212 protein-coding genes and 3 pseudogenes (2 of these 215 cut by a window edge) are annotated in these 227,922 nt (G+C 71.3%); 100 read left to right on the plus strand and 115 right to left on the minus strand.

From position 1 onward, the window contains the following. The 3 genes from JOF36_RS26665 to JOF36_RS26675 all read right to left on the minus strand — a co-directional run. Window positions 1-837 carry the 5' portion of an alpha/beta hydrolase gene (locus JOF36_RS26665; protein WP_210032071.1) on the minus strand. 135 nt of this gene lie to the left of the window's left edge, so the window shows 837 of its 972 coding nt (coding positions 1-837); it begins with the start codon at window positions 835-837; its stop codon lies beyond the left edge, outside the window. 105 nt (window positions 838-942) lie between these two features. Further along, entirely contained in the window at window positions 943-1,794 is an 852-nt protein-coding gene (locus JOF36_RS26670) for an SDR family oxidoreductase (protein WP_210032073.1), read from the minus strand. A 56-nt stretch (window positions 1,795-1,850) separates the two neighbouring features. Beyond that, complete coding sequence (locus JOF36_RS26675; protein WP_210032081.1) at window positions 1,851-2,789, minus strand: NADP-dependent oxidoreductase; 939 nt, start codon at window positions 2,787-2,789, stop codon at window positions 1,851-1,853. 102 nt (window positions 2,790-2,891) lie between these two features. Here JOF36_RS26675 and JOF36_RS26680 point away from each other — a divergent pair, with 102 nt between their 5' ends. The 6 genes from JOF36_RS26680 to JOF36_RS26705 all read left to right on the plus strand — a co-directional run bounded on the left by JOF36_RS26680 (window position 2,892) and on the right by JOF36_RS26705 (window position 7,062). Continuing rightward, window positions 2,892-3,587: a TetR/AcrR family transcriptional regulator gene (locus JOF36_RS26680; protein WP_245350993.1), complete on the plus strand. Its 696-nt coding sequence runs from the start codon at window positions 2,892-2,894 to the stop codon at window positions 3,585-3,587. 128 nt (window positions 3,588-3,715) lie between these two features. Continuing rightward, window positions 3,716-4,234, plus strand: coding sequence for a DUF1772 domain-containing protein (locus JOF36_RS26685; RefSeq protein ID WP_210032093.1), 519 nt, complete (start codon window positions 3,716-3,718; stop codon window positions 4,232-4,234). After that, window positions 4,234-4,674: a hypothetical protein gene (locus JOF36_RS26690; protein ID WP_210036263.1), complete on the plus strand. Its 441-nt coding sequence runs from the start codon at window positions 4,234-4,236 to the stop codon at window positions 4,672-4,674. Before JOF36_RS26685 ends, JOF36_RS26690 begins: the two co-directional genes overlap by 1 nt. Before the next feature lie 10 nt (window positions 4,675-4,684). Further along, on the plus strand, window positions 4,685-5,887 hold the full coding sequence (locus tag JOF36_RS26695; RefSeq protein WP_245350994.1) for a sensor histidine kinase: 1,203 nt from the start codon (window positions 4,685-4,687) through the stop codon (window positions 5,885-5,887). Beyond that, a complete protein-coding gene (locus tag JOF36_RS26700) occupies window positions 5,884-6,537 on the plus strand; it encodes a response regulator (protein WP_210032101.1) in 654 nt (217 codons plus the stop codon). Before JOF36_RS26695 ends, JOF36_RS26700 begins: the two co-directional genes overlap by 4 nt. Before the next feature lie 270 nt (window positions 6,538-6,807). After that, window positions 6,808-7,062 carry a hypothetical protein gene (locus JOF36_RS26705; protein ID WP_210032103.1) on the plus strand — a complete coding sequence of 85 codons (255 nt, stop codon included), beginning with the start codon at window positions 6,808-6,810 and terminating at the stop codon, window positions 7,060-7,062. A 74-nt stretch (window positions 7,063-7,136) separates the two neighbouring features. On the opposite strand, the gene JOF36_RS26710 is transcribed toward JOF36_RS26705, so the two are convergent. The 6 genes from JOF36_RS26710 to JOF36_RS26735 form a co-directional block, all read right to left on the minus strand. Further along, on the minus strand, window positions 7,137-8,405 hold the full coding sequence (locus JOF36_RS26710; protein ID WP_210032105.1) for an APC family permease: 1,269 nt from the start codon (window positions 8,403-8,405) through the stop codon (window positions 7,137-7,139). Between the two features lie 18 nt (window positions 8,406-8,423). Then, window positions 8,424-8,858, minus strand: a complete 435-nt coding sequence (locus JOF36_RS26715) for an arsenate reductase/protein-tyrosine-phosphatase family protein (RefSeq protein ID WP_372447414.1) — start codon at window positions 8,856-8,858, stop codon at window positions 8,424-8,426. A 25-nt stretch (window positions 8,859-8,883) separates the two neighbouring features. Next, window positions 8,884-9,993, minus strand: coding sequence for an ACR3 family arsenite efflux transporter (gene arsB, locus JOF36_RS26720; RefSeq protein ID WP_210032109.1), 1,110 nt, complete (start codon window positions 9,991-9,993; stop codon window positions 8,884-8,886). 15 nt (window positions 9,994-10,008) lie between these two features. After that, on the minus strand, window positions 10,009-10,377 hold the full coding sequence (locus JOF36_RS26725) for an ArsR/SmtB family transcription factor (protein ID WP_245352642.1): 369 nt from the start codon (window positions 10,375-10,377) through the stop codon (window positions 10,009-10,011). Window positions 10,378-10,439: 62 nt separating this feature from the next. Further along, window positions 10,440-11,615, minus strand: coding sequence for an MFS transporter (locus tag JOF36_RS26730; RefSeq protein WP_245352643.1), 1,176 nt, complete (start codon window positions 11,613-11,615; stop codon window positions 10,440-10,442). Window positions 11,616-11,704: 89 nt separating this feature from the next. Beyond that, window positions 11,705-13,051, minus strand: coding sequence for an FAD-dependent oxidoreductase (locus JOF36_RS26735; protein ID WP_210032119.1), 1,347 nt, complete (start codon window positions 13,049-13,051; stop codon window positions 11,705-11,707). Between the two features lie 94 nt (window positions 13,052-13,145). Between JOF36_RS26735 and JOF36_RS26740 the strand changes: the two genes are divergently transcribed. Continuing rightward, the gene (locus tag JOF36_RS26740; RefSeq protein ID WP_210032136.1) at window positions 13,146-14,015 is read left to right on the plus strand and encodes a helix-turn-helix domain-containing GNAT family N-acetyltransferase; all 870 of its coding nucleotides are present in this window, start codon (window positions 13,146-13,148) and stop codon (window positions 14,013-14,015) included. An 86-nt stretch (window positions 14,016-14,101) separates the two neighbouring features. Here JOF36_RS26740 and JOF36_RS26745 read toward each other — a convergent pair whose 3' ends face one another. Then, window positions 14,102-15,046, minus strand: coding sequence for a LysR family transcriptional regulator (locus JOF36_RS26745; protein WP_210032143.1), 945 nt, complete (start codon window positions 15,044-15,046; stop codon window positions 14,102-14,104). A 73-nt stretch (window positions 15,047-15,119) separates the two neighbouring features. Between JOF36_RS26745 and JOF36_RS26750 the strand changes: the two genes are divergently transcribed. After that, window positions 15,120-15,545, plus strand: a complete 426-nt coding sequence (locus tag JOF36_RS26750; protein WP_210032145.1) for a hypothetical protein — start codon at window positions 15,120-15,122, stop codon at window positions 15,543-15,545. Window positions 15,546-15,559: 14 nt separating this feature from the next. Beyond that, on the plus strand, window positions 15,560-16,156 hold the full coding sequence (locus tag JOF36_RS26755; RefSeq protein ID WP_210032147.1) for a hypothetical protein: 597 nt from the start codon (window positions 15,560-15,562) through the stop codon (window positions 16,154-16,156). A 398-nt stretch (window positions 16,157-16,554) separates the two neighbouring features. Here JOF36_RS26755 and JOF36_RS26760 read toward each other — a convergent pair whose 3' ends face one another. After that, entirely contained in the window at window positions 16,555-17,088 is a 534-nt protein-coding gene (locus tag JOF36_RS26760; protein ID WP_210032149.1) for a hypothetical protein, read from the minus strand. Between the two features lie 242 nt (window positions 17,089-17,330). Between JOF36_RS26760 and JOF36_RS26765 the strand changes: the two genes are divergently transcribed. Then, complete coding sequence (locus tag JOF36_RS26765) at window positions 17,331-17,888, plus strand: GIY-YIG nuclease family protein (protein ID WP_210032152.1); 558 nt, start codon at window positions 17,331-17,333, stop codon at window positions 17,886-17,888. A 39-nt stretch (window positions 17,889-17,927) separates the two neighbouring features. Here JOF36_RS26765 and JOF36_RS26770 read toward each other — a convergent pair whose 3' ends face one another. Beyond that, window positions 17,928-18,500: a hypothetical protein gene (locus tag JOF36_RS26770; protein WP_210032153.1), complete on the minus strand. Its 573-nt coding sequence runs from the start codon at window positions 18,498-18,500 to the stop codon at window positions 17,928-17,930. 620 nt (window positions 18,501-19,120) lie between these two features. Next, window positions 19,121-21,547 (minus strand): DEAD/DEAH box helicase, encoded by a 2,427-nt coding sequence (locus JOF36_RS26775; RefSeq protein WP_281072748.1) that lies wholly within the window; start codon window positions 21,545-21,547, stop codon window positions 19,121-19,123. 22 nt (window positions 21,548-21,569) lie between these two features. Here JOF36_RS26775 and JOF36_RS26780 point away from each other — a divergent pair, with 22 nt between their 5' ends. Continuing rightward, window positions 21,570-22,883: an ISL3 family transposase gene (locus JOF36_RS26780; protein ID WP_210032157.1), complete on the plus strand. Its 1,314-nt coding sequence runs from the start codon at window positions 21,570-21,572 to the stop codon at window positions 22,881-22,883. A 184-nt stretch (window positions 22,884-23,067) separates the two neighbouring features. Here JOF36_RS26780 and JOF36_RS26785 read toward each other — a convergent pair whose 3' ends face one another. From JOF36_RS26785 to JOF36_RS26795, 3 genes are all read right to left on the minus strand, one after another. Beyond that, entirely contained in the window at window positions 23,068-25,032 is a 1,965-nt protein-coding gene (locus JOF36_RS26785; protein WP_210032165.1) for a site-specific DNA-methyltransferase, read from the minus strand. A gap of 299 nt (window positions 25,033-25,331) precedes the next feature. After that, window positions 25,332-26,138 carry a protein phosphatase 2C domain-containing protein gene (locus JOF36_RS26790; RefSeq protein ID WP_210032167.1) on the minus strand — a complete coding sequence of 269 codons (807 nt, stop codon included), beginning with the start codon at window positions 26,136-26,138 and terminating at the stop codon, window positions 25,332-25,334. Next, the gene (locus tag JOF36_RS26795; RefSeq protein WP_210032169.1) at window positions 26,138-26,974 is read right to left on the minus strand and encodes a hypothetical protein; all 837 of its coding nucleotides are present in this window, start codon (window positions 26,972-26,974) and stop codon (window positions 26,138-26,140) included. Before JOF36_RS26795 ends, JOF36_RS26790 begins: the two co-directional genes overlap by 1 nt. 117 nt (window positions 26,975-27,091) lie before the next feature. On the opposite strand from JOF36_RS26795, the gene JOF36_RS26800 reads away from it, so the two are divergent. The 12 genes from JOF36_RS26800 to JOF36_RS26855 all read left to right on the plus strand — a co-directional run bounded on the left by JOF36_RS26800 (window position 27,092) and on the right by JOF36_RS26855 (window position 37,896). Next, entirely contained in the window at window positions 27,092-27,496 is a 405-nt protein-coding gene (locus JOF36_RS26800; RefSeq protein ID WP_245350995.1) for a hypothetical protein, read from the plus strand. A 321-nt stretch (window positions 27,497-27,817) separates the two neighbouring features. Further along, window positions 27,818-28,006: a hypothetical protein gene (locus JOF36_RS26805; RefSeq protein ID WP_210032178.1), complete on the plus strand. Its 189-nt coding sequence runs from the start codon at window positions 27,818-27,820 to the stop codon at window positions 28,004-28,006. 5 nt (window positions 28,007-28,011) lie between these two features. After that, on the plus strand, window positions 28,012-28,350 hold the full coding sequence (locus JOF36_RS26810; protein WP_210032187.1) for a hypothetical protein: 339 nt from the start codon (window positions 28,012-28,014) through the stop codon (window positions 28,348-28,350). Beyond that, a complete protein-coding gene (locus tag JOF36_RS26815; protein ID WP_161152823.1) occupies window positions 28,350-28,538 on the plus strand; it encodes a hypothetical protein in 189 nt (62 codons plus the stop codon). The genes JOF36_RS26810 and JOF36_RS26815 overlap by 1 nt, the downstream gene beginning before the upstream one ends. Window positions 28,539-28,637: 99 nt before the next feature. After that, window positions 28,638-30,278, plus strand: a complete 1,641-nt coding sequence (locus JOF36_RS26820) for an FtsK/SpoIIIE domain-containing protein (RefSeq protein ID WP_307862611.1) — start codon at window positions 28,638-28,640, stop codon at window positions 30,276-30,278. A 186-nt stretch (window positions 30,279-30,464) separates the two neighbouring features. Beyond that, window positions 30,465-31,736: an IS21 family transposase gene (gene istA, locus JOF36_RS26825; RefSeq protein WP_210026967.1), complete on the plus strand. Its 1,272-nt coding sequence runs from the start codon at window positions 30,465-30,467 to the stop codon at window positions 31,734-31,736. Beyond that, complete coding sequence (istB, locus tag JOF36_RS26830; RefSeq protein WP_245350810.1) at window positions 31,737-32,573, plus strand: IS21-like element helper ATPase IstB; 837 nt, start codon at window positions 31,737-31,739, stop codon at window positions 32,571-32,573. 63 nt (window positions 32,574-32,636) lie between these two features. Then, entirely contained in the window at window positions 32,637-33,248 is a 612-nt protein-coding gene (locus JOF36_RS26835) for a hypothetical protein (RefSeq protein WP_245350996.1), read from the plus strand. Between the two features lie 99 nt (window positions 33,249-33,347). Further along, a complete protein-coding gene (locus JOF36_RS26840; protein ID WP_210032189.1) occupies window positions 33,348-34,715 on the plus strand; it encodes a replication initiator in 1,368 nt (455 codons plus the stop codon). Further along, window positions 34,712-34,900, plus strand: coding sequence for a helix-turn-helix transcriptional regulator (locus JOF36_RS26845; RefSeq protein ID WP_210032191.1), 189 nt, complete (start codon window positions 34,712-34,714; stop codon window positions 34,898-34,900). Before JOF36_RS26840 ends, JOF36_RS26845 begins: the two co-directional genes overlap by 4 nt. Then, a complete protein-coding gene (locus JOF36_RS26850; protein ID WP_210032193.1) occupies window positions 34,900-36,024 on the plus strand; it encodes a site-specific integrase in 1,125 nt (374 codons plus the stop codon). Before JOF36_RS26845 ends, JOF36_RS26850 begins: the two co-directional genes overlap by 1 nt. A gap of 138 nt (window positions 36,025-36,162) precedes the next feature. Then, window positions 36,163-37,896: an IS1634 family transposase gene (locus tag JOF36_RS26855; RefSeq protein ID WP_245350997.1), complete on the plus strand. Its 1,734-nt coding sequence runs from the start codon at window positions 36,163-36,165 to the stop codon at window positions 37,894-37,896. A gap of 83 nt (window positions 37,897-37,979) precedes the next feature. Here JOF36_RS26855 and JOF36_RS40350 read toward each other — a convergent pair whose 3' ends face one another. Both JOF36_RS40350 and JOF36_RS26865 read right to left on the minus strand, forming a co-directional pair. Then, complete coding sequence (locus JOF36_RS40350; RefSeq protein WP_307862612.1) at window positions 37,980-39,221, minus strand: tyrosine-type recombinase/integrase; 1,242 nt, start codon at window positions 39,219-39,221, stop codon at window positions 37,980-37,982. Between the two features lie 402 nt (window positions 39,222-39,623). Continuing rightward, the gene (locus JOF36_RS26865; protein ID WP_210036269.1) at window positions 39,624-40,703 is read right to left on the minus strand and encodes an enoyl-CoA hydratase/isomerase family protein; all 1,080 of its coding nucleotides are present in this window, start codon (window positions 40,701-40,703) and stop codon (window positions 39,624-39,626) included. 25 nt (window positions 40,704-40,728) lie between these two features. Between JOF36_RS26865 and JOF36_RS26870 the strand changes: the two genes are divergently transcribed. Both JOF36_RS26870 and JOF36_RS26875 read left to right on the plus strand, forming a co-directional pair. After that, window positions 40,729-41,988 (plus strand): CoA transferase, encoded by a 1,260-nt coding sequence (locus JOF36_RS26870; RefSeq protein ID WP_307862613.1) that lies wholly within the window; start codon window positions 40,729-40,731, stop codon window positions 41,986-41,988. Continuing rightward, window positions 41,985-43,388 carry an amidohydrolase family protein gene (locus tag JOF36_RS26875; protein ID WP_307862614.1) on the plus strand — a complete coding sequence of 468 codons (1,404 nt, stop codon included), beginning with the start codon at window positions 41,985-41,987 and terminating at the stop codon, window positions 43,386-43,388. Before JOF36_RS26870 ends, JOF36_RS26875 begins: the two co-directional genes overlap by 4 nt. 78 nt (window positions 43,389-43,466) lie before the next feature. Here JOF36_RS26875 and JOF36_RS26880 read toward each other — a convergent pair whose 3' ends face one another. The 6 genes from JOF36_RS26880 to JOF36_RS26905 all read right to left on the minus strand — a co-directional run bounded on the left by JOF36_RS26880 (window position 43,467) and on the right by JOF36_RS26905 (window position 48,617). Beyond that, window positions 43,467-43,844 (minus strand): hypothetical protein, encoded by a 378-nt coding sequence (locus tag JOF36_RS26880; protein WP_210032195.1) that lies wholly within the window; start codon window positions 43,842-43,844, stop codon window positions 43,467-43,469. 90 nt (window positions 43,845-43,934) lie between these two features. Further along, complete coding sequence (locus JOF36_RS26885) at window positions 43,935-44,264, minus strand: NifU family protein (protein WP_210032197.1); 330 nt, start codon at window positions 44,262-44,264, stop codon at window positions 43,935-43,937. Further along, entirely contained in the window at window positions 44,261-45,262 is a 1,002-nt protein-coding gene (locus JOF36_RS26890) for an amidohydrolase family protein (RefSeq protein WP_210032199.1), read from the minus strand. The genes JOF36_RS26885 and JOF36_RS26890 overlap by 4 nt, the downstream gene beginning before the upstream one ends. A gap of 13 nt (window positions 45,263-45,275) precedes the next feature. Beyond that, on the minus strand, window positions 45,276-46,910 hold the full coding sequence (locus tag JOF36_RS26895) for an FAD-binding protein (RefSeq protein WP_210032201.1): 1,635 nt from the start codon (window positions 46,908-46,910) through the stop codon (window positions 45,276-45,278). After that, entirely contained in the window at window positions 46,907-47,254 is a 348-nt protein-coding gene (locus JOF36_RS26900) for a 2Fe-2S iron-sulfur cluster-binding protein (RefSeq protein ID WP_210032203.1), read from the minus strand. Before JOF36_RS26900 ends, JOF36_RS26895 begins: the two co-directional genes overlap by 4 nt. A gap of 1 nt (window position 47,255) precedes the next feature. Continuing rightward, the gene (locus JOF36_RS26905) at window positions 47,256-48,617 is read right to left on the minus strand and encodes an aromatic ring-hydroxylating oxygenase subunit alpha (RefSeq protein ID WP_210032205.1); all 1,362 of its coding nucleotides are present in this window, start codon (window positions 48,615-48,617) and stop codon (window positions 47,256-47,258) included. Window positions 48,618-48,794: 177 nt separating this feature from the next. Here JOF36_RS26905 and JOF36_RS26910 point away from each other — a divergent pair, with 177 nt between their 5' ends. Further along, window positions 48,795-49,472: a TetR/AcrR family transcriptional regulator gene (locus JOF36_RS26910; RefSeq protein ID WP_210032207.1), complete on the plus strand. Its 678-nt coding sequence runs from the start codon at window positions 48,795-48,797 to the stop codon at window positions 49,470-49,472. A gap of 90 nt (window positions 49,473-49,562) precedes the next feature. On the opposite strand, the gene JOF36_RS26915 is transcribed toward JOF36_RS26910, so the two are convergent. Further along, window positions 49,563-50,780: an amidohydrolase family protein gene (locus tag JOF36_RS26915; protein WP_210032208.1), complete on the minus strand. Its 1,218-nt coding sequence runs from the start codon at window positions 50,778-50,780 to the stop codon at window positions 49,563-49,565. A gap of 289 nt (window positions 50,781-51,069) precedes the next feature. On the opposite strand from JOF36_RS26915, the gene JOF36_RS26920 reads away from it, so the two are divergent. Further along, window positions 51,070-51,795 carry a TetR/AcrR family transcriptional regulator gene (locus JOF36_RS26920; RefSeq protein ID WP_210032210.1) on the plus strand — a complete coding sequence of 242 codons (726 nt, stop codon included), beginning with the start codon at window positions 51,070-51,072 and terminating at the stop codon, window positions 51,793-51,795. 84 nt (window positions 51,796-51,879) lie between these two features. On the opposite strand, the gene JOF36_RS26925 is transcribed toward JOF36_RS26920, so the two are convergent. The 6 genes from JOF36_RS26925 to JOF36_RS26950 form a co-directional block, all read right to left on the minus strand. Next, window positions 51,880-53,499 (minus strand): class I adenylate-forming enzyme family protein, encoded by a 1,620-nt coding sequence (locus tag JOF36_RS26925; protein WP_210032212.1) that lies wholly within the window; start codon window positions 53,497-53,499, stop codon window positions 51,880-51,882. Window positions 53,500-53,684: 185 nt separating this feature from the next. Next, window positions 53,685-54,140, minus strand: coding sequence for a MaoC family dehydratase (locus JOF36_RS26930; protein ID WP_210032214.1), 456 nt, complete (start codon window positions 54,138-54,140; stop codon window positions 53,685-53,687). Window positions 54,141-54,172: 32 nt separating this feature from the next. Next, entirely contained in the window at window positions 54,173-55,363 is a 1,191-nt protein-coding gene (locus JOF36_RS26935) for a thiolase family protein (RefSeq protein ID WP_210032216.1), read from the minus strand. Continuing rightward, window positions 55,360-55,791 carry a Zn-ribbon domain-containing OB-fold protein gene (locus tag JOF36_RS39460; RefSeq protein ID WP_210032218.1) on the minus strand — a complete coding sequence of 144 codons (432 nt, stop codon included), beginning with the start codon at window positions 55,789-55,791 and terminating at the stop codon, window positions 55,360-55,362. Before JOF36_RS39460 ends, JOF36_RS26935 begins: the two co-directional genes overlap by 4 nt. Window positions 55,792-55,795: 4 nt before the next feature. After that, a complete protein-coding gene (locus JOF36_RS26945) occupies window positions 55,796-56,956 on the minus strand; it encodes a thiolase C-terminal domain-containing protein (RefSeq protein ID WP_210032220.1) in 1,161 nt (386 codons plus the stop codon). Continuing rightward, window positions 56,953-58,176, minus strand: coding sequence for a Zn-ribbon domain-containing OB-fold protein (locus JOF36_RS26950; protein ID WP_210032222.1), 1,224 nt, complete (start codon window positions 58,174-58,176; stop codon window positions 56,953-56,955). Before JOF36_RS26950 ends, JOF36_RS26945 begins: the two co-directional genes overlap by 4 nt. A gap of 328 nt (window positions 58,177-58,504) precedes the next feature. Here JOF36_RS26950 and JOF36_RS26955 point away from each other — a divergent pair, with 328 nt between their 5' ends. From JOF36_RS26955 to JOF36_RS26980, 6 genes are all read left to right on the plus strand, one after another. Further along, a complete protein-coding gene (locus JOF36_RS26955) occupies window positions 58,505-59,359 on the plus strand; it encodes an enoyl-CoA hydratase/isomerase family protein (RefSeq protein WP_307862615.1) in 855 nt (284 codons plus the stop codon). After that, on the plus strand, window positions 59,356-60,546 hold the full coding sequence (locus JOF36_RS26960) for an acyl-CoA dehydrogenase family protein (RefSeq protein ID WP_210032226.1): 1,191 nt from the start codon (window positions 59,356-59,358) through the stop codon (window positions 60,544-60,546). The genes JOF36_RS26955 and JOF36_RS26960 overlap by 4 nt, the downstream gene beginning before the upstream one ends. Continuing rightward, window positions 60,543-61,553: an acyl-CoA dehydrogenase family protein gene (locus JOF36_RS26965; RefSeq protein ID WP_210032228.1), complete on the plus strand. Its 1,011-nt coding sequence runs from the start codon at window positions 60,543-60,545 to the stop codon at window positions 61,551-61,553. The genes JOF36_RS26960 and JOF36_RS26965 overlap by 4 nt, the downstream gene beginning before the upstream one ends. A 13-nt stretch (window positions 61,554-61,566) precedes the next feature. Next, on the plus strand, window positions 61,567-62,841 hold the full coding sequence (locus JOF36_RS26970; RefSeq protein WP_210032230.1) for an acyl-CoA dehydrogenase family protein: 1,275 nt from the start codon (window positions 61,567-61,569) through the stop codon (window positions 62,839-62,841). Then, on the plus strand, window positions 62,838-63,983 hold the full coding sequence (locus JOF36_RS41070) for an acyl-CoA dehydrogenase family protein (RefSeq protein WP_210032232.1): 1,146 nt from the start codon (window positions 62,838-62,840) through the stop codon (window positions 63,981-63,983). Before JOF36_RS26970 ends, JOF36_RS41070 begins: the two co-directional genes overlap by 4 nt. Window positions 63,984-64,304: 321 nt before the next feature. Next, window positions 64,305-64,571: a TetR family transcriptional regulator gene (locus JOF36_RS26980; RefSeq protein ID WP_210032240.1), complete on the plus strand. Its 267-nt coding sequence runs from the start codon at window positions 64,305-64,307 to the stop codon at window positions 64,569-64,571. Between the two features lie 7 nt (window positions 64,572-64,578). Here the strand turns inward: JOF36_RS26980 and JOF36_RS26985 are convergent, their stop codons facing one another. The 8 genes from JOF36_RS26985 to JOF36_RS27020 form a co-directional block, all read right to left on the minus strand. Continuing rightward, a complete protein-coding gene (locus JOF36_RS26985; RefSeq protein ID WP_210032242.1) occupies window positions 64,579-65,736 on the minus strand; it encodes an acyl-CoA dehydrogenase family protein in 1,158 nt (385 codons plus the stop codon). Then, window positions 65,733-66,881: a thiolase family protein gene (locus tag JOF36_RS26990; RefSeq protein ID WP_210032244.1), complete on the minus strand. Its 1,149-nt coding sequence runs from the start codon at window positions 66,879-66,881 to the stop codon at window positions 65,733-65,735. Before JOF36_RS26990 ends, JOF36_RS26985 begins: the two co-directional genes overlap by 4 nt. Continuing rightward, window positions 66,868-67,320, minus strand: coding sequence for a Zn-ribbon domain-containing OB-fold protein (locus tag JOF36_RS26995; protein WP_210032246.1), 453 nt, complete (start codon window positions 67,318-67,320; stop codon window positions 66,868-66,870). The genes JOF36_RS26990 and JOF36_RS26995 overlap by 14 nt, the downstream gene beginning before the upstream one ends. Next, window positions 67,320-68,471 (minus strand): acyl-CoA dehydrogenase family protein, encoded by a 1,152-nt coding sequence (locus tag JOF36_RS27000; RefSeq protein WP_210032248.1) that lies wholly within the window; start codon window positions 68,469-68,471, stop codon window positions 67,320-67,322. Before JOF36_RS27000 ends, JOF36_RS26995 begins: the two co-directional genes overlap by 1 nt. A gap of 99 nt (window positions 68,472-68,570) precedes the next feature. Next, entirely contained in the window at window positions 68,571-68,735 is a 165-nt protein-coding gene (locus tag JOF36_RS40360) for an SDR family NAD(P)-dependent oxidoreductase (protein ID WP_210032250.1), read from the minus strand. Continuing rightward, window positions 68,732-69,970, minus strand: coding sequence for a CaiB/BaiF CoA transferase family protein (locus JOF36_RS27010; protein WP_210032252.1), 1,239 nt, complete (start codon window positions 69,968-69,970; stop codon window positions 68,732-68,734). The genes JOF36_RS40360 and JOF36_RS27010 overlap by 4 nt, the downstream gene beginning before the upstream one ends. Further along, window positions 69,967-70,638, minus strand: a complete 672-nt coding sequence (locus JOF36_RS27015) for an isochorismatase family protein (RefSeq protein WP_210032254.1) — start codon at window positions 70,636-70,638, stop codon at window positions 69,967-69,969. The genes JOF36_RS27010 and JOF36_RS27015 overlap by 4 nt, the downstream gene beginning before the upstream one ends. Continuing rightward, window positions 70,635-70,823 (minus strand): hypothetical protein, encoded by a 189-nt coding sequence (locus JOF36_RS27020; protein ID WP_210032255.1) that lies wholly within the window; start codon window positions 70,821-70,823, stop codon window positions 70,635-70,637. Before JOF36_RS27020 ends, JOF36_RS27015 begins: the two co-directional genes overlap by 4 nt. Window positions 70,824-71,787: 964 nt before the next feature. Between JOF36_RS27020 and JOF36_RS27025 the strand changes: the two genes are divergently transcribed. Next, the gene (locus JOF36_RS27025; protein WP_210032258.1) at window positions 71,788-72,036 is read left to right on the plus strand and encodes a hypothetical protein; all 249 of its coding nucleotides are present in this window, start codon (window positions 71,788-71,790) and stop codon (window positions 72,034-72,036) included. Window positions 72,037-72,078: 42 nt separating this feature from the next. Then, window positions 72,079-72,333, plus strand: a complete 255-nt coding sequence (locus JOF36_RS27030; protein WP_210032260.1) for a hypothetical protein — start codon at window positions 72,079-72,081, stop codon at window positions 72,331-72,333. Window positions 72,334-72,374: 41 nt separating this feature from the next. On the opposite strand, the gene JOF36_RS27035 is transcribed toward JOF36_RS27030, so the two are convergent. Then, complete coding sequence (locus JOF36_RS27035; RefSeq protein WP_210032262.1) at window positions 72,375-73,367, minus strand: Rieske 2Fe-2S domain-containing protein; 993 nt, start codon at window positions 73,365-73,367, stop codon at window positions 72,375-72,377. Between the two features lie 224 nt (window positions 73,368-73,591). On the opposite strand from JOF36_RS27035, the gene JOF36_RS27040 reads away from it, so the two are divergent. The 7 genes from JOF36_RS27040 to JOF36_RS27070 all read left to right on the plus strand — a co-directional run bounded on the left by JOF36_RS27040 (window position 73,592) and on the right by JOF36_RS27070 (window position 79,555). Further along, window positions 73,592-74,545, plus strand: a complete 954-nt coding sequence (locus JOF36_RS27040; protein ID WP_210032264.1) for a VOC family protein — start codon at window positions 73,592-73,594, stop codon at window positions 74,543-74,545. Between the two features lie 152 nt (window positions 74,546-74,697). Continuing rightward, complete coding sequence (locus JOF36_RS27045) at window positions 74,698-75,432, plus strand: TetR/AcrR family transcriptional regulator (protein ID WP_210032266.1); 735 nt, start codon at window positions 74,698-74,700, stop codon at window positions 75,430-75,432. Between the two features lie 182 nt (window positions 75,433-75,614). Beyond that, a complete protein-coding gene (locus JOF36_RS27050) occupies window positions 75,615-75,809 on the plus strand; it encodes a ferredoxin (protein WP_210032268.1) in 195 nt (64 codons plus the stop codon). Continuing rightward, complete coding sequence (locus tag JOF36_RS27055) at window positions 75,806-77,041, plus strand: NAD(P)/FAD-dependent oxidoreductase (protein ID WP_307862616.1); 1,236 nt, start codon at window positions 75,806-75,808, stop codon at window positions 77,039-77,041. Before JOF36_RS27050 ends, JOF36_RS27055 begins: the two co-directional genes overlap by 4 nt. After that, window positions 77,038-77,922: an NAD(P)-dependent oxidoreductase gene (locus JOF36_RS27060; RefSeq protein ID WP_210032270.1), complete on the plus strand. Its 885-nt coding sequence runs from the start codon at window positions 77,038-77,040 to the stop codon at window positions 77,920-77,922. The genes JOF36_RS27055 and JOF36_RS27060 overlap by 4 nt, the downstream gene beginning before the upstream one ends. Further along, window positions 77,919-78,341: a carboxymuconolactone decarboxylase family protein gene (locus JOF36_RS27065; protein WP_210032272.1), complete on the plus strand. Its 423-nt coding sequence runs from the start codon at window positions 77,919-77,921 to the stop codon at window positions 78,339-78,341. Before JOF36_RS27060 ends, JOF36_RS27065 begins: the two co-directional genes overlap by 4 nt. Next, the gene (locus tag JOF36_RS27070; RefSeq protein WP_210032274.1) at window positions 78,338-79,555 is read left to right on the plus strand and encodes a cytochrome P450; all 1,218 of its coding nucleotides are present in this window, start codon (window positions 78,338-78,340) and stop codon (window positions 79,553-79,555) included. The genes JOF36_RS27065 and JOF36_RS27070 overlap by 4 nt, the downstream gene beginning before the upstream one ends. Before the next feature lie 130 nt (window positions 79,556-79,685). On the opposite strand, the gene JOF36_RS27075 is transcribed toward JOF36_RS27070, so the two are convergent. Both JOF36_RS27075 and JOF36_RS27080 read right to left on the minus strand, forming a co-directional pair. Continuing rightward, window positions 79,686-80,462, minus strand: a complete 777-nt coding sequence (locus tag JOF36_RS27075; protein ID WP_210032282.1) for an enoyl-CoA hydratase — start codon at window positions 80,460-80,462, stop codon at window positions 79,686-79,688. Further along, window positions 80,459-81,484: a TIGR03617 family F420-dependent LLM class oxidoreductase gene (locus JOF36_RS27080; protein ID WP_210032284.1), complete on the minus strand. Its 1,026-nt coding sequence runs from the start codon at window positions 81,482-81,484 to the stop codon at window positions 80,459-80,461. Before JOF36_RS27080 ends, JOF36_RS27075 begins: the two co-directional genes overlap by 4 nt. An 82-nt stretch (window positions 81,485-81,566) precedes the next feature. On the opposite strand from JOF36_RS27080, the gene JOF36_RS27085 reads away from it, so the two are divergent. Then, a complete protein-coding gene (locus JOF36_RS27085; RefSeq protein WP_210032292.1) occupies window positions 81,567-82,568 on the plus strand; it encodes a DUF2889 domain-containing protein in 1,002 nt (333 codons plus the stop codon). 8 nt (window positions 82,569-82,576) lie between these two features. On the opposite strand, the gene JOF36_RS27090 is transcribed toward JOF36_RS27085, so the two are convergent. Next, entirely contained in the window at window positions 82,577-83,437 is an 861-nt protein-coding gene (locus JOF36_RS27090; RefSeq protein WP_210032294.1) for an acyl-CoA thioesterase, read from the minus strand. Between the two features lie 166 nt (window positions 83,438-83,603). Here JOF36_RS27090 and JOF36_RS27095 point away from each other — a divergent pair, with 166 nt between their 5' ends. Next, the gene (locus JOF36_RS27095; RefSeq protein WP_210032296.1) at window positions 83,604-84,818 is read left to right on the plus strand and encodes a CaiB/BaiF CoA transferase family protein; all 1,215 of its coding nucleotides are present in this window, start codon (window positions 83,604-83,606) and stop codon (window positions 84,816-84,818) included. Here the strand turns inward: JOF36_RS27095 and JOF36_RS27100 are convergent. Genes JOF36_RS27100 through JOF36_RS39480 form a run of 3 tightly spaced genes read right to left on the minus strand, consistent with a single transcriptional unit; the run spans window position 84,815 to window position 87,783 of the window. Continuing rightward, window positions 84,815-86,125, minus strand: a complete 1,311-nt coding sequence (locus JOF36_RS27100) for a TetR/AcrR family transcriptional regulator (protein WP_210032298.1) — start codon at window positions 86,123-86,125, stop codon at window positions 84,815-84,817. The genes JOF36_RS27095 and JOF36_RS27100 overlap by 4 nt on opposite strands. 45 nt (window positions 86,126-86,170) lie before the next feature. Then, a complete protein-coding gene (locus JOF36_RS27105; protein WP_245351000.1) occupies window positions 86,171-87,355 on the minus strand; it encodes a thiolase family protein in 1,185 nt (394 codons plus the stop codon). Further along, the gene (locus JOF36_RS39480; protein ID WP_245351001.1) at window positions 87,352-87,783 is read right to left on the minus strand and encodes a Zn-ribbon domain-containing OB-fold protein; all 432 of its coding nucleotides are present in this window, start codon (window positions 87,781-87,783) and stop codon (window positions 87,352-87,354) included. The genes JOF36_RS27105 and JOF36_RS39480 overlap by 4 nt, the downstream gene beginning before the upstream one ends. 219 nt (window positions 87,784-88,002) lie before the next feature. On the opposite strand from JOF36_RS39480, the gene JOF36_RS27110 reads away from it, so the two are divergent. From JOF36_RS27110 to JOF36_RS27135, 6 genes are read left to right on the plus strand one after another with little or no spacing between them, the layout of a single operon-like run. Further along, entirely contained in the window at window positions 88,003-89,184 is a 1,182-nt protein-coding gene (locus JOF36_RS27110) for a thiolase family protein (RefSeq protein ID WP_210032300.1), read from the plus strand. Then, on the plus strand, window positions 89,181-89,957 hold the full coding sequence (locus JOF36_RS27115; protein ID WP_307862617.1) for an enoyl-CoA hydratase-related protein: 777 nt from the start codon (window positions 89,181-89,183) through the stop codon (window positions 89,955-89,957). Before JOF36_RS27110 ends, JOF36_RS27115 begins: the two co-directional genes overlap by 4 nt. Before the next feature lie 43 nt (window positions 89,958-90,000). Then, complete coding sequence (locus JOF36_RS27120) at window positions 90,001-91,527, plus strand: class I adenylate-forming enzyme family protein (protein WP_210032307.1); 1,527 nt, start codon at window positions 90,001-90,003, stop codon at window positions 91,525-91,527. After that, window positions 91,520-92,623, plus strand: coding sequence for a CaiB/BaiF CoA transferase family protein (locus JOF36_RS27125; RefSeq protein ID WP_307862618.1), 1,104 nt, complete (start codon window positions 91,520-91,522; stop codon window positions 92,621-92,623). The genes JOF36_RS27120 and JOF36_RS27125 overlap by 8 nt, the downstream gene beginning before the upstream one ends. After that, window positions 92,620-93,801, plus strand: a complete 1,182-nt coding sequence (locus tag JOF36_RS27130; protein ID WP_210032321.1) for an acyl-CoA dehydrogenase family protein — start codon at window positions 92,620-92,622, stop codon at window positions 93,799-93,801. The genes JOF36_RS27125 and JOF36_RS27130 overlap by 4 nt, the downstream gene beginning before the upstream one ends. Beyond that, window positions 93,798-94,634 carry a VOC family protein gene (locus JOF36_RS27135; protein WP_210032324.1) on the plus strand — a complete coding sequence of 279 codons (837 nt, stop codon included), beginning with the start codon at window positions 93,798-93,800 and terminating at the stop codon, window positions 94,632-94,634. Before JOF36_RS27130 ends, JOF36_RS27135 begins: the two co-directional genes overlap by 4 nt. Window positions 94,635-94,736: 102 nt before the next feature. Here JOF36_RS27135 and JOF36_RS27140 read toward each other — a convergent pair whose 3' ends face one another. The 4 genes from JOF36_RS27140 to JOF36_RS27155 all read right to left on the minus strand — a co-directional run bounded on the left by JOF36_RS27140 (window position 94,737) and on the right by JOF36_RS27155 (window position 97,765). Next, window positions 94,737-95,339, minus strand: a complete 603-nt coding sequence (locus JOF36_RS27140) for a flavin reductase family protein (protein ID WP_210032325.1) — start codon at window positions 95,337-95,339, stop codon at window positions 94,737-94,739. Window positions 95,340-95,475: 136 nt separating this feature from the next. After that, a complete protein-coding gene (locus tag JOF36_RS27145; RefSeq protein ID WP_210032327.1) occupies window positions 95,476-96,816 on the minus strand; it encodes a TetR/AcrR family transcriptional regulator in 1,341 nt (446 codons plus the stop codon). 86 nt (window positions 96,817-96,902) lie between these two features. After that, the gene (locus JOF36_RS27150) at window positions 96,903-97,322 is read right to left on the minus strand and encodes a MaoC/PaaZ C-terminal domain-containing protein (RefSeq protein ID WP_210032329.1); all 420 of its coding nucleotides are present in this window, start codon (window positions 97,320-97,322) and stop codon (window positions 96,903-96,905) included. Further along, on the minus strand, window positions 97,319-97,765 hold the full coding sequence (locus tag JOF36_RS27155) for an FAS1-like dehydratase domain-containing protein (RefSeq protein WP_210032331.1): 447 nt from the start codon (window positions 97,763-97,765) through the stop codon (window positions 97,319-97,321). The genes JOF36_RS27150 and JOF36_RS27155 overlap by 4 nt, the downstream gene beginning before the upstream one ends. A gap of 197 nt (window positions 97,766-97,962) precedes the next feature. Here JOF36_RS27155 and JOF36_RS27160 point away from each other — a divergent pair, with 197 nt between their 5' ends. The 6 genes from JOF36_RS27160 to JOF36_RS27185 are packed head-to-tail and all read left to right on the plus strand — an operon-like array spanning window position 97,963 to window position 104,056. Beyond that, complete coding sequence (locus tag JOF36_RS27160) at window positions 97,963-99,411, plus strand: aldehyde dehydrogenase (protein ID WP_210032332.1); 1,449 nt, start codon at window positions 97,963-97,965, stop codon at window positions 99,409-99,411. Window positions 99,412-99,464: 53 nt separating this feature from the next. Continuing rightward, complete coding sequence (locus tag JOF36_RS27165; RefSeq protein WP_210032341.1) at window positions 99,465-100,586, plus strand: NDMA-dependent alcohol dehydrogenase; 1,122 nt, start codon at window positions 99,465-99,467, stop codon at window positions 100,584-100,586. Between the two features lie 18 nt (window positions 100,587-100,604). Then, on the plus strand, window positions 100,605-101,876 hold the full coding sequence (locus tag JOF36_RS27170; RefSeq protein WP_210032343.1) for a cytochrome P450: 1,272 nt from the start codon (window positions 100,605-100,607) through the stop codon (window positions 101,874-101,876). After that, a complete protein-coding gene (locus JOF36_RS27175; protein ID WP_210032345.1) occupies window positions 101,873-102,685 on the plus strand; it encodes an enoyl-CoA hydratase/isomerase family protein in 813 nt (270 codons plus the stop codon). The genes JOF36_RS27170 and JOF36_RS27175 overlap by 4 nt, the downstream gene beginning before the upstream one ends. A 10-nt stretch (window positions 102,686-102,695) precedes the next feature. Further along, complete coding sequence (locus JOF36_RS27180) at window positions 102,696-103,136, plus strand: Zn-ribbon domain-containing OB-fold protein (RefSeq protein WP_210032347.1); 441 nt, start codon at window positions 102,696-102,698, stop codon at window positions 103,134-103,136. Next, complete coding sequence (locus tag JOF36_RS27185; RefSeq protein ID WP_210032349.1) at window positions 103,133-104,056, plus strand: SDR family NAD(P)-dependent oxidoreductase; 924 nt, start codon at window positions 103,133-103,135, stop codon at window positions 104,054-104,056. Before JOF36_RS27180 ends, JOF36_RS27185 begins: the two co-directional genes overlap by 4 nt. 111 nt (window positions 104,057-104,167) lie before the next feature. Here the strand turns inward: JOF36_RS27185 and JOF36_RS27190 are convergent, their stop codons facing one another. Beyond that, window positions 104,168-104,794 carry a cysteine hydrolase family protein gene (locus JOF36_RS27190; RefSeq protein WP_210032351.1) on the minus strand — a complete coding sequence of 209 codons (627 nt, stop codon included), beginning with the start codon at window positions 104,792-104,794 and terminating at the stop codon, window positions 104,168-104,170. A gap of 187 nt (window positions 104,795-104,981) precedes the next feature. Here JOF36_RS27190 and JOF36_RS27195 point away from each other — a divergent pair, with 187 nt between their 5' ends. After that, the gene (locus JOF36_RS27195) at window positions 104,982-105,293 is read left to right on the plus strand and encodes a hypothetical protein (RefSeq protein WP_210032353.1); all 312 of its coding nucleotides are present in this window, start codon (window positions 104,982-104,984) and stop codon (window positions 105,291-105,293) included. 2 nt (window positions 105,294-105,295) lie between these two features. Continuing rightward, entirely contained in the window at window positions 105,296-106,852 is a 1,557-nt protein-coding gene (locus tag JOF36_RS27200) for an AMP-binding protein (RefSeq protein ID WP_210032354.1), read from the plus strand. A gap of 16 nt (window positions 106,853-106,868) precedes the next feature. Here the strand turns inward: JOF36_RS27200 and JOF36_RS27205 are convergent, their stop codons facing one another. From JOF36_RS27205 to JOF36_RS27215, 3 genes are read right to left on the minus strand one after another with little or no spacing between them, the layout of a single operon-like run. Then, window positions 106,869-107,369: a cupin domain-containing protein gene (locus JOF36_RS27205; RefSeq protein WP_210032357.1), complete on the minus strand. Its 501-nt coding sequence runs from the start codon at window positions 107,367-107,369 to the stop codon at window positions 106,869-106,871. A gap of 53 nt (window positions 107,370-107,422) precedes the next feature. Then, window positions 107,423-108,769, minus strand: a complete 1,347-nt coding sequence (locus JOF36_RS27210) for a TetR/AcrR family transcriptional regulator (protein ID WP_210032365.1) — start codon at window positions 108,767-108,769, stop codon at window positions 107,423-107,425. A gap of 18 nt (window positions 108,770-108,787) precedes the next feature. Further along, window positions 108,788-109,858 (minus strand): phosphotransferase family protein, encoded by a 1,071-nt coding sequence (locus tag JOF36_RS27215; protein WP_210032366.1) that lies wholly within the window; start codon window positions 109,856-109,858, stop codon window positions 108,788-108,790. Window positions 109,859-109,942: 84 nt separating this feature from the next. Here JOF36_RS27215 and JOF36_RS27220 point away from each other — a divergent pair, with 84 nt between their 5' ends. After that, window positions 109,943-110,995: a TIGR03857 family LLM class F420-dependent oxidoreductase gene (locus tag JOF36_RS27220; RefSeq protein WP_210032375.1), complete on the plus strand. Its 1,053-nt coding sequence runs from the start codon at window positions 109,943-109,945 to the stop codon at window positions 110,993-110,995. A gap of 23 nt (window positions 110,996-111,018) precedes the next feature. Here the strand turns inward: JOF36_RS27220 and JOF36_RS27225 are convergent, their stop codons facing one another. From JOF36_RS27225 to JOF36_RS27250, 6 genes are all read right to left on the minus strand, one after another. Further along, complete coding sequence (locus JOF36_RS27225) at window positions 111,019-111,966, minus strand: ABC transporter permease (RefSeq protein WP_210032377.1); 948 nt, start codon at window positions 111,964-111,966, stop codon at window positions 111,019-111,021. Between the two features lie 25 nt (window positions 111,967-111,991). Beyond that, entirely contained in the window at window positions 111,992-113,572 is a 1,581-nt protein-coding gene (locus JOF36_RS27230; RefSeq protein ID WP_210032379.1) for an ABC transporter substrate-binding protein, read from the minus strand. Further along, window positions 113,569-114,501 carry an ATP-binding cassette domain-containing protein gene (locus tag JOF36_RS27235; protein ID WP_210032381.1) on the minus strand — a complete coding sequence of 311 codons (933 nt, stop codon included), beginning with the start codon at window positions 114,499-114,501 and terminating at the stop codon, window positions 113,569-113,571. The genes JOF36_RS27230 and JOF36_RS27235 overlap by 4 nt, the downstream gene beginning before the upstream one ends. Further along, window positions 114,494-115,540, minus strand: a complete 1,047-nt coding sequence (locus tag JOF36_RS27240) for an ABC transporter ATP-binding protein (protein ID WP_210032383.1) — start codon at window positions 115,538-115,540, stop codon at window positions 114,494-114,496. Before JOF36_RS27240 ends, JOF36_RS27235 begins: the two co-directional genes overlap by 8 nt. Continuing rightward, complete coding sequence (locus JOF36_RS27245) at window positions 115,530-116,459, minus strand: ABC transporter permease (RefSeq protein WP_210032384.1); 930 nt, start codon at window positions 116,457-116,459, stop codon at window positions 115,530-115,532. The genes JOF36_RS27240 and JOF36_RS27245 overlap by 11 nt, the downstream gene beginning before the upstream one ends. Window positions 116,460-116,826: 367 nt before the next feature. Continuing rightward, window positions 116,827-117,744, minus strand: a complete 918-nt coding sequence (locus JOF36_RS27250; protein ID WP_210032386.1) for a TIGR03619 family F420-dependent LLM class oxidoreductase — start codon at window positions 117,742-117,744, stop codon at window positions 116,827-116,829. A gap of 165 nt (window positions 117,745-117,909) precedes the next feature. On the opposite strand from JOF36_RS27250, the gene JOF36_RS27255 reads away from it, so the two are divergent. Then, a complete protein-coding gene (locus JOF36_RS27255; protein ID WP_210032388.1) occupies window positions 117,910-118,698 on the plus strand; it encodes an SDR family NAD(P)-dependent oxidoreductase in 789 nt (262 codons plus the stop codon). Between the two features lie 153 nt (window positions 118,699-118,851). Here the strand turns inward: JOF36_RS27255 and JOF36_RS27260 are convergent, their stop codons facing one another. Next, window positions 118,852-119,625: an SDR family NAD(P)-dependent oxidoreductase gene (locus JOF36_RS27260; RefSeq protein WP_210032390.1), complete on the minus strand. Its 774-nt coding sequence runs from the start codon at window positions 119,623-119,625 to the stop codon at window positions 118,852-118,854. 118 nt (window positions 119,626-119,743) lie between these two features. Continuing rightward, window positions 119,744-120,838, minus strand: coding sequence for an alpha/beta hydrolase (locus JOF36_RS27265; protein ID WP_210032392.1), 1,095 nt, complete (start codon window positions 120,836-120,838; stop codon window positions 119,744-119,746). A gap of 191 nt (window positions 120,839-121,029) precedes the next feature. On the opposite strand from JOF36_RS27265, the gene JOF36_RS27270 reads away from it, so the two are divergent. Then, on the plus strand, window positions 121,030-121,776 hold the full coding sequence (locus JOF36_RS27270) for an alpha/beta fold hydrolase (RefSeq protein WP_210032394.1): 747 nt from the start codon (window positions 121,030-121,032) through the stop codon (window positions 121,774-121,776). A 13-nt stretch (window positions 121,777-121,789) separates the two neighbouring features. Here the strand turns inward: JOF36_RS27270 and JOF36_RS27275 are convergent, their stop codons facing one another. Genes JOF36_RS27275 through JOF36_RS27305 form a run of 7 tightly spaced genes read right to left on the minus strand, consistent with a single transcriptional unit; the run spans window position 121,790 to window position 129,190 of the window. After that, a complete protein-coding gene (locus tag JOF36_RS27275) occupies window positions 121,790-123,298 on the minus strand; it encodes a class I adenylate-forming enzyme family protein (RefSeq protein ID WP_210032396.1) in 1,509 nt (502 codons plus the stop codon). Next, window positions 123,295-124,464: an acetyl-CoA acetyltransferase gene (locus tag JOF36_RS27280; protein ID WP_210032398.1), complete on the minus strand. Its 1,170-nt coding sequence runs from the start codon at window positions 124,462-124,464 to the stop codon at window positions 123,295-123,297. The genes JOF36_RS27275 and JOF36_RS27280 overlap by 4 nt, the downstream gene beginning before the upstream one ends. Beyond that, complete coding sequence (locus JOF36_RS27285) at window positions 124,461-125,498, minus strand: acyl-CoA dehydrogenase family protein (RefSeq protein WP_210032400.1); 1,038 nt, start codon at window positions 125,496-125,498, stop codon at window positions 124,461-124,463. The genes JOF36_RS27280 and JOF36_RS27285 overlap by 4 nt, the downstream gene beginning before the upstream one ends. A gap of 51 nt (window positions 125,499-125,549) precedes the next feature. Next, window positions 125,550-126,722: an acyl-CoA dehydrogenase family protein gene (locus JOF36_RS27290; RefSeq protein ID WP_210032402.1), complete on the minus strand. Its 1,173-nt coding sequence runs from the start codon at window positions 126,720-126,722 to the stop codon at window positions 125,550-125,552. A gap of 2 nt (window positions 126,723-126,724) precedes the next feature. Next, window positions 126,725-127,495 carry an aldolase/citrate lyase family protein gene (locus JOF36_RS27295; RefSeq protein ID WP_245351003.1) on the minus strand — a complete coding sequence of 257 codons (771 nt, stop codon included), beginning with the start codon at window positions 127,493-127,495 and terminating at the stop codon, window positions 126,725-126,727. Beyond that, on the minus strand, window positions 127,492-128,313 hold the full coding sequence (gene hpaH / locus JOF36_RS27300; RefSeq protein ID WP_210032411.1) for a 2-oxo-hept-4-ene-1,7-dioate hydratase: 822 nt from the start codon (window positions 128,311-128,313) through the stop codon (window positions 127,492-127,494). The genes JOF36_RS27295 and hpaH overlap by 4 nt, the downstream gene beginning before the upstream one ends. Window position 128,314: 1 nt before the next feature. Beyond that, window positions 128,315-129,190: an alpha/beta fold hydrolase gene (locus JOF36_RS27305; RefSeq protein ID WP_210032413.1), complete on the minus strand. Its 876-nt coding sequence runs from the start codon at window positions 129,188-129,190 to the stop codon at window positions 128,315-128,317. A gap of 195 nt (window positions 129,191-129,385) precedes the next feature. Here JOF36_RS27305 and JOF36_RS27310 point away from each other — a divergent pair, with 195 nt between their 5' ends. The 8 genes from JOF36_RS27310 (at window position 129,386) to JOF36_RS27345 (ending at window position 138,729) form a co-directional block, all read left to right on the plus strand. Then, complete coding sequence (locus JOF36_RS27310) at window positions 129,386-129,640, plus strand: hypothetical protein (RefSeq protein ID WP_210032415.1); 255 nt, start codon at window positions 129,386-129,388, stop codon at window positions 129,638-129,640. Continuing rightward, entirely contained in the window at window positions 129,637-130,791 is a 1,155-nt protein-coding gene (locus JOF36_RS27315) for a thiolase family protein (RefSeq protein ID WP_210032417.1), read from the plus strand. Before JOF36_RS27310 ends, JOF36_RS27315 begins: the two co-directional genes overlap by 4 nt. Window positions 130,792-130,825: 34 nt before the next feature. Beyond that, window positions 130,826-131,323, plus strand: a complete 498-nt coding sequence (locus JOF36_RS27320; protein ID WP_210032419.1) for a Zn-ribbon domain-containing OB-fold protein — start codon at window positions 130,826-130,828, stop codon at window positions 131,321-131,323. Beyond that, on the plus strand, window positions 131,320-132,642 hold the full coding sequence (locus JOF36_RS27325; protein WP_210032421.1) for an aromatic ring-hydroxylating oxygenase subunit alpha: 1,323 nt from the start codon (window positions 131,320-131,322) through the stop codon (window positions 132,640-132,642). Before JOF36_RS27320 ends, JOF36_RS27325 begins: the two co-directional genes overlap by 4 nt. Beyond that, a complete protein-coding gene (locus JOF36_RS27330; RefSeq protein WP_210032423.1) occupies window positions 132,639-133,145 on the plus strand; it encodes an aromatic-ring-hydroxylating dioxygenase subunit beta in 507 nt (168 codons plus the stop codon). Before JOF36_RS27325 ends, JOF36_RS27330 begins: the two co-directional genes overlap by 4 nt. 56 nt (window positions 133,146-133,201) lie before the next feature. Further along, on the plus strand, window positions 133,202-134,746 hold the full coding sequence (locus JOF36_RS27335) for a class I adenylate-forming enzyme family protein (RefSeq protein WP_210032425.1): 1,545 nt from the start codon (window positions 133,202-133,204) through the stop codon (window positions 134,744-134,746). Window positions 134,747-134,751: 5 nt separating this feature from the next. Continuing rightward, window positions 134,752-137,166, plus strand: a complete 2,415-nt coding sequence (locus JOF36_RS27340; RefSeq protein ID WP_210032427.1) for an AMP-binding protein — start codon at window positions 134,752-134,754, stop codon at window positions 137,164-137,166. A 66-nt stretch (window positions 137,167-137,232) separates the two neighbouring features. Beyond that, window positions 137,233-138,729, plus strand: coding sequence for an aldehyde dehydrogenase (locus JOF36_RS27345; RefSeq protein ID WP_210032429.1), 1,497 nt, complete (start codon window positions 137,233-137,235; stop codon window positions 138,727-138,729). Window positions 138,730-138,787: 58 nt separating this feature from the next. On the opposite strand, the gene JOF36_RS27350 is transcribed toward JOF36_RS27345, so the two are convergent. Next, window positions 138,788-139,885: a ferredoxin--NADP reductase gene (locus JOF36_RS27350; RefSeq protein WP_210032431.1), complete on the minus strand. Its 1,098-nt coding sequence runs from the start codon at window positions 139,883-139,885 to the stop codon at window positions 138,788-138,790. Window positions 139,886-140,063: 178 nt separating this feature from the next. Here JOF36_RS27350 and JOF36_RS41075 point away from each other — a divergent pair, with 178 nt between their 5' ends. Further along, window positions 140,064-142,289 carry an acyl-CoA dehydrogenase family protein gene (locus tag JOF36_RS41075; protein WP_210032439.1) on the plus strand — a complete coding sequence of 742 codons (2,226 nt, stop codon included), beginning with the start codon at window positions 140,064-140,066 and terminating at the stop codon, window positions 142,287-142,289. Window positions 142,290-142,352: 63 nt separating this feature from the next. Here JOF36_RS41075 and JOF36_RS27360 read toward each other — a convergent pair whose 3' ends face one another. From JOF36_RS27360 to JOF36_RS27390, 7 genes are all read right to left on the minus strand, one after another. Beyond that, complete coding sequence (locus JOF36_RS27360; RefSeq protein WP_210032441.1) at window positions 142,353-143,945, minus strand: ABC transporter substrate-binding protein; 1,593 nt, start codon at window positions 143,943-143,945, stop codon at window positions 142,353-142,355. Beyond that, complete coding sequence (locus tag JOF36_RS41080) at window positions 143,942-146,185, minus strand: CoA transferase (protein WP_210032454.1); 2,244 nt, start codon at window positions 146,183-146,185, stop codon at window positions 143,942-143,944. The genes JOF36_RS27360 and JOF36_RS41080 overlap by 4 nt, the downstream gene beginning before the upstream one ends. Window positions 146,186-146,250: 65 nt before the next feature. Then, the gene (locus JOF36_RS27370) at window positions 146,251-147,855 is read right to left on the minus strand and encodes a bifunctional 3-(3-hydroxy-phenyl)propionate/3-hydroxycinnamic acid hydroxylase (RefSeq protein WP_210032456.1); all 1,605 of its coding nucleotides are present in this window, start codon (window positions 147,853-147,855) and stop codon (window positions 146,251-146,253) included. 16 nt (window positions 147,856-147,871) lie between these two features. After that, window positions 147,872-149,506 (minus strand): flavin-containing monooxygenase, encoded by a 1,635-nt coding sequence (locus tag JOF36_RS27375; RefSeq protein WP_210032459.1) that lies wholly within the window; start codon window positions 149,504-149,506, stop codon window positions 147,872-147,874. Between the two features lie 107 nt (window positions 149,507-149,613). Then, window positions 149,614-150,894, minus strand: a complete 1,281-nt coding sequence (locus tag JOF36_RS27380) for an acyl-CoA dehydrogenase family protein (RefSeq protein ID WP_210032461.1) — start codon at window positions 150,892-150,894, stop codon at window positions 149,614-149,616. A gap of 80 nt (window positions 150,895-150,974) precedes the next feature. Then, complete coding sequence (locus tag JOF36_RS27385) at window positions 150,975-151,736, minus strand: SDR family NAD(P)-dependent oxidoreductase (RefSeq protein ID WP_210032464.1); 762 nt, start codon at window positions 151,734-151,736, stop codon at window positions 150,975-150,977. Between the two features lie 2 nt (window positions 151,737-151,738). Further along, entirely contained in the window at window positions 151,739-152,800 is a 1,062-nt protein-coding gene (locus JOF36_RS27390) for a phosphotransferase family protein (RefSeq protein ID WP_210032466.1), read from the minus strand. Between the two features lie 147 nt (window positions 152,801-152,947). Here JOF36_RS27390 and JOF36_RS27395 point away from each other — a divergent pair, with 147 nt between their 5' ends. The 5 genes from JOF36_RS27395 to JOF36_RS27415 all read left to right on the plus strand — a co-directional run bounded on the left by JOF36_RS27395 (window position 152,948) and on the right by JOF36_RS27415 (window position 157,199). Next, window positions 152,948-153,634 carry a TetR/AcrR family transcriptional regulator gene (locus tag JOF36_RS27395; protein ID WP_210032468.1) on the plus strand — a complete coding sequence of 229 codons (687 nt, stop codon included), beginning with the start codon at window positions 152,948-152,950 and terminating at the stop codon, window positions 153,632-153,634. A 77-nt stretch (window positions 153,635-153,711) separates the two neighbouring features. Beyond that, window positions 153,712-154,704 (plus strand): NADPH:quinone oxidoreductase family protein, encoded by a 993-nt coding sequence (locus JOF36_RS27400; protein WP_210032477.1) that lies wholly within the window; start codon window positions 153,712-153,714, stop codon window positions 154,702-154,704. Beyond that, complete coding sequence (locus JOF36_RS27405; protein ID WP_210032479.1) at window positions 154,701-155,474, plus strand: SDR family NAD(P)-dependent oxidoreductase; 774 nt, start codon at window positions 154,701-154,703, stop codon at window positions 155,472-155,474. The genes JOF36_RS27400 and JOF36_RS27405 overlap by 4 nt, the downstream gene beginning before the upstream one ends. Continuing rightward, complete coding sequence (locus tag JOF36_RS27410) at window positions 155,471-156,388, plus strand: LLM class F420-dependent oxidoreductase (RefSeq protein ID WP_210032481.1); 918 nt, start codon at window positions 155,471-155,473, stop codon at window positions 156,386-156,388. The genes JOF36_RS27405 and JOF36_RS27410 overlap by 4 nt, the downstream gene beginning before the upstream one ends. A 31-nt stretch (window positions 156,389-156,419) precedes the next feature. Then, entirely contained in the window at window positions 156,420-157,199 is a 780-nt protein-coding gene (locus JOF36_RS27415) for an SDR family NAD(P)-dependent oxidoreductase (protein WP_210032483.1), read from the plus strand. A 92-nt stretch (window positions 157,200-157,291) separates the two neighbouring features. Here JOF36_RS27415 and JOF36_RS27420 read toward each other — a convergent pair whose 3' ends face one another. After that, window positions 157,292-158,623: an MFS transporter gene (locus JOF36_RS27420; protein ID WP_210032486.1), complete on the minus strand. Its 1,332-nt coding sequence runs from the start codon at window positions 158,621-158,623 to the stop codon at window positions 157,292-157,294. Window positions 158,624-159,145: 522 nt separating this feature from the next. Between JOF36_RS27420 and JOF36_RS27425 the strand changes: the two genes are divergently transcribed. Further along, on the plus strand, window positions 159,146-160,315 hold the full coding sequence (locus tag JOF36_RS27425; protein WP_210032487.1) for an amidohydrolase family protein: 1,170 nt from the start codon (window positions 159,146-159,148) through the stop codon (window positions 160,313-160,315). A gap of 54 nt (window positions 160,316-160,369) precedes the next feature. Here JOF36_RS27425 and JOF36_RS27430 read toward each other — a convergent pair whose 3' ends face one another. Then, window positions 160,370-160,666, minus strand: coding sequence for a hypothetical protein (locus JOF36_RS27430; RefSeq protein ID WP_210032496.1), 297 nt, complete (start codon window positions 160,664-160,666; stop codon window positions 160,370-160,372). Between the two features lie 120 nt (window positions 160,667-160,786). Here JOF36_RS27430 and JOF36_RS27435 point away from each other — a divergent pair, with 120 nt between their 5' ends. Next, complete coding sequence (locus JOF36_RS27435) at window positions 160,787-161,956, plus strand: amidohydrolase family protein (protein WP_210032498.1); 1,170 nt, start codon at window positions 160,787-160,789, stop codon at window positions 161,954-161,956. Window positions 161,957-162,041: 85 nt separating this feature from the next. Here the strand turns inward: JOF36_RS27435 and JOF36_RS27440 are convergent, their stop codons facing one another. Genes JOF36_RS27440 through JOF36_RS27450 form a run of 3 tightly spaced genes read right to left on the minus strand, consistent with a single transcriptional unit; the run spans window position 162,042 to window position 164,177 of the window. Then, window positions 162,042-162,902 carry an acyl-CoA thioesterase gene (locus JOF36_RS27440; RefSeq protein WP_210032500.1) on the minus strand — a complete coding sequence of 287 codons (861 nt, stop codon included), beginning with the start codon at window positions 162,900-162,902 and terminating at the stop codon, window positions 162,042-162,044. Between the two features lie 42 nt (window positions 162,903-162,944). Beyond that, window positions 162,945-163,283, minus strand: a complete 339-nt coding sequence (locus tag JOF36_RS27445; RefSeq protein WP_210032502.1) for a nuclear transport factor 2 family protein — start codon at window positions 163,281-163,283, stop codon at window positions 162,945-162,947. A gap of 36 nt (window positions 163,284-163,319) precedes the next feature. Continuing rightward, complete coding sequence (locus JOF36_RS27450) at window positions 163,320-164,177, minus strand: 3-carboxyethylcatechol 2,3-dioxygenase (RefSeq protein ID WP_210032504.1); 858 nt, start codon at window positions 164,175-164,177, stop codon at window positions 163,320-163,322. A 332-nt stretch (window positions 164,178-164,509) separates the two neighbouring features. Here JOF36_RS27450 and JOF36_RS27455 point away from each other — a divergent pair, with 332 nt between their 5' ends. From JOF36_RS27455 to JOF36_RS27465, 3 genes are all read left to right on the plus strand, one after another. Continuing rightward, window positions 164,510-166,000, plus strand: coding sequence for an aldehyde dehydrogenase family protein (locus JOF36_RS27455; protein WP_210032507.1), 1,491 nt, complete (start codon window positions 164,510-164,512; stop codon window positions 165,998-166,000). A 29-nt stretch (window positions 166,001-166,029) separates the two neighbouring features. Further along, complete coding sequence (locus JOF36_RS27460) at window positions 166,030-166,896, plus strand: mycofactocin-coupled SDR family oxidoreductase (protein WP_210032508.1); 867 nt, start codon at window positions 166,030-166,032, stop codon at window positions 166,894-166,896. Window positions 166,897-166,981: 85 nt separating this feature from the next. Next, complete coding sequence (locus JOF36_RS27465; RefSeq protein ID WP_210032510.1) at window positions 166,982-167,503, plus strand: DoxX family protein; 522 nt, start codon at window positions 166,982-166,984, stop codon at window positions 167,501-167,503. A gap of 490 nt (window positions 167,504-167,993) precedes the next feature. Here JOF36_RS27465 and JOF36_RS27470 read toward each other — a convergent pair whose 3' ends face one another. Beyond that, window positions 167,994-169,727, minus strand: a complete 1,734-nt coding sequence (locus tag JOF36_RS27470; protein WP_245351005.1) for an IS1634 family transposase — start codon at window positions 169,725-169,727, stop codon at window positions 167,994-167,996. 623 nt (window positions 169,728-170,350) lie between these two features. On the opposite strand from JOF36_RS27470, the pseudogene JOF36_RS27475 reads away from it, so the two are divergent. The 3 genes and pseudogenes from JOF36_RS27475 to ltrA form a co-directional block, all read left to right on the plus strand. Continuing rightward, window positions 170,351-170,455: pseudogene (locus JOF36_RS27475) on the plus strand (IS5/IS1182 family transposase); the annotation flags it as partial. Between the two features lie 113 nt (window positions 170,456-170,568). Beyond that, window positions 170,569-171,108: pseudogene (locus tag JOF36_RS27480) on the plus strand (IS1634 family transposase); the annotation flags it as partial. Between the two features lie 601 nt (window positions 171,109-171,709). Further along, window positions 171,710-173,191, plus strand: a complete 1,482-nt coding sequence (ltrA, locus tag JOF36_RS27485; RefSeq protein ID WP_210032514.1) for a group II intron reverse transcriptase/maturase — start codon at window positions 171,710-171,712, stop codon at window positions 173,189-173,191. A gap of 129 nt (window positions 173,192-173,320) precedes the next feature. On the opposite strand, the gene JOF36_RS27490 is transcribed toward ltrA, so the two are convergent. From JOF36_RS27490 to JOF36_RS27510, 5 genes are all read right to left on the minus strand, one after another. After that, window positions 173,321-174,760, minus strand: coding sequence for a site-specific integrase (locus JOF36_RS27490; RefSeq protein ID WP_210032515.1), 1,440 nt, complete (start codon window positions 174,758-174,760; stop codon window positions 173,321-173,323). A gap of 203 nt (window positions 174,761-174,963) precedes the next feature. Continuing rightward, window positions 174,964-175,284 carry a helix-turn-helix domain-containing protein gene (locus JOF36_RS27495; RefSeq protein ID WP_210032517.1) on the minus strand — a complete coding sequence of 107 codons (321 nt, stop codon included), beginning with the start codon at window positions 175,282-175,284 and terminating at the stop codon, window positions 174,964-174,966. Further along, window positions 175,281-175,421 carry a hypothetical protein gene (locus JOF36_RS27500; RefSeq protein ID WP_210036445.1) on the minus strand — a complete coding sequence of 47 codons (141 nt, stop codon included), beginning with the start codon at window positions 175,419-175,421 and terminating at the stop codon, window positions 175,281-175,283. The genes JOF36_RS27495 and JOF36_RS27500 overlap by 4 nt, the downstream gene beginning before the upstream one ends. Before the next feature lie 131 nt (window positions 175,422-175,552). Continuing rightward, window positions 175,553-177,286: an IS1634 family transposase gene (locus JOF36_RS27505; protein ID WP_245351006.1), complete on the minus strand. Its 1,734-nt coding sequence runs from the start codon at window positions 177,284-177,286 to the stop codon at window positions 175,553-175,555. Between the two features lie 138 nt (window positions 177,287-177,424). Further along, window positions 177,425-178,366, minus strand: a complete 942-nt coding sequence (locus tag JOF36_RS27510; protein WP_210032519.1) for a tyrosine-type recombinase/integrase — start codon at window positions 178,364-178,366, stop codon at window positions 177,425-177,427. Window positions 178,367-178,582: 216 nt separating this feature from the next. On the opposite strand from JOF36_RS27510, the pseudogene JOF36_RS27515 reads away from it, so the two are divergent. Further along, window positions 178,583-179,563, plus strand: a pseudogene (locus JOF36_RS27515) (IS1634 family transposase); the annotation flags it as partial. Next, window positions 179,553-180,347, plus strand: coding sequence for an HARBI1 family protein (locus JOF36_RS27520; protein WP_210032521.1), 795 nt, complete (start codon window positions 179,553-179,555; stop codon window positions 180,345-180,347). The pseudogene JOF36_RS27515 and the gene JOF36_RS27520, both read left to right, overlap by 11 nt. A gap of 1,016 nt (window positions 180,348-181,363) precedes the next feature. On the opposite strand, the gene JOF36_RS27525 is transcribed toward JOF36_RS27520, so the two are convergent. Both JOF36_RS27525 and JOF36_RS27530 read right to left on the minus strand, forming a co-directional pair. Further along, the gene (locus tag JOF36_RS27525) at window positions 181,364-181,801 is read right to left on the minus strand and encodes an SRPBCC family protein (protein ID WP_210032523.1); all 438 of its coding nucleotides are present in this window, start codon (window positions 181,799-181,801) and stop codon (window positions 181,364-181,366) included. A 38-nt stretch (window positions 181,802-181,839) separates the two neighbouring features. Further along, window positions 181,840-182,661, minus strand: a complete 822-nt coding sequence (locus JOF36_RS27530; protein WP_210032525.1) for a mycofactocin-coupled SDR family oxidoreductase — start codon at window positions 182,659-182,661, stop codon at window positions 181,840-181,842. Between the two features lie 339 nt (window positions 182,662-183,000). On the opposite strand from JOF36_RS27530, the gene JOF36_RS27535 reads away from it, so the two are divergent. From JOF36_RS27535 to JOF36_RS27555, 5 genes are all read left to right on the plus strand, one after another. Continuing rightward, window positions 183,001-184,506 (plus strand): aldehyde dehydrogenase family protein, encoded by a 1,506-nt coding sequence (locus JOF36_RS27535; protein WP_307862619.1) that lies wholly within the window; start codon window positions 183,001-183,003, stop codon window positions 184,504-184,506. A gap of 176 nt (window positions 184,507-184,682) precedes the next feature. Continuing rightward, window positions 184,683-185,777 (plus strand): ABC transporter ATP-binding protein, encoded by a 1,095-nt coding sequence (locus JOF36_RS27540; RefSeq protein WP_210032545.1) that lies wholly within the window; start codon window positions 184,683-184,685, stop codon window positions 185,775-185,777. Window positions 185,778-186,129: 352 nt separating this feature from the next. Next, entirely contained in the window at window positions 186,130-187,245 is a 1,116-nt protein-coding gene (locus JOF36_RS27545; protein ID WP_210032547.1) for a cytochrome P450, read from the plus strand. Continuing rightward, a complete protein-coding gene (locus JOF36_RS27550; RefSeq protein WP_307862620.1) occupies window positions 187,242-187,433 on the plus strand; it encodes a ferredoxin in 192 nt (63 codons plus the stop codon). The genes JOF36_RS27545 and JOF36_RS27550 overlap by 4 nt, the downstream gene beginning before the upstream one ends. Before the next feature lie 95 nt (window positions 187,434-187,528). Continuing rightward, window positions 187,529-188,887: a TetR/AcrR family transcriptional regulator gene (locus JOF36_RS27555; RefSeq protein ID WP_210032555.1), complete on the plus strand. Its 1,359-nt coding sequence runs from the start codon at window positions 187,529-187,531 to the stop codon at window positions 188,885-188,887. A 17-nt stretch (window positions 188,888-188,904) separates the two neighbouring features. Here the strand turns inward: JOF36_RS27555 and JOF36_RS27560 are convergent, their stop codons facing one another. Both JOF36_RS27560 and JOF36_RS27565 read right to left on the minus strand, forming a co-directional pair. Then, window positions 188,905-191,037, minus strand: a complete 2,133-nt coding sequence (locus JOF36_RS27560; RefSeq protein WP_307862621.1) for an acyl-CoA dehydrogenase family protein — start codon at window positions 191,035-191,037, stop codon at window positions 188,905-188,907. A gap of 385 nt (window positions 191,038-191,422) precedes the next feature. Next, window positions 191,423-192,262 carry an IS5 family transposase gene (locus tag JOF36_RS27565; protein ID WP_210024799.1) on the minus strand — a complete coding sequence of 280 codons (840 nt, stop codon included), beginning with the start codon at window positions 192,260-192,262 and terminating at the stop codon, window positions 191,423-191,425. 9 nt (window positions 192,263-192,271) lie between these two features. Between JOF36_RS27565 and JOF36_RS27570 the strand changes: the two genes are divergently transcribed. Then, on the plus strand, window positions 192,272-193,174 hold the full coding sequence (locus JOF36_RS27570) for a spirocyclase AveC family protein (protein WP_210032557.1): 903 nt from the start codon (window positions 192,272-192,274) through the stop codon (window positions 193,172-193,174). A gap of 44 nt (window positions 193,175-193,218) precedes the next feature. On the opposite strand, the gene JOF36_RS27575 is transcribed toward JOF36_RS27570, so the two are convergent. The 17 genes from JOF36_RS27575 to JOF36_RS27655 form a co-directional block, all read right to left on the minus strand. Continuing rightward, a complete protein-coding gene (locus tag JOF36_RS27575) occupies window positions 193,219-193,812 on the minus strand; it encodes a TetR/AcrR family transcriptional regulator (protein ID WP_210032559.1) in 594 nt (197 codons plus the stop codon). 172 nt (window positions 193,813-193,984) lie between these two features. Beyond that, a complete protein-coding gene (locus JOF36_RS27580; protein WP_210032561.1) occupies window positions 193,985-194,800 on the minus strand; it encodes a mycofactocin-coupled SDR family oxidoreductase in 816 nt (271 codons plus the stop codon). 13 nt (window positions 194,801-194,813) lie between these two features. Further along, entirely contained in the window at window positions 194,814-195,263 is a 450-nt protein-coding gene (locus JOF36_RS27585; protein ID WP_210032580.1) for a Zn-ribbon domain-containing OB-fold protein, read from the minus strand. Beyond that, window positions 195,260-196,396: a thiolase C-terminal domain-containing protein gene (locus JOF36_RS27590; protein WP_210032582.1), complete on the minus strand. Its 1,137-nt coding sequence runs from the start codon at window positions 196,394-196,396 to the stop codon at window positions 195,260-195,262. Before JOF36_RS27590 ends, JOF36_RS27585 begins: the two co-directional genes overlap by 4 nt. After that, entirely contained in the window at window positions 196,393-196,785 is a 393-nt protein-coding gene (locus JOF36_RS27595) for a DUF4286 family protein (RefSeq protein ID WP_210032584.1), read from the minus strand. The genes JOF36_RS27590 and JOF36_RS27595 overlap by 4 nt, the downstream gene beginning before the upstream one ends. Before the next feature lie 99 nt (window positions 196,786-196,884). Further along, window positions 196,885-197,805, minus strand: a complete 921-nt coding sequence (locus tag JOF36_RS27600; RefSeq protein ID WP_210032586.1) for a TIGR03619 family F420-dependent LLM class oxidoreductase — start codon at window positions 197,803-197,805, stop codon at window positions 196,885-196,887. Window positions 197,806-197,904: 99 nt separating this feature from the next. Continuing rightward, complete coding sequence (locus tag JOF36_RS27605; RefSeq protein ID WP_210032588.1) at window positions 197,905-198,510, minus strand: nitroreductase family protein; 606 nt, start codon at window positions 198,508-198,510, stop codon at window positions 197,905-197,907. Window positions 198,511-199,192: 682 nt separating this feature from the next. Continuing rightward, window positions 199,193-199,768: an Rv1363c family protein gene (locus JOF36_RS27610; protein ID WP_210032590.1), complete on the minus strand. Its 576-nt coding sequence runs from the start codon at window positions 199,766-199,768 to the stop codon at window positions 199,193-199,195. After that, the gene (locus tag JOF36_RS27615) at window positions 199,765-200,427 is read right to left on the minus strand and encodes an Rv1363c family protein (protein WP_210032592.1); all 663 of its coding nucleotides are present in this window, start codon (window positions 200,425-200,427) and stop codon (window positions 199,765-199,767) included. The genes JOF36_RS27610 and JOF36_RS27615 overlap by 4 nt, the downstream gene beginning before the upstream one ends. 28 nt (window positions 200,428-200,455) lie before the next feature. Continuing rightward, on the minus strand, window positions 200,456-201,865 hold the full coding sequence (locus JOF36_RS27620; RefSeq protein WP_210032594.1) for an MCE family protein: 1,410 nt from the start codon (window positions 201,863-201,865) through the stop codon (window positions 200,456-200,458). Further along, window positions 201,865-203,109: an MCE family protein gene (locus tag JOF36_RS27625; protein ID WP_210032596.1), complete on the minus strand. Its 1,245-nt coding sequence runs from the start codon at window positions 203,107-203,109 to the stop codon at window positions 201,865-201,867. The genes JOF36_RS27620 and JOF36_RS27625 overlap by 1 nt, the downstream gene beginning before the upstream one ends. After that, window positions 203,106-204,326, minus strand: a complete 1,221-nt coding sequence (locus tag JOF36_RS27630; RefSeq protein WP_210032597.1) for an MCE family protein — start codon at window positions 204,324-204,326, stop codon at window positions 203,106-203,108. The genes JOF36_RS27625 and JOF36_RS27630 overlap by 4 nt, the downstream gene beginning before the upstream one ends. Then, window positions 204,323-205,279, minus strand: coding sequence for an MCE family protein (locus JOF36_RS27635; RefSeq protein WP_210032599.1), 957 nt, complete (start codon window positions 205,277-205,279; stop codon window positions 204,323-204,325). The genes JOF36_RS27630 and JOF36_RS27635 overlap by 4 nt, the downstream gene beginning before the upstream one ends. A 32-nt stretch (window positions 205,280-205,311) precedes the next feature. Further along, a complete protein-coding gene (locus JOF36_RS27640; RefSeq protein WP_210032601.1) occupies window positions 205,312-206,322 on the minus strand; it encodes an MCE family protein in 1,011 nt (336 codons plus the stop codon). 2 nt (window positions 206,323-206,324) lie between these two features. Continuing rightward, window positions 206,325-207,500: an MCE family protein gene (locus JOF36_RS27645; protein ID WP_210032603.1), complete on the minus strand. Its 1,176-nt coding sequence runs from the start codon at window positions 207,498-207,500 to the stop codon at window positions 206,325-206,327. An 8-nt stretch (window positions 207,501-207,508) separates the two neighbouring features. Further along, window positions 207,509-208,351: an MlaE family ABC transporter permease gene (locus tag JOF36_RS27650; protein ID WP_210032605.1), complete on the minus strand. Its 843-nt coding sequence runs from the start codon at window positions 208,349-208,351 to the stop codon at window positions 207,509-207,511. Between the two features lie 14 nt (window positions 208,352-208,365). Continuing rightward, entirely contained in the window at window positions 208,366-209,139 is a 774-nt protein-coding gene (locus tag JOF36_RS27655; protein WP_210032607.1) for an MlaE family ABC transporter permease, read from the minus strand. A 481-nt stretch (window positions 209,140-209,620) separates the two neighbouring features. Here JOF36_RS27655 and JOF36_RS27660 point away from each other — a divergent pair, with 481 nt between their 5' ends. The 4 genes from JOF36_RS27660 (at window position 209,621) to JOF36_RS27675 (ending at window position 216,542) form a co-directional block, all read left to right on the plus strand. Beyond that, entirely contained in the window at window positions 209,621-211,063 is a 1,443-nt protein-coding gene (locus JOF36_RS27660) for a TetR/AcrR family transcriptional regulator (protein ID WP_210032616.1), read from the plus strand. A 584-nt stretch (window positions 211,064-211,647) separates the two neighbouring features. Then, a complete protein-coding gene (locus JOF36_RS27665) occupies window positions 211,648-212,433 on the plus strand; it encodes a hypothetical protein (RefSeq protein ID WP_210032618.1) in 786 nt (261 codons plus the stop codon). Between the two features lie 36 nt (window positions 212,434-212,469). Next, window positions 212,470-215,274, plus strand: coding sequence for a TrlF family AAA-like ATPase (locus tag JOF36_RS27670; RefSeq protein WP_210032620.1), 2,805 nt, complete (start codon window positions 212,470-212,472; stop codon window positions 215,272-215,274). 62 nt (window positions 215,275-215,336) lie between these two features. After that, window positions 215,337-216,542, plus strand: coding sequence for an IS701 family transposase (locus JOF36_RS27675; protein ID WP_210032622.1), 1,206 nt, complete (start codon window positions 215,337-215,339; stop codon window positions 216,540-216,542). A 317-nt stretch (window positions 216,543-216,859) separates the two neighbouring features. Here JOF36_RS27675 and JOF36_RS27680 read toward each other — a convergent pair whose 3' ends face one another. Continuing rightward, window positions 216,860-218,059: an IS701 family transposase gene (locus JOF36_RS27680; RefSeq protein ID WP_372447415.1), complete on the minus strand. Its 1,200-nt coding sequence runs from the start codon at window positions 218,057-218,059 to the stop codon at window positions 216,860-216,862. A 149-nt stretch (window positions 218,060-218,208) separates the two neighbouring features. Between JOF36_RS27680 and JOF36_RS27685 the strand changes: the two genes are divergently transcribed. Next, entirely contained in the window at window positions 218,209-218,679 is a 471-nt protein-coding gene (locus JOF36_RS27685; RefSeq protein ID WP_210024894.1) for a helix-turn-helix domain-containing protein, read from the plus strand. A 14-nt stretch (window positions 218,680-218,693) separates the two neighbouring features. After that, complete coding sequence (locus tag JOF36_RS27690; RefSeq protein ID WP_307862736.1) at window positions 218,694-219,350, plus strand: IS630 family transposase; 657 nt, start codon at window positions 218,694-218,696, stop codon at window positions 219,348-219,350. 145 nt (window positions 219,351-219,495) lie between these two features. Here JOF36_RS27690 and JOF36_RS27695 read toward each other — a convergent pair whose 3' ends face one another. Then, the gene (locus JOF36_RS27695; protein ID WP_210032622.1) at window positions 219,496-220,701 is read right to left on the minus strand and encodes an IS701 family transposase; all 1,206 of its coding nucleotides are present in this window, start codon (window positions 220,699-220,701) and stop codon (window positions 219,496-219,498) included. A 1,005-nt stretch (window positions 220,702-221,706) separates the two neighbouring features. Between JOF36_RS27695 and JOF36_RS27700 the strand changes: the two genes are divergently transcribed. After that, on the plus strand, window positions 221,707-222,582 hold the full coding sequence (locus JOF36_RS27700; RefSeq protein WP_210024831.1) for an IS5 family transposase: 876 nt from the start codon (window positions 221,707-221,709) through the stop codon (window positions 222,580-222,582). 213 nt (window positions 222,583-222,795) lie between these two features. After that, window positions 222,796-223,305 carry an ATP-dependent DNA ligase gene (locus JOF36_RS41465; RefSeq protein ID WP_372447465.1) on the plus strand — a complete coding sequence of 170 codons (510 nt, stop codon included), beginning with the start codon at window positions 222,796-222,798 and terminating at the stop codon, window positions 223,303-223,305. A gap of 99 nt (window positions 223,306-223,404) precedes the next feature. On the opposite strand, the gene JOF36_RS40385 is transcribed toward JOF36_RS41465, so the two are convergent. From JOF36_RS40385 to JOF36_RS27715, 3 genes are all read right to left on the minus strand, one after another. Then, window positions 223,405-223,527: a hypothetical protein gene (locus JOF36_RS40385; RefSeq protein WP_281071859.1), complete on the minus strand. Its 123-nt coding sequence runs from the start codon at window positions 223,525-223,527 to the stop codon at window positions 223,405-223,407. Window positions 223,528-223,822: 295 nt separating this feature from the next. Then, window positions 223,823-225,412 carry a YfjI family protein gene (locus JOF36_RS27710; RefSeq protein ID WP_210032624.1) on the minus strand — a complete coding sequence of 530 codons (1,590 nt, stop codon included), beginning with the start codon at window positions 225,410-225,412 and terminating at the stop codon, window positions 223,823-223,825. After that, window positions 225,409-226,368, minus strand: a complete 960-nt coding sequence (locus JOF36_RS27715; RefSeq protein ID WP_307862622.1) for a bifunctional DNA primase/polymerase — start codon at window positions 226,366-226,368, stop codon at window positions 225,409-225,411. Before JOF36_RS27715 ends, JOF36_RS27710 begins: the two co-directional genes overlap by 4 nt. 49 nt (window positions 226,369-226,417) lie before the next feature. Here JOF36_RS27715 and JOF36_RS27720 point away from each other — a divergent pair, with 49 nt between their 5' ends. After that, complete coding sequence (locus JOF36_RS27720) at window positions 226,418-227,002, plus strand: hypothetical protein (RefSeq protein WP_210032626.1); 585 nt, start codon at window positions 226,418-226,420, stop codon at window positions 227,000-227,002. Window positions 227,003-227,067: 65 nt separating this feature from the next. On the opposite strand, the gene mobF is transcribed toward JOF36_RS27720, so the two are convergent. Further along, window positions 227,068-227,922, minus strand: the 3' portion of a protein-coding gene (mobF, locus tag JOF36_RS27725; protein ID WP_210032628.1) for a MobF family relaxase. Its footprint extends 3,330 nt past the window's final position; 855 of the gene's 4,185 nt are visible here — the last part of the coding sequence; the start codon falls outside the window, past its right edge — the gene reads right to left on this strand; it ends in the stop codon at window positions 227,068-227,070.

A 227,922-nucleotide genomic window follows, 5' to 3' on the forward strand; every position in this document is an offset into this window, starting at 1 on the left:
GAACAGCTCCTTGTCCGGCGCGGCGACCGCGGCGTGCACCGCGGCGACGTCCGCGGGCGTGGTCAGCACGTCGTGGCGTACCTGATAGGTCAGCGTCGGCACCCGGACGTGGGATGCGGCCGGGACCGGCGACCGGTCGTCGAACGAGTACCCGGACAGAGCGGTCAGTGCGCGGTCGACGTCGTCGACCCGGGCCGCGGGGAGCCCGGCAGCGGCCACGCTCCGCTGTGCGAGCCGGCGCGGGGACAGCGGCTGGCAGGCCACCAGGGCGCGGACCCGGTCGAACGCGTCCGGGCGGCGGCGCATCGCGAACAGGGTGGCGTTGGCGCCGAGGCAGCGGCTGAACAGCCCGATCGGCAGGCCGTCCAGATCCGCCCGGCCGCGGATCCGGTCCAGGGCTCCCACGACGTCGGCCGACTCGAGGACGCCGCTGGTGATCGACCCGTCGTGCGCGGTCGCGCTGTCGCCGTGGTTGCGCAGGTCGTAGGCGAGCACGTGATAGCCGGCATGGTGCAGCAGTGCCAGATCGGGCAGGAAGTCGACCTCGACGTCGTTGCCGGCGGCCGCGTACTGCGCCCGCCACGGATCACGGTGCGAGGGCAGCCCGGTGCGGGAGAAGCCGCGTGGATGGTTGACGACCACGATCCCCCGTGGCTGCGGCGACGGCACGAACCACCCGGACAGGGCGATCCCGTCCTCGGCGGGGAACGTGACGTCCTCGAACGCCAGCCCGTGGTCGGCCGGGCTGCCCAGCACCGGTGAGCGGGCAGTGGTGACGAAGCTGCGGGCGATCGCCGCGATGCGGTCCTCGCCGGGTCGGGTGTCCGTGTGTGCCATGGCGGGCTCTCCTGCCGGATCGGGTACGTGAGGACCCGGCCGGTACCCGGAGCGATGACCATCGACGGTACGCGCATCCGCTGCCGGTGGAGGGAGCCCTCGGCGTCAGACCCAGGTCCGCAGAGTGGTTGCCAGCGGCTCGGTCGGGTGGCCGATGAGCCGGGACAGGTCCCCGGGGGTGGGGGCCATGGCGCCGTCGCGCATGTTGGCGTTGAGCGTGACCATGAAGGCGGCGGTGCCCTCGTCGAGGCCGGCCCCGAGGAGCTGCTCCCGCTCCTGCTCGCTGGTGAGTGCCTGGTAGTGCACCGGGGTGTCGAGCACCTGGGCTGCGGTGGCGGCGAGCTCGTCGAAGGACCAGGCGGTGTCGCCGGAGAGCTCATAAGCCTTGTTCTCGTGGCCGGGTGTGCTGAGCACGACGGCGGCGGCCTCGGCGAAGTCCTTGCGCGGGGCGGTGGCCATGCGGCCGTCGCCGATGCTGTTGGCGATGACGCCGCGTTCGCGGGCGCCGGTGAAGTCCTGCTGGTGGTTCTCGGTGTACCAGCCGTTGCGCAGGAAGGTCGCGGGGATGCCGGAGGCGGTGATGAGCTCCTCGGTGGCCTTGTGGTCGGCGGCGAGCTCGAGGATGGTCGTCGGCGCCTTCAGGCCCGAGGTGTAGACGAGGTGGGGCACGCCGGCCCGGCGGGCGGCGTCGATCGCCCGGCCGTGCTGGGCGACGCGGTCGCCTGGGCCGAAGGAGACCAGGAGCAGCGTGTCGACTCCGGCCAGCGTCTTCGCGGTGCCGGCGGTGTCGTCCAGGTCGACGGTGGCCGCGCGCAGGCCGCGGTCGGCGAGTTCGGTGAGGCGGTCGGTGTTGCGGCCGAGGGCGAGAATGTCGCCGGCGGGGACGTCACGCCGGAGGAGGGCGTCGATGGTGAGGGCGCCGAGCTTGCCGGTGGCGCCGATGATCGCGATGGTCACGGGTTCCTTCTTCCGGTGTGGTGTTGTCACGTGCGGACAGCGGGCCCGCGTGGAGATCAGGCGCAGGTGACGGTGATCTTGCCGAGGGTCCCGGCGCGGAAGGCGTCGAACGCCTCCGGCGCCTGCTCCAGCCCGAAGGTCGCGGTGACCGGGACCCTCAGCTCGCCGGCGGCGACCTGGCCGGCCAGGGTGGTGAGGCTCCGCGGGGCGGGATCGGCCATGATCGGGTGGACGGTGACACCGGCGGCCTCGACGGCCTCCTGGGTCAGCCCGAGGGTGGAGGCGATCCGCCCGCCGTTGCGCAGCAGGCCCACCAGCGGGCCGGCGTCCCCGGCCAGGTGCAGGACCACGTCCACGCCCTCGGGGGCCGACGCGCGGACCTGCGCGTCCAGGTCGGCGGTGTAGTCCACGACCGCAACGTCGGCGTCGGTCAGGCCGGCGACGAAGTCGGCCTCGGCGCCGGGACGGGCGGTGGCGATCACCCGGGCGCCGCGAGCGGCGACCATCTGCACAGCCAGCGCGCCGACACCGCCGGTGGCACCGGCGACCAGGACCGTCTCGCCCTTCTGCGGGGCGGCGGCCGCCACGCTGTCCAGCGCGGCCGTGCCGGCCAGACCCAGCGCGCCCGCGTCAGTGAGGTCCAGGCCCGCGGGGATGTGGGCGACGCCGTAGCCGGCGGACACGGTGACGTACTCGGCCAGCGCACCGCTACCGAGGAACGGCTTCATCGCCACACCGAAGACCGCGTCGCCGGCCGTGAAGCCTTCCACTCCCTCACCGACGGTCTCGACCGTCCCGGCGAAGTCCATGCCCAGCACCAGCGGGAAGCGGTGCTCCATCATCCCGTCGAGCAGCCCCGCCGTCACCGACAGGTCGAAACCGTTCACCGACGAACCGGCGACCTTCACCACCAGCTCCCCCGCACCGGGCATCGGGGCGTCGACCTCGGCGACGGCCGGGGCGGAGGGAACCTCGTTCAGCGTGAGAGCACGCATCGCACAACACCTTCCCTAGAAGTGGAACGGCCTTCCCGCTTCACTCTGCTCAGCATAACGACACAACTGGGCCCCCTGTTCCACTTCAGTAGGATGAGAGGTATGCCTCCGACCACAGCCCCTGGTGACAGCCCCGATCAGCCGCCAGAGGCCAGGCTGCGCGTCGATGCCGAACGCAACCGCGACCGCATCCTGGCCGCCGCGCGGCGCCTGTTCGCCTCCGAGGGACTCGGCGTCTCTATGGCCGCCGTCGCCCGCGAGGCCGGGGTCGGCAAGGCCACGCTGTCGCGCCGCTTCGCCACCCGCGACGAGCTGGTCAACGCGGTCTTCGCCGACCGCATGGACGGCTACGCGGCCGCGGTCTCCACCGCCCTGACCGCCCCCGACCCCTGGGCCGGCTTCACCGGGTACGTGCAGACCGTCTGTGCCATGCAGGCCGCCGACCGCGGCTTCGCCGACGTGCTGACCATGACCTTCCCCGCCGCCAGAGCCCTCGAAGAGCGCCGCACCGAGGCGCACGACGGCTTCCTCGAGCTCATCGCCCGCGCGAAGGACACCGGCCACCTGCGTGCGGACTTCACCGACCGCGACATGCCGATCCTGCTCATGGCCAACGCCGGCGTCATCAACGCCGCCGGTGACGCCGCCCCCGACGCCTGGCAGCGCCTGGTCGCCCACATGCTCCGCTCCTACGCCACCCCCGGCGCACCGCTGCCCCCGATGCCCGACGCCCCCACTCCCACCGCCCTCTACCGCGCCATGGTCCGCCTCGCCCGCCCCGGTGGCGACCGCCACTGACTGCACCGTGCCGTACGTCGAGAGGCGTACGGCCACCGGTGTCTCGCGGCCGATTCCGGACCGGCCGGTTGTTCCTAGCGTCGGTCGTGTGACCGGAGAGCCCGGTCCGTGGACGACGTGGGGGACCTATGAGGACGAGACCGGGCCGGGCCGTGTCGATCGTGTTCGCCTGGATGGCGATCACGACCTTCAGCGGGGTGCTGATCGAGACGCTGCTGATCTACCCGAACATCTTCGCCGACGTGCCGGCGTCGCTCGTGCGCAGCACCGCGTTCTTCTCCGAGGTCGGGCCGGGCGACGTGTTCCCGGTGCTAGGCCTGGCGACGCTGGTGACCGGCGTGGCGACGATCGCGGTGACCTGGCGGCTGCGGCCGGCCCGGCTGCGGGCGCTGGCCGCGGTGGCGGTGACGCTCGTCGGGGAGTTCGGTTTCTCGGCGTGGTTCTTCTGGCCGCGCAACACCGTGATGTTCGTCGAGGGCCCGGCGGTCCATCCCGCCGGCGAGCTGATCCGCGTGGCATGGGAGTTCGAGACCGGGCACTGGCTGCGGCTGGCCCTGTGCGGTGTGACGGCGGTGCTGGCGTTCTCGGCACTGCTGCGGGTTCTCGCCGGGCAGCGCACGGTCGCGCCGGTCGGGGAGGTTGTGTGATGTGGCGGCTCGGGCTGTCCCCCGCGGTGGTCCTCGCGCTGGCGCTGCTCGGGGTGCCCCGGGTGGTGGCGCACGATCTCGGGCCGGTCGGCGGGGTGACGAACGCGCTGCTGGTCTTCGTCCCGATCGCCGTCTGGCTGGGTGTGGTGGTGTGGCGGCAGACGCCCCGCCCGTTCCTGACGCTGCTGGTGATCGGCCTGGTCTACGGCGTTCTGGTCGGGCTGACCCACCAGCTGCTGTGGCCGTGGGCGTTCGAGACCCCGCCCCGGCTCGGCGGGAACCTTGCCGGAACGCTGTCCCCGATGGTGGAGTCGATGGTGCTGCGCCTGTTCGCATTCGGGAGCAGCGTGCTGACCGGGCTCGGGGTGGGGGCGCTGGTCGGTCTGGTCGGCTGGGCGGCGCTCCGGGTCCGCGGGCCGCGCGCCCACTCCGGCGGGTGATCGTGGGGGGATGGCCGTGACCGTCAGCGGGGCAGGCGACGACGCACGCCGGGCGCGCGCGCTCGACGTCGTCCTCTCCGTCATGACGATCGTCCTGGTGGGGGTGGCCGTCTCCGCCGATCTCGGCGACGGCGTCGGGCCGGGGCCCGTCGCGTACGGGTTCACCGTCGGTCTGGGCGGGCTGATGCTGGTCCGTCGCCGGTTCCCGGTGGGAGTCCTGGTGACGACCGCGGTCGGCCTGCTCCTCTACTACCGGCTCGGGCAGCCGCCGATCGGGCTCGCCGTCCCGGTGGTCGCCGCGCTGTTCTCCGCCGCCGAGCAGGGCCGTACCCGGTGGGCGAGCGCGGTCGCGGTCGTGCTGCTCGTGGTGTCCACATCAGTCCGCACGGCGCAGGGCGACGATCCCGGGCTGGTGCTGGGCTACGAGCTCCCGTCGACGGCTGCGTTGATGGCGGCCTCGATCGCCTGCGGCGCCGCGGTGCGGGCGCGGCGCGAGTGGCACGCCGAACGGCGGCGGCGGGAGGTCACCGCCCGCTGGGAACGCGAGCGGGAGGCCACGGACCGGGTGGAACGCGAACGACTGCGGATCGCCCGCGACCTGCACGACCTGCTGGCGCACACCACGGCGGTGATCGCGCTGCACGCCGACGTCGCCCGCGAGGCGTTGCGCGACGACCCCGACACGGCCGACCGCTCCCTGGCGACGGTGCGCGCCGCGTGCTCGTCGATCACCCGGGAGCTGCGCGCCACCCTCGGCGTGCTGCGCGATCCGGCCGAGTCCGGTGGCCCGCCGCCGGACGCCCTACGGGAGCGGCTGGCGGCACTCGTCGACGAGGCCCGGCTCGCCGGCACCGAGGTCTCCTTCGACGCGAGCGACGGGCTCGACGCCCTCCCCGCGGTCACCGCGACCACCACCTTCCACGTCGTCCAGGAGGCGCTGACCAATGTGCTCCGGCACTCGCCCGCGTCCCGTGTGGAGCTCACCGTCGTCGCCGGGCCCGACCAGGTCACGATACGGGTGGCCGACGACGGCGGGTGCGTCGCCGGACCCGGAACGGCCGGGGTCGCCGGGTCGGGAACGGGCGGGTGGGGGCTCATCGGGATGCGGGAACGGGTCGAGTTGACCGGTGGCCGGCTGAGTGCGGCCCCCGGGCCGCGCGGGTTCGTCGTCGAGGCGACCCTGCCGGTTCCGTCGGTCGGCGGTGCGCCGTGATCGGCGTCGTCCTGGTCGACGACCAGGAGCTCGTCCGGGCGGGCCTGCGCGCGCTCCTCGAGCGGGCCGGGGACATCGAGGTCGTCGGCGAGTCGGGCAGCGGGTCCGGCGGCGTCGCCCTCGTCCGCGCCGTGCGTCCCGACGTCGTCCTGATGGACATCCGGATGCCCGGCACCGACGGGATCGCCGCCACCCGCGCGATCGTCGAGGACGGCTCGCTCGCGCACACCTCGGTCGTCGTGCTCACCACGTTCGACACCGACGAGAACATCCTGGACGCGATCCGCGCCGGCGCGGCCGGTTTCCTGCTCAAGGACGCCGGCCCGGACGCGCTGCGCGATGCCGTCCGGGTCGTCGCCGCGGGCGAGGCACTGCTGTCACCGGCGGTGACACGGCGGGTGATGCGGGCCGCGGCGGCATCGGCCCGGCTGTCACCGGAACGCCTCGACGTCCTGACCGAGCGGGAACGGGAGATCCTGGTCGAGGTCGGTGCGGCACGGTCGAACGCCGAGATCGCCGCCCGGCTGCACATCAGCCCGGCCACCGCGCGCACCCACGTCGGACGGTTGCTGAGCAAGCTCGGCGCGCGGGACCGGGCGCAGCTGGTCGTGATCGCGTACGAGGCGGGCCTGATCCGGCCGGGCGACTGAGCCGGAGCCGGCCGCGATGCTGCTCGCCGTCGGCCGAACGGTCGAGGTGGCTCGTCCCACGGGGGGAGGGCCTCTGATGCAGATCTCCCACCGTGCGTCGATGTGGCGGAACGGGTCACGCGGGCATCGTGACCGAGGTGAACGAACGGGCACCCGGACCCGATGGTGGGTGCGGAGGGTCAGCTACGTTCCGTCGTTCATGATCGATTGTCAGGAGAAAGGATGAGTATGTCGACCTCTCGTTCCGTTGCCCGGGTCCTCGTTCCCGCGATGAGTGCCATAGCGGTGGTGGGGGCCGTGGCCGCCGGTCCGATGATGGCTGTGGCGAGCGCCGCGACCCCGGTTCCGCCGGGGAGTGCGGGAGACACCAACGGCAACGGGCTGCTGGACTCCAGCGAGCGCCCGGACAACCCCGACCTCGTTCCGCCGCGTCTCGGCTCCCCGGTGCCCCCCGGAAGCCCCGGCGACACCAACGGCAACGGGCTCCTCGACTCCAGCGAACGCCCGGACAACCCCGACCTCTGACGGTCGCGGACACGTCACCGGGCCCGCGCCTCCGCCGGCCCGGTGGGCGGTGTGGTCGCGACCGGCAGCGGTGCTCACGCCGCGGGCCGGCGGCGACGGCGCTCGATCAGGAGACGAGCGGCCCGCAGGAGGGCTCCGCCGGCGAACACGGCCGTTCCGGCCAGTACCGACTGCCACGGCAGGGTGAGCGCCAGCACGCCGCATCCGATCATGCCCACCAGTTGCAGTGCCCGCGGGTAACGCCGGTGGCCGCCGTCCTGCGTCCACGCTGCCAGGTTCGCGACCAGGTAGTAGACCAGGACCCCGAACGAGGAGAACCCGATCGCGCCGCGCAGGTCCACGACGAGCAGGAGCCCGCAGACCACGGCGGCGACAGCGATCTCGGCGCGGTGCGGGACCCGGAACCGCTCGTGCACGGCGGCCAGTGCCACCGGGAGATCACGCGCACGTGCCATCGCCAGGGTCGTGCGCCCGAGACCCGCGATCAGGGCGAGCAATGCCCCGAGCGACGCCAGCGCCCCGCCGGCCGCGACGACTGGGACGGCCCAGCCGTGGTCACCGGCGCGGACCATGTCCGAGAGCGGCGAGACCGCGGTGGCCAGCCGGTCGGGGCCGAGTACCGCCAGCACGGTCGCGCCGACGACCGCATACACCACGACCGCGCCGCTCAGCGCCACGACGATCGCGCGCGGGATCGTCCGCGCCGGCTCACGCACCTCCTCGCCCAACGTGGCCAGCCGCGCGTAACCGGCGAAGGCGAAGAACAACAACCCGGCCGACTGCAGCACCCCGTAGCCCGACACCGGCTGTGCCGGCACCGCCGTCGACGACGCCCCGCCGGCGACGGCACCGAGTCCCAGCCCGACGGTGACGGCGAGGACGACCAGCACGATCACGACGATCACCCGGGTCAGGAACGCGGTTCGCGTCACGCCGCGGTAGTTGACCGCGGCGAGGAACACGACCGCCGCGATCGCCGACGGACGCTGCCACGGTTCCGGCACCGCGTAGGTGGCGAAGGTCAGCGCCATCGCGGCGCAACTGGCCGTCTTGCCGATGACGAAACCCCAGCCGGCGAGAAAGCCCCACCACGGCCCCAGACGTTCGCGCCCGTAGACGTAGGTCCCGCCCGAGCGCGGGTACTGCGCGGCCAGTTGCGCCGAGGACGTCGCATTGGCGTAGGCGACCACGGCGGCGATCACCAGCCCGACGAGCAGCCACGACCCGGCCGCCTGCGCCGCGGGGGCGAAGACCGCGAAGACCCCCGCCCCGATCATCGACCCGAGGCCGATCATGACGGCGTCCGGCGTTCCCAGACGCCGGGCCAGTTCCGGTTGGTTCACAACTTCCCCTTACGCGGCCTATCGGCTCTCCACCGATCCGCGCTTCCGACCCGCCTCGGTCAGCTCACCGAGCAGGGTGCGGACGCGGGCATCGATGTCATCGCGGATGGGGCGGATCTGCTCGGCGGTCCTGCCGGCGGGGTCGGCGAGCTGCCAGTCGAGATAGCGCTTACCGGGGAAGACCGGGCATGCGTCGCCACACCCCATCGTGATCACGACGTCGGCTGCCTCGACCGCGTCGGTGGTGAGGCGTTTCGGGAACTCCGTGCCGAGGTCGAGACCGATCTCGGCCATGACCTCGCGGACCGCCGGGTTGATGCTCTCCGCCGGCGCCGATCCGGCCGAGCTGACCCGCACGGCTCCGCCGGCGTGGTGTGCGAGCAGAGCGGCAGCCATCTGGCTGCGGCCGGCGTTGTGGACGCAGACGAACAGGACTTCGGGAACCGCGGTCACGGTGACTCCTCGGGTGCGGGCGGGATCAGCGCGGGACATGCCCACGTGCTGTGGTCGCGCCGGGGAAGAGCCTGCGACGCAGCCACAGCGACACGTAGACCAGCGCGACGAGCACCGGGACCTCGATCAGCGGGCCCACCACCCCCGCGAGCGCCTGCCCGGAGGTGACACCGAAGGCACCGATCGCGACCGCGATGGCGAGCTCGAAGTTGTTGCCGGCGGCGGTGAACGCGAGCGTGGTGGTGCGTTCGTAGCCCATCCCGACCGCCCGGCCGAGGGCGTAGGAGCCGGCCCACATCAGGGCGAAGTAGGCGAGCAGCGGTAGCGCGATCCGGGCGACGTCGAGCGGCTGGGAGGTGATGGCCTCGCCCTGCAGCGCGAACAGCAGCACGATGGTGAACAGCAGCCCGTAGAGCGCGAACGGCCCGATCCGCGGGAGGAACGTCTCCTCGTACCAGGCCCGGCCCTTGGCCTTCTCGCCGAACCGGCGCGTGAGGTATCCGGCGAGCAGCGGGATCCCGAGGAACACCAGCACCGACTTCACGATGTCCCAGGTGGAGAACGACACGTCGGTGACGGGCAGGCCGAGCCAGCCGGGCAGCACGACCAGGTAGAACCAGCCGAGCACACCGAACATGACGACCTGGAACACCGAGTTCAGCGCGACGAGCACGGCGGCGGCCTCGCGGTCCCCGCAGGCCAGGTCGTTCCAGATGATCACCATGGCGATGCAGCGGGCCAGCCCGACGATGATCAGTCCGGTCCGGTACTCGGGCAGATCGGGCAGCATCAGCCAGGCCAGGGCGAACATCAGTGCCGGGCCGAGGACCCAGTTGAGCACCAGCGAGGTGAGCAGGAGCCTGCGGTCGCCGGTGACGGTGTCGAGGCGGTCGTAGCGGACCTTCGCCAGCACCGGATACATCATGATCAGCAGGCCGAGCGCGATCGGCAGCGAGACGCCGTCGACGGCCAGGGTGTCCAGCGCCGGGGCGAGTCCGGGGACCAGGCGGCCGAGCAGCAGTCCGGCGATCATCGCGGCGATGATCCAGACCGGGAGGAACCGGTCGAGGGTCGACAGGCGGGCGACGACGACGGCGCCGCCGTCCGCGTCCGTGGTGGTGTTCGGGGTGGTCACGTCGTTCCTCGTATGTCAGTTCGCGGGCGCGGTGGCCGCAGGGACGGTGTCGTTCTCGGTGGCGTCGTTGCCGACGGAGTTGCCGGCGGCGGGGGTGAGCAGGCCGGCGAGGCGGCCGAGCGCGGCCGGAACGGTGCGGTAGTAGATCCAGGTCCCGCGCCGCTCGCCGGTGATGAGACCGGCCTCGCGCAGCACCCTGAGATGGTGGGAGATCGTCGGGCCGGACACCTCGAACACTCCGGACAGGTCGCACACGCAGGCTTCGCCGCCGGCGTGCGAGGCGATCAGCGACAGCAACCGCAGCCGTACCGGATCGCCCATCGCCTTGAACACGCGCGCCAGCTCGACCGACTCCGGGCCGTCGAGGGGACGCTCGACGAGCATCGAGCCGCAGATCGGCTCCTGGTTCGACACCCGTCTAGTTTGACCAGCATCGAACTCCGCGGTCAAATCGCTGCTCGACGCGGCAGCGTCCCGATCGCCAGCACCGCGGCGACCGCCGCGACTCCGGCCAGCAGCACGAACACCTCGGGGTAGCCGCCCAGCGGGCCCGCCAGTGCGCTCCCGGCCCACGGGGAGATCGCGACGGCGATCATGACGGGAGCGGACAGGATGCCGTTGAGCCGACCGTAGACGCGGGGATGCCACCGGTCGGACAGTGCCGTGGCCTGCAGCAGGGTGAAGATCCCGCGAGCTGCACCGGCGAGCATCGCCGCGGCGATCAGGGCCCACACCGGGCCGGGCAGGACGGCGAGCAGGAGGGTCGCCACGGCGAGTCCGGCCATGACCGCGACGGCGCGGCCGCGCACCGTGCTGCGTCGTACGAGGGGGCCGTAGGCGAGGCGGCCGAGGACCTGGCCGAGCCCGCCGAGTCCGAGGGCCCAGGCGGCGAGGTCGGTGGACATACCGCGCTCGAGCAGCAGCGGAACCTGGTTCACGGTGACGGCGAAACCGGTGAACGCCCCGAGAGTGATCGAGACGACCAGCAACACGAACGCCCGGCTTCGCCGGATCCGGTCCGCGTCGTCGTCGACCACCGCGGGCGCGGCGCCGTGGGGCGTGGGGTCGGCGACCGGGTCCGGCCAGGGCCCGCGCAACCCGAACAGGTGTGCCGGGATCGTGATCACGCCGAGGACGACGGCGAGCACGACGTAGGTGCCGCGCCACCCGAACGGCTCCAGCAACGCGGCGGACAGCGGGGCGAACACGGTGCTGGCCAGCCCCGCGACCAGGGTCAGCCCGGTCAACGCGCGGACCCGGTCGGATCCCCACCAGCGCGTCAGTGCCGCGAACGCCGGCGGGTAGAACGTCGCGGCCTGCGCGACCCCGGCCAGCAGCCACGCCGCCACGAACGCCGGGAACGAGCCGGCCGCGGCGATCAGCAGTGTCGCGGGCACGGCGACGACCGACCCGGCGGTCATCAGCCAGCGCGGGCCGTGCCGGTCCAGCAGCCGCCCGACCGGGATCCCGACCAGCGCGGAGACCACCAGCCCGGCGGAGAACGCCGCGGTGACCGACGGGATCGACCAGCCGGTGTCGGCCGCGATCGTCGGCGCCAGCACCGGGAAGGCGTAGTAGAGCACTCCCCAGCTGGTGATCTCCGTGACGCACAGGACGACCAGGACCCGCCACCGTCCTCGTGACGCGAGGCCTGCCGCGCCGCCCCGCCCCTGCTCGCGACAGGCGGGACCGGTACGCGGTTCGTCGGAGGTCACGACGAGGAGGCTCCCCCAACCGGGTCCTCGACTGGAACCGCGGGGCCGCAGCAGCCGCTGCCCGACTCCGTCCCGGCGGTCGACCCGGTGGCGTCGAACAGGCCGGCACCCCCGCAGACGCCGGTCTCGCTGAGGACCAGCTCGACCCGCGCGGCGGCCTCGTGATCACCGGTCAGGGCATCGGCGATCGAGCGGACCTGCTCGTAGCCGGTACGGGCCAGGAACGTCGGTGCGCGCCCGTAGCTCTTCATCCCGGCCAGGTAGAACCCCGGCTCGGGATGACCGAGCTCGGCCGCGCCGTGCGGGTACACGGTGCCGCAGGAGTGCACGTTCGGGTCGATCAGCGGCGCCAGCCGGACCGGGGCCTGCAGTCTCGCGTCCAGCTCGGTGCGCACCTCCGAGAGCCAACCCAGCTCCGGGCGGAACCCGGTCAGCACCAGCACCTCGTCGACGTCATCGATCTTGTGGCCCTCGTCCGAGATCAGGACCATCGGCCCGCCCTCGACCTGCTCGACGCGTTCGGTGCGGAACCCGAACACCGGCTCCACCAGCCCGGCCTGGACCGCCTCGGACGCCCGAACCCCCAGCGCCCCACGAGCGGGGAGCTGATCGGCGTCGCCCCCGCCGAACACCTGCCCGAATCCCGACCGGCGCAGCACCCACGAGACCCGGGTGCCCGGCACCTCACGGGCCAGAGCCGCGAGCCCGGCCAGCGCGGTCAGCGCCGAATGCCCGGACCCGGCGACGACGACGTGCCGGCCGCCGTAGCGGGCTCGCTCCCCCGGATCGCTCAGATCCGGGATCGCCGCCGCCCGCACCCGCCGCCCGGCCTGCAGCTCACCGATCGCGGGCAGGCCGTCGCCGCCGAGCGGGTTCGCGGTCGTCCAGGTGCCGGACGCGTCGACCACCGCCCGTGCCGTGATCCGCTCCCCGCCGTCGGTCCGCACGATCAGCGGCTCGCTGTCGCGGCCCGCGTCGACCACCCGGTCCCGTCCGCGGCGGGTCACCCCGACCACCCGCACCCCCGTCCGCACCCGGTTCCCCAGCGCCGCGGCCAGCGGTGCGAGGTAGTCGGCCACCCACTCCGCCCCGGTCGGACAGGCCTCGGAGTCCGGGGCCGTCCAGCCGGACCGGGCGAGCAGGCGCTCCGCGGCCGGATCGGTCAGCCAGCCCCAGGGCGAGAACAGCCGCACGTGACCCCACTGCCGCACGGACGCGCCCGGGGCCGCCCCGGCCTCCAGCACCAGCGGCTCCATCCCTCGCTCGGCCAGCTCCGCCGCCGCGGCCAGGCCCACCGGCCCGGCTCCGATCACCACGACCGGCAGCTCCACGTTCACGTCCATCACGCCTCCATCGACGTTCATCGATCGAACGAGCTCGAAATATATCGATCCGTATCGATGGACGCAACCATCGATCGTCGTCGATACTGACGGCATGACCGCCCCGCAGCCGGCGCAGCTCCCCGGCGACGACGCCGCCACCTACGCGCACTGGTTCGCCTGCCTCGCGGAGCCGGTACGGATCCGGCTGCTGCACGCCGTCGCCACCGCCGGGCACCCGCTCTCGGTGGGCCGACTGGCCGAGCTGGTCGGGATCAGCCAGGCGACCTGCTCCCATCACCTGCGCAAGCTCGCCGAGACCGGCTTCGTCGTCCTCCGCAAGGAGGGCACCACCACCCAGGTCACGGTCAACCCGAACTGCTGCACCGGACTTCCGCACGCCGCCGACGCGGTCATGGGACTGCTCGCTCCCGGGCCCTGCTGTCCCGACGACGTCCCCGAGGACGTCGCCGTCCGCGTCATGACCGACGCCGACCGGGACGACGTCCTGCGCATCTACGCCGAGGGCATCGCCACCGGGCACGCGACCTTCGAGACCGAGGTCCCCGACCGCGCGGACCTGGACGCCGACCGGCTACCCGGCCACCGCTGGGTGGCCGAGCTCGACGGCCGGGTCGTCGGCTGGGCCGCCGCCCGTCGCGTGTCGGCCCGGCCGGTCTACCGGGGCGTGGCCGAGACCGCGATCTACGTGGCCGACGGTCACCGGGGTCGCGGCGTCGGCCGGGCCCTGATCCGTCACCAGGTCTGCGCGGCCGACGACGCCGGTCTCTGGACCCTGCAGACCTCGATCTTCCCCGAGAACCGTGCCGCCCTGGCGCTGCACCACTCGGCCGGCTACCGCACGCTCGGCGTCCGTGAACGGATCGGGCAGCATCACGGCCGGTGGCGGGACGTCGTGTTCCTCGAACGTCGTGCCGACGCCCGTGGCCGGTCCGCTCCTTCCACTCGGGCGGGCAGCAGTTGAACCGTGTGTGAGTCCTGGCCGTCCCCGCCCGCGTGTGCCGCCCGGTCGGTCGGATGCCCGTGCTGCTCGATCTCCCGGCAGGTGACTCACGATGCGCGATCTTCCTCGATCCCGCCTGCGTCCGAGGTGAGCGTCTCGGCGACGGCCGCGAGTCGCGTGAGAACGGCCTGCAGACGGTGGTCGCTCCGGCCGCCCCGACGTGTGCAGGTCATGAACCTGCACACCGGCAGCGGCGTGCCGTCGAGCCTGCGCCGCACGACGTCGAGGCCCCCCGGGAGACGCGCCAGCCGGGGAACGAGCGCGACGCCGAGGCCGTGCGCGACGAGGGTCGCCGACACGCTCCACTCCCGGGTCTCATGGGCGATCCTCGGCGTGAATCCTGCGGCGTTGCAGGCCGACAGGGTGTGCTGTCGATAGGACGTCTCCGGCAGGCCCAGGATCCATTGTTCGGCTGCTGCGTCGATCAAGGAGACCGCGTCGCTGTGCGCGAGCGGGTGGCCGGCGGGAACCAGCAGCTCGAACGGATCCACCAGCAGCGATCGTTGCTCGAAGCGACGGTCGTTCAACGGCGGGCTCGCGGGCGTCGCATCGATGACGGCCAGATCCGACTCACCGGAGAAGACCCTGTCGAAGGCGACATCGGGCTCGCACTCGAGGAGGGCGACGGACAGCGTCGGGTGGTCATGAGCGAGTGCTACCACCGTCGGGGCGAGCAGTGTCGAGACGGCGGTCGGGACCCCGCACAGCCGGATCGTGCCGGCCAGTCGTTCGTCGTGTCGCCGTAGTTCGGACTGTGCGAGCTGCCAGCGCTCCTCGATGGCGTCCGCGTGCACGAGAAGGTCCCGCGCAGCCGCTGTCAGACGCACTCGTCGGCCATCGGGCTCCAGCAGCAGCACGCCGAGTTCTCGCGCCAGCGTCCGGACCTGTTGTGACGCCGCGGAGGGAGTGAGGTGCAGAGCCTGCGCCGCCGCAGTCACCGTCCCGTAGTGCGCCACGGCGCGGAGCACACCGAGTCGGCGTAAGTCGACCATGAAGGTGATTCTTCACCGAATACGCAAAATCTTCCACATGGACTTCACATAGATCGGGCCGCACCCTTCAGGGGTGAGATCTGCCGACCCGCCTGCCGCCGTGCCGGCCCGACCTCCGGCCCCCGATCACGATCGTCGACGGGACAACGCCCCGACGAGGCCGCGACGACGCTCGATCCGTGTTCTCCGTGCAGTCGTCGTCAGCGCGCTTGCCGGCGCAACAGCCCTCGCGATCGGCGCGATCCTGCCCTCCGGTGTCGTCGCGATCAGCGTCGTCGCCGCGATCTTCGTCGGGGTCGTGACCCGGACCCTGAGCTGGGTGGCGGGCGGACCGACCGACGAGCGTGCGAGCTTCGTCGCAGTGGCGGCCGGCGCAGGTGCCGGGGCAGCGACCCTGGCGCTCGCAGCCCTGTGCGTCGTCGCCGGGCCTGCAGCGCTGGTACTCGTGCCGCTCGCGACCGCGGCAGGTCTCGCGACGTGCTGGATCCGAATTTCCTGAGCAGATGGAATCGCATGATCGACCCCAGGTGGGTATTCCTCGGTGCAGCACTCGGCGCGGCAGGAAGTGCGCGCTACTGCATTGCCATAGTCCACGGAAGGGCGTCACCGAATCTCGTAACATGGATCCTGTGGGCAGTGGCCGGACTCACTGCGTTCCTGGCCCAACTCGACTCCGGAGTAGGGCTGCCGGCGGCCCTCACCCTTGCCGCAGGACTCGGCCCTGTCGCAGTCGTCACCACGGCGATGCTCAGCGGGCGGAGCCGATTGCAGGTGGACAGACTCGACGTCGCGTGCGGACTGACCGCTGTCCTCGCGCTCGTCGCCTGGCTGGTGCTGGATCGAGCACCCGTGGCGGTTGCGCTCGCCGTCGCGGCGGACGCCGTGGCCGCCGCACCGACGATCAGGAAGGTCTGGAACGCGCCACGCTCCGAAAGCACATTGTTCTACGTGCTCGTCGGCACGGGCGCTGTGATCGCATTGCTCACCATCGATGCATGGGAGCCGGCGGCGTGGGTCTTCCCCGCTTACATCGTCGTTCTCTGCGGGACGATAGCGATGATTGCAACGGTGCGAAGCGATGTGCTCCGCGGAAGCCGGGTGAGGGCATAGGATTGAAAAAACCGACCAGTCGCCCCATGGGCGGCCGCTCGACGATGCCTCAGGACTTCACTTCGGCCGCAAGGTCACCGCGACCGACGCCGAGGACGTCCTGGAGATCTTCAAAAAACGTCGACCCCCGGAACCCACTGGTGCGGGTTTCCTGGGGGTCGATCTTGGTCGAGGCTTCGACGTGAGCCTCCGACTTGGGAATGTGCTCCTCCGACTGGACTCGAACCAGTAACCGCCCGAACCAAGATCGGCGTCGTTCACGGGGCACCGTCCTCTGCCGTTGCTCGTCCTGAGCTGCGAGCACCTCGCAGGGACGCTGGCGTCCATGGCAGTCGTTTGGTGACGCGCGCTGTCGATACCTGGGGGTTTACTGGGACGATCCCGCTACGCCGCGCACATCATCCGTGTCCGGTCCCGGAGTCACACTCCGGCGGCTTGGCCCACTCCCCCAGCTTGTAGCGGCCCCGATGAACGCCCCTGAAGAGCTCGGGAAACATCTTCTTTGAGTCGTCATCGGACAGCGCCGGCACCACCCGGGTGATCCGGGGACGAACCACGTCGTAGTCCTCGTTCATGAACCGGAGTTGATCGCCAACCAGTTCGTCGAAGTAGATCAGGGGGGCACGGCCCGTGCGTCCGGCTGACACGATCCGGCGACGAGCGGCGGCGAGCCGTTGGAAGCACCACAACACGGTGAACCAGGCTTCTCGTGCGTCCTCGACGTCGCTGGCTGGGATCTGCTCGCTCTCCTGAAAACACACTCCGCCGAGGACGTTGCGGGCCTGCGCGACCTCGCCTGTGGTGAGGTCGATATGAGCCTGCCGGGCGAGCTCGAAGAGCTGCCCACGAAAATTCGTCCAGGCTATCGCCGCAGCCAGGAACGCAGCCGTCGCCGACAACACGCCGGCGAGCGCAGCAACAAGTTCGGTCACGCGGGACAGTCTGCCTCCCTGGCTTCTGATTGACACCAGGTCTAACCCTCCCAGGGGTGCGGAAGACGTTGAAGCGGAACGAATCGGCACGATCCGCAGACCTGCGGCGCTCGCGATCGCACATGGCCTGAGCTGCGTGAACGTGTCCTGACTCCTGCCGTCGACTATCGCTGTCGGTGGACGTCCTGACGAACGACTGACGAACGGCTGCGGCGTTCCTCGGGCCCCGGCAGACTGCCGAGATGCCGCCTGCTCCCCCACCGATCGAGTCCGTCATCGACGAGCTGATCGACAACCCGGTCCGCACCCAGCACGTCCGAACTCAGGTGCCGTCGGCGCCGGGCCTCTACGCCTGGTGGGCGCCTCCCGCCATCCTGCCCGACCTGCCGGGTCGTCTCCACCCGACGGTGCCGGATCTGCGGCTCATCTATGTCGGTCTCGCGACGAAGCTCCGCTCCCGGATCGCCTCGAATCACCTTCGTCGGAGCGGCAGCTCCACGCTCCGACGAACACTCGCCGGCCTCCTGCAGGATGAGCAGGACTACCGCACCCGCTGGACCGATCGCGTCGTACTCGTCGACGACGACGAAGATCGGCTCACCGAGTGGATGGCCAGCAAGCTCCGCGTGTCCTGGTGCGAGCATCCGACACCGCGTGACGTTGAAGCCGATGTCATCCGGGCCCTAGACCCGCCCCTCAACGTCGACCACGCCTCGGGCCCCGCCACCCACGTCGTCAAGGCCGCTCGACGGCGCTACTACGACAGCGCCGGGCCGCGCCCGTCCGACGGACAGCCGTAGCCCGTTGACTCCTACAAGAAGCGAAGAATCCGCGGTCTATCACGTCAGTCTTCCTGCCGAACGGAGCACCTTAATCGCTGTCAATGCGGCATTATCCCTATACGTCTTACTCTCTGCGACCTTGATAGCTACTTCTGCCACCTCCGTCAGATTAAATACCTTAATCGGCCCACCGCCGACATTCTGAGATCCACACCATTGGCGAATCTCTTGTTCGTGCAATCCAGTAGTTGGCGCGGCGAAGCGCCCAGCATATAGGCGAAACTCGACTTGCTCAGGGAGGTATCCGAATCTCTGGCATGCACCATCGAGAACGGCATCACGCAACTCAGGATTGTTTAGGAGCGCATATCCACGATGATGAGAGGCAGACTCAGGGCCGACTGTTACGTGTTCGACCGCCACTCCTCGGGAGCCCAAGAAGGACTTAACAGTGGCCAGGACCAGACGGTCCGCCCTTGCCCCGACAAGGTCTACCTCGTAGCCGTGAACTTGTACTTCCTCGTACGCCAACTTCTTAGTTCGCCGTGGAACCGGAAACTTGATCGCTTCGGACACGACCAAGCCTTCATCCTCCATGGCCAACGCGACAAACGACTCGAATGCTTCCATGCAGGCGATTCTCCAGTACAGCCCCCTGGCCGTACCGGCCAACCCGACGACAGGTCCTCCTTGCACCTCAGGCCCCGCGACTCAGTCGTCAACGCACCCCCGACGCCGCTACCACGACGGTCCTGAGCCTCGTTGACCTACCAATCGTCGGGCCCTCACCCGCGGAGACAAGATCCACTACTTCCGGCTGCGCGCGACGTTCGCCGACGCCTCTCGTGCACTGCGCGGACTCGCCGCCGCATCTTCCACCGACGACGGTCCGTCGCCGGCTTCTGTCGTTCAATTCCGGGGGGGGGGAACCCGGGGGCGAGCCCACTCCCCCGCGCCTTCTGAGTGCCATCCCGTCGACCTGTCGCCAGACCGACCGTGCGGGCGCCCGTGGGCGGCCCTCGACGCAACCGCACCCGACCATGCCACGCTCCGCCCACGGGTGTTCGTGCGGTACGCCCTCCGGGAGGTCGGCGGGATGGCACCGCGCCACCATCCCGGAGACCTGCCAGCCCGGCGAGGGCGCCTTTGATCCCTATTTGCGCATGGCCCCCGGCAAGGAACAAATCCCCGGATACCGACTCACCTCTTGGGGCGGTGCCTAGACGGAAACAGCATGATCTTCTCTCGCATCACTCAGGGTTGGTGGCAATCTTCAGGGCAGCCCAAGACCCCGCATCTCTAATGTGCGACTCTGTAGCGAAAACATAATGCCACTCGCCGAACTGATCGGCGTCGCGAACACTGCGAGCCCAGTGCTCAGCAGCCTCCTTCTTGCGAAGCACATCAGCATCGTTGGAGTTCTTGTCCGACTTCCCTTCAATGACCCAATAGACGCCAGCCGTATCTAACGCAACAAAATCAGGAAAGTAGTTGCCATCTGCGGTTGGAATAAACGCGGACCCATTGGTGTATATGCGAAGCCACCACTGGATCTCATCGTCCCGATCGAAGAGCTGTGCCAGTTTCCACTCGGTCGATCCGGCGTCAAAAGATGCGACAGGCATGATGTTCCTCTGCCAGCCCTTGAACTGAACGTGCTTGGCAAACCCGTCGTTGTACGCATCTCTTGCTGCACCATCGACAAGCACCGGCTCGATTGGCAGGGTTATCGGGGCAAGCTCATATGTCATCTGCCGCTTCCGCTTCGCGTAGGCCGCACCGATCAGCGCTGTCATACCCTTAATCGCGTGCATGCGGCGATTCTCGCCCCAGTCTGCTGCTTCCTTGCCGGTCGAAACTCCGGCCCCTCGAAGAAATGCCTCGGCGATTCGCTTGGCTGCGTTCTTCTCCTTCGCGGTCTCCTCAGCTTGACGGAAAACAGCAGCCACGAGATCCGCCTTCACAGTGTCGATTCCAGTAAGTGCTTGCTGGGCTTCGACGTTCTTCTGCGGAGCGACCTTGATCACCACGTCGCCATCTTCGCGAGCCGCGATAAGAGCGTCCTTCGAGAGGAACGACGGGACTTCCGTGATGAACCGAGCACCAGCTGCTTGTGCGTCACCGTCCGGAATATCCGACAGACTGAAAGCGGCGAAAGTAAGGCGTGATTCACGGCGTGGAAAGACGATCTGAGGGGCGCCCTTCACACGTGACTGTGGCTGCGGAGGCTGCTCTGCTCGCCGTTCGGCGCTCTCGACAATGAACAGGCCCGGCGAAGCGGACTCGCTGTCGTCATCCCTGATCGTGAACGCATGCGCCTGTGCTTCTTCGCCCCCTCGCCCCGGCTGCCCCGGCACAACAGGGTCTTCCGCCAGCTTCTCGGCTCGACCGGTTGGGAGCGTCGGATCCGGGACCACCAGGTTGCCAGCAGTGGTCGCCGCGCCCTGCTCGTCCACGTCCACTGCAGTCGGGGGAGCCTGCAGACGCTGCCGGAGAACGTCCTTCTGTGCAAGCAACTGCTTGTATGAGTCGTGGGCCACCAGGTCAACCTGATCCACCATTGGCACGTCGGTCCTGGAACCGAAAGGGAGCCTAAGACCACGACCGAGGATTTGCTCTGTCAGCGTCTGCGACGCGAGCCTCCGCAATGCGACAATGACAGCGATATTCTTGACATCCCAACCTTCGCGCAACATGTTTACCGACACAATTGCTCGAATCGGCGATTGGGGAGACTCGACCTCCGCAAGTGCCGTGAGCGCCTCGTCAGACGACTGTGAGGAGACTTCCAGGATAGCGGAAGGGCTTCCAATGAATCCATCCTGCGCGAGAATTTGACCGGTCTCGGTGGCGTGCTCGATGGAAGTGCAGACGACGAAAAGGACAGGTTTGACCTTGGTCTGGCCTGGACGGATGTCGAGATACTGGAGATACGCCGCCTCCTTCTGACGAAGAAGGTGGCAGGCGTCAGCCAGCTGAGTCCGTTCCCCCTTCATGCCGTCCGTACGGTACACAATGACTGGAACCTTCACATGGCCGTCCGCGATCGCCTCTCCAAGAGAGTACTGAAAGACCAGTTTTTCGACGTCTGCCTGAGCAGGAGTCGCAGTTAATCCGACAAGGCCGAGAGGCTTAAGGTCGCGGATCGCCCCAGAGAAGGCCTTAGCCTTCTCGTGGTAAATGTGGTGTTCGTCGGCGATTACAAGTAGATCAGTCGCGCCTTTAAGGTAGGAGTATAGATCGTCGCCAAGGTTCTCGTCGGTATCTCTGACCTTCCGCGAGACCTTGTCTGTGGGGCGGATTAGCTGCTGCACATTAAAGACGAACACCTTCAGTTCGTCTACGTCTCGCAGCGCCGCTGCGACGTCGCCACTCCGGAAATTCTCAGGTGTAATTACGGTTGGCTGATAATCAGCCCCAGCAATAAACTTGCCGCTCGCAGCACTAAAGTTGGCAAGGGTCTTGTTCTGAATTACGCTTCCTGGAGTCACCACCAGGACGTGACGAACCCCTTGACTTGCAACATAATCGACAAGCGACGACATGAGGAAGGTTTTTCCGGCTCTTCCGGAAATGGAGTGCAGGTGAGGGCGTGAGCGACCGCGGGAGTCGGGTCGTGTCGCTGCACTGAGGCGGGCCCCGAGAAGTTGATGATGAAGGTTCCTACACCGAAACATCGTCGAACACCCCGGGGACCCGATGTCGCAGCCTACGTGCCCGCCTGCCCAGATCGTGGCCGACACGATCGTCCGTACCGTCGAGCTCGGTGTGCGGATCACCGACGCCGCGCTGGACGGTGAGACGACGGTGGTGTGGTGCGAGCTGATCACCGACGGGCCCGACGTGTGTCCGGGGTGCGGGTTGGTCGGGGTCTACCGGGACAGCACCGAGCGCCGCGTCTGTGACGTCCCGGTGGTCGGGCATCCTCTCGTGCTGCGGGTCCGGGTTCCGCGCTACCGGTGTGTGCATGACGGTTGCGCCCGCGAGATCTTCGCTCATGACTCGGCTCGCCTGGCCCGCCCCGGGGCCTCGACCACCCGGCGTTGCGCGGACTATGTGTTGCGCCGCTTGGCGATCGACAAGGCCACCGTCGCCGCGGTCGCCCGGGAGCTCGGCCGGAGCTGGGACACCGTGAACAGCGTCGCGGTCGCCGCGACCGAGCAGCTGCTGCTGCGCGCCGGCCCCGCCCGGCTCGACGGGGTGCAGGTGATCGGGGTCGACGAGCACAAGTGGGCCCACGTGTTCGGCGCCGCGGGCGACGGGTTCGTCACCGTGATCACCGACCTCACCGAGGTCGTCGCGGGCCGAGGACCGGCACGGCTGCTCGACGTGGTCGCGGACCGCTCGGCGGCAGCCTTGAAGACCTGGCTCGACGACCGCGACCAGGCCTTCCGCGACGGGGTCCGGGTCGTGGCGATGGACGGGTTCGGCGGCTACAAGAACGCCGCCACCGACGCCGTCCCGGACGCGGTCACCGTGATGGACCCATTCCACGTCGTCGCCCTCGCCGGCGCGAAGCTCGACCTGTGTCGCCAACGCGTCCAGCAGGACACCCTCGGCCACCGAGGCCGCACCGGTGACCCGCTCTACCGGGCACGTCGCACCCTGCGCACCCGCCTCGCGCTACTCACCGACCGCCAACGCGCCCGGCTCGAGGCGGTGTTCGCCGCCGACGAGCACGTCGCGGTCGAAGTCACGTGGTGGGCCTACCAGCAGATCATCGCCGCCTACGCCGACCAGAACCGTCAACGCGGCAAGACCCTGCTCACCGCCGTGATCAACCGACTGCGCACAGGACTACCGGCCGGGCTCGACGAGCTCACCACCCTGGGACGGACGCTGCACCGGCGACGAAACGACGTCCTGGCCTACTTCGACCACCAAGCCTCGAACGGCCCGACCGAAGCCATCAACGGCCGACTCGAAGCGCTGCGACGCAACGCCCTCGGCTTCCGCAACCTGCTCAACTACCGCATCCGATCACTACTGCACTGCGGAGCCCTCGCACTCTAAAACCGGAAGAGCCGTTTTTCCGACCCCGGTAGCTAGATCTGCGACCAATTCCTTATACTCGCCGTTGGCGTCCGCGAGTGCCGTCACAACTGCTTCAAGGGCGCGTCGATTCGGCACGCGAAGATCGAACCGGGCGGCAATCTCGCAGATTAGCGCTTCATCGAAGGTGACATTGGCAGTCAAGTCACTTCACCGTCTTCCGCTGGAACAAGTCGCGCGGCGCCTTCTTGATCCGCGATCCGGGAGACAGATCGTTGAGTAGCGCCTCTGCTTCAGGCAGAACAACTTTGGCGACAATCACGACGCGCTCCTTTTCGCCGAGGTGTTCCAAGATGGTGCGCACCACGACATCGTCAACCACGCCATCGACTACCGAAAGACGCTGACGACCGCGCACTCCACAGAAGACCGGGTGCTCGGGAGTCAGCGCAAACTTCAGCTGTGCTGCAACAGATTTCGACCAAACGCCATTCGTCGCAGTCTCCGCCAGGAACACCTCATCCTCCTCTGCGTCGAACTCATACATCGACGGGCCAACGACTAGGTGTGAGAACGCCCCGCCGCCATGCCAAGTCGAAGTCACAATCTCCTTCGTTTTGGCGGACGTTCGCAAAGCCTTGAGGGTTGACGAGTCGAGATCAGCGCGCATCTTCGCGAACTTGCCAAGTAGACGAACGAAATTGCGAGCCTCTTCGGGAGTCATCCCCTCCGGGAGTCCTTGTTCACTGTCAGGAACACGTTCACGCTGATTGGTAACTCCACCTCGATCGTTGCCCATGACAACACGGGTTAGGCGCGGCTTAGTGAATGTCGCGACCGTTTCAGGAAGCAGCTCGCATGTCACCCACCGCCTCCCCATCTTGTGAGCAACAGCAGCGGTAGTGCCGGAACCCGCAAAACAATCGAGCACCAAGTCCCCTGGATTGCTTGCAATTTGAATGACGCGCTGAAGCAGTCTCTCGGGCTTAGGCGTGGCGAATGCATTGACTTCCGGAAAGAGCGCCTTTATTTCCGCCTTAGCCTCACGGTTGTGACCAACCAGGTCGTTCGACCACCACGTGGACGCCACTAGCCCGGTATCCGGTACGTACGCTTTTCGACCTAACCCGCCCGTGCCACCGGATCGCAGGACGATCATTGGCCACGTGCCCGCACTATAACGCTCCCTCGCGGACACTTGGGCCCGGTCTAGCGGCACAGCGAGCATTACTGCTCGAACATCGTGACGGACTTCGTCGACTTCGGTTCCGCAGAGATCCGCGCGCTTGGCAGCGTCTCGGATGTCACGTAGCTCATACGCCGCATACTCATTCATATAGCGCAGAATCTGCTTCTGCTCAGTCCACCAGCAACGCCCGCGGGCCGGGTATTGCAGCTCTCCCGTGATTGGATGTTGAATTGCGTAAACCATGCCTTGATGCGAATTTGCGCCCGGCGCGGTTGGATTATCGTCGAACCACGGCTTTAAGTCATGGTCTGGTGAGGAAAATCGTGCGTCAGAATCGGAGGTCCGAGGCAACCGGTTCGGGCGCCAAGATGGCGACGCACGGTAGACAAGGATGGTGTCGTGATCCACAGATAGAAGCTTAGCGTCATTCCGTGTCGAATCCGCTTTTTGCCACACAACTTCGGCAACGAAGTTCTCTGAACCTAATACTTCATCCATAACCACACGGCACCGGTGGACTTCTACGTCATCGAGATGCACCCACACCGAACCGTCATCTGCAAGCAGCGGCTTGATCTGACGGAGTCGGTCCCGGAGGAGTGTCAGCCAGATTGAATGCTCGATGTTATCTTCGTAGTTATCGAATGCTTGTCCTGTGTTGAACGGTGGATCGATGTAGGCCACGGTGACTTTACCGAGGAATTGGTTAGCCCATTCCGGCGTCTTCGCTAGAGCGTCTAGGGCATGCATTGCGTCGCCAGTGATAAGTAAGTTCTCTGCCGTTGACTCAGGAGATTCGTCAGCTGGTTCTCTAGACGCTGAGGACTCGACACGGTCGACTTCGTGGAGAAGGCGAACCTCACGGACGCGCGGATCGTTGCGAGAGGCGAACGTGTAGTCGTATTTTCCGTCGCCCGTTGACAAGAGCGCTTTGTCCTTGTCGGTCCACGTCAACTCAAGTCGGCCGGTATGCCTCGCCACATTCGCCCTCGTTCGCTCTACTCGTCAGTACTACCGTCGACATCGGCAGCCTTCGGCCCTGCGCGATGCTGGCTGGCTGGCCAATAGCTGCCAGGGCCAGCACGCCAGGGTCCAGCCCAGCCTAGTACGAGGGGTGATCTTGCAAATGTGGACCGCGGTTTCGTCATGAACCGCGGCAATGCCGTGCGCCGCGCGGGGACCGGCCGGAGGCCGCACGCCCCGCGCGGCGCCGAAGGCGCCGCCTTGATACCGAATGGAAGGTCTAGACACGGCGAGCGCTCGGGCGACGCGTGAGCAGGTCAGCGGGTGTTCAGTGTCCAGGTCGTGACGGTCTTGTCGTCGTGGCGCTTGGCCCGCGGCAGGTGCTGGCCGTTGGGGTCCTGCTCGGCTTCCCAGCGGTGTAGGTGCTGCAGGAGGACTTGTAGCTCGGCGCCGTCCTTGGCGGCCACGTCGCTCCAGGGCGTGCCCAGGTGGTCGATGGTGCGTTGTGCGCCGTCGGTGGCGAGCGCTGCCCATTCGAGGTCTGCAATGTCGAACTGGTCGAGGATGGCGTGGTGGCCGGCCTCGCCGGTGGCCTCGGCGATCCAGTAGCCGTCATCCCGGTTGCGGGCGCGTAGCTCGTTGCGCTGGAGGTCGGTGAGGAGTTGCCGGTGCGCGTCGTCGTAGCCGCTGCCGTGCTGTAGCCGTTCGCGGTAGTGCTGCCGCTGTCCGGGCGCGATGGACTCAAGCCGGTCGTCGCAGAGTCGAATCTGCTGCCCGTGACGTGTGCCGAGCACGACGCTGCTGTCGCCGAGCACCGCCGCGTCAACGGTGCTGTCGGTCCATCGCAATAGGGCGACGGTGGACGACGGGCCCGCGCCCGGGGACAGGTCGAGCTTTGCGGAAACCGCCTCGATGGCATCAGCGATGACGGCCCGGAGCCCCGCGCCGGAGCGGAGACGTGAACGGAGAGCGTCGAGCAGTGCGTCGACATACTCCTCGGCTGGTGGAACGCCGGGAGCGACCGCGGTAGCGCCGTCGAGAACAATCAGACCGTTCGGAGTTGCAGTCCAGCGGTCTTGGCCCGGGCCGGGTCCTCCCGGCAGTGAGGCGCCGTGCGTGGTCATCACGGCCATCGTCGGGGAGGGACGAGCACGGTCAGGGTGGTGGGGGCCAGGCCGTCGAACTCGCCGCCGACCACCGCGCTGAACGAGGACTCCCCCATCTCGGCCCAGAGGTCTGCGACGTGCTCGGTGAGGTAGTGGGCAGCCGCGACCGAGCCCAGGGCGTGCACTCCGGCGATGTGGATGACGATGCGCCCGGAGGGCATCACGTGCCGGGCGAGGTAGGCGACATCGGCACGGCGCGGCTCGGGATCGTCCAGCGGGGACAGGAACCGCTCCCCCGTCTCCTGGTCGGTGATCCCCCACCGCGCACCGTCGCCGATCGTCATCACGAGCAACGGATCACGCTGCAGGAGCAAGTTGCCGATGTGCGCCGATGCCGGGCCGCAGACCACGACGGCGTCTCCGGCGGGCTCCCACTCCTCCAGCGGATCGATGATCTGGCGCTCGACGGTGAACATCAGCCGCTCGGCCTCGTCGGTGACGTGGGCGCCGGTGGCGTCGTCCTCGCTCGCGATCACCAGGTCATCGCGATTGAGCAGCCGGCGGCCGGGAAGCGCGATGTCGAGCGGGCCAACGCCGAAGAACGCCCGATGCGCCGGCGGGGCACTACTGCGGATCTGGGTGATCCGGCCCTTGGTCAGCCCGAACGCTCGGGCCACCTCGGTGTAGCTGCCGCCCAGCTGGTCGCGTGCCTCTTCGACCGCGGCGCGACGAATACGCGCGAGCTCCACCGAACGCTGCTGGTAGGTCGCCAGCAGGTCGGTCGCCCACCGCCCACGTCGGACCGGGTCCGACTCCAGGCGCAGCGCGTGGAACTCGTCGTCAACTTGAGGCACACCACGAGTTTAGGCCCCTTGACAAGCTCTCTTCCCGGACCCATCCTGGTTTAGCCCCCTCAACCCGTGTCGATCGGCACTCCGAGAGTTTAGGGGGCTTAACAGAGAGGTAGGAGCATGCGAAACCTTCCCGTGGTGATGACCCAGTACAAGCTCACGGTCGTCGAGCCGCCCGCGCCGAAGACCCGTGAGGACGCCAACGGTGCGCAGGTGCCGGTGACCGACCGGGACGGGGTCGCGCAGTTCGCGGTGTCGCTGTTCGCGAAGCTGCAGGTGGGGCCGGGTGAGCGGGCGCCGAAGGGTGAGGAGATCAAGGTGACCCTGACCGCGGACCCGGGTGAGGGGTTCCCGGAGGACACCCGGGTGGAGCTGCTGGACCCGCAGATCAATCCGTACTCGATCGAGTCCCCGGACGGGCGCACGGTCTCGGGGATCGCGTTCAAGGCGATGGGTCTCAAGCACACCACCCCGGCGCCGATGCCGACCCGGCGCCACAACAGGGACGGCGACGGCGAGTCCTGACCGGCGCCAGTAGCGCCGACCGCCCGTAGACCTGCACGGGCCTGGTCGCCTGATGTAGCGGCCCACTCTTTCCGCCGGACCCGGTTCCGGCAGATCGATGCAATTCCGACGTGGGGACACGTGTGTCTCCGACCAGGGGTGATCGCCGGTGGTGTGTGGCGAATGCAGCGGTAGCCGCGCCTGCGATGTGTGTGACGGCTACGGCGACTCGATCAACGGGATCGAGTGCGCGGCATGTGGCGGTTCCGGGGCCTGCCCGGGCTGCTTCGGAGAAGGCGAGACCAGCGGCCCGGCGTCGCTGGCCGGAACGGAGATGACGCGATGAACACGACCACCAACACCCGCCCCCGGGTCACCGCCGGGGTGGGCCGTCTGGTGCGGCGCCTGGAGATCGAACGGCGCCGCTGGTCCCGCACTGAACTGCCGGTGGTGCCGACCGAGCAGGCGTGGCGAGCCGGGGTCGCGGAGGGCCTGCGCCTGGCCCAGCTCGCGATCCGTAAGGGGGTCTGACCGTCGTGGCGATCAGCCTCGGCCCGCGGGACCGGATCAAAACGTTGCCGAAGGTCAACCGGCGGGCGCTGCGCAAGTACGGCGAGTTCTGGCGCGCCCTGCAGCTGGTCGGCGACGCCCTGGCCGACGCGGAGAAGGTCGCGGCCAAGGCCACCGACACCCGGTCCAAGCGGAGCGGGAAGGGCGCCTCGGCCAAGGCCGGCGCCGACCGGCAGCACTGGTCGGTGGCCTCCCCCGACGAGATCAGCGCGTCGGCGAAGAAGGCCCACGGCTCGCTGAAGGTGATGGCGAGCTCGGCGAAGAAGTGGGAGGCCGAGCTGGTCTCTCGGGAGTGGAGGAAGTGATGTCGAAGGCCGTCGACCGCACCGTCGAAGAGCTGGATGCCGCGATGCGTGAACTCAGGCGCTCGCTGCATGGGATCCCGTATCGGACCGGTGGGTTCAAGAACACCCACGACAACCTCGCCCGCGACGTCGCGCACCTGACGGTGCATCTGGACTCGGCCCGCGGCGCGCTGCGCGAACAGAAATGACCACCACCGGTGGTGGGGCGCCCGCCGAACTGATTCTTGGCGGAAACACCGGCAGGCGCCCCGCTACCCGGCCAACTCATCTCGTGAGGACTGGTAGCAGTGAACAAGCGTAGTAGCACCGCAACCCGCATCAACGGGCCCGCACGCTCGCAGTCCGGGCGCGCGACCCGGCCGCCCGGCCGTGAGGTTCAGGCTGCCGCCTGGCTCGCCCGGCATCCCGGGTTCGTCGCCGTCCCCCTCGTTGTCCTCGGCCTGACCCTGATCCTCGGCCCGCTCGTCACCAGCGCTGTGCTCGGTGGACTGACGCTGGCGGTGTTCGGGTGGGGCCGGTGCCATCCGGGCAGCTTCGATCGGTTCGCCGCTCCGCTGCTGCGGGCGACCTGGCGGCGCTGGACGGTCTACCGCGGCCGTCGCTGGGCCCAGCTGATGTCTGACACCGGGCTGACCCGCGAGCACCGCCACACCGGCGATCAGCTCGTCCCGCGCGTGCTGCGGGTCCGGTCGTCGTCGGCGTCGATCGACACCGTGTATGTCCGCATGGTCCGCGGGCAGGACGTGGCGTTCTGGCAGGAGCGCTCCTCGGTGCTGTGGGAAGCGCTGATCGCGCACCGGGTGGCGATCACCCGCCACCGCCCCGGTGTGGTCGCGGTCGTCATCGAGTGGGAGCTGCCCTTCACTCGCACCATCCCGGCTCCCGACATCCCGGAGCAGGTCGACGACGTCGATCTCGGGGCGATCGAGATCGGGGACAACGAGCGGGGCGAGCCCTTCACGGCCCCCGTGATCGGTGGGCACCGCCTGGTCGCCGGCGCCTCCGGGGCGGGTAAGGGCTCGGTGCTCTGGTCGACCTTGCGTGGGGTCGGGCCGTGTCTTCGGGACGGCGTCGTCCGGGTCTGGATGGTCGATCTCAAGGGCGGGGTGGAGACCGAGCAGGGCGTCCCGCTGTTCCACCGCTACGCCACCTCGATGCCCGCCGCGCTGGAGCTGCTGACCGAGTTCCGCGACAGCATGCGCGACCGGCAGGACGACATGCGCGAGCAGAACATCCGCGCCTGCACGCCCAGTACGGGGACGCCGGTGGAGCTGCTGGTGATCGATGAGATGGCGATGCTCACCGCCTACGGCGACCGCACCTCGGTCCGCGAGGCCCTCCGCTTGCTCGCGGAGGTCATGACTCAGGGCCGGGCGTCGCTGTTCGCCGTCCACGGCTACCTGCAGGAGCCCTCCAAGGACGTCGTCGACGTCCGCGAGCTGTTCACCCAACGGATCTGCCTCGGCGTCACCGCCGCCTCGCATGTGGACATGGTCCTCGGTGAAGGTGCCCGGGAGCGGGGTGCGTTGGCCGACGAGATCCCCGGCGATGCCCGTCATGCCGGGATCGGGTTCGTGATCGACCGCGGCTCGCGGCTGCCGGTCCGGTTCCGGGCCGCGTTCGTCTCCGACGACGACATCACCGAACTCGTCACCCGCTGCGCACCACCAGTAGCCGAGGTCATCGACCTTCCCCACGACGACACCGACGACCAGGGCGGCCACGGGGACGCGCAGGGTGAGCGGGGGCGGCGTGATGGGCACGACGACTATCTGGGCGCTGCGCACCTGGGCCAAGCTCACCCTGCTGTTCCTGCTGGTCATCGGCGGCACCTGGCTCTATCTGGGCACCGGTTCGGGCTGGTTCTGGGTCGTGGTCGGCGGCGCGGTCGTGGCCGAGTACTACGTGATCCGCCAGCTCGCTCGTGAGTGGTCCTGGGAGGCCCGCGCCACCTGGTGGTGGTCCGCATGACCGCCCATGCCGGGACAGCACAGGCCGGCACGGTGCAGGGGGCGCTGTTCGGGGACCCGTCGCTGATCGAGGCTGTCGACGACGCGCTGAGACTGACCCTCTAGCGACGGGTTGGGACTGACCCCTCCATCGAGGCTGGAGGGGTGATCACGTTGGAAGAGTGGGCTGAGGTCCGTCGTCTGCACCGCGCCGAGGGCGTGCCGATCAAGGAGATCGTCCGCCGGCTGGGACTGGCGCGAAATACGGTGCGGGCGGCGTTGCGGGCCGACGCGCCGCCCTCGCGGGAGCGTGGACCGCGCGGGTCGTTGGTGGACAAGGTGGAGCCGCAGGTCCGGGCCCTGCTGGCCGAGTATCCGAGGATGCCGGCGACGGTGATCGCCGAGCGGATCGGCTGGACACACTCGTTGACCATCCTCAAGGACCGGGTGCGTGAGCTGCGGCCGTTGTTCGCCCCTCCCGACCCGGCGGACCGGATCGAGTACGCCCCCGGTGAGCTCGCGCAGTGCGACCTGTGGTTCCCGCCGGTCCCGATCCCGGTCGGTGCCAGCGGGGCGCGGGTCCTGCCGGTGTTGGCGATGACCTGCGGCTTCTCCCGGGTGACGGACGCTGTGATGATCCCGTCCCGCAAGGCCGGCGACATCCTGGCCGGGATGTGGGAGATCATCGCAGGGTGGGGCCGCTGTCCCCGCACGCTGGTCTGGGACCGCGAGGCCGCGATCGGCGGCACCGGGCGACCCGGCGTCGAGGCAGCTGCGTTCGCCGGGACGCTCGGGGTGCGGATCAAGCTCACCCCGGCACGGGACCCGGAGTCGAAGGGACTGGTGGAGCGGCGCAACGGCTACTTCGAGACCTCCTTTCTGCCCGGACGCAGCTTCGTCTCGCCGTTCGACTTCAACGCCCAGATCGAGACTTGGTTGACCGAGGTGGCGGGCGCCCGGCACCTGCGCTCGATTGGGACCACCCCCGCCACGCGGTGGCCGATCGACCGGGCCGCGATGGTCGCCCTGCCGCCGGTGGCGCCGCAGGTCGGGCTGACCGGGCGGGTTCGGCTGGCGCGTGACTACTACGTGCGCGTCGACGGCAACGACTACTCGGTCAACCCGGCCGCGATCGGCCGGTTCGTCGACTGGATCGCCACTCCCGCCCTGGTCGCGGTCACCTGCGCCGGGCAGATCGCGGCCACCCACGAGCGGGTCTGGGCCAGCGGCGCCACGGTGACCGATCCCGAGCACCGGGCCACCGCCCGCGCCCTGCGCACTGCGTTCACCGCCGCCCGTGACCGCGCCCGCCATGACACGCGCTCCCACACCGATGGGCACGTCGTGGCCCTGCGCGCGCTGCCGGATTACGACGCGCTCTACGGCGTGAACTTCGACCCCGCACCCGACCCGACCGCCACCGCTGAAGGGCAGTAGATGACCACCCCGAAGACGACCGCGACGACCAGCACGACAGCAGCCACGGAAGCCACGAAGACCGGTGGCGTGAGCACCGAGCTCGGCTCGAAGCTGGCCTACCTGACTCGCGTGTTGAAGACGCCCACGATCGCCCGCGTCTGGGACGACCTCGCCGCCCAGGCCCGCGACCTGAACTGGTCGCACGAGGAGTACCTGACCGCGGTCCTGGAGCGCCAGGTCGCCGACCGTGAGTCCGCCGGCACCACCATGCGCATCCGCACCGCCCACTTCCCGGCCGTGAAAACGCTGGAGGAGTTCAACCTCGACCATCTGCCCTCTCTGCGCCGAGACCTGCTCGCCCATCTGGCGACCGGCACGTTCGTGGCCAAGGCCGAGAACGTGATCCTGCTCGGACCGCCCGGGATCGGGAAGACCCACCTCGCGATCGGGATCGGGGTCAAAGCCACCCAGTCCGGGCACTCGGTGCTCTTCAACACCGCCGGCAACTGGATCACCCGCCTCGCTGCCGCGCACCAGGCCGGGCAGCTGGAGGCCGAGCTACGCAAGATCCGCCGCTACAAGCTGATCATCATCGACGAGGTCGGCTACATCCCCTTCGACCACGACGCGGCGAACCTGTTCTTCCAGCTCATCGCCTCTCGCTACGAACAGGGCTCGGTCATGGTCACCAGCAACCTGCCCTTCGGACGCTGGGGCGAGGTCTTCGGCGACGAGATCGTCGCCGCCGCGATGATCGACCGCCTCGTCCACCACGCCGAGGTCCTCACCCTCTCCGGCGACTCCTACCGCACACGCGCCCGCCGCGAACTCCTCGCCAAAGACCGCGACAACTAGCACGAACCGGGCACACAGGGGTCAATCCCAAACCGTCGCCAGGGGGTCACTTCTAACCCGCCGTTGACAGAGGCCCCCGCCGACGACCGCACGGCGGCGACGCAGGATCCGCGGGAGGTAGCCCGGATCGTCGCGCTGGCCCAGGACCCGGGCCTGCTGCTGATCGAACGGACCGGGCTGGTGCTGCGCACCGATCCCGCTCGGCCCGGCTGCGCCGACACCCTCGCCCGCCACGACGGCGACACCGTGGCCCAGCTGCTCGACACCGGCCACCTCAAGCTCGGCGGCACCCACCACGTCCACCACAACGGCGCCGAGGGCCCGGCCCGCTCGATCCTGATCCCCCGCGCCACCCGGGACATGGCCACCCGCTGGCAACACCTCCGCCCCGTCCCCCAGACACCGGCCGCGCCGAAGCAGGTGCCGCAACGCACGACCGGGGTGATCGGCGTCGACGTCGTCGAGCCCGGCAAGGCCCTCGTCACCCTCGGCGGAACCGGCCACGGCGGGACCGTGCTGCGCGACGGCACCCGCTACCGCGTCGAGAACGACCACGGCACCCACATCGGCCACGCCTCCTCCTACCGGGCCGCGGCCCGCCTGCTCGCCCGCTACCACGGCTTCACACCGGGCCCGGTCGAGATCGAGCACGAACACCGCACCTACCGCCGCTGACCCGGCCCGGTGTCCCCGGCCCGGTCCCGCCGCCGTCCGAGTCCAGCTCCCGGCGGGGCCGAAGCCACCCACAACCACGCTCCCGGGAGGGATGCCGCCATGATGGCTGCCACCGCCCAGCACGACCACGACCTCTCACACCTGCTGCGCTCACCGGACTTCCAGGACTGGCGCCGGGAGGTCACCGCCCTCGGCGGCTGCGCCGCCCCCATCCATCTGACCGGCTCCTCGCGGATCCAGGACCGCGCCACCGGTGCTGTGCTGGCCGAGCGGGAGGGCGAGATCCTCGCCCCGTGCGGCAACCGTCGGGCGTCGGTGTGCCCGGCCTGCTCGGACCGCTACGCCTCGGATGCCTACCACCTCATCCGCTCAGGGATGGCCGGCGGCAAAGGCGTCCCCGACACTGCGGCCGCACACCCGCGGGTATTCGTCACACTGACAGCACCCTCGTTCGGGCCCGTCCACACCCGCCGGGTCACCGCCCGCGGCCTCGTCGTCCCGTGCGGCTGCGGCGACAAGCACCACCCCGACGACCCGCGCATCGGCACCGCGCTCGACCCCGACACCCACGACTACGTCGGCGCGGTGCTGTGGCAGGCCCACGCCGGGAAGCTGTGGAACCGCTTCGCCATCCGGCTGCGCCGCATCCTCGCGCAGATGCTCGGGGTCAAGGTCCGCGAGTTCCGCGACCACGCCCGCCTCTCCTACGCCAAGGTCGCCGAGTACCAACGCCGCGGGCTGGTCCACTTCCACGCCGTGGTCCGCCTCGACGGCCCGGACGGACCCACCACCCCAACTCCGGCCGGCATCACCGAGGAGGGTCTCAACGCCGCGGTCCGAGAGGCGGCCCGCTCGGTCTCGCTGGTCGTCGACCGCCCGGACGGCACACCGCTACCGCTGGGCTGGGGACGGCAGGTCGACGTCCGCCCGATCACCTCGACCACCGCGGCCGCGCTCGAGGACGACGACGGCGAGATCACCGACTCCGCCCTGGCCGCCTACGTCGCCAAGTACGCCACCAAGGGCACCGGCAAGTCCGAGGCCACCGACCGGCCCATCCGCGACATCGCCCACCTGCGCCACCTCGACCTCACCCCGCACCACCGCAGGCTGATCGAGACCGCGTGGGAGCTCGGCGGCCATGAGCAGTACGAGGACCTGAACCTGCGCCGCTGGGCCCACATGCTCGGGTTCCGCGGCCACTTCCTCACCAAGTCCCGCAACTACTCCACCACCTTCGGCGCCATCCGCGGAGAACGCCGCACCTACCGCCTCGGCGAAACCCTCGCCGCCCTCGACACCCCCGCCGAACCCGGCTCGGTGCTGGTGGTCAACGACTGGCACGTCGTCCAGTTCGGGCACCGCAACGACGCCGAACGAGAGATCGCCCAGGGCATCGCCGAACGGCGACGCGAGCAGCGCCGCACTCGCGGTACCGACCGCATCGAGCACGGGAGGACGTCATGAACGGGATTGAGAAGCTGTGGGGTGTCAAGGAGGTAGCCGAGTACCTCGGCATCCCGGTCCAGACGCTCTATCGCTGGCGCTGCCAGGGCTACGGCCCGCGTGGTCGCCGGATGGGCAAGCACGTCCGCTACATCCCCGAGGACGTCCGCGAGTGGGTCGTCTCGCTGCAGGACGAGGCCGCGTGATGGCTCGCCCTCCCCTGCCTATCGGCACGCACGGCCGGATCCGGGTCTACAAGCTGGGCCCGAAGCGCTACCAGGCCCGGACGCAGTTCCGTGACCACGACGGCGTGATCCGCCACGTCGAGCGGGTCGGATGGAGTCAGGCCGGCGCTCAGCAAGTGCTGCTCGCTGCCCTGCGCGACAGGGGCAAGGCGAGCCGCAGCGGCGAGATCACCGGAGACATGTCGGTGCGTGAGCTGGGCGAGCTGTGGTTGGCCGAGATCGAACGCGCCGTCGGGCTGGGCAAGCGCTCGCCGAACACCCTCGCGCTCTACCGGCTCCAGTTCGATCGTCACGTCCGCGACGGAATCGGACGGCTCCGGGTCCGGGAGCTGAGCACCGGGCGGCTGGACCGCTTCGTCGTCGAGGTGCACGACCGCCACGGCACCGCGGCCGCCAAGACCGTCCGCACGGTGCTGAGCGGCATGGTCGGCCTGGCGGTGCGGCACGACGCGATGGACCGCAACCCGGTGCGTGACGTCGGTCGGATTGAGAGCAACCGGTCCTCGACCCGCGCGCTCACCCTGCCCGAGGCGATCGAGCTGCGCGGCTACCTGCACGAGGACGAGAAGTGCCAGAACCTCGACCTGGTCGACCTGACCGACTTCATGCTCGCCACCGGCCTACGGATCGGGGAAGCCACAGCGGTCACCTGGGACGCGCTGGACCTGGACGCCGGGACCGTGGAGGTACGGGGCACGGTCATTCGGATCAAGGGACAGGGTCTGTCGATCAAGTGGAAGCCGAAGAGCAAGAGCGGGTACCGGACGCTGGAGCTGTCGAGCTGGGCCGTGACGATGCTCCGTGAGCGCCGCTCCGCCGCCTCGAACGCCGTCGGAGGGGATCCGGTGTTCCCCGCGGTCATGGGCGGACTGCGCGACCCGTCGAACACCCAGGCCGACCTGCGGGACATCTTCGCCCGCGCGGGCTACGGCTGGGTGACCTCGCACGTATACCGCAAGACCGTCGCCACGCTCATGGACGACGCCGGGCTCTCCGCCCGCCAGGCCGCGGACCAGCTCGGGCACTCGAAGATCTCGATGACCCAAGACTTCTACTTCGGCCGCAAGCCTGCGTTCCGCAGCTGATGGTGGATCCTGGGACACGTCTGGGCGGTGTGGGCAGGTCAGCGGCCCGCGCCTAGTGTTCGACCGCGTGAACGCCTAGTACACGAATCGTCCCGTGTAGGTTGATTGACGTGGCTGGATGTCGATAGGCTCTGGGACATGTTCTTGCGGGAGGTGAAGCGGCAGAACCGCAACGGGACCCGGGTGTCCTACCTGCAACTGGTCCACAACGACTGGGACCCCGCCGCCCGCGCCGCTCGCACCAAGATCCTCTACAGCTTCGGGCGGACCGATCAGGTCGACACCGCGGCGATCGAGCGGCTGATCGTGTCGCTGTCACGGCTGCTCGACCCGGCAGCGGCGCTCAAGGCCACCGCCGGTTCGGATCTGAGCTTGCTCGGCTCGCGCCCGCTGGGCGGCACGGATGTCCTCGACGGGCTGTGGCGCCGGCTGGGCATCGACACGGTGCTCAACAGGTTGCTGGCCAAGCGGCGGGGCAGCGCGCCGTTCGAGCGGGTGCTGTTCGGGCTGGTCGCCAATCGGGCCCTGGCGCCGTCGTCGAAGCTGGCCGCCGCGGACTGGATCTCGAACGATGTGCACATCGACGGCCTGCCCGAGACCTCCGACGATGTCTGCTACCGGGCGATGGACTGGCTCCACGACGTGCGCGAACACCTGGAGCGCGAGGTGTTTGCCCAGGTCGCGAACCTGCTCAACCTCGAGGTCGACCTGCTGTTCTTCGATACCACCTCCACCTACTTCGAGCTGGAGGATCCCGACACACCGGTGGACCGCGACGAACACGGGCAGGTCGTGGCCGGCCGGGACGGCAAGGACGGTCAGGACGGTCAGGACGGCACCGACGACGAGCAGAGCGCGGCCGGGTTCCGGACTTACGGCAAGTCGAAGGACTCCCGCGACGACCTGCCCCAGATCGTGATCGGGATGGCGGTGACCCGCGAGGGGATCCCGGTGCGGGTGTGGTGCTGGCCGGGCAACACCGCCGACTCGAAACTGATCCGCCAGGTCCGCGACGACATGCGGGACTGGACCCTGTCCAAGATCGTGTGGGTCGCCGACCGCGGCTTCTCCTCACAAGCCAACCGCCGCTACCTACGTCGCGGCGAGCACACCTACATCATCGGCGAGAAGCTCCGCTCGGACAGCCCGGAGATCAAGACCGCCCTGTCGCGGCAGGGCCGCTACACCACCATCGGCGAGAACATGCGGGTCAAGGAAGTGCAGGTCTCCGACAGCGAGCGGTTCGTCATCTGCCACAACCCCGAGGCCGCCGAGCGCGACGCCCACATCCGCGACCGGCTCGTCGCCCAACTCGACGAGCTCATCGCCGGATCCGACAAGCTCCCGACGATGAAACGCGGCGAGCTGCGCGGGAAGATCTCGACCAAGCCCGGCCTGAACCGCTACCTGCGCCTCACCCCCGGCGGGCTGCTGCGCATCGACAAGGCGAAGATCAAGACCGAGGCCAACTTGGACGGCAAGTACCTGCTGCGCTGCTCGGACCCGCACCTGAGCGCCACCGACATCGCGCTGGGCTACAAGCAACTCCTTGAAGTCGAGCGCGGCTGGCGCGACATGAAACAGATCCTCGATCTGCGCCCGGTCTATCACCGCCTCGAAGAACGCATCCGCGCCCACGTCATGCTCTGCTGGCTCGCGCTACTGCTCATCCGCATCGCCGAGACCACCACCGGTCAGACCTGGCACCACATCCGCCGCGACCTCGACCGGCTCCACGCCGTCACCTTCACCGGCCCCACCGGGACATTCCGCCAGCGCACCGACCCCACCAAGCCCCAGACCGACCTCTACGCCCGGCTCGACCTCCCCCTCCCCAAGAAGATCATCGAGATCACCCCCGCAGGTCGCTGACCAGGCACAACGCCACCGCCTAGTAACACACGCACTGCGCGTGCTCACCCTCATTTCCGCAGGTCAACATCGCAATCCGCGTCCTAGACGCTCACCTCGGCTGCGGAACGCAGGCGCTGGTCCGCTTCCGAAACCCACGCCGCGTACACCCGCAGCGTTGTCACCCCTCCCCCAGAGTGACCGAGTCGCCCGGCCACCGTCCGGACGTCCACTCCGGCCGCGATCAGCTCCGTCGCCGAGTAGTGCCGCAAGTTGTGCAGGTGCGTCTCCAGCCCGAGCCGCGCCGCCAGGCGCGAGTACCGCTGGGTCACCGACCCCGGTACCAGACTCGTTGCCCCATCCGGCGCCAGCGAGAACACGAACGCCTCCGACCGTAGCTTCACCCCGATCGCCCGGGCACGCTCCACACACCGCTCCCGGTGGTCCCGCAGGACCTCGACCGTCTCGGTGTCGAGCGCGAGCCGACGCTGCTGGTGCGTCTTGGTGTCCTTTTCCAGCAGCGCCCGCCCGTCCTGCGCGATCGCACGTCGGATCGTCACAGTCCCCGACTCAAGATCGACGTTCGACCAGCGCAGCGCGCACAGCTCCCCGCGACGGGCACCGGTAGTCATGAACAGCCAGACCAGCGCGCCCCAGTCCGGATCCCGCCACGCCTCGTTCAGGATCCGCGCGGCGTCTGCTGCGGACGGCGGTTGCGGGTCCGGCGGCGGCTTCGCCGGCGGCGCCACGAACTCCACCGGGTTCACCGACACCCACCGCCACCGCACACCGCGGGAGAACGCACCGTTGAGCACGAAGTGGATGTGCCGGATCGTGGCCGCGGCGAGGGGCCGACACCGGTGCGGGCGGCAGCGCTCGTCGCACTCGTGCCCGCGCGGCGTCCGATGGTCCACGCGCTTCCCGGAGCCGCTGCAGTGGTCCCGGCAGCGCCGGAGCTCGGCGTACAGCGAGTCCAGGGCCTCGGCACCGACAGCTCCGGCCTTCGTCTTGCCCAGGAACGGGCGGACGTGCAGCTCCAAATATCGGGTGTACGCGCGATGGGTCGTCGCGCCGACGTCGAGCGTCTCCAGGTACCGGTCGAGTAGCTGGTCGAGCGTCGCGCTGGTGCGCGGGCTGCGCTGCTCGTCGATCTCGTGGTTCAGCCTGCGGAGGACCCGCTCGGCTGCCTTCTTCGCGCCCGGCCCGGCCGGGATCGTCTCGCGCAGGTAGTGCCTGCGCCGCGAGATCGGGTCCTTCCCGGCGTACACAGAGGCGCGGAGCCCGCCGCTCGGCAGCTCCTCAATGGTCCCGCGCGGCCGTCCGCGAGGCGTCGCCCTTCCTGCCACGTGGAGCAGGATACGGCCGCTCGCACCATGAATGACTCCACGAGCCGAATCGAACGATCATGGTTCCAGTAAACTAGCTGGTCAAAGTGGTGGGCGCGGCAGGGTTCGAACCTGCGACCGCTCGGGTGTAAAGCGCGTGGTTACTCCCCCACAAGCCCCCTACCAGCAACAACAGCACCAAACTTTCCCGCACAAACCTCAGAATCAGCAGGGCTCGACGAGGTTTCGTGTCATGAGTGGTGTCATGAAGACTTGAGCCCGGGACTGAGAGCGCGCGGGTGTCCCGCACGCCGTCGGCGATGACCATCCCGGCCCATCCGTTCCGCGCGGCGCGGCCGGCGAGTTGGTCCGCCGACAAGGTTGCCGTAGGGAAATCCCGATTGCCCGCCACGGCCGCGGTTCTCACAGCACCTGGTCGATCAGTCCCCAGTCGAGGGCAGTCCGGGCGTCGAGGGTTGCGCCGGTCAGGGCCAGGTGGAGGGTGCGCCAGCGGCCGATCCGGCGGGGAATGCTGACGGTGCCGCCGGCGCCGGGGATCAGGCCCATGCCGACTTCAGGAAGTCGGAAGGTCGTGTCCGGGTGGGCCAGGATGCGGCCGGCGAGCGCGGGGAGCTCGATCCCTGCGCCCACGCAAGCGCCGTGCACCCGGACCTCGACATGCTCGCCGAGGCGATGCAGCGGGCCGGCAGCCCCGCCTCGGGTCCGCACGAGATGCGCGGTGACCAGGTCGGGGGTGGTGCCGAACTCGTCGAGGTCACCACCGGCGCAGAACGACGAGCCGGCCCCGTCGAGCACCACCCGGTCGACGGTGTCGTCGAGCTCCGCGATCTGCAGGGCCTCCACGAGGGCGTCACGGACCTCGCGGCCGTAGGCGTTGCGCCGCTCGGGCCGGTTGAGCGTGATCCGCAGCTCGTCCCCGGCCCGAGCGACGAGCACCGGGTCGGCCGGAGCGGGTGGTGGCAGCGGCCGGGGCCCGCGCTGCTCGAGCCAGCGGCGGAACTCCGGCCCGCCCAGCAGGGTGGAGTAGGCGAACGACTCGGCGTCCAGCGCGGCCGGCACCGGCAGCGACCCGGACCAGCGGAGCAGCCCTGCCAGCACCGTCGCGGCGTGCGGGTTCGCCGCGACCGCCGCGTGCACGGCCGCGGCCTGCGCCACCGGATCGGGCACGCCGACCAGCTCCCGCTCGGCCCCGACATCACCGGGAACGAGGGTGAGATCGAGTGCGGCAACCAGCGGGCGCAGCACGGGATGCGGTCCCCCACGCCCGACGACCCCGATCATGATCCGATCGCCCGCTCCGGCGACCCGCGCGGCCGCCTCCACGACGAGCGGATCCGGTGCGCCGTGCAAGTCCACCAGGACCAGCGGCCCGCGGACCTGCCCCGATTCGTCGAGGACGGACTTGCCGGCGCCACGGGCGAGCCCTCCCGGATCCGTCCACTGCGGATCACGGATGGAGCGGTCGCTGCTGCTGATCGTCATCTCCACGCCAGCGTATCGTGGCCGCGTGCCGCACCCGCCCGCGCCGACGCCGTCGCCGGTGCCGGCGGATCCGGTGCGGGACTGGGCCGACAGCGGGATCGTGGCCCTCACCGGGCATGCCGACGAGCCGCCGCTCGTGCCCCCGGGACGGGCGGCCAGCCGCGCCCGCGAGCTGGGCGAGCGCATCGCGGCGCTGACGCAGGGTCGGGTCCGGCTCGATGGCGGGCGCCTGCTCGGCGAACGCGCCGCCTTCACCGTCCACCGCCGAAACGGCCCCGTCTCCGCCGGCGGCGCCTGTCGGCTGCTGCCCACCGCCGACGGCTGGGCCGCGGTGTCCTGCGCCCGCCCCGACGACCCGCTGTTGCTCGGTGCCCTCGTCCAGGCGGAGCTCCCCGCGGACCCGTGGCAGGGGGTCGCGGCGTGGCTACGCGAGCACACCGGCGACGACCTGGCCGAACGCGCCGAACTACTCGGCGCCGCCGCCGCCCCGGTCCGCCACCTCGCGGTTGCCCCACCACGCCCGCCGCAGCTGCCGCCCCGCCCGGTCGACGGGCTGCTCGTGGTCGACTTCAGCGCGCTGTGGGCCGGCCCGCTGTGCGCGCAGCTGCTCGGCCTGGCCGGCGCCCGTGTGGTCAAGGTCGAGACCCCGACCCGCCCCGATGGCGCCCGCCGCGGACACCCCGGCTTCTACCGGCTGCTGCACGCCGGGCACCGCTCGGTCGTGATCGACCCCACCACCTCCGCCGGGCGGCGCGTCCTGGCCGAGCTGGTCGAGGCCGCCGACATCGTCATCGAGGCGTCCCGGCCGCGCGCCCTGGCCCGGTTCGGGCTCGACGCGCACGCCGCCGTCGCCGCCGGCACCACCTGGATCTCCATCACCGCCGCCGGCCGCAGCTCGGACCGGATCGGGTTCGGCGACGACGTCGCCGCCTCCGCCGGCCTCGTCGCCCACGACGACCGCGGCGCGCCGGTGTTCTGCGGCGACGCCATCGCCGACCCGCTCACCGGACTCACCGCCGCCGCGCTCGCCCTCACCGCGCCGGCCGACGGCTCCGGGATGCTGTGGGACCTCGCGATGACCGACGTCGTCGCCGCCACCCTCGACCGCGCGCCGGCCGGCCCGGCGCCGTCGGCCCGCCGCCAGGCCGACGGCTGGGTCGTCGACGCCGCCGACGGCCCCCTTCCCGTCGCCGAGCCCCAGCGCCGCCGACCCGCCGGGCAGGCGCCCGGCAGCGGCGTCGACACCGCCGCGGTACTCGCCGACCTCGGGATCCCCCGACCGTGAACGCAGCCGGGACGCTGATCAGGAGCGCCGAGGTCGAGGGCCGGCGCGCAGACGTGCGGATCGCCGCCGGACGCGTCGCCCAGATCGCACCGGTCCTCGCCCGCCACCCCGGCGAGGAGGTCATCGAGGCCGGTGGCGGCGCGCTGCTGCCCGGTCTGGTCGACCACCACCTGCACCTGCACGCCCTCGCCGCCGCCGAGCACTCCGTCGCGTGCGGCCCACCAGGCCCGCGGGATCCCGCGGGCCTGGCCGCCGCCCTCGCCGCCGCCCCCGCCGACGAACACGGCTGGGTCCGCGGCATCGGCTACGCCGAGACCGTCGCCGGCAACCTCGACGCCGCCGCCCTCGACCGGTTGCATCCCGACCGACCGGTCCGGATCCAGCACCGCAGCGGGGCGCTCTGGACGGTGAACAGCGCGGCCGCCGCCCGCCTCGGGCTGGCGCACGCCGATCACCCCGGGGTCGAACGCGCGCTCGACGGCACGCCGACCGGCCGGCTCTGGCGCGCCGACAGCTGGCTGCGCGTCCGCCTCCCCCGCGCCCGCCCACCCCACCTCGCCGCCGTCGGCACCCGGCTGGCCCGCCTCGGGATCACCGCCGTCACCGACGCCACCCCCGACCTCGACCCGGCCGCGGTCGACGCCCTCGCCGCGGCGGTGACCAGCGGGGCGCTACCCCAGCTCCTGCACCTACTCGGCGCCCCCCTCGGTGCTGCGCTCCCCGCACCCCTCGGCACAGGCCCCTACAAGATCGTCCTCGCCGACTCCGGGCTGCCCGACCTCGACACCCTCACCGACCGGATCCGCACCGCCCACGCCACCGGCCGCGCCGTCGCGGTGCACTGTGTCACTCGCGAGGCGCTCGTCCTGCTCCTCGCCGCCTTCGACGACGCGGGCAGCCGGCCCGGTGACCGCATCGAGCACGCTGCCCTCATCCCCGCCGAACTGATCCACGATCTGGCCCGCCGCGGCCTGCGCGTGGTCACCCAGCCCGGATTCCTCGCCCACCGCGGGGACGACTACCTCCGCGACGTCCCCGCCACCGACCACCCCGACCTCTACCGCTGCGCCCGCCTGCTGGACTCCGGTGTGCCCCTCGCCCTGTCCAGCGACGCTCCCTACGGCCCCCTCGACCCCTGGGCCGTCATCGCCGCCGCCGTGCACCGGCGCACCCCGGCCGGCGAGGTCGCGGGCCCCGGCGAGCGCCTGACCCCGACCGCGGCACTCGACGCCTATCTCGCCCCACCCGACGACCCCGGCGGCCCGCCGCGGCGGATCCGCCCCGGGGTCACCGCCGACCTGCTTCTGCTCGACCGCCCGCTCACCACGGCTCTCCGGGACCAGCGGCCCGATGCGGTCCGAGCCGTGTTCATCTCGGGCCGGCTCCTCGTCGGCGGGTGAACCGCACGTGGTCGGGGCTCAGCGCGGCGCTGTCCGCCTCTGCAGTGGGCCTCGCGCGGCTCGGCTGCACCGGGCCGCTCAGGCCTTGATCGCCGGCTCCGCCTGCCGTCGTCGGCCGCTCGGACGCCACGCCGCGAGCGAGATCGAGGCGAGGTCGAGCGAGTCGTCGAGGGCCATCTCGCCGGAGCCGACGCGGCGCAGGAACTCCGCCATCACCTCGTCGGCGTCTCCGTCGAGCTCGTACACCGCGAGATGACGGTGCGCCGGCGCTGCGGGTACGGGCGCGTCGTCGAGCTCCGGCGTGGCCATCGGCGCGATTCCGTACCGCTGTGCGGCGCCCACGCCGGGAACCCGCAGCACGTCGGCGAGATGGGTGTTCTCGTACCACTCCTCGAAGGCGGCCTCCCGGCCCTCCGTCGGGTTCGAGAAGACGAGCAGCAGAGAGTTCTCGGCCATGACACTCCTTCACATGTTCGGTACCGACTGCCCGGTGGCGGCCGGCTGCCGGAGCCCGTCGGCGCCGGCTACGTCCACGAAGTCCCCTGCTCAGCGATCTGCGATCAGGAGCGGCAGGGCGGTCCGGTAGCTACCTTCCAGGGCCTTCGCGAGGCGCTCCTCCGCCTCCTCGCTGATGCGGGCTCCCAGGACGTCGACATCCACCCCGAGACGCTCCTTGATGAAGGGGCGGATGGTCGCCGCCGTCGTCATCGGCCGGTACCTGCAACCGGCGCACATCCCGAGCATGCGCAACCGGAGACGTCCCGTCTCGCTGAACCCGGAGTGTTCGACTGCTCCGCCGTGGGAGCGCAGCGCCAGGTTGAGCTCGGCGACCGCGGCGTCGACGTCCATCTCGGCCGGCGCCCCCGCGCCGCTCACCCGAGATCCGATGCCGGAGCCTGCGGCGCGGGCAGCTCGACCTTCATCAGACGCGCGAAGTTGCCGCCCAGGATCTTGGTCTTGTCCTCGCGGGTGATCTGCGGGTAGCCGTAGTCGTTGCGAAGCGCATCGCGGATCTCGAACTGGTGGATGAACGCCTCGAGGTAGGGACGAGGGTTGCCCTGCGCAGCAGCCTCGGAGCCCCACAGCAGCTTGTCGACGCCGACCTCGAACAGCAGACGGCCGACCCACTCCTCGACCTGCCTGGGCATGATGAAGTACGGGTTCAGGTTGCCCGACAACGCGACGTAGACGTTCGGGAACCGGCCGGCGATGCTGACCGTCTCCTCGAAGAACGGGACGCCTGCGTGATGGATGACGAAGTTCATCTCGGGGAAGTCGCGCGCCGCCGCCTGCAAGTCGAGCGGCGACAGGTCCTCGAGGTTCTGCATCCCGAACGGCGATCCCTTGTGGAACTGGACGACGTCGATGCCGTTGTCCAGCATCTTCGCGTACAGCGGGTAGGCGAGTTCCTTGTCGTCGCAGCGCCAGCTGCCCTCGATGTGGCCGTTGTACAGCTTGAAGGAGCGGGCGCCCATGTCGTTGACCTGCACGTCGATCTGCTTGAGCGCGACGTCCAGGCCTTGTCCGACCGGGTCGACACCCCCGCAGAACAGCACCTCGCCGGGGAACTTCTGCGCCATCTCGTACTGGGCCTTGACGGGGGCGAACCAGTCCTCGTACCAGTCGTAGATCGGCACGGTCTGCGCCATCGCCAAGTCGGTGCCCCCTCGCGTGAAGACCATGTCGTACACGTCCTCGGGCGACCAGCGGGTGATGACGGGATAGTCCGCGTTGACCGGGAGCACCCGCGCCAGCGTCTGCAGCGCGGCCATGTGGTCCCGGGCGTGCCGGGCGGTCGGCTGCGAGTTCACGTTCTCGTCGGTCATGTCGTAGACGTGGATGACACAGTCGAAGATCGGGATGCCGTCGATCATTCTCGGTTCCTCCTCAGGGTTCGATGTGGCGCACGCCGGCGCCGGCGGCGCGGCCGGCTCGCTCGGGAGCGGCCTGCGCGGCGTGCCGTCCGGCGCGGCGGCCGGAGTAGACGGCGTCGGCCAGGGAGAGGCCGGAGACGTAGCTCGCGCTGCAGAGGCCCACCGCGGAGCGGCCGGCCGCGTACACGCCCGCAACGACCGAGCCGTCGGAGCGCCGCAGGGCCCCGGTCCGCTCCTCGACGACCAGCCCGCCGAGGGTCATGAACGGGAACGGGACCACGGCGGGCGTGCCGGCCGAGCAGTCGATGGCCCGGAGCGGCGCGGCGCCGAGCAGCGGGGTGCGCAGCTCGTCGTGCTTGCCGTGCGGGTCGGGCTCGCCCTTCTGGATGGCGAGGTCGTAGCCGGTCAGGGTGTCGTGCAGCGCGGCGGCGTCGACGCCGATCGCGGCCGCCAGCTCGGCGGGGTTGTCGGCGGTGACGTGCCCGAGCGGGCTGAACCAGTAGAGCAGCTGGGGCAGGTTGAAGAACGCGGCCTGCTCGCGCACCTGGGCGCGCGCCGCGCGCCAGGCGTCGTCGCCGACCACGAGGAAGCCGCGGGCTCCGTGGTCCCGGATCAGGGACTCCGAGAGGGTGGCCCCGTAGAGCTGCTCGTTGCCGACGCGCGTGCCGTCGCCGCCGACGAGCACTCCCCGGGCGAACCCGGACGGCGGGCTGACGAACCGCCAGCCGGAGGCGCCGGACATGTGGCCGAGCGCGCCGCCGACGGCGGTCCCGAGCCGGATCGCGCTCCCGTCGTCGCCGACGGTGCCCAGCGGGCCCAGACCGAGGAACTGCGGCGCGTGCTGGCGCAGGAAGGCCTCGTCGTGGGCGTAGCCACCGCCGCTGAGCACCACCCCGCCGGCCCGCACCCGCCAGGTGCGCGTGCGGGGGCTGCTCAGTGCCGCCAGCCGGTGCAGCAACCGCCCGACCGGCGGGTACCAGTTGGTCATCTTGTGCGCGGCTCCGGTGAGCGCCGCGTGCCCTCCGCGGACCGATGCCCCCGCTGCGGGCGCGGTGAACTCCACGCCGACCACCGCGCCGTCCTCGACCAGCAGCCGGCGCGCCGTGGCGAGCGGCCGGATCTCGGCGCCGGCGCGCACCGCCGACTCGTACAGTGCCGTGAAGAGCGCCCTCCCCGAGAAGTTCCGGGCCCGCACCCGGTGGCCGCGCGGCGCGGGGACGGCGACGTCGGAGCGGACCTGCTCGTTGCCGGAGAAGTACAGGTAGTGCCGGTTGGTCGGGTAGGAGGTCTTGTACGGGCAGAGGCTGCCGTCGAACTCCGCGCCGTGGCGCTCCAGCCAGTCGATCATCTCCCGGCTGCCGTACGCGAAGTCGCGCAGGGTCTCCTCCGAGACCACCCCCGCGACCTCCGCCCGCAGGTAGGCGAGCATGTTCTCCGGCGTGTCCTCGACACCGGCCTCCTTCTGCTGCGCCGTGCCGCCGCCGGCGTAGACGACACCACCGCTGAGGACGGTCGCGCCGCCACCGTAGAAGCGGTCCAGCACCAGGACCGACCGGCCGGCTTCGGCGGCCTCGATGGCCGCGCAGGCGCCCGCACCGCCGAAGCCGATGACCACGACGTCGTAGAACTGCTCGTCCGTCACGCTCATGTGAGGTCCGCCGTCCCGTGCTTGACCCCGGGCTTGCGGAGCACCACGTCCCCGGTCACGCGCAGCTGACAGGCCAGCCGCACGTCGCGGACGTCGCGGCGGCCGCGGCCGTGCCGGGAACCCAGTTGGCCGAGCGCAGTCAGCTCGAGGGCGGTCGGCGGTTCGACGTTGCCGCGGCCGTCCACGAGGTCGGCCGCACAGGCCGTGCACCGGGCCTGGCCGAAGCAGACCGTCGGCCAGCGCAGGCCGGCACGCAGGGCTGCGGCGAAGACGTTCTCGCCGTGGGCCACCGGGAACGCGACACCGGAAGGCTCCACCGACACGGTCGGGATCGGGGCGGCCATCTCAGAACCGCCCGAGGTAGCGGTCGATCTCCTGGTGGTTGTTGATGATCATCGGCTCGTACCGCTCGGAGAGCAGGAGCGTGTCCATGCCGTCGGTGCGCAGGCCCTTCTGCTGGCCGGCGATGTTGGAGAAGTCCTCCTTCAGGATCTGCGGCCACTCCTCCATCGGGACCGGCCCCTCCCGGGTCGGGCGGCCCGGCTCGTCGTCGGCCGACGGGATCTGCAGGGCCCAGACGTCGAAGATGCACGACTCGGGGTCGTCCCCGTTGGGCCGCGACCGGTACATCAGGGCGTTGCCGTACTGGCTCAGCACGGTGATGTTGGGGAAGGCGTGCCCGAACCCCACCGTGTCGGTGCTGGGGGGCGGCAGCGGGATACCCGCTCCCTCGGCGTAGTTGTAGAGCTCCTGGAAGAACGCGCCGATGAACTGGTCGTCCGGGATCTTGCGCTCCTGCAGCCCGGTCTGGACGAACATCTCGCGCTCGGTGGGGTAGGCACCCGTCCCGTGGTGCATCGCCCAGTTGTAGCGGGTGAAGTGCTCGGCCTGGGTCATCCCGGGAGGCAGGGGCAGGGTCGCGTGCACCATGTGCGCGTTGCCCCCGGGCAGGATCTCGTAGCCCTCGGCGTCCTCGTTGTCGAAGTCGTCGTCCCCGGCGCCCATCGCCAGCGACGGGTGCGCCTGCTGCACGTGGTAGGCCTCCATGAAGGCCTCCTGCGCGATCTTCCAGTTGGCCGGCAGGACGGCGTAGCGCCACCAGCGCACGCGCATCCGATCGAGCCCGATCGGGGCGAGCGCGTTCTCGAAGTGTCCGACGGTGTCCGCGAACTCCGGCCCGTCCGGGTCGAGGTTGACGAACACGAGACCCATCGAGACGACGGAGCGGCACTCGCGCAGCCGCAGGAAGTCCGGGTCCAGGCACTCCTTGCGGAAGCCCTTCGCGGCGTAGACGTGGGTGCTCTCCCCGTCCAGCTTCCACCGCCACCCGTGGTAGGGGCAGACGATCTGGCCGCCGAGGAACTCACCCGTCCCGGCGCCGAGGGCGGTTGCCCGGTGCCGGCAGGCGTTGAAGTAGGCCTTGACCGATCCGTCGTCCTGCCGGACGACCAGGATCGACTGCCCGGTGATCTCGTACTCGGTGAAGTCACCCGCGCGCGGGATCTCCTCGGCGCGGCAGGCCACCTGCCAGCAGTGCCGCCAGAGCTTCTCGCGCTCCCACGCGGCGAACTCCGGCGAGTAGTAGCGCTCGGGCGCCACGCGGAACGGTTCCTCCACACGGTGAGGCGTGTGGGTGCCGGCTACGGCGGTGGCGGTCGCGGTCGCGGTCGCGGTGGGAGATTCGTCCGGTTCAAGCTGGGTGGTCACGTGCCCTCCTGGCGGTTCGACGCTGATACCGGTGAGGCAGCTAATTAATCTGTCGTCCGATCGATTTATAGGGTGGATCACGTTTGACGCTCCTGTCAAGCCCGCTGTCGTCGGGGTGCGGGCGCTGCGGAGCCGCCTGGGACACTGGGGGCAGACGACCAGCTCGAGGAGGGGTGGATGGCGGCACCGCGAGCACGACCCGGCCGTCCGGCGGGATCCGACGGCGAGCAGACGCGCAGAAGGATCATGCTCGCGGCCATGGGCCACGTCGCGGAACACGGTTACTCCCGCGCCACGCTGAAGGAGATCGCCGCGGAGGCCGGCCTCACGACGGCCACCATCTACCACTACTTCCCCACCAAGCTCGAGCTCGTCGCGACGACGTTCACCGAACTGGTCGCGCCCGTGCTACCGCAGCTCACCGCGGCCACGGCGAACGCCGAGACGCTCCCCGAGACGATGACGGTGCTGCTCGACTACGCGATCGAACCGGTACGGGAACTGCCCCACCTGACCGCTTTCCACGCGGCCGTCGGCGCGGAACGGACCCACGAACCGGTCCTCGGCAAGCTCTTCGACGACACCCTCGAGTCGATGCGCACGCTCGTGGAGAACCTCGTCGACGCGGCGAAGCAGCACGGCTCGCTGCGCGACGACGTCGACCACCGCGCGGTGGTGGACATGCTCTTCGCACTGCTGCGCGGGCTCATCGAACTCTCGGCAGCCATCCCGGCCGATCGCCACCGCGCGGCCCTGCTCTGCACCGAGGCGATGATCCGCGGGGAGCTCTTCGCCCCACGGGAGGGCACACCGGGGACCCGACCGGGGCCGAGCGGCGGTGAGGTGGTCCCCTGAACACGTCGAAGGCTCCGCCGAGTCGCCCTGTCAGGGCGTTCGGCGGAGCCTTCGACGAAACTGCCGGGTGCTCCCGGCCGGGACAGCTGATCAGCCGGCCACCGGGGAGGAGTCGCCGGCGGGGTTCTTGACGGGCAGGCCCATGAACCGGCGGGCGTTGTCCCCCATGAAGTCCCGCGTCCGCTTCTCGTCCATCCCCTCGGCGTACTTGAAGTACCCCCGGGGCTCGGTCAAGCCCTCCGGGTGCGGGTAGTCCGAGCCGAAGAGAACCTTGTCCCAGCCGACCCAGTCCACCACGTCGGCGACGCAGCCCTCCCAGAACGGGCTGACCCAGACGTTGCGGCGGAACACGTCGACGGGGTGCTCGGCGAAGTTCTGCGGCATCTTCGAGTGGACGCCCTCGAGGTCGTCGAGGAGCGGCTTGATCCACGACGAGCCGTTCTCGACGCTCGCGATCCGCAGCTTCGGGAAGCGCGTCAGCGTGCCGTGGCAGATCAGGCTGCCGAGCATGTCGGCGATCTCCCGGTGCCCGAGCACCAGCCACCGGAACGAGCTCATCTCCATGAAGTTGTTGGTCTCCGGCGGCTCCCACCGGTTGACGTACTCGTCGAGCGGAGGCTGGCTCGCGTGCAGGACGATCGGCATGTTCGCGTCCTGGACGTCCTGCCAGAACGGGTCGAACTCCGGGAGCGCCGGCGAGCGCCAGCCGCGGTACCCCTTGACCGGCGCCGGCTTGATGAGCACGGCCCGGGCACCGTTCTCGACGAGGTACTCGAGCTCCCGGCGGGCGTCGTCGACCAGCGCACACGAGATCACCGGGGTCATGAAGAGCCGGTCCTGGTGCACGTAGCCCCAGGTCTCGAGCATCCAGCGGTTGAGCGCGTGGATCATCGCCACGACCAGCTCGGGGTCCTCCGCCGCGGAGTGCTCGACCAGGTTGGCCAGCGTCGGGAAGACCAGCGCCTCGTCCACGCCCTGCTCGTCGAGGGCCTTGATCCGGGGGCCCGGCTCGCGGAAGTCCGGCTGCGCGTCGATCGGCCGACCGGTGAGCTCGCGGAGGGTCTTCCCCTCCTTGTTCTGGCCCGAATAGAACTTCTCGTGCGCCCCCGGGGCGGCCACCCGGTCGAACGTGGGGTTGGGGATGAACTCGGTGATCCGGTTCAGGATCGAGATGCGGGTGTGCCGTCCCACCTGCACGTACTGCACCGCCCGGCGGAAGCGCTCCGGCAGGTGCCGGGTGAGGGCCTCCGGGGTCTCGTACATGTGGGTGTCCGCGTCGAAGATCGGCGCGTCGGTGTACTGCGTCACTGTGTCTTCCCTCCACTGCCGCGACGTTGGCGCAACGTCCATCACCGTAAGACTCGGATGACGAAAGTGTCAAATATCTTCACGGCCCACGGCGCTGCGGCTACATCGACCTTCCCCGCCGGGCGCAGGAGCAACGCCACAGGGTTTGGCGCGACCGTCACCCTGGCGCGCGTTCGCACTGATCGGAGACCTTACGACGCCCGCCGCCGACGGAGGCCTCGACTCCGCTCCTCCACCACCGCACGAAAGACATCCGGCCTGGTCCGCCCGGCTGACGCTGCCGTCAACTATGCTGGGTGCGGCCCTCCGGTCGGCGACGCCGTCCGAGCGCCCGTACGCTCTGTCCGCACACGACCTGGAGTACATGATCGACGAGGCGAGCACCGTGGCCCCCGAGGCACACGGCACGACGGATCCGTCGCCGGACGATGGCGGGCTCGGGGAGCGTGCTGCCCGCACGCGCAGCCTGATCCTCAAGGCTGCGCAGCAGCTGTTCCTCGACCGCGGCTACTCCGGCACCCGGATCAACAACATCACCGACGCCTGCGGCATCTCCCGGGCCGGCTTCTACACCTACTTCAAGGACAAGCGCGAGGTCTTCAACCTGCTCGGGGAGGAGTCCTACCGCGACATCCTCGCCACCGTGACCCGCTGGGACGACATCCCGCACCCGGCGTCACGGGCGGACGTGGAGCGCTGGGTCACCGAGTACTTCGCCTTCATGGACGTGCACGGCGCCTTCATCTTCTCCTCCGCCCAGTCCGCACCGCCGGACGAGGACTTCCGCGAGAGCAGCAAGCGGCTGCAGATGCGGGTCGCGTGGCTGCTCGGGGTCAACCTGCGGAACCGGCAGACCGAGCCCACCGAGGCACCGGAGGCGCTCGGCCTCGCCGTCATGGCGATGCTCGACCTGTCCTGGTACCAGAGCCGGGTCCAGCGGCTCCCGGTCGACGACGGGGACATGATCGCCACGGTGGCGGCGATGATCAGGTCCACCATCCGGACGAACGACTGACGGGCGGCGGCCGACGAGGCCGCCGCCCGCCGGGTCACCCGGCCTGCGGGGCCACTCCGGCCCCGCCGTGCGTGCCGGCCGCGCTCATGGTGCCGGCGGGCCGAAACGCCGCCGCAGTTCTGCCTTGGCGATCTTCGCGAGTCCGGTGCGGGGCAGGGAGTCCACCACCTCGAGCCGCTCGGGCAGCTTCTGCCGCATCAAGCCCTGGCCGAGTAGCCACTCGTTCAGCTCGGTCAGCTCCGGGAGGTCGCCGCTCGTCACGGGGACCACGACGGCGCAGACGAGCTCACCCCGGACGGCGTCGGGCAGGCCGATCACCGCGGCCTCCGCCACCCCGGGGTTGCGGGCGAGCAGCATCTCGATCTCCTGCGGAGCGATGTTCTCGCCCTTACGGATGATCATGTCCTTGAGCCGGCCGACGACCTCGATGTGGTCGGGCCCGACCATCCGGCCGAGATCACCCGTCCGGAACCAGCCGTCGTCGGTGAAGGCCGCCGCGGACTCGGCCTCGGCGGTGTAGCCGTGACACACGCAGTCCCCGCTGACCTGGACCTCGCCGGATTCGTGCAGTGCGACGGTCTTGCCGTCGGCATCGACGATCCGTACCCGGTTGCCGGGCAGGACCCGCCCGTCGGTCGCGTCGAGGATGTCCGGCGGGTCGAGCGGGGAGGCCACCGCGAGCATCGGCACCTCGGTCATCCCGTAGTCGTGCGCGAGCGTCGCGTGGAGCTCGTCGCGGACCGCCCTGGACAGCTCGGGCGGGCACGGTGCGCCACCGCCCTTCAGCGTGCGCAGGTCGGGCAGCAGGGGCCCGTCCCCGGCTGCTGCCCGCGACATGGCCAGGAGCGCGCTGTAGAAGGGCGGGGCGCCGCCCGTCGTCGTGACCCGGTGCCGGCGGAACAGGGCGACCGCCTCGTCGGGGACGAACGCCTCGAGCAGTAACAGCGGGTAGCCGCCGGCGAGCGCCGCGATCAGGTACTGGATGCCGCCGACGTGCGCGACCGGGAAGGCCATCGCGCCCACCTCCCCCGGTTCCGCACCGAGGCGGCCCACGCCGGCGAAGCCGAGGCCGGCGCTGAGCAGGGTCCGGTCGGTGTGCCGGGCGCCCTTGGGCGCACCGGTGGAACCGGAGGTGAAGTACACCCAGGCGACGTCGTCCGGGTTCGCGTCCGACGCCGGCCCGGCCGGCTCCGCCTGCGGGGCCTGGTGGCCGATCGTCAGCGTCCAGGGTGCGGGACCCCCTCCGGGCGCGAGCTCCGCCGCCATCCGCGCGTAGTCGAAGTTCTGCCAGACGCCGGGTACCAGGAAGAACTCGGCGTCGACGGCGGCGAGCGCGGCGGAGACCTCCCGCTGCCGGTAGATCGGTATGACCGGTGCCTGGACGGCGCCGACCAGGCGCAGGCCCAGCATCACCAGGACGGTGCTGATCCTGGTCGGGAGCTGCCAGGCGACCCGGGTGCCGGCGCCGATCCCCTCGGCCGCCAGCGCCGAGGCCGCCCGAGCCGCGCCGTCCGCGACCTCTCGGCACGTCAGCACGGCGCCGTCCGCGTCGAGCAGGAGCGGCGCATCCGGGGTGAGCTCCGCGCGGCGCCGCAGCAACTCGTCGATCGTCGGAGCCCGCAGCAGCCACGGGTGATCCGTGGAGCCGGCGGGCGGCCGGTGGCCCGGGTCTTCGCTGAGGGACGAGGTCACGTCGAGGGCCATTCTCGGTCTCCTGGGAATCGGCGCCCGTCCTCCCCCGAGAGGCCGGTGCGGCGTGGTGGGCGTCGTCCGGCCGGGCGGCCACGTCGACGACCTGCGGGGCGTACGAATGGCTCGGGACGGTGCCGGCGCCGGACGGGCTCGCACCGCCCGCCCGGCCCGGCACCGCCGCCGAGCGGTGCGGGTGGTCAGAGGTGGTAGCGGCTGACCAGGTCGGCGACGCAGGCGGGCTTGTCGCCACCCTCGACCTCGACGACGGTCCTGGTGACCATCTGTACGGCGTCCTCGCCGATCCGCTCGAGGTCGACCATCGTGGTCCGGGCCCGGACGCGGCTGCCCTCGCGCACCGCGGAGGGGAAGCGGACCTTGTTCAGGCCGTAGTTGACCCCCATCCGGGCGCCCTCGATGCGGCGCAGCGAGCTCACGAAACGCGGGATCAGCGACAGCGTCAGGAAGCCGTGTGCCACCGTCGCCCCGAACGGGCCGTCCGCGGCACGCTCGGGGTCCACGTGGATCCACTGGTGGTCCTCGGTCACGTCGGCGAACCCGTCGATCCGGTCCTGGGTGACCGTGAACCAGTCCGTCGGCCCGAGCTCCTGGCCGACCGCCTTCTCCAGCTCGGCGATCGAGCGGTAGACCTCCATCGGTCCTCCTTCTCCCGTCGGATGCGGCAGGGTCATCTCGTGCTGATCACCATGGCGCCGGCGACGGGACCGCCGCCGACGCCCACGGCGGCGATCTCCGGATGTAGCGGGGCCTGCCGCTCCCCCGCCTCGCCCCAGAGCTGGACGCACGCCTCGTGCAGGAACCCCAGGCCGTGCAACCGGCCCGCGGACAGCTGGCCGCCGCTCGTGTTGAGCGGGAGCTCCCCGTCGAGGGCGATCCGATGGCCGCCCTCGACGAAGTCGCCGACCTTGCCCCGCTCGCAGAACCCGAGGGCCTCCAGCCAGATGACGGTCAGGAAGCTGACGCCGTCGTACAGCTGGGCCAGGTCGACGTCGGCGGGACGCAGGTCGGTCCGTTCCCACAGGGTCTGCGCGGCGTCGTGGGCCGCCATCGTGGTCAGGTCGGTCCGCTGGTCCCAGGTGGCGCGTTCGAAGATCCCGGTGCCGGCGGACTCGACCGTCAGCGGATGGCGACGCAACCCCGTCGCCGCCTCGCGCCGCGACACGACGACGGCCGTCGCCCCGTCGCACGGGACGTCGCAGTCGTACAGGCAGAGCGGCTCGGAGATCATCCGCGCATCGAGGTACTCCTCCAACTCGAGCGGCTCCCGGAAGATCGCATCCGGGTTCAGCGTGGCGTTGCCGCGCGCGTTGACGGCGATCGCGCCGAGCTGCTCGCGGGTCAGCCCGTGGTCGTGCATGTACCGCTGTGCCGGCATCGCGAGCCAGTTGGTCGCCGACGGCGCACCGAAGGGCGCCATGTACTCGAGGTGGGCGGGCGCACGCCCCGAGCCGACGAGCACCGACGCGCGCCCCGCCGACCCCTGCGCCGTCGACTCCCACACCGACCGGAACACCAGGACGTGCTCGGCGAACCCGAGGCTGACCGCCATGCACGCCTCGATGACCGGGCCGATCTGCCCGGCCGTCTCCATCCCGGACATGTACCAGCGGCTGCGCAGGCCCAGGGCGTTGCGCAGGTCGTGCACGCCCGCCCCGGAGAAGCCCCGGTCCGGCACCCCGGGGCCCGGGTAGCTCGCGACGCCGTCGATGTCGTCCGGGGTCAGCCCGGCGTCGGAGATCGCGCGCAGGCAGGCCTCGACGGTGAGGGACAGGCCCGACCGCCCGAGCTTGCGGCCGATCCGGGACTTGCCCGCGCCGGTGAGCACCGCGCGGCCCTCGAACGGGCCACCGCGGGTCATCGGACGCCTCCGACCGGGCGGAACAGCGGGATCCACACGTCGTCCCACTGCTCGAAGAACACGTCCACGGTCAACCCGACGTGGACGTCCTCCGGCGCGACGTCCACGACGTTGCTGACGAGGCGGACGTCGGGCTCGTCGGCGAGCTCGATCATCGCCACGACGTAGGGCGGCGGGTACGCCGGGATCCACGGCTGGCGGTTGATCGTGAAGGCCGCCACCCGGCCCCGCCCGGATGCGGGCTCGGGCCCGACGTCCAGGCTGCGGCACCGGAAGCACACCGGGGCCGGCGGGTGGAACCACCGGGTACACGACCGGCAGCGGTGGACGAGCAGGTCGCCGTTCGCGCCCCCGGTCCAGAAGGGCTCGGACTCCGGCGTCGGATCGGGCAGCAGCCGGGTCCCGGGCCTGGTGTAGGCGGCCGTCACCGGGTCAGCCCTTCTCGCTGGACAGGACGGTGACGGCGGAGACCGCGGTCGGTCCCCCGATGTTGTGCGCGAGGGCGTTGCGGGCCCCGTCGACCTGGTTGGCCGCCTGGCCCCGGAGCTGCTCGAACAGCTCCACGCACTGCGCGACGCCCGTCGCGCCCGGCGGGTGCCCCTTCGCCTTCAGGCCGCCGCTGGGGTTCACCGGCTTGCTGCCGCCGACGGCGGTCGTGCCGTTCTCGATCAGCGTGTACGCCTCGAACCTCTCGACGAACCCGAGGTCCTCGTAGCTGATCAGCTCGACCCCGGTGAAGCAGTCGTGCACCTCGGCGACGTCGATGTCCTCCGGACCGAGCCCGGCCATGGCATACGCCGCGCGGGAGGCCTTGACCGTCGGCGGGAACGTCGTCATGTCCTTCTTGTGCTGGTGCATGACCCGGTCGAGGCCCAGCCCCACGCCGCGGACCCAGACCGGCCGGTCGGTGTAGCGGTCGACGACGTCCTCGGCCACGAGCAGCAGCGCCGCGGCCCCGTCGCTCTGCGGGGTGCAGTCGTAGAGCCCGAACGGGGCCACCACGATCGGCGCATCGAGCGCCTGCTGCAGCGTGATCTCGTACCGCAGCTGCGCCTTCGGGTTCGGCACCGCGTGCTTGTGGTTCTTCACCGCCACCATCGCGAGGTGCTCCCTGGTCGCGGGCGACTCGTGCAGGTACCGGGCGACGTGCAGCGCGAAGTTGGCCGGGGCAATGAGGCCCAGCGGGTAGTCCCAGGCCATGTCCCGGGTCAGCCCGGCCCACTCCCAGAACGTGCCCCGCGCCGACGACTCGCGGACCTTGTCCGCCCCGACGACGAGGGCGACGTCCACGGCGCCGGACGCGACGGCGTAGGTCGCGTTGCGCACCGCGTCGTTCCCGGTCGCGCACGCGTTCTCGACCCTGGTGACGGGGATGTCGAGCAGGCCGCAGGTGTCGGCGAGGATGCCGGACGGGAAGCCGTCGGTCGTGGTCAGCTCACCGAACCAGGCCGCCTCGATGTCGGCGCGGTCGAGCCCCTTGTCCACATGAGCGGCCATCTCGGAGACGGCCATCGGCACGAGTTCCTTGATCCCGAGACCGAAGTGCTCGGCGAACGGCGTCATACCGGCCCCGGCGATCGCGACGCGTCTCATCGGGCGGCTCCTTCACGCTGGCCGGCGTCCGCCGGGCGAGGGTCGGGGAAGAGCGCGTACCCGTAGTCCGGGATCCCGGAGCGGACCGCGACCCGGCGCAGCACGAGCCGGCCGCGGTCCCCGATCTCGGTGGTGCCGGCCGGCACGCCGGTGACCTTCACCAGGGCGCGGACGTCGACGCCGTCGAGCTCGACGATGGCGAGGGAGTACGGCGTGGGGAGGCCCGGGACGGGCACGTGCACCGTCACGCCGGTGTACACGGCACCGGTCCGGGGCAACGGCGCCGACGACCAGCCCGCCTCCGAGCCGCACCCCAGGCAGCGGAACCGAGGGGGCATGGCCAAGGTGCCGCACGCGTCGCACCGACCCGCCTCCCAGCGCAGCTTCGCGTCGAAGGCCCGCTCGTAGGCGGCCAGCGAGATCGCGATCTCCGGGCCCGGGTTGTCGACGGTGCGCTGCGGTGCCCTGACCGCGGGCTCGTCGCGGCGGACCGCGGGCACGCCGCCGATCCGGATCGCGGTCGCCGAGGCCTGCTCGACGGCGAGGACCAGGCCGCCCGTGCCGACCTGCTCCAGGCCCGCGAGGGCGAACAGGGCGGCGCTCGCCCCGAGGGTCGGCAGCCGGGGCGCCTGGCCGACGGAGAGCGCCGCGGCCTGCTTGGCGGCGAGCCCCGCCACCGCGACCGGTTTGTCGCTCAGCTCGAGGGCCTCGACCGCAGGCCCCAGGCCACGCTCGCGCTGCAGCCGCGGATCGGCGTAGTCCCGAGCGGGCCCCCCGTCCACCCGGCTCTGCACGGGGAGGCTGCGGACCACCCGGTCGACCAGCTCGATCGGCACGCCGGTGTCCCCGACCAGTGCCGCCGCGGCGCCCGCCGGCGCCCCGGCCTGCGCGTCCGCGGCTACGACGAGCGTGCCCGGGGCCGCGCCGGCGAGCGCGTCGAGGACCGCGGGCGCCCCGCCGACCTGCTCGGTCACCGGGACGTCGTCCGGCAGCCCGATCCCGGCCAGCAGGGCGGCGGCGTTGCCGCCGACGAGCAACGGCAGCTCCCGCGTCACGAACACCACGGCTCGGACCTGCGGTCCCGCCTCGCCCAGGGCTGCGCGCCCGGCGGCGACGGCCAGCGTCACCGCGTCCTCGTCGGGCCCTGTGGTCCGCCCGCGCCCGTCTCCCCAGGGCGGCAGGTAGGTGCCGACCGCGGCGAGCGCCCTCGATCCGGACATCGTCGTCGTCTCCGCTCCTCGTGTGGTCAGGACATCCGCAGGCCGGCGGGGCCCGGCGGGGTGATCCCCATGACGGGAGCGCCCGTTCGCTCCTTCGCCGGTCGGGCCGTCAGGAGCCAACCGAGATCGACCGTAGAGCGACTTGACATTTTCGTCAAACATCTCTGTGATGTGCCCAGTGGCGCTCGCAAGCGCGGGTTCTCGCGCTGCTCCACACGGGCCTCGAGGCGTAGCCGGTGATGTTGACGTCCCTGTCGAGACCCGGTCGTCCTGCGAGGTCGCGCCCAGTGAACGGCCGGTCGAGCCCGGCCCCGGAGTAGGAGTGGCAGTGGCAGCAGAGCCGTCAACGCAGACCACGAGCGACTCGACCGGCTCGGGGGGACCCTTCGCCCCCGAGCTGCTCGTCGAGAGCAAGGGGGCGGTGCGCATCGTGACCCTCAACCGTCCGGACGCCATGAACGCGACCAACGAGGCGCTCCACGAGTCCCTGATCGCCGTCTGGGCGCACCTGGCCAAGGACCCGGATGCCCGCGCGGTCGTGTTGACCGGCGCCGGCCGCGCCTTCAGCGCAGGCGGGGACTTCGACCACTTCGTCGAGCTGTGGGACGACAAGGTCTTGCGCCGCAAGGAGATCGACGGCGCCCGCCGGCTGCTCACCGAGATGATCGAGTTCCCGCTCCCGGTCGTCGCCGCGGTCAACGGCGCCGCGGTCGGGCTCGGCTGCAACCTCGCCGTCTGCAGCGACATCGTGCTCATCGCCGAGGATGCGTTCATCGCCGACCCGCACGTCGGCGTCGGCCTCACCGCGGCCGACGGAGGCGCGCCGACGTGGCCGCTCCTCATGGGGATGTTGCGCGCCAAGGAGTACCTGTTCACCAGCGAGCGCATCCCCGCCGACCAGGCGGTCGTCCTGGGCCTCGCCAACCGGGTCGTCCCGGGCGACCAGCTCCTCGACCAGGCGATCGCGCTCGCCGAGAAGCTCGCAGCCCAGCCACCGCAGGCCGTGCAGAGCACCAAGCGCGCACTGAACATGCACATCAAGCGCGCCGTCGCCGGAGTCCTGGAGTACGCGCTGCACGAGGAGTTCCACTCCTTCGACACCCCGGAGCACCAGGCTGTGGTCAACGGCTTCCTCGCCCGTTCGCGTGCGCGGACGGAGAAGGCCGCGCGGACGACGTCGTGACCGGGACAGTCGCACCGCCCGCCCCCGGCCCGACGACCCTGGCCTCGGACCCGGAGGCGTATCGCGCGGCGCTGCGCGCCTACCTCGGCAGCGACGCGTCACTCGATCGCTGGCGGAACCGTCACCACCGGACGACCGAGGAGCGGATCACCGAGCACGCCGTCCTCATGTCCGGTCTGCACCGCGGGCGCTGGAACCGCTACGGCTGGCCCGCCGACGCCGGCGGGCTCGGTGGGGACGAGCGGCACCGCGCGATCCTCTACGACGAGCTCAGCGCGGCGGGCCTCCCGGTCCCCGAGCCGCACCTGATGCTCGAGACCCTCGGGCCGCCCCTGGTCCGGTTCGCCCCCGAGCTGGCCGCGGAGCTGCTGCCCCGCTACCTGCGCGGTGACGAGTGGTGGGGCCAGGGCTTCTCCGAACCCGAGGCGGGGAGCGATCTCGCCGCCCTGCGGTGCCGGGCCCGCCGCGACGGGGAGGACTACGTGGTGTCCGGGCAGAAGCTCTGGACCAGCCACGGCGCGACCGCGACCCGCCTGATGTGCCTCGTCCGGACGGGGACCGCCGAGAGCCGGCACCGGGGGCTCACCATGCTCCTGATCGACGCCGACACCCCGGGGGTGTCCGTCCGTCCCCTCGCCCTCGCCAGCGGCCACAACGAACTGGCCGAGGTCTTCTTCGACGACGCCCGGGTGCCGGCACGGCGCGCGGTCGGCGAGGAGGGCGGGGGCTGGACCGTCGCGATGTACCTGCTCCAGTTCGAACGGGCGATGTACGCGTGGCTCAGCTCCACGACCGCCCTCCGCCGCCTGCGCGAGCTGCGCGAGCAGGTGGGCGCCCGGTCGACGCACGACGGCGACGCCGTCCGGTTCGCCGAGGTCTACGCGGACATCGTCGCGTTGCGGGCGCGCAGCGCCGAGACCGTGCGGCGACTGGCCTCGGGCGCGACGGTGGGGCCGGAGGCGAGCATCGACAAGGTCCTGCTCGCCACGGCCGAGACCGGTCTGCACGATCTCGCCCGCGAGCTCCTCGGAGGTGACTTCATCCTCTCCGCCGAGACGCACGCGGCGCAGTGGCGGGCGGACTGGTGGTACAGCCGGGCCTCGACGATCATGGGCGGCTCGGCCGAGGTGCAGCGGACGATCCTCGCCGACCACGTGCTCGGCCTGCCCAAGGAGACGAGCGCATGACGACGACCTCCCTCGACGCCGCCACCCTCGATCTCCTCACCGGGTCCGTGCGCGAGCTGTTCGCCGCGCTCCCGCCCGGCGGGGACCTCGGTCCGGCCCTCGACGAGCTCGGCTGGGCCGAGGTGGCCGCCGAGGACCCGGCCACCGCGACGACCCTGCTGTTCACCGAGCAGGGACGCTCACTGGCCTGCACCCGGGCGCTCGACGCCGTCCTGCTCGCCGAGCTCGACCCCGTGCTCCCCCCGGCGAGGGGCACCCGGGCGGTGCTGCTCCCCACCCCGGCGGACGGGGACGAGCCGAGCAGGCACGGCAGCACCCTGACCGGGGTGTTGTTGGCCCCGCCGGGCACCGTCGACGAGATCGTCGTCGCCACCACCCACGACACCGACGGCGAGCGATCCGTCCAGCTCGACGTCCACCCCGCGCCGGTCCTCGCGCCCCTCGCCCACCCCGTGCAGGGATTCGACACGGCCGGGTGGGTCACGGTGTCCGGGGCACGGCCGTCCTCGCCCCACGAGCGGATCCCGGCCGGGACCGCCTGGACGGCGGCGGCCGCGGCCGCGCAGCGCGCCCTCGCCGCGGAGATCCTCGGCACCTGCGACGCCGCACTGCAGATCGCCGTCCGGCACACCTCCGACCGCCGGCAGTTCGGCAGGCCGATCGCGGAGTTCCAGGCCGTGCGGCATCGGCTCGCCGAAGGCCTCGTCGCGCTGGAGGGGGCGCGCGGCGTGCTCCGGTCGGCGTGGGAGGTGGCCGACGACCCCGGTGGGGCGATGTGGGCCGCCGCCCTGGCCAAATTGCAGGCAGGCCGCGCCCAGGCCCGGATCATGCGGGACGTCGTCCAGGTGCACGGCGCCATGGGCGTCTCCCGGGAGGGTTCCGTGCACCGCTACGTCTCCCGTGCGGGCGCACTCGACGTGCTGCTGGGCGGTCGCCGCCTGCTCGCCGAGTCGATGGGGACGGCGATGCTCCTCGGCGCCGGCATCGACCCCGTCGCCCGGCTCTAGGAGAGGTGGACCGATGCCGAGTGAGATGGACGAGTTCGTCGCGGCGGCCCGCGAGTTCCTCGAGGCGAACGCCACCCGACGCACCAGCTCCGCGGACCTGCCCGAATGGGGTGTCGGCGAGGACCGGATCACCTACTTCAGCACGGACCCGCCCGAGGTCGACGCGGCCAAGGTCGCCGAGTCCCGGGCGTGGCAGAGGACGCGCTACGAGAACGGGTTCGGCTGGGTGACCGGGCCGCGGGCCTACGGCGGACGCGAGCTGAGCACCCTGCACGACCTGGTCTACGACGGGCTCGAGGCCGAGTACGACGTCCCGGATACCGGGGTGCTGTCCCTGATCGGGCTCGGCATGATCGGGCCGACGATCCTGACCCACGCCCGCGACCACATCAAGGACCGGTACCTGCCGGCGATGTACCGCGGGGACGCGATCGCGTGCCAGCTCTTCAGCGAGCCGTCCGCGGGATCGGACCTCGCGAGCGTCGAGACCCGCGCGGTCCGCGACGGCGACGACTGGGTCGTCGACGGCCAGAAGGTGTGGACCTCCGTCGCCCAGCACGCCCAGATCGGCCTGTGCCTGTGCCGCACGAACCCGGACCTGCCGAAGCACAAGGGCATCACGGCCCTGCTGGTGGACATGTCGACGCCGGGGGTCGAGGTCCGCCCACTGCGCCAGATGAGCGGCGGGGCGGACTTCAACGAGGTCTTCCTCACCGGCGTCCGCGTTCCCGACGACCACCGCCTCGGCGACGTCGACGGCGGGTGGCGGGTCGCCCTGACCACCCTGATGAACGAGCGGGCCACGGTCGGCGGGGAGGGCGCCGGGCCGGCGGCCCGGGCCCTGTCGCTGCCGTTCCTGACCGAGCTGCTCCGCGCCAACGGCCGGCTCGACGACGGTGCCGCGCGGCGACGGCTGGCCGAGCTCTACGCGGACCAGGCGGCCACCGAGTACCTCAACCACCAGGCGATCCGCAAGCTCCGTGCCGGTACCCAGCCGGGCCCCGAGGCCTCGGTCTCCAAGCTCATGTACGCCCGGAACCTCACCCGGGGTGCCCACTTCGCCGCCGAGGTCGTCGGCCCAAGGTTGATCGCCGACACCGGCGAGTGGGGCACCTACTCCTGGACCGAACTGCTGCTCTCCACCCCCGCGCTGCGGATCCTGGGGGGCACCGAGGAGATCATGAAGAACATCCTGGCCGAGCGGATTCTCGGCCTGCCCAAGGAACCCGGCATCGACTCGACGTCGCCCTTCCGCGAGCTCCGCCGGTCCGGGACGACCGGCTCGTGAACGGCACCGGAACGGGGACGGCCGCGCCGTCCGAGACCGAGCTCGCCGAGCTCCGCGCGGCGGTCCGGGGCTTCCTCGCGGCCAAGTCCGACGAGCACGCCGTCCGCACCGCCATGGGGTCGGAGCGCGGCCACGACGAGAAGGTCTGGCGGCAGATGGCCGATCAGCTGGGCCTGCAGGCGCTGATCGTGCCGGTCGAGCACCGCGGGGACGGGCTAGGGCTGGTCGAGCTGGGCGTCGTCCTGGAGGAGATGGGTGAGGCCCTGCTGCCCTCGCCGTTCCTGTCCACGGTGGTCCTCGCCGCCACGGCGGTCGTGGCGTCCGGGGACGTCGCGACGGCGGAGCGGCTCCTGCCCGCTATCGCCGCCGGAACCCTGACGGCGACGCTCGCCGTTCCCGATCACGCCGGGAGCTGGGACGTCGGGGCCGGCCTCCGCGTCACCGCCACCGGTGGCCGTACCGGAGCCGTCCTCGACGGCATCGCGCCGATCGTCCTGGACGGGGCGACCGCGGACGTCGTCCTCGTCGTCGCCGACGGTCCGGACGGACCCGCACTGCACGTGATCGACGGCGACGCCCCGGGCCTGGCACGGACGCCGCTGCGCACCCTCGACCCGACGCGCCGGATGGCCCGGCTCGACCTGGACGGGGTCCACGCCGAGCCGGTGGGCGACCCCGCGTCCCTCCCAGCCGTCCTGGACCGCGTCCTGGACGTCGCGACGGCGGCTCTCGCCGCCGAGCAGGTCGGCGGGGCACGCGCCTGCCTCGCCGCCAGCGCCCGCTACGCGACCGAGCGCATGCAGTTCGGCAGACCCATCGGCACCTTCCAGGCCGTCAAGCACAAGTGCGCGGACATGTTCACCCGGGTGCAGGTCGCCGACGCCGCGGCCCGGGAGGCCGCACGGGCCGTCGACGGGATCGAGGGCGCGCCGGCCGCCGGCATCGCCGCCGCCGTCGCCCACTCCGTGTGCTCCGAGGCGTTCATGGCGGTGGCGGCCGAGAACATCCAGGTGCACGGTGGGATCGGGTTCACCTGGGAGCACCCGGCGCACCTGTACTACCGCAGGGCCAAGGCGTCCCAGCTGCTCTTCGGCGGCCCCGCCGTCTACCACGAGCGGCTCCTGACGCGGGTGGGCGTGTGAGCGAGTCGCGCTCCAAGACCGCGCGAGTCGCGATGTGGAACCAGGCAAGTCGCGATCTGGAGCCCCGCCAGCCGTCTGGCTCACAAGGCGGCCGCGCTGCTCCCTTACGCGGCGCGGCCGGCTCCACCGCGCGACTCGCCCGGCCCACGCCGACTCCGTCGGAACCGCCGTCGCCGCGACTGAGCTCCGCCCGGACGGACCGGACGCGGCATCGGGCACCGGCGAGCTGCTCGTCCGGGGCCCCGGCTGACCAGCGGTTACCGGAACCGGCCCGAGGACACGGCCCGCGCTCTCCCGGGCGGCTGGCACACCGGCGACCTCGTGCGGGTCGACGACGCCGGGCGCGCCCACCTGCTCTTCCTGGACCAGGGATACGCCGGGGCCCGCATCGGCGACATCACGGACCGGTGCGGGATCTCCCGCACCGGCTCCTACACCTGCTTCCGCGGCAAGCGGGAGGTGTTTCGACGCGCTGAGGCCGAGCGCCTTCCGCGAGGTGCGGCCATACACGACGACGACCTGGTGCACACGCTGACCAGGTTCGTCGTCGGCATGCTCGACGCCGGCCGCCCGCCGGTCGGGCGGTGACCGCCCGTCACGCGGACGGTCGGACCGGCTCCCGCGGCAGCCCGAGCACCCGCTCCGCCAGGATGTTGCGCTGGATCTCGCTGGTGCCGCCGAGGATCGTCTGCGCGTGCCCGACAAGCATCCGGTGCACGAGCGGCTCGTCGTCCTCCGACCAGACCGCGTCCGGCCCGAGCGCCTCGACGCCCAGGTCGCCGATGTCGCGCTGCGTCTCGGACGTCAGCAGCTTCAGGACCGAGAACGACGGGGCGCCCGGTTCGGCACCCTCGGCGATCGCCCGTTCCCACGTCGCGCGCAGCTGCCAGACGCGGATCCACAGCTCGACGACCCTGCCGCGCAGGTGCTCGTCGAGCCGGTTCCGCTGCCGGGCCGCGGCCACGAGGTCGTCGAGGGCGCGGAACATCCCGACCGCGTTGGCGCCGAGGGAGAGGCGCTCCCGGCCCAGCGTCGCCGTCGCCACCCGCCAGCCCTGGCCCTCCTCGCCGACCAGAGCGTCCGGGGCGAGCTCGACCCCGGAGAGGAACACCTCGTTGAACTTGCTCTCGCCGTCCATCTGGCGCAACGGGCGCACCAGGACCCCCGGCGCGTCCATCGGCACGACGAACACCGAGAGGCCGCCGTGGCCGGGACCGCCGGTCCTGGCCAGCAGCAGCCCGAATTCGGCCCCGTCGCCGCCGCTGGTCCACACCTTCTGCCCGTCGACCCGCCACCGGCCGTCGTCGCCCCGCACCGCCCGCGTCCGCACCGCGGCCAGGTCCGAACCCGCGTCCGGCTCGGAGAACAGCTGGCACCACATGTCGTCACCGGTGAGGATCCGCGGCAGGAACCGCTCGCGCTGCGCGTCCGAGCCGAAGGCCATCAGCACCGGGCCGACGAGGTCCGGGCCGACGATGTTGAGCTGGCGGGGTACGCCCGCGTGCGCCGCCTCCTCCGCGAACGCCGCCTGCTCGGCCACGTCCGCGTCACGCCCGCCCCACCGCGTCGGCCAGTGCAGGCAGGCGTAGCCGGCCGCGGCGAGGGTCTGCTGCCAGGCGCGGCCCGCCGGGACGTCCTGCGCGGTGGGTGTCGGGCCGTAGTCGCGCAGCCCGTCCGGCTTCGCCACGGAGGCGAGCCAGGACCGAGCCTCGGCCCGGAACACCGCCGCCGTCGAGGGATCCCCGCCGCTCATGTCGACAGGATCGTCACGGCGGCGGTTCCCGGCGCGCCGTAGAGCTGGGCGTAGCCAACCCGGGCCCGCTCCACCTGCCGGTCACCGGCCCGGCCGCGCAGCTGGTTGGCGAGCTCGTAGATCTGGCGGAGCCCGGAGGCACCGACGGGCTCGCCGTTGGCGATCAGCCCGCCGTCGGTGTTGACCGGGAGCCTGCCGCCGATCTCCGTGTCGCCGTCGGCGAGCAGCTTCTCCTGCTCGCCGTCCTTGCAGAACCCGTTCTCCGCCATGTGGATGATCTCCGACCCGGCGTCGGTGTCCTGCAGCTGGACGACGTCGACGTCGTCCGGGCCCAGTCCGGCGCGCTCGAAGGCCGCCCGCGACGCGAACACCGTCGGGCTCGGCGCCGACTCGATCGGCAGCGACGGGCTCAGCAGCTCGAACGCGCCCTCGCGCCGCGAGAACAGGGTGCTCGCCCTCAGGTGGATCGGGGTGCTCGTGTACTTGTGGGCCTGGTCCGCCCGGCACAGGACGACGGCGGCCGCGCCCTCGTCCGGACCGCAGTACATGAACTGCCGCAACGGGTAGTTCAGGACCGGTGACGCCAGGATCTCCTCCGGGGTGAGCACCTTGCGCCGCCAGGCGTTCGGGTTGGCGGCCCCGTTGCGGAACGCCTTCGCCGCCGCCCGGGCCAGGGCCAGGTGGGAGATCCCGTGGTCGTGCATGTACCGGTTGATCTTCATCCCGAAGAAGTGCGTGGTGAGGAAGAGCCCCGCCTCGCCGTACCACGACGGCAGCCCGGACACCGACGGATGGTCGGAGAAGGCGCCGCGCGGGTGCTTGTCGAGGCCGACCGCGACGGTGACGTCGTGCTCGCCCAGCCGGATCGCGTCGGCCGCCATCGCGAGCGACGTCGCGCCCGTGGCGCAGCCGGTGAACACGGCCCGGCCCGGGATCCCGGTCAGGCCCAGCAGTCCGACGATCGCCTCGGGGTTCTTGACCTCCATGCTCCCGGCGTAGAGGGCCTGGACGTCGGGCCACTGCACCCCGGCGTCGCCGAGGGCCTCGATGACGGCGTCCTCGCCCATCTCGAGGGCCGACTTGCCGGGATAGCGCCCGAAGGGGTGCAGACCAACACCGATGATCGCGACGTCACCGCTGGTCATCTTCGTCTCCTTCCGGGACCGGGGCGAAGGCGTAGAGCAGGGTCTGGTTCCCGTCGGCGTCGACGCCGAACGGCTCGACGACGAGTTCCATCTCCTGGCCGATGAAGAGCTTCTCGGGGTCGGCCTCGGTGAGCCGCGCCTCGATCCGCAGCGCCCCCTCGAGCTCGACGTAGCCCACGGCGAACGGCTGGAACGTCTCCGGCGTGTCGTCGCCGGTGTACGGGGGTGCCGGTGGCCGGAACCGCTGCGTGGTGAAGGTCCACAGCCTCCCGCGGCGGGGCAGCTCGACCTGTTCGAGCTCCTCGCGGACGCCTCCGACGAGCCGGTGGGTGCGGTAGGGGAAGACCAGCTTCCCGTCCGACGAGCGGCCGGCGATCAGCGCCGGCCGCTCGGCCGGCCAGGTGAAGAGGCCCTCCGCCAGGGGTACCTGCGCGGTCATCACATGTGTCCTTCCTCGGGTTCGGTGCCGGGTCCGGCGCCGAGCACCGGCGCGAGCTCCCCGACCAGCGTGCGGTGCTCCTGCGACGTCCCGAACAGCGCGGCCGCGCCGCGAGAGCGCTTGACGTGCAGATGTGCCGGGTGTTCCCAGGTGTAGCCGATGCCGCCGTGCACCTGGACGGTGTCCGAGGCGCACCGGACGTAGGCGTCCGTACAGACGGCGTGGGCGATGTGCGCGACCAGGGTCAGGTCGGTGGCGTCGGCGTCGGCCGCCTGCACGGCCTTCCATGCGACCGACCGCGCGCCCTCGACGGCGACGAGCATGTCCGCGCACCGGTGCTTGACCGCCTGGAACGAGCCGATCGGACGGCCGAACTGCACGCGTGTCCGGGCGTGCTCGACGGCGAGCTCCAGCGAACGGGCGGCCCCGCCGACCTGTTCGCACGCGAGCAGTGCGGCGGCGCGGGGAACCGCGTCCGCCACGATCGCGGGGCCCGCGTCCGGTGCCCCCACGGCGACCGCCGGGGCCCCGGCGAGGGTGACCCGGGCGATGCGCCGGGTGAGGTCGGACGTGCGCGGCGCGACGATCTCGACACCCGGGGCCGGCAGCTCGACGGCGAAGAGCCCGGTACCGGAGTCCGTGCGTGCCACCACGAGCAGCAGGCCGGCGTCGCCCGCGTCGAGGACGTGCGGCTCGATCCCGGACAGCTGCCAGCCCCGGCCGGAACGGGTCGCCCGGACGCGCGTGTAGTCGGCACCGCGACGCTCGCCGGTCAGGGCCGCGGTCGCGACGAGCCTGCCCGCGGCGATCTCGGGCAGCCATCGGGCCGCCGCGTCGGTGTCGCCGGACGCCAGGAGCGTCGGGACCGCGAGCCCGACCGTCGCGAGGTAGGGCGCGCATACGAGGGCCCGGCCCAGCTCCTCGAACACGACACCCTGCTCGACGTAGCCGGCCCCGGCGCCGCCGTACTCCTCCGGGATCGCCAGCCCCTGCAGCCCGATGCCCTCGGCCATGTGGAGCCAGAGGGCTGGGTCGTGGCCCCGGTCGCTCTCCATGGTGGCGCGTACGACGGCCTCCGGTGACTCCTTCTCCACGAAGGCCCGGACGGCGTTCCGCAGCTCACGCTGCTCGGCGGTGACTCCGGCACTCACGCTCCACCGTGCCCTTCTTCATCGTCGAACTGTCGTCGGTAGGACGGCACCGGAGAGGGATCTCTCGTCGATGACGACCGACCTCGGGACGGAGGGGACTCAGACGTGCTGCCCCGCGGGCACTGCTGCTACCGGCGGACCTCCGGCCGGGAGGATCGCCACGGCGGCGCCCGCCGCGGCGAACCGCCGGGCCACAGCGGCCCCGATCCCGCGGCTCGCAGCGGTGACGAGGGCGGTCCGGCCGTCGAGGACCTGCTCCGTCACAGGATCGCCCCGCTCTCCTTCAGGGCGATGATCTTGTCGTGGTCGTACCCGGCCTCGAGCAGGACGGCGTCGGTGTGCTCGCCGTGCTCGGGGGCGCGCCGGGAGGCGTTGGGCCGCTCGTCGAACTGGACGGGGCTGTCCACCAGCGCGAACGCCGTGCCGTCGTCCGTCCGGAGCCGCGGCAGGTACCCGTTCGCGACGACCTGCGGGTCGTCGTGGACCTCGCGGGCGTCGCGCAGGACGTCCCACACGCCGTCGAAGCCGCGCAGCTGCTCCTCCCAGTGCACGAGCGGCTGCGACTCGAACGTGGAGCGCAGCTCCGCGATGCACTCGCGGCGGTTGCCGAACCGGGCCCGGGCATCGCCGAAGCGCTCGTCGGTGATCAGGTCCGGGCGGCCGATCCGGGCGCAGAGATCCGGCCAGAACCGGTCGGCCTGCAACAGGACGAACGAGAGGAACCTGCCGTCCGCGGTGCGGTAGAGGTTCGCGACGGGGTTCGGCATGTCCTCGAGATCGAACTTCGGGACCGGGCGGCCGATGATCCCGGCCGCGACGACGTCCGGCGAGAGCTGCCAGAGCGCGGAGCCGAGCAGCGAGACGTCGACGACCGCCGGCTCGCCCGTCCGCTCGCGGCGCAGGAGTGCGCCGACGACGCCGGAGGCGATCGCGAACCCGCCGAACAGGTCGCCGAACGCCGGCCGCTGGGCGGGCGGGAAGTCTCCGCCCGACGGCGCGTAGGCGTCGCCGATCCCGCCGCGCGACCAGTAGGCCGCCAGGTCGAAGCCGCCTCGTTCGGCCTCGTCCCCCTTCGAGCCGTAACCGTGCCCGCGGCCGTAGACGATCCGGGGGTTGCGAGCCCGGATGTCCTCGACGTCGACGCCCAGCCGCCGGCGCGAGTCCGGCAGCAGGTTCGTGATGAAGACGTCCGCGGACTCGACGAGCGTGTACAGCACCTCGAGGCCGTCCGGGTTCGCGACGTCGACACCGACGCTGCGCTTGCCGCGGTTCGGCTGCTCGACGAAGTGGTTCACCGCGCCGGCTCCGGCGACGACGCCCGAGCTGATCAGCCCGCGCTGGGGGTCGCCGGTCTCCGGGTGCTCGATCTTGATCACGTCGGCACCCCAGTCCGCGAGGACGGCGCCCGCCGAGGGGACGAACGTCCACGCGGCGAGTTCGACGACGCGGATGCCATCCAGGATCGGGGAGTTCTGCTTCGTCACGGCTTCGGTGGTCATGGCTCCACACCCCTCGTCACAGCGCTGTGCGAATCGTCGCCTGTCTTGTCTGACGTTTCCGCCAGGCAACCCCATGCCTGCGCGAGCTCCGCCACCGACGTCACCGTGGCGAGCATGGACATGGTGTTGCGGAGGACCTGCTCGCCGTAGGCGGCCGGGGTCCCCGCGACCGCGTCCCGCGGCACGAGGACGCGGAATCCGTTGTGGACGGCCTCCCCCGCGGCCAGGGGGAGGGCGACGTTGAGCGACACGCCGGCGAGGACGACCGAGCGCCGGCCCAGCCCGCGCAGCACCGGGAACAGCTCGGTGCCGGAGCCGGGACACAGCCCGTGGTGCCGTGGGATCACCAGGTCGTCCGGGTGGCGCAACCCGGGGAGGATCTCGGTGGAGTGGCTCCCCGGCGCCCAGGCGCGGGTGGTCGGGCCGAGCAGGCGCCACAGCGGGGCGGTCCCGTGGTCGACCGCACCGTACGAACCCTCGTACGTCGCGTGCACGACGACGGCGCCGGCCGCCCGCGCGACGTCGGCCAGCCGCGCGACCGCGTCCGGCAGACCCGGCGAGGCGTCGCGGAGATCCGGCAGGACCGACCCCTCGCCCAGCACGCCTTGCTGGCACTCCACGAGGACGACGGCCGTCTCGGCCGCGGCGGGCACCCTCCCGGCGCTCACCGGCGTCCCCGACCCACCACGCCGGCGCACACGTACCGGCCGACGGCCGTGGGGTGGCCGAGGCGGTCGTCGGCCGCCCGGGCGGGGGCGGCGGGGGCGGCGGGGGCGCGGCGGAGCTCGGGGGAGCCGATCCAGGTCGGGTACCGCTCGAGAGCCCGCGACGGCGTCCGGAAGGTGGTCTGCATGGCGTCCTGTCTGCTGGCTGCGGCCGGGGCATCGGGCGGCGGCGGGACCGCGGCTCGCCGTCGTGGTCCCGTTCCGGCCGACGGCCCGGGCACCGGGTCGGGCGGCGTCGGCCTGTGCGCCTTTCGGGGCGCGAGGCGGTACGCTAACGCTGATTTGACAATTCCGTCAAGTAGTCGGCGGGCCGGTGGTCGAGCATCCGTCGGCACCGCGCCTCCGGCCCCGCTGATCACCGACCCGTGGGAGCGACGATGCCCTCCCCCGACCTGACGCTCAGCGACATGCTCCGCGCCGACGCGACACGGGTCCCCGGCGTACGTCGAGGGCGGGGCGGCGATCACCCACGCCGAGCTCCTCGCCCGGGCGGGTCGTCTGCTCGGCGCCCTGGCGCGCCGCGGCGCCCGCCGACAGGACCGGATCGCGGTCCTCGGCCGTGGCATCCGGCTGGTCCGCCGTCGGCTGGTCCGCCGACCCGCTCCCACACCTGCCGCGATCGGGCCGATGAGTGGGGCGACACCGCGTCGTTCCCGTTGTGCGGCGAACACCAACCGGTCCAGAAGTCTGTACCCGCGGCACGGTGGCTACCGATATCGGCCCTCATACCGTCCTGTATCGAGCCACGACCCCTACGACCCCGGGGCCGACCCCCGGATCCGAGCCTGGGACCGACCCCGAGAGCGACACGCTCACCAGCATCCGCGGCCTGCGACACCACCCGGCGGGAGATCGCAGCCCGCAACGCCGACGCAGTACGCAACCCGGACCTGATCTTCCCGGGTCAGCGCCTCGTCCTCTGAGCCACGGTGACACGCCACCACGGCAAGCACAGGAAGAAGGGCCGCCCGGTTCGGCGGCGGCTCCTACAGGCATCGGCACTCGGAGCAGCGGTCGTCACGGTGGCCGCCGCTCTGCGGGCGCCGAGAACACGGCGGCACGGCGACGGACGCTGGGGAGCATCCGTTCGCCGTGTCGCCGTCGTCCAACTGGGAGATCCAGCCGGCGGCGTCGGCCGCAGCTCTGCCCGACCTGGCAGCAGCGGCGTCCGCCGGCTCCGGCGGTCGTGGTGGCACGCACTCGATTGCCGGGCCGCGGCTCGCCGGGCCCCTCGGCACGGGCGCGTGGATCACCGTTGAGCCGGGGACTTCGACGTCGATGCCGGTGCAGGTCCAGGTGTCGAAGGCGTCGAAGGTGCCGGTGATGGGCCGGCCCGGGTAGAGGTCGCCGATCCAGACCCGCATGTCGGTGAGGTCGTAGCTCATGCCGCACCCGCTGCGGCGCGGCCGTCGCGTCCTGCCCGGTGATCGGCGTTCCGGACGCGCGTTCGGGCGGAGCGGTGTGCGCGGTGATCGTCCCGGTGCCGGGGCCACCGGGACCGCCGACCAGATCCGTTCCCGCACCAGGTCGTCGACCGCGGGGTACAAGACGCCCCGGAGGGCCGAGCTCGTCGACGAGCTTCCGGTCCTGGCCACGGGCAAGGTCGACGAGAAGGCATCGTCGAGCAGTACCCGCTAGCCCTCCGTGCGCCGGTGCGCTGGTCCGCCGACGGAGCCTGATCAGGCTCCGACACCCCGTGCGGCGTGCCCCGGGCCCGCCTCCGGGTAGAAGCGGCCGGTCCATCGGCGCAGCTTGCGGAACCCCGCGCCCTCCGACGTCGCGAGCCCGGGCGGATCCAGGTAGATCTGGTGGTTCCAGATGTCGAGGTCCTCCGGCAGGGCGCGCATGATCTCGTCGAGCCGGCGCCGCCGGTCACCGGCGGCTGCCCCCGGCAGGTCCTGGAGCCAGTAGGTCCCGAACACCTCGGTGGTCTCGTCGTCGACCGGGGTGGTCGAGATGAGCATGACGCGCCAACCGTCGGGTGTCTGCTCCGCGTTGTAGGCGAAGCCGATCCCGACCCAGTGGATCGTGATCGTGTTGCGGCGGTCCCCGGGACGGTCGATCCCGTCGGCCCACCGGCGGCCGAAACCCGCCACGCTGTGCCAGGTGTGGTCGGTGACCTCCTCCCGGAGGATCACCGGGCTCCTCGCGGTCCCGTGGACGAAGCGGAAGTGGTGGATGTCGACGGCGTTCTCGACGACGTACTGCGGGTGCACCTGCATGCCGGTGAAGTGCGAGGTGCCGTCGGGCAATGCCGGCTGCAGCATTATCCCGCGCAGGTCGTCGCAGATCTCGGTCACCTCCGGGACGTCGAAGTACGGCGGCCGCCCCAGCTCGTCGTGCCAGAGGAACAACACCTCGTTGCGCTCCACCACCGACCACGAACGGATGCGGCGGGCGGTGTTCGTCCGGTCCTGATAGGGGATGGCGGTGTTGCGTCCCTCGGCGTCCCAGGTCCAGCCGTGGAACGGGCACTGGAGTCCGTCGACGGTGACGCTGCCCCCGTACGCGAGGTTGGCCCCGAGGTGGCGGCAGTACGCATCGAGCACGTGGACCGTGCCCTCCAGATCGCGCCACGCGACGAGGTCCTGACCGAAGTACCGCAGCGGGACGGCTCCACCACTCGGAACGGTGGACGACCACCCGATCTGGAACCACCCCGTCGGACGCATGCTCAAGGTCGTTCGCACAGCTGCCCCTTCTCGTGACGAATCCATCAGTAGAGATTAGACTAGTTGACGTTCTCGTCGAGCAAGACCGTTCGTGAGCCGAACGAACCTCGGTGTGCACCGGGAACAGCCTCAGCAAACCTATTGGCGAAACTGTCAACTCCCGGCTACCGTCGGCGCATGATCGAGGCGATGCGGAGCTCTGCGGAACGTCGTCGGAGGGCCGGATGAACGCCCCCACCGGTTCCGCGGTCGGGCTCGCCCCACCGGTCCAGCACGCCCACTCGACGATGCACTGCAACCTCAACACGCTCGACGGTCCGCGGGCGGTCGCGTTCTACATGGCGGCGTTCGGGGTCGAGCCCCGGATGCGGTCCGTGGAGGATTCCGGGGACGCCACCGCAATGGGCCTGGGATCCGACACGGCCAGCATCACCACGTTCCTGTACGACCGGCGCGGCCCCCGGGCCGCGCCCGCACTCGAGCTCGTCGACTGGTCGCGGCCCGCCACGTCCCGGCCGCGGCCGGGCCAGGCTCCGTCGGGCTTCACCGCCATCGGTTACCGCGTACCCTCGCTGGGCCGGCTCGGCGCGCGGCTCACGGCTCTGGGTCATCCGGCGACCGGAGAGTCGAAGGGCCTGAACGTGCGCGGGCGCACGCTGCCGGGCCTGCACACCACCGACCCGGACGGCGTCCGGGTCGAGGTCGTGGAGGTGCCGCCGGTAGCCGGCGATCCGCAGGCCGACGGCATCCTCTCGCACGCGCGCATGATGTGCACCGATCTCGACCGCACGCTCGGCTGGTACGCCTCGATCGGCTGGACCGAACGGGCGCGGGGGCAGGACGGCGGTGGCGCGTGGGCCTCGCTCGTGCTGCCCGAGGATCCGACGTTCTCGCTGGAGTTCACCGAGGATCCCGGCCGCGGCGACGGCGCGAGCCGGCCGGCGAACACCCAGGGGCTCTACCGGATGGCCCTCGCCGTCGACGACGTGCGCGCCGCCGCCGCGGCACTGGCGGCCGACGGCAGGTGCGGGGAGGTACCGGAACCGGTGACTATTCCGATGCCCGACACCCCGACCGGCGGCTTCACCGTCCTGTTCCTCGCCGACCCGGACGGGGCCGTCGTCGAGTTGGCGGAACGTCCGCGCTCGCAGGTGCGACGCCCCTCCGCTCCGGCCTGAAAGCGGGGCGCCGGCCGGTCCCGCATCCGACTGACGGCCGTCTCGACAGCCCCTCCCATGCCGGCATCGGCAGGGCCGAGGCGCGAGGTAGTAGGCTCCGGGCCCGGCGACGGCCGGCTGGCCCGGGCCGTACCGGTGTTCAAGGAGCACACGTGGATCCCTCCGGGGCGGAGCGACCGCGCAACCGCCGTGGTGAGGGCGAGCGCCTGCGGCACGAGGTGCTGGCCGCGGTCAACCGGTTGCTCGATCGCTGGGGCAGTGACGAGAAGCTCACGATGCGCGCCGTGGCCAAGGAGGTCGGCGTCTCGGCCCCCAGCATCTACCTGCACTTCGCCGACAAGACCGAGCTGGTGTGGGCGGCCCTGTCCGACAAGTACGCCCAGCTCGCCGACCGGATGCACGAGGCCGATCTCGCCGCACTGGGCGACGGTCCCCGCGCCCGGCTCGCCGCGCAGGCCCACGCCTACTGTGCCTTCGCCTTCGAGAACCCCGGGCACTACCGGCTGATGTACGAGGTCCGCCAGCCGGCGGCCGAGCTGGAGCGCATCGGCCAGCACCCGTCCCGTCGCGTCGGAGCGAGCTTCCGCACCGCGCTGGGGCGCTGCGCCGACGCGGGGCTGAGCCTGGCCCTGCCGCCGAACCAGGCCGCTCACACGTTGTGGGCGGCCCTGCACGGGTTCGTCTCGCTGCAGCACAGCCTCGCCCTGCCGACGCCGTTCGAGGCGACCACGGCCCTGGCCGACGGCCTGCTCGACGTACTCGTCGCCCGCGCCAGGGACACCCACCCTGCACACTCCGGCGACCTGCGACTCGAGCAGTACATGAACGAGATCATCACCGACGACGCGCACGAGCTCGCCGGGCCGGACCAGGTCGACGACGTCTGACCGCGCGGATCTCGCGCGCCGCCTCCCCGCTTCCGTTGCGTTGTGAAACAAATCGCACGCGTCCGCGCCCGCGACGGACAGGCCGGAAGGTTAGCGTTGGTCCTGGGTGAACTTAGTTAGGTGATCCCTGGCCGGGTCCTCGGAACCGAGGATCCGGCACCGAACCGACTCCGGGAGGACCTGTGCGCATCACCATCGACGAGGACCGCTGCTGTGCGGCGGGACAGTGCGTGCTCGCCGCGCCGGACGTGTTCGACCAGCGCGACGACGACGGGATCGTGATCCTGCTCGACGCCGCCCCCGGGCCGGACCAGCACGCCGCGGTCCGCGACGCCGCCGCGGCCTGCCCCGCCGCGGCGATCACGGTGGAGGAGTGACCGGCCAGGCACCTGTGGTGGTCGTGGGCGCGTCGGCCGCAGGTGTCGCCGTGGTGGAGACGCTCCGCCGCGAGGGCTTCGACGGGCCGATCTCCCTGATCGGCGCGGAGTCCGAACTGCCCTACGACCGCCCGCCGCTGTCGAAGCGGATGCTGTCCGGGCAGTGGACCGCCGAGCGGACCGTCCTGCGGCCGCGCGCGACGGTCGAGGGCTGGAACACCGATCTGCGGCTCGGGACGCGTGCGGTGCGGGTCGATGCGGCAGCCCGCCGCGTCCTCCTCGACGACGGGGACGAGCTCGCCTACGGCGACCTGGTGATCGCCACGGGCGTCCGGCCCCGCCTGCTGCCCGGCCTCCCGCAGGTGCCGGGCGTCCACGTCCTGCGCACCCTCGCCGACGCCGTCGCCCTGCGCGACGCGCTCACGGACCGACCACGGCTGGTGGTGGTCGGCGCCGGGTTCCTCGGCGCCGAAGCAGCCGCGGTCGCCTGCGAGCTCGGCGCCGACGTCACCCTCGTGTCCGATCTGGAGGCGCCGCTCGCCGACGTGCTCGGGCCGGAGCTCGCCGGGATGCTCCTCGACGAGCACCGGCGCCGCGGGGTGCGGGTGGAGACCGGTGTCCGGGCGGACGAGGTGCTGGTCGCCGACGGACGGACGTGCGGCGTGCGGCTCGTCGACGGACGGATCCTGCCCGCGGACGAGGTCCTCGTCGCCATCGGCGCGGTGCCCGAGACCGGATGGCTCGACGGCAGCGGCGTCCCCGTCGGGAACGGGGTGCTCTGCGACGCCACCTGCTCCGCTGCGCCCGGGGTCTGGGCCGCGGGCGACGTGGCCTCCTGGGAGCACCCCGGGCTGGGCGAGCGGATCCGGCTCGAACACCGGACCAACGCCGGCGAGCAGGGGATGGCGGTGGCGCGCAACCTGTTGGCGGCGCGGGCCGGACGACCGGCCACACCGTTCGCGCCGGTGCCCTACGTCTGGTCCGACCAGTACGACCTGACGATCCAGATCTACGGGCGGCCGCGCCCCGGCGACGCCCTCCGGATCGTCGAGGGCAGCACCGCCGAGCGGTCCCTGGTCGCCCTCCACGGCCGCGACGGCCGGGTCCGCGCCGCGACCGGGATCAACCGGCCACGGCAGACCCGCGCGGCGCGCGCACTGGTCGCCGAGGCCGCGCCCTGGGAGACCGGATCGGCCCCCGAACACGGCGATCGAGAAGGAGTTCCGGCATGACCACAGCAACTCGATCCTCCGCGAGGACGGCAGCCGATCGGCCCGCACCACGGGCCGGTGTGATCGGCCTCGGCATGATCGGCGGGGGTGTGGCGGTCAGCCTCGCGCGGCGCGGTCGCGTCCCCGCGGTGTTCGACGTCCGCCCCGAGGCCGCCGACGCGCTGGCCGGCGTCCCCGACGTGCTCGGCTCGGCGGCCGAGGTCGCCCGGATCAGCGACGTCGTGCTGGTCGCGGTGGTCGACGCGGACCAGGCCCGCACGGTGCTCACCGGTCCGGGCGGGATCCTCGCCGGCGCCGCACCGGGCTCGGTGGTCGTGCTCCTGAGCACCGTGGCGGTGCCGGTGGTGCACGAGCTCGCCGCGCTCTGCGCGGAGCACGGCGTCGACCTGCTCGACTGCGGCGTCACCCCCGGGGACAAGGCCGCGGACAACGGCCTGGTGGCGATCCTCGGCGGGGACGCCGCGGTCGTCGAGCGGGCCCGCCCGGTGCTGGTGGACTTCGCCAAGGAGGTCGTGCACTGCGGACCACTCGGCGCGGGGATGGCCACCAAGATCGCCCGCAACGTCGTGACCTACGGCTGCTGGCGCGCCGTTCACGAGGCGTCGACGCTGGCGGCGGCGCCCGGCGTGGACCCGGCGAAACTGATGACCGTCATCGACAGCGCGGACCCCGACGGGGCCACGCTGCTGTCCTGGCTCCGCATGCGCATCGCGGCGACGCCGCAGGTTCGCGCGCTGGTGGCGCAGGTCGAACGGCTGATGGACAAGGACCTGGCGGCCGCGCAGGACCTCGCGGGCACGCTCGGCGTCGACATCCCTCTCGTCGACGTCGCCCGCAATCACGTCGCCGAGACCCTCGCGATCGAGGAGGCGACCCGATGAGCGACCCGGACGACGCCCGCGAACGCGGCCTCCGCGCGATGGACGCGGTCTACGGGCCCGGTTTCTCCGCGACGATGCCGGACACCCGCAGCCCGATGCTCGACGACACCGTCGGTCACCTGTTCGGCGACATCTGGAGCCGGCCCGGGCTGTCCATCCGGGACCGCCGGCTGCTGACCCTCGGCGCCACCGCGGCGCTGGGGCGCGCCGACCTCATCGAGATCCAGGTGCGCGGCGCGCTCGCCAACGCCGAGCTCACCCCCGCCCAGCTGCGCGAGGCGGTGCTGCACCTGCACTACTACGTCGGCTGGGGCAACGGCACCCAGGTCCACCAGGGCGTCGAGGCCGCGATCGCCGCGGCCGCCGATGCCGCCACCGCCGACACCCGAACCGACAAGACCGAGGGGAGCTCGTCATGAGCGAGTCCGACCTGCCCGTCATGCCCACCACACGCACGACCCTGCTCGACCCCCCCGTCGAGTACGCCGCGCTCCGCGAGGGCGCCCCGATCACCCGCGTCCGCTTCCCGAACGGCCTCGTCGGCTGGCTGGTCACCCGTTTCGAGGAGGGCAGCGCGGTCTTCGCCGACCCGCGGATGAGCGCCCGTCGCCCCCGGCACGACACCCTGGCCGACGACGAGACCTACGACCCGGAGAACCCGGGCGGTGAGCTCGACCCCGGTTTCGTGTTCATGGACGAGCCGGACCACGGCCTGTTCCGCAGGCTGCTGGCCGGCCGCTTCACCCCGAAGTCCGTGCAGAAGAACCTGCAGCCCTACATCGACCGGATCGTCACCGAGCACCTCGACGCGATCGAGGCGGCGCCGAAGCCGGTCGACCTGATCGAGGCGCTCGCGCTGCCGATCCCCTGCCTGGTGATCTGCGAGCTGCTCGGCGTCCCCTACACCGACCGCGACGGGTTCCACCACGCCACCGAGGTGATGATGGACCTGAGCCACACCCAGGAGGAGCGCAACAAGGGCGCCCGCTGGCTGATCGGCTACATCACCGACCTCGTCGCGGCGAAGCGCGCCGACCCGGACTCCACGGGCCTGCTCGCGGACCTGATCCGCGACGCCGACGCGGGTGAGTCCTTCCTGACGGACAAGGACCTGGTCAACATCGGCGTCCTGCTGCTGTTCGCCGGGCACGACACGACGATGTCGATGATCGGGCTCTCCGCGCTCACCCTGCTCACCCACCCGGACCAGCGGGAACGGCTCGCCGGCGAGCCCTCGCAGATCGGGCCGGCGATCGAGGAGCTGCTGCGCTACCTCACGATCGTGCAGTTCGGGCTCGGCCGGGTGGCCCTGGAGGACCTGGAGCTGGGCGGCGCGCAGATCGCGAAGGGCGACCTCGTGGTGGTGGCGATGGCCGCCGCCAACCGGGATCCGCGGGCGTTCCAGGACCCGGACACCCTCGACATCGACCGGAAGATGGCCCGGCACATGGCCTTCGGCTACGGCGTGCACCAGTGCCTGGGCCAGAACATCGCGCGCGCCGAGCTGCGCACGATCCTGCCCGAGCTGCTGCGGCGCTTCCCGGACATGCGCCTCGCCGTCGAACCGGAGCAGGTCCCGATGGATGCGCACGGCACCAACTACGGCGTGCGCAAGCTGCTCGTCACCTGGTAGCAACGCCCGTCCCGGCCGACGCGGTCCGCGCAGCCGGCGGCGAGCAGCCACGGAGCGGCTCCGAAGAGACCCGCCGGGTCGTCCCGGCGGGTCTCCTCCGCCTGTGCGCGTCACCGTGCCGCCGCGGTCGTCACCTGCGGTCGGCCGTCCTGGCGCGATTGCGCTCCATCACGGCGCGCCGTCGCTCCTCCAGCCCGTCGAGCGGTTCCGAGGCTCCACGGGCGATCGTCGTCTCGATCTCCAACGATCGGCCGACGATGCTCTGCGCCCCCTCGGTGTAGATCCGCTTCAGCGCCGTCATCGGCGCAGCCGGCACCTCGGCGATCGCCCGGGCCAGCTCCGTCGCCCGGCTCAGCAGGTCCGCGTGCGGCACCACCTCGGTCACCAGCCCGATCCGCTCGGCGAGCCGGGCGTCGACAAGCTCGCCGGTCATGGACATCCGCCGCGCCCAGGCGGGCCCGACGAGCTGCGGCAGCCGGGCGGTCAGGCCCCCGCCGGGCAGCACACCGACCCGCACGTGGGTGTCGGCGAAGATCGCCCGCTCGGAGCAGACGAGTAGGTCGCAGCCCAGCGCGATCTCCAGGCCGCCGGTGAACGCCGCCCCGTTGACGGCGCCGACGACCGGGGTCCGGCACCCGGCGACCCGGGCCACGCAGTTCTCCTCGTCGAACCGGCGGAAGTACGCTGCCCCCTCCGCCACGGCCTGCTTGAGGTCCACCCCGGCGCAGAAGGCCGGGTCCGCGCCGGTGAGGACGATCGCGCGCACGGTCTCGTCGGCGTCCGCGTCGGACAGCCCCCGATACAGCACGCTGATCAGCTCGCCGTCGAGGGCGTTGCGGGCCTCCGGCCGGTTCAGCGTCAGGACCCGGACGGCGCCGTCGTCCTCGATCCGCAGCACGTCGCTCATGCCGGCACCTCGGTGGTCCGCACCGCGGTGGCGAGCTCGGCCAGCACGGCGGGGTCGGTGTCCTCGCCCTGGTAGAGCGATACGCGGGTGAGCACGTCGCCGTAGCGGCGCCGGAGCTCGCGCCCCGCGGACACCGGGTCGCCGACGATCGCGAACTCGCCGAGGACGTCGTCGTCGATCCGCTCGGTCATCTCGACCCAGCGCCCGGCGCGGGACAGCCCGTGCAGCTCCTCCCCGAGCGCGCCCCACCCGTGCAGCTCCAGCACCGGGTGGTAGGCGGGCGTCGAGGCGTAGAAGGCGATCTGCGCCCGCACCCGCAGCGCGGCGGCGGCGAGCTCCTCCTCCGTCCGGCCGGTGACGACCATCGGCGCGCCCACGACCGCCGGTTCCGGGAGCGTGGTCCCTGCGCGGGCCCGCCCCCGCCGCAGCGCGGGCAGCGTGACCTCGCGCAGGTAGCGCTCGGTGGTGAAGCCGTGGCAGAGGAAGCCGTCCGCGACCTCTCCCGCGACCTCGGTCATCGACTCGCCCACTCCGGCCAGCAGGACCGGCGGGCTGCCGTGCGAGTGCGGCTCGGGCACGAACATCGGCGTCATCAGGGTGTGGGAGGAGAACTCGCCCACGAACTCGAGCGGCCGGTCCTCGTGCCAGCACGCCCAGATCGCGCGCAGGGCCAGCACGTACTCGCGCATCCGGGCGGCCGGGCGGGACCACGGCATCGAGAAGCGGCGGGTGACGTGGGCGCGCACCTGCGTGCCGAGGCCCAGCACGAACCGCCCGCCCGAGAGGGCCTGCAGGTCGTTCGCGAGCACCGCCGTCGACATCGGGTTGCGCGCGAAGGCGACGGCGATCGCGGTGCCGAGCCCGACGCGCTCGGTGGCAGCGGCGGCCAGGGTCAGGGTGAGGAACGGGTCGTGTCGGACCTCGCTCGCCCACACGGCGTCGAAGCCCGCACGCTCCGCCCGCTCCGCCTCCCGGCCCGCGTCACGCGGCCCGCCCGGCGGTAGTACGACATCCAGCTCCATCGGTCCTCCTCGTCGAGAACGTGCACGGTCGATCGATGATCCACAGTGGACTGCGGCGCGCGGCCGGACGTACCGTCGGGGCATGGTCCTGCCGCTCGCCGCCGCCAGCGCGGCTCCGTTGCCCGGCCCGGTCGAGCGGACCCCGGACCGCGCGCCCGGCTCCGCGCGCCGCACCAGCAGCGTGGACATGCTGCGTCCGGGCGGCCTCGGCGATCCGCGGCTGCTCGTGCGGGCGACCGCCCGCGACGTCCTCACCGGCGCGGACGGCGACGTCCGGGTCGCCGACACCGCCCGACTCGACGCCGAGGTGCGCTACGACGGCACCCGCGAGCTCGTCGCGCTCCGGAGCGAGCCGGCACGGCCCGGCACGGCCGGGCTGGTCGGACGGTCCGTCGCCTCGGGGTTCCGGGCCGTCGCCGACGCGACGCTCGCCCCCGGCGACGGCGGCGGGGTCCTCGCGCTGCTGCTCGACGATCTCCCGGTCGCGCTGGTCATCGCCGGCTACGCCCACGCGCTGACGAAGGAGCTGCCGCCCGGCGCCGGGCGCTTCCGTCCGCCGGCCGGCCTGTGCTCGGGCTGGCGGGAGGGCGGGACGATGGTCTCCGCGCTGGAGGCCGGCGGGCCCATGCCTCTGCGCCCGGGCCCCGACGCCCCGGCCGTCTCGCGTGCCGACGATCCCGCCGCGTGGCACGACACGCCCGTCCTGCCGCCGCTCGCCATGCGGCGCCGGCGGCGGATCGACGTCGAGCCGGGGACCGCCGGGATCCGGGTCGACGCGATGTTCCGGGACACCTACGCCGACCCGGACGGCCGGGAGACCGTGCTCCACGAGTACGAGCTGCGGGCGGTGCTCGACCCCGCCGGGCTCGCCGTCCGGGAGATCGTCGCGGAGCCGCGCGTGCTGCCCGCGCCGGAGTGCCCGTTCGCGGCGGAGAGCGTGCTGCGCCTGATCGGGACCCCGGTGGACGCCGTGGCGGAGCAGGTCCGGCGGGACCTGCGCGGGCCGAGCACCTGTACGCACCTCAACGACCTGCTCCGCTCCCTGACGGGCGTCCCGGGGCTGCTCGCGCGGCGCGGGGCCTGAACCCGCGGTCACCGGTCCGAGCCGGTCCAGCCCGTGGGCGGGGGCCCGGACCGGAAGAGCGCCTCCTGCGCGAGGCTCGCCACGAGGGTCCCGTCCGCGGCGTGCACCGTGCCGGAGTACCAGCCGCGCCCGCCCGCGACGACCCGCGGCACGACGTCGACCAGGACCCACTCGTCGAGGCGCGCGGGGCGGTGGAGCCACAGGGAGTGGTCGAGGCTGGGGCCGGTCGCGAAGCGGCCGTCGTGCAGGGCGAGCAGGCCGCTGGACAGGTCCGACAGGTAGGTCAGGACACAGGCGTGCAGGAGCGGGTCGTCCGCCAGGTCGTCGGTGCACCGCGCCCAGAACCGGGTCGGCCACTCCGCGGAAGCGAGCTGTTCCGGCGGCAACCGGCCCTCCATCGAGTGCAGCCGCAGGAGCTCGACGGCGGGCAGCGTCGTCGCGGGCGGGACGGCCGGCGCCGGCTCGACGTCGAGCTCCCTCCCCGCCTCCGGCCGGTGGAACGAGGCCGACAGGGTGAACAGGACCCTGCCCCGTTGCCGCGCCACGACCCGGCGGGCCGAGAACGACCGCCCGTCCCGGTCGCGTTCCACGGCGAACTCCGTCGGTTCGGCCGCCGTCCCGCCCCGGAGGAAGGCGCAGTGCAGCGAGTGGGGCACCCGGTCCGGCGACACGGTGCGCCCGGCCGCCGCCAGGGCCTGCGCCGCGACCTGCCCGCCGTAGAGCATGTGCGGGCCCTCGTCGAACGTGCATCCCGCGACGAAGCGGTCCGGACCCGTCTCCTCGACGGCGAGCAGCGCCGTCAGCGCCGGGTGCTCCGCCGGTGACGGGGGGCCCGGCAGCGCCGTCCCCGCCGGACTCGTAAGCGACATCGTCGAACCGTACACCGAGTCAGAATCTGTCAGCCATAACTTGCGATACCACTGTTGGAAGGCGCGACAGGCGGGTGACGCTGCTGTTAGAGTTCTGCTCCACCAGCGGGCGGCGAGGCTCGTTCCGCGGGCAATGAAGTGTTCCGTCGACGACGAGGAGCCGGCAGTGGTCGCCATCATGAACGGGATCAGGGTGCTCGAGGTGGCGTCCTGGACCTACGTCCCCGTGGCCGGCGGGATCCTCGCCGAGTGGGGTGCGGACGTGCTGAAGGTCGAGCACCCGGAGATGGGTGACCCGCAGCGCGGGCTGGTGACGTCCGGCCTCGTCCCGGCGGGCGGCGTCGCACACATGGTGGAGCTGCCGAACCGGGGCAAGCGGAGCATCGGGCTCGACCTGAAGTCCGCGGAGGGCCGCGAGCTGCTGATGCAGCTCGTCGCCCGGTCGGACGTGTTCCTGACCAACTTCCTGCCCGCGGCGCGGACCAAGCTGCGCATCGACGTCGACGACATCCGCGCGGCGAACCCGAACATCATCTATGCCCGCGGCTCGGCGCACGGCCAGGAGGGCCCGGACGCGAACCGCGGCGGCTACGACAACTCGACGTTCTGGGCCCGCTCCGGCGCCGCGGACACCGCCAGCCCGGACGAGCTCGGCTACCCCGTCACCCAGCCCGGCGCCGCCTTCGGCGACGTCCTCGGCGGCCTGACGATCGCCGGCGGGATCTCCGCGGCGCTGCTGCACCGCGAGCGCACGGGTGAGGCCCTCACCGTGGACAGCTCGCTGCTGGCGATGGGTGCGTGGGCGATGGGCGCCAGCCTCGCCGCGGCCGCGGCCTTCGGCATCGAGCGGATCCCCCGCTACAACCCGACGGACGCGCCGAACGCACTGGTCAACACCTACCGGACCAAGGACGGCCGGTTCGTCTCGCTCGTCATGCTGGAGTCGGACCGGTTCTGGCCCGAGCTCACCACCGCGCTCGGCAAGCCGGAGCTGATCACGGACGAGCGGTTCGTCGACCACGCGGCCCGGATGCGGAACAACAAGGAGGCCGTGGCGGAGCTCGCCGCGCTGTTCGGCGCGCTGACCTTCGAGGAGGCCCAGCGGGTCCTCGGCAGCGGGCGCGGGGCCTGGGCCCCTGTGCACACCCCGCGCGAGGTCCTCTCGGACCCGCAGGTGCTCGCCAACGGCTACCTCAACGACCTCAAGGACGCCAACGGCACCCCGTTCCAGCTGGTCCCGGCGCCCCTGCTGTTCAACGGCGAGCCCGGGGACACCCGGCGCGCGCCCGGCCACGGCGAGCACACGGACGACGTGCTGGGCGAGCTCGGCCTCGACATGGACCGGATCCTGGAGCTGAAGATCGCCGGAACCGTGCTCTAGGGAGCGCCCGGATTCAGCAGGCCGCGCTCGAGGAACGCGGCCATCGTCTCGACCACCTCGTCCGTGCTCACGGTGCGGGTCCGCACCGTGAGCCCAAGCGGAAGCCGCTCGAGGGCCGCCGCCGCGACGAACACCGCGACCCGCAGGTCGAGCGGGTAGCTGCGCGGGACGTCCGTCAGCAGCACGCCCAGGGCGGCCCGGACCGCGGCGGAGACGGCGTCGGCGTGCGCGAGCGCCTCCGGCGTCGTCACCTGCCGCTCGGTCCACACCTGGACGACCCCGGCGTGCCGGCGGTAGGCCGGGACGTACTCGCGCAGCCATTGCCGCAGGGCCGCGCCGTCGTGCTGCGCGGGCAGCCGGTCGATCAGCCCCCGCAGCTCGACGTGCGCCTCCTCGGCGAGCACCGACAGCAGGTCGGCCTTGTCGGTGAAGTACTTGTAGACCGTGCCGCGCGCGACCCCCGCCGCCGTGGCGATGTCGTCGACGCTGGTGGACGGGTACCCCTGCTCGGCGAAGGTCCGTGCGGCGGCGTCCAGGAGGTCCCGGACGGTCCGCCGCACCCGGGCGCTGCGGCCGGCGAACCGGTCGGCCGCCGGCGGCGGTGACGCGACCGGCTTCGCGACCGGCGGGGCCGCGACGGCGCCCTGGCTCGCGAGGACCTCCGGCGGCGTCCCGGGGAACAGCACCAGCTGCACCACGACGGCGAGGCTGTCGAGCAGCACGTCGTCCGACGGCCCCGAGGCCGCGGCGGTCCCCGCCCGCCGGAACGCGTTGACCCGGTGGACGACGAGCATCACCGCGGCCGCGAGGTCGACGCCGGGCGGCCCCTCGAAACCGGACGAGTCGAGCCGGGCGCCGATCCGGCTGGCGTAGGCGTCGACGAAGCCCGCGACGGTCGGCCGGTAGGCCGTCTCCGTCGAGTCCAGCTGCGCCCACTGGGCGAACATCGTCGAGTACCTGTCGTAGACCCAGGCCCACTCGCCCAGCCACCAGTGCAGGTTGTCGAAGCCCTGGGCGGCCGGGCCGAGCGGGCCGAGCCGGCGGACGACGCGCATCAGCGCCGCGCCGCACTCCTCGAGGAGCTCGCCGAAGAGCTCCTCCTTGCTGGCGAAGTACTGGTAGAGCGTGGCGCGCGAGGTGTCCGCGGCCTTCGCGATGTCGTCGACCGAGATCGTCTGCAACCCCTGGCGCGCGATCAGCTCGAGCGAGACGTCCAGGATGTGCTGCCGGGTCCGGCCGCCCCGCTCGCCGACGACCGGGCTGTGCGGGCCGTAGCTCGCACGCCGGAGCACCTCGTCCTGCGCCACGGCCCTACTGTAGTTCCGGGCCGGACCCGGCCGGCCGGGCCGGGGTCAGCCGTCGCGGCGCAGCAGCAGGCAGCCCGCCTCCGGGCCGCCGCCGATCCCCACGGCCGCGATCTCCACGTCCTTCGGGATCTGCCGCTCCCCCGCCTCGCCCCAGAGCTGCAGGCAGGCCTCGTGCAGGAAGCCGTAGCCGTGCAGACGCCCGGCGGACAGCTGCCCGCCGTGGGTGTTGATCGGCAGCTCGCCGTCGAGGGCGTACCGGGCGGTCTCCTCGAGGAACGGCCCGGCCTCACCGTGCTTGCAGAACCCGAGGGCCTCGATCCACTGCAGACAGAGGTAGCTGAACCCGTCGTAGAGCTCGGCGAAGTCGACGTCCGCCGGGGTCAGCGAGGTCTGTTCCCACATGTGGTGCGCGGAGTCGTGCGCGGCCATCGTCGTCAGGTCGACGCGCTGGTCCCAGGTGTGCCGCTCGTAGAGGCCCGAGCCCGCGGCCTCGATCGCGATCGGCGCCCGGCCGGACTCTGCGGCGGCGTCCCGGCGGGACAGGATGATCGCGGTGGCGCCGTCGCACGGGACGTCGCAGTCGTAGAGCCCGAACGGGTAGGAGATCAGCCGCGCGGACAGGTAGTCGTCCATCGTCATCGGGTCGCGATAGATCGCCTTGGGGTTGCGGGCCGCGTTGCGCCGGCCGTTCAGCGGGATCTGCCCGAGCTGCTCCCTGGTCAGGCCGAACTCGTGCATGTAGCGCATGGCGTACAGCGCGATCCAGTTCGCGGGGGACGCCGCGCCGAAGGGCATCCGGAACTCGGCGTGCCCGCCGGCCCGCATCTGCTTGCCCGTCAGCGCGGCCGCTCTGCCCTGCGCCTGCGCGGTCGACTCGAAGACGCTGCGGAAGCACAGGACGTGGGTGGCGCGGCCGGTGGCGATCGCGGAGGCGGCGTCCATCAGGGTGCCCGCCTGTCCCGGCGTCTCCACCCCGCTCAGTGCCCAGGTGGTGCGCAGGCCGAGCGCGTCGCGGACCTCGTGCGTGGTGGCGCCGACGAACCCGCCCTCCGCGACCACCGGGCCGGGGTAGCTGGCCACGCCGTCGATGTCCGCCGGATCCAGGCCGGCGTGGGCGATCGCCTCCAGCGCCGCGTCCAGGGCGAGGTCGACGCCGCCGCGGCCGAGCTTGCGCCCGACGTCCGACTGGCCGATCCCGGTGATGACGACCTTGTCGTCGACGAAGCTCATGACGCCTGTCCTCCGGTGCTCGTGGGCCGGAACACCGGGACCCACACGTCGTCGTGGTGCTCGAAGTCGACCTCGACGTCCATCCCGATCCGCACGTCCGCCGGGTCGCAGTCGACGATCTGCGTGGTCAGCCGGGTGTCCGGCTCCTCCGCCAGCTCGACGAGCCCGACGACGTAGGGCACCGGGAACGCCTCGCCGAACCACGGGTGGTGGTTGAGCGTGTAGCTGGCCAGCGTCGCGCGCCCGGACACCGCCTCGGGGGCGACGTCACGGCTGCGGCACCGGAAACAGGCCGGGGCCGGTGGATGGAACCAGCGGGAGCAGGCGTGGCAGCGGTGGATCCGCAGTTCGCCGTCGGCGCCCCCGGTCCAGAACGCCGCGGAGTCCGCCGTGACCTCCGGCAGCATGCGGAAAGCGGGTCGCGTCATCGCCCATCCCCTCTCGGTACCGGCACCGACGCCGGACCAACACTTCGTCAGAAACTATCCCTCCACACCATCCTCTGACAACGCCCGGCCTGCACCGAGTTGGAAACTCCGAGTTGAACGCTGTTGTCAGAATTGCGGCCGACGACCTACACTCCGGACACCGGCGGCGAGGCACGGTCCTGGGTCCGCCCCGCCGGACGTCATCTGCGAGGAGCCACCATGCCCGAAGCCGTCGTCGTCTCCGCGTGCCGCACCGCCATCGGCACCTTCCGCAAGGGGACGCTGGCCGACACCAGCGCGTTCGACCTGGCCCACACCGTCGTCGAGGCGTCGGTGAAGCGCAGCGGCCTGGCCGCGGGCGACGTCGACGACCTCGTCCTCGGCGAGGTCATGTACGGCGGCGGGGACATCGCGCGGCACGCCGCGGTCACCGCCGGCCTGGTCGACGTCCCCGGCGTCGCGCTCAACCGGCACTGCGCCTCCGGGCTCACCGCCGTCGCCATGGGCGCGGGCAGCATCCGCGCCGGGATGGACGACGTGGTGATCGCGGGCGGCGTCGAGTCCCGCTCCACCGCGCCGGTCGCGCGCTTCCGGCAGCCCGGCACGGACACCTGGGACGAGGCCTGGATGTCCCCCTCGCACCCGGACCGGGCCGACGCCCCGAACAAGGACATGTCGATCACCGTCGGGTGGAACGCCGCCAAGGCCGCGAACGTCACGCGCGAGGAGATGGACGCCTGGGCGTTCCGCTCGCACCAGCGCGCCGTCCGCGCCATCGACGAGGGCCGGTTCACCGACGAGATCGTGCCGATGAAGGTGCGTCGCGCGGACGGCACCGAGACCGTCTTCGAGGTCGACGAGCACCCGCGCCGGGACACCACGATGGAGCGGCTGGCCGGGCTGAAGGTCCTGCACCCCGAGATCGACGGCTTCAGCATCACCGCCGGCAACAGCTCCGGCATCAACGACGCGGCCGCCGCCGTCACACTGACCTCGGACCGCGCCGCCACCGAGCGCGGGCTGACCCCGCTGGCCGTGGTCCGCTCCTGGGCATCGGTCGGGATCGACCCGGGCGAGACGGGGCTGGCCCCGGTCCGGGCCATCCCGAAGGCGCTGCGCCGGGCCGGGCTGACCGTCGGCGACGTCGACCTCTTCGAGATCAACGAGGCCTTCGCGGCGATGTGCGTCGCCACCACCCGGATCCTCGAGATCGACGAGGAGATCGTCAACGTCAGCGGCAGCGGGTGCAGCCTCGGCCACCCGGTCGCGGCCACCGGCGCCCGGATGGTCACCACGCTCGTCCACGAGCTGCGCCGCCGTGGCGGCGGGATCGCCGTCGCCGCGATGTGCGCCGGCGGCGGCATGGGCTCGGCGATGGTGCTGGAGGTGGCGGCGCCGTGACCACCCCCACTCCGACGACCACCGACGCGCCGGTGCTCGTCGAGCGCCGCGGCGCCGTCACCGTCGTGACGATCAACCGCCCGCACGCCGCCAACTCCCTCGACGGCCCGACGATGTCCGGCCTCGGCCGCGCGTTCGCCGAGGCCGAGTCGGACGACGCCGTCTCGGTGGTCGTGCTCACCGCCGCCGGGGACCGCATCTTCTGCGCGGGCATGGACCTGAAGGCGTTCCTGGCGGGCGGGATGGAGGTCGACGGCCCCGGCCTCGACGTGCTCACCGCCCGCGTCTACCCGAAGCCCGTCGTCGCCGCGATCAACGGCACCGCGGTCGGCGGCGGCCTGGAGCTCGCCCTGGCGTGCGACCTGCTCGTCGCCTCGGAGAAGGCGAAGTTCGGCCTGCCGGAGGTGTCCCGCGGGCTGATCGCCGCCGGCGGCGGCACCCGGCTCCCCCGCCGGATCCCGCTCGCCCACGCCCTGGAGCTCGGCCTGACCGGGGAGCCGGTCGGCGCCGAGCGGGTACGCGAGATGGGCCTGGTCAACCGGGTCGTCCCGGCGGCGGAGGTGCTGCCGACCGCCCTGGCCCTCGCCGAGCGGATAGCGGCCAACGGGCCGCTCGCCCTGCGCGTCACCAAGGAGCTCATGTACGCCGAGATCGGCGACCCGGACCGCGAGGCGCTCGCGGCGGCGGTCAAGCCGGTCTTCGACAGCGCCGACGCCCGCGAGGGGGCCCGCGCCTTCGCCGAGAAGCGGGCGCCTCGCTGGACCGGTCGCTGAACCCACGCCCGCCCGATCGAGTCGAGTCGCAGGAGACACGCAGATGCACCTCGGGATGCTCCTCGAGATGGCCGTCGACGGCATGGCCGAGCGCGTGGCGCTCGGGCCCCGCGCGGACGGCCTGACCTTCGCCGAGTTCGGTGCCCGGGCCCGCCGGGTCGGCGCGCTGCTCGCGGCGCAGGAGGGTGAACGGGTCGGGCTGGTCGACCTCAACTCCGACGCCGTCCCGCTGACCCTGTTCGGCGCCGCGCTGGCCGGCAAGCCCTACGTCCCGGTCAACTACCGGCTCACCGACGCCCAGCTCGGCGCGATCGTGCGCCGGATGGCCCCCGCCACCGTGATCGTCGGCGAGGGGGTCGCGGAGCGGATCGGGCCCGTCGAGGGCATCACGCTGGTGCAGCGCAAGGAGCTCCTCGACGTCGCCGAGGACCCGAACGCCCCGCAGGCCGACGGCACGGACGGCGACCCGGACGACATCGCGGTCCTGCTGTTCACCAGCGGCACGACCGGCGAGCCCAAGGCCGCGGTCCTGCGGCACCGCAACCTCACCGCGTACATCCTGTCGTCGGTCGAGTACGCCGGCTCCGCCGAGACCGACGCGTCGCTGGTCAGCGTGCCGCCCTACCACATCGCGGGGGTGTCCGCGGTGCTGTCGAACACCTACTCCGGACGCCGCGTGCTGCGGATGGAGTCGTTCGACCCGCGCGGCTGGGTGGAACTCGCCCGGGCCGAGGACGTCACGCACGCGATGGTCGTGCCGACGATGCTCAACCGGATCCTGGACGTCGTCGAGGCGGACGTCGCGACGGGTGGCGTCGGCCTGCCGTCGCTGCGGTCGCTGTCCTACGGCGGGGGCCCCATGCCCGCCGCGGTGATCGAGCGGGCGCTGCGCGTGCTGCCCGAGGTCGGCTTCGTCAACGCCTACGGCCTGACCGAGACCTCCAGCACGATCGCGGTGCTCGGACCCGAGGACCACCGCGCCGCGTTCGCGTCCGACGACCCCGCCGTCCGCGCCCGGCTCGGCTCGGTCGGGCAGCCCCTCCCGTCGCTCGAGGTCTCCGTCCGGGACGTCGACGGCGTCGAGGTCGGCCCCGGGACCCGCGGCGAGATCTGGGTCCGCGGGGAGCAGGTGTCCGGGGAGTACCTGAGCCACCGCGGCACCAACGCGGACGGCTGGTTCACCACCCGGGACGCCGGGATGCTCGACGACGAGGGGTACCTGTTCGTCTACGGGCGCCTCGACGACGTGATCGTCCGCGGCGGGGAGAACCTCTCCCCCGGCGAGATCGAATCCGTCCTGCTCGAACACCCCGCCGTCGCCGAGGCCGCCGTGTTCGGCGTGCCGGACCGGGAGTGGGGCGAGAAGGTCGTCGCCGCCGTCGTGCTCGAGCCCGGGGCCGAGGCGACGGAGCTCGCGCTACGGGATCACGTCCGGGCACGGCTGCGGTCCACCCGGACGCCCGAGCACATCCAGCTGCGGACCACGCTGCCCTACACGGAGACCGGGAAGCTGCTGCGCCGGACGCTGCGGGGCGAGCTGAGCGCGGTGCTCGGCCCCGACGGTGGCTGAGAGCGGCGGCGCCGGCCCGCTCGGCGGCGTCCGCGTCGTCGAGCTGGCCGGGATGGGCCCCGGCCCGCACGCCGCGCTGCTCCTGGCCGACCTGGGCGCGGACGTGGTGCGCGTCGACCGGCCGGGCGGCGCGGGCGGCCGATCCCCGCGCGGGCGCACCGTCGTCGAGGCCGATCTGAAGTCCGGGACCGGCCGCGAGACCGTGCTGTCGCTGGTGGAGCGGGCGGACGTGCTCGTCGAGGGGTTCCGGCCGGGCGTCACCGAGCGGCTCGGGCTCGGGCCCACGGAGTGCGCGGCCCGCAACCCGCGGCTCGTGTACGCGCGGATGACCGGATGGGGACAGGACGGTCCCCTCGCCCCGCGCGCCGGACACGACATCAACTACATCTCGGTGACCGGCGTCCTGGACGCGATCGGCCGCGCCGGGGCCCCGCCGACGGTCCCGCTGAACCTCGTCGGAGACTTCGGCGGCGGCTCGACCTATCTCGCGATCGGCGTGCTGGCCGCGCTGCTGGAGCGCGAGCGGTCCGGGCGCGGGCAGGTGGTCGACGCCGCGATCGTCGACGGCGCGTCGCATCTGGCGTCCGCGATCTGGTCGCTGCGCGGCGCCGGGCGCTGGGCCGGGGACCGCGGCACGAACCGGCTGGACTCCGGCGCACCGTTCTACGACGTCTACCGCACCGCCGACGGCGGGTACATGGCCGTCGGGGCGCTGGAGCCGCAGTTCTACGCGCTGCTGCTCAAGGGCCTCGGCCTCGACCCCGCCACCCTGCCGCCGCAGGACGACCGGGCCGGGTGGCCCGTCCTGCGCGGCGCGTTCGCCGAGGCCTTCGCGTCCCGGACCCGCGCGGAGTGGACCACGGTCTTCGCCGACGTCGACGCGTGCGTCACCCCCGTCCTGCCCTTCGCCGAGGTCCCGGAGCATCCGCACGTCGCCGCCCGCGGCACCGTCCTGGACGTCGACGGGACGGTGCAGCCCGCCCCGGCACCCCGCTTCTCCCGGACCCCGGCCGCGCGTCCCCGCGCACCCCGCCCCGACCCCGTCGACGCCGGCGCCGTGCTCACGGCATGGGCCGCACGAGGAGCCCACGCATGATCGACGACCTGGACGACCTCCCCACCGGCGCCTGGGAGCTGCCCGAGGAGTTCGTGCTGCTCCGGGACACGGTCCGCAAGTTCGTCGAGACCGAGATCCGGCCGCTGGAGGAATCGCTGCCGCACGACACGGCCGGCGCGCCGGGCCCACAGCTCGCGATCCTGCAGCAGAAGGCGCGGGACATGGGGCTCTGGGCGCTGGCCACCCCGCGGGAGTACGGGGGCGCCGGGCTGAGCGTGCTCGGCCAGGTCGTCGTCGCGGAGGAGGCCGCGAAGTGCCGGATGGGCGCGTTCTTCCCCGCCGGCGGCGCGTTCGGCGGGAACCCGCCCAACGTGATGTACAAGGCGTCGGCCGAGCAGTTCGACCGCTACGCGCGGCCCGTCATTGAGGGCCGGATGTCGAAGGCCTACACCGCGATCAGCGAGGCGACCGGGGGGTCGGACCCCGCCCGGGCCATCCGGTGCCGCGCGGTTCGCGACGGCGACGACTACGTCCTCAACGGCACCAAGCTCTGGACCTCGCACGCCGGGACCGCGGACTGGGGCGTTGTCTACGCGCGCACCGGAGACGGCGGTGAGCGGGACGGGATCAGCTGCTTCATCGTCGAGCGGGACACCCCGGGCCTGACGATGACGCCGATCGGCGTCATGAACTCCTTCTCCCCCTACGAGCTGCACTTCTCCGACGCACGCATCCCGGCCGCCAACCGGATCGGGGCGGAGGGTGCCGGGTTCACCTTGGCCAGCGACTTCCTCGTGCACGGCCGGATCGTCTACGCGGCGGGCCCGATCGGCATCGCGCAGTACGCGCTGGACCTCGCGATCGACTGGGTGAAGCAGCGTCAGGTCTTCGGCACGCCGCTCGCGGACAAGCAGGGCATCCAGTTCATGGTCGCGGACAGCGAGATCGAGCTCCGCGCCGCACGGCTGCTGATGTACCAGGCGGCCTGGAACGCGGACCTCGGCAAGGACGTGAAGGTCGACGCCTCGGTGAGCAAGGTGTTCGGCACCGAGACCGCGTTCCGCGTCGTGGACCGCTGTGTGCAGATGTTCGGCGCGATGGGCCTGTCCCAGGAGATGCCGCTGGAGCGCTGGTTCCGCGACCTGCGGGTGAAGCTGCTCGGCGAGGGCGCCTCCGAGGTGCAGCGCATGGTGATCGCGCGGCGGTTGCTGCGATGACGCGGCGCGAGCTCGAGGTCCCTGCGCTCGACGTGACCGGGCTGGTGCACGTCAACCATCTCGTCGACGACTTCGAGGGGACGGCCGCGCGCTACGCCGCCGCGTTCGGGGCGCGGGAGTACTGGCGCGGTTACGACGAGGAGCAGAACCGGGACGCGAACCTCTCGGTGATCGGCGAGCTGTGCGTCGAGCTCTACGCGCCGCGGGACCGGACGTCCCTGCTCGGGGCGTCGCTACAGCGCTTCGGGCCAGGGTGGCACTCCTTCGAGTGGCAGGTCCCGGACCTGGCGGCGGCGAAGGCCGCGCTCGACGCCCGCGGCGTCCGGGTCACGACCTACCGCCCCGGCGAGTTCCTCATGACCCATCCGGCGGACTGCCACGGGATGCTGCTCGAGCTCTGCCCCCTGGACATGCCGAACGACCCCCGCCTGGAGCCGGGATGGAGCGCGGAGCCGTGGCGCGCCCACCCGCTCGGGGTGGCCGGGCTGACCGCGATCTCGGTGGCCGTGCGGGACCGGGAGGCCGCGACCGCCTGGCTCGTCGATCTCGTGGAGGGGGCGGAGGTGCTCTCCACCGAGCCCCGCACCGAGGCGGACGCGACCCGGGTGCGGGTGGCGGACCACGTCGTCGAGCTGGTCGGGTCCCGCACCCCGGACGGCCCGGTGGCCGCGTACATCGGGCGCTGGGGCCAGCGGCTGCGGTCCGTCGAGCTCCGCGTCCTCGATCTCGACCGCGCGGCGAAGCACCTCGCGGACCAGGGGCTGGGCGTCGTCCCGGGCAGCCGCGACGGCGCGATCGCGGTGTCCGCGGAGGACATGGCCGGGGTCCGCTGAGTGATCAGCGGCCGGGGGGGTGTGTGCCGCGGTGGAGCGCCCGGCGTCCCTTTCCGGTGATCACGAGAACCCAGGCGGCTCAGGTCCCCCTTCCGGTGATCTCTAGTGCCCGGCCGGGCCGTCCTCCGGGAGGCCGCGGTAGCGCCGCGCGCTCGCCAGCTGCGGGACGTGGTTCGTGTCGTACTGCTCGATCCACTCCCGCGGGAGCCGCTTCCAGGCCTCGCCGACCCGCAGCTTCTCGCCCGTGCCGAACCGCTCGGAGCCGACGACATCGCCCACGAACAGGGTGCTCTCGTCCATGTCCAGGGTCTTCACGACGCGGGCCTCGACGTAGCAGAGGGTGTCGAGCAGGATCGGCGCGCCGGTGACGCCCGGCTTGGTCCGGAACCGCGAGAGCTTGTCGCCGTCCCGGCCCGAGCTGCCGCCCAGCCCCTTGAGGATCTCCAGCGAGTCCTCCAGGGCCTCCTCCGGGGCCGCCGCCAGCAGGTGCATGACGAAGACACCGGAGTTGAGGACCATGTCGTGCGTCTTGTTGTACTTCGTCAGGCTGATCGTCGCGCGGGGTGCCTCGGGGACGATGCTGGCCGCGCCCGCGGACAGCGAGATGAGGCCGTTCACCTCGTCGCCGTCGATCGTCGTGACGGCAACCGGAAAGGGCCGCAGACCGGACAGCGCGTAGTTCGCCGCATCGAGATCAACTGACATGTCCACTCCCAGACCACACGACTGCGGGGTCGAGACAGACCCCGGGAAACCATTCTTCTGACATTATGTACACGAATAAAAACACAGGTCAACGTTGCGCGTCAACGGTTCAGTGAATCGGCTTCTGACGATCTGGTCAGGACGTGACGGACGGGCGCGCGACGTGGCCGTTCAGCAGCCCGCGCATGATCGCGTCCAGCATGAGGTCCACGATCGCGTCGTTCGACGCGTCCCGACCCGTCTCGAGCACGGCGTCGGGCATCCGGTCCAGCACCGCGACGAACACCCCCGCCGCGACGTCCAGATCCAGCGGGTAGTCCCGTTCGACCTGCATCAACAGCCGCACCGCCGCCGCGTGCACCGCCGAGTTGCTCCGCTCGGCCGCGGCGACGAGACCGGGATCGGTGAGCCCGCCCTCCACCCAGGACCGGAAGACGCCGACATAGTGGCGATGGAACGGCACGAAGTCCGCCAGCCACGCGCGCAGGGCCGCGCGGTCCGCGGCCTCCTCCCCCGTGAGCTCCAGGGCCGCGAGCCGTTCGGCCAGCCCGGCGGAGATCACGCGCGCCTCGGTCGACAGCCTCCTGAGCAGGTCCAGCTTGTCGTCGAAGTACTTGTAGAAGGTCGCGCGGGCGAACCCCGCCTCGGTGACGAGGTCATCGACCCCGGTGCCGTGGTACCCGCGTTCGGCGAACAGTCGGGCGCCGGCGGCGACGATGTCCCCGACCGTCGCGGCCGCCCGGGCACTCAGCTCCGGAGCCGGCGTGATCTCGACGGGATCGGCCACCGGGCGCAGCGCGGGGCGCGACCTCACCGGCGGGAGCTGGACGAACACCTCGGACGGCGTGTCCGGGAACAACATCAGCTGCATCGCCACGGCGAGGCCGTCCGTGGCCTCGTCCAGCGACGGGAGGGGAACGTTGCCGCGGTGGCGGAAGTAGTTGAACCGGTGCACCAGGCTGGTCAACGCCAGCGAGGCGGAGTCCGGGTCCATGTCCTCGACCCCGCTCGACGCCAGCCTGGACGCGATCCGCGCGTTGTAGGAGCGGACGAAGCCCAGCACCATCGGCTGCACCGCGGTCCCCGGCGTGTCGATGTTGGCCCACTGCACGAACATCGTGGCGTAGCGGTCGTACACCCAGGCCCAGTCGCCCAGCCACCAGTGCAGGTTGTCGAACCCCTCGGCGGTCGGCCCGAGCGGGCCGAGCCGGCGCACCACCCGCATCAGGGCGGCGCCGCACTCGTCGAGGAGTTCGACGAAGATCTGCTCCTTGCTCCCGAAGTACTGGTAGAGCGTGGCCCGCGAGGTGCCGGCGGCCTTCGCGATGCTCTCCACCGACGTCCCGTGGAAGCCGTGGGTCTCGAACAGCTTCAGCGTCTCGGCGACGATCCGCTGGCGTGTCTGCGCACCACGACGGCCGACCACCGGGCTCGAGGGCCAGTAGCCGTCACGTCGCAGGATCTCGCCGTCTGACACGTTGTCCATAGTAGGCGTCCAGGCCGGTCCGGGCCTCGTGGGCCGGGGTCCGCGGGGCGCGCCGCCCCTGGTCGTCGACACGACGATCAGGAGGGCAGCAGGAAGTCCGCGGTGGCCATGAGCGCCGTGCGCTCGCCGCCGACCGCCGCGGTGAGCGACACCGTGACGAGCCGGCCCTCGGGCCCGGGCTGCACGGCGGTCACGACGCCGGAGCAGGTGAGCACGTCGCCCGGGTAGACCTGGTCCCGGAACCGGACCCCGAAGCGGCGCACGTTCTCCGCGCCGAGCCAGTCCACCGCGTACCCGGCCAGCAGGGCCGCGACGTGCATACCCTGCGAGAACACCGACGGGTAGCCGGCCGAGCGGGCCATCGCGTCGTCGTAGTGCATGGGGTTCAGGTCGCCCGAGGCGCCCGAGTACCGGACGAACATCCGGGTCGTCAGGGGCCCGTACTCCGCGGCAGGGGCCTGCGACCCGACCTCGACCTCCGCCAGCTGAGTGCTCACGACTTCCCCCCGGCCGCCGGCGCCGCGGCCCGCTCGATGAAGGTGCCCCGCGCCTCGGCGACCAGCACGCCGTCGAGGTCCCGGAACTCGGTCACGACGACGCAGAAGTTCATCTCGCCGCCCCGCTTGCCGGGCTTCGAGTAGCGGTCCTCCACGCGTTCGACGGCGCGGAGCTCCTGCCCGGCGCGCGGCGGCGGCCCGTGGAAGACGTACTCCTGCTCGCCGTGCAGCAGCCGCCGGCGGTCGAAGCCCACCTCGACCCTGGCCTCGTCGGGCCGCCACAGCGCCGCGCTCGCCAGGAACGTCGGCGGCACGACCGCGTCGGGCCCCCGGTAGGCCGGGTCCTCGCTCTGCATGGCGGCCGCGAACTCGGCGATCTTGCCGCGCTCGACGACGACCTCGAACTCCGCCCCGCGGGCACCGACGGGTGCTGCCTCGCTCATCGACTCTCCTTCGGTCCCAGTGCGGTGACACGCTACGTCAGAAAGCCGACAGGGTCCACGACCACTCACCCCTCTGTGCTGCTTGCCAATTGGTAGACATGTTGTCAGAATAATCGGGTCCAGCCGTCGCGGCGCCGCGAGCACCGCCCGGTTCGCCAGTGCGGTGCCAGGCACCGCGGAGCGGGAAGAGCTGCCACGTGCGGATCCACGACGATCTCCTCATCGGCGGGCGACGGCGCGCGCCCGAGGGCGGCCGGACCCTCGAGGTCCGATCCCCCGCCACCGAGCAGCTCGTGGGCCGGGTGCCCGAGGCCGGTCCGGCCGACGTCGACGCCGCGGTGACCGCCGCGCGCCGCGCGCTGGAGGCGGGGCCCTGGCCCCGCACGGCCCCGGCGGAGCGCGGCGAGGTGCTGGGCCGGCTCGGGAAGCTGCTGCGCGGACGCACCGAGGAGCTCGCCACCCTCATCTCCGACGAGGTCGGCTCCCCCCGACGCTGGGCGGTCACGGGGCAGGTCGGCACGGCGCTCGGGGTGCTGCACGTGCACCGCGGGATCGCCGGCTCCTACCCGTGGGAGGAGACCCGACCGTCGCTCATGGGCGGTTCGGTGCGGGTCCGCCGGCTGCCCGTCGGGGTCGTCGGCGCGATCGTGCCCTGGAACGCGCCGCTGTTCACCGCGGTGCTGAAGGTGGCGCCCGCCCTGCTCGCCGGATGTCCGGTGATCCTCAAGCCCTCCCCGGAGGCCCCGCTCTCCGCGTTCGTCCTGGCCGAGGCCGCGGCGGAGGCCGGTCTGCCGGACGGGGTGCTGACCGTCCTCCCCGCGGGCCCGGAGGGCAGCGAGCACCTGGTCCGGCACCCGGGGGTGGACGCGGTCAGCTTCACCGGCTCGACCGCCGTCGGCACCCGGATCGGCGAACTCTGCGCCCGCGACGTGCGACGCTGCACCCTCGAGCTCGGCGGCAAATCCGCCGCCGTCCTGCTCGACGACGTCGAGCTCACCGACCGCGTCGTCCGCGAGCTGGTGGACGGCGCGATGGCCAACAGCGGCCAGATCTGCATCGCCCAGACGAGGATCCTCGTCCCGCGCTCCCGGCACGCCGAGATCGTCGAGGCGCTCGGCGAGGCCGTCGGCCGGCTGCGCGTCGGGGATCCCGCGGCCGAGGACACCGACCTCGGACCGGTGATCTCCGCGGCCGCGCGGGACCGGATCGAGCGCGCCGTCGACGCGGCGCGCGCGGACGGGGCCCGGATCGTCGCCGGGGGCGGGCGTCCGGACCTGCCGGTGGGCCACTACCTGCGGCCGACGCTGATCACCGACGTGGACCCGGCCGCCCCCATCGCGCAGGACGAGCTCTTCGGCCCGGTCGCCGTCGTCCTGCCCTACGACGACGAGGACGACGCGGTCCGGATCGCGAACTCGACGCAGTACGGGCTCGCGGGGAGCGTCTGGACCGCCGACACCGCCCGCGGAGAGGCCGTCGCAGGCAGGCTCGTCGCGGGCTCGGTCGCGGTCAACTCGTCGGCCGCGATGGACCTCGGCAGCCCCTTCGGCGGGATGCGCCGCTCCGGCCTCGGCCGCGAGGGCGGCCCCGAGGGCGTCACCGCCTTCGTCGAACACCAGTCGATCGTCGTCCCGCCCGCCGCCTGAGCGCGGACGGACAGGCGACCCCGAGCACTACCGGCACAGGAGGAAAACGGACCGTGGAGACACTGGCAGCGGTGCTCTGGGAGCGCGACGCGCCCTGGTCGGTCGAGACCATCGAGCTCGACCCACCGGGCCCCGAGGAGGTCCAGGTCGAGCTGCACGCCTCCGGGATGTGCCACTCCGACGAGCACATCGTCACCGGCGACATGCCCTTCCACCTGCCGTGCATCGGCGGGCACGAGGGCGCCGGGATCGTGCAGGCCGTCGGGTCGAAGGTCACCTCGGTGCAGCCCGGGGACCACGTCGTCTTCGGCTTCACGCCCTCGTGCGGGCGGTGTCCCTCCTGCTCGACGGGACACCAGAGCCTGTGCGACCTCGGCGCCCGGCTCTACACCGGCCGGCAGATCTCCGACGGCACCGCGCGCCACCACGGCCGGGGCCAGGACATCGCCACGGCCTGCCTGGTCGGCTCCTTCGCCCACCACACCGTGGTGCACGAGGCCAGCTGCATCCGGATCGACCCGTCGGTCCCGCTGGACCGGGCCTGCCTGCTGGGCTGCGGGTTCGTCACCGGCTGGGGCTCGGCGGTCTACGCCGCGGACGTCCGGCCCGGTGACACCGTGGTCGTGGCGGGGGTCGGCGGCATCGGCGCGGCCGCCATCCAGGGCGCGAAGCTCGCCGGCGCCCGGGTGATCGTGGCGCTGGACCCTGCTGCCTCCAAGAAGGAGCAGGCGCTCGCGATGGGCGCCACGCACGTCGCGACGTCCTGGGAGGAGGCCCCGGGCGTCGTCGCCGAGGCCACCTGGAACCGGGGCGTGGACAAGTTCATCTGCACGATGGGCCGCGGCGACGGCAAGCTCGTCCGCAAGGCGCTCGCGATGACCGCCAAGCGGGGCCGGATGGTCGTCACCAACATCCACCCGGCCGGCGAGCGCGAGGTCGCCGTCAACTTCATGGACCTGACGCTGTCCGAGAAGCAGATCGTCGGCACCCTCTACGGCTCGGCGAACCCGCGCGCGGACATCCCCAAGCTGCTCGAGCTGTGGTCGGCCGGCCTGGTCGACCTCGACGCCGTGGTCTCCCGGACGTACGCGCTCGAGGACATCAACGACGGCTACGCCGACATGCGTACCGGCAACTTCCTGCGCGGGGTCCTCCGGTACCCCGCGGCCGGCTGAGAGGCGGGATCTACAGAGATGACCAGTACGGAGATCAGCAAGCCGGGCGACGAGCTCGACGACCTGACCTGGTGGACCCGCCCCGTCGAGGAGCGCGACGCGGTGTTCGCGCGGCTCCGCGCCGAGGACCCGCGGCCCTACGTGCTCGAGCGGGACCTCGCAGGCGAGCCCCGCGGCGGCGGCTTCTGGGCGCTGACCCGCTACGACGACGTGTGGGAGGTCAGCCGCCGGCCCGACGACTTCTCCTCCGGGCAGGGCACCACGATCTTCGACCAGCCGGCGTCGCTGCGCGAGTACCGCGGCTCGATCATCGACATGGACAACCCGGAGCACCAGCGGCTGCGCCGGATCGTGTCCCGCGGGTTCACCGCCAAGTCCCTGGAGCGGCTGCACGCCGACGTCGAGCAGGCCAGTCGGGAGATCATCGGCGCGGTGGCCGAACGGGGCGAGTGCGACTTCGTCACCGAGATCGCGGCCCTGCTGCCCCTGCGGATCGTCAACGCGATGATGGGCATCCCGCAGCGCTACGAGCGGTTCATCTTCGACCAGACGAACATCGTCCTCGGCGCGAGCGACCCCGAGTACGTGCCGGACCAGACACCGCGCTCGGTCGCGGCGGCGGTGTGGAAGGCCGGCGAGGCGCTGTCCGACCTGCTGCGCGAGCTCGCGGCGGAACGGATCGCCGAGCCGCAGGACGACCTGATCACCACCCTGGTCGCGGCGCAGGGCGAGCGGATGACCCCGGAGGAGCTCGCCCGCTTCTTCATCCTGCTGGTCGGCGCGGGCAACGAGACCACCCGCAACGCGCTGGCCCACGGCCTGCTCGCGCTCACCCAGTTCCCCGAGCAGCGCCGGCTGTGGCAGGAGGACCCGGACACGCACACCGCGGCCGCCGTCGACGAGGTCGTCCGGTGGGGGTCGCCCGTCCTGTACATGCGCCGCACCGTGACCCGGGACGGCGTGCAACTCGGCGACCAGACCTTCGCCGAGGGGGACAAGGTCGTGCTCTGGTACCGCTCGGCCAACCAGGACGAGTCCTACTTCCCGGATCCGACCCGGTTCGACATCACCCGGGGGCACACCGCGCACGTCGCGTTCGGCGCCCCCGGCCCGCACCACTGCCTGGGCGCGAACCTGGCCCGGCTCGAGCTGTCCGTGGCGTTCCGCACGCTGTTCGAGCTGCTGCCGGACATCCGGGCGGTGGGCGAGCCGCAGTTCCTGCGGTCGAACTTCCTGCACGGGATCAAGCACCTGCGCGCCGAGTTCACGCCCGTGAGCGTGCAGGCATGACCGCCGTCGAGGCACCGGCTGTGCTGGTCACGGACGAGGGCGGGATCCGGCGGATCACGCTCAACCGGCCGGAGGCCGCCAACGCGCTGCGGCCGGAGGACCGCGACGGCGTGATCGAGGCGCTGCGCGAGGCGGACGGCGACCCGGAGATCCGCGTGGTGGTGCTCGCTGCCGAGGGCCGGCACTTCTGCTCGGGCGCGGACGTCAAGGCGCTGGCCCGCAGCCGGGCCGCCGGCGGCGAGAAGCGGGTCGGCGACGCCATGCGGAAGATCATGGACGGCGCGCAGGCGCTGATCGCCGCGGTGCTGGACTGCGGCAAGCCCGTGGTCGCCGTCGTGCAGGGCCCGGCCGCCGGGATCGGCGCCCACCTGGCGTTCGCCGCGGACCTCGTCGTCGCCAGCGAGGAGGCGACGTTCGTCGAGTCCTTCGTCCGGCGCGGCCTGGTCATGGACGGCGGCGGGGCCTACCTGCTCCCCCGCCGGATCGGCATGCAGAAGGCGAAGGAGCTGGCCTTCTTCGGCGACGCGCTGCCCGCCGCCGAGGCGCTGGCGCTCGGCCTGGTCAACCGGGTGGTGCCGGCGGCCGAGCTGACCGCGGCCGCCGACGCGTTCGCCCAACGGCTCGTCACCTCGCCGACCAGCGCGATCGCGTTCACCAAGAAGCTGCTCAACGCCTCCCCGGACACCGACCGCCAGGGCGCGTACCTGGCCGAGGCGATGGCCCAGGAGCTGCAGTCACACGCGCACGACTCGACGGAGGGCGTACGCGCCTTCGTCGAGCGGCGGCAGCCCGAGTACCGCGGATTCTGAGGACGGCACCATGACGACCCCGGCGAAGCCACGCAGCGACGTCCCCACCCCGGACGACGACACGCAGCCCTACTGGGACGCCGCCCGCGAGGGCCGGCTCCTGCTGGCCCGGTGCGCCGCCTGCGGGCGGGCCCACCACTACCCGCGCCCGTTCTGCCCCTTCTGCTGGAGCGCGGACGTCGCTCCGGAGGAGGCGAGCGGGCAGGCCACGCTCTACACCCACTCCACGGTGCACATGAACGACCTCGCGCCGTTCGCCGAGCGGCTGCCCTACGTCGCGGCCGTCGTCGAGCTGGCGGAGGGCCCGCGGCTGATGACGAACGTCGTCGACTGCGCGCCCGCGGACCTGCGGATCGGCATGCCGCTGCAGGTCGCGTTCACCCCGCTCACCGACGAGCTGACGGCGCCGGTGTTCCGGCCCGCCGAACCCCTTTCTGGAGGTACCTCATGACCGGCCTGCTCGAGGGCAAGATCGCCCTGGTGACCGGAGCCGGCCACGGCATCGGCCGCGGCCACGCGCTGGAGCTCGCCAAGCACGGTGCGACGGTCGTGGTCAACGACCTCGGCACCTCGGTGGCCGGCGAGGGCTCCGGCCGCGACGCCGACCAGGTCGTCGACGTGATCGGGGCGCGCGGCGGCAAGGCCGTCGCCGACTACAGCGACGTCGGCGACGAGACCCAGGTCGAGGAGATGGTCCAGCGCGCCTTCGACGACTTCGGGCAGCTGGACATCGTCGTCAACAACGCCGGCATCGTCCGGGACCGCGCCATCTGGAACATGAGCGCCCAGGACTTCGACCTCGTGATGCGCGTGCACGTCCGCGGCACCTGGCTGACCAGCCGGGCCCTGGCGAAGCGCTGGCGCGCGGCCGCGAAGGCGGGCAGCGGCAGCGTCTACGGGCGCATCGTCAACACGACGTCCGGCGCGGGCCTGCTCGGCCACTTCGGACAGTCCAACTACGGCACGGCCAAGGCCGCCATCGTCGGGCTCACCCAGACCCTGAGCCTGGAGCTCGCGAGCATCGGCGTCACCGTCAACGCGATCAGCCCGGGCGGGATCACCCGGCTCTCGGCGACCATCGGCGGCGACCAGAAGGCCCTGGAGCCGGACGAGCGGCCCGAGGACGAGTTCGACCCGAAGGACCCGTCGCTGTGCAGCCCGGTGGTGGCCTGGCTGGCCAGCCCGCAGGCCGGGCACGTCAGCGGCCAGGTGGTGCGGGCGATGGGCGAGACGATCGAGCTGATGGAGGGCTGGTCCCGCGGGCCCGGCATCTCCAACGGCGGCAAGCGCTGGGACGCGACGACGCTGGGCCTCAAGCTGGGCACGGACGTCTTCCGGACCCGCGCGGCCGGGCTGCGTCTCGGCAGCTGATCCCGGCGGCGGCGCCCGACCGGCCTCGCCGGTTCGGCGTCGCCCCCGGGGCCGTGCCCGGGGCGACCACCGCCCGCCCCGGGCACGGACCGTCGTCAGGAACCACCGTCCTCAGGCGACCGGCACGCCCAGCCCGGCCAGGACCCGCGCCGAGTCGGTGATCCGAGCGAGCGCCGGCAACAGGTTGGCCATCATGAACGCGTGTGTCCCGGGCGAGGTCCCGGCCACGCAGTCCTCCGGGATCTGCACCCAGTAGCCCCGGTTGACCGCCTCGAGCGCGAGCCCCGGGACGGCCACGTCCGTGGACACCCCGGTCAGCACGATCGTGCCCACCCCGCGCAGCCGCAGGGCCGCGTCGAGGTCCGTGCCGTAGAAGGCCGTGAGCCCGACCGCGCGCGAGCTGACGTGGTCCTCCGCGTGCGGGGTCAGCTCGGCCGGGGGCGCCACGTCCGGGGTGCCGGCCACCATCCGTCCGTGCTTGATCGCCATCGCGCCCGGCAGCGAGTTACGGCGCATCCCGGCCATGTCCGCGCGGTGCGCGATGTGGCAGTGCACCACCGGCCGACCGGCCGCCCGGAACGCCGTGGCCAGCCGCGCGATGCGCTCGACGATGCGGCGCTCCGCCGCCTCCCGGGCGACGCCGGGCGTGAGCGCGGCCTCCGGGTCGAGGATCCCGTGCTGGCACTCACTGATCACGAGGGCGGCATCGTCGTACGCGCCCGGGTCCACGCTGTCCACCTCGACATGGTGTCACATCAGAGCTCCGTTGCGGCCTGATTCCCTGCTCACAACCGTCCGTTGAGTAGACGTAGTTGTCAGAACGTGGGCGCGCTCATAGACTGCCGCGGTACCCGGTGCGTAGCCGTCCCGGTGCCACCGACGCCACCGCGCCCCTCGCCGGGGCCCGCCACCAGGAGATCCCGCCATGAGTCTGACGCTGAGCCCGGGAGCGCGGCTGCGCTCCGCCGTCTGCGCCGCCGAGGTCGTCGTCATCCGCGCGCAGGGCGAGCTCGACCTGCGCTGCGGCGGAGCGCCGATGGTCGGCAAGGACGAGTCCGCGAGGACCGACGCGGGCCCCACCCCGCCGTACGACACCGGCTCCCTGGTGGGGAAGCGGTACGTGCACGACGGCCTCGGTGTGGAGCTGCTCTGCACCAAGTCCGGCCCGGGGTCGCTCGCCATCGGCGAGCAGCCGCTGGAGCTCAAGTCCGCCAAGCCGCTGCCCTCGTCGGACTGAGCATGAGCCCGGAACCCGCGGTTCGCCACGACCTCGGCCACGACCCGGACACCGTCGCCGTCCACTTCCCCGACACCGGCGAGCGGCTCACCTTCGGCGAGCTCGACGAGCGCTCCCGGCGCCTCGCCCGGGCGTGGCAGGACCGCGGGGTCCGCCCCGGGGACACGGTCGCGCTGCTGCTCGAGAACATCGGCGCCTACTACGTCGCGGCCTGGGCGGCCCAGCGTTCGGGGCTGCGGTTCACCCCCGTGAACTGGCACCTGACCGCGGCCGAGGCGGCCTACGTCGTCGAGGACTGCGGCGCGACCGTTCTGGTCGGCTCGGAGCTGCTCGCCGGTCTGGCCCAGGAGATCTGCCAGGCCGTCCCGGGCGTCACCGTGCGGGTCCTGGTCTCCGGCCGGGAGCACGCGGGCTTCGAGCGGCTCGACGCCCTGCTCGCCTCCTCGCCCGCGGAACCGCTGTTCCCGGAGACCGAGGGCATCGCGATGTTCTACTCCTCGGGCACCACCGGCCGGCCCAAGGGCATCACCCGGGAGCTCTCCGGGGCGCCGTTCGGCACGGGCGGCCCGATGGACGGGCTCCTCGCCGCCGCGTACGGGTTCGCCCCGGGGATGGTCCTGCTCACCCCGGCGCCGCTCTACCACGCGGCGCCGCTGGGCTGGGGGATGGCGGCGCACCGCCGGGGCGGCACCGTCGTCGCGATGTCCCGCTTCGAGCCCGCGGAGATGCTGCGGCTGGTCGAGGCCCACGCGGTGAGCCACCTGCTGGTGGTCCCCACGATGTTCGTCCGCCTGCTCAAGCTCCCCGCCGAGGTGCGCCACGGCTTCGACCCGTCGTGCCTGTGGACGGTCGTGCACGCGGCCGCGCCGTGCCCGGTCCCGGTCAAGCGGGCGATGCTCGAGTGGTGGGGACCCGTGATCCACGAGTTCTACGCCGGGAGCGAGGGGAACGGCTTCTGCGCGATCGGTCCGGAGGAGTGGCTGGCCCATCCCGGTTCGGTCGGCAGGCCGCTGCTCGGCACGGTGCACATCACCGACGACGAGGGCACCGAGCTGCCCGTCGGTGAGGTCGGGACGGTCTGGTTCGAGGGCGGCGGCCGGTTCAGCTACCACCGCGACGACGCCAAGACCGCGGCCGCGCACGACACCCGCGGCTGGAGCACCCTCGGCGACGTCGGTCGGCTCGACGAGGACGGCTACCTCCATCTGGTGGACCGGCGCGGGGACCTGATCATCACCGGCGGGGTGAACGTCTACCCGCAGGAGGTCGAGAACGTGCTCGTGCTGCACCCGGCCGTCGGCGACGCCGCAGTGATCGGCGTCCCGGACGAGGACCTGGGCCGCCGGGTGCACGCCGTCGTCGAGCTCGCGGACCCCGACGTCCCGGTGAGCGGGCAGGAGCTCGTCGCCTACTGCCGGGAACGGCTGGCGCACTTCAAGTGCCCACGGACCGTCGAGTTCACGGCCTCCCTCCCCCGGCTCCCCACGGGCAAGCTGCTGCGCCGGACCCTCGTCGCCGTGCACGAGCAGGACGCCCCCGCCCCCGCCGCCCTCGGCTGAGGGCGGCGGGGCCGGCTCAGCCCTGCGGTGTCTCCGGGTTCAGCAGGACCGACGTCTGCGTGCCCCACGGGGTGCGCGGCGTCGGCGGGACCGGGACCTCGGTGGCGCCCTTCTCGGCGAGCAGCGCCTTCCAACCCTCCGGGTCCCCCGCGAAGGGGGACCCGAAGCCGCCGGCGCCGAAGTTGAACATCGCGCCGAAGACCACCAGGCCTTCGGGACCGGCGATCCAGGGGCCGAAGGTGTCCCCGTAGTCCAGGGTGACGTGCGTGCCGGGGCCGCACACGACGTCACCGCACGTCATCTCGCCCTCCAGCACGAAGACGATGTGGTCCCCGTGGTGGCCGTGGTTCGGCACCATCGCGCCCGGCTCCCACTTGTTGTAGTAGGTGACGTAGCGGGGCGTCCGCTCGATCCACTTCTCCGAGATCGCCGCCGTCCGCCCGTCGGCGAACTCCAGCTTCGAGACGACCATCCAGGGCAGGTCGTCGAGGTGGGTGATCCGCGGTCCTCCGTGCACTGTGGACTCCGTTCGGTCGGGCCGGGCTCGTTCCCGGCGCGTGTGCGGGGGTCTCAGGGGTTGCCGTCGGCCGGTGCGGCCGCGCGGTTCAACAGACCGCGCTGGACGAACACGGCGATCGTCCGCGCGACGTCGGCCGGCGGGCGGTCCGGGAACAGCTCCGCCAGACCGGCCGGGACGCGCTGCAGCAGGGCCAGCATCACCAGGCCCGCGGCCTGCGGGTGGAACGGGTACGGCCGGTCGAGGGCGCCGAGGAACGCGGCGACCCCCCAGTAGAGGTGCGCGGACGCCGAGGCGGCCGCGACCCGGACGGGCCGGGGCATCTCGGGTTCGTCGAACCAGACCGCCAGCACGCCGCGGTACCGGGCGTTCACCGCCACGTAGGAGTCGAGCCAGGCCCGCACGTCCGCCGGCGCCGGGGGCAGCCCGCACGGCGGGTACAGCTCCGGCAACCGCTCGACCTCGGCGATCACGGCGCGGGCCGCCTCCTCGCTGAGCGCGACCAGCAGCGACGCCTTGTCCCGGAAGTACTTGTAGAGGGTGGCCCTGGCCACGCCCGCGTCCGCCGCGACGGCGTCGAGGTTGGCGTGCCGGAAGCCGTGCGCCGAGAACGCCGCCAGGCCTGCGTCGAGCAGTTGCCGGACGGTCCCCTGGGCACGTGTCCCGAGATCCGGCCGCGATGTCGGAGGTGCGGCGAAGGGCCGCGGGACGGGCGGCCGGGCCGCCTCGTCCGGCTCGCACGTCACGAGGCCGGCCACCACGTCGGGCGGCGTCTCCGGGAAGAGGACCAGCTGGACCACCACGGCGAGCCCGTCGAGCAGCTCGCGCTCGCCCGCCCGCACGAACTCGGTGTGCCGGTAGAGGTTCACCCGGTGCACGACGAGCAGCAGCGCCGCCCCCAGCTCGAGACGCTCGGGGTCGGCGAAGCCGGACTCGCCGAGCCGGGCGGCGATCCCGGCCGCGTACGCGTCGACGAACGTCGCGACCATCGGGCGGAACGGGCGGCCGGAGTGGTCGATGACGTCCCACTGCACGAACATCGGCGCGTAGCGGTCGTACACCCAGGCCCACTCGCCCAGCCACCAGTGCAGGTTGTCGAACCCCACCGGGGTGGGCCCGAGCCGGCCCAGCCGGCGGATCAGCCGCAGCAGTGCGCCGCCGCACTCGTCGAGCAGCTCGGCGAAGACCTGGTCCTTGCCCTCGAAGTACTGGTAGAGGGTGGCCCGGGAGACGCCGGCCGCGACGGCCACGTCGTCGACCGACGTCGCGTGGTAGCCGCGTTCGGCGAACAGGCCCAGGGCGACGTCGCGGATGTGCGCCCGCGTGCGGGCCCCGCGCTCCCCGACGACCGGGCTGCGCGGGCCGTAGCTCGCGCGCCGGGCGACACCGTCGTTGCCCATCGTCCCCCCGTGTGGTGCTCAGTTGTCGGCGCGGTCCAGGCGGCGGCGCAGCATGCCGGTGACGCGGGTCGTGTACTCGGTCGCGACGTCCTCGGCGAGGCCGCCCTCGATCAGCAGCCGCGTGAGCCGGCTTGTGATCAGCGAGAGCACCAGCGCGGCGAGCACCTCGTAGTAGGCGATGCCGGGCACGGTCCGCCCCGCGAGCTCCTCGTACCGGGCGATCGTGGCCTCCCGGCCCGGGACGCCCTCGAGCCGCGGACGGCCCTGCGCCTCGCTCAGGTAGTCCTCGAAGACCAGCCACCAGCCCAGGTCGATCCCGGGCGGTCCGACGGTCGTGGTCTCCCAGTCGATCAGCGCGGCGACGCTCAGGTCGTCGGCGAAGATGATGTTCCCCGGCCGCGCGTCGCCCCAGACGATGCCCTCGCCCCCGGGAGCCGGCCGGGCCCGGCGGACGTACTCGAGCGCGGCCGCCACGACGTCCGCGTCGTGCACGACGTCCGCCCGGGCCCAGGTGTACCAGTCCGTCAGACGGTCGAGGTACGCCACGAGCGGGTCCCGGCCGCCGTCGGGGCCGAGGAACTCGAACCCCGCCTGCCAGTCCACGGCGTGCAGGCGGGCCAGCGCGGCCAGGCCGTTGTCGTAGAGCCGGCCGCGCTCCGCGATCGGGAGCTCGGTCGTCCAGCCGCGGCGGTGCCAGCTCGGCACGTCCGGCGGGATCCGGCCCGGCACCCGTTCCATCACGTAGAACGGCGCACCGAACAGCTCCGGGTCCGGCTCGACGAACGGCACCGGCGGGACCGGGATGTCCGTGGCGGTGCCGAGGGCCCGCATCACCCGGGCCTGGAACAGCGCGTTCGGCTCGACGAAGAGCTGATGCGCCGTGGGCTGGATGCGCAGGACATAGGAGCGGTGCTCCGGCCCGGCCGGCCCCGTCCAGTCGACCTCGCAGAACGCCGTCTCGTTCGAGAACCCGGCGTCGGGCAGCTTCAGGTCCGAGACGACGACGTCGTCGGCCCCCAGCCGCCGGGCGAGCCAGCCGGTCAGCAGCCGCCCCGTCTGCTCGACCTCACGCCGCGTCGCGACCGTCATCGCCGCACTCCTCGCTGTCGTCCTCGATTCCCCCGGCCGGCCACGACTGTGGCCATTAGGGAGACACGGTGTCAGAATACGGTGGTGTCGACCTCCGGAACAGTCCTGGACAGCATGGGTGCCTACGTCCTCCCCGGACGGGTGCCCGATCCGCGCGCCGCGGTGGGCCAGGCCCGTGCGGCCGAGCATCTCGGCCTCGGCTCGGTGTGGCTCAGCGAGCGCTGGGGCACGAAGGACCTCGGCGTCCTGGTGGGCGCGATCGGGCAGGCGACCGAGCACGTGCGGATCGGCTCGGGCATCACGCACTTCGGCGTGCGCCACCCGCTCACCCTGGCCTCCACCGCGATGACCGCCCAGGCTCTGACCGGAGGCCGGTTCGTGCTCGGGGTGGGGCGGTCGGTGGCGGCGACCTGGAGATCGGTCGGGCTGCCCGCCGTCACCAACGCGGTCCTCGTCGACACCGCGGACATCGTGCGCCGGCTCTGCCGCGGCGAGAAGGTCTCCTACGACGGGCCCGCCGGGTCCTTCCCGAAGATGCGCCTCGGCGACCTGCCGGACGCTCCCCCGCCGGCGATCGTGCTGGCCGCCATCGGGCCGAAGAGCCTGGAGCTGGCCGGGAGGCACTTCGACGGCGTGCTGCTGCACCCGTTCCTCACCCCCGAGGCCGTCGGACGCTCCGCCGAGCGCGTCCGCAAGGCCGCGGTGGACGCGGGCCGGGACCCGTCCGCCGTCCGCGTGTACGCGACCGTGGTCAGCGCGCCGGACCTGACCGCCGAGGAGGAGGGCGCCGTGGTCGCGGCGCGGGCGGTGACCTACTTCCAGATTCCCGGCTTCGGCGAGAACCTCGTGTCCGTCAACGGCTGGGACGCCGCGCCGTTGGACACGCTGCGGGCGCACCCGATGTTCAGCGGCATCCGCGGCGCGGCGGACCACCACTACACCCGCCACCAGCTCGTCGACGTCGCCCGGGAGCTGATCCCCCGGGCATGGATCGAGTCCTCGGCGGCGGTGGGGACGGCCGGAGCCTGCGCCGCGCAGCTGCGCGCCTACCTCGCGGCGGGCGCGGACGAGATCGCCCTGCACGGCGCCACCCCCGAGCTGCTCGGCCCGATGCTCCAGCACGTCACCCATCCCTGAGTCCACCCGACCGCCGAGTCCGGTCAGCCCGCGCGGAGCTTCGGGTTCAGGTAGCCGTAGGCGAGGTCCGCCAGCAGGTTCGCCACCAACACGACCAGCGCGCTGGTGAAGACGACGCCCTGGATCATGGGCACGTCCCGCTGGTTGACCGCGTCCACGGCGAGGGACCCGAACCCGGGCATCGCGAACACGAACTCGACCGTGACCGCGGCCCCGAGCACGTGCCCGGCCTGCAGGGCCAGCACGGTGACCACCGGGGCCGCCGCGTTCTTCAGCGCGTGCTTGCCGACGACGCTCAGGGGCTTCAGCCCCCGGGCCCGCGCGGTGCGCACGTAGCTCTGGCTCAGCGCGTCGAGCAGCGCACCCCGCGTCTGCCGGGCGAGCTCCGCCCCGAGCAGCGCCGCGACGGCCACCGCCGGCAACAGGAGGTGGCTCAGCCACACCCCGACGCCGCCGTCCGCGATCGACTCGTACCCCGTGGCCGGGAGCACCGCGAGCCGGATCGCGAAGACCACCACCAGGACCAGCGCGATGACGAAGGGCGGCAGCGCCATCGCCAGCGACCCCGCCACACCCACCACGCGGTCGACCCGGGACCCGGGCCGGGTGGCGGCGAGGGCGCCCAGCGGCACCCCCACCACCACGGCCATCAGCAGCGCGACGACCGCGAGCGACGCCGTCACCGGCAGCCGCTCGGCGACCGCGCCGCCGACGGACTGCCCGGTGTAGAGCGACGTGCCGAGGTCCCCGTGCAGCGCGGCGGTGAACCAGTCCCAGAACCGCTCCAGCAGGGGCAGGTCCAGGCCGAGCCGCTCCCGGGTGTCCGCGATCTGCTCGAGGGTCGCGTTCTCCCCCGCGATGGCCACCGCGGCGTCCCCCGGGAGCAGGTCGAGCAGCAGGAAGACGAACAACGAGACCAGCACGATCACGGGCACCGCCATCAGCACCCGCTGGGCCATGAACCTCAGCACGGCGTGCCTCCCGCTCGGGCGCGGGTCACGACTTCGCCGTCACGCCGGCGTAGCGGAAGTCGAACATCCCACCGAACGGGGCGCTCCCCTTGTCCAGCCCGACCACCGACTTGGACTGCGCGTAGAACGACGGCATCGCGCACATGAAGAGGTCCATCGCGTTCTCCGACGCGAAGGCGGAAGCCTTCTGCAGCTCCGCGTACCGGGCCTCCGGCGCGAGCGTCGAGTCGCTGCCACGCTGCATGAGCTGGGCGAAACCGTCCGGGGCCGGACCGGGGTAGGCCGCGCTCTGGTAGGCGCTCTGCAGCGTCACCGCGGGCTCCGCGGTGGACGAGTGGACGTGCATGTACAGGTCGGACTGCCCGCCGTTCCAGACGCGGCTGGCGGCGACGGTGTCTACCGCGGTGATGTTCACCGTGACGCCGACCTCGGCGAGCTGGGCCTGCACGACCGGCGCGAGGTTGATCTGCGGGGCCAGGCCCGAGATCACCACCAGGCTCAGGTTCAGGCCGTTGCCGTGTCCGGCCTCGGCCAGCAGCCGCTTGGCCTCGGCGGGGTCGTAGCGGTAGGCGCCCGCGGCGGCCGGGGCGTTGCCGCGCTCGCCGTCCTGCAACGGCTGGGAGGTCGGCCTGCACTGCCCGTCCAGCACGGACTTGTCGATCGCGTCCCGGTCGATCGCGTAGTTGAGCGCCTGCCGGACGCGCACGTCGTCGAGCGGGGGCCGGGCGGTGTTGAGGAACGTGGCGTACCAGGAGACCGGGCCCATCTCCTCGACGGAGAACGCGCCGCCCTGGGCCATCCGCGAGGCCTCGGTGTACTGGCCGATCTTGATCAGGACCGCATCGACCTGGCCGCTCCGCAGGGCGTTGAGCCGGGCGTTGTCGTCGACCATGCCGACCAGCTCGACGGTGGCCGCCTGCTGGGCGGCGGGGTCCCAGTAGCCCGCGGACCGCGCGTAGACCGCCCGGTCACCGGCCTTGAGCTGGGAGAGGGTGTAGGGGCCGGACCCGGCCTCCTGGGTGGCGAGGTCGGCGCCGCCGGCCAGCGCCGTCGGGCTGATGATCGACGCGGCGACGGTGGACAGGGTGAAGAGGATGTCGGCCGCCGGGCGGGTCAGGTGCAGCACGACGGTGCCGGCGTCCGGCGCGTCGATCGTGTCGATGACCTTCAACGAAGCGGCGGCGGTGGAGCCCTGCAGCGTCTTGCCCCGCTCGAGGCTCGCCTCGACCGCGGCCGCGTCGACCTTCGTCCCGTCGTGGAACGTCGCGTCGTCGCGGAGCTTCAGGGTCAGGGTGCGGCCGTCCGCGGAGAACTCCCAGGAGCTCGCGAGCATCGGGCGGACCTCGGGCGGGCCCCCCTCCGCCCTGCCCACCTGGGTGAGCCGGTCGTACACCGGGCTCAGGTAGGGATAGCCGATCCGCGGGTCGATCGTGAGGTGTGGGTCGAAGTTCGTGGGCGGGACCGTCCAGGCCAGCCGCAGTGTCCCGGCGGGGTCGACGGCGGTCGCGTCGACGGAACCGGCGGAGGTCGCGGCACCACCCCCGCAACCGGCCAGTACCAGGGCGAGTACCGCGAACACCACGGTGAGCACGCGGGTACGTCTCATGACGGGTCACCTTCCAGAGCGTGGGACAGAACGGGACGTACGACCGGCGGTTCGGGTGCGGCCGGGACGACGAGGGCGGCGGCCCGGCGGTCCGCCGTGGAGCGCCTGCGGCCGGGGCGGGTCACGGGGATCGCCGACACGAGCTCCTTCGTGTACGGGTGCTGCGGACGGTCGAAGAGCTCCGTGCCGGGCCCGCTCTCGACGATCTCGCCGTGGTTCATCACCGCCACCTCGTGCGCGAAGGACCGGACCAGCGAGAGGTCGTGGCTGATGAACAGGTAGGACAGGCCGCGCTCGGCCTGCAGGTCCAGCAGCAGGTTCAGCACCTGGGCCTGCACGGACACGTCGAGGGCGGCGACCGGCTCGTCGCAGACGATCAGGTCGGGCTCGCTCGCCAGCGCGCGGGCGATCGCGACGCGCTGCAGCTGCCCGCCGGAGAACTCGTGCGGGTAGCGGTCCGCGGTGCCCGCCGGCAGCCCGACCCGGCCGAGCAGCTCGACGATGCGCGCGGTGCGCGCCGCGCCCTTGAGCCCGGCGTGCAGGAGCAGCGGCTCGCCGATCGTCTGGCCGACGAGCATCCGCGGGTCCAGCGACGCGAACGGGTCCTGGAAGATCATCTGGGCGCGGCGGCGCAGCCTGCGCAGGTCGCGGCGGCCCAGCGCCAGGACGTCCTCACCGAGCAGCCGGACCGACCCGGCGTCCGGCTCGGCCAGCCGCAGGACCAGCCGCCCGACCGTCGACTTCCCGGCGCCGGTCTCGCCGACGATGCCCAGGGTGCGGCCGCGCGGCAGGGCGAAGGAGACCCCGCGGACGGCGTCCTCCCGTGCGACGGCGCGGCCGAACACGTCCCGCTTGGTGACGAAGGACTTGCGCAGGCCGGTGACCTCGAGCAAGGGCTCCGCCGGTCCGGTGTCCGTGGTCTCAGGCATCGACGCCCACCCCTTCCAGGTGCAGCACGCCGGATCGGGCGCAGCGCGCCCGGCGGCCCGGTCCCCCGTCCGCGAGGGCGACCGGGTCCGTGTCGCAGATCCCGGGGCGGGCGTGCTCGCACCGGGTGTGGAAGCGGCAGCCGGCGGGCCAGGCGCCGACGGCCGGCACCGAACCCGGGATCGAGCGGAGCCGCTCGACGTGTCCCTGGACGTCCGGGCTCGAGCCGAGCAGCCCCGCGGTGTAGGGATGATCGGGGCGGATCAGCAGGTCGTCGACGGGCGCCTGCTCCACCAGCTCGCCCGCGTACATCACCGCGACGTCGTCCGCCATCTCCGCGACGACCCCGAGGTCGTGGGTGATGAAGAGGATCCCCAGGTCGAAATCGGCCTGCAGCTCGTTCATCAGCCGCAGCATCCGGGCCTGCACGGTGACGTCCAGGGCCGTCGTCGGCTCGTCCGCGATCAGCAGCTTCGGCCGGCAGACCAGCGCCCCGGCCAGCATCACGCGCTGGCACATGCCGCCCGAGAACTCGTGCGGGTAGTGGCGGGCGCGCCGGGCCGCGTCGGCGATGTGGACGGTGTCCAGCATCTCGACCGCCCGGTCCCACGCGTCCTTGCGGGACAGCCCGAGGTGCCGGCGGGCGATCTCGGCGATCTGCTCGCCGACGGTGAACGCCGGGTTCAGGCTGCGGCGCGGCTCCTGGAAGATCATGCCGATGTCCCGGCCGCGCAGGTCGGTGAGCTCGGCCCCGGCGGCGCCGACGAGCTCTTGGCCGTCGAGCCGCACCGATCCCTCGACCCACGAGGAGCGGGGCGGGAGCAGCCCCATGACGGCGAGCGACGTGACGGTCTTGCCGGAGCCGGACTCGCCCACGAGCCCGAGGGTGCGGCCGCGGTCCAGGGTGAACCGGACGTCGTCGACGACCCGGACCCGGCCGGCGCCGGACCGGAACTCGACGGTGAGGCCGTCGACCTCGAGCAGCGGGGCCCGGTCGGGGACGTCGCGGGCGCCGGGGGCGGCGGTGGTGTCAACGGCCATCGGAGCCCCGCCCCTCCAGCGCGTCGCGCAGCCCGTCGCCGAAGCCGGCGAAGGCGAGGATTGTCAGCGCGATCATCACGGCGGGCGCGACCAGGAAGCCGGGCGCCTCGAAGATCACGTCGAACGCGTCGCGCAGCATCGAGCCCCAGCTCGAGTCCGGGGTCTGCACGCCCAGGCCGAGAAAGCTCAGGCTCGCCTCGGCGAGGATCACCACGCCCGCGAAGAACGTCGTCTGCACCAGCAGCGGCGAGCCGGCGTTCGGCAGCACGTGCCGCCACACCAGGCGCCAGCCCGAGCAGCCGACCGAGCGGCACGCCTCGATGTAGAGCTCCCGCGAGGCCGAGGCGGCCGAGCTGCGGGCGAGCCGGAAGAGCGACGGCGCCATGACGATGCCGAGCGCGATCATCGCGTTGGTCAGGCCCGGGCCGAGCACCCCGACCACCGCGAGGGCGAGCACGATCGGCGGCACCGCGAGCAGGGCGTCCGCGATCCGGGCGATGATCTTGTCCAGCCACGGCACGACGCCGCAGAGCAGGCCCGCCGGGACGCCCAGCACGATCGCGACGAGGAGCGCCTCGACGACCGCGACGAGCGTGACCCGGGAGGCCACCAGCAGCCGGCTGAACAGGTCCCGGCCGAACGCGTCGGTGCCCAGCAGGTGCGTCCCGCTCGGCCCCTCCAGCGTCGCCCGCAGGTTCTGCACGTCCGGGTCGTACGGGGCGATCAGGGGCGCGAACACCGCGGCGAGCGTCAGGAGCACGAGGAAGGCCAGGGAGACCGCCGACGCGCGGTTCGCCATCAGCTCGCGCAGCGGACGGCTGACGACCCGCCTGCGGCCGCGCGGTGGCGCGGCGAGGGTCTCCGGGCCGGCCGTCCCCTCCGGGCCGGCCGCCGTGAGCGGCACTCCGGGGACGCTCATGGTGCGCATCCGTGGTGGGGGCGGCACGCAGGGTGCCGCTGCTGACGTCTCATCGCAACCTCGTCGTGTGGGAGGGGAGATCCGGGGTCGCCCGGGCGTGCTCGAGCCGATCGAGGAGCCCGCGAGCGAGATCGGGGGCCCGTGCCGTGCCTGCCGTGGCACCCCCGTGCCGCCGGCGGTGCGCCAAGAAGTGGCACACCTGTCAGATGGAGTACCTGATGTTAGATCAGTCACCCCCGTTCGTGTAAAGACCTTTCCGGATTTCGTGACGAAATGCCGTTGAACAGCGCAAAGAACCCGGGTGCGGGGCACCCGGGTTCTAAGACATCGCTGTCAGACGTGCGCGACCATTGGGCCGCCGTGAGGCCTAGCGAGCAGGTTCGAGCAGAAGCTCGGAGAGGCGGCCGACGTCGTCGCGGAAGTCCGCGAACGAGCGACTGGTGGGCTCGATCGTCAGCCAGGTGACGCCCGCGTCCGCGTACGCCCCCACGCGCGCGCCGAGGTCGCGGGCGAACTCGGCCGCGTCGGCACCGCGGCCGTGCCGCTGCTCGAACGGCGCGAACGCGACGTCGAGCGAGGCTCCCCCGGCCGCGAGCCGGTCGGCGTGCATCGCGGCCACCTGCTCCGCGAGCTCCTCGATCGTCTCCAGCGGCGGGGTCCGGGTGATCGCGGCCATCTCCGGAGTCTGCGCGATCGGCATCCACCCGTCGCCGAGCCGGACGGCGCGCCGGCGTGCGGGCCTGCTGTTGCCACCGATCCAGATCGGCGGTCCACCGAGCTGCACGGGCGCGGGCACCATGCTGTGGCCGCGGGCCGGGAACCGTTCGCCCCCGTGCTCGCGGCCCGCCCAGGCGTCCCGCATGGCGGCGATCGTGTCGTCCAGGATCGCGCCGCGGTTCGCGAAATCCGCCCCCAGCACGTCGAACTCCGAACGCAGGTAACCCGCGGCCATGCCGACGGTGAGCCGCCCGCGCGACACCGAGTCCAGGCTCGCGATCGCCTTCGCGGACAGGTAGGGGTTCCGGTAGGCGGCCACCAGGACGTAGGTGACCAGGCGCAGCCGGCGCGTCGCCGCCGCCATGTAGGCGAGTGAGACGAACGGGTCGTACGAGTGGTGGCCGCCCTCGGCGAGCCACCGGTCGTCCGGGTAGGGGTGCTCGGTCATCGCGATCGCGTCGAAGCCCGCGTCCTCCACGACGCGGGCCACGTCCCCGAGGTCCGCCTTGCCGAGCCAGCGCTCGTGGTACTTGACCGCGCGCATCGGGAACATCAGCAGAAACCGCATGGCCCCACCTCTCCGTGAGGGTTGTCTGACGTCTCGCCTACAGCGATCTCTGCCGCTCGACCAGGTGGCGGACGTCCGATCCGTTGACAGAATCTAACACCAGTGACACCTTCGTGGCGACGACGAGGTCCCGGGCACCGAGGGTGCCCTGAGCTGGGAGGGCACATGCCTGGACTGATGGACGGCAAGGTCGCGCTGGTCTCCGGGTCGACGCGCGGCATCGGCCGCTCGATCGCGGAGCACCTGGCCGCCGAGGGAGCGCGGGTGGTGGTCACCGGACGCACGGTGGAGAAGGGCGAGAAGGTCGTCGGGCGGATCCGCGAGGCCGGCGGCGAGGCGGAGTTCCTCCGGCTCGACGTGACCGACGAGCAGAACGTGCGCGAGGTCGTCGAGGAGACGGTGCGCCTGTTCGGCTCGCTGACCACGCTGGTCAACAACGCCGCGCCCACGGACGCGGTCGCGAGCACGGTGAAGCACCTCGCGGACACCTCGACCGAGGAGTGGAACCGTATCCTGGTGGGCACGCTGACCGGGAACGTGTTCTGGGCGTCGAAGTACGCCTGGCCGCACCTCGCGGCGGCGGACGGCGCATCGATCGTGAACATCTCCTCCGGCCAGTCGATCGCCGGGTTCAAGGGGTTCGGCGCCTACGGCGCAGCCAAGGCCGGGGTGTCCGCCCTGACCCGCACGCTCGCCGTCGAGGGCGCGGCGGACGGCATCCGGGCGAACTCCGTGCTCGTCGGCCGGGTGGTGGCGCTGCGGGGAGACTCCGGCCACCACACCGGCGGCGGCCGGCTCACCCGGATCGGGAACCCGATGGACATCGCCTACGCGGTGTCCTACCTGGCCTCCGACCGGGCCGAGTTCGTGACCGGCACGCAGCTGACGGCGGACGGCGGCTTCTCCATCAACGGCGACGCCGTGGCCGACGCCGAGGCGGCCGCCGGCTCGTGAGCGCCGGGCCGCGCCCCGCGGCCCGGTCCCGGACCCGTGATCGGCCCCGGCGGTACGTCACCGCGGACGGAGGTCCCGTGACGTGCCGGTCGGCCGGATCGCCGAGCACTGCCGCGTCGCCGGGGACCGGCGCCGCGGCAGCAGCTCGCGGGCCTACTTCGGCTGGAACCGCAGGGCGCCGTCGATCCGGATGACCTCGCCGTTGATGTAGTCGTTGATCGCGATGCTGTGCACCAGCTCCGCGTACTCCGACGGGCTGCCCATCCGCTTCGGGAACGGCACGCCGCTGCCCCAGTGCTTCTCGGCCTCGTCGCGCTCCATCCGGAACGCCGGGGTGAAGAAGGTGCCGGGGGCGATCGCGACGACCCGGATGCCCAGCGGGCTCAGGTCGCGAGCGGCCGGCAGCGTCAGCCCGACCACGCCGCCCTTGGCCGCGGAGTACGCGGTCTGCCCGATCTGGCCCTCGTAGGCGGCGATGCTCGCCGTGTTGACGATCAGCCCCCGCGACCCGTTCTCGTCCGGCTCCTGGGTGGCCATCGCCGCGGACACGAGCCGCAGCGTGTTGAAGGTGCCGGAGAGGAAGAGGTTCAGGTACCAGTTGAACGCGTCCATCGGCGCGGGTGAGCCGTCCCGGCCCACCACCCGGGCGGCGCCGCCGCTCGAGCCGCCGTGCGCGTTCACCAGCAGCCGCAGCGGCCCGAGCTCGGTCGCGGCTGCGATCGCGCCCTGCACGCTGTCGTCGTCCGTCACGTCGGTGCTGACGTAGCGGGCCTGCTCGCCGAGGTCGTCCGCGAGCGCCTTGCCCCGCTCGTCGGACAGGTCCGCGATCACCACCGACGCGCCGGCCGCGACCAGCCGGCGCACCGTCGCCTCGCCGAGACCACCCGCACCTCCGGTGACGATCGCCGAGACACCGTTGACGTCCATGCTCGCTCCTTTGCTCGTGGTCGCCGTGCCGCTTACGTGCACGCACTGTCAGATTAGCGGACGCAGGCGCTCGTTCCGAGAGGCAATCACGCCTCGATGCCCGACATCCGCGTCAGAATCAGCTATCGAGAGGGAAGTGCTCGGTGAACCACCCTGTCGCATGGGCGAACCAGTCCGAGGCGGACGGGGTGAGGTTGAGGATGTGACCGGCGTCCGGGAGCACGTAGGTCTCCAGGACCGCTTCGGGCCCGAAGAACGGGGCCTCCGCCGCCCGGAGGGCCTGCGCGTCCGCGCAGTCCGTGCCCGAGCCGTATCCCCCCTGCCGGCAGAACACGGCGTCCCCGCGACCGTTGGCGACGAGGACCGGGACGTCGAGGGTCTCGGTCCGCAACAGCGGCGTGGCGGCGAGGTAGGGGGCGAGCGTCCCGAGGTAGGCCGACGGACCCGGGCTGCGCGACTCCTCGTCGGCCCGGAGCACCGCCGGGTCGGTCCGGCCGCCGGCGTGGAAGGTCTCCCGGGCGCCGGGCAGGCTGATGTAGCCCATGTCCAGCGGGACCTCGTCGCGCGTCGCCGGGTCCAGCGGCGCCGGGACGGCGTGGGTGAACAGCGCCGCGACGGCTCCCGCCGCGGGCGAGTGCGACGTCCCGCTGGCGACGATCCCGTCCACGTCCCGGTACGTCGTCGCCTCGACGTAGCCGGTGAGGGTCCCGAGCGAGTGGCCGACGAGCACCACGGTCGGGTAGGTGGCGCCGAGGGCGCCGGCCCGCGCCGCCTGCACGACCCGGTGGATCGCCTCGGCCTGGGCCTGGATGGTCACCGTCACGCTCGGCGGGTGACTGCTCCCGCCGACCCCCAGCGGGTCGAGGGCGAGCGTGCTGTAGCCCGCGGCCGTCATGTGCCGGGAGTAGGAGAGGGGCTCACCGGCCGAGGTGCGCCCGACCGGGAAGTCCCAGTACGAGCGTGCGTAGGTGCCACCGGGCACGAGCAGCTGCAGGACCGGCGAGGGGTGCCCGGCGGGGTCGCAGAGGTCGCCCTCGACCTGTGCGCCGCCGGCCACCGGCACCGCGACGACCCGGCAGGCTCCGGCCGGGGCGGGCGCCAGGGGGGCGGCGACCGCGGGCGCGGCGACCGCCACGAGGGCCGCCAGCGCCGCGACGAGCGCGGCGAGCCCGCCCCGGCGGGCACGACGGCGTGGTTCCGAGAGAACGTCCATGGTCTCCCCGTCGGGTTCGAGGTCATCTGACGACATCGCCATCGATGCGGCGCTCAGGGCGAAGCCCTGAACTGCGTCAACTGGAGGATACGGCCGAACAGCGGAACATGTTCGGCCGATCCGACCGTACTATCTGACGCACGGTGTTCTTCCGCGGGGTCGATGCCGATCCCCGACCCCAGGAGCGCGCGATGCCCGGTCCAGCCCTCGTCCTCGTCCACGGCGGCCAGCACGCCGCGGACTGCTGGGAGCCCACCCTGGCCGAGCTGCGGCGACGCGCACCGGACGTCCCCGTGCTCGCCGTCGACCTGCCCGGACGCGGCTCGTCCCCCGCCGACCTGGCGACCGTCACCGTCGCGGACTGGGTGGACTCGGTGGTGCGCCGGATCGAGGCCGAGGGGCTCGACGACGTCGTCGTGGTCGGCCACTCCATGGCCGGGCTCACCGTGCCGGGCGTGGTCGCGCGGCTCGGAGCGGGCCGGGTCCGCCGGATGGTCCTGATGGCCGCGGCGGTGCCGCCGCAGGGCCGCTCGATCCTCGACACCCTGAGCGGGCCGCTGGCCTGGTACGCGGGGCGGGCCGCGCGCCGCGGCGGGCCGTCGGCCCCGATGCCCCGGCTGCTCGCACGGTTTTCCTTCTGCAACGGGATGACGCCCGCGCAGCGGGAGTTCGCCCTCGGCCGGCTGTACGGCGAGTCCACCCGGGTCACGGCCGAACCGGCGGACCGGAGCGCGCTGCCCCGGGAGGTGCCGCGCACCTGGATCCTCACCCTGCGGGACCGGGCGCAGAGCCCGGCCACCCAGCGGCGGGCCATCGCGGCGCTGGGCGGGGTGGACGAGGTGGTGGAGCTCGACACCTGCCACGACGCGATGATCAGCGCTCCGGCCGAGCTGGCCGGGATCCTGCTCGAACGCTGCCGGAGCACCGTCGCGGGCTGAGCCGGCCCGCGGGTCAGCCCGCCGGCGCGGCCGCGGCCCGCAGGGCGTTCCGGTCCACCTTCAGCATCGCGGTGACCGGCAGGTCCTCGACGAGCTCGAGGCGGTCCGGACGCTTGTAGTCCGCGAGCCGCTCGCGGGTCCAGTCCCGCAGCTCGTCGAGCGCGGGCGGGTCCGCCGGATCGGCCGGGACCACGAACGCCACGCCGATCTCGCCGATCACGGGGGCCGGGCTGCCGACGACCGCGACCCGGCGCACGCCGGGGTGTTCGGCGAGGACGTTCTCGACCTCGAGCGGATGCACGTTGTACCCGCCGCGGATGTAGAGGTCCGTCGAGCGGCCGACGAGCACCAGGTTCCCCTCGGGGGTGAACCGCCCGAGGTCCCCGCTGACCAGCCAGCCGTCCTCGGTCAGCGTCTCGGCCGTGCGCTCCGGGTCGTTCCAGTAGCCGCGCATCACGCAGGCGCCCCGGACCCGGACCCGCCCGGTCCCACCCGGGGCGACGGGGCGTCCGTCGTCGTCGGTGACCGCGACCTCCATGCCCTCCTGCGGGCGGCCGACGGTGCGGAACTGGACCTCCGGCGGGTCGTCGGGCTCGGTGCCGCAGATCGTCGGGGACTCGGTCATCGCGTACCGGACGACCAGGGGCACGCCGATCCGCTGCGCCACCGCCTCGATCAGGTCCGGTGACGCGGGCGCGGTGGCGGCGATACCGACCCGCAGGTCAGGCAGCCCGTGCGCGCCGGGCTCGTCGAGGAGCTTGCTCCACTGCGTCGGCACCCCCCCGACGACCGTGATCCGCTGCTCCCGCATGATCGCGGCCATCGCCGCGGCCGACCACGGCACGGGCGAGACGACGAGCGTGAGACCCCAGATCAGCTGGTCCCACAGTTTCGCCATGTACCCGGCGTGCGCGAACGGCGTCGCGACGAGCCTGCGGTCGTACGGCGCGCTCATCACGCCGGCCGCCCGCGCGGACGCGGCGAGGTTGCGGGAGTCGAACCAGGCGCCCTTCGGCGTGCCGGTGGTGCCGGACGTCCAGATGATCACGGCGGGTGCCTCGGGGGCCGGCGCCGGCCGCCGGGTCCCGAGGCCCGCGTGCCGGTACAGCCCGGCGAGCTCGGTGCGCGGGAGCTCGCGGATCCCCGACGGCACCGGGGGCAGCCCGGCGTCGCCGTCGCGGATCACCAGCACCGGGTCCGCCCGGTCCAGCACCGCGTCGACCTCACGCGGCCCGAGCCGGGTGTTGAGCCCGGTCGTGACGGCGCCGAGCCGGGCGAGCGCCGCGTAGCAGACCGCGTAGTCGATCGACGACGGCAGCATCAGCGCCACGACGTCGCCCTCGGCGACCCCGCGCTCGGCCAGCGCCCCGGCGAGCGCGTCCGAGCGGACGTCCCACTCGGCGAACGACATCCGGGTGCCGTCGGCCTCGACGTAGGCGTCCCGCTCGCCGTGGGCCGCGGCCGCCGCCGAGATCAGCGCGTCCGCCGTGTCGAAGGTGCCCGGCACCGGCGGGACGGTCACGGCGCCTCGGTCCCCAGGATGATCGTCCCGCTCGAGCAGAACCAGCCGCCCGTGCCGCTGACGCAGGCCAGCTTCGCGTCCGGGACCTGCCGCGGCCCGCACTCGCCCCGCAGCTGGCGCACCGCCTCCACCACGAGGAACAGCCCGCGCTGGCCGGGGTGGCAGGCGGAGAGACCACCGCCGTCGGTGTTGGTCGGCAGTGCCCCGCCGAGCCGCAGCCGCCCGTCGGCGACGAACGGGCCGCCCTCGCCCTTCTTGCAGAAGCCGAGGTCCTCCATCGTCATCAGGAGCATGTAGGTGAAGGCGTCGTAGATCTCGCAGACGTCGATGTCCTCCGGGGTCACCCCCGCCCGCTCGAACGCGAGCGGCCCCGACACCGAGGCGGGACCGGTGGTCATGTCCGGCCACTGGCTCGTGGAGACGTGCGAGACGTTCTCCCCCGTGCCCAGGACGTACACCGGGGTACCCGGGAGGTCCTTCGCCCGCTCCTCGGACACCACGACCGCCGCGGCGCCGCCGTCGGAGCGGATGCAGCAGTGCAGCTTGGTGAACGGGTCCGCGATCATGCGGCCGGACAGCACCTCGTCGACGGTGATCGGGTCCCGGTAGGCGGCCTCGGGGTTGTCCGCGGCGTTGGCCCGGGCAGACACGGCGACCTCGGCGAGCTGCTCGATCGTCGTGCCGAACTCGTGCATGTGCCGCCGGGCCGCCATCGCGTACTTCGCGATCAGCGTGTGCCCGTAGGGCGCCTCCCACTGCAGCGGCCCGCGCGAGCCCCAGTTCAGGTTCGCGGTGCGCAGCCCGCGCCGCAGGTCGGACTTCGCGGTGGAGCCGTAGGTGAGCAGCACGACGTCGGCATGGCCGGCGGCGATGGCGTCCGCGGCGTGGGCGAGCATGACCTCCCAGGAGGCGCCGCCGACGGCGGTGGAGTCGATCCACCGCGGCCGCAGGCCGAGGTACTCCCCCACGTCGATCGGGGCCAGGGTGCCCAGCGAGGTCGACGCCAGGCCGTCGACCTCCGCCATGGAGACGCCGGACTCCGCCAGCGCGCGCAGCGAGGCCTGGGCGATCAGCGCGTACGGGTTGGTCGCGACCTTGCCGGGCGAGGCGAGCCCGACGCCCGCGACGACGGCGCGGCGGCCCTTGGGAACGGTCACGGTGCTCACTGGGCCGCCTCCTGGGCGAGGAGGGGCGCGAGCTGCGCGGTCCTCGATCCGAACAACTGGTCCACGACGTGGGCGCGCTTGAGGTAGAGGTGCGCGTCGTGCTCGTAGGTGTAGCCCATCCCGCCGTGCACCTGGATGGTCTCGGCGGCGCTGCCCAGCGCCGCCCGGCCGGCGACGACCTTCGCCGCGCGGACCTGGAACTCGGCGTCGGCCCGGCCGGACTCCAGGCTGACGGCGGCGAACAGCGTCTGCTGCAGCGCCGCCTCCGCCGCGACGGCCATGTCCGCGCACCGGTGCTTGATCGCCTGGTTGACGCCGATCGGCCGGCCGAACTGGACCCGGGTCTTCGCGTGGGCGACGGAGAGGTCGCGGACCGCCTCGGCGATGCCGACGAGCTGCGCCGCGGCCAGGACCGCGCCGCGCAGCGCGATCGGGTCCCGCTCCGCCGGCACCCAACACGTGACGGGCGCGCCGTCCGCGACGGCGGTGGCCACCCGGGAGCCGGGGTCGCTGGACTCGACCGGGGTGAGGTCGGTGAGCGCGGCCGTGGCGACCAGGCCTGCGCCCTCGTCGCCCGAGACCAGCACGTACTCCGCGTTCGCCGGGTCGATCACCCGGATCCGGCCGGTGAGGGTCGTGGGCGTCAGGGAGGCCGTGTCGTCTCCGACGCGCAGCAGCGCGGCGGCCACCAGCGTGTGCCCCTCGACGAGGAGCCTGGCCGTCTCGGGCTGCCCGCCCAGCACCGCCAGCCGGGCGCCGATCACCGACGGCAGGAACGGACCGGGCACCAGGGCCCGGCCGAGCTCGCGGAACAGCAGCGCCTCGTCGTCGAGCCCGCGACCCGAGCCGCCGACGTCCTCGGGGGCGGAGAGCCCGAGCAGACCCAGGTCCGCCCCGGCGGTCCAGACCTTCGGGGCGATGGCGGAGGCGTCGTCGCGGCGCTCGCGGATGGCGGAGATCGGCACCTGCTCGGCGAAGAACTCCGCGGCGGCGCCGACCAGCTCCAGCTGGTCGGCGGAGGGAAGGAGGTCCATCGATGTCCTGTCTGTGGGAGACGCGCGGGATGCAGCGGTCTGGGTGGGACGTCAGCGCGGCAGGCCGAGGACGCGGTCCCCGATGATGTTGCGCTGGATCTCCGACGTGCCGCCGCCGATGGAGGCGGAGAAGGAGTAGAAGTAGTGCCCCGACCAGCCGCCGGGGACCCACCGGGAGACGAACTCCAGGCCGTCCGGGCCGAGCACGTCCATCGCGAGCGCGGCGACCTGCTTGGCCACCTCCGCGTAGTACAGCTTGATGATCGAACCCTCGGGGCCCGGCGTGTCCGTCTTCAGGTTCCGGCAGATCCCCGCGTAGGTCATCGCGCGCAGCGAGGCGACCTCGGCCCGGGCGGTGGCGAGCCGGCGGGCGATCTCGTCGTCCTGGATCGCGGGGCGGCGCCCGTCGGGTCCGGTCCGCTCCCCGGCGAGCCGGATCAGGTTCTCCACCAGCGCGGCGAGCCGGACCTGACTGGCGGTGTAGGCGGTGCCGCGCTCGAAGGAGAGCGTGGACATCGCGACGCCCCAGCCCTCGTCGACCTCGCCCACCACGTTGGCGAGCGGGATCCGGACCTCGTCGTAGAAGACCTCGCAGAACTCGGCGCCGCCGTCGATGGTCTCGATCGGCCGGACGTCGATGCCCGGGCTGTTCATGTCGCAGACGACCCAGGTGATGCCGTGGTGCTTCTTGCCGGACCGGTCGGTGCGCACCAGGAGCTCCTGGTGGTCCGCCAGGTTGGCGAAGCTGGTCCAGATCTTCTGCCCGGAGACGACGAGGTGGTCCCCGTCGATCTCGGCGCGGGTGGCCAGCGACGCCAGGTCGGACCCGGCCTCGGGCTCGGAGAATCCCTGGCACCAGACGACCTCGCCGCGCAGGATCCGCGGCAGGTGGAAGGCCTTCTGCTCCTCGCTCGCCCGGGTGATCAGCGTGGGGCCCGCGTGGTTGAGCCCGACGAAGCACGCGTCGATGCTCGGCAGTCCGGCCCTCGCGTACTCTTCGTACCAGATCAGCTGCTGGACCGTCGTGAGCCCGCGGCCGCCGTAGGCCTGCGGCCAGGCGATCCCGGCCCAGCCGCCCTCCCACTGGGTGCGCTGCCAGGCCAGGTCGTACTCACGCATCGGCGCGGCCTCGTGCGGGCGCTGCTCGGTGGGCGCGTTCTCCGCCAGCCAGGTCCGCACCTCGTCCCGGAACGACGTCTGTTCCGGGGAGAAGTCGAGATCCATGCCTACTCCGTTCCAGTGTTGCTGCGGTGGCGTGCGGCCAGCTGCTCGCTGCCGCGCGCGAGGAGCACGACGTCCGCGCCGACCAGGACGAACCGTGCGCCGAGGTCGAGGTAGCGCCGGGCCAGCGGCTCGGCGAAGGCGTTCACCCCGGCCGCGAGGCCGTGGGCGGTGATCGTCGTGATCGCCTTCTCGACCGCGGCGACGACGTCCGGGTGCTCCGGCTCGCCGAGATGTCCCAGTGACGCGGCCAGGTCCGCGGGCCCGACGAACACGCCGTCGATGCCCTCGACGGCGCAGATGTCCTCCAGCGCGTCGAGGCCGGCGCGGGACTCCACCTGGACGAGGACTCCGATGCCCTCGTGGGCGCCGGCGAGGTAGCCCGCCGTGCGGTTCCAGCGCGACGCCCGGGCGAACGCCGCCCCCACACCGCGCACGCCCTCCGGCGGGTAGCGAGTGGCCGCGACGACGGCGGCGGCCTGCTCCGCGGACTCGATCATGGGCACCATCAGCGTGGTGGCGCCCAGGTCGAGGAACTGCTTGATCAGCACCGGGTCCGCCACCGGCACCCGGACGACGGCGGCCGCCGGGTAGGGGGCCACGGCCTGCAGCTGGGGCAGCACGGTCGTCACGTCGTTGGGGGCGTGCTCGCAGTCCAGCAGCAGCCAGTCCAGGCCGCCGCCCGCGCAGATCTCCGCGCAGTAGGCGCTGCCCGAGACGACCCACATTCCGATCAGCGGCTGCTCGCCGTCCCGCAGCCGCTCGACGAACGTCATGGCGCGCCGCCCGAGGCGAAGCGGCAGCCCACGGTGCCCAGGGGCCCGTAGTCCGCGTGGAAGAGATCGCCGTCCTCCGCGTGCACGGGCCGGGTGAAGGAGCCCGAGAGGATGACCTGCCCCGCTTCCAGCCCCACGCCGTGCGGCGCGAGCCGGTTCGCCAGCCAGGCCACCCCGTTGCCGGGGTGGTTCAGCACGGCCGCGGCGACGCCGGACTCCTCGATCACGCCGTTGCGGTAGAGCAGCGCGCAGACCCAGCGCAGGTCCACGTCGTGCGGGCGCACCGGGCGCCCGCCCAGGACCAGCCCGGCGTCCGCCGCGTTGTCCGAGATCGTGTCCACGATGGTGCGCAGATGGCCCGTGTCCGGGTCCGACATCTGCACCCGGGCGTCGAGGATCTCCAAGGCCGGGGTGACGTACTCGGTGGCGCCCAGGACGTCGAAGAGGGTGACGTCCGGGCCCTTGAGTGGGCGGCCCAGGACGAACGCGAGTTCCACCTCCACCCGCGGGCGGATGAAGCGGTCGTGCGGGACGGTCGAGGTGTCGGAGAAGAACATGTCGTCGAAGAGCGCGCCGTAGTCCGGCTCGGTGATCGACACCGCCTGCTGCATCGCCCGCGAGGTCAGCCCGATCTTGCGGCCGCGCAGCCGCCGGCCGGAGGCCAGCTTCTCCCCCACCCACGCGTGCTGCACGGCGTAGGCGTCCGCGATCGTCATGTCCGGGTACTGCAGGGACAGCTGGCGGATCGGCGTCCGGGTCCGCTCCGCCTCGTCGAGGCGGCGCGCGGCGTCGAGCACGGCGCTCTCGTCGAGAGCCATGTCAGCCACCGGCCCGCAGCAGGAACGGGACCGCCGCCGCGTTGAACGCCTCGGGGTCCTCGAAGTGCGGCCAGTGCTTGACGTGCGGCATCTCCAGGATCTCCGCGCCGTCGATCAGCTCGGCGACCCGGCGCGCGGTGCTCTGGTACTCCCCGTGGTCCTTGCCGGACGCGACGACGAGCGTCGGGCAGGAGATCGTGCGCCACCGCTCCTCGGGGATCAGGTTGCGCTCGCGGGCGTCCGGGTCCTGCAGGATCAACAGGTGGTCGATCGTGGCCCGGGTCTCCGGCAGCCGGTAGATCGCCTGGCGCAGCGCGACGACGTCCGGGATCCGGTTCTCCTCGTCCGCGATCAGGTGGTCGAACATCGCCTTGATCGAGTCCCAGTCCGGGTTCTCGACGGCCCGGGTGCGCTCGGCGCGGATGCGGGCCATGTTCGAGGCGGTGGCGATCAGCCCGGCCGGGGACATCAGGATCAGCTTGTCCACCCGCTGCGGGGCCTCCACCGCGAGCGCCGCGGCCACCCAGGCCCCCAGGGACATGCCGATGACCGCGGCGTGGTCGAACCCGAACCGGTCCAGCACCGCCTGTACCTGGCGCAGGTAGACCGCGATCTCGTAGTCGTGGTCCGGCTTGTCCGAGAAGCCGTTGCCCACCATGTCGATCGCGACGCAGTGGAAGTGCTCGGACAGGGCGGCCAGGTTGGGCGCGAACGTCTCCCAGTGCCCGCCCGTCCCGTGCAACAGCAGGACGGCCGGCTTCGCCGGGTCCCCCGCCTCGGCGAATCGGGTACGCACCCCGTCCGCCTCGACGTAGCCCTGGCGGAAATCGAGCTCGCGCAGGTGGGTCCAGATGCTCCGGTACGGCGTGTCGCTCATGCCGCGCCCGCCCGCGAGCTGGCTGTGGTGTTCATGTCTTGCTCGCGGCGCACACGTACTGTGAGCTGGGCGAGAGGCGAGACGCTCATCGGCTGCCCTTCGGTATGGACATTGTTTCTGACAGTGAGTGTACGATAGAACCATGACGTGGTCACCGTCGACAGACACGCGAATCTCGTTCACCGGGCGCTCGGCATGAGCCCCGCCGTGAACGGCTCGGGCACGCCGCGCCGGGACCGGCGCGAGCTCGCCGAGCTCCGCAACGAGTTCGCGACCGTGCGGGTCGCGCTCGACGAGCGGGGCAACGGCCCCCGGCTGCTGGTCGAGGACGTGGAGTCCGGCGCCGAGATCCTGCTGTCCCCCCTCGAGCTCGCCAGCCTCTGCCTGGCCAGCGCGGAGGACCGGGTCAACTGGCTGCGGGTGGGCCACTACCGGGACGAACGGCCGTGAGCACGCGCGAGCCGGCGATCGTCGGGCTCGGCGTGACCGCCATGTCCACCGCCCCGGCCGGCGAGGCGTCCGTCCTCGCCGCCGAGGCGATCGCCGCGGCCCTCGCCGACGCCGGGGTCGCCCGGTCCGAGGTCGACGGCCTGCTCGTGGGGTCGAGCCAGGGCGTGCGCCCGGACCGGGTGGGCGTGCAGCTCGCGGCCCAGGCCGGGTTCGGGGACCTGCGACTGCTCGAGCACGTCGAGATCAAGGGCGCGACGACCGTCGCCATGGTCGAGCGCGCCGTGCTGGCACTGCGGTCGGGCACCGCCCGCGCGGTCCTCTGCGTCTTCGCGGACGCCCCGATCCGCGCCCGCGGCGGCGCCGGCTCCACCTACGCGCACAGTGGCGGCGTCTCCGGCGTCCGTGGCCTGGAGCGCGCGTCCGGGGTGCTCGGCTCGGTGCCCACCTACGCCCTGCTCGCCGCCCGCTGGCTGCACGTCACGGGGGGCGCCGCCGAGGATCTCTGCGCGGTCGCCCTCGGGGCGCGCGCCTGGGCCCTCGGCAACCCGGCCGCGGTGCAGCGCACCCCGCTCGACGCCGACGGCTACCTGGCGAGCCCGCTCGTCGCGGCGCCGTTGCGCAGGCTGGACTGCGCCCGCCCGGTCAACGGCGCGGTCGCGGTCCTGCTCACCGCGGATCCGGCCCTCGGCGACCCACGGCGGGTCGTCGTGCGCGGCAGCGGCCGGGCGCACCCGGTCCGTCGCCGCCGCGCCGGGGCCGAGTCCTGGTTCGGCGGGGGCCGCCCGGCGGTGGACGCTGCGCTGGCCGAGGCCGGGATGGTCCGCGCGGACCTGGACGTCCTCGAGCTCTACGACCCCTTCACCGTCGTCACCCTCGCGCTGCTGGAGGAGTACGGCTTCTGCGCTCCGGGTGAGGCCGGTGCACTGGCCCGCGGGGGCGCCCTCGGGCCGGGCGGCGAGCTGCCCACCAACACCGGCGGCGGCCAGCTCTCCGGCTTCTACCTGCAGGGCATGACGCCCCTGGCCGAGGCCGTGGTCCAGCTGCGCGGCGCGGGCGGCGACCGGCAGGTGCCGGACGCCGCGACCGCGCTGGTCGGCGGGCTCGGCGGCCGCTCGGACCATCACGCCTGCCTGGTCCTGGAGGCGGCGTGACCGCCGACGTCCTTCGTCCCGCGGAGGCGGCATCATGACCGGCACGATCACCGCGGACTGGCTGCTCACCGCCGAGCTCGCGCCCGACACCACCGACGTCCTCGCCCCGCTCTACGCCGCGGCCGCCGAGGGCCGGCTGCGCCTGCCGCACTGCGGCGCCTGCGAGCTGGCCCTGGACCTCGAGCAGCGCGTGTGTGACGGCTGCGACGCGAACACCGTCGTGTGGCGGCCGGTCGAGCCCACGGGGGTCGTCCACTCCGTCACCGTCGTCCACCGCCGCGAGCCCGGGCTGGTTCTCGCCGACGGGCCCTACCCGGTAGTGGACGTCGAGCTGGCGAGCGGGCACCGCGTCGTCCTCGCGCCGGTGGGACCGGGCACGCCCGCACCCGCGATCGGCGATCCCGTCTCGATCGGCTTCCGCCGGCTCGGGGACGTGACCGTTCCCGGCTTCGCCCTCCCGTCCCGTCCTGAACAGCACCGTCCGTCCCGTCTCGAAAGCCCCGCCCGCCCGTCTCCGGAGGCACCGTCATGACCGAAATCGACTCCCGGCCCGCCCCGCGGACGGACGTGGACGACCTCGTCCGCCACGACCGCGTGCGCGGCTCGGTCTACACCGATCCCGAAGTCTTCGAGCTGGAGATGGAGCAGATCTTCCGCCGGGGCTGGGTCTACGTCGGGCACGAGAGCGAGATCCCCGAGCCCGGGGACTACGTCACCCGGCGGATCGGCGGCCAGCCGGTGATCTTCACCCGCGGCAAGGACGGCGACGTCCGGGTCCTGATGAACCGGTGCGCCCACCGCGGCAATCGGCTGTGCAACGCCGAGTCCGGTAACAGCACGACCTTCCGCTGCCCGTACCACGGCTGGACGTTCAACAACGACGGCTCGCTGGTCGGCGTCCCCATGCGGACCGGGTACGACAAGGAGTTCCTGGCGAAGCGCAGCGAGCTGTCCCTCGCGCCGACCGCCCGCACCGACGCCTACCGCGGCTTCGTCTTCGCCTCGCTCGCCGCCGAGGGCATCACGCTCGCCGAGCACCTGGGCCGCTCCACGAAGGCGATCGACCGGCTGCTCGCCCTGTCCCCGAACGGCACCCTCGACCTGCGCGCGGGCTGGATGAAGCACCAGCACATGAGCAACTGGAAGATGGTGATGGAGAACAACGTGGACGGCTACCACGCGTTGTTCACCCACGAGTCCGTCTACTCGGCGGTCCGCGAGGCCAAGGTCTCGCACGTCCCGAGCAAGGTCGAGGTCTACGTCCGGGACCTGGGCCAGGGCCACTCCGAGATCGACTACTCCGCGGAGTACACCCGGCTCGACGAGGAGTTCGTCTGGTTCGGCCGGGCACCGCGGGCCAAGCTGCCGAACTACGTCGCGGCGATGGAACGCGCGTACGGCCCGCAGGACACGCACTCCGCGTTCGTCGTGGGCCCGCCGCACACCCTGATCTTCCCGAACCTGTTCCTCGCCGAGATGAACATCATGATGGTCGAGCCGATCGCGCCGGGTGAGACCGTCGCCTACACGACGCCCGCGCTGATCCCCGACCAGGACGAGATGAACGGCCGCATGCTGCGCCGCACCGAGGGCGCCATGGGCCCGGCCGGCTTCCTGATCGCGGACGACGGCGAGATCGGCGCCCGTAACCAGATGGGCCTGGCGGCGCAGAAGCCGGACTGGATCGTGCTGGCCCGCGGCCGGGACACCGACGCCGCCGACGCGACCGGCCTGGTCAACCACGACAAGAGCGCCGAGACCCCGCAGCGCGGCTGGTGGGCGCACTGGGCCGAGGTACTGGGCGGCCGGTTCAACACCCACTCGACCACCCCGGACGGAGAGACCCGATGAGTGAACCCGCCTTCAGCACCGGCACCCCCGTGGACCCCGCCCTCGAACCGGACGTCCTGGCGTTCCTGCACCGCGAGGCCCGGCTCGCGGACGAGGCACGGTACTCGGACTGGGAGTCCCTCTGGGACGACGACGGCGTGTACTGGGTGCCGATGGCCCCTGACCACGATCCGCGGGTCAACCTGTCCTACGTCTACGACAACCGCAAGCGCCTCCGCAGCCGGGTCGCCCAGCTGAACTCGGGCGCGCGGCACTCGCAGACCCCGCCGTCGGTGATGCGCCGGCTGCTGACCAACGTCGAGGTTCTCGAGCGGGGTGCGGACACCGTCACCGTCGGGTCCAACTTCGTCCTGTTCGAGTACCGGCACGCGCTCACCACGTGGGCGGGCCGGGTCGTGCACACCGTGCGCCGCCGCCCCGACGGGGAGCTGCGCCTGGCCGCCAAGACCGTGCACCTGGTGAACGCAGGCGGGCCGGTCCCGACGCTCGCCTTCCTGATCTGACCCTTCTTCAGACACCGGGCGGCCTCCGGCCAGCCCCTGCACCCGTGTGAGGACCCATGCTGGTCGGAGACATCCCCCGCCTCAACGCCCGTCGCTATCCCACCAAGCCCGCCGTCATCTCCGGTGGGACCACGCTGACCTGGGCGGCGGTGAACGAACGCGCCAACCGGCTCGGCACCGCACTGCGCGCGTCCGGGCTGCGGACCGGGGACCGGGTCGCGATCTGCGCCCGCAACACCGCCGAGTGGCCCGAGATCGTGTTCGGGCTGGCCAAGGCCGGCCTGGTCGCGGTGCCGGTGAACATCCGGCTCTCCGCGCCCGAGATCGCCCACGTCCTCACGGACTCCGGGGCGCGGGCCGGAATCGTGCACTCCGACCAGGCCGCGCTGGCCGGCGAGGTGTTCACCGAGCACCTCGAGCTCGTCCTGCAGCTGGGCGGCGGGGAGGTGGGCAAGGAGTACGAGGCGGCGCTCGCGTCGTCGACCGACACGGACCCGACGCCGCCGACCCTCACCCACGACGACGTGCAGTTCATCCTCTACACCAGCGGCACGACCGGGCTGCCCAAGGGCGTCGTCCAGCTGCACCGCGGCATGGTCGCGCAGGCCCTGGACACCTCGATCGTCACCGAGGCCGTGCACTCCGACGTCACCCTCGGGACGACGCCGTGCTTCACCGCGGGCGGGATGGTCCGCACGGTCGCCGCGCTGTTCCTGGGCCAGACCCTGGTGCTGCACCCCCGGTTCGACCCGGAGGCCGTCGTCGCCGAGATCGAGCGCAGCCGGGTCACGATGACGACGTTCATCCCGACCATGCTCATGCGCACCCTGAAGGTGCTGGAGAACGACCCGAGCCGGGACGTGTCGAGCCTGCGCCGGATCAGCTACGGCTCGGCCCCGGTGCCGCCGGGGCTCGCCCAGGAGGCGATGGCCCGGCTGGGCTGCGACCTGCAGCAGCGCTACGGCGCCACCGAGGCCGGCGGGCAGGCCACGATCCTCACGCCTGCGGACCACCGCGCCGCCGTCGCCGGCGACGAGGGGCTCCTCGCCTCGTGCGGCCGGGAGACGCCGATGGCCGAGATCCGCATCGTCGGCGAGGACGGCGCGGACCTGCCGGTCGGCGAGACCGGCGAGATCGTGATCCGCTCGGACATGGTGGCGGCCGGCTACTGGAACAAGCCCGAGGCCACCGCCGAGACGTTCCGGCCGACCGGGCTGTGGTCCGGGGACCTGGGCAGGCTCGACGAGCGCGGTTACCTCTACATCGCCGGCCGGAAGACGGACATGATCATCTCCGGGGGCTTCAACGTGTACCCGGCCGAGATCGAGCGGGTCATCGCGCAGCACCCCGCCGTCGACCTGGTCACGGTCGTCGGCATCCCGGACCCGGAGTGGGGCGAGACGCCGGTCGCGGTGGTCGTCGGCAAGGGCGCACCCGATCCCGGGCTGGAGGAGTCCCTGCGGGTGCACTGCCGCGGCAACCTCGCCGGCTACAAGCAGCCGCGCCGCTTCGAGTTCCGCGACGAGCTGCCCCTCGGCCCCGCTGGCAAGATCCTCAAGCGCGAGGTCCGCGCGGCCCTCCTCGCGCCGGCGGGGAGGTGAGCGGGATGTCCGCACCCACCGAGGCCCCGCCGACCGTCGCCTCCGGCTGGCGCCCGCCGTTCGAGGCGGCGAACGTCGCCGAGCTGCTCGCCCGGCGCGCCGAGCTCACCCCGGACTCGCTCTTCGCCGTCGACGAGCACCGCACCCGGGTCACGTTCGCGGAGCTCGCGTCCGACGTCGACCGGGCCGCCGCCGGGCTGCTCGCCCTCGGGGTGCGCCCCGGTGACGTGGTGTCCTGGCAGCTGCCCAACCGCCTCTCGACGATCGTGCTGTCGCTGGCCCTGTGCCGGCTCGGCGCCGTCCAGAACCCCCTGGTCATGCTGCTGCGGGAACGCGAGCTGACCTTCATCTGCGGCCAGGCCCGGACCGCGCACCTGTTCGTGACGGGTGAGTTCCGCGGCACGGACTTCGGGGCCGTCGGCGCCGCCGTCGCGGCCGCCGTCCCCGGGCTGCGGGCCCACGTCGTGGACCCTGCGGCACCGCTCGGCCCGGTCGCCGGCGCGCTGCCCGAGGGCGACCCCGCCACCCTGCCGCCGCGCCCCACCGGCGACGGGCCGGCCGAGGTCCGCTGGCTGATCTACACCTCCGGCACGACGTCGGACCCGAAGGGCGCCAAGCACACCGATCGGGGCCTGATGGCGGCGTCGGACGTGTTCTGCGCGAACCTGCGCGTCACCTCCGAGGACCAGACCGCCACGCTGCTGCCCCTCGCCCACGTCGGCGGGATCGCCCACGTGCTCACCTCGCTGCGGACCGGCAGCAGTCTGGTCACCAGCGCCGTGTTCGACCCGGCGACCACGATCGACCTGCTGGCCGAGAACCGGATCACGCTGCTCGGCTCGGGCCTGCCGTTCATCAAGGCCTACCTCGCCCGGCAGCGCACGCAGCCCGACCGGCCGCTCTTCCCGCACATCCGGGTGACCCTCTGCGGGGGCGCCGGCAGGCCGGCGGCGCTGCACGAGCAGGTGCGCCGGGAGCTGGGCGGGATCGGCATCGTCTCCGGCTACGGGATGACCGAGTGTCCGTACTTCACCTGGGGGACGCCGGAGGACACCGACGTCGAGCACGCGACCGCCGAGGGGCGGCCCGGTCCCGGCGGCGAGGTCGTCGCCGTCAAGGCGGACGGCACCCGCGCGGCCCCAGGCGAGGAGGGCGAGCTGCGCGTGCGCGGGCCCCAGCTGATGCTCGGCTACGTCGACTCCTCCCTCGACGAGGGCGCCTTCGACGAACACGGCTTCTTCCGGACCGGCGACCTCGGCACCGTCGGCGAGAACGGCACGGTGACCGTCACGGGCCGGATCAAGGACGTCATCATCCGGAAGATGGAGAACATCTCCGCCCGCGAGGTGGAGGAGTTCCTGGCGGACGCGCCCGGCGTGGCGGACGTCGCCGTGATCGGGCTGCCGGACGAGGAGACGGGCGAGCGGGCCTGCGCCGTCGTCGTCCCCACCGACCCGGCCGCGCCGCCCACCCTGCCGGACCTCACCGCGCACCTGCGCGCGCGCGGCCTGTCCACCCGCAAGTTCCCGGAGCAGCTTGAGGTCCTTCCCGAGCTGCCCCGCAACGCGATGGGCAAGGTGGTGAAGCGGGACCTGCAGGTCCGGTTCGCCCCCGCACCCGCTCCCGGGGCCGCCGTGCGCACCCCCCTCGGCGAGCTGTCCACCGTCGTCTACGAGGTCGACGCGCACGTCGCGACGCTCACGCTGAACCGGCCGGACCGGCTCAACAGCTTCAACCGCACCATGACCGAGGAGATCGCCGAGGTCTGGCGGCACGTCCGCGACGACGACGACGTGCACGTCGTGGTCCTGCGCGCGGCCGGCGACCGGGCGTTCTGCACAGGCCTGGACGTGCGCGAGGGCCCCTGGTGGAGCGATCAGAACCAGTGGAACCAGGAGGACCCCGGCGTCCTGCTCGGCCCGCGCCAGCACCGGGTGTGGAAGCCGGTGATCGCGGCGGTGCACGGCATGGCGGCCGGCGGCGGGATGTACTTCCTCAACGAGGCGGACATCGTCATCTGCTCCGAGGACGCCACCTTCTTCGACCCGCACGCCAACGGCGGCATGGTCTCCGCGCTCGAGCCGATGGGCATGCTGCGCCGCGGCGTCCCGCTCGGCGACGTGCTCCGCTGGGCCCTGGCCGGCAACGAGGAGCGGATCACCGCGCCCACGGCCCTGCGGCTCGGGCTGGTCACCGAGGTCGTCCCCCGGGACCGGCTGTGGCCGGCGGCCCGGGCGCTGGCCGACGAGATCGCCTCGCGGCGGCCCGCGTCGATCCAGGGCACGGTGCGGGCGATCTGGGAGTCGCTGGACCTGCCGCCGTCGGTGGCGGCGCAGCGCGGCTTCGCCTACGCCCAGCTCGGCAACGTCGGACGGGAGAAGCTGCGCCCGAGCGGCGGGGGCGAGAAGCGGTACCGGTGAGCGAGCCGCTCCCCGACGACGAGATCACGATGCCGTGCACCCTCGGCACGGTCTGACAGGAGACCCATGACGACGCTCGAGAACCCCGACACCCGGCTCGCGCAGTTCGGCCTGCACCTCGACGGCGCGAGAGTCCCGTCGGAGTCCGGGCGGACCTACGAGTCCCTGGACCCCTTCACGGGCGAGCCCTGGGCCGTGGCCGCGGACGGCACCGCCGCCGACGTCGACCGGGCCGTCGCCTCGGCCCGTGCCGCGCTGAAGGGCCCGTGGGGCTCGCTGAGCGCCACGGCCCGCGGTGAACTGCTCCGGAGGTTCGGTGAGCTGATCGCCCGGGACGCGGACCGGCTCGCCGAGCTGGAGGTCCGCGACGGCGGCAAGCTGCTGCGCGAGATGGCGGGCCAGGTCCGCGGTCTACCCGCCTGGTACACGTACTTCGCGGGCGTCGCGAGCACGCTGCACGGCGAGGTCATCCCCACCGACAAGGACAACTACCTCGTCTACACCCGGCACGAGCCGGTCGGCGTCGTCGCGGCCATCACGCCGTGGAACTCCCCGCTCCTGCTGCTCACCTGGAAGCTGGCGCCCGCGCTCGCGGCCGGCTGCACCGTCGTAGTCAAGCCCAGCGACTACACGCCCGCCTCCACGGTCGCGCTCGCCGAGCTGGCCACCGAGGCGGGCTTCCCGCCCGGCGTGGTCAACGTGGTGACCGGCTGGGGCCCCGAGACCGGGAAGGCCCTGGCGGCCCACCCGGGCGTCGACAAGATCGCGTTCACCGGTTCGACCGCGACCGGGATCTCGGTCGCCCACGCGGCGGCGGAGAACGTCGCGCGGGTGACGCTGGAGCTGGGCGGCAAGTCGGCGCAGGTCGTGTTCCCGGACGCGGACCTCGACGCGGCGGCGAACGGGGTCGTCGCCGGGGTGTTCGCCGCGACCGGACAGACCTGCCTCGCGGGCTCCCGGCTCCTGGTCCACGAGTCCGTGGCGGACGAGCTGGTCGCGCGGATCGTGGAGCGCGCGGAGCGGATCGTGGTCGGGGATCCCAAGGCGCCGGAGACCGAGATGGGACCGTTGTCGAACGACCGCCAGCTCGACGTCGTCCTGAGCCATTTCGCGTCCGCCCGCGAGCAGGGCGTCCGCATCGCCTGCGGCGGCGCGCCGGTGCGCGAGCTCGGCGGATACTTCGTGCAGCCGACCGTGCTCACCGACCTGCCCGCGGACGCCCGCGCGCTCACCGAGGAGATCTTCGGCCCGGTGCTCGCCGTGTCCACGTTCCGGGACGAGGACGAAGCCGTCGAGCTGGCGAACTCCACGCCTTACGGTCTGGCCGGTTCGGTGTGGACCAAGGACGTGCACCGCGCGCACCGGGTCGCCGCGCGCCTGCGCGCCGGCACGGTCTGGGTGAACGCCTATCGCGCCGTGGCCCCGCAGGTGCCGTTCGGCGGGACGGGCCGCTCGGGGATCGGCCGGGAGAATGGCGCGGACGCGATCCGGGACTACACCGAGACCAAGGCGGTCTGGATCGAGCTGTCCGGGCTGACCCGGGACCCCTTCACGCTGGGCTGAGCTTCACGCCGGGCCGGGCGCCGGCCGGGCCGGGGCGGGTGCCCCGGCCCGGGTGCGGTCAGAAGCGGATGTGCAGGTCCTCGCCGGGCGTCTCCGGGTCCGCGACGGACTGGCAGCCGAGGATGTGCCCCTCGGCGAGGTCGTCGTCGTCGAGGACGTCGTTGGACAGCATCCGCACCCGCCCCTTGAGCACCTGGGCCTGGCAGGACCCGCACACGCCGTCGCGGCAGGAGTAGGGGGCGTCGATGCCCTTGCTCAGCAGCAGGTCGACGAGCTTCACCTCCGCCGGCCAGGACAGCTCGTGGGTCTCCCCCTCGAGCTCGACGACGACCCGCACCGCGTCCGCAGAGCCCTCCTCCCCGACCGTGGGGACGACGATGTCGGCGAAGGGGTCCGTCTCCAGCGAGGTGTAGACCTCGACGTGCACGCGGGCGGACGGGGCACCGGCGTCCTGCAGCGCCCCGGACACCGCCGCCATGAACGGAGCGGGCCCGCAGATGTAGCTCTCCCGGTCGACGTAGGGCGCCACGAGCGTCCGCAGCTGCTCCCGCGCCGGGATCCCCTGCACGGACTCGAGCCAGTGCAGCACGGTCAACCGGTCGGGGTGGGCGGCAGCGAGCCGGCGGAGCTGCCCGGCGAAGATGACCGACGCCTCGTCCCGGTTGGCGTAGAGCAGGGTGATCCGGCCTGTGCCCAGCGCGAGCGCGGACTTGAGGATGGAGAAGACCGGCGTGACACCGCTGCCCCCGGCGACGAGCAGGAAGTCCACGTCCAGGTCCGGCGGGGTGAAGACGCCGGACGGCGCGAGGACCTCGATCCGCGATCCCGCGCGGACGTTGTCGCACAGCCAGTTCGAGCCGTAGCCCTGCGCGGTCCGCTTCACCGTCACGGTCAGCCGCTCGTCCGCGTGTGGGGTGCTGGCCAGCGAGTAGCACCGGGCGACGGAGCCCGTCCGGTCGCTCGGGATACGCAGGGTGAGGAACTGTCCCGGGCGGTAGGTGAACATCTCGCGGTCCGCCTCCGGCACCTCGAACACCAGTGAGCGGGCGTCGGGCGACTCCTCGACGACGGCCGCCACCGTCAGCGAACGAGAGCGGGGGCGGACCACCGCGCTCTCGGTCCGGTCGGCGGTCGGCGCGGCGCTGAGCTCGGCCATCGGGTTCCCTCCAGTGGGTGCGATGCTGCATCGGCCGCCATCGACGGCAGCCGATTTCTGACATAGTGTATGCGCAGTATCGCCAGCAGAAGAGCCATCGGTGCGATGTGACGAGGTCGTCCTCTGACACCATCTCCGCGCATCGGCGGCCACCCGTCACCGCCGGAGGACACGACTCGTGAGCAGCCATGTGGGCGTCGCCGACACCGAGGACCAGCGCGCGCTGGTCGACGCCGTCGGCCGGACGCTGGAGCGGTGCTGGAGCGCCGAGCAGCGACAGAAGCAGGTCGGCGACGCGGCCGCCGTCTCGGAGCGGCCCGTGTGGTCCGCGCTGGCCGAGCTCGGCGTCGCCGGGCTGCCCGTGCCCGAGGACGAGGGCGGCTCGGGCGGACGCTGGGCGGACCTGGCCGTCGCGCTGGAGACCGTGGGCGGTGCGCTCGCGGCCGTCCCGTCGATCGGTACCGCCGGCGCGCTGGGCGCGCTGGAGGGACTCGACGGCGTCGCGGAGACCCGGGCGGCGATCGCGTCCGGGGCCGCCCTGGCCACCACGACCTGGACCACGGCCGGGGCCGGCTTCACCTGGTCCGGCTCCCGGGTCTCGGGCCGCGCGGAGTCCCTGCTCTCCCCCGAGGCCGACGTCGTCCTGCTGCTCGCGGACGCCCCGGACGGGCCCGTCCTCGCGCTGGCCGCCACCGAGGACTCCGCCGTCACCCTCCGGCGGCACACGAGCCTTGACCTGACCCGGCCCGTCGCGACGCTCGAGCTCGCCGACGCCCCGGTCACCGTGCTCGCCCGCGGGGACGAGGCCCTGGCGGCCGCCCGGCGGGGACGCGCCGCCGCCGGCACCGCGCTCGCGAACGAGCTGGTCGGCCTGGTCGCGCACTGCCTCGACGGCTCGGTGGCCTACGCCGCGGACCGCGAGCAGTTCGGCCGGCCGATCGGCGCCTTCCAGGCGGTGAAGCACCGCTGTGCGGACATCCTCGCGAGCCTCGAGCTCACCCGGGCCGCGGCCCGGCACGCCGCCGCCCTGCTCGACTCCGGACCGGATGGCGACCCGGACGTCCTGGACGACGCCGTCGCGCTCGCCCTGGTCCGGGCCGGGGCCGCGGCGCACGAGGCGTCCAACGGGTACATCCAGGTCCTGGGCGGCATCGGCTTCACCTGGGAGCACGAGGCGCACCTGTACTTCCGCCGCTCGGGGGCGGCGGCCGCCCTGTTCGGCGGCGCGGAGGCCCACCGGACGCGGCTGGACCCGACGACGGTGCGCACCGCGGCCCCGGCTCCGGCCCTCACCGGGCCCGCGGCCGAGCTGGACGCGCAGGTCCGGGAGCTGCTGCCGGGCCACAGGCAGAAGTGGGGCGACGACGACTCGTTCGCCGCCCGCCTGGACTGGCAGCGGACCCTGCACGGGGCGGGCTGGATCGCCCCGCACTGGGCGGAGCAGTTCGGCGGCCGGGGGCTCGGCATCGTGGATCAGGTGGCCTGCGACGAGGTGCTCGCCGCGCACCGCGCCCCCGCGCTGGCCGGGGTCCTCGGCGTCAACAACGTCGCCCCCACGCTCATGCACTACGGGACCCCGGAGCAGCAGCGCCACCTCGCGGCCATCCAGGCGGGCACCGAGGTCTGGTGCCAGGGCTTCTCCGAGCCGGGCTCCGGCAGCGACCTCGCCTCGCTGCGCACCCGCGCCGTGCTCGACGGCGACGGCCCGGACGCGGAGTTCGTGATCTCCGGGCAGAAGGTGTGGACGTCGGAGGGCATGGAGGCCGACCATTGCCTGCTGCTCGTCCGCACCGACCCCGACGCCCCGGCCCACAAGGGAATCTCCGCGCTGCTGGTCCCGCTGGACCTGCCCGGCATCACCCGCCGCCCGATCACCCAGATCACCGGCGACGGCGGCTTCGCCGAGCTGTTCTTCGACGATGTCCGGGTCCCGTACTCGGCGCTGCTGGGCCCGCTGCACAAGGGCTGGACGGTCACGATGACCACGCTCGCCTTCGAACGGGCCGGCGTGATCATGATGGCGAGCCGCCTGGAGCAGGACGTCCTCGACGTCGTCGCCGGGCTGGCGGACCGGGACCTCCCGCCCGGGATCCGGCTGGACCTGACGGACCGGCTCGTCGAGGCCCGCCTGCTCGGCCTGCTGGGCCGCCGCGCGCTCGGCCGGATCGCCGACGGCGGCTCCCCCGGCCCCGAGCACTCGGTGATCAAGCTGGCCTGGTCGGCGGCGTCCCAGCACATCGGCGAGACGCACCTCGCCGCGCTGGGCGCCGACGCGGCCGCGGCGCCCTCCGCGGCCGGCGCGCGGCACGGCTACCTGCTCTCCCGGGCCTCCACCATCGCCGGTGGCACCACCGAGATCATGCGCAACATCCTGGCCGAACGGGTCCTGGGCATGCCCCGCTGACCGGCACCGACCGAACGATCGACCGGCGCCGGTTCCCCAAGGGGGGCCGGCGCCGGTCGGCGTTCAGGACGCCTCGGCCCGGCCCACGTACCGCAGGTCGAAGGGCCCGCCCTGGTCGGGAGCGGTCATGGCGTCGAAGCCGGTGATGTCCGGGGTGGACACGAAGCTCGCCGAGTAGCCGCACAGGTAGAGGTCCAGGGCATGTTCCGACGCGGTCGCCGAGGCCGCCTCGAGCAGGGCCCGCCGCTCGTCGGCCGGCTTGGTGGAGTCGGCCGCGCGGGCGAGGAGGTCCTCGTAGCCCTCCGGCAGCGGCCCGGGGAAGAAGGCGGACAGGTAGGCGTCCGACACCGTCATCCCCGGGTCCGCGACGCCCGGGTGCGAGCCGATGAACCCGTGTGCCTTGCGGTCCCGGAAGTCCGCCACGGCCTGGGTGAAGTCCATCCCCCGCACGTCGAGCCGGATACCCACCTCGCCCAGCTGGGCCTGCAGCACCTGCGCGAGGGCCAGCTGGGAGGCGGACACCCCGCTCGTCACCGCGGTCAACGTGACCCCGCCACCGAGACCCGCCTCGGCCAGGAGCTCCCGGGCGCGCTGCGGGTCGTGGGTGTAGCCGACCGCCGGTGAGTGCCCGACGACGCCCTCCTGCAGCGGCTGGGAGGTGGGCGCGCAGTTGCCGTCGAACACCGCCGCGTCGATCGCCTCCCGGTCGACGGCGTAGTTGAGCGCCCGCCGCACGCGCACGTCGTCGAGCGGGGCGAGCGCCGTGTCGAGATACATCGCGTACCACGACGTGGGCCGTTCGGTGACCACGGTGAAACGCCCGTCCGCGGCCAGCTGCTCGGCCTGCTCCTGCTGCGTCACCTTGGCCATGATCGCGTCGACCTGCCCGCTGCGGAGGGCGTTGAGCCGGGCGTTGTCGTCCGGGATGCCGAGGATCTCGATGCGGGACGACCGCTGGGCCGCCGGGTCCCAGTACCCCTCCGCCCGCTCGTAGACCACCCGGTCACCGAGCTTCAGCTCACCGAGCCGGTACGGCCCCGACCCGGCGTCGGTCGTGGCCGGGTCGACCTCGCCGCGCAGCGCGGCCGGGCTGAGCACGGACCCGACCGACGTCGCGAGGGTGAACAGGACGTCGGTGGCGGGCCGGGACAGGGAGAGCACCACCGTGCGCGGATCGGGCGCCTGGACGTCCTGGATGACCCGCAGGTCACCCGCGACCGTGGAGCCCGGCAGCGTGGCCGCCCGCCGCAGGGTGTCCCGCACCGCCGTGGCGTCGACCGGCGTCCCGTCATGGAACACGGCGTCGTCGCGCAGGGTGAAGGTGACGGTGCGGCCGTCGGGCGACTGCTCCCAGCCGGTGGCGAGCATCGGTGCGACGACCGGCCCGGCCGGGCCGGGGGCGATCTGGGTGAGCCGGTCGTAGACCAGGCTCAGGTAGGGAAAGGCCCCGATCGTCGAGACCGTCGTGTGCGGGTCGAAGGGCATGGGCGGGAGCTGCCAGGCCATCCGCAGGGTGGTGGACGCGGCGCCGCTCCCGCCGCCCGCGGCGCCGCCGCCGCAGCCCGCGAGCAGCAGCGCGGCAACGCCGAACAGGGCGGCGAACGCGACGCGGGGTGAGCGGACCGGTGGAGTTCTCCGGCTTCGCGGTGGTGTCATCGGACGGGTGCCTCCTCGGCGACGGTGGCGAAGGGTTCGTGCAACGTTCCGGCGGCTCCGAGCAGGGCCACGGCGCGGTCCCATCCGGGCCGCACCGCGGGACCGGCACCGGGCGCGGGGTGCACCGCACCGATGTAGCCGCGGACCAGCCGCAGCCGGCCCAGCGCCGGATCCCGGACGACGTGGGAGAAGTCGTTCGCGACCAGGTGCGGGGCGTGGAGCACGCCTTCCCGGGCGACGACCGGGCATGCGGGAACCCCGAGCCGGGCGAGCTCGGCGAGCCAGTGCTCGACCGGGCGACCGCCGAGCGTGGCCTCCGGATCGGGTCCCAGGAGCGCGGCCACGGCGCGTTCCTGCGCGGTGTCCACGGCCGCGATCGCGACCCAGCCGTCGGCCACCCGGTGGTAGCCGCGCGCGAGGGAGGGACCCGCGAAGTCCCGGCCCCCGACGGTCGCCGGCGGGCGGCCGTCGTAGCCCGTCAGCTCCGGGGCCTGCAGGAACGTCGAGGTGGCCGCCAGGGACACCGTGACGTGCTGGCCCCGCCCGCTGCCGGTCCGGGCCACCAGTGCGGCGAGCACGCCGAGCGCGGCGAGGGCCCCGGTGGCGACGTCGTGCACCGGCGCGGTGGTGGCGACGGGCTCGCCGGTCCCACCCTGGGCCGCGGACAGCCCGGAGAGCGCCTGCAGCACCGGATCGAAGCCGGGCAGGTCTGCGAAGGGCCCGGTGCGGCCGTACGCCGACACCGAGCACCGGACGAGGGCCGGGCCGGCCGCGCCGAGGACCTCGTCGCCCAGCCCGAGCCGCGCCATGCTCGCGGGGCGCAGGTTGTCGATCAGGACGTCCGCCCCGCCGGCGAGCTCGAGCAGCGCCCCGCGGCCGGCCGGGGTGCGCAGGTCCAGCGAGGCGATCGTCTTGGCGTGGTTGGCGGAGGCGTAGGACGCGGAGAAGACGCGGTACGGGTCCCCGCCGGTGGTCTCGACCTTCACCACCGCCGCCCCCAGGTCGGCGAGCACCGCGCTCGCGAAGGGCGCGGCGAGGAACGTGCTGAGGTCGACGACACGCAGCCCGGTGAGCGGGAGGTCCGGCGCCGAGCCCTCCGGCTCGCGGGTCGCGGGGTGCTCGCGCCACAGGTCCCCGGCGCCGACGACGTGCCCGGGTCCGGGCAGGTGCCGGACGGCTCCGGGGGTGGCCGGCAGCCCGATCGGGACGCCGGGCACGGCGACCCGGCCGAGGACGGGGTGCGTCAGGGCGACCGGAGGCGCCGCGGAGGCGACGATCTCGTCGTCGAGCCACTCCGCGCGAGTGCGGACCGGCGCCGCCGGGACCCCCGCCTCGGCGAACGCGGCGAGCCACTCGTCCCGCGGCCGGGTCGCGAGTGTCGGCTCCAGCTCCTCCCCCACCGCCGTGCCCACGTCGGGTTTGAGCAGGTTGGCGAACTCGCCGTCCACCTCCGGGAGGACCAGGACGTCCATCCGGTCCAGCACGTCGAGGGCGCGGAAGAAGAAGTCCGCGGTGAGCGCCGCGAGGTGCAGGAACCGGCCGTCGGCGCAGCGGTAGGTGCGGAAGTTGGGCGATCCGGGCAACCGGGACCCCGGCGAGAACACCCGCTCGACGTCCATCCCCTCGATCATCATCGTGCCGAGACAGGCCGCGGACGCGTGTAGGCCGCTGACCTCCAGGGCCCGCCCGTGGCCCGACGTACGCACGCCCATCAGGCCCGCCGCCGCGGCCACCGCCGCGAGAGCCCCTTGGACGGCCCCGACGAGGGGGACGACCGAGGCGACCGGACGTCCCGGCTCGTGTGCGGGATGGTGCGTCGCGAAGCCGCCGAGCGCCCCGAGCAGCAGCGGATCCGCGGGGAGGTTCCGCCACCGGCCCCGGGTCCCGTGGGGCGGGAGCGCGACGTGCACGAGCGACGGCCGCGCCGCGAGCAGGCCGGCGGGCCCGAGACCCGGAACGGACCTGCCCGGGGTGGCGTCGTCGAGGACGACGTCGGCCGCGAGCGCGAGCCGGCGCAGCTCCCCCGCCGAACCGGCGTCCCGGCCCGTGACCAGCTGCTTCCCGCGGTCCAGGCAGAGGTCCTCCGGGGTCCAGCCGGTCGGCTCGCGGCCTCCCGGCAGGATCCGCGCGACGTCCGCGCCCAGATCGGCGAGCAGCATGCCGGCTGTCCGGCCCGCCCCGGCCGACGTCAGCTCGAGCACCCGCACGCCCGCGAACGGGCCCTCGGGGACAGGTGTCACCGGGCACCTCCGACCTCGTCGTCGTTCCCCGCGGGCGGACGCCGGCGGGGAGGGTCACCGCTCTGCTAGCGGGGGGTGTCGAGCCGTTCGTGGAGCCGGTCCAGGACGCCCTCCAGCGCGTCGGCCCGGCAGGCCGCGGCCACGTAGCGGTCCGGCCGGACGACCAGCACCTCGTCCTGCGGCCGGGCCAGCACCAGGTCGCGGAACGCGCCGTCGACGTCCACCAGCCCTGTCGAGCCGGAGCCGGGGTCCGCGAGGCCCGAGCGGGCGCCGGCCCGGCTCGGCCGCACCTCGAACGTCCGGCCACCCGCACGCTCCAGCCGGGCGCGGGCCTCCGGCGACAGGTGCCGGGCCGGATCGCCGGTCAGCCCGATCACCGCGACGACGGGCCCGAGGACGTCATCCAGCAGGCGCCGCGCCCCGTCGGCGTCCTCGACGAAGGGCTGACCGAACTGCCGGCCGACGGGCGAGCCCGGGTCCGGCCGTTCGGCGGGGACGACCGCGCCCGCCGTGTACCGCGGCGCCGGCTTGTACTTCATCTGCAGGATGTAGTCCCGGGCGCCCGGGATCCGCTGCACCGCACGGAAGAACCCGTCCCGGACGATCTCGGTGGCGCGGTTGCGCGGCTGGTACATGCTGCCCACCCGGGTCGCGAACGACACCATCGCGGTCGCATGCCCCCTGCGCTCGGCGTCGTAGCCGTCGAGCAGGGCGGGCCCCGCGCGGCCCGCCGTCACCGCGGCGAGCTTCCAGGCCAGGTTCGTCGCGTCCCGGATCCCGGAGTTCATCCCCTGCCCGAAGAAGGGCGGCTGCAGGTGCGCGGCGTCGCCGGCCAGGAACACCGGCCCGGCGCCGAACGCCGAGGCGATGCGGGAGTGGTGCCAGTACACGCGCCGGCCCTGCACCTCGGGCAGGGCGCCCGGGTAGTGCCGGCGGAGCAGGCCGGCCACGAACTCACTCCCCGCGGCCCGGTCGTCGTCCTCCCCCGGCAGCAGCTTGAACTCGAACCTGCGGTGCCCGTAGGGCAGCGGGATCGTCATGGTCGGCCGGTCCGGGTCGCAGAACACGGCGGAGTAGGGCGCGTCGAGGGTGTCCCCGGAGACGTCGACGACCAGCCAGCGCGACGGCGCCGTGCTCCCCTCCAGCGCGATCCCCAGGGACTCCCGGACCATGCTGCGCCCACCGTCCGCGCCCACGGCGAACCGGGCGTTCACGACGACCCGCCCCGCGTCGGACTTCGCGTCCAGCCGGACCCCGTCGCCCGTGCGCTCCAGCGCCGTGACCTCGGTCCCGGTGTGCAGCGTGACGTGCGGGAACCGGTCCATGCCCCGGCGCAGCGTCTCCTCCAGCAGCGGCTGCAGGAAGAGGTTGCGCCGCGGCCAGCCGTAGGGGCGGCCGCTCGGGCCCACGTGGGCGAGCACCCGCCCGGACGAGGAGTGGTAGCGGATCGGGGCGTTGCGGATCAGGTCCGGCAGCACCCCGGCGATCACCCCGGCGGTCTGGAACGTCCGCAGCGACTCGTCGTCGACGGCGACCGCGCGCGGATACGGGGTGACCCCCGGCTCCCGGTCGAGCACGACGGTCCGCACACCGAACGTGCCGAGCAGGTTCGCGAGCGTCGCCCCGCAGGGCCCCGCCCCGATCACCGCGACGTCCGTCTCGATCTCCACAGCGTTCTCCATTCGGTTACACAACCGTCAGATCGGCGTCGAAGACGAAGGTCCGGTAGCCGTCCACCACGACCTGCTCGCAGATCCGCCGGTACTTGCCGACGCCGCCCGCGTAGGGCAGGAACACCCGAGGCTTGCCGGGCACGTTGGCGCCGACGTACCAGGAGTCGGCCTGCGGGTAGAGGGTCCGCTCGGCCGCCCGCGCCACCTGCTCGCTCCAGTCCTGCTCGGCGTCCACGGTCGGCTCGACGGTCCGGGCGCCCCGCTCGCGCATCTCGACCAGCAGGTCCGCCACCCAGTCGACGTGCTGCTCGAGGGCGAGGAACATGTTGCAGAGCACGGCCGGGCTGCCCGGCCCGGTGAGGGTGAACAGGTTGGGGAAGCCGGCGGTCTGCAGCCCGAGGTAGGTGCGGGCGCCGTCCGCCCACTTCTCGCGCAGGGTCACCCCGCCCCGGCCGCGGACGTCGATCCGGACGAACGAGCCGGTCATCGCGTCGAAGCCTGTGGCGAGCACCAGCAGGTGGAGCGGGTGCTCCTCGCCGTCGGCCGTGCGGAGCCCGGCCTCGGTGAGCCCGGTGATCGGTGCGCGCCGCACGTCGACGAGCCGGACGTGCGGCAGGTTGAAGGTGGCGTGGTACCCGGTGTCGACGCAGATCCGCCGGCTGCCGATCGGGTGTCCGGTGGGCACCAGCAGCTCTGCGGTGGTGGGGTCGTCGACGGCGGCGCGGATCTTGTCCTCGACGAACCGGGCGGCGAGCCGGTTGGCCTCGGGGTCGCGGGTCACGTCGTCGAAGGAGCCGAGGAAGGCGAAGCCGCCCAGGGCCCAGCGCTCCTCGAACCGCCGGTCGCGTTCCTCCTGGTCCACGGCCAGCGCGGACTGCCGGTTGATCGGGACCGTCGAGCCGGTGAAGGACCGCCGGGCCTGCTCTCGAAGCTCCGGGTAGCGCGCCTTCACGTCCCGCACGTACTCCGGGGCGAGCGGCTGGTTGGCCGCGGAGATGCTGTAGTTCGCGGTCCGCTGGAAGACGCTGAGGTGCCCGGCCCGCTCGGCGAGGTGCGGGACGACCTGGATGCCGGACGAGCCGGTGCCCACCACGCCGACACGCAGGCCGTCGACCTCGGTGTCCTCCGGCCACGACCCGGTGTGCACGATCCGGCCCCGGAAGCGCTCCTGGCCCGGGAACTGCGGGACGCTGGCGGCCGAGAGCACGCCCGTGGCGAGCACGAGGAAGCGGGCCGTGATCAGGTCGCCGGCGTCCGTGCCGACGCGCCAGCAGCCGTCGTCCTCGTCGTACGCGGCGGTGGTGACGGCGACGCCGAAGGTGATGTGCGGGCGCAGGTCGAACCGGTCCGCGACGTGCTCGGCGTAGGCCCGCATCTCCGGCTGGGTGGGGTAGCGCTGCGTCCACCCCCAGTCCTGCTGGAGCTCGGCGGAGAACGAGTAGGAGTACTCGAGGCTCTCGATGTCGCAGCGGGCCCCGGGGTAGCGGTTCCAGTACCAGGTGCCGCCCACCCCGTGCCCGCGCTCGAGGACGCGCACGGAGAAGCCGAGCCCCCGCAGCTTGTGCAGTGCGTACATCCCACCGAAGCCGGCTCCGACCACGAGTACGTCCACGACATCTTCGGAAAGCCCTCGGGCCTCGTCACCCATGCTCCCGACACTAATGCACACACCGTCAGAATGGGAGCCCGTGAACGACAGCCGCCGCGCACCCGTCCCGGGTGCGCGGCGGCTTCGGGCGGGGCCCGGGCCGATGGCTACGGCGCACCCAGCAGGGCGCGGCGCGCCGCGTCCCGCCGGGTCGGGATGTGCGCGGTCGGCCACAGCCCCTCGGCGGGCCGGTGGTCGCGCAGCAGCTGCTTCGCGACGGTCACCTGGTGGACCTCCGTCGGGCCGTCCGCGAGCGCGAGCGACTGCGCGGTGAGGATCATGCTCATGAACGGCATCTCGTCGGTCACGCCCAGGGCTCCATGCACCTGCACCGCCCGCTGGGCGACGTCGTGCAGGACCTTGGGCGTCAGCACCTTGATCGCGGCGATGTCCTTGCGGACCTTCTGGTAGTCGTCGTACCGCTCGATCTTCCAGGCCGTGTTCATCACGAGCAGCCGGAACTGCTGGACCTGCAGGTAGGACTCGGCCAGGTGCAGCTGCACCGCCTGCATGTCCGCGAGCACCCGACCGCGGGTGCGCCGCGACAGCGCCCGCTCGGCCATCATGTCCAGCGCCTGCTGGGCCAGCCCGACCGTGCGCATCGCGTGGTGCACCCGGCCGCCGCCGAGCCGGGTCTGCGCGACCCCGAACGCGTCGCCCTCCTCGCCGAGCAGCGCGTCGGCCGGCACCCGGACGTCCCGGTACTCGATCAGCGCGTGCGAGCCCTCGCCCTCCGGGTCGCCGAAGAGCGCGGCGTTACGGACGATGTCGATGCCGGGGGTGTCCGCCGGCACGAGGAACATCGACATCCGGTTGCGCACGCCCGCCTCGGGGTTCGTGACCGCCATGACGATCAAGAACTCGGCCCAGCGCGCGTTGGAGGAGAAGAACTTCGCCCCGTTGATCACCCAGTCCTCGCCGTCGCGTTCGGCGCGGGTGGTGAACTCGCCGGGGTCCGCGCCCGCGTGCGGCTCGGTCATCGAGAAGCACGAGACGATGTCCCCCTCGAGCAGCGGCTCGAGGTAGCGCGCCTTCTGCTCGGGCGTCCCGTAGTGGGCGATGATCTCGGCGTTGCCCGTGTCCGGGGCCTGGGTGCCGAAGATCCGCGGCGCCCAGTGCGAGCGGCCGAGCACCTCGTTCAGCAGCGCCAGCTTGATCTGCCCGTAGCCCTCGCCGCCCAGCTCGGGGCCGAGGTGGCAGGCCCAGAGGCCCTGCCGGCGGACCTCCTTCTTCATCGGGTCGATGATCGCGCGCTGCTCGGGGAGCATCGGCTTGTACACGTCGTGCGGCCAGAGCAGGTCGAGCTGCGACACCTTCGTGTCGACGAACTCGGCGGCCCAGTCGAGCTTGGCCTGGTAGTCGGGGTCGGTGCTGAAGTCCCACGCCATCGCGGGCTCCTCCTCGGACGTCGTCGGTACAGGGGCGGGGCCCGATCACGGGATGCCCGGGCTCACGGGACGGGCCGGGCTCACGGGATGCCGCCGTCGACCCGCAGCGTCGCGCCGGTCGTGTAGCTCGACGCGTCGGAGGCCAGGTACAGCGCGGCCCCGACGATCTCCGGGGGCTGCGCGGTGCGCTGCAGGGCGTGCGCCTTGGACGACTCGGCGACGGCGTCGAGGTCCCAGTGCTTGCTGACGTCGGTGAAGAACGGGCCGGACATCAGCGTGTTCACCCGGACCGTCGGGCCCAGGGTCTGCGCGAACCCGTCGGTCAGCGAGTTCAGTCCTGCCTTCGCCGCCGCGTACGGGATGATCCACTCGGACGACCGGATCGAGCCGGTCGAGCTGACGTTGATGATGGAGCCGCGTCCCGCGGCGACCATCCGCTCCCCCACCAGCGCGCTGAGCCGGAAGGGGCCCTTCAGGTTCAGGTTGAGAACGGAGTCGAAGAGCTTCTCGCTGACGTCGGTCAGAGTGTCGTAGGTCGGCGACATCCCAGCGTTGTTGATCAGGACGTCGACCTTGCCGAAGCGGTCGTACGCGGCGTCGACGAGGCCGGGGATCTGGTCCCAGCGGCCGACGTGCACGCCGTACGGCAGGGCGGCCCGGCCGGTGGTCTCCTCGACCTCCTTCGCGAGCGTCGCGCACGTCTCGTAGTTCCGGCTCGCGATGACGACGTCCGCGCCGCATCTCGCGGCGGCCAGCACCATCTCCCGGCCCAGTCCCCGGCTGCCCCCGGTGACCAGGACGACCCGGTCGGTGAGGTCGAACAGCTCGTCGGCGTACCCCATGCTCAGTTCCCCTTCCCCGGCAGCGACCGCGCGAGATCGGCCGCGGTGCCGATCAGCTGCAGGACCATCGGCCCGAAGGCCTCGACCTTCGGATCGACCGGCTCGCCGTGCACGAACGCGGCGTAGCTCTTCTCCAGCACGACGCCGAGCTTCCAGTTCGCGAGAACCAGGTAATAGTCGATGTCCGCGGTGGACCGGCCGCTCACCCGCTCGTAGTGCGCGAGCAGCTCGGCGCGCTTCGGCATCCCGCCGAGGTCGATGTAGCTGAGCGCGTCGGGCTCGGGGTCCTCCCCCACCCAGCCGAGGAGCGCCCAGCCGAGGTCCAGCAGGGGGTCCCCGATCGTGGTCATCTCCCAGTCGATGATCGCCGCCAGCCGGCCCGGGGCGCCGTGGGAGTACATGACGTTGGCGAACTGGTAGTCCCCGTGCATGATCCCGGGCTCCCAGTGGACGGGCCGATTGCGGCGCAGCCACTCCGCGGCCTCGTCGAGGCCGGGGAGCTCGCGGAACCGGTAGGCGCCGAGGAACGCGAGCCAGCGGTCGACCTGCCGCTCGTGGAAGTTCTCCGGGCGCCCGAAGCCCTCCAGGCCGCGGGCCCGCCAGTCCACCCTCGACAGCTTCGCGATGCCGTCGACCAGCTCGAACGCCAGCCCGCGGCGGGCCTCGACGTCGACGTCGAACGGGGCGGGCCAGCTGCGGGAGTCCGCCGGGCACCAGCCGTCGACCGCCGCCATGACGTAGAACGGCATACCGAGGACGTCCCCCGTCTCGTCGCCACCGGCCAGCTCGGCGTGCGGGACGTCGGTCCCCTTCAGCGCGCGCACGAGGCGCAGCTCGCGGCGCAGGCCGTCGACCCGGGATGCGGCCGCGGACGGCGGCGGCATCCGCAGCACCGTCCGCACCCCGCCCCGGTCCAGTGCGTAGAGCTCGTTCTGCGAGCCGCCGGACAGCCGGTCCAGCGCCGGCCGCTCACCCTCGCCCGCCAGGCCCTCGGCGTCCATCCAGCGGGCGAGCGCGTCGACGTCCAGGCCGGCGCCGGCCGCGGTTCCCGTCCCCGCGCTCACGCCCCGGCTCCTCGTCCGCGCAGCCGGCGGCCCCTCGTGTTCCCGGACTTCTCCGACATCTTCGTCCCTCCGTCGCCCGCGTCGTGCCGTATCGTGGACACATCGTCAGAATAGCGTTTCGCTCAGGATAGAACTAGATTCTGGGCCATGACCACCCCTCGTCCCGCATCCGTCCCCCGCGCCGGGAAGACTGACGACGTGGAATGGCAGGAGGTGCCCGGCTCCGTCCGGGCGGCGGTGGACAGGGCGCTGTCGCGGCACCAGCGCGACGCCCTCGGCGAGGTCGAGCAGATCCTGGACGCCGCGTTGCGGGTGGCCGAGCGGGTGTCCCCCGCCGAGCCCAAGGTCGCCGACATCGTCGCCGAGGCCGGGACCTCGAACCAGACGTTCTATCGCTACTTCGCCGGGAAGCCGGACCTGCTACTCGCCGTCGTGGAGCGGGGCCTGGTGCGGGTCAGCACGTATCTCGAGCACCAGATGGCGAAGCACACCGATCCGGTCGAGCAGCTGGTCGCGTGGGTCGAGGGCCTGCTCACCCAGCTCGTCCGGCCCGAGGCCGCGAGGCAGGGCGCCGCCGTCATGCAGCAGATGACGACCAACGGGCGCATGCGCGAGCCCGCCGGGCTCACCCTCCTCGACCGGATCGGCGCCCTGCTCGTCGCACCGCTCACCGCCCTCGGCCGGCCCGAGCCCACCCGCGACGCCCAGGTGTTGCAGGAGACCCTGATGGGGGTCCTGCAACGGCACGTCGTGAACGGCACGACGCCGGACGCCGCCGAGCGGGCGCACCTGGTCGGCTTCTGCGTGCGGGCGGTCGGAGCCGACGGACGTTGACCGGAGACCGTCCGCCGAATTAAGTTCCGCCCTGTGGAGAACGTCGTTCCAAACCGGCCCCCTGCGGGTGACACTCGATGATCGCGGTGCGGTGCACCCGTCACGGCCCGCCTGAGGACCTGATCCTTCAGGAGCTGCCGGACCCGGCGCCGGGACCGGACGACGTGGTCGTCATCGTGCACGCCGCGGCCGTCAACTTCACCGATCTGCTCTTCGTGGCGGACGGCTACCAGGTCAGCCTGCCGGCGCCGTTCACGCCCGGGAGCGAGTTCGCCGGGGTGGTCGCCGAGGTGGGCGAGCGGGTCACCCGGGTCGCGGTGGGTGACCGGGTGGCGGGGCAGGGCATGGCGGGCGCGTTCGCCGAGCGGATCCGACGGCCGGCGGACTCGGTGACGCCGCTGGCACCCGACGCCGACCTGGTCGCCGCCGCCGCGAGCGGCGTCACCTTCGCGACGGCCTACTCCGCGCTGCGGTCGGTCGCCGACGTGCGGCCGGGCGAGTGGGTGACGGTCACCGGCGCCGCCGGCGGCGTGGGCTCGGCCGCCGTCGTGCTGGGCAAGGAGCTCGGCGCGCGGGTCCTGGCCGTCGTCTCGAGCCCGGCGAAGGCCGAGTTCTGCACGGCGCTCGGCGCGGACGCCGTCCTGGACCTCTCCCGGACCGAGGACGTGCGGGCCCGCGTCCGCGAGCTGTGCGGCGGCCCGGACGTGGTGCTGGACCAGGTGGGCGGCGAGCTCGCGGAGGTGCTCCTGCGCGCGACGCGCCGCCGGGGCCGGTTCGTGACCGTCGGCTTCGCCTCGGGGGTCATCCCGCGGATCCCGCTCAACCTCGTGCTGCTCAAGGACGTCACGGTGAAGGGGTTCGAGATCCGCGGGTTCACCGAGCACGAGCCCGAGGCCGCCGCCCGGGACGCAGTGGAGCTCGAGGCATTGCGCGACAAGGGCATCGGCGCTGCCGTCTCCGCACGGTTCCCGCTCGAGCGGGTGACCGAGGCGCTGCGGACGGTCGCGGACCGCACCGCCACCGGCAAGGTCGTCCTCACGACCGCGGCGGGGCGGGCCGGCGCGCCGTGACCGGCCTGTTCGACCTCGGCGGGCGGGTCGCCCTGGTGACCGGCGCCAGCCGCGGCATCGGCCGGGAGTCCGCGCTGCAGCTCGCGGCGCACGGGGCGGCGGTCGCGGTCAGCGGCAACGAGCCGGAGGGGTGCGAGGCGGTCGCCGCGGAGATCCGCGCGGCCGGGGGCCGGGCCGTTGCGCTGCCGTGCGACGTGGAGGTCCCTGAGGAGATCGACGCCGTGGTCCCGGCCGCCCTCGCGGCCCTGGGCCGGCTCGACGTACTGGTGTCCAACGTCGGGCTGACCGCGCCGCCCGGCCCGCTCACCGAGGTCGACGACGAGACCTACGAGAGGATCATGACGGTCAACCTGCGCAGCGGGCTGCGGCTCGCCGCCCACGCCCTCCCCCACCTCGCCGACGGCGGCGCCGGCAGCGTGGTGCTCACCGCCAGCATCGCCGCGCTGCGCGGCAGCAGCATGGTCGGCCTCTACTCGATGACGAAGGCGGCGCTGGTGGCGATGGCCCGCAACCTGGCCGTGGAGTGGGGGCCGCGCGGGGTCCGGGTGAACGCGGTCGCGCCGGGGCTGATCGCCACGGACATGACCCGGCCCGTCGTGTCCGATCCCGAGCGGGCGGGGCGCCGGATCGCCGGCACGCCGCTGCGCCGGGTCGGGACACCGGCCGACGTCGCGGGCGCGGTCGTCTACCTCGCCGCCCCCGCGAGCGCGTTCGTCACCGGGCACGTCCTGGTGGTCGACGGCGGGACGACGATCACGGACGGGACGTGAAGTTCACCGCCGAGTACCCGATCGAGCGCGGGGCCGGCTACTCCGCGGAGCTCGTGGAGCCGGGAACCGTGGGCGCGTTCGGGCGCACCGCCGAGGAGGCGGGGTTCGACGCCGTCTCGTTCAGCGAGCATCCGGCGCCCTCGCGGAAGTGGCACGAGGCCGGCGGGCACGACACGTTCGACCCGCTCGCCGCGCTCGCCTTCTGCGCCGCGGTGACCACCCGGATCCGGCTGATGACCCACCTGCTCGTCCTGCCTTACCACAACCCGCCCCAGCTGGCGAAGACGCTGGCGACGGTGGACGTGCTCTCCGGCGGGCGGCTGACACTGGGTGCCGGGACCGGCTACCTGCGGTCCGAGTTCGCCGCCGTCGGCGCCGACTTCGCGCGACGCAACGCCCTGTTCGACGAGGCGGTCGCCGCGCTCCACGCCGCCTGGGGCGGGGAGCCGTACCACGTCGAGGGAGCCTCGTTCCTCGCCGTCGACCAGGTCCTCCGGCCGCGCCCGGTCCAGCAGCCCGGGCCGCCGCTCTGGCTCGGCGGCAACAGCCCGCTGACCCGGCGGCGGGTCGTCCGGTACGGCCACGGCTGGTCACCGCTCCTCACCGTCGGCCGCGCCGCCGCCTCGCTCCGGACGTCGTCGATCGACTCGCTCGCCCAGCTCGCCGACGCCGTCGACGGTCTCCACGCAGCCTTCAGGGCGGCGGGCCGCGACCCCGCGGTCCTGGACGTGCAGGTGGAGGCCCCCACAGTGGCCGACGCGGCGCTGGACGTCGACGCGCACCTGGACGAGCTGGACCGCTATGCGGAGGCGGGCGTCACGTCCGTCCTCGTCCACACATCTGCCGAGAGTGGCGCCGCCGCTCTCGACGCCCTGCGTCACTACGGGGCGCAGGTGATCGCGGCGCGCCGGTGACACCGGCGGCCCACGACCGAGGAGACAGCAGATGAGCGAGTCGCTCACGGGCACCCGGGTGCTCGTCACCGGCGGAGCGAGCGGGATCGGCGCGGGCATCGTCCGTGCCTTCACCGCCGCGGGCGGATCGGTGGTGTCCTGCGACGTTCAGGAGGCGCCGGGCGTCGAGATCGCGGCCAAGGCCACCGCGGACGGCCCCGGGCACGCGGACTTCGTGCTCTGCGACGTCACGGACAAGTCCTCCGTGGACGCCGCGTTCGACCGCGCCGCCGGGCTCCTCGGCGGGCTCGACGTCCTGGTGCACGCCGCCGGGATCGCGCCCGGCACGCCCGCAGAGGACATCCCGGTCGAGGAGTGGGAGCGGGTCCTCGCCGTCAACGCGACCGGGACGTTCCTCACCAACCAGGCCGCGTTCCGGCACCTGCACGAGCGCGGCGGCCGCATCCTCAACTTCGCGTCCGCCGCCGGCGTGCTGGGCCTGCGCAACAAGGCGCACTACGCCGCCAGCAAGGGCGCGGTCCTCGCGTGGACCCGCACGGTCGCCCAGGAGTGGGGACGTACCGGGATCACCGTCAACGCCATCGCCCCGGCGATCTCGACGCCGATGTACGCGAAGACCCGGGCGTCGATGGCGCCCGAGCAGCTCGCCGCGCACGACGCGCAGATCGCGGCGCAGATGCCGATCGACGGGCGGCTCGGCGACGTCGACCGGGACCTGGTGCCGCTGATGGTCTTCCTGGCCGGCTCCGGGTCCCGTTTCATCACGGGCCAGGTGTTCGCGGTCGACGGCGGGATGCTGATGGTCCGCTGACGTTCCTCGCCGGATGCACGGACGGCACTCTCGCTCGGTAGGTGTGAGCGAGAGTGCCGTTCGTGCATCCGCCGGGCGGGCCCGGGCCGGGGTCAGACCTGCTCCACCATGTCCGCCGTGCGGGAGCGGCGCCGGCCCAGGACGAGCGCCGCGACGGCGATCAGCGCCCAGGCGGCGAACGTGCCGAGCGCGATCGCGTGGTAGCCGAGGGAGGCGAGCACCGCGGCGATCGTGAAGGGCGCGAGGACGTTCGTGAGCCGGCCTGTCGAGAACGCGAAGCTGCTGCCGCGCGCCCGCAGGTCCGTCGGGAACTCCTCGGCCATGTAGGCGTTGATCAGCGGCGAGGCACCCCCGGAGAAGAAGTAGATGGCGAAGCCGGAGACGATCAGCAGCGCCAGGTTCGTGACGAAGCCGAAGCACAGCGCGGCGACGGCCGCGATGAGGGTGAACGCCACCAGGCCCGCTCGGCGCGGCAGCCGGTCCGCGATGAAGATCGCGGCGATGGAGCCGGCGAGCGAGCCGAGCACGATCAGCGAGGTCAGCGACAGGGCCTCGGCCTGGGTGAACCCGCGGAGCACCAGGATCGTCGGGGTCCACGTGGTGGTGACCTGCTGGACGGCCGAGTAGCAGATCCACACGATCATCAGCATGACCGTGCTGCGGAGCAGCCTGCCCCGGAACAACGCCGAGGTGGGCAGGCGCCGGGCCTCCTTCGCGCTCGCGGCCGTGTCCGGCACCTCGGGCTCGGGCAGCGCGCCGGTCTTCGCCGCGGTCTCCTTCTCGATGCTCTCCAGCACGGCCGCGGCCTCCACCGCGCGGCCCCGGGCGATGAGCCACCGCGGCGACTCCGGGAGGCGCCGGCAGGCGGGGACCGCGAGCAGGCCGAGCAGGCCCACCGCGTAGACGATCCGCCAGCCGTGCTCACCCGTCGGCACCACGGCGCGGGCGAGCACCGTGAGCAGGACCGACCCGACGGTGCCGATCGCGACGCCCACGGCCAGGGACAGGCCCCGGCGCCGGGCGGGGAACATCTCGCTCAGGTAGACGACGATCCCGATGTAGGTCGCGCCCAGACCGATCCCGGTCAGGAACCGCAGGACCACCAGCGTCGTGATGTTCGGGGAGAACGCCGCGAGGGCGGAGAAGACCGCCATCGCCGCCATCCCCCAGGAGAGCGTGGAGCGCCGGCCGAACCGGTCGCCGACCTGCCCGGCGACCAGCGAGCCCACGAGGAGCCCGAGGTACATCGCCGAGACCGCGAACGCGATCCCGGTGAGGTCGGTGCCGAGGTGCTCCCTCAGCGACGCCGCGACCAGGCCGGTCGCGGACTGGTCCCCGATCTCGAAGACGAACGCGACCACGGCCACGAGCAGGACCCTGCGGTGGAACGGGCCGGTCGGCAGCCGGTCCAGCCGGGCTCCCACCTGGCCGATCGTGAGGGTCCGGGGACCGGACGACGATTCCAGAGATGACGACATCGGCATGCCCATCGGCTCGATCGGACGGAGGAGGGCCCGCCGGCGCAGCCGCCGCGGTTCCACTGCGGCAGCCACCTCGGAGGCCCGGTTCGGACGTCCCCTGCGCGGCTGACAGAAGCCAGTGTCGCAAACCACGGAACGTTGTTCTGAAGTTCGCAGGGGCGCGCACCACTATCAAGAACTGGCGGTTCTTTCTGACACTCATGCCACCTCATCCGGCCAGATGCGAGGCGTACGGCGAACGGGATGGGACGGCGGTCTGACGCGGTCCGGCGCCCTCGGCACGGAGCCACCGGGCGCGGCCCGACCGGCGGCGATCTCGTCAGACCCCCGGCAGTCCGAGGTCCGCGACGCGAGGCCCCGCGATCTTTCCGGGCCGACAGCCTGGTGATTTGCCGCACAACCTGGCTACAGTAGGTGCACGGAACGTCAGAAATGCAGTTCACGCCGAGTGTTCGGAGGGCAAGGATGCCGCTGCAGGAGCACCACCAGATCGTGTCGGTGGACGACCACCTCGTGGAGCACCCCCGGGTGTGGCAGGAACGGGTCCCGCAGAAGTACCGCGAGGCCGCGCCACGGATCGTCGAGGTCAACGACAAGCACGTCTGGAACTACGACGGGAAGGCGTTCCCGACCATCGGGCTCAACGCCGTCGCCGGCAAGGACCCCAAGGACTGGGGCATGGACCCGGTCCGCTACGAGGACATGATCCCCGGCTGCTACGACCCGGTGGCGCGGGTCAAGGACATGGACCTCGACGGCGTCCAGTCCGCGCTCTGCTTCCCGTCCTTCCCCGGGTTCGGCGGCGGCACCTTCTTCCGCGCGCAGGACAAGGAGCTCGCGCTCCTGTGCGTGCAGGCCTGGAACGACTTCTACATCGACGAGTGGTGCGCGACCGCGCCGGACCGCTTCATCCCGATGGGCATCCTGCCGGTCTGGGACATCGACCTCTCCGTCAAGGAGGCCGAACGGATCGCGGCCAAGGGCGCCCGCACGATCTCGTTCCCCGACAGCCCGGTCCCGCTCGGGCTGCCGTCGTTCCACACCCGGCACTGGGACCCGCTCTGGCAGGTCTGCACGGACACGGGCATGCCGGTGTCCCTGCACTTCGGTTCGGGCTCGTTCGTCCCCGGCTTCTCGTTCTCCGGCAAGGCCCCGGGCGTGGAGATGGCCGCCGAGAATGTGCCCTTCGCCGTCCCGATCGTGCTGTTCTCCTCGAACCTGATGTGGAGCACGGTCGACCTGCTGTTCTCCGGGGCGCTGCAGCGCTTCCCGAAGCTGCAGTTCTCCCTCGCCGAGGGCGGCATCGGCTGGATCCCCTACATCCTGGAGCGCGCGGACTACACCTGGGAGCGGCACCGCTGGTACCAGGACATCGACCGCGAAGCCCGGCCGAGCGACCTGTTCCGCAAGCACTTCTGGGGCTGCTTCATCGACGACGAGCACGGGCTGACGAACCGGCACAGCATCGGGATCGACCGGATCACCCTGGAGATCGACTACCCGCACTCGGACTCGAACTGGCCCAACAGCCGCAAGCGCGCGTCCGAGGTCCTCGCCGGGATCCCGGACGACGAGGTCGAGAAGATCGTCGAGACCAACGCCCGCCGGATGCTGAACTACCCGCGCCCCGCCTGACCCGGGACGCGAACGAGGAGCGGGGCCCGGACACCGGGCCCCGCTCCTGCGTGTTCACCAGGCGGTGTTCCGCCGGGCCTTGCCCGGGTAGCCGAAGAACCGTTCGAAGTTCTCGTCGTTGATGGGCTGCGCCGCGTTGCGGGACGCGCCGTCCTGCAGCGCCGCCAGCCGTTCCTTCGCGGCCGAGACCGCGTCGGCGTCCACCGGCGAAGCCTGCTCCAGCTCCGCGATCCGGGAGCGCATCGCCCGGATCTCGATCTCGAGGCGAGCCCCCGCCTCGCCGAAGGTCAGCAGATCGTAGTCGTCCTCGTCGGGCCGTTCGACGACATCCTCGTCGCGTACGTCGGTCATGGGTCCATCTCCTCCGAAGCTCTGGTGAGCACGCGGGTCCAGCATATACAGTCGAGTGGACGTCGTGTCAGAAAGTTCATGGCGTCAGAAACCGGTTTTCAAGTTGTTCGGAGGGCAAGGATGCCGCTGCAGGAGCACCACCAGATCGTCTCGGTGGACGACCACCTGATCGAGCACCCCCGGGTGTGGCAGGACCGGGTCCCGCAGAAGTACCGCGAGGCCGCCCCCCGCATCGTGGAGGTCGACGGGAAGCACATCTGGCACTACGACGGGAAGCAGTTCCCGACCATCGGGCTCAACGCCGTCGCCGGTAAGGACCCCAAGGACTGGGGCATGGACCCGGTCCGCTACGAGGACATGATTCCCGGCTGCTACGACCCGGTGGCGCGGGTCAAGGACATGGACCTCGACGGCGTCCAGTCCGCGCTCTGCTTCCCGTCCTTCCCCGGGTTCGCGGGCGGGACGTTCTTCCGGGCCCAGGACAAGGAGCTCGCGCTCCTGTGCGTGCAGGCCTGGAACGACTTCTACATCGACGAGTGGTGCGCGACCGCGCCGGACCGCTTCGTCCCCATGGCGATCCTGCCGGTCTGGGACATCGAGGCCTCGGTGAAGGAGGCGGAGCGGGTCGCGGCCAAGGGAGCGCGGACGCTGTCGTTCCCCGACAGCCCGGTGCCGCTCGGCCTGCCGTCGTTCCACACCCGGCACTGGGACCCGCTCTGGCAGGTCTGCAGCGACACCGGCATGCCGGTATCCCTGCACTTCGGCTCGGGCTCGTTCGTGCCGGGGTTCTCCTTCTCGGGCAAGGCGCCCGGGCTCGACATGGTCACCGAGAACGTGCCGTTCGCCGTGGCCACGGTCCTGTTCTCCTCCAACCTGATGTGGAGCACGGTCGACCTGCTGTTCTCCCGGGCCCTGCAGCGCTTCCCGAAGCTGCAGTTCTCCCTCGCCGAGGGCGGCATCGGCTGGGTGCCCTACATCCTGGAGCGCGCGGACTACACCTGGGACCGGCACCGCTGGTACCAGGACATCGACGCCGAGGTGAAGCCCAGCGACCTGTTCCGCAAGCACTTCTGGGGTTGCTTCATCGACGACGAGCACGGGCTCGAGAACCGGCACGCGATCGGGATCGACCGAATCACCCTGGAGATCGACTACCCGCACTCGGACTCGAACTGGCCCAACAGCCGCAAGCGCGCGTCCGAGGTCCTCGCCGGGATCCCGGACGACGAGGTCGAGAAGATCGTCGAGACCAACGCCCGCCGGATGCTGAACTACCCGCGCTCGAGCTGACCCCGTCGCAGGAGAGCCGGACACGATCGGCGATCGTGTCCGGCTCCTGCGCTTCCGGGTGGCCGCCCGGCCCGACCGGAGCGGCTCAGGCCCGCGCGGTGCGGAGGGCCCCCTCCTGGGCGACCGTGGCGACGAGGCGCCCCTGCGCGTCCCGCAGCCGCCCGTGGCACAGCGCCCGGCCGTCCCCGGCCCACTCGGACTCCATCTCGTCGTCGAGCCAGTCGTCGGCTCGCGCCGCGGCGTGGAACCAGACGGAATGGTCGAAACTGACGGCGTGCACGCGCGGATCGCCCATCACCAGCCCGTGCGGCAGCATCGCCGTCGACAGCAGGAGCAGGTCGGAGGCGTAGGCGATTGCGCAGGCGTGCAGCAGCGGGTCGTCCGGGAGCGGGTCCGCGGCCCGGACCAGGATGCGCTGCCGGGGTGCCGGCCGTTCTCCGCGGACCACCGCATCGCGCGGCGGCAATGCCGGGAACCGGAGATCCAGCGGGATCACGGCGCGCAGCCCGGCGGCCCATCTCCGGGTGCTCGGCTCCGCCCCCGCGAGACCGGCCTCCGCCGCCGGCACGGCCTCGAACGCCCGCGGGACCGGGGAGGGCAGTTCGTGCGCCGGACCCGGCCGGGGCTCGCCGAAGGACGCCACGAGCCGGAACAGGCTGCGGTCCCCCTGGACGGCGACGACGTGCCGCAGGGTCAGCGCGCCGCCGTCGTGCACGTCGTCCACCTCGTAGGTCAGCGGCAGCGCGGTGTCGCCGGGGTGGAGGAAGTGCGCGTGCAGCGAGTGCGGGCGGCGCCCGGCGGGCACGGTGCGCCCCGCGGCCGCGAGGGCCTGGGCGACGAGCTGACCGCCGAAGACCCGCGGCGGCGACGGGACGGGCGAGTGCCCGCGGAAGGTCCGGCCGTCCTCCTGGTCGAGGGAGAGCACGTCAGCCAAGGTCGTTCCCATGTGGCTCTTCCTCCCGGCCGGCTCCCGCGGGACCGGTAGCCGTCAGGGCTGGAACTCGGCCCCGTTCCAGTAGTCGCGGTTCGACGCGATCCGTCCTTCGCGCAGCGTGCCGACGGAGGCGCCGCGCACCCCCATCGGCTGCATGACCCACTCGACGGCGTAGGAGTCGTCCGAGGTCCGGCTCGCGACGACCTCGTAGCGGGCGTCCGGCACCCTCCGGTAGCAGATCTCGACGAACTTCCGGAACTGGTGCGCGCCGCGGGCGACGTGGCCCGCGGTGACGTCCTCGAAGACGACGTCGTCGGTCACGAAGGCCGCCACGGCGTCCGCGTCCGTCCCGTTCCAGGCGGTGAAGTACTCCTCGACCCAGTTGTCGGCCATCCGGCGCTCCGTTCCTCGTGACAGGGGACGCGGCCGTCAGATGGACGCGGCCGCAGCCATGCCGGTGATCCACTCCTCGACAGGCTCGTAGACGAGCGCGCTCAGCGGCACCCCTCCCCCGGCGGCGCCGGCGGCCAGCCAGGTGCGGACCTCGTTCGCCCCCGCCCCGGCCGCCGCGTGCGCGCCGTCGGTGAGCTCGGCGAGGCGCGTGCGGTCCCAGCGCGCGAGCGCGTCGAGGAAGGCCGCGTCCCATTCCGGCCGGATCTTCGTCCGGGCGGCCGCCGCACCCTCGGCGATGAGCCGGGCGCGGACCTCGGGATCGAGGTCCCAGGCGTCGATCTCCAGGCTGGGCGGCGAGTGCGACAGCCCGCCCGTTCCGATGACCAGGATCTTCTCCGGGCGCCCGTCGAGGAAATCGGCGACGGCGTCGCCGAGGGCGAGCACCCGGGAGGCCCGCGGCAGCGGGGCCGTCGCGCAGTTCACCGCCACCGGGATCACGGGCCGGCCGTCGAGGCTCCCGACCAGGTCACGCAGCGGCTGGGCGAAGGCGTGGTCCAGCGCGACGTCCCGGCACACGGCGATGTCGATCCCGGAGTCGAGCAGGTGGTCGGCCAGGGCGCGCGCGGCCTCCGACGGGACGTCGAGCGAACCCTCCTCGTGGCCACCCTCGGGCAGGATCCCGGCGGAGAGCGCGACCGCGAAACTCGGGACGACGTGGGTGAACGCCCGCCGGTGGTCTCCGCCGAAGAGCACCACGAGATCCGGGTCGAAGGCGTCGACGATCCCACGCGTCCGGGCGAGCCCCTCGCGGAACGATGCACCCTGCACGCGCTCGACGTCGCGCTCCATACCCGGGCTGTGGCTGGCACAGACCACCAGGCGCCGCTGCGTCATCGCATGTCCTCCCTGACCCCCGGCGAACGAGGCGTGCCGCATGCCGGCAACACATCGACTCTTGTGGACAAGATGTCAGATCAGATCCGACACAGCAAGAATGCACTGTCAGAAAACTGCTCCTGGCCGGGAGGCGTGGGCTCCATCAGACGTCGAGGACCCGCCTCCGCGGCGGCCTGACACCGTAGCCACACGAAGGTTCATACGGCACGAATCCCCAGTTCAGATGGACATCGTCGGGGCTTCCGTCGACACGACCGATGCGGGGATGTACCGTCCGCGCCATCGAGCCGTCTCCGGGACGGTTGGTGACACTGGTGTCGGAGGACGCAATGACGGCGACTGTTCCCCCGGGCGCGGCGACGGCGCAGGGCGAGGCACGGCTCCTGATCGACGGGCAGCTCGGCGAAGCGATCGCAGGCAAGCGGTACGACAACGTCAACCCGGCCACCGAGGAGGTCCTCGGCCAGACAGCCGACGCCGGGCCCGAGGACATGGACCGCGCGATCGCCGCGGCGCGGCGGGCCTTCGACGAGACCGAATGGTCGACGGATCGCGAACTGCGCAAGCGGTGCCTGGCGCAGCTGCAGGCGGCGCTCGAGGACGAGAAGGAAGCCCTGCGCGCGGAGCTCGTCGCCGAGGCCGGCGCCCCGTTGGCGGTGACCCACATCGCGCAGCTCGAGTGGCCGCTCGCGGACGGCCTGCGCGCCCCGATGGAGCTGATCGACACCTTCCCCTGGGAGCGCGAGCTCCCCGCCACCAACCTGTTCGGGCCCAGCCGCCGTGCGGTGTGGAAGGAGCCGGTGGGGGTCGTGGCCGCCATCGTGCCCTGGAACTTCCCGTTCGAGGTGACGATCAACAAGCTCGGGCCGGCGCTGGCGGCCGGGAACACCGTCGTCCTCAAGCCGGCCCCCGACACCCCGTGGAACGCCACCCGGATCGGGCGGATCGTCGCGGAGCGCACCGACATCCCGGCAGGTGTCGTGAACGTCGTCGCGACGTCGGACAACGCGGTGGCCGAGCTCCTGGTGACCGACCCGCGGGTGGACATGGTGTCGTTCACCGGTTCCACGGCCGTGGGCCGGCGCATCGTGGCGCTCTCGGCGCCAACGATGAAGCGGACGCTCCTGGAGCTGGGCGGCAAGTCCGCGATGATCGTGCTGGACGACGCGGACCTCGCGGCCGTCCTCCCGCAGGCCGGCATGGGTGCGTGCATGCACGCCGGGCAGGGATGCGCACTGACGACACGGGTCCTGCTGCCCCGCTCCCGCTACGAGCAGGGTGTGGAGATCCTCGCAGCGGTGTTCTCCCAGCTGCCCTACGGCGACCCGACGAACCCGCAGAACATCGCCGGCCCGCAGATCAACGCCCGTCAGCGCGACCGCGTGCTGGCCTACATCGAGAAGGGTCGTGCGGAGGGAGCACGGGTCGTCGTGGGCGGAGGCCGGCCCTCGCACCTGCCGAAGGGGTACTTCGTCGAGCCGACGCTGCTCGCCGACGTGGACAACGGCATGACGGTGGCCCGCGAGGAGATCTTCGGACCGGTCCTCGCAGTGCTCCCCTACGACGACGACGCCCACGCGGTCCGGATCGCCAACGACAGCCCGTACGGCCTCTCCGGGGCCGTCTTCTCGGCCTCGCTCGACCGCGGTCTCGCGACGGCCCGTCAGATCCGCACGGGAAGCATCAACGTCAACGGCGGCATGTTCTACGGCTCGGACGCCCCGTACGGCGGCTACAAGCAGAGCGGCCAGGGCCGCCAGGGCGGCATCGAGGGCTTCGAGCAGCACCTGCAGAGCAAGACCGTCGGCTACGCCGGCTGATCACCTACCCCATCGTCGAGAGGTTCGTCGTGCCAGGTCGCCTGGAAGGCAAGGTCGCGTTCGTCACCGGCGCGGCGCGGGGTCAGGGCCGGAGCCACGCCGTGCGCCTGGCGCAGGAGGGCGCGGACATCATCGCGGTCGACATCTGCGAACAGATCGAGTCCAACCCCTATCCGCTGGCCACGGACGCCGACCTCGCCGAGACCGCGCTGCTGGTGGAGAAGCTCGATCGCCGCATCGTCACCCGCAAGGCCGACGTCCGGGAGCGGCACCAGCTGCAGGAGGCCGTGGAGGCCGGTATCGCGGAGCTGGGCCGGCTCGATGTCGTCGTGGCCAACGCCGGCATCCTGCCGATGGCCATGGGCGACCCGGACCCGATGGACTTCGTCGACGCCACCGACGTCGATCTCATCGGCGTGATGAACGCGGTGGCGGTGGCGGTGCCGCACCTGCCGAACTTCGGGTCGGTCGTGGTCACCGGGTCGACCGCGGCAATGCTGCCCAACACGACCGACAACCCCGCGATGGGCCCCGGCAGCGCCGGTTACGGCTGGGCGAAGCGGATCCTGATGAGCTATGTCGAGCAGATGGCCCTGCACCTCGCGCCGAGGTTCATCCGCGTCAACGCCGTCCACCCGACCAACGTCAACACGCACCTGCTGCACAACGACGGCCTCTACGGCATGTTCCGGCCCGACCTCGAGAACCCGACCCGGGAGGACGTCGAGCCGGCGTTCACCACCTTCCAGGCCATGCCGATCCCCTACGTCGAGCCGGTCGACATCTCCAACCTCGTCCTGTTCCTGGCCTCCGCCGAAGCCCGCTACGTCACCGGGCAGCAGATCCGCGTCGACGCCGGGTCGCTGCTGAAGTTCCCTCAGGGGCCCGGCAGCTGAGATCGTTCCTCCGGCTGCACGCCGCAGCCGGGCGAGCCGAGATGCACCCAGTCGGATTCGTCGAAGCAGAGCTGAGAGGCCCCTGATGACCGGTAGCACTTCCGCAGACGTCGGAATCCTCGTCCTCCGTGTGGTCGCCGGGATCACCATGGCCGCCCACGGGTACCAGAAGTTCTTCTCGGGCGAGCGGATCTCCGGCACCGGCCGCTGGTTCGACAGCATGGGCATGCGCCCGGGTCGGCTGCACGCTCTGGCCGCCGCCACGACCGAACTGCTTGCCGGCATCTTCTTGGCCGTGGGGCTGCTCACCGCAGTGGCGGGCGCCGCGTTCGTCGCGCTCATGCTGGTCGCCGGGTACACGGTTCATCGCGCCAACGGCTTCTTCAGCGTGCGGTCAGGATGGGAGTACAACCTCGTACTCGCCACGATCGGGGTCGCCGTCGCCGTGACCGGCCCCGGCCGGTACTCCCTGGATCATGTCCTCGGGCTCACCGGTCCGCTCTCGGGTTCGACCGGCCTGCTCATCGCGGGGGCCGGTGGAGGGCTCGCCGGCGTGGGACAGCTCGTGATCTTCTTCCGTCCATCAACGGTCGTGAACAACGCCTGAGAGCGGGGCCTGTCCGACGCAGGCCTGGAGGGCTCGGCGCGTGGCCGTTCGGCGGTTGCTCCTGTCGTGCTCGCGGCCGGGCTGGCCGTGTGTTCCGGGGCTACTCGCCCCTCGACGCCACCACCGCGTGCGCCTGCGGACCGTCCCCTCCTGAGCGATGCGGACACCTCCGGCTCACGCCGCTGAGCGGCATAGGCACCTCCGCGGCGTGGCGCGCGAGATCCGCCAGCACCAAATTCATGTCTGGACCGCCGCCCGGTGAGCCGGCCCGATCCCGCGCAAGCCACAGCATCACCACGCAGCTGGCGCGGCTCATCATGAGCAACGTCGTCTTCGCATCCGTGTATCCGTTGACGGCTTCATGACCGCCGATGGCCCTGCGTTCCGCAGCCGAGGTGAGCGTCTAGGACGCGGATTGCGATGTTGACCTGCGGAAATGAGGGTGAGCACGCGCAGTGCGTGTGTTACTAGGCGGTGGCGTTGTGCCTGGTCAGCGACCTGCGGGGGTGATCTCGATGATCTTCTTGGGGAGGGGGAGGTCGAGCCGGGCGTAGAGGTCGGTCTGGGGCTTGGTGGGGTCGGTGCGCTGGCGGAATGTCCCGGTGGGGCCGGTGAAGGTGACGGCGTGGAGCCGGTCGAGGTCGCGGCGGATGTGGTGCCAGGTCTGACCGGTGGTGGTCTCGGCGATGCGGATGAGCAGTAGCGCGAGCCAGCAGAGCATGACGTGGGCGCGGATGCGTTCTTCGAGGCGGTGATAGACCGGGCGCAGGTCGAGGATCTGTTTCATGTCGCGCCAGCCGCGCTCGACTTCAAGGAGTTGCTTGTAGCCCAGCGCGATGTCGGTGGCGCTCAGGTGCGGGTCCGAGCAGCGCAGCAGGTACTTGCCGTCCAAGTTGGCCTCGGTCTTGATCTTCGCCTTGTCGATGCGCAGCAGCCCGCCGGGGGTGAGGCGCAGGTAGCGGTTCAGGCCGGGCTTGGTCGAGATCTTCCCGCGCAGCTCGCCGCGTTTCATCGTCGGGAGCTTGTCGGATCCGGCGATGAGCTCGTCGAGTTGGGCGACGAGCCGGTCGCGGATGTGGGCGTCGCGCTCGGCGGCCTCGGGGTTGTGGCAGATGACGAACCGCTCGCTGTCGGAGACCTGCACTTCCTTGACCCGCAGGTTCTCGCCGATGGTGGTGTAGCGGCCCTGCCGCGACAGGGCGGTCTTGATCTCCGGGCTGTCCGAGCGGAGCTTCTCGCCGATGATGTAGGTGTGCTCGCCGCGACGTAGGTAGCGGCGGTTGGCTTGTGAGGAGAAGCCGCGGTCGGCGACCCACACGATCTTCGACAGGGTCCAGTCCCGCATGTCGTCGCGGACCTGGCGGATCAGCTTCGAGTCGGCGGTGTTGCCCGGCCAGCACCACACCCGCACCGGGATCCCCTCGCGGGTCACCGCCATCCCGATCACGATCTGGGGCAGGTCGTCGCGGGAGTCCTTCGACTTGCCGTAGGTCCGGAACCCGGCCGCGCTCTGCTCGTCGTCGGTGCCGTCCTGACCGTCCTGACCGTCCTTGCCGTCCCGGCCGGCCACGACCTGCCCGTGTTCGTCGCGGTCCACCGGTGTGTCGGGATCCTCCAGCTCGAAGTAGGTGGAGGTGGTATCGAAGAACAGCAGGTCGACCTCGAGGTTGAGCAGGTTCGCGACCTGGGCAAACACCTCGCGCTCCAGGTGTTCGCGCACGTCGTGGAGCCAGTCCATCGCCCGGTAGCAGACATCGTCGGAGGTCTCGGGCAGGCCGTCGATGTGCACATCGTTCGAGATCCAGTCCGCGGCGGCCAGCTTCGACGACGGCGCCAGGGCCCGGTTGGCGACCAGCCCGAACAGCACCCGCTCGAACGGCGCGCTGCCCCGCCGCTTGGCCAGCAGCCTGTTCATCACCGTGTCGATGCCCAGCCGGCGCCACAGCCCGTCGAGGACATCGGTGCCGCCCAGCGGGCGCGAGCCGAGCAAGCTCAGATCTGAGCCGGCGGTGGCCTTGAGCGCCGCTGCCGGGTCGAGCAGCCGTGACAGCGACACGATCAGCCGCTCGATCGCCGCGGTGTCGACCTGATCGGTCCGCCCGAAGCTGTAGAGGATCTTGGTGCGAGAGGTGCGGGCAGCAGGGTCCCAGTCGTTGTGGACCAGCTGCAGGTAGGACACCCGGGTCCCGTTGCGGTTCTGCCGCTTCACCTCCCGCAAGAACATGTCCCAGACACTATCGACATCCACCCACGTCAATCAACCTAAACTGGGCGATTCGTGTACTAGGCGTTCTCGCGGTCGAACGCTAGGCGCGAACCGCTGACCTGCCCACACCGCCCAGACGTGTCCCAGAATCCACCATCAGCTGCGGAACGCAGGATGGCGTCGCTGCCCGATTAGCCACCGGGCCAGAACAGCCAGCGCCGCCACGCATGAACGCTCACCGATCCACGACAGGATCAGGCAGCCACCTCCCAACGGCGGCTGTACCTTCGTCACCGACGAGATCGAGTCCGTACTCGATCAGATTCGGACAGGGGTGATGTCGACGTAGCGCTGATGTTCCTGGTCAACGCGTTCGATCTCAAGCTCGATGAGCTCGGCCCTGACGAGTCGGGCGCGGTGCGCCCGTAGTCGCAATCCGGACGGGGTCGGTGACGGATTCGGGAGGCAGCGGGCCGCAAAGCGCCGTTTCCTGAATCCCTAGACCTTGCAGTGAGCCTTTCCCGGTAGCGGGAGCAGCTGCTGGTGACACGCCGTGGGCGTGGAGATGATCAACGTGGGCGCGGGACCCCGGTAGAAGAGGTCGGTCCGCCTAAAGATCGACTCCACCACCGAGGTCCCGCGTGTCCGATCCTGTCATCTACACCGCCGTGCTCCCGATCGGGGAGCCCACCGCCGCGTTCGTGTCCCAGCTACTGGCCGGCGAACGCGCACGACGAGGCACCCGCCCTGACTTGGCTCACGCGTGGATCTTCAGGTCGGTTGCAGCGCGTTGACCTGGGGGATCGTCGGTGAGGTCGGCGGAATCTGTGCACTAACGTCGGCTCGTAGGCTCGGGGAGATGGCGTATGTGCGCACGGTCCGGACCGGGTCGGGAGCGACCGCGGTCCAGATCGTGCACGGCACGCGCCGCGGAGCCCGCGATATCGAGCATCTCGGCTCGGCCCACGACGTCCAGGCGGTCGAGGCACTCAAGGCGGTCGCCCGCCAGCGGCTGGCCGGCGGGCAGGGCGAGCTCGACCTCGGTCTCGACACCGAGGTCACCACCGTGGGCGGGGCGGAGCCGTTGCAGATCGCGTCCTCGACGATGGCGCCGCTGTGGGATGCGCTGTGCTCGGCGTATGACCAGCTCGGATTCGGCTCCGCCACCGAGGGCGACGAGGTGTTCCGGCAGCTGGTGCTCGCGCGGATCATCGAGCCGACCAGCAAGCGCGACAGCCTCCGGGTACTGGCCGAGGCCGGGATCGACACCGTCTCCTACGCCACCCTCAAGCGCCGACTGCAGGGCTATGCCGATGACGCCTGGCGACGCCGTCTCGCCGCGGCGTGCGCGGCACACGCTCAGCTCGGGCCTGCCACGCTCGTGCTCTACGACGTGTCCGTGCGCCATGAGGCGCTTGTTGTCCGAGTGGAGGTGAGAGACCACCACCGTGGGGTTCCTGCCGTAGCAGGGGCTTGGAAGCTGGGGGCAGCCTGATCGGGGAGACGACCGGGAGGGTGGGAGCAGCCCTGACGAAGCCGTGTCGCGCCAGCACCGTCAGATGGCGTGAGCGCGGCGAGCGTGTCGCAGAGGTATACGCGAGGAACCGGCGTGATCACCTGTCTTGACGTATTACCGCCTCGAACCTGACGGATGTGGGGCGGGCACGGTGTGCCACCGGCCGGAGTGACGGGCTGGTGGCCTGCCCGGGAGCGGAGTCACGGCTCCCGGGCGGGACCGGCGGTGAACGACTACGGGGTAGCCGCTGGTCAGGGCCGTAGGCAGATAGTCGGGTGCCTCCTGCGACGAGCGGACAACGAGTGAACATGGGAAGGCCCCGACGCCTGCCGACCCGCCCGCGCGGCCAGCGCGGCCGGGGGTCGGCTGAGTCCGTCGTCGACTGAACGGTGCCGGGGCCGGCGGAGCCGCCGTAGTACTGCGAGTCCGGGAGAGCCGGACGCATCGGGAAGGGCGGCAGCGAGGATGGATAGGAGGTGCTGTGATGGTGCGAGACGCGTCGGTGAACTCCGGCGCCGGGCTCGTGGTCGACGCTGCTGAGGTTGCGGTCGGGTCGGCGGCGGGTCGGGTAGCGCGGACGCAGGCCAAGTATCACCGTTGGGCGGGCACCGACCGCGGCACGCGGTTCGGGGACCTGTTCAACCTGGTGTGTCACCCCGACTACCTCCAGGTGGCCTGGGAACACGTGGCACGCAACAAGGGGGCCCGTTCGGCGGGGATCGACGGTGTGACCGTGCGTCGCATCGTCGACGCCGGCGGGGTGGAGGCGTTCCTGACCGGGATCGCCGCGAGCCTCAAGGACGGCAGCTACCGGCCCATGCCGGTGCGGCGGGTGCTCATCCCGAAGCCGGGCGGCAAGCCCCGGCCGTTGGGGATCCCGACCGTCACCGACAGGGTCGTGCAGCAGTCCTTGAGGATGGTGCTGGAACCCATCTTCGAGGCCGACTTCTCGCCGGTCTCCTACGGGTTCCGGCCCAAGCGGCGAGCCCACGACGCGGTCGCCGAGATCCATTTCTACGCCTCACGCGGTTATCGGTGGGTACTCGACGCCGATATCGAGGCGTGTTTCGACAACCTCGACCACCGGGCTGTCCTGGACCGGGTGCGGGCGAGGATCTCGGACAACAGGACCGTGGCGCTGGTCCGCGCATTCCTCAAAGCCGGTGTGCTCACCGAGCTCGGGACCCTGCGTGAGACCGGGGCGGGCACGCCCCAGGGCGGCATCATCTCCCCGCTGCTGGCCAACATCGCCTTGTCCGCGTTGGACGAGGCGATCATGGCCCCGTGGGCGCCGGGCGGTGACCAGGCCACCCAGGTCGGTCGCGCCAAGCGCCGCCACCACGGGTTGGGCAACTGGCGGATCGTGCGCTACGCGGACGACTTCGTCATCATGACCAACGGCGGCAGAGACGACGTCGTCGCCCTGCAAGAGCAGGTCACGACGGTGTTGGCCCGGCTCGGTCTGCGACTGTCACAGGCCAAGACCGCGGTCAGGCACCTGAGCGAGGGGATCGACTTCCTCGGCTTCCACATCCAGTGGCGCCGACGCAGAGGAGGCAGGAAGTGGTTCTGCATGACCATGATCGCCGACAAGGCGTTCCGGTCGATCAAGCAGACGATCCGCAACCTGACCCCTCGCCGCTCACCTCGACCGCTCTCGATGGTGCTCATGGAGGTCAACGCGGCGCTGCGCGGCTGGACGGCGTACTTCCGGCACGCGATCGCCGGGCGCAGGTTCTCGTTTCTGCGGTACTTCTCGTGGAGACGGCTCGTGGCCTGGCAACGCGAGCAGCACCGCTGGAACTGGACTGCGGTCACCCGATGGCTCCGCCGCCCTGACGGGAGCTGGAGACCCATCACGGCCGCAGGCGTGATGCTGTTCGACCCGACGAAGGTTCGCATCCGGCGATACCTGTATCGGGGCAACCGCATCCCCAGCCCCTACAAGCCGACCATGGCCGCCTGACGGCGTCATCCTCGTGGAGAGCCCGTTGCGGTGAGAGCCGCACGGCGGGTTCGGCGGGCGGCCCGCGGTTTGCCCGGAGTTCAGCCGAACTGAAGGGGTCTCAGCGGGAACTCAAGGGTGTGTGGGGGCTCAGGAGCGATTCGACCCTTGGGTTCGTGCTGAACCCGGGTGGTGGTCGGCGGGGGTGTGTAGGAGTTTCGCGGCGGCGTCGCTGTATCGGATGGCGGTGGTCTCGTCGAGTCCGAACACGGTCGCGAGGTGGAGTGGGTCGGCGCCGTGGGTGAGTGCCTCCTCGAGCTGCCGGTCGACGCGCAGGTTTTCGAGGGTGGCGGCGCGGCCGCGGAAGGGCGCGGTGAGCGCGTTGACGCTGACCGGCCGGGTGGTCGAGGCGGTCTGCTTGTTGATGATCAGGTGCGGGTTGGCCGTGTTCGGCCAGCGGCTGCGTCGCGCGGCGAGCCAGTCGAGCAGCAGGCGGTGGGTGAGCTCGTCGAGGGGGCGGGTCACGGCGGCGATGGTGAGCCGCCGGTTGCCCAGGTCGACATCGTCGAGGTGCAGGGTGCGGATCGACTCTGGGCGGGCGGCGTGCACTGCGGCCAGCGCGAGGGTCAGGCGGGCGGCTGGGGTGGTCGCTGCCTGGGTGACGTCGTCGATCTGCGCGGGTGTGAGCGGGAGGATGATCGACTCGTCACGGTGGCCGATCCGGACGCGAGCGGTCGGGTCGGCGAAGATGCTGCCGGTCTTCTTGCAGTAGCGCATGAGCGAGCGCAGCGCGCCGAGGGTGCGGCGGCGGGGGTGGCCGCGCAGGGCTCGGGCGATCCCGGTGACGTCGCTGGTGGTGACTTCACGTAGGTGCTGGTAGCGGGTCGACCAGTCCACCAGCACCGGGTGCGCGGCGCGCAGGTAACGGCGGACGGTGTGCAGGTCGCGAGGGTGGTTCCGCGGTCCGCCGCGCTGCAGGGCGCGCACCCAGGCGCGGACGTCGTCGATGATCCCCGGTGCCAGGTCGGCGAGCTTGGCGGCCAGCCAGGACTCGAAGGCGGGGACACGATCGTCATCGAGCAGCCCGGCCTGGGACAGGACCTCGGCGACGCGGCTGATGCTGACGCCATAGCGGTGCAGGACCTCGATCAGCTGTGAGTACCGCAACCGCTCACCGTCGGCGTGGCCGGACAACACCACGACCAGCGCCCGGTCGAGCTCGGCGACCAGAGCGGCGTTCCAGCCGTGGGCTTGGCTCATCGTTGCCGCGATGCGCCGCACCCGGATCAGGGCGTGGTTGTCCAGCTCGGCGTGCTGGGCCCGGTCGAAGGCCCGCCCGGGTCCGGGCAGGTGCAGTTGTAGTTGCCCGCCATCGGCGGAACCGGCAGGTCGGGCACGGTCGGCAGCGGGTGGGGTGTGGAGGCGACGTCGTGCACCGGAGCGTGGGCCGCGCATCTTGGTGGTGCCGGCGAACGAGAGCTGGTGGCTGGTGACAGCGGCGAGATCGGCCGGGGTGACAATCGGTGGGTCCTGGGCTTGCAGCGCGGCCTGCAGCCAGCAGAGTCGGCAGTAGCGGTTCTTCAACGGCACGTCGCGGCGACATCCAGCACAGCGGGCGCTGGGGTGGCGCCGGCGGAAGTCGTAGCAGGCTCGGCAGTACCCGCCATAGAGCAGCCCCCAGGACAAGCAGGTCGGGCAACTCGACGCCGACATGCGCGCCGCCGGCGGTGCCTGGCTGGCCAGCGCTCGCCCCGGCGTGGACGCCGCTATCGATTCCGGCGGCGGCGCTGTGGTCATTCCGGCGGTAGTGATCGGCCGTCGCGGCGTTTCGGCGTCACCGTTGTGCCGGTGCCGGTCGCGGTCTGCGGTGCGTAATCGGCCCTCGGGCGGGTAACGCGGCCGGGTTCGGGGATGAGTAATTCCTCGACGCCACACTCCAGTACGGCGCATATGGTGTCCAGGTCCTCGAGTTTCACACTGGCCGGGTGGCCCGACCACAACCCGGACATCTTCCCGGTGCTGATCACCAGGCCGCGTTCGGCCAGCATGACCTGCAGCTCGCTGGCCTTCCAGATACCGCGGTGAGCGGCCGCCAGACGGAGGTTCCACCTCATACCTTCAGCCCTTTCAGTCGCCCGGCCGCGCGGTCCTGCCCGGCGCTCCACGCGTCTTCGACATGCGTCCGATGCACGTGCACGTAATTCATCGTGGTCGCAATCCAGGCGTGTCCGAGCGTTTCCTGGATCGCCATCAAATCCATTCCACTGACCTGCGTTCCGCAGCCGAGGTGAGCGTCTAGGACGCGGATTGCGATGTTGACCTGCGGAAATGAGGGTGAGCACGCGCAGTGCGTGTGTTACTAGGCGGTGGCGTTGTGCCTGGTCAGCGACCTGCGGGGGTGATCTCGATGATCTTCTTGGGGAGGGGGAGGTCGAGCCGGGCGTAGAGGTCGGTCTGGGGCTTGGTGGGGTCGGTGCGCTGGCGGAATGTCCCGGTGGGGCCGGTGAAGGTGACGGCGTGGAGCCGGTCGAGGTCGCGGCGGATGTGGTGCCAGGTCTGGCCGGTGGTGGTCTCGGCGATGCGGATGAGCAGTAGCGCGAGCCAGCAGAGCATGACGTGGGCGCGGATGCGTTCTTCGAGGCGGTGATAGACCGGGCGCAGATCGAGGATCTGTTTCATGTCGCGCCAGCCGCGCTCGACTTCGAGGAGTTGCTTGTAGCCCAGCGCGATGTCGGTGGCGCTCAGGTGTGGGTCCGAGCAGCGCAGCAGGTACTTGCCGTCCAGGTTGGCCTCGGTCTTGATCTTCGCCTTGTCGATGCGCAGCAGCCCGCCGGGGGTGAGGCGCAGGTAGCGGTTCAGGCCGGGCTTGGTCGAGATCTTCCCGCGCAGCTCGCCGCGTTTCATCGTCGGGAGCTTGTCGGATCCGGCGATGAGCTCGTCGAGTTGGGCGACGAGCCGGTCGCGGATGTGGGCGTCGCGCTCGGCGGCCTCGGGGTTGTGGCAGATGACGAACCGCTCGGTGTCGGAGACCTGCACTTCCTTGACCCGCAGGTTCTCGCCGATGGTGGTGTAGCGGCCCTGCCGCGACAGGGCGGTCTTGATCTCCGGGCTGTCCGAGCGGAGCTTCTCGCCGATGATGTAGGTGTGCTCGCCGCGACGTAGGTAGCGGCGGTTGGCTTGTGAGGAGAAGCCGCGGTCGGCGACCCACACGATCTTCGACAGGGTCCAGTCCCGCATGTCGTCGCGGACCTGGCGGATCAGTTTCGAGTCGGCGGTGTTGCCCGGCCAGCACCACACCCGCACCGGGATCCCCTCGCGGGTCACCGCCATCCCGATCACGATCTGGGGCAGGTCGTCGCGGGAGTCCTTCGACTTGCCGTAGGTCCGGAACCCGGCCGCGCTCTGCTCGGCGTCGACGCCGTCCTGACCGTCGGCGTCGTCCTTGCCGTCCCGGTCGGCCACGACCTGCCCGTGTTCGTCGCGGTCCACCGGGGTGTCGGGGTCGGCCAGCTCGAAGTAGGTGGAGGTGGTGTCGAAGAACAGCAGGTCGACCTCGAGGTTGAGCAGGTTCGCGACCTGCCCGAACACCTCGCGCTCCAAGTGCTCGCGCACGTCGTGGAGCCAGTCCATCGCCCGATAGCAGACATCGTCGGAGACCTCGGGCAGGCCGTCGATGTGCACATCGTTGGAGATCCAGTCCGCGGCGGCCAGCTTCGACGACGGCGCCAGGGCCCGGTTGGCGACCAGCCCGAACAGCACCCGCTCGAACGGCGCGCTGCCCCGCCGCTTGGCCAGCAGCCTGTTCATCACCGTGTCGATGCCCAGCCGGCGCCACAGCCCGTCGAGGACATCGGTGCCGCCCAGCGGGCGCGAGCCGAGCAAGCTCAGATCTGAGCCGGCGGTGGCCTTGAGCGCCGCTGCCGGGTCGAGCAGCCGTGACAGCGACACGATCAGCCGCTCGATCGCCGCGGTGTCGACCTGATCGGTCCGCCCGAAGCTGTAGAGGATCTTGGTGCGAGAGGTGCGGGCAGCAGGGTCCCAGTCGTTGTGGACCAGCTGCAGGTAGGACACCCGGGTCCCGTTGCGGTTCTGCCGCTTCACCTCCCGCAAGAACATGTCCCAGACACTATCGACATCCACCCACGTCAATCAACCTAAACTGGGCGATTCGTGTACTAGGCGTTCTCGCGGTCGAACGCTAGGCGCGAACCGCTGACCTGCCCACACCGCCCAGACGTGTCCCAGAATCCACCATCAGCTGCGGAACGCAGGACTGAAGTAGAGTTGGCTTGCGCAGAAATGGCGCAGCACATGCGGGGTGAGTCGGCTCGACCATCCGGGCAGGTGCCCGGCAGCGGCCTCGGCGAGCCCGGCGCGCAGCACCTCGTTACCCACCCGGGCCGCGGTGCCATCGGCGTTCTTGCGTTCGGAGCAGAACAGCGGCGCACCGTGCCGGTCCGGGTCATCGCCGAGCTGGCCCCAGACGTCTTCGACGAACCAGCGCAGCGTCGTCCCAGCATTGTTGATCAACGGCACCATGCGTTCGCGGGGCCCCGATCCGCGGGCGCCCTTGCCATGCCGGACGTGGATCTTGCCGAACCGGCCCAGGTCCCACTTGATGTCGGTGAGGTCCAGGTGGCGGACCTCGTTGATCCGTAACCCCACTTCCGACATCAAGCGGGCCGCGGCGTAGTTGCGCGCGGTGGGGCCGAACTTGCGGCAGGTCGCCAGTTCGCCGCGCCACCCGGTGAACAGCTGCCCGACCTGCTCGACCGTCGGCGGGATCCGCAGCCGGGCCGGCCGCCGTCCGCGCGGTCGGTTCATCTCATCGATCGGGCACTCGACGATCCGGCCGGTCATGTTGTGGATCTCGACCTTGTGTCGCAGCTCCACGAACTCGAAGTAGGTCTTCACCGCCTGGGCGCGCGCGAGCCTGGTGCCCGGGGGAACCTCGCGCAGCACCGTGCCGAAGTAGGCGTCAGCATCGCTGGGTTGCATGTCCCACAGCGGTCGACCGAACCAGGTCCGCACTTGATCCAGATGGCTGACATCGGTGCGGATCGTGCTGTCCGATAGCCCCGCGGCCGCGCGGGCGAGCACGAACCCGGCGACCACGTCGGTCTCGAACCGCTCGATGTCCTCCGGGCCCGCCGGTTCCCGCATCTCGCGCAGGTCCCGCACCACTGCCAGTCCCACCGCGACACCCCGACTTCAGCCCAACCGCACGAACACCAGTATGGGTGTCAACGCTTCAGGGGATCTGAAGTTTGGTCAGAACCGGTAAGATCACCTGAACGGGCAAGGAACCGCTGGTCCAGGGCAGAGGCAGACTCAACAGCCGGCAACGAACCCAGGGGTTATTTTTTAGAAACGGACCGGGAGCGATCCCGGCACCGCGCCGCGGGCCGACCCAACACTCTGTACTTCGAGACCGACACCGGCGACGGGTTCCGTGAGCCCGGGTTCTCCAAAGAACGCCGCCTGGAGCCGCAGATCACGATCGGGCTGCTCACCGACGCCGCGGGGTTTCCGCTGATGGTCGAGGCGTTCGAGGGCAACCGCGCCGAGACCGCCACCATGCTGCCCACGCTGCGGGCGTTCATGGCCGCCCACCAGCTCGAGGACATCACCGTGGTCGCCGACGCCGGGATGATCTCCACCGCCAACCAGAAGGCGATCGAGGAGGCCGGGTTGTCGTTCATCCTCGGCGCCAAGACCCCCACGGTCCCCTACGTGATCTCCGAATGGCTCCGCGACCACCCCGACAGCGAGGTCCCCGACGGGCTCATCCTGACCCAGCCCTGGCCCGCCGGTCCGCACGACAAGCGTCGTGACCAGGTCATCTACTACCAGTACACAGCTGACCGGGCCCGGCGCACCCTGCGCGGGATCGACGAACAGGTCGCCAAGGCCGAACGCGCCGTCGCCGGCAAGACCCCGGTCAAGCGCAACCGGTTCGTCACTCTCACCGGCGCGGACAAGGCGATCAACCGCACGCTGGAGACCAAGGCCCGCACGCTGGCCGGCTGGAAGGGCTACAGCACCAACCTCACCGGAGCCGGGTCGAAGTTCGTCATCGGTGCCTACCACCGGCTGTTCCAGATCGAGCGCTCCTTCCGGATGTCCAAGCACGATCTCGCTGCCCGGCCGATCTACCACCACAAACGTGCCTCCATCGAGGCACACCTGACGATCGTGTTCGCCGCGCTCGCCGTCTCGAGACTGGTCGAGGAACGCACCGGCTGGTCGATCCGACGGTTCGTCCAGACCGCGCGGACCTACCGCACCGTCCAGATCCACGCCGGCGGCCGGCTACTCACAGCCGCCGACCCCGTCCCCGACGACCTACAGACCGCCCTCGACCGCATCAGCGGCCCCGAAGGTGCGCACTAACCTGAGCCAAGTCAGGTCCCAGCTACTGGCCGGCGAACGCGCACGACGAGGCACCCGCCGGGGACGTCGTGCGCTGGGCTGCTACCGCCAAGCGGTGCTGGTGCTGCGCTGGTTCCTCGACGCCACCCGCGTCGCTCAACTCGCCGCAGACAACCAGCTTTCGAGTTCCACGACCTACCGCTACCTGCACGAAGGGATCGACGTGCTGGCCGCCGCCGCGCCCGGGCTACACGGGGCACTGCTGGCCGCACGAGCGGCCGGATACACCCACGTTCATCTCGACGGCACCCTGATCCGCACCGACCGATCCAGGGCCCTCGGACCGAACGTCCGGGTCGATCTCTGGTGGTCAGGAAAACACCGCCACCACGGCGGCAACATCCAGGCCCTCACCGCACCCGACGGGTGGCCACTGTGGACCTCGCAGGTCCGGCCAGGCCGGGAGCACGACACCACCTGCGCCCGCACCCACGACGGACTCCTCGACACCCTCCACGACTGGACCGACCAGACCCACGTCGTGCTCGCCGACCTCGGCTACGAGGGCGAGAACACCCGGCTGACCTGCCCGTTCAAAGCCCCGGCCGGAGGTGGGCTGCCCGTGGACCAGCGCGCCTACAACATGCTGCACTCCGCTACCCGAGCCCTGGCCGAGCGTGGGAACTCGCTGCTCAAGACGACCTTCCGCGCCCTGCGTCGGGTCACCCTGTGTCCCTGGCGGATCGGCGCAATCACCGCGGCGGCGCTGGTCCTGCTTCATCACGATCATGACCGAACAACCTGATCAACTCGCTACTGGGAAAGGTTCAGTGTCCCTGGCGCCACGGAGTCGCGGCAACGATGACGAAATCGAGCATCGAACCCTAGTTCGGGTCCTGGTGCGTCTTTCACCGCCGCTCCCGCCTTCGGCATCGCTGTGCGGTGCCGTGCGCGGTTGTGCAACACGGCAGGGAACGGTCTCGAACACCGCGTCTCAGCAGTGTGGGGAGCGGTTCCCCAGCTGCCGAGGAGCCCGATGCCCCGCCACGCCGCAGTGGCCGATCGACGGGCGCGCCGTTCAGCCCCGCACTGATCACCGGAACCGTCATCTATCGCTGCGACCGGTTTCGTCCGACCTTGCGACGTATTGCGCGATCGGGTTTACCTCGGGGAACCTCCCCGTCATGGCTAGTGCGTAGCTACACCGTCGAACCCGCGCGGCGGAAGGTGCCAGATCTGGTTCGGCTACTTCGCTGTCCTCGTCCGAGCCCAGCGCACGACAAGCGCGATCCGACATCCTCGACCTGGCGGCCAGCGAGTCCCGCGAGCTGCTGATGAACCAGCTTCCGAGTTGCCTGCTCGTACACGCCTCCGTGACTATGTCGGGGTTCAGGCCCACCAGACAGGACGCGGCAGCCCGGATGGGAGGAGCAGCCACGCTGTACCAAGCTCTTCTGGGGCTGGTCCGGTGCGTTATCGCGTCGCGGAGCTCGTTCGCCTACCCCTCATCGCCTCATCAGACCTGCTCACTGGCGCGCGGCGACCCCGGGGAGTACGTCGCCCGGACGGTGGGCGGAGGAGGGAATGGCCGCGACCGGTGACCACTAGAGCTGGTACGACGGGCTCGCTTTGCCACCGGCCTGATGGGCGGTGGACGCATCAGCGCAACGACGAGTGCCCGATCACCACGGCTGACACCAATGCCGATGACTCCAACGGTGAGCGAGGGCGACGAGGCCGCTGGAACCAATTCACCAGGATTCTGAAGCGACCGGCGGCGGATCCCGATCGACGATCGAACGGAGCAGTTCGTTCACCGCCCTATGCAGATTGTTCAGCCTTGGACTTGAGCCCCTTCAGCATGTCCTTGACGCCCTTCAGGGTCAGCTGGTCGATCATGAACTCCGGGAGCGCCCATTTGATGTTCATGTCCATGGCGATGACCACCTCGGTGTTCCCGCCGTCGCAGGGTACGAGCGTGAAGCTGGCATCGTTCTTCGTCATCATGTCGCCTTCGACCAGGCGGTACTCGAACTTCCCCGGCTCCGGGTAGTCGTAGCGGACCGAGTAGCTGCCATTCTGCCCCATGGCCGAGATCGACACCCTGGTCTGCTTCGGGCGCCCCTGGTCGTCGCTCTCCAGGATCTCGACCTTCTGGACCTCCTTCTGCCAACTCGGGTGGGACTCGACGTCGAGGAGGATGCCGAGGATCTTCTCGGACGGAGCGGACACGACGGCGGACTTGCTGATGACACTCATGGTTCCTCCGGTTCAGCGGTTCGATGGCGACGGACTGTTCAGGCGATGCTCATGCCGGCGTCGACGGGGAGCGTGACGCCGGTGACGTACCGGCCCGAGTCCCCGACGAGATAGAGCACGGCCTCGCTGATGTCGATCGGCTCGACCATCAGCGCCGGCAGCGCGTTCTGCATGGCGTTGGCCAGGTTCGGCCTGGATTCGAAGACCTCGAACAGACCCGGGTTGTCGAGGATCATCGGCGTCGCCACCCCCGTGGGCGCGACTGCATTCACCCGCACCTCCTCGGGTGCGAGGAATTGCGCGTAGGCCCTGACGAGACCGGTCACGGCGATCTTGGCGGCGGTGTAGGCGTCCGACCCGGCACTGCCGTCGGTCAGTGCCCGCAGACCGGCCATCGAACTGGTGACGACGATCGCTCCGCCCATCCCTCGCTCGACCAGGTGCGGATAGGAGACCTGGATGGTGTTCCAGACGCCGGTCAGCATGACCGCTATCCCGACGTCCCACGCGGCCTGCGGGTCCGGCTCGTCCTTGCGGGTGAGGATGACGCCGGCGTTGGCGAGCACCGTGTCGATGTGCCCGAACTCGGCCACACCGGCGTCGAACGCCGCCTGCAGGGCCGCTCGGTCACGCACGTCGGCCTGGATCCCGAGCATCCGGCGGTCGCGCTTCTCCACCATTGACACGGTCTCGTCGAGGTCCTCCCGCGTGCCCATCGCGTACGGCACCGCGTCGATCTGACCGCAGATGTCGACACCGACGATGTCGGCGCCCTCCTCCGCGAGCCGCACCGCGTGCGACCTGCCCTGCCCACGGGCCGCGCCCGTGATGAAGACGACACGTCCGTCCATTCTGCCCATGAACATCCCCTTCGATGGTCGAGAGCCAACAGGGAGGTGTCGGACCGGAGCTCGACGCGAACGTCTGGCGGTCGGTCGAGAACCCTCTCGTTGCAGGCCGTCAGAACGCTAGCGACGACCTGATCGGATGGTCAAGATTCGTGCTTCGTCTGGGTGAGTACCTACAGGTCAGACGCCGGTGTAGACAGACCCACCAAGGTTGCACAACGTCAGATTTTCTTGACCAATACACCGTTCGGCTCTAAGTTCCCGACGCACCCCTGCTGCCGACCGGGACGCCCAGAGCTGCTCGGTACCAGCCGTCATCTACTCGACGAAGAGAGAAACGAGGGCATAGCCGTGAGCATCACGACGACGACCACGAGCACGTCCCCGCAGCTGGGTGAGACCCGGATGCTCGTCGACGGGAAACTCGTCGAGTCCCGGTCCGGCCGCTCGTTCGACAACATCAACCCGGCGACCGAGGAAGTCCTCGGTTCGACGACCGATGCCGACAGCGGCGACATGGACCGTGCGATCGCCGCGGCGCGGCGCGCCTTCGACGAGACGTCCTGGTCGACGGACCACGCCTTCCGAAGGCGCTGCCTCGAGCAGCTCCACCACGCGCTCGATGCCGAGCGGGAAGAGCTGCGCGCCGAGCTCATCGCGGAGGCCGGCTGCCCTTCGATCGCGACGTTCGGACCTCAGCTCGACTGGCCGCTCGACGACGCCCTGCGCTGGCCCGCCGAGCTCATCTCGACCTTCCCGTGGGAACGAACCCTCCCCGACACCGAGCTGTTCGGGATGACCAGTCACCGGGTGGTGTGGAAGGAGGCGGTCGGGGTCGTCGGCGCCATCTGCCCGTGGAACTACCCGGTCGAGGTGGTGATCGGCAAGGTCGGGCAGATCCTCGCCACCGGCAACACCGCCGTGGTCAAACCGGCCCCCGACACCCCGTGGAACGCGACCCGGCTGGGCAGGCTCATCGCCGAACACACCGACATCCCGCCCGGCGTGATCAACATCGTGACCTCGAGCGACCACGCGCTGGGCGAGCAGCTGGTCCTCGACCCCCGCGTCGACATGATCTCGTTCACCGGATCCACCGCGACCGGCAGGCGCATCGCCGAGAAGGCCGCGGCCACGATGAAGCGGACCTTCCTCGAGCTGGGCGGGAAGTCCGCCATGATCGTGCTGGACGACGCGGACCTCGCTGCGACCGTCCCCGGCGCCTCCTTCATGTGCATGCACGCCGGGCAGGGATGCGCCATGCAGACCCGGCTGCTCGTGCCCCGCCACCGGTACGACGAGGCCGTCGAGCTGGTGACCGCCGCGTTCGCCGCCGTCAGCTACGGCGACCCGGCGGATCCGGCCAACCTCGCCGGCCCGCTGATCAACGCCAAGCAGCGCGAGCGTGTACTGGGCTACATCGAGAAGGGAGTGCAGGAAGGGGCGCGTCTCACGACCGGCGGCGGCGTTCCGGCCCATCTCGAGCGGGGCTTCTTCGTCGAGCCCACCGTGTTCGCCGATGTGGACAACACCATGACGGTGGCCCGCGAGGAGATCTTCGGCCCGGTCCTGGTCGTCATCCCCTTCGAGGACGACGCCGATGCGGTGCGCATCGCCAACGACAACGACTACGGTCTGTCCGGCGGTGTGTTCTCCGCGGACCGGGGACGAGCACTCTCCGTCACCCGCCGGCTCCGGGTCGGTAGCGCGATGGTCAACGGCGGCCTGTTCTACGGCGCCGACTCGCCCTACGGCGGATACAAGGCCTCCGGAGTCGGCCGGCAGAACGGCCTCGAAGGCTTCGAGCAGCACCTGCAGACCAAGGCAGTGGGCCTCGCCGACGACGTGGACGACTAGACCGCACAGTCGGCGACTCGCGTGCAGATCGGCGCGGTCCTCGGCCGTTCGTCGTCGAAGCCGCCGGCTACCGGTGGGCCCGCCCGCCGGATAGGCGCGAGCCTCGGGTGGGTGAGCGCGGCGCGCTACGCAGCCCCTCGGGGCGGAATGAAGGTCTTACCGATGAGGAGGCGTCGTTGACGGGTGTCGAGGTGAAGGTCGAGGGATTGTCGAAGTCCTTCGGCCGGGCGAATATCTGGTCGGACGTGACGCTCACACTGCCGCCGGGTGAGGTCAGTGTTCTGCTGGGGCCGTCGGGCACCGGGAAGTCGGTCTTCCTGAAGTCGCTGATCGGGCTGCTGAAGCCGGAGAAGGGCTCGATCGTCATCCACGACACCGACCTGGTGCGGTGTTCGGAGTCCAAGCTCTACGAGCTGCGCAAGCTGTTCGGGGTGCTGTTCCAGGACGGCGCGCTGTTCGGCTCGATGAACCTCTTCGACAACATCGCGTTCCCGCTGCGCGAGCACACGAAGAGGTCCGAGGCGCAGGTCCGCGACGTCGTGATGGAGAAGATGGATCTCGTCGGCCTGAAGGGCGACGAGAACAAGCTCCCCGGCGAGATCTCCGGCGGGATGCGCAAGCGGGCCGGGCTGGCCCGGGCGCTGGTGCTGGACCCGGAGATCATCCTGTTCGACGAGCCGGACTCGGGTCTGGACCCGGTGCGCACGGCGTACCTGAACCAGCTGATCATCGATCTGAACGCGCAGACGGACTCGACGTTCCTGATCGTCACCCACGACATCAACACCGCGCAGACCGTCCCGGACAACATCGGGATGCTCTACCGCAAGCAGCTGGCCATGTTCGGGCCGCGCGAGGTCCTGCTGACCAGTGACGACCCGGTGGTCGCGCAGTTCCTCAACGGGCGCCGGCAGGGCCCGATCGGGATGTCGGAGGAGAAGGACACCGCGCAGGCGGCGCGGGAGATGGCCGAGGTCACCGAGCTGGACGGGCTGCCGCCGCTCAAGCCCCAGCTCGAGGCGGCCGCCGGGCTGCCGGACCGCAAGGCGGTCCACCGCCGCCGCGAGCGCGTCATGCGGATGCTCCCGACGCTCCCGCCCGCCGCGCAGGCCGCCATCCGGCAGTCCTACACCGACCGTCGGGGAGCCGCCTCACAGCATGGCTCCAGCGAACCGAGCTGGCCGCTATCAAGTTACGAACTGTCAGAGACAGCACTCAGAGGGAGGCACGGCCACACCACTGCGGCGCCACCCGGAACGCGCCTCAGATGACTCGCACCGGCCACCGCGCCCCGGCCGCGCCGAGCCCTCCGAACCGGATCAGCTGGACATTCATCGCTGCGCCAGAACGAAAACAGGGAATTCCGTGCTCGCATCACGCGATGCACGGACGTGCCTCCAGGACTGCGTCATCCTGGCCGAGAACCCGCGCCTCCTCTTATAGAGTTATTGAAGTTCAAGAAACACCCTGTCAGAATCGCTGCGTAGAGCACACCCTCGACGCAGCGGCGTCGGAACTGCCCGTGAGTGAGAGTTGAGGTCACCGATGACCGAACGGACCGCATCACCAGAGTTGAGCTTGGCCGATCTACCGGTTCCCGAGGACCGAGATGCCGCATGGCGGATGTTGCGAGATCGCGGCGGGTCGGTGGAACTCGACGGCCACCTCGCGATGACCAGCCTGCAGACCGTGGAGACGGTGCTGCGCCAGCCGCAGCTCTTCTCCTCGAAAGAGGCCTTCGACTCGCTCAACAGCCCGCTGCCGATGGTCCCGATCGCCTTCGACCCGCCGGAGCAGACCCGCTACCGCAGGATCCTGCAACCCTTCTTCAGCCCCCGCAGCATCCGCCCCCTCGAGCAGCCCCTGCGCGAGCAGGCCGTCGCCCTCATCGAGCCGCTGCTCGACCGCGGAGAGTGTGACTTCGTCGCCGAGGTCGCGGTCCCGTTCCCGGTCCAGACCTTCCTCACCCTGTTCGGCCTGCCCCTGGAGGACCGCGATCGCTTCCTCGTCTGGAAGGACGCCATCCTCGGCCTCACGGACGCCTCCGGAGCGGCTGATCCGACCGCGAGCCAGGAGGGCATGGAGCACGCGGTCGCCCTCTTCGCCTACCTGAACGAACTGATCCAGTCGCGTCGCGGCGTCCCGGGCGACGACGTCCTGAGCAAGCTGCTGTGCGTCGAGGGCGACGACGCGCTGACGGACGAGGAAGCCATCGGGCTGTGCTTCCTGTTCATCCTCGCGGGACTCGACACCGTGACGGATTCGCTCGGCTTCGGCATGGAACGTCTCGCCAAGAATCCCGACCGTCGCCGCGAGCTCGTCGACGACCCCACCATCATCCCTGCGGCGGTCGAGGAGCTCGTGCGCCTCGACCCGCCCGCCCCGTTCATCCCCCGTGTCACCACGGAGGAGACCACGGTGGACGGCCGCGTCCTCCCCGCCGGCAGCCGTATCAGCTCCTACCTCGCCGTCGCGAACCGGGACGAGGCCCGCTGCCCCAACCCCTTCGAGGTCGACTTCCACCGTGGCGAGAACCCTCACACCAGCTTCGGCGTCGGGGTCCACCGTTGCCTGGGCTCCCACCTCGCCCGCCTCGAGATGCGCCTGATCTACGAGGAGTGGCACAAGCGGATCCCCGAGTACCGGATCACCCCGGGCACCTCCCCTCGCGTGAAGTGGCCCCGGGGCACGCTCGGCCTGGAAGGCCTGCACCTGACATTCCCCGGAGGCTCGGCGTGAACGTCCGCGTCGATCGCGACGTGTGCACCGGTCACGGCATGTGCTTCGTGACCGCACCCGAGGTCTTCGAGGACGACGAGGACGGCTACGGCCGGGCCCGGAACAACGGCGTGGTCGATCCCGGGCACGAGGATGAGGCCCGAAGCGGCGCCGCCAGTTGCCCCGAACGCGCCGTCGTCTTCTCCTGATCCAGGATCCCGGTCGGGTGTATCCCACCCGACACCCGACCGGGGCACCGAGGGCGCCGCTCGCGGCGACTCGGCCCCCGTAACATCCGGCATCGATGTCACGCGAAGAGATCCTGCGCCGGGAGGGTTACGGGCCCACGAGTCCTGTGGTCGGCGAGCGAGGCGCCTACACCCGGCGGCGCATCACCGACGAGAGCTTGCGCCTCTTCGAGCGCCACGGATTCCACGGGACCTCGGTGGAAAGCATCGCCAAGGCCGTCGGCATCTCCCGCCCGGCGCTGTACCAGTACTTCGAGAGCAAGCTGCAGATCTTCCTCGAGCTCCTCGACGAGTGTGGCAGCGCGCTGGACCGCGTGGTTCGGCGGATCGGGCCGCTCGGGCCGACCCGGGTCGGATTCGACGACCTGCACTGGTGGCTCGGCGAGTGGGCCTACATCTATGACAAGTACGCCACGGTTCATGTGCAGTGGGCGAACATCGATACACCGGAGAACCCGCTACGGCCGGTCGTGGAGCGCTTCGTCCACTCCTTCCACGAGCGGATCGCCGACCGTCTCGCCTCGTCCGGGCTACAGGGGCTGGACCCGCTCGACGCGGCCATCGCCCTGACCGGCACCGTGCACCGGTACCACTACTTCCTCCACATGGGCTTCGCTCCCCCGCTGTCTCGCGACGACCTGCTCGACGGGCTGGCGGTGTGCATGCAGTTGATGCTCTTCCCCGAGACACCCGCCGACGCACTCGCCGCGATCGCACCGGGAGGACGGCCGCGTCCGACCGACGACACGACCTTCCCGATGTTCCGAGCGCGCGAGCTACCGGCTGCCGAGCCCGGCGACGGTCGGCAGGATCGGGAGATCGGGCAGCGGGGCAGGGCGACCCGACGCAGGATCGTCGAGACCGGCGCCCGGTTGTTCACCGAACGCGGCTATCACGAGACCAGCGTCGACGACCTCCTCGCGCACCTGGGCCTCAGCCGCGGCGCCTTCTACAAGTACTTCCCCGAGAAGATCAACCTTCTGCTGGAGCTCGCCGACACATGCGCGGCGGCGGTGAACCCGTTGACGGGCCGGCTCGCTCTCATCGAGCCGGGACAGGAGGCACGGCCCCAACTTCGGGACTGGCTGCTCGACTTCCTGCCCGTGTACGAGAGCTACCTCGGTGTCATCCGCGCCTGGTTACAGGGCGCGTGGCGCGAGCCCCGGCTGACCGCCACCGCGGCGAGCATCAGCGCCGGCCTGCTGCGCGGCTCGACGCCGGTTCTGCAGGGCGTGGACCGCCGTTATCCCCTCGACACCGACATCGCCGCCGTGGTGCTCGGCGCAATGCTGGCGCGCCTACCCGAGGTCCTGCGTCGGCCCGGCCCGGACGACCTCGACCGGAGGGCCGAACTGATGGCGGCGCTGATCGACCGCGCGATGTTCAGCCGCGGTGGGCAGTCGGCACCCGGCTGATCCGGGAGACGTCGACGTCACCGCGGGTCCCGCGGCAGCCCGAGGATGCGTTCGGCGATCTGGTTGCGCAACACCTCGGACGTGCCGCCGGCAATGGTGAGACAGCGGCTGAAGAAGAAGTCGTGCACCAGCGCGGGCTCTCCTCCGACCAGGGCTGCACCCCCGGCGATTCGCATCCCGAGGTCGACCACCCGCTGAGCGTGTTCGGCGCCGAACAGCTTCGCCAGGCTGCCTTCGACGCCCGGCTCGGTGCCGGCGACCGCCCTGGCGGCGTGGCGGAGATTCAGCATCTGCAGGGCGTGCGCCTCGACCAGGAGCGCCCCGACCTCGCGCGCCGATCCGACGTCATCGGGCCGGTGCCGGTCCAGCAGACCGAGCAGGCTGTCGGCCTGCATGGTGACCGAGCCGGCGCCGATCGAGATCCGCTCGTAGCCCAGCGTGGCGCGGGCGACCCTCCAGCCATCGTTCACCTCACCGACGACGTCCACGTCCGGTACGAAGACGTCATCGAAGAAGACCTCGTTGAACAGGGCCTCGCCGGTGATCTCGGTGAGCGGCCGGACCTCGACGCCCGGCGCGTGCAGGTCGATGATCATTGCGGTGATCCCACGGTGTTTGGACGCGTCGGGATCGGTACGGACCGTTGCCAACCCTCGGTGGCAGTTCCTGGCATCGCTGGTCCAGACCTTCTGCCCGGAGATGAGCCAGCCGCCGTCCGCGCGTCGAGCTCTGGTGGAGATGGCGGCGGCGTCCGAACCTGCTCCCGGCTCGCTGAACAGCTGGCACCAGCGCAGTCGGCCTTCCAGGCTGGACCACAGCAGCCGGTCCTGCTGCTCGGCGCTGCCGTGCTGCAGCAGGGTGGGCAGGATCCACTCCCCGAGCCCGAGGCCGGGTCGCTCCGTGGCGGACAGTTCCTCTTCGATCACCAGCTGCTCCACCGGGCCGGCTGCTCGGCCGTACGGTCGAGGCCAATGGGGCAGGAGGTAGCCCGAGCGGGCGAAGAACGACGGGCGTTGCTCCTCGGGCGTGCGCGAGTACTCCTCGACGAAGGCTCGCGCGTCGTGCCGGTATCGCTCGGCCTCGGGAGGCAGGTCGAGGCTTCGCCCGCGTCGCACCCCGTTGCCGCGCATCGCGGCCACCCTCTGGGTGGGCGGCTCCGAGGCCTCGAACACGGCAGCCAGTGCAGCGGCCCGTCGCAGGTAGAGGTGGGCGTCGTGCTCCCAGGTGTAGCCGATCCCACCGTGCACCTGGATGGCGAGCTCCGCGACACGCAGATACGCGGGCAGCGCGCAGGCCGCGGCCATGGCGGCCACGAGATCGGCTTCGTCGAGATCGGCGACGGCCCTGGTCGCGTCCCAGGTGGCAGCGGAAGCCAGCTCGGCGTCGAGGAGCATGTCGGCGCAGTGGTGCTTGACTGCCTGGAAGCTGCCGATGGGCCGGCCGAACTGCTCCCGTTGGGTGGCATAGGCGACGGTCATCTCGACGCATGCGTGCATTCCACCGACCGCTTCCGCGGCGGCGAGGATCAGCCCCACCCGGCGCGCGATACGGGTGGCTCCGGGCAAGAGGTCGACGACCGGGGCGCTCTCGCACCGCACCCGCGCTACCGGCCGGGTGGGATCCACTGCACCGGACACCTCCACCCGCAACGCCGCACCGGGTTCCACCACGATCAGATCCGGACCGTCGGCCAGCAGCAACACGTCGGCGTCGAGCGCCCCCAGCACGACTCCGGCATCGCCGGCCAGGCCGTGGGCGGTGCGCCGTGCGGATCCTCCGACGCCGACGGCCGCAGTCGCCGAACCCGAGCAAAGTCCCGGTAACCAGCGCTGTCGTTGCTCGTCGGTGCCTGCCTCCGAGATCACGGCAGCCGCCAGGACGGTCGGCAGGAACGGTCCGGGCGCGACCGCGCGACCGAGCTCCTCGGTCACCACCGCAAGCTCGGCGAGGCCGAAACCCTGCCCCCCGAACTCCTCCGGGACGTGCAGGCCGGTCCATCCGGCAGAGACGACGTCCTTCCAGAACGGAGCCGGCTTGCCGGATTCGTCGTCGACGGCGGCACGGGCGGCGGCGAGCACGGCGCGGTCGCGGACGACCGATCGTGCGACACGCGCCAGAGCCAGATGGTCCTCGGTGATGGCCAGTGCCACTGCTGCGTCTCCTGTCGTACCCGCGATCGCGGTACCTGCTGGGGGCCGCCTCTGTTCCTCGGCTGCCGTCGGACCTAGAGTATGACAGTCGACTGCCAGAAGCCAGCGCATCGGCGCGGCGGCCGTCGAGACCGGGAAGGCGGCATGATGAGCCTGGGACTCAGGCCGGGCGGCCGGACGAAACACGGACAGTCCCCGCCCGGGACACCGGACGGTCTCGCACCGCGGCGCACCCGGCCCGTGCTGATCTAGGCCTTCCTCGGCGCACTGTGCCTGGCCCTCATGCTCTATCTCTTCGTTTCCTGGATCGCGTTCGGCGAAGCACAACCGGTGCCTACGGGCGCAGATCCGGTGTCAGGGACGACTCAGAGCGTGTTTGAGAAGATCAACTTGTTTGGGTGAAGGTGCGTCGCTGCTGTCGGGTGGCAGGTCCGCCGCGGGCGAGGCGGCGGGTCATGGTGTTGATCGCGGCCCAACGGATCATCGCCTCGGAGGTCGCCCGGTGACGTTCGTAGTCGCGAGCCAAGCGACGGTGGGCGGTCAACCAGGCCAGGCTGCGTTCGACCGCCCAGCGTCGTGGGATGACGACGAAACCGCGCTGACCGGCGGGTTTGCGCACGATCTCGATCGTGGTGCCCACGATGGTCTGCGCCCAGTCGACCAGGCGTCCGGCGAACCCGGCGTCGGCGAACACGAATCGCACCGTGGTGGCCAAGTAGGCGCCGAGCAGGGCGGTCTTGGCGCCGTCGCGGTCCTGACGCCCGGCAGAGCAGACCATCACCGTGAGCAGCAGCCCGAGGGTGTCGGTGACGATGAATCGTTTGCGACCGTTGACCTTCTTCCCGGCGTCGTAGCCGCGGGAGTCGCGGCCGACGGTATCGGCGCCACGCACGCTCTGGGAGTCGATGATCCCCGCGCTCGGCTCAGGGTCACGCCCCTCGGCTGCTCGGAGCTGTCTACGCACGATCGGGAGGATCTTCTCGGTGACCCGCTGCTGCTCCCACCGGTTGAAGTACCAGTACACGGTCTGCCACGGCGGGAAATCAGCTGGTAGGGCGCGCCAGGAGCAGCCAGCGCGTACCACGTAGAGGATCGCGTCGACCACGTCCCGGCGCGGGTGCTTCTCCGGCCGCCCGCCCGACCCAGGCGCGGGCAGCAGGGTCTCGATCAGCGCCCACTGCTCATCGCTGGTGTCCGAGGGATACCGCTTCCTCCGTCGAGCCACCCATCCACCGTGGACTCAATCCACCCTCGCGTCCCGCAGACACGCCGACGCTTCTCAAACACGCTCTCAGGTCTGGGCCGCGGTGTTCCAGATCGGTGGTCCGATCGCGGCGGCGATCGTGCTGATCCACGTCGTTCACCGATGCGTTCGGGAACGCAGGCTCTTCTCGACGCCATGATCGTCATCGGTACGACGACCGCCTGGTGGCACGATCCCCTGATCAATTGGCTGCGACCTTTCGTGTTCTACAACGCGACGATGGTGAACTTCGGATCCTGGTCCGAGCGGATTTCGGGCTGGATCAGTCCGAATGCGAGATTCCTGCCCGAGCCGCTACTGATGATCGGGCTCGCCTATGTCTGGATGACCCTCGGCTTCGGGATGCTGGCGACACGGGCGATGCGCGCAGCGCGCGCCCGGTGGCCCCAGCTCGGCGTGGCCGCCACGTTCGGCGCGGGGTGGTCGGCCGTCTTCGTGCTGGAACTGCCGCTCGAGACGCTTGCCGTGCGGACCGGGCTCGTCGCCTACCCGGCCTCGATCCCCGAGCTGACGTTGTGGGCCGGGCACACCTACCAGGTTCCGCTCTACGGACCCGCGCTGTGGTCGGCGGTACTCACCGGCATCGGCGCGCTGCGGTTCCATCTCGACGAGCGCGGGTTCACGCTGGTCGAGCGCGGGATCGAACGGGTCACGGTGGGCGCTCGAGCCACAACGCTGCTGCGCACCCTCGCCGTGGTCGGGTTCATCCACGTCTCGGCGGTCCTGGCCTACGACCTGCCGATCAACCTCGCCGGACTCTACGCCGGCCCTGTCGACCCCTACCCCACCCACCTGCGCACACAACAGTGCGGACCAGGGACTCCCGTGGGTTGCCCCGGACCCGGCGTGCCCATTCTGATGAAGGACCGATGAGACGCCGAAGGTGTCCGCGCGAGCGCCGCGGAACCCGCGTCAGCTCAGCTCAGCAGCTTCTCCAGGCGTTCGAACTCCGCCCCGAGCACGTCACCGAGAGCCAGTCGCGAGGGGCCGTCGGCCCAGCCGGCGAGGGCGCGCTCCATCACGAGCAGCCCGACGGCCGCCAACAGCTCGCAGTCGACGTCAGGAGTCAGCAAGCCTCGGCGCTCCGCGATCGCCCGCGCCAGGGTCGCCGCGTTCTCCTGGTGATTGCTGCGTTCCCTGCCCCGGAGAGTGGGAGAAGACTCCACGGCTTTCAGGTACAGGCTGATCCGCCTGCGTAATCGGGCGACGCCGGGAGCCAGCGTCACGAACGTCGCGCGCATCGCCTCGAGATCGCTCACGTCGTCCGCCTGCGCCAGGTACAAGGCCGCGAAAGACCGGATGAAGTCGTACTCGCCGAAGAAGAAGACCGACTCCTTGGTCGGAAAGTATCGAAAGAATGTCCGCGGGGACACGCCCGCCGATTCAGCGATCTCATCGGTGGTCGTATTGTCGAACCCTTGGGACGCACAGAGTTGGAGGGCCGCATCGATGATCGCCTTGCGGGTGCGGGCCGCGTGGTCGGCTCGGGGCGAGCGGTCACCAAGTGCCACGACGTCCCCCTCTGCTCGGCTGCGGATCCGACGATCATACGTCGACGATGACAGTCCGCTGCCACGACATCGACCCGTGACAGCGGACTGCCAAACGTTGCTGCTCCCGACCGGTCAGGGCCCGAGCAGGGAGCGACCGCATGCGCGATACCTGCCTCCGGGCCGTCCCCGGTCAGCGCACCGAGAAGCCGGCGTCGAGCGGCAGGCTGATGCCTGTGACGAACTTCGCCTCTTCCGACACCAGCCAGGCGACCGAGTTGGCGATGTCCTCAGGCTGCAGGATCTGGATCGGCAGCGCGTTCTGCATCGCGCTGACCGCCTCCCCACCGTGAGCCAACAGTTCCTGCATCGCCTGGTTGAGCACCATTCCGGTGGCGACGCCGGTGGGGTGGATCGTGTTCACCCGGATCCAGTGCTGCGCCAGGTCGTTGGCCAGTACCTGCATCAGCCCGACCAGACCCCGCTTCGCGGCGGCATACGCCTGGCCACCGGGTGTACCGGTGCCGGTCGCCTTCAATCCGGCCGTGGAACTGGTGATCACGATCGACCCGCCCCGGCCCGCGTCGATCATGCTCGGCAGCGCCGCCTCGATGGTGTTCCACACCCCGGTCAGGTTCACGTCGATGATGTCCCGCCACACAGCCCGGCGGTCCTCCGCCGGACCCAGGCGGATGATCCCCGCGTTCGCGATGACGATGTCGACCCTGCCGAACTCGGCGATCCCGTCCTGGAAGGCGGCGGTGAGGTCGTCCGGGTCGCGGACGTCGGCCTGCCGGGCCACGATCCGTCCCCCCGCGCCCTCGACGAGTTTCACCGTTTCCGCCAGATCGTCGGCGGAGGCGTTCGGATAGTCCATCGACGGGATGTCCTGGGCGATGTCCACACCGATGATGGCGGCGCCGTCGCGACTCAGGCGCAGGGCGTGGGCTCGGCCCTGCCCCCGGGCGACACCGGTGATGAAGGCGGCTTTCCCGGTCAGCGACCCCATTGGCGCTCCTCTCTCACGTGGTGACCAGCTCGAACTGTGGAGCGCGAAGCCCTGCGACACCGGAATCCACGCCGGCGGCCGCGGCCACCGCGGGCGGAAGGTCGACGAGCCGTGCCCTCACGCGTGCCCCGACTTCGACCTCGAGCGGATCGGCCTCGATGACCCCGGTCAGCCGCAGCCCGGGTTGTTCGTCGAGTTCGATCACGCCGACGACGTAGGGAGGCCTACGACCGGGAACGGTCTGGTGGCGGACGACGATGAAGCTGAAGACCGTCCCCCGCCCGCTGACCTCCTCGAATCGCACCTTCCCGCCCGAAGGGCTCCGCTCCTGAGGAGGGTGGATCCAGGTACCGGTATCCACGCAACGGCACAGCATCAGCTTGCCCTCGCGGGTCGCCTCCCAGTAGCCGGTGCTGTCGGGGTCGGGAACCGGTACAGGAGGCGCCGGTGTCACCGGGTTCACGGGTGCTCCTTGCTGTAGATGTTCGCGCCGCCGAACGGCCCCGCGCCCGCGGTGACGAGGGCGAGCTCGGCTCCGGGCACCTGACGGTCCCCGGCCGTGCCGCGCAGCTGCAGAGTTGCCTCGAAATGATGGTTCAGGCCATGGATGTAGCCCTCGGAGAGCAACCCGCCGTGCGGGTTCACGACGACGTCCCCGCCATACGTCGCCCGGCCCTCGCCGAAGAACGCGCCGACCTCACCCTTGTCGCAGAAGCCGTAGTCCTCCATCGTGGCCATCACGGTGTAGGTGAAGCAGTCGTACATGCAGGCCACGTCGATGTCCGACGCTCGCAGCCCGGTCCGCTCCCACAGCCGCGGCCCAGCAGTGGCCGAGTACATCCGGGTCGGGTCGTCCCACATGGACCATCCGGCGCCGCTCTGCGAGTTCGACGAGCCGACGAGCCAGACCGGTGGTTGCGCGGCGTCGCGGGCGAGGTCCTCGCCCACGACGAGGATCGCGACCGCGCCGTCCACCTCGTAGGTGCAGTCGAGCACCCGGAACGGCTCGGCGATCCACCGGCTCCCGAGGTACTCGTCCATGGTCAACGGGTCACGCCGCACCGCGTGCGGGTTGGGCACGGCGTGGGAGCGCTGAGTGATCGCGATCTGTCCCAGGTCCTCGGACGTCGTGCCGTAGACGTGCTGGTGTCGGCGGGCCCACATGGCGAACCACTGCGGCGGGACGAGGAATCCCGACGGGGCGTCGAACTGGCCGTCTCCGTCCACCTGGAGCTGCGCCTCGATCGTGCCGAACCGGTAACCGGATCGCCCGTTCAACGACCGGTAGATCAGCACCGCCCGGCACAGGCCGGCCTCGATCACGGCAGCCGCGGTGGCAACCTGGTCGGCGACCAGGTTGCCACCGCCGACCATGCTGTTGGCCCACGCGAGCTCGTCCATGCCCAGAGCCCGCGACACCTCCAGGGGATGGGCCGAGTCATGGGCCTGATAGGTCGACATGCCGTCCACCTCGGACGGCGTCAGCCCCGCATCGGCGAGCGCGGAACGGCAGGCCTCCGCCGCCATCGCCTTCGTGGTCCGTCCGGACCGGCGTGAGTACCCGGTGCGCCCGATGCCGACGACGGCACAGGTCATCGCGCACCAGCAGCAGTCGCGTCGGTGGACGGCGCGTCCAGCCGATCGCCCCTCGGCCGCCAGGTCGACATGGAGACCGTGGCCATGTCGAGCCCCTCGTGGAGCGTCATCTCGCCCGTGGTCAGCCGGCGCAGGAACTCGGCCATCACCTCGTTGGGGTCGCTCTCGAGCTCGTACACGGCGAGGTACCGATGCGCGGGCGGCGGCGGGCTCGGCGCACCCTCGACCTCAGGGATGTCCATCGGCGCCAGTGCGTAGCGCTGCGCCGCCACCACGCCGGGCACGTCGAGCACCTCGTGCACATGCGTGCTGTCGTACCACTCGTTGTATTCCGGTTCCCGCCCTTCGGTCGGATTGGAAAAGACGAGGAACAGATTCTTCTCGGTCACACGAAACCTCGCTTCACTCAGTAGTGCACCCGAACTTGTAGTGCACTCGAACTTCCCGCGGGTGGGTGACCCCCACCGACCTGACTTTCGTCGCGCCTTTCAGTCGACCTTGGGAATCACCTCGGTGGCGACCCACCGCATGTGGTCCAGATAAGCTTCCAACCCGGTGACCGGCGGCGCGGCGACCCACGTGTCGGTGACCCCGAGATCCGCCAGACGACCGCACTGATCGATCACTTCCTGCGGACTCCGGCTCGTCACCGCAGCGGGGTCGGAGACGACCGCATGCTCTGCTCCGACGCTCAGTGCCGCCATGCTGTAGAAGATCGAGAAGGGCCGGTCGTCGAACCCGGGCTGGGAGCGGAGATAGTCCAAGCGCGCCGGTAGATCGTCCGGCTGGGTGAGCCACGGCGCCCACCCGTCGCCGAAGCGTGCCGCTCGACGCAGCACCGCGTCGGCGTCGCCACCCATCCACAATGGAGGATGTGGCCGCTGGATCGGCTTTGGACCGAACGCCACGTCCTTGAAGGAGACGAACTCACCTTCGAAGGTCGGCGAGTCGCTGTGCCAGAGCTCGAACATGGCGGCGAGATACTCGTCCGCCAGACGTCCTCGCTTGTTGAACGGCACACCCAGGATGTCGAATTCCTCTTTGAGCCAACCGACGCCCAGGGTGGCGAACGCCCGCCCACCGCTGAACCAGTCCAGGGTGGCCAACGACTTGGCGCTGACCACCGGATGATGCAAGGGGAAGATACTCACCATGGAGCCGACGCGGATCGTGCTGGTCGCCCCCGCGATGAATCCTTGGGCCGTCGTCGCGTGGAAGTAGTGGTTACCCGACAGTTCGAGATGGGAGGTCGGGGTCACGAAGTGTTCGGGCAGCAGGACCGCGGAGAAGCCGAGCTCCTCCGCCGTCCTGGCGACCTCCGCGATGTCCCGGCCGGCCAGCTCGTGCTCCCACGGCTGGGTCATGGCTGGAACCTGCATGCAGTTCGGCAGATAGATCGCGAACTTCATAGCATCCCCCACTGATGTTCAGGCAGAACTGCGCGGAAAATCTGCATCGCTGCGTTTCCTTGGTCCTGTACGACGGTTCTCACGGGCCCGGTCGACGGATCACCACGGAGCCTTGTAGTGCTCGCGGTAGGTCGATTCCGTCGCCGGCCGACGACGCGGCGGCCCCAGCCGACGTTCGGGTTGCCCGAGGTAGATCGCAGCCATGGGCAACACGCTGTCCGGCAGCGCCAACAACTCGCGCACCGGCTCCACGTACATGGAGGTCAGCCCGGTGGTCAGACACGTGCCATAGCCCAGGTCCGCCGCCGCGAGCAGGAAGTTCTGCGCGGCGGGGTACACCGACGAGGGCGCGTACGCCTCGGGCACCCGCTCCAGGTCGGCACCGACCACCACGATGATCGGCGCGCTCGCGAAACCACCGCGCATGATGCCGCTGTCCAGATCGGCGTAGACCTTGTCGTCGGTTCTGGAGCGCACGAACTCGGCGCCGCCGGCCGTCCACCCCGCCGTCCACAGCTCACTCAGGGCCGCCCTGGCCTCAGCCGAGCGCACCACGACGAAAACCCACGGCTGCGAGTTCTCCGCACTCGGCGCATGGACGGCGGCATCGAGTATCAGCTCGATGTCGCGATCGGGAACGTCCCCATCGGGATCGAACCGACGACAGGCCCGCTGGGCCTGCATCACCGCACGAAGCTCACCCATCGACAACTCCGTTCTGTCTGCGCCGTCGATCACCCTCGGACGCGACTGCGCCGGAACCGACGCTGGTCTCGCGCGCCTCGGTGACGTCCATGGCCTCCGCCCTCCGCCAACCGGAGACCCCCGGCGGCGGTCGCGCCCCACACCGGACATCTCCTTCCTCGAACGCCCCTGGCAGACAGCGACAGTTCGCTGCCACCCAGCCACTCCGCCGGCGCGTGTTCACGTGCGACCCGAGCATGGGTCAGCGAGGACCTCCTACGCCCTCCCGCCCATGCGGAGCCGGACCTGACGACCGAGGAGCCGACATGCTCGCTTACCCCGGAAGTCCAGGCTCTCCATGGAGTTCACGACTACGACACCACCCCGGAAGGCCGCTCGCTCGGATAAGTATGGCAGTGCACTGTCAGAAGTCAACGGCGGAGAGGACCGCACGCGCCTCCGGCAGCGTCCTTCCGGGTGATGGCCCCGATCCGGGCGACACCTGAGAGATGCGGAGGCGATGCACCCCCGCACGGACGTCGTGGGCGCTGCCGCCTGGCCGATCGCAGCGGAGCGTCGGTCGCCCTAGCCCGCCGTGACATCCGCAAGTCGTCCATGAGTGGCGCCTACAGCGCAGAGCACGACGCCGGCGACCGGATACGGTCGCCGGCGTCACCGCTTCTCACCGGGTGGCCGAGGCACCTCAGACAGGCACGAGATCCGAGATCAGCCACTTACCCTCGGTGAAGGCCAGGGTGACTCTGGCTCGGCTCCGGTCGATCCGCGGCACGTCCTGTTGCCTGCCCGTCGTCGACTGGTTGATGTAGAGCAGCGCCACGAGTCCGTCCGGTGTGGCCGTCACGACCGAGCTTCCGGCCACCTCGGCCTTGGTGACGACTTGTTGCTCGCCGGCGTTCGGCCGGATCAGCTGGGCGGCCAGATCCCGGTACTGCCGGGCGAAGTCGCCGGTCGTCACCGTGTCGGCGCGCGCGAGGTCGTCGTCGAGAGTGCGGTAGTCGTAGGACAGCAGGCTCGACGTCAGGTCTGCCGCAGCACGCAGCCCGTCGGTACGCGCCCGTTCCGTCTCGCGCTGTCGTTGCAGGTCGAGGAACACCACGGTTCCGACCGTGAGGACGACGACGAGCAGGACCGCGAGTACCACGGTGGTGACTGTGCGGCGGTGGCCGCGGGCCAGCCAACGGTCGAGCCCACCGCCGCGCCCGCCGATCGCCCGGCCGGCTTTGGCGGGCGCCGCGGCGATCGTGCCGAGCGCGCTCACGGGACGAACTCCACGTCCGAGGCGAGCCAGTTGTCCGCCTGTTTCTGCAGCTTGATCAGCATCCGGTACTGCCGTGGCTCGCCCTGCGGGGCCTGCGTGTTCTTGACCAGTGCCGTCGACGCGACGAGCACGGTTGCGGAGCCGCGGTCCAACTGGGCGACACCGGCCTCGCTCACCTCTCCGGACGAGCTCACCGCCGCTTGCTGGAGGATGGTCTGGATGGCCGAAGCCTGCGTGCTGAACTGCTCGCGGAACTGGCCGGTGGCGCCCTGGGTCACACGGTCCAGAGATTCCTGGGGTGCGTTGTGGTCCAAGGTCATCAGGTTCACGACCATCTGCCGAGCGGCCTGCAGAGCACCGGCCCGATCGTCCTCCGCAGTGGCCGCCGCCCGCTTCTGCAGCAGGAGGACGGTGCCGCCTGCCAGCGCGCACACGAGCAGGACGACGAGCAGCGCGACGACGGCGGCGGGCGGTCGCGAGTGCCCGGGCGGTGTCTCCGGCCCGTCGCGGACGGGCTCCTCGGCGGGATCCGCCTCGTCGGCCTCCGCCACCGGCAGCGCCGTGGGCTCGTCGGGTACAGGAAGTTCGTCGGAGGTTTCGTGCAGGTCGACGTCGCCGGGCGCACTCGCCTCGGCGGGTGTCGGATGGTGTCGGGTCATGGCTGTCCTGAGGTGGTGGGGGTGAGGCTCAGCTCGTCGGTATCTGCAACGGATCGAGGAAGAAGGACCTCCAGCTCGTAGGGACGGTGCCGTTGCGCGTGTTCGTGCCGATGCTGAACGGAGCACCGTCAGGGGCGAAGAACAGGCCGGTGACCTGGTCGTAGGGCACCCCTACCGGCACCCGCGCGGCGCCGGCCGGTTTCCCTGCCTCCTCCGCGTCGAGGTCGACCTCGGCGGCGCGGGCCGCCCGCGCTGCCTCCGTCGGAGTCTGGAAGTCCAGCCCGCAGCCCGACGCATCGGCCGAACGCCGAGAGGGGTCGTTCGGGCACGGGTCCTGCCGCACACCGCGGATCTCCTGATCGGAGTCCGGCGCCACCTTGCAGTAGGAGTCGGTCGGGGCGTTGCGCGGGGTGAGGTCGGAAGGATCCCGGACCGGGTCGGGGAATCCGGTTGTACAGGCGGGCGGGTCGTTGACGGTGGCTTTGAAGTCGATCGCGCCACCACTCGGCACCCCCCGACTGTTGTTCAAGGCGTGCTGCAGGTTGTTCACCGTTGCCGGCAGCACGACGAGGGAGTGCTCGAGGTTCGGCAGGTAGGTCTCGACGACCTGCCCGACAGCGGTGAGGTTGGCCAGGAGCACCGGGACCGTCGGCCGGAGCTGATCGAACAGAGCCGTCACCTCGGTCGAGAACCCGGGTCCTTCGTCGAGGATCCCGCGTACGGCGGGGTCGTCGGCGCGCAGCCGACCTGTCACCGTAGCCAGATCGCGGAGGTACGACCGGATGTCGGGAGCTGCCCGCTGCTGGGTCGCCAGTACGGGCTGCAGGTCGTTGATCAGCCTGGTCGTCGGTTCGATGTCGGCCTGGGCATCGGTCAGGAACAGCCGGGAGGAGTCGAGCAGTCGCTGGATGTCCTGACCACTGCCGCTGAACGCCCGGGACACCTCGTCGAGGGATGTTCGCAATGAGTCCTGGGGCACGGACCGGACCAGCCGGTCCGTGCTGGCCAGCACGTCCCCGATCTCGGTCGGGAGCGTGACCCGGTCCATCGGGACGACGTCGCCGGGCTGCAACATGCGCTGCTCCCCCGGTCCACCGGTAGGGACGAGCTCGATGTACTGCTCGCCGATCGCCGACATGTTCCGGACGGCGGCCCGGGTGTCGACGGGTATCGCGGTCCCCTCGTCGAGCGAGAGGTCGGCGATCACGCGGCCCTGCGTGAGCCGCACGGCGGTCACCTTTCCGATCTCCGCTCCGCGAAGCGTGACCTGGGCTCCCGCGTACAACCCACCGGCGGACGGCAGCTGGATCGACGCCTGGTACTGGCCGAATCCCAGTAGCCGGGGCAGCCCGACGTAGACGAACGAGGCGTAGCCGATGCCGAGGAAGGCGACGAGTCCGAAGACGACCAGCTGGATCCGGACGAAGCGGGGCAGCATCAGCGGTCACCCCCCAGCACCGGGTCGAGGAGGCCGTCCTGCGCCGGGGACGGCGGCGTGTTCGTCGCGGAAGGCGGCGACGGCGCCTGTCCGCCTGCACCCCCGTCGTTCGGTTGATCCGGTGCCGCCGGAGCGAGCCCCGGCAGGTTCTCGACCAGCGGCGCGCGTAGCGGGTCGCTGGCTCCCTGTCCGGCGCCCAGTGGCGGCAGCCCGCCCAACGGCGTCCCGGTCAGAAACCGTTTCTGCAGTTCGGGGAGGCTGACGTCCACGGTGAGGAAGAGGTTGGAGTAGTCGCCGGCGAAGGCATTGCCCGCAGCGTTGTAGGGGAACGGGAAGGTCAGCAGCAGCGACAGTGACTCCGTGAGGTCCTTGCCCGCGTCGGCGAGCCGACCGAGAGTGGGCTGCAGGTCACGCAGGTTCGCCAGGAGGTCCTCTCGCGAGCCCTCGACGACCCGGGTGGCGACGGTGCCCAGGTCCCCTACCGCGGTCAACGCCGTGGTGAGGTCCTCCCGGTTGCGGTTCAGGACCGCGAGTCCCTGCGGGAGCGTCTCGAGCGCGGCCGCAAGGGTGTCGCGGTCCGTGGCGAGCTGACCGCCGAACCGGTTGAGCCCGTCGATCGCGCGCACGATCTCGTTTCGCTGCTGGTCCAGGGAGCCGACGACGTCCTGCAGATTTCCGATCAGTGAACGCACGTCGGCCTCGCGCCCGCCCAGAGCCCCGTCGAGCTCGGTGGTGATGGTCTTGATCTGGTTGAGGCCACCGCCGTTCAGCACCACGGACAGGGCGGCGAGCAGCTGCTCGGTGTCCGGATAGCCGCCGGTCCGGCTGAGGGGGATGACGTCACCGTCGCGCAGCCGCCCCACCCCGGACCCATCGGGCGGAGGGCTCATCTCCAGATAGGTGGCGCCGAGCAGGCTCTTCTGGCCCACCTTCGCCACCGCATCGGCGGGCAACACGGTCCCGGGGTCCAGTCCCACGGCCAGCTCGGCGTGCCAGTCCTGGAACCGGATCCCGGTCACCGTGCCCACCGTGATGTCCCCGACCTTCACCTCGGAGTTCGGCACGAGATTGGTCGCGGCCGGCAACTGGACCGTCACCTGCAGGGCGCCGTCCCCGGTTCCGTCGCGAAACGGCAGCGGCAGCGACCCGGCTCCGGTGAACTCGCAGCCACTCACTGCGCCCGCCAGCACCATGCCGGCCACTCCGACGGCCAACCCTCGGCCCAGCCCGATCTTTCGTCTCAACGGGATCCCTCCGGCACGAGCAGTCTCTCCAGGCCGAGCGGGGCCACGGGGCCGGGCCCGTCCGCGGGTGCGGGCGTGCCGTCCGGCATGACCTGGGCCGACCGTCCACTGCGCTCGACCGGGCTGGTCGTGACCGGGACGTCGTCCATCGCCACGAAATCCGCCAACGGGGCGATCGCCTGACGGCACTGCTCCGGCGTCCCGCCTGCGGAGAAGATCGCCGCGCACACGAACGCCGCGGGGTCCTTGACGTTGCTCGTGGACAGCACGCCGGTCAGGGAGCCGCCGAGCGGGTCGTAGATGTTGTTGAAGTTGGAGAGCGACGTCGGGGCGACCTGCAGCACGTCGGCCAGCGCCTGCCGGTTCTGCGAGAGATTGCCGGTGACCCGCCCGAGCTTGTCCAGATCGATGGTGAGGCTGTTCCGGTTGTCGGCGACGAACTTCTGCACCAGGGGCAAGGTGGAGTCCAACGTGGTCAGTGTGGTGGACAGTTGGTCGGAGTTGTCCGCGAGCACCCGTGAGACGGAGGCGAGCTGGGTGTTGAAGTCCTGGACCTGCCGGTCGTTCCGGGCCAGCGTGTCGACGAAGACCTGGAGGTTGCGGACGGTGCCGAAGAGGTCCGAGCGGCCGTCGGACAAGGTGGTGGCCGCCTCGGACATCTGCTGCAGCGTGGCGTGGAGCGTGTCTCCCTGCCCGTCCAGGTTGGCGGCGGCCGTGTCGAGCGCGCGGGACAACGCCCCGTCCTGGTTCGCCCCGTCGGGGCCGAGGGCGCCGGTGAGCGTGACGAGCTGCTTCTTGATCTCGTCCCATTCCACCGGGACCGCGGTGCGCTCGACGGGGATGTCCGCCCCGCTCGCGAGCTGCGGGCCACCTCGGTAGACGGGGCTGAACTGGACGAACCTGCCGGTCACGAGGGTGGGCGCGAGGACGGCGGCGTGTACGTCGGCGGGCAGCACGACGTCGGAGCGATAGGTGAGCTCGACGCGGACCGAGTCCTGCTCCGGTGTCACCGAGGCCACCGAACCGATGGGGACGCCCAGCATCCGGACGTCGTCGCCGGCGTACAGGCCGACGGTGCTCGGGAAGTGCACGATCACCGAGTGCTGTCCCCGGCCCGGGAAAGCCAGGTAGACGAGCGCGGCGCCGAGCACCAGCAGTACTGCGGCCGCGCCCAGAACCCGAGACGACCCGGTCAGCCCACTCGTCGACGCGCTCATCGGTGACCTCCTTGGAGGAGTTGCGGGAGCACCGGTGCCAGGTTGGTCGGCACGAGATTGGCGATGTAGGCGTAGAAGAACGGTCCGCTGCCGACCGCCTCACCGAGTGTCTTGGCGTATCTCCCCAGCCCGTGAATGGCCTGGGCGATGTTGCGGTCGTTGCTGTTGAGCAGGTCGAGCGTCGACTCCAACTCGGCGAGAGCGGGACCGATGCGCTCCCGGTTGTCGTCGACCACGCCACGGAGCTGGGTGACCAGGGTGGTGGTGTCGATCAGCAGCCTGCGGATCGCGTCCCGCCTGCGGTACAGCTCGTCGAGCAGGAGGTTGCCGTCGCTGATCAGCGTGGTGAGCTGGCCGCTCCGCTCCGCGAGGACACCGGACAGGCCGTTCGCCCCGGCCAGCAGCTGACGCAGCGCGTCGTCGCGGGACGCGACGGTCTGCGACAGTCGTTGGACGCCGTCGAGGGCCGACCGGAGTGCGGGCGGGGTGTCGGCGAACGTGGTGGCCACGGTGTCGAGGGACGACGCGAGCTTCCCGGTGTCGATCTGGCCCGTCGTAGTGGTCAGGTCGGCGAGGACCTGCGCCACGTCGTACGGCGAGTTGGTGCGCTCCAACGGGATCTCGCTGCCCGGTTCGAGGACGCCGTCGCCGCTGGGCCGCACCTGCAGGAACTTCTTGCCCAGCGGGGTCTGCGTCTTGATGGCCGCCCCGGTGAGGGCGCCGAGTCGGGCTCCGGAGTCCACGGTGAACGAGGCCGTGACGTGGTCGCCGTCCAGGTCGATCGAGCCGATCTTCCCTACGGTCAGCCCGCCGATCCGCACCTCGTCACCCACCAGCAGTCCCCCGGCCTCCGGAAACGCCGCCCGGTAACCGTGGCTGGTCAGGGATCGGTAGATCGCTCCGGAATTGAGGGCGACCGCGAGGACCACGGCGATGACCACCAGGCCGCTCACGCCGACCACGGTCTTGTTCCGTTCGCTGAACCTCACTGACAGCGCTCCACTCCACTGGACACCCACGGGGTCAGCACCGCTCGTCCGTCGGGTCCGGTCGCTCGCACCTGGATGGCGCAGATGTAGAACTGGAAGAACGATCCGTACGCACCGAGCCGGCCGAGCTGCTGGTAGGCGCGAGGCAACCGGCTCAAGGTCGTGTTGACCGTGTCGCGGTCGTTGTTGATGACTCCGGCGAGCCGGTCGACCTGGTCGACCGTGCCGGCGAGGTCGGGACGAGCCTGCGCGAGCAGGCTGCCGACGTTGCCGGAGAGATCGCCGATCCGGACCAGCGACTCCCCGATGGGTCCACGCTCCGCGGCGAGCCCGCTGATCAGTCGCTGGAGCTGGTCGATCAGGTCCCGCAGCTGCGGGGACCTCTCGTTCACCGTCGTCAGCACGGTGTTGAAGTGGTCGATCAGCTGCCCGATCATCTGGTCCCGGTCGGCGAGCGTCCCGGTGAGCGATCCCACCGACGACAACAGGCCGTCGATAGCCGGCCCTTCGCCCTGGAAGGATCCGATCAGGGCGCTCGAGAGCTGGTTGACCTGGTCGGGCGACAGGCCCTCGAGCAGCGGGGTGAAACCGTTGTAGAGCTCGTCGAGGTCGAGAGCGGGCGCGGTGTTCGTCACGGGGATGGTCGCGCCCGGGCGAAGCCGCTCGTAGGGGCCTGGAGAATCGGAGAGTTCGAGGTAGCGGTCGCCGACGAGGTTCTTGTAACGGACCACAGCGCGGGTCGCCGCCCCGAGCGGGACCTCGACCTTCGCACTGAGGGTCACCAGGATCTCGTTGGACGGCTGGAGCTCCACGTCTTCCACCCGCCCGACCGTCACGCCCGCAGCGCGCACGTCGGAGCCGGGCGTCAACCCGGAGACATCGGTGAACAACGCCTTGTAGGTGCTGGCGTCCTCGATCCGGATGTTCCCGAACACAGCGGCCATCAGGACCGACATCAGCCCGGCCACGCCGAACAGCGCCACGACTTTGACGACCAGTTTCGACATCCTCAACGCCCCCCGTTCGCGGCGGCCGGGCCGAAGAGCTGGGTCGCCAGCGGCGGGTTCCCGACCGTCACCCCGTCGCTACGCGAGTCGAACGGATGCGACCCGTCGTCGAACTTCACGTACGGACCGGGAGGCGCACCGGGCGCGAACGGACCGCCGTAGCAGCTCGGGCCGCTGTTCGCGGCGACCTTCGGGAGATCGCGCGGGTAGCGGTAGGGATCCTGGCCCGGCAGGAAGCTGGAGAGCAGGTGCAGTCCCGGCTGGGCGCCACCCATGAGTTGTTCCAGCGGAGGGCGCACCTGGTTCGTCGATGCCAGCAGGCATGTGGTCTGCGGCGAGTACCGGGCGAGGAGGGCCGTGACGGGCGCCAGGGTCGCGAGACTGTCGTGCAGCCCGGCCTCGTTGTCCGTCAGGAAGCCGCGCGTGCTGTCCGCGAGCCCGGACAGGTCGACCAGGAACGCAGCGAGCTGTGCCTCTTTCTCCACCAGGGTGCGGCTGGTGGCCGTCGTATTCGCGGCCGTCGCGAGCAGGTCGGGGGTCGCGTCGGCGTAGACGTCCGAGACGTCGGCGACCCCGGATATGTCGCTGCGAAGGGCCGGCAGGCTCGGCTGCAGGGCGGCGAGGTAGGCGTCGAACTGCTGAATGGTGCCGCCGAGTTGGGCGCCGCGGCCTTGTAGGCCGGTGCTCAGCGCACCGAGAGCCGAGTTCAGCTGCGCGGGGTCGATCGAGCGGAGCAGGCTGACCACGCCCTCGAAGACGCTGTTGATCTCCGGGCCCACCGTGGTCGGCTGGATCACGGCGCCCGCGGCGACGTGCTGACGGCTGGGCTGCTCCGGCATGACGAGGTTGATGTACTTGGCGCCGAAGATCGTCGGGGCGAGCAGGTTCGCCGTGACGTTGGCCGGGATCTCGTCGACGAGGCCCCGATCGAAGGCGACCTCCACGATTGCCGCGTCCTCGTCGGAGCGCACGGCGCGCACCTTGCCGACGGTGACCCCGAGCAGGGTCACGTCGGCCCCGGGGTCCATCAGCAGGCCGGAACGGTCGGCGCGCACGGTCGCCGCGACGACCGGCGTGAACGCCTGCGTGTAGGCGCCCAGGATCGCCGCGACCGCGGCCACGATCAGAAGGAGCGCCACAAGTCCGTACAGCTTGTAGCGCACACTCGACTCGCCCATCGTGTCCCTCACCGGGAGATGTGCAGGGTGTCGGAGTTGCCGTAGAGGAGCAGGCTCATCGCCATCGCCACGACCATGATGCTGATCAGCGAGAGCCGGACCGCCTGACCGACCGCTTTGCCGACGCCGGACGGGCCGCCTGCCGCCTTGAAGCCGTAGTAGCAGTGCACCGAGATCACGACGACCGCCATCGTCAGGACCTCGACGAGTGACGACAAGATGTCGGCGGGGACCAGGAAGGTGGCGAAGTAGTGGTCGTACGAGCCCGGCGACTGACCGTAGAACAACACCACGGTCAGCCGGGTCAATCCGTAGGACATGATCAGCGAGATCGCGTAGAGCGGCGTGATCGCGATCAATCCGGCGATCACGCGCGTGGTCACCAGGAACGGCACCGACGGAATCGCCATGACGTCCAACGCGTCGATCTCCTCGCTGATCCGCATCGCGCCCAGCTCGGCGGTGAACCCGGCGCCGACCGTGGCGATCAGCGCGACACCGGCGATCAGCGGGGCGGCGATGCGCGTGTTGAGGTAGGCGGAGATGAAGCCGCTCAGTGCTTCGACCCCGACGTTGGACAGCTGCGAGTAGCCCTGCAGCGCCACCTCGATCCCGGCGGTGCCGGTGAGGAACGCGACGATCACCGCGGTTCCCCCGACGAGCGCGAGGGCGCCCGTTCCGAGGCTCACCGCCGCGAGCTGTCGCCAGATCTCGCGGGGATACCGGCGGAGCACGAGCGGCGCCCAGCTGTAGGCGCGGCCGTAGAAGGCGAGTTGGCGGCCGAGGCCGTCCAGGGTCTGGGTGGGCAGGGCGATGGCCCGCCGGGCGCGGCGGAGCGTCTGCTGAGCCATGGATGTACCGACTCCTACTTGGCCGTGTTGCCGAGTTGCAGGTACACGGCGGTCAATACGGTGTTGAAGACGAACAGCGCGGCGATGGCGAGCACGACCGTCTGGTTGACCGCGTCTCCGACGCCCTTCGCGCCGCCTTTGGTCGTCAGCCCTCGGTAGCAGGCGACCAGGCCGGCCGAAAGCCCGAAGACGGCCGCCTTGATCTCGCTGAGGACGAAGTCGCCGAGGCCGGTCAGCAACGTCAGGTTCGCCATGAACTGGCCCGGGCTGGCTCCCTGCACGAGGACCGACAGGGCGTATCCGGTCGAGATCCCGACGATCGACACCAGGATGTTCAGAGCCATCGCCACGAGCGTCGAGGCGAGCACACGCGGCACCACGAGCCGTTGCAGCGGGTCGATGCCGAGGACCTTCATGGCGTCGATCTCCTCGCGGATGGTCCGCGAGCCCAGATCGGCACAGATCGCGGTCGCTCCGGCACCGGCCACGATCAGCACCGCGGCGAGCGGACCGATCTCCCGCACGACGCCGAGCCCGACGCCGGCGCCGCTGAGGTCGACCGCGCCGATCTGCACGAGCAGCTGGTTGATCAGGAAGATGACGACGCCGAGGAACGGGATCGTCAGCATGATCGCCGGGCCGACCGACACCCGCGCGATGAAGACGATCTGCTCGAGCAGCTCGCGCCACTGGAACGGGCGCCGGAAGAGCGCTCGCCCGGTGTCCAGTGTCATGGCGAAGAAGCCACCGAGCGGATCCACCAACGACGCGGCACTACGACGGGCCATGCGCGAGGCTCCTCATTGGGCGACGACATCGTGGCCGTGCGAGGTGCCGGGCAACTCCGCACGACTTGAACACTCTGTCAACGAGGCGTTCAGCCCGAGGTTGCGGTCAGTCAGACGCTCGTTCGAGGGAACCGCTCATGCACTGCTCCAGTGAGGAACATCGTGTCAGATAGAACGCAAACGGCAGGTGGACACCGCCATGTCGGCAGGGAGGTTCGGGCTCGGCTCACGCCACGTGGCCAATTCGCGAGGCCCTGGATGCCTGCTCTGGCCATGAGCACTTCCACTGCGTTGTGCCGACCGGCACGCCACGGCCGAGGGAGCCGGACTCCGGCGCCTCGAGGGCCCCGGACAGGGATCTGCACCGGCAGTCCTTCCCCCCACCGGCGCGTACCGCTTCGACATCTACGACGTCCTCGGCGCGGGTGTTGCAGCCCTGGAGAAAGGCACTGAAGCACAGGTGAACGCTCGGCGGGGCCGAGTGAGCCGTCTGGGTGAGGCTGCTGACCTCACCTACGATGACTTCATCATGACGAGCGGTGAGGAGATCCGGCGACGCGACGGCTACGGCGCGACCAGCCTGATCGTCGGGGAACGAGGAACTCGAACGCGAAGACGCATCGCTGACGTGCTGCTGCGACTCCTCGCCTCGCAGAGCTTTCACGACGTCTCCGTTGACGCGATCGCGAAGGCTGCGGGGATCTCCCGGCCGACGTTGTACCAGTACTTCGAGAGCAAGGAGCAGATCTTCCTCGAGTTGCTCGAGGAGTGCGGCCGGGCCATCAGTCGGCTCGCCGAGAGACTCGGCCCCCTGAGCCCGACCCAGATCGGCTTCGACAACCTTCACTGGTGGCTCGGCGAATGGGCCGACCTGTACGACCGCTACCGGACCGTGCATCTGCAGTGGGCCGGGATGGACAGCCCCGCGCACCCGGTGCGGCCGGCCATAGCGGAGTTCATGACCAGGTACCAGTCGCGTGTGGCCAAGCGCATCGAACGCTCGGGGGCCGAGGGACTGGACCCCGAGGATGCGGCCGCGATCCTCGTGAACACGGTCCATCGCTATCACTACTTCCGCGCTCTCGGGTTCGCTCCGCCGGACGATCCGTCAACCAGGGTCGACGCGCTGGCGACCTGCATGCAGTTCATGCTGTTCCCGGGCACTGCCGGGGAAGTCATCCGGGCAGTGACGGATTCCGAGACCGGCACCGAGCCCAAGCCGATCGAGTACCCGCTGTTCGCAGGGGTCTCGGTGGCCGCCGGGCGCGAGGACCGTCCTGCGAGATTCGGTCCGAGGGGCCAGTTGACTCGCAGGCGCATCCTGGACATCGCTGCAACTACGTTCACGGAGAACGGCTTCCACGAGACGAGCATCGACGACGTCCTGTCGCAGCTCGATCTCACTCGTGGCGCCTTCTACAAGTACTTCCCCACCAAGGACGACCTTCTCTACGAGCTCGCGGAGGAGTGCGCCGACGGATTCGGAACGCTCTTCTCGACCTTCTCCCTCGCTGTCGACGGACGCGAAGGTCACGGCCTCGTCCTCTGGATGCACGAGTTCGTCGAGCTTCACCAGCGCTACCTCGGCGTGATGCGCGCCTGGTTCCACGGGGCATGGCAGGACGCGCACCTGACCGCTACGGCGCAGCGGCTCACCGACGTCGTAGCTAGTAACGCGATTCAACCCGTGGCCGCCGTAGACCGTCTGTACCCGGTCAGCCTGCCGGCCGTCGTCTCGGTACTGTTCGCGATGCTCGAGCAGCTGCCGGAGGTCCTGGCCACGCCGACCGCCGGCGGCGACACGGCCTCGATCATGGCGATCGCGATCCGGCGCGCGATCTTCTCGTCCGGGAGCCCGGCCCCTGCTGCTTCCTGCGAGTCGCCCGAGCCGGCCCCGCAGATAGGGCTCGCGCCCGGCCGGTGAGGACGTTGGAGGCCGGCCGGCCGGCCGCGTGCGCGGCCACCGCGGGGTCCGGCATCCCGCGCAGCGTGCGGACCGGGCGCCAGTCGGCCTGCATCGGCAGCGCCTTCGCCGCTTCCGCGCCTTCGGCCCAGGCACGCAGGAAATGCTCGGCGGTCTGCTCCTGGTGCAGATGCAGCAATGTCTCCCCGACCCGGATGGGGACCGCGGCGTCGTCGGTGCCGGGGTGCATCACGGTGACTTCGGTGTTCTGCCCAGGTTCAGGGGGTCGTCCAGCCGGACCACCGCCATCTCCGCTTGATCACTGCGTTGCCCGGTCACGGGCGGCTGCTTCTCGCTGGCATGGCAGGAACCTCCGGACCTGTCACACCGGGAACGTGGAGGCATCGGGGATGCCGACATTTATGAATTCGGCTGCGGCGCGCCACGTGCACGCTTACACGCCCGGGGCATGGTGTTATCGGTCCGATCAGTCGATCATCAAACTTGATGAGACTCAGTAACAGACCGGACAAACGTGGCGACAGCGGGTCATGAGCTCACCCCGCTGGACGCCACCGTCGGCGCCCGTCGACGAGACGCCCACGGTGCAGATCCCGGTCCAGCGGAACACGCCGCCGCCACCAGGGCCGGTCCAGCGGAATCGCCGAAGTCGCAAGTCCCTATGGGCGGCCCTCGCCGCGGTCCTGGTCGCCGGTGGCGCCGTCGCCGCGGGTGTGGCCCTGTCGAGCAGCGGCGCAGGCGGCGCCCCGACCGCCGCCTCATCGACCACGCCGTTCAGGATCATTCATTCGGATCCGCCCGCCGCACCCACCACAACAGCGGCAGCAGCGGCGACCGTCCCGACGCAGACCTACAGCGGTACCGGGAACGACGTAGTCACGCTGACAACGCCAGTGGACGTAGGCATCGTCGAATTCGACTGCCCGAAGTGCTCTGACAACACGACAGTCAAGTCCGACGCGTCGATCGACGCCGACCTGGTCTCGAAGTTCTCCGGCGCCTACAGCGGCAAAGTGTGGACCGGAATGCGCGGCGGCACCACATCGCGCCTACAGATCACCGCGAGCGGCCCCTGGACACTCAAGGTCGGCGGCCTCGACCTGGCCACCCAGTACGACGCCACGGAGCCAGTGAAGGGCACCGGTGACGATGTCGTGCTGTACCGGACCACGCCTCGGACGGTAACCATGACACACAGCGGGAAGTCGAACTTCTCGGTCCTCGTCATGACGGACACGATCGGCTACCCAGACCTCGCGGTGAACGAGATCGGGAAGTACAGCGGACGGGTGATGTTCCCGAGCAAAGCGTCAGACGCCGTCCTCGTGCAGGTGACAGCTGACGGCGCCTGGACGATGACCCCGTCCTGACCACGCGCGTTCTGGAAACTGACACGGAGCACTACCTTGAACTCTGGCGCACATTTCTACCGCACCGATTTCCAAGTCCATACTCCCCGCGACGCCAACTGGTCGGGTGCGCGCGCATCCACAGAGGAGGAGCGCCATGCCTATGCGAAGGAGTTCGTTGCCGAGTGTCGCGAGCGATCGCTAAACGCCGTAGCGATCACCGATCACCATGACTTCGCCTTCGTTCCATACATCCGGCAGGCAGCGGCGGCGGAGAGTGACGTGTCGGGCAGCCCTGGCGCTCCCTCGGAGCGCCTGGTTGTCTTTCCCGGACTCGAGCTCACCCTAGGCATTCCCTGTCAGGCCCTTCTCATCCTGGACGCGAACTTTCCGGACGAAAAGTTCAGCGCAATACTCGAGGCCTTGGCCATTCAGGAGACCGCCGGTGAGGCGGAGGCCCTGCCGCCGGTGACCAGGCTGGACCACATCCAGTCGTTCGAAGATCTCTACACCACTCTCGACCGGCGACCCTGGCTACAAGGGCGCTACACGGTGCTCCCGAATGTTACCGACGGCGGGTACGGGACACTGATGCGTTCAGGTATGCACGCAAAATACAAGAGCATGCCCTGCGTCGGCGGATACCTCGATGGAACGGTCGAAGCGAAGGCCAAGCCCGGCAGTGGAATCTCCAGGAAATTCGGAGGGCAGGACGCGAATTGGGGCAACAAGCGCATTGCACTGTTCCAGACATCAGACTCTCGATCACGAACTTTCACAGATCTGGGTAAGTACTCGTCGTGGGTTAAATGGGCCGAGCCGACAGCCGAGGCGTTACGTCAAGCCTGCCTCGCACAGGAATCGCGAATCGCACACACCCAGCCTGCGCTACCCACGATCTACATCGAGAGAGTTCACGTCAGTAACAGCTCGTTCCTCGGACCCGTTGATCTTGTCTTCAACCGGCAGTACACGGCGATCATCGGAGGCCGGGGCACTGGCAAGTCCACGATCCTCGACTACATCCGATGGTGCCTCGCGGACAACCCGGCGGTGGCGCCGACTGGTGACGGTGACACATCCGCTGACGGTCGCCGCCGCGAACTCGTCGCCTCCACACTGGCCGCCGTCGGCGGTCAAGTCGAAGTGACGTTCATCCTGAACGGAACGCGCCATGTCGTACGTCGCACAGGCGAGTCCGGCCAGCTCCTCCTCAAAGTGGGTGACGGCGAGTTCACCGCCGTGACAGAAGATCTGGTGCAGTCGCTTCTACCGGTCCACGCCTACAGCCAGAAGCAGCTCAGCAGTGTCGCTGTTCGCCCGAACGAGCTGACCCGCTTCATTACGGCACCGATCCTGCAGGACCTGCAGGCCAAGGACGGACAGGTCAACGACGCAGCGAACCGCCTGCGCCAAAACTACGGCTCCCTGCAGCGGGCTCGATCGGTCTCCCACGACATCGAACGCCTCGGCCTCACCGGCCGGTCACTGAGCGACCAAGCCGAACATCTGCGATCGCTTCTGACGGGGCTCTCCGCAGAGGACCAGCAAGTGCTGGCTGACCGGCCGGCTGTGGAGACAAGCCGTGAGACGCTGACCGCATTTCGTCGTACGGGCGAGCAGCTGACGACGGCCATGGCCGCCCTCCTCGACGAGGTCGACCGTCTGTCGGCCGGTCTGTCGCAGGTGCCACCTGCAGGGGCTCTTACTCAGAATCTGGAGGCGGCTCGGGATGCGGTCAGCGGAACCATCGACGCAATCCGCACAACGGTGCAACCAGCTCAGCAGGCGCTGGAGTCTTCGCTCAGCGCGGGAGGCACCCTCGCTTCTGCACTGTCGGCTCCGGAGGCCGAGCTGACAACGCTCGATGCTCAATACGAGGACGTGAAAGCCCGCTCGGCCATACACGCCCAGCAGCTCGATCAGCTGTCGAGCATCGAGGAACGACGCAAGGCCACAGCAGACCAGCTCGTCAGCCTGCGCGAGCAGCTTGCAACGCTGGGTAATCCTGAACAAGTCCACGCCATGCTGCGGCAGGAGCTGCTCAGGCTCTACGCCGAACGCTCCGCCTTGCTGGCTCAGCAGTGCGCGACAGTGACCGAGCTGTCCGGTGGCCTGTTGAAGGCGGAAGTCGTCCGCGGACGGGGCTTTCAACAGGCTGAGGAGCGATTCCGCGCGCTCGCCGCGGGATCCGGCGTTAGGGCAGCCAAGTTCGACGCTCTCTTCCTCGGGCTGGCCGCAGAGACAGCACCGCTCGAGACGTGGGAACGAATCCTCACCGAGCTTGAGCAGTTGCTACTGCTCGACGAAAGCACCGGTCTCACGACCGAGCAGACCCCGACGCTGTCACGACTGGGGCTGGCGATGAGCGATCAGGAACGCCTGCGTACGAAGATCACTGTCGACGCGTGGCTTGACTTGGCCCTCGTTCCGGTTCGTGACGAGCCCACGTTCTCCTACCGCACCAACGAGGCGCAGTACATCCGATTCGCCTCCGCATCTGCCGGTCAACAGGCGACGGCACTCCTGCGCGTGCTTCTATCGCAGACGGGAATGCCTCTAATGATCGACCAACCTGAGGAGGACCTTGACAGCCAGATCGTCCAAGAGGTCGTGACCTGGCTGTGGGAGTCGAAGAAGAGACGTCAGATCATTTTTGCCAGCCACAACCCAAACCTCGTCGTCAACGGCGACGCCGAACTCGTCGTCGTCTGTAACTACCGACGCGCTGGCGACCAGTCTGGTGGACATGTCGAGATCACCGGAGCCATCGATGTGAAGGGCGTCCGCGACGAAATTACCCGGGTCATGGAGGGTGGGGAGCAGGCCTTCAAGCTTCGGCGGGATAAGTACGGCTTCTAACCGGCTCTAGCCTAGTACTCCAGCCGCACTTCGTGATGTTGATGGTCTAGTCTTCCGATCTTGTGGAGGATGACGTAGATCTTGCGGCCTGGGCTGGTGGGCTGGACGGCTTGTTCGCGCGGGTCGCGGGCCGGTTCTTTCGGACCGAGCCGCGGCGTCGGGCGCGGGCCTATGTACGGGGGTTGCTGGCGCCGCTGGCGGGCAAGAACGGGTGGACGCTGGCTGAGGTTGCCGGGGACGCGACGCCGGATGGGATGCAGCGGCTGCTGAACTCTGCGCACTGGGACGCCGACGGAGTGCGTGATGACCTGCGTGGATACGTGGTCGAGCACCTCGGCGATACCGGCGGGGTGCTCATCGTCGACGAGACCGGGTTTCTGAAGAAGGGCAGCAAGTCGGCCGGGGTGCAGCGCCAGTACTCCGGTACGGCCGGGCGGGTCGAGAACTGCCAGCTCGGCGTGTTTCTGGCCTACGCCACCAGCAAGGGCCGAACGTTGATCGACCGGGAGCTTTACCTGCCCAAGTCGTGGACCTCGGACCGGGATCGCTGCCGGGATGCGGCGATCGGCGACGAGGTCGAGTTCGCCACCAAGGCCGTACTGGCGCAGGGGATGCTCGGACGAGCCCTGGACGCGGGTGTCCCGGCCTCGTGGGTGGCCGCGGACGAGGCCTACGGGCAGGACCACAAGTTCCGCACCTGGTGCGAACGCCGCCGCATCGGCTACGTCGTCGCGGTCCCACGGAGCCAGACCATCCCCGCCGGTGCCGGTTCGAGCCGGGCCGATCATGCCGTCGCCGGCGCACCGGAGCAGGCATGGAAACGTCGTAGCTGCGCGGACGGCGCGAAGGGCCCACGCCTGTTCGACTGGGCCGTGGCCTCGGTGTCGGCTGGTGAGCACACCCCGCCCGGCTGGGGTAGGTGGCTGCTGGTCCGCCGCCAGATCCTCACCGCCGCCCAGCTCGAGGCCGGGAAGGACCCGGAGCTGGCCTACTACCTGTGCGCCGGGCCGCCGGGCACCAGTGACGATGATCTGATCCGGGTTGCCGGCGCCCGCTGGGCGATCGAGGAATGCTTCCAGACCGCGAAGAACGAGGTCGGCCTCGACCAGTATCAGGTTCGTCGCTACGACGCCTGGTACCGCCACATCACCCTGGCGATGCTCGCCCACGCCTATCTGTCGGTCACCGCGGCGATCGCCCCAAAAGACCTGGTCACGGGCTCATCGCGCTCACCCTCGGCGAGATCCGACGTCTCCTGGCACACCTGACCCACACCGCCACCAACCACGCCCGCGTCTGGGCCTGGTCACGCTGGCGACGACGCCATCAACACCGAGCCCGCGACAGCCACTACCGACAACGTGCAGGCAATTCATAACGAAGTGCGGCTGGAGTACTAGTACTGCAACGGCACTCTGCTGTCAGTCGGGTGGTCTCTGGCCGCGGCGGCGGTAGTGGCAGGCGCGGGCTTGGTGCTGGCGGCGTCGGCGCCATGTGGACCAGGCGATCGTGCTGGCCACGCAGATCGCCGGGGTGAGGATCAGTCGAGCGAGGAGTCGTCGGATCTCATTGCTCGACAATGGGATCAGCTGGTCGTCGCCGGCTGGAGATCCCCCTTTTCACCGTCCTGGTCGCGTTCGGTGGCGCGGGTGGCGGCCAGGTAGGCGGCGGCGAGCATGGCCAGGGTGATGTGGGCATACCAGGCCCGCCACGATCGGACCTGGTAGTGGTCGAGCCCGGCCTCGTTCTTCGCGGTCTGGAAACATTCCTCGATCGCCCACCGCGCCCCGGCGACGCGGATCAGTTCCCGTAGCGGGGTGGCAGCGGGTGCGGCGCAGCGGTAGAACGCGAGTTCACGCACCGTCTTACCCTCGTCGGGTTCGGTCTGGCGACGGACGAGCAGCCAGTGCTCCCACCCGTCGGGCAGTCCCGTGGTGTCCAGGGCGACCGCGGTCCAGTCATAGACCCGCTGCCCGTGCGCTCCCGCCCCGATCGAGCGCTGTTCCCACCCGCTGGCGTCGGTGTCCCGGTCACGGGCACCGGCGATCGTGGCCAGGACCTTGACCTGGCGGCGGTGCCCGTCGGTGCAGCGCAGGACGTCGTCGTTGCGGGTGGCGAGCACGAACGGGATCTGGCGCTCGGTCAGCCAGGTGCGGAAGGTGGGGTTCTGGCCGTAGGCCTCGTCCGCGGTCACCCACGCCCCTGTCGTGAGTACTCCGGCCGAGCGGGCGCGTTCGAGCATGGCGATCCCGAGCTGCGGTTTCGTCGCGAACCCGACCTCGTCGGGGACGTCGGCCTTCGCGCAGCGATCGCGGTCCTCGGTCCACGAGGTCGGCAGATACAGCTCTCGGTCGATCAACGCCCGCCCTCGGGCGCTGGCATAGGCCAGGAAGACACCCAGCTGACAGTTGTCGATCTTGCCGGAGGTGCCGGTGTACTGGCGCTGCACTCCGGCCGAGCGGGTGCCCTTCTTGATGAACCCGGTCTCGTCGACCACGAACACCCCGCTCACCGGGTCGCCGAGGGCGTCGAGAACGTAGTCGCGCACGTCGTCGCGGACCCCGTCAACGTCCCAGTCCGCGGTGCGCAGCAGTCGCTGCGTCCCGTCCGGCGAGACTGCTCCGGCGTGCTCCGCCAGGGTCCAGCCGTTCTTGCGCTCCAGCCCAGCCAGCAGTCCGCGCACGTACGCTCCGGCCCGCGCACGGGGCTCACGACGGAAGAACCGAGGACCGATCGAAGCTATGACCTGATCCAACGCCGCCACCCACCCAGCAAGATCCACCACACGACGATCATCACCGCCGAACTCCGATCAGCCTCTCACGACACGCCGAACCGCCGTTGCAGTACTAGTAGCGTGTCGCCGCTAAAACTATCGCTATCTGGTGTATGAGCCTCTCATCATGTTGCTCGTGTTGAGAGGATGCCCAGACGATGGCTCGTCCGAAGGTGTTCACGATCGGCCTGTCGGCTGCTGATCGCGAGTTCCTGTCCAAGCTGACCGTGACCGGCACGCATCCGGCGCGGATGATCATCCGTGCTCGGGTACTGCTGGAGCTGGACGAGAACGTCGGCCCGGTGGACGCTCGGTCGATGGTCGCGGATCGGGTCGGGGTCTCCCAAAACACGGTCCGGTCGATCGCGAAACGGTTCGACGAGACCGACGGCGACGTGCTGGCCACGATCGGCCGCAAGCCGCGTGAGACACCGCCGGTAGCGCCGATCGTGACCGGCGAGGTCGAGGCCCGGTTGATCGCACTGGCCTGCTCGAGCCCACCGCAGGGCTATACACGCTGGTCGCTGCGCTTGCTCGAGCGTCAGGTCGCCCTGGTCGCCGACCTGCCCGATCTGGATCACTCCACCATCGGCCGAGTGTTAAAAAAACGAAACTGCGTCCTCATCTGAAGAAGTGCTGGACGATCCCACCGCACGCCAGCGCCGAGTTCGCCGCTCGGATGGAAGACGTCCTGGCTGTCTACGCCCGCCCCTATGACCCCCGCCGACCGGTGGTGTGCATGGACGAGAAGCCCTACCAGCTGCTAGGGCAGGTCCGCGAGCCGATCCCCGCCGAGCCCGGTCACGACCGCAAAGAGGACAGCGAGTACGTCCGCAACGGCACCTGCTCGATCTTCGTCTGGGCCGAACCCCTACGCGGCTGGCGCCGCGTCGACGCTCAACCACGCCGAACCAAGATCGACTGGGCCCGTCAGGTGCAGCACCTGCTCACCCACGACTACCCCGACGCCGACACCGTCGTGCTGGTCATGGACAACCTCAACACCCACGGAGTCGGCTCTCTCTACGAAGCGTTCGAACCCTCCACGGCCTTTGCCTTGGCACAACGACTGGAGATCCACCACACGCCCCGCCACGGCTCCTGGCTCAACATCGCCGAGATCGAACTTTCAGCTCTCACCCGCCAGTGCCTCGACCGGCGCATCACCGACATCGACACCCTCAACACCGAACTCGCCGCCTGGCAAGACGCCACCAACACCGACCACCGTCAGGTCAACTGGCAATTCACCACCACCGACGCCCGCATCAAGCTCCGCCACCTCTACCCCAACAATTAGATGCGACGGTCTACTAGTACTCCAGCCGCACTTCGTTATGAATTGCCTGCACGTTGTCGGTAGTGGCTGTCGCGGGCTCGGTGTTGATGGCGTCGTCGCCAGCGTGACCAGGCCCAGACGCGGGCGTGGTTGGTGGCGGTGTGGGTCAGGTGTGCCAGGAGACGTCGGATCTCGCCGAGGGTGAGCGCGATGAGCCCGTGACCAGGTCTTTTGGGGCGATCGCCGCGGTGACCGACAGATAGGCGTGGGCGAGCATCGCCAGGGTGATGTGGCGGTACCAGGCGTCGTAGCGACGAACCTGATACTGGTCGAGGCCGACCTCGTTCTTCGCGGTCTGGAAGCATTCCTCGATCGCCCAGCGGGCGCCGGCAACCCGGATCAGATCATCGTCACTGGTGCCCGGCGGCCCGGCGCACAGGTAGTAGGCCAGCTCCGGGTCCTTCCCGGCCTCGAGCTGGGCGGCGGTGAGGATCTGGCGGCGGACCAGCAGCCACCTACCCCAGCCGGGCGGGGTGTGCTCACCAGCCGACACCGAGGCCACGGCCCAGTCGAACAGGCGTGGGCCCTTCGCGCCGTCCGCGCAGCTACGACGTTTCCATGCCTGCTCCGGTGCGCCGGCGACGGCATGATCGGCCCGGCTCGAACCGGCACCGGCGGGGATGGTCTGGCTCCGTGGGACCGCGACGACGTAGCCGATGCGGCGGCGTTCGCACCAGGTGCGGAACTTGTGGTCCTGCCCGTAGGCCTCGTCCGCGGCCACCCACGAGGCCGGGACACCCGCGTCCAGGGCTCGTCCGAGCATCCCCTGCGCCAGTACGGCCTTGGTGGCGAACTCGACCTCGTCGCCGATCGCCGCATCCCGGCAGCGATCCCGGTCCGAGGTCCACGACTTGGGCAGGTAAAGCTCCCGGTCGATCAACGTTCGGCCCTTGCTGGTGGCGTAGGCCAGAAACACGCCGAGCTGGCAGTTCTCGACCCGCCCGGCCGTACCGGAGTACTGGCGCTGCACCCCGGCCGACTTGCTGCCCTTCTTCAGAAACCCGGTCTCGTCGACGATGAGCACCCCGCCGGTATCGCCGAGGTGCTCGACCACGTATCCACGCAGGTCATCACGCACTCCGTCGGCGTCCCAGTGCGCAGAGTTCAGCAGCCGCTGCATCCCATCCGGCGTCGCGTCCCCGGCAACCTCAGCCAGCGTCCACCCGTTCTTGCCCGCCAGCGGCGCCAGCAACCCCCGTACATAGGCCCGCGCCCGACGCCGCGGCTCGGTCCGAAAGAACCGGCCCGCGACCCGCGCGAACAAGCCGTCCAGCCCACCAGCCCAGGCCGCAAGATCTACGTCATCCTCCACAAGATCGGAAGACTAGACCATCAACATCACGAAGTGCGGCTGGAGTACTAGGAGGCGACTTAGAGGCCTTTGAGGTAGTCCCCCGTGGCAGACCCGACTGTCCCTGCGGTTTCCTCACCGGGAGTCGGCCGCGGGCGCGCTCTTGAGGGTCGCCAGGCGAGGGTCGGGCCGGGGCGTAGCTCCGACCTCCGTCCAGCGTCGACCTGCCTCTTGTGAGCGCACGGCTGCCTCGACAACGTCGAGGGTGTGTTGGCCGTCTTCGATGCCGGGCATCTGTGACAAGAACGGATGAGGTCGTCGCCATTGGCATCGGCGAGCAGCACATTGGCGAAATCCCGGTACAGGTTGGCGAACGCAAGGCCGTAGCCGTCGGGGTGTCCGGCGGCGAAGCGGCTGGCGTCAAGTGCGCCGTCGGTGGCCATCGGGCCGGTCTTAGTTAGGAGGGCCTCCGGCCCGTCGACGGGCCGCCACCGCATGACCTCCGCCCGCTCGTGGTCCCACGACAATGACCCGCGGTCTCCGTACACGGCGATCCGCAGCCCGTGCAGCGCGCCCGCAGCCTGGTAGGTGCTCCTGCACCGCCCAATCGCGCCGCTCCCGCATGCTGGCCGCCCCGATCTCCCTCGACCGCCTCGAGGAGCACTTCCGCGCCGGCCGCGTGCTGCTTGACGGCGAACCCGTGGAGAGCCTCGACGTGCGGGCGCCGCCCGGGATCCGGATTCACTTCGGCCCGCCTGACCTACGGCGGCCAGGGGGCCGTGTTCGGTCACCGTCGCCTCGGTCCGCGAGCCGAGCCACCGCGGGCACGGCCGGCCCTGCACCTGCTGATCCACCGCGGCCCCGGCGGGGTGTCGCCACTAGGCCGTGTTTAAGAAGTCGGAGGTGCGGGCGCTCGCGTGTCGGTCCGTGGAGATGAGTGAGGTCTCCGGTAGGTGATCAACGACCAAGAAGATCATCTGTCCGGAGACCTCGTTGACCAGGGTATCGAGCGGTGCACGTAAGGATATGACCGGCAAGCAGTGGCGGGTGCTGGAGCCACTGCTGCCTACGTCGTCGGGCCGGGGACGACCTCGCAAGTGGAGTCGCCGGCAGCTGATCGACGGGATCCGGTGGCGCACCCGAGTCGGAGCGCCCTGGCGTGACGTGCCCGAACGCTACGGACCCTGGCAGTCGATCTACGGGTTGTTCCGCCGCTGGCAGCGCGAGAAAGTGTGGGCGCTGGTCTGGTCGACGCTGCTGGCCTGGGCCGACGCGGCTGGGTTGATCCGCTGGGACGTCTCGGTCGACTCCACGATCAACCGCGCCCACCAACACGCCGCCGGGGCCCGCCGCAAGCCCGCCGAGCAGGTCGAACCACCCGGAGATGAACCCGCCGATCACGCCCTGGGCCGTTCCCGTGGTGGCTGGACCACGAAGATTCATCTGGCCTGTGAACAGGGCCGCGGCCCGGTGGCCGCGCTGATCACCGCAGGTCAACGGGGTGACTCGCCGCAGTTCATTCCGGTTCTCGACACGCTGCGCGTGCCCCGACTGGGGGCGGGGCGTCCGCGGACGCGCCCGGACCGGGTCCTGGCCGACAAGGCGTACTCGTCGAAGGCGAATCGTGACTACCTACGCCGCCGCAAGATCGCCGCGACGATCCCGATCAAGGTTGATCAGCAGGCCCACCGACAGGCCCGAGGGTCCGCCGGTGGCCGCCCACCAGTGTTCGACGAGCAGCTCTACCGGCAGCGTCACGCCGTGGAATGTGGCATCAACCTGCTCAAACAGCACCGTGCGCTCGCTACCCGGTACGACAAGTTGGCCGTGCGCTACGAGGCCACCTTCCAAGTCGCCACCATCAGCATCTGGCTACGCACCCTCGCCGCTGCGACTTCTTAAACACGGCCTAGGTCCATTGCCGACTACGGGCGAGGCCACTGTCTCCCACCCGTGGTGATCTGCCTATCGTCGCCGGATGGCAGCTCAACCGGCCGGGGATCGCGGGGGTGGAGTTCCCGCTGCGCCCGATGATCGCGGTCAACACCGACCACCTCCCCCAAAACCCCGCATGGGGACTGGTCCTATGAGGCCGAGTTCGACGGCTTCCGCTGCATTGCCCACCGCCGCGCCGATCGGATCGCCCTGCAATCCCGCCAGCAACGCCCACTCACCCGCTACTTCCCCGAGATCATCACCGCCCTCGAACAGCTCGACACCGCCGTCGTGCTCGACGGAGAGCTGGTGCTGTGGCGGGAGGGCCGGCTGGACTTCCCCGCCCTGCAGCAGCGCGTCCACCCCGCCGATGCGCGAGCCCGGCAGCTCTCCCTGGCCAGCGCGGCAGCCCAGCCGTCGGCGCGCAGCTACTCGCGGGTGGCGGCCGCGGCGTCCTGTTCGGCCCGGTCGCGGGCGCGTTCGGCGGCCCGCGGCCCGCTCCACCGCCTCCATCGCACGGTCGGTCCACTGTCTCCACCCGTGGTGATCTGCCTATCGTCTACGGATGGGTCGCCCGACGAGTACGAAGAGACCTACCATCGCGCCCGCGCCGGCAGCCACGTTACGAGCAGACCACGCACGCGGGTCAGGTCTCTATTAGCGGTCGTTGCCGTCCGCCGACCACAATGACAACACGCCCAGATCATCATCGACAGGGCGACAAGTCATGCCGCGGCCAGCGGCCTGCAAGCCCTCATCGGGCTTGATCAAGAAGGTAGCGGGGTTGGACTACCCGTTCGCCAGGATGTTCAGCTTGTACGTGGCCACGGAGACCCCGCTCAACTGCGCCGGCGTAGCCAGGGTGGCCAGGTCGGCCCCCACCGTGAAGTCCGCCCAGTAGGGCGTCGTCACGCCGAGCTTGGCTCGACCGTTTAACAACACCGGGACCGCCGCCGGGTTGCCCGCCGAGAGGCCGCCAGCGCCGCGTGGCAGCGCTCCTCGATGTCGGCCAGGTCTCCGGGCCGTTCGGTGTCAGGTCTTCAGCGGCCCACGCCCTCCTTACCGGCGGTCCGGCAGCGGAGCTGCGCCGCTCGGCGAGATTCCCCCGCCGCGTCGCCCTGCCGGTCCCGCAGACCGCCGCCGTCCCGATGGCGATGGACACTTGGCGGTCTGCCGCCGCGAAAGCCGCAGAAGCCGCACAAGTACCTCAGCGTCGACCTTCTGCGGCTTCTGCGGCTTGTGCGGCACGGGGATGGACCTCCCACACAGGCGAGGCCGGGCGCCCGCCGGTCGGCACCGATGAAGCGCCAAGGCGGAGGAAGCCGTGGTCGTGCAGGAGCTGAAGGGCAGGATCGAGATCAGCAACCTTGCGGAACCGGGCCCGCGACAACCCGGTGAACGCGTCTCGACGGGTGAAAGCCCTGCGGCCGGTGCGAGCGACCCAGCTCAGCACGACGCGGGCGTCATCGAGGGTCGGGTCAGCGCCCATCTGGTCAAAAACGGCCAGGGCGTGGCCGAGAAAGTAGTGACCCAACCGGGTCGCCGCCTCGACGTGCCGGACAGGAACGGGCGCGCCCCATCCGGTCGGCAGGACCTCGGCGAGGAACAGCAGCCCGGCGAGGCGCGCGATGGCTCCGTTGAGTTTCGACGCCCAGTCCGTGATGTGCGCCAGCTCCGCGTGCGGAGCAAGCCGAGGTTCGAGGTGGCGCTCCAGATCCAGGATGTGGCGGTCGGCGTCGCGGTGCAGCCGTAGCCGCAGCGGTTCTTGTTGTTCGGCGAGCAGGAGTACGAGGCGCGAGAGTCTGCTCGAATACGTCCGGTCCACCGGCGCCGGGACTGCCGGGGCCCCGATCTGACGGCGCCCGACCGTGTTCTCCGGGACCGAGTACAGGATCCGGGCCAACAGGCCGCGACCGCGGAAGCCGGGCATGCGGGCGATGTCGGTCAGCACCTCTGGTTGCAGGGCGAGCCCGAGCGTCAACGCAGGTGAGGCGACGTGCTCGGCCGGGCGGCCCTTGCGATCCACCCGCAGCAGGTCACCCGCGTGGCCCTTGAGGAACACCTCCAGCGACGGGACGCCACCGGAGTAGCGGCCGGCCAGGGTGGAGAAAATGCCGCCCTCCGCCGACAACACCGCCAACCGGCCGCCCTGCTCGGCAAGCAGCGAGGCAGCGGCTTCGGTGGTGACGTCGTCGGCGATCAATCTAGGTAGCGCCAGAACCGGCTTCTCCGCGTCCAGCGCCGCATCCGCAGCAGCGGCGAGGGCCTCGGCGCGAGCCGCAGAATCGCGCATGTTCACGGCATCGATCGTGCGGCGCTCGGCCTCCTTGACCGCGACCTTTCGCGCCAACTCGGCCTCAACGATCCGCGGGCGGGCCTGATCCACCAGCTGCTGCTCCGCCTCGAGAAGCGGTGCCGTCATAGCGGCAAAGACCGCGCTCTTGCGCGAGCCGGGTGGCATCGCGACAACCGTGTAGAGATTGCACGGCTCGCGCCAACCCGGCCGAACCTCGACCTCCGCCCGCCCACCCGCAGCGGTGGACAGCGCCGCGAGAGCGAGGCAGCCGGGCAGGTCGAGCGGAGTCTGGGTGAACTCCGCGACCGCCAGCACCATGTCCGCCACCCACGGCGGCAACGCATCCACTGGGAAAGGCGGCACCAACCGCCGCGGGGTCAGCGGCGTCGGGTCGGCTTCCCAGCGCTCGTTGACAGGTTCGTCGTCGCCGTGCAGAAGCGCCAGGCGTCGTTCGGCGTCGAGGCCAGTCAGGATGTCGTTCGCGGTGCGGCGCCTGCTCACGCCTTCTCCTCCAGTGCAGTGCGGCGCGGGGTTCGGGCTCCGGCAGTCAGGCCGGAGCGGATCGTCGCGTGCGCCTCCCCCGCCGGAAGCCCGATCGCCGCCGACGCCTCGGCCAACGCCGCGGTCGCCAAGCCATCCGGTAGCAGCCCGGCGCCGACGAGCTGACCGAGCGCGAACGCGGCCCGGTTGAGGGTGTCATTGCGCTGCCCACTCCCGGGACGTGCAGCCAAGACGTTGCCCAGCTCCGCACGCAGCGCCGCCGCGACATAGGCAGAACGGCGGCCGACGACCTCCAGAAGCGGAGCGAAGTCCGCCCGCCGGAGCCGCGGCTCCTCGAGCAGGCCCGCGATCCACCCCGGCAGAGCAGCGACCGGTGCCTCGGCGGCGCGGTAGCGGCGACCGCGAACGACTGACCCGGCCGCGACGACGTAACCGGCACGGCCTGCGGCACCGCGGGCCGTGGCCGTCGGCGAAGACGAACTCCCGGTCGCCGGCCCGGGTCGACCCCGTGCTGCAGCGCGCACGTCGATGAGCCAACCGAGCCGGCCCGCGGAGTTCCGGATCCGCGACCCGGCAGGAGCGGAGAAGTAGAGGTGCTCTCCCCCGCTCGCGGTCTGCACCGAATACGTCTCCACCGGCACCTCCGCGGTGTGCTGTTCGGCGAGCACAGCAAGGACATCAGCGCCATCGCGAATCCCCGGCCGGTCCCACTCCGGCGGGCGCACGGTGTCCGGCTTCGGCCCGTCCAGGTCCACAACGACCAACCCGGACGGGCCACACGCGATTCCGATCCCGAACGGCGCCCGCGCCCACGCCCGCCGGATCCGCGCCGGATCGGTGGTCGCGCGCGACTCCCAGTTCCGGATCGCGGGGCGCTTGTCCCCCACGCGCAGCGGGAACACTCTCCATCCGCGGGCTGCGTGAGAAAGCGCGGCTCGCAGGATTTCAACAGCCACGAGGCTCACCCCGTGAAGCCGACGGCCCTGAACCCGCATACTCGGGCGCATGACGTCGACGCCCACCCAGCCGCCCTGGGCGGTTCCGGGGCGCGCGGAGATCTCCGACCTGCACTGGCTGGCCTACGCCAACGTGCTCGAAGGGCGCGATCCGCTCCCGCGAGGGATCGTGGCGGCGTTGGAGTGGGTCCGTGGCGAGCGAGATGGGCCGCTGACCGGCCGATCCGAGCAACCGGTCACGGCGGCGCTGGCCCGGGCCGAGATGTGGGCTGCCGCCGAGATCGTCCATCCTGATGCGCCTGTACCGACTCGGACCCTCGTCGATGAGTTGGGCGTCGCCTATCGCCGTCCGCTTCCGATCGCACCTCACGCCGCAGAGGGAGTCCGACTCACCCTGCGCTGGCTTCTCGGCGACATCGATGCTTCGCCGCTCGACCTTCCGGCCCGCTGCACAGACGGGAACCTCGCCGAGGTCCACGTCCTGGTGCAGGCAGCGATGACAGCTGCACCACATCGGTCCTGGGGCCCCGAGGAACGTCACGCCGCTCGCGCGGAGGCGCAAGCTACCGTGGAGCGCTCTCGTCGTCTGCTCGATCGGATCGCGGAGATCCAGGCCCAGGTCACCTCGGCTTAGCGCTCGACGACCGGCTCGGAGTCCCATTCGACTGCCTCCTCTCGGCTGGTCGATCTCCACGGGGTCTACTCACGCATCACGGTCTCCTCCGCCTCTCGTTGGGCGTCGGCCTCGTCCCGTGCGGCGATTTCGGCGAGGGCGAGTTGGGCGCGCGCGACGGCAGCAGTGGTCTCGTCGACGGTCGGCACCCGACCTGAGGCGGGATCAGATCTTTCGTTGTCGGCGGCGACGCTGCGCTCGCGCAGGTCGTCGAGCACCGTCTCGGGCCCCGCGGCGACGTCGTATGCGGCGAGATCGCGCTCGACCACGTCCTGCTCACCGATTTCCCGGTACTCGTCCTCTACCTGCTGCTCGGCCCGGTGCACCGCCAGCCACTCCTCCGCGATGACGCGGTCGCCGGGATGAGCGAGATCGACTCCGCGTGCGCCCAGTTCGACACGTGCCCGCTCCGCGCGATCCCGGGTCTGCGCGGTGTGGGCGTACCACTGCGCTCGCGCCTGGTCGGCTTCCTCGAGCTGGGCGGCCTGCTCCCGAAGTCTCGCCGCTTCCGAGCGGGCCTGGTCCGCGGCCCGGGCCAGCCGCTCGCGCTCGGTCTCGTCACTCGTGGCGGCCGAGCGTGCCTCCCAGATCTCTGCGTCGGCGGCGCTCTTGGCTGCCTTCTGGTGGACTTGGTCCAGTTCGTCGCCGACCCAGCGCGGAGCCCAGGTCGTCTCGCGCTCGTAGGCGCGCACCCGCATACGGAGTTGCCCGTCGGTCAGGTCGGCTTCTTCAGCACCGGCCGCAGGGAGATCGAGTGCCCGATGAGCGGCCCGGAACATCGCCGACGACTCCGCGAGACCCGCCGGTGGCGCGGCCCCGAGCGGATCGCGCTCGTTGGTGTGCCCGGCGAGCTCGCGGTAGGCGCCTGCCCATCCGGCGCG

The organism is Pseudonocardia parietis (assembly GCF_017876315.1).
Taxonomy (GTDB): Bacteria; Actinomycetota; Actinomycetes; order Mycobacteriales; family Pseudonocardiaceae; genus Pseudonocardia; species Pseudonocardia parietis.

What these genes read in the sequence shown, in the direction of transcription:
- JOF36_RS26675 (WP_210032081.1), bottom strand. Translation starts at nt 2,789, where the DNA reads ATGCGTGCTCTCACGCTGAACGAGGTTCCCTCCGCCCCGGCCGTCGCC.
- JOF36_RS26680 (WP_245350993.1), top strand. Translation starts at nt 2,892, where the DNA reads ATGCCTCCGACCACAGCCCCTGGTGACAGCCCCGATCAGCCGCCAGAG.
- JOF36_RS26685 (WP_210032093.1), top strand. Translation starts at nt 3,716, where the DNA reads ATGAGGACGAGACCGGGCCGGGCCGTGTCGATCGTGTTCGCCTGGATG.
- JOF36_RS26690 (WP_210036263.1), top strand. Translation starts at nt 4,234, where the DNA reads ATGTGGCGGCTCGGGCTGTCCCCCGCGGTGGTCCTCGCGCTGGCGCTG.
- JOF36_RS26695 (WP_245350994.1), top strand. Translation starts at nt 4,685, where the DNA reads ATGGCCGTGACCGTCAGCGGGGCAGGCGACGACGCACGCCGGGCGCGC.
- JOF36_RS26705 (WP_210032103.1), top strand. Translation starts at nt 6,808, where the DNA reads ATGAGTGCCATAGCGGTGGTGGGGGCCGTGGCCGCCGGTCCGATGATG.
- JOF36_RS26725 (WP_245352642.1), bottom strand. Translation starts at nt 10,377, where the DNA reads ATGCTCGTCGAGCGTCCCCTCGACGGCCCGGAGTCGGTCGAGCTGGCG.
- JOF36_RS26735 (WP_210032119.1), bottom strand. Translation starts at nt 13,051, where the DNA reads ATGGACGTGAACGTGGAGCTGCCGGTCGTGGTGATCGGAGCCGGGCCG.
- JOF36_RS26740 (WP_210032136.1), top strand. Translation starts at nt 13,146, where the DNA reads ATGACCGCCCCGCAGCCGGCGCAGCTCCCCGGCGACGACGCCGCCACC.
- JOF36_RS26745 (WP_210032143.1), bottom strand. Translation starts at nt 15,046, where the DNA reads ATGGTCGACTTACGCCGACTCGGTGTGCTCCGCGCCGTGGCGCACTAC.
- JOF36_RS26755 (WP_210032147.1), top strand. Translation starts at nt 15,560, where the DNA reads ATGATCGACCCCAGGTGGGTATTCCTCGGTGCAGCACTCGGCGCGGCA.
- JOF36_RS26765 (WP_210032152.1), top strand. Translation starts at nt 17,331, where the DNA reads ATGCCGCCTGCTCCCCCACCGATCGAGTCCGTCATCGACGAGCTGATC.
- JOF36_RS26770 (WP_210032153.1), bottom strand. Translation starts at nt 18,500, where the DNA reads ATGGAAGCATTCGAGTCGTTTGTCGCGTTGGCCATGGAGGATGAAGGC.
- JOF36_RS26775 (WP_281072748.1), bottom strand. Translation starts at nt 21,547, where the DNA reads ATGTTTCGGTGTAGGAACCTTCATCATCAACTTCTCGGGGCCCGCCTC.
- JOF36_RS26780 (WP_210032157.1), top strand. Translation starts at nt 21,570, where the DNA reads ATGTCGCAGCCTACGTGCCCGCCTGCCCAGATCGTGGCCGACACGATC.
- JOF36_RS26790 (WP_210032167.1), bottom strand. Translation starts at nt 26,138, where the DNA reads ATGACCACGCACGGCGCCTCACTGCCGGGAGGACCCGGCCCGGGCCAA.
- JOF36_RS26800 (WP_245350995.1), top strand. Translation starts at nt 27,092, where the DNA reads ATGCGAAACCTTCCCGTGGTGATGACCCAGTACAAGCTCACGGTCGTC.
- JOF36_RS26805 (WP_210032178.1), top strand. Translation starts at nt 27,818, where the DNA reads ATGAACACGACCACCAACACCCGCCCCCGGGTCACCGCCGGGGTGGGC.
- JOF36_RS26815 (WP_161152823.1), top strand. Translation starts at nt 28,350, where the DNA reads ATGTCGAAGGCCGTCGACCGCACCGTCGAAGAGCTGGATGCCGCGATG.
- istB (WP_245350810.1), top strand. Translation starts at nt 31,737, where the DNA reads ATGACCACCCCGAAGACGACCGCGACGACCAGCACGACAGCAGCCACG.
- JOF36_RS26840 (WP_210032189.1), top strand. Translation starts at nt 33,348, where the DNA reads ATGATGGCTGCCACCGCCCAGCACGACCACGACCTCTCACACCTGCTG.
- JOF36_RS26845 (WP_210032191.1), top strand. Translation starts at nt 34,712, where the DNA reads ATGAACGGGATTGAGAAGCTGTGGGGTGTCAAGGAGGTAGCCGAGTAC.
- JOF36_RS26850 (WP_210032193.1), top strand. Translation starts at nt 34,900, where the DNA reads ATGGCTCGCCCTCCCCTGCCTATCGGCACGCACGGCCGGATCCGGGTC.
- JOF36_RS26855 (WP_245350997.1), top strand. Translation starts at nt 36,163, where the DNA reads ATGTTCTTGCGGGAGGTGAAGCGGCAGAACCGCAACGGGACCCGGGTG.
- JOF36_RS26865 (WP_210036269.1), bottom strand. Translation starts at nt 40,703, where the DNA reads ATGACGATCAGCAGCAGCGACCGCTCCATCCGTGATCCGCAGTGGACG.
- JOF36_RS26880 (WP_210032195.1), bottom strand. Translation starts at nt 43,844, where the DNA reads ATGGCCGAGAACTCTCTGCTGCTCGTCTTCTCGAACCCGACGGAGGGC.
- JOF36_RS26890 (WP_210032199.1), bottom strand. Translation starts at nt 45,262, where the DNA reads ATGATCGACGGCATCCCGATCTTCGACTGTGTCATCCACGTCTACGAC.
- JOF36_RS26895 (WP_210032201.1), bottom strand. Translation starts at nt 46,910, where the DNA reads ATGAGCGTGACGGACGAGCAGTTCTACGACGTCGTGGTCATCGGCTTC.
- JOF36_RS26900 (WP_210032203.1), bottom strand. Translation starts at nt 47,254, where the DNA reads ATGGCCGCCCCGATCCCGACCGTGTCGGTGGAGCCTTCCGGTGTCGCG.
- JOF36_RS26910 (WP_210032207.1), top strand. Translation starts at nt 48,795, where the DNA reads ATGGCGGCACCGCGAGCACGACCCGGCCGTCCGGCGGGATCCGACGGC.
- JOF36_RS26920 (WP_210032210.1), top strand. Translation starts at nt 51,070, where the DNA reads ATGCTGGGTGCGGCCCTCCGGTCGGCGACGCCGTCCGAGCGCCCGTAC.
- JOF36_RS26925 (WP_210032212.1), bottom strand. Translation starts at nt 53,499, where the DNA reads ATGGCCCTCGACGTGACCTCGTCCCTCAGCGAAGACCCGGGCCACCGG.
- JOF36_RS26930 (WP_210032214.1), bottom strand. Translation starts at nt 54,140, where the DNA reads ATGGAGGTCTACCGCTCGATCGCCGAGCTGGAGAAGGCGGTCGGCCAG.
- JOF36_RS26935 (WP_210032216.1), bottom strand. Translation starts at nt 55,363, where the DNA reads ATGACCCGCGGTGGCCCGTTCGAGGGCCGCGCGGTGCTCACCGGCGCG.
- JOF36_RS26945 (WP_210032220.1), bottom strand. Translation starts at nt 56,956, where the DNA reads ATGAGACGCGTCGCGATCGCCGGGGCCGGTATGACGCCGTTCGCCGAG.
- JOF36_RS26950 (WP_210032222.1), bottom strand. Translation starts at nt 58,176, where the DNA reads ATGTCCGGATCGAGGGCGCTCGCCGCGGTCGGCACCTACCTGCCGCCC.
- JOF36_RS26965 (WP_210032228.1), top strand. Translation starts at nt 60,543, where the DNA reads ATGACGACGACCTCCCTCGACGCCGCCACCCTCGATCTCCTCACCGGG.
- JOF36_RS26970 (WP_210032230.1), top strand. Translation starts at nt 61,567, where the DNA reads ATGCCGAGTGAGATGGACGAGTTCGTCGCGGCGGCCCGCGAGTTCCTC.
- JOF36_RS26985 (WP_210032242.1), bottom strand. Translation starts at nt 65,736, where the DNA reads ATGAGCGGCGGGGATCCCTCGACGGCGGCGGTGTTCCGGGCCGAGGCT.
- JOF36_RS26990 (WP_210032244.1), bottom strand. Translation starts at nt 66,881, where the DNA reads ATGACCAGCGGTGACGTCGCGATCATCGGTGTTGGTCTGCACCCCTTC.
- JOF36_RS26995 (WP_210032246.1), bottom strand. Translation starts at nt 67,320, where the DNA reads ATGACCGCGCAGGTACCCCTGGCGGAGGGCCTCTTCACCTGGCCGGCC.
- JOF36_RS27010 (WP_210032252.1), bottom strand. Translation starts at nt 69,970, where the DNA reads ATGACCACCGAAGCCGTGACGAAGCAGAACTCCCCGATCCTGGATGGC.
- JOF36_RS27020 (WP_210032255.1), bottom strand. Translation starts at nt 70,823, where the DNA reads ATGCAGACCACCTTCCGGACGCCGTCGCGGGCTCTCGAGCGGTACCCG.
- JOF36_RS27030 (WP_210032260.1), top strand. Translation starts at nt 72,079, where the DNA reads ATGCCGCACCCGCTGCGGCGCGGCCGTCGCGTCCTGCCCGGTGATCGG.
- JOF36_RS27035 (WP_210032262.1), bottom strand. Translation starts at nt 73,367, where the DNA reads ATGCGTCCGACGGGGTGGTTCCAGATCGGGTGGTCGTCCACCGTTCCG.
- JOF36_RS27040 (WP_210032264.1), top strand. Translation starts at nt 73,592, where the DNA reads ATGAACGCCCCCACCGGTTCCGCGGTCGGGCTCGCCCCACCGGTCCAG.
- JOF36_RS27060 (WP_210032270.1), top strand. Translation starts at nt 77,038, where the DNA reads ATGACCACAGCAACTCGATCCTCCGCGAGGACGGCAGCCGATCGGCCC.
- JOF36_RS27065 (WP_210032272.1), top strand. Translation starts at nt 77,919, where the DNA reads ATGAGCGACCCGGACGACGCCCGCGAACGCGGCCTCCGCGCGATGGAC.
- JOF36_RS27070 (WP_210032274.1), top strand. Translation starts at nt 78,338, where the DNA reads ATGAGCGAGTCCGACCTGCCCGTCATGCCCACCACACGCACGACCCTG.
- JOF36_RS27075 (WP_210032282.1), bottom strand. Translation starts at nt 80,462, where the DNA reads ATGAGCGACGTGCTGCGGATCGAGGACGACGGCGCCGTCCGGGTCCTG.
- JOF36_RS27080 (WP_210032284.1), bottom strand. Translation starts at nt 81,484, where the DNA reads ATGGAGCTGGATGTCGTACTACCGCCGGGCGGGCCGCGTGACGCGGGC.
- JOF36_RS27085 (WP_210032292.1), top strand. Translation starts at nt 81,567, where the DNA reads ATGGTCCTGCCGCTCGCCGCCGCCAGCGCGGCTCCGTTGCCCGGCCCG.
- JOF36_RS27090 (WP_210032294.1), bottom strand. Translation starts at nt 83,437, where the DNA reads ATGTCGCTTACGAGTCCGGCGGGGACGGCGCTGCCGGGCCCCCCGTCA.
- JOF36_RS27105 (WP_245351000.1), bottom strand. Translation starts at nt 87,355, where the DNA reads ATGAGCTTCGTCGACGACAAGGTCGTCATCACCGGGATCGGCCAGTCG.
- JOF36_RS39480 (WP_245351001.1), bottom strand. Translation starts at nt 87,783, where the DNA reads ATGACGCGACCCGCTTTCCGCATGCTGCCGGAGGTCACGGCGGACTCC.
- JOF36_RS27110 (WP_210032300.1), top strand. Translation starts at nt 88,003, where the DNA reads ATGCCCGAAGCCGTCGTCGTCTCCGCGTGCCGCACCGCCATCGGCACC.
- JOF36_RS27120 (WP_210032307.1), top strand. Translation starts at nt 90,001, where the DNA reads ATGCACCTCGGGATGCTCCTCGAGATGGCCGTCGACGGCATGGCCGAG.
- JOF36_RS27130 (WP_210032321.1), top strand. Translation starts at nt 92,620, where the DNA reads ATGATCGACGACCTGGACGACCTCCCCACCGGCGCCTGGGAGCTGCCC.
- JOF36_RS27135 (WP_210032324.1), top strand. Translation starts at nt 93,798, where the DNA reads ATGACGCGGCGCGAGCTCGAGGTCCCTGCGCTCGACGTGACCGGGCTG.
- JOF36_RS27140 (WP_210032325.1), bottom strand. Translation starts at nt 95,339, where the DNA reads ATGTCAGTTGATCTCGATGCGGCGAACTACGCGCTGTCCGGTCTGCGG.
- JOF36_RS27155 (WP_210032331.1), bottom strand. Translation starts at nt 97,765, where the DNA reads ATGAGCGAGGCAGCACCCGTCGGTGCCCGCGGGGCGGAGTTCGAGGTC.
- JOF36_RS27170 (WP_210032343.1), top strand. Translation starts at nt 100,605, where the DNA reads ATGACCAGTACGGAGATCAGCAAGCCGGGCGACGAGCTCGACGACCTG.
- JOF36_RS27175 (WP_210032345.1), top strand. Translation starts at nt 101,873, where the DNA reads ATGACCGCCGTCGAGGCACCGGCTGTGCTGGTCACGGACGAGGGCGGG.
- JOF36_RS27180 (WP_210032347.1), top strand. Translation starts at nt 102,696, where the DNA reads ATGACGACCCCGGCGAAGCCACGCAGCGACGTCCCCACCCCGGACGAC.
- JOF36_RS27185 (WP_210032349.1), top strand. Translation starts at nt 103,133, where the DNA reads ATGACCGGCCTGCTCGAGGGCAAGATCGCCCTGGTGACCGGAGCCGGC.
- JOF36_RS27195 (WP_210032353.1), top strand. Translation starts at nt 104,982, where the DNA reads ATGAGTCTGACGCTGAGCCCGGGAGCGCGGCTGCGCTCCGCCGTCTGC.
- JOF36_RS27200 (WP_210032354.1), top strand. Translation starts at nt 105,296, where the DNA reads ATGAGCCCGGAACCCGCGGTTCGCCACGACCTCGGCCACGACCCGGAC.
- JOF36_RS27210 (WP_210032365.1), bottom strand. Translation starts at nt 108,769, where the DNA reads ATGGGCAACGACGGTGTCGCCCGGCGCGCGAGCTACGGCCCGCGCAGC.
- JOF36_RS27215 (WP_210032366.1), bottom strand. Translation starts at nt 109,858, where the DNA reads ATGACGGTCGCGACGCGGCGTGAGGTCGAGCAGACGGGGCGGCTGCTG.
- JOF36_RS27230 (WP_210032379.1), bottom strand. Translation starts at nt 113,572, where the DNA reads ATGAGACGTACCCGCGTGCTCACCGTGGTGTTCGCGGTACTCGCCCTG.
- JOF36_RS27235 (WP_210032381.1), bottom strand. Translation starts at nt 114,501, where the DNA reads ATGCCTGAGACCACGGACACCGGACCGGCGGAGCCCTTGCTCGAGGTC.
- JOF36_RS27240 (WP_210032383.1), bottom strand. Translation starts at nt 115,540, where the DNA reads ATGGCCGTTGACACCACCGCCGCCCCCGGCGCCCGCGACGTCCCCGAC.
- JOF36_RS27245 (WP_210032384.1), bottom strand. Translation starts at nt 116,459, where the DNA reads ATGAGCGTCCCCGGAGTGCCGCTCACGGCGGCCGGCCCGGAGGGGACG.
- JOF36_RS27250 (WP_210032386.1), bottom strand. Translation starts at nt 117,744, where the DNA reads ATGCGGTTTCTGCTGATGTTCCCGATGCGCGCGGTCAAGTACCACGAG.
- JOF36_RS27255 (WP_210032388.1), top strand. Translation starts at nt 117,910, where the DNA reads ATGCCTGGACTGATGGACGGCAAGGTCGCGCTGGTCTCCGGGTCGACG.
- JOF36_RS27260 (WP_210032390.1), bottom strand. Translation starts at nt 119,625, where the DNA reads ATGGACGTCAACGGTGTCTCGGCGATCGTCACCGGAGGTGCGGGTGGT.
- JOF36_RS27265 (WP_210032392.1), bottom strand. Translation starts at nt 120,838, where the DNA reads ATGGACGTTCTCTCGGAACCACGCCGTCGTGCCCGCCGGGGCGGGCTC.
- JOF36_RS27270 (WP_210032394.1), top strand. Translation starts at nt 121,030, where the DNA reads ATGCCCGGTCCAGCCCTCGTCCTCGTCCACGGCGGCCAGCACGCCGCG.
- JOF36_RS27285 (WP_210032400.1), bottom strand. Translation starts at nt 125,498, where the DNA reads ATGGACCTCCTTCCCTCCGCCGACCAGCTGGAGCTGGTCGGCGCCGCC.
- JOF36_RS27290 (WP_210032402.1), bottom strand. Translation starts at nt 126,722, where the DNA reads ATGGATCTCGACTTCTCCCCGGAACAGACGTCGTTCCGGGACGAGGTG.
- JOF36_RS27295 (WP_245351003.1), bottom strand. Translation starts at nt 127,495, where the DNA reads ATGACGTTCGTCGAGCGGCTGCGGGACGGCGAGCAGCCGCTGATCGGA.
- hpaH (WP_210032411.1), bottom strand. Translation starts at nt 128,313, where the DNA reads ATGGCTCTCGACGAGAGCGCCGTGCTCGACGCCGCGCGCCGCCTCGAC.
- JOF36_RS27305 (WP_210032413.1), bottom strand. Translation starts at nt 129,190, where the DNA reads ATGAGCGACACGCCGTACCGGAGCATCTGGACCCACCTGCGCGAGCTC.
- JOF36_RS27310 (WP_210032415.1), top strand. Translation starts at nt 129,386, where the DNA reads ATGAGCCCCGCCGTGAACGGCTCGGGCACGCCGCGCCGGGACCGGCGC.
- JOF36_RS27320 (WP_210032419.1), top strand. Translation starts at nt 130,826, where the DNA reads ATGACCGGCACGATCACCGCGGACTGGCTGCTCACCGCCGAGCTCGCG.
- JOF36_RS27325 (WP_210032421.1), top strand. Translation starts at nt 131,320, where the DNA reads ATGACCGAAATCGACTCCCGGCCCGCCCCGCGGACGGACGTGGACGAC.
- JOF36_RS27330 (WP_210032423.1), top strand. Translation starts at nt 132,639, where the DNA reads ATGAGTGAACCCGCCTTCAGCACCGGCACCCCCGTGGACCCCGCCCTC.
- JOF36_RS27335 (WP_210032425.1), top strand. Translation starts at nt 133,202, where the DNA reads ATGCTGGTCGGAGACATCCCCCGCCTCAACGCCCGTCGCTATCCCACC.
- JOF36_RS27340 (WP_210032427.1), top strand. Translation starts at nt 134,752, where the DNA reads ATGTCCGCACCCACCGAGGCCCCGCCGACCGTCGCCTCCGGCTGGCGC.
- JOF36_RS27345 (WP_210032429.1), top strand. Translation starts at nt 137,233, where the DNA reads ATGACGACGCTCGAGAACCCCGACACCCGGCTCGCGCAGTTCGGCCTG.
- JOF36_RS27350 (WP_210032431.1), bottom strand. Translation starts at nt 139,885, where the DNA reads ATGGCCGAGCTCAGCGCCGCGCCGACCGCCGACCGGACCGAGAGCGCG.
- JOF36_RS27360 (WP_210032441.1), bottom strand. Translation starts at nt 143,945, where the DNA reads ATGACACCACCGCGAAGCCGGAGAACTCCACCGGTCCGCTCACCCCGC.
- JOF36_RS27375 (WP_210032459.1), bottom strand. Translation starts at nt 149,506, where the DNA reads ATGGGTGACGAGGCCCGAGGGCTTTCCGAAGATGTCGTGGACGTACTC.
- JOF36_RS27380 (WP_210032461.1), bottom strand. Translation starts at nt 150,894, where the DNA reads ATGGCGTGGGACTTCAGCACCGACCCCGACTACCAGGCCAAGCTCGAC.
- JOF36_RS27385 (WP_210032464.1), bottom strand. Translation starts at nt 151,736, where the DNA reads ATGGGGTACGCCGACGAGCTGTTCGACCTCACCGACCGGGTCGTCCTG.
- JOF36_RS27395 (WP_210032468.1), top strand. Translation starts at nt 152,948, where the DNA reads ATGACCACCCCTCGTCCCGCATCCGTCCCCCGCGCCGGGAAGACTGAC.
- JOF36_RS27400 (WP_210032477.1), top strand. Translation starts at nt 153,712, where the DNA reads ATGATCGCGGTGCGGTGCACCCGTCACGGCCCGCCTGAGGACCTGATC.
- JOF36_RS27415 (WP_210032483.1), top strand. Translation starts at nt 156,420, where the DNA reads ATGAGCGAGTCGCTCACGGGCACCCGGGTGCTCGTCACCGGCGGAGCG.
- JOF36_RS27425 (WP_210032487.1), top strand. Translation starts at nt 159,146, where the DNA reads ATGCCGCTGCAGGAGCACCACCAGATCGTGTCGGTGGACGACCACCTC.
- JOF36_RS27430 (WP_210032496.1), bottom strand. Translation starts at nt 160,666, where the DNA reads ATGACCGACGTACGCGACGAGGATGTCGTCGAACGGCCCGACGAGGAC.
- JOF36_RS27435 (WP_210032498.1), top strand. Translation starts at nt 160,787, where the DNA reads ATGCCGCTGCAGGAGCACCACCAGATCGTCTCGGTGGACGACCACCTG.
- JOF36_RS27440 (WP_210032500.1), bottom strand. Translation starts at nt 162,902, where the DNA reads ATGGGAACGACCTTGGCTGACGTGCTCTCCCTCGACCAGGAGGACGGC.
- JOF36_RS27445 (WP_210032502.1), bottom strand. Translation starts at nt 163,283, where the DNA reads ATGGCCGACAACTGGGTCGAGGAGTACTTCACCGCCTGGAACGGGACG.
- JOF36_RS27450 (WP_210032504.1), bottom strand. Translation starts at nt 164,177, where the DNA reads ATGACGCAGCGGCGCCTGGTGGTCTGTGCCAGCCACAGCCCGGGTATG.
- JOF36_RS27455 (WP_210032507.1), top strand. Translation starts at nt 164,510, where the DNA reads ATGACGGCGACTGTTCCCCCGGGCGCGGCGACGGCGCAGGGCGAGGCA.
- JOF36_RS27465 (WP_210032510.1), top strand. Translation starts at nt 166,982, where the DNA reads ATGACCGGTAGCACTTCCGCAGACGTCGGAATCCTCGTCCTCCGTGTG.
- JOF36_RS27470 (WP_245351005.1), bottom strand. Translation starts at nt 169,727, where the DNA reads ATGTTCTTGCGGGAGGTGAAGCGGCAGAACCGCAACGGGACCCGGGTG.
- ltrA (WP_210032514.1), top strand. Translation starts at nt 171,710, where the DNA reads ATGGTGCGAGACGCGTCGGTGAACTCCGGCGCCGGGCTCGTGGTCGAC.
- JOF36_RS27495 (WP_210032517.1), bottom strand. Translation starts at nt 175,284, where the DNA reads ATGAGGTGGAACCTCCGTCTGGCGGCCGCTCACCGCGGTATCTGGAAG.
- JOF36_RS27500 (WP_210036445.1), bottom strand. Translation starts at nt 175,421, where the DNA reads ATGGCGATCCAGGAAACGCTCGGACACGCCTGGATTGCGACCACGATG.
- JOF36_RS27505 (WP_245351006.1), bottom strand. Translation starts at nt 177,286, where the DNA reads ATGTTCTTGCGGGAGGTGAAGCGGCAGAACCGCAACGGGACCCGGGTG.
- JOF36_RS27525 (WP_210032523.1), bottom strand. Translation starts at nt 181,801, where the DNA reads ATGAGTGTCATCAGCAAGTCCGCCGTCGTGTCCGCTCCGTCCGAGAAG.
- JOF36_RS27530 (WP_210032525.1), bottom strand. Translation starts at nt 182,661, where the DNA reads ATGGGCAGAATGGACGGACGTGTCGTCTTCATCACGGGCGCGGCCCGT.
- JOF36_RS27545 (WP_210032547.1), top strand. Translation starts at nt 186,130, where the DNA reads ATGTTGCGAGATCGCGGCGGGTCGGTGGAACTCGACGGCCACCTCGCG.
- JOF36_RS27555 (WP_210032555.1), top strand. Translation starts at nt 187,529, where the DNA reads ATGTCACGCGAAGAGATCCTGCGCCGGGAGGGTTACGGGCCCACGAGT.
- JOF36_RS27580 (WP_210032561.1), bottom strand. Translation starts at nt 194,800, where the DNA reads ATGGGGTCGCTGACCGGGAAAGCCGCCTTCATCACCGGTGTCGCCCGG.
- JOF36_RS27590 (WP_210032582.1), bottom strand. Translation starts at nt 196,396, where the DNA reads ATGACCTGTGCCGTCGTCGGCATCGGGCGCACCGGGTACTCACGCCGG.
- JOF36_RS27600 (WP_210032586.1), bottom strand. Translation starts at nt 197,805, where the DNA reads ATGAAGTTCGCGATCTATCTGCCGAACTGCATGCAGGTTCCAGCCATG.
- JOF36_RS27605 (WP_210032588.1), bottom strand. Translation starts at nt 198,510, where the DNA reads ATGGGTGAGCTTCGTGCGGTGATGCAGGCCCAGCGGGCCTGTCGTCGG.
- JOF36_RS27615 (WP_210032592.1), bottom strand. Translation starts at nt 200,427, where the DNA reads ATGACCCGACACCATCCGACACCCGCCGAGGCGAGTGCGCCCGGCGAC.
- JOF36_RS27620 (WP_210032594.1), bottom strand. Translation starts at nt 201,865, where the DNA reads ATGCTGCCCCGCTTCGTCCGGATCCAGCTGGTCGTCTTCGGACTCGTC.
- JOF36_RS27630 (WP_210032597.1), bottom strand. Translation starts at nt 204,326, where the DNA reads ATGAGCGCGTCGACGAGTGGGCTGACCGGGTCGTCTCGGGTTCTGGGC.
- JOF36_RS27640 (WP_210032601.1), bottom strand. Translation starts at nt 206,322, where the DNA reads ATGTCGAAACTGGTCGTCAAAGTCGTGGCGCTGTTCGGCGTGGCCGGG.
- JOF36_RS27645 (WP_210032603.1), bottom strand. Translation starts at nt 207,500, where the DNA reads ATGGGCGAGTCGAGTGTGCGCTACAAGCTGTACGGACTTGTGGCGCTC.
- JOF36_RS27650 (WP_210032605.1), bottom strand. Translation starts at nt 208,351, where the DNA reads ATGGCTCAGCAGACGCTCCGCCGCGCCCGGCGGGCCATCGCCCTGCCC.
- JOF36_RS27655 (WP_210032607.1), bottom strand. Translation starts at nt 209,139, where the DNA reads ATGGCCCGTCGTAGTGCCGCGTCGTTGGTGGATCCGCTCGGTGGCTTC.
- JOF36_RS27685 (WP_210024894.1), top strand. Translation starts at nt 218,209, where the DNA reads ATGGCTCGTCCGAAGGTGTTCACGATCGGCCTGTCGGCTGCTGATCGC.
- JOF36_RS27700 (WP_210024831.1), top strand. Translation starts at nt 221,707, where the DNA reads ATGACCGGCAAGCAGTGGCGGGTGCTGGAGCCACTGCTGCCTACGTCG.
- JOF36_RS27720 (WP_210032626.1), top strand. Translation starts at nt 226,418, where the DNA reads ATGACGTCGACGCCCACCCAGCCGCCCTGGGCGGTTCCGGGGCGCGCG.